The sequence below is a fragment of the Macrococcus epidermidis genome, assembly GCF_003259695.1.
GTDB classification, from domain to species: Bacteria; Bacillota; Bacilli; order Staphylococcales; family Staphylococcaceae; genus Macrococcoides; species Macrococcoides epidermidis.
Genome location: NZ_PZJH01000001.1, coordinates 807401 through 1038086, shown reverse-complemented (window position 1 = coordinate 1038086; position 230686 = coordinate 807401). Strand labels below are relative to the sequence as shown.

Annotated in this window: 261 protein-coding genes, 1 other RNA gene and 3 riboswitches (1 of these 265 only partly in view); of the genes, 185 read left to right on the top strand and 77 right to left on the bottom strand. The window is 32.8% G+C overall.

The window, feature by feature from the left end; translation table 11 throughout:
• The 7 genes from BHU61_RS05475 to recO all read left to right on the top strand — a co-directional run.
• Nucleotides 1-8, top strand: partial view of a hypothetical protein gene (locus BHU61_RS05475; protein WP_111715220.1) — the 3' end only. The gene continues 421 nt to the left of window position 1, outside the view; the window shows 8 of its 429 coding nt (coding positions 422-429); its start codon lies beyond the left edge, outside the window; it ends in the stop codon at nt 6-8.
• 66 nt (nt 9-74) lie between these two features.
• Entirely contained in the window at nt 75-1019 is a 945-nt protein-coding gene (locus BHU61_RS05470; protein WP_111715218.1) for a PhoH family protein, read from the top strand.
• A complete protein-coding gene (gene ybeY / locus BHU61_RS05465) occupies nt 1019-1483 on the top strand; it encodes an rRNA maturation RNase YbeY (protein WP_111715217.1) in 465 nt (154 codons plus the stop codon). Before BHU61_RS05470 ends, ybeY begins: the two co-directional genes overlap by 1 nt.
• Before the next feature lie 2 nt (nt 1484-1485).
• The gene (locus BHU61_RS05460; protein ID WP_111715215.1) at nt 1486-1830 is read left to right on the top strand and encodes a diacylglycerol kinase family protein; all 345 of its coding nucleotides are present in this window, start codon (nt 1486-1488) and stop codon (nt 1828-1830) included.
• 10 nt (nt 1831-1840) lie between these two features.
• A complete protein-coding gene (gene cdd, locus BHU61_RS05455) occupies nt 1841-2254 on the top strand; it encodes a cytidine deaminase (protein ID WP_111715214.1) in 414 nt (137 codons plus the stop codon).
• Nucleotides 2244-3146: a GTPase Era gene (gene era, locus BHU61_RS05450; protein ID WP_111715212.1), complete on the top strand. Its 903-nt coding sequence runs from the start codon at nt 2244-2246 to the stop codon at nt 3144-3146. The genes cdd and era overlap by 11 nt, the downstream gene beginning before the upstream one ends.
• On the top strand, nt 3146-3895 hold the full coding sequence (recO, locus tag BHU61_RS05445; RefSeq protein WP_111715211.1) for a DNA repair protein RecO: 750 nt from the start codon (nt 3146-3148) through the stop codon (nt 3893-3895). Before era ends, recO begins: the two co-directional genes overlap by 1 nt.
• Nucleotides 3896-3943: 48 nt before the next feature.
• Here the strand turns inward: recO and BHU61_RS05440 are convergent, their stop codons facing one another.
• Complete coding sequence (locus BHU61_RS05440; RefSeq protein WP_111715209.1) at nt 3944-5332, bottom strand: glycine--tRNA ligase; 1389 nt, start codon at nt 5330-5332, stop codon at nt 3944-3946.
• 285 nt (nt 5333-5617) lie between these two features.
• Here BHU61_RS05440 and ccpN point away from each other — a divergent pair, with 285 nt between their 5' ends.
• From ccpN to BHU61_RS05405, 7 genes are all read left to right on the top strand, one after another.
• Complete coding sequence (ccpN, locus tag BHU61_RS05435) at nt 5618-6250, top strand: transcriptional regulator CcpN (protein WP_111715539.1); 633 nt, start codon at nt 5618-5620, stop codon at nt 6248-6250.
• A gap of 14 nt (nt 6251-6264) precedes the next feature.
• On the top strand, nt 6265-7074 hold the full coding sequence (locus tag BHU61_RS05430) for a pyruvate, water dikinase regulatory protein (protein WP_111715208.1): 810 nt from the start codon (nt 6265-6267) through the stop codon (nt 7072-7074).
• 23 nt (nt 7075-7097) lie between these two features.
• Nucleotides 7098-8858: a DNA primase gene (dnaG, locus tag BHU61_RS05425; RefSeq protein WP_111715206.1), complete on the top strand. Its 1761-nt coding sequence runs from the start codon at nt 7098-7100 to the stop codon at nt 8856-8858.
• 20 nt (nt 8859-8878) lie between these two features.
• Nucleotides 8879-9982, top strand: coding sequence for an RNA polymerase sigma factor RpoD (gene rpoD, locus BHU61_RS05420; RefSeq protein ID WP_111715204.1), 1104 nt, complete (start codon nt 8879-8881; stop codon nt 9980-9982).
• A 93-nt stretch (nt 9983-10075) separates the two neighbouring features.
• Nucleotides 10076-10426, top strand: a complete 351-nt coding sequence (locus BHU61_RS05415; RefSeq protein ID WP_111715203.1) for a c-type cytochrome — start codon at nt 10076-10078, stop codon at nt 10424-10426.
• Nucleotides 10427-10481: 55 nt separating this feature from the next.
• Entirely contained in the window at nt 10482-11171 is a 690-nt protein-coding gene (locus BHU61_RS05410; protein ID WP_111715201.1) for a tRNA (adenine(22)-N(1))-methyltransferase, read from the top strand.
• The gene (locus tag BHU61_RS05405) at nt 11161-12246 is read left to right on the top strand and encodes a Nif3-like dinuclear metal center hexameric protein (RefSeq protein WP_111715200.1); all 1086 of its coding nucleotides are present in this window, start codon (nt 11161-11163) and stop codon (nt 12244-12246) included. Before BHU61_RS05410 ends, BHU61_RS05405 begins: the two co-directional genes overlap by 11 nt.
• A 41-nt stretch (nt 12247-12287) precedes the next feature.
• On the opposite strand, the gene BHU61_RS05400 is transcribed toward BHU61_RS05405, so the two are convergent.
• Nucleotides 12288-13256, bottom strand: coding sequence for a 4-hydroxy-3-methylbut-2-enyl diphosphate reductase (locus tag BHU61_RS05400; RefSeq protein WP_111715198.1), 969 nt, complete (start codon nt 13254-13256; stop codon nt 12288-12290).
• A 146-nt stretch (nt 13257-13402) separates the two neighbouring features.
• Here BHU61_RS05400 and BHU61_RS05395 point away from each other — a divergent pair, with 146 nt between their 5' ends.
• The 5 genes from BHU61_RS05395 (at nt 13403) to BHU61_RS05375 (ending at nt 17714) form a co-directional block, all read left to right on the top strand.
• On the top strand, nt 13403-14731 hold the full coding sequence (locus BHU61_RS05395; protein WP_111715197.1) for a DEAD/DEAH box helicase: 1329 nt from the start codon (nt 13403-13405) through the stop codon (nt 14729-14731).
• A gap of 9 nt (nt 14732-14740) precedes the next feature.
• Nucleotides 14741-15637 carry a deoxyribonuclease IV gene (locus tag BHU61_RS05390; protein WP_111715195.1) on the top strand — a complete coding sequence of 299 codons (897 nt, stop codon included), beginning with the start codon at nt 14741-14743 and terminating at the stop codon, nt 15635-15637.
• Nucleotides 15638-15701: 64 nt separating this feature from the next.
• Nucleotides 15702-16469: a metal ABC transporter ATP-binding protein gene (locus BHU61_RS05385; RefSeq protein ID WP_111715193.1), complete on the top strand. Its 768-nt coding sequence runs from the start codon at nt 15702-15704 to the stop codon at nt 16467-16469.
• Nucleotides 16466-17317: a metal ABC transporter permease gene (locus BHU61_RS05380; protein WP_111715192.1), complete on the top strand. Its 852-nt coding sequence runs from the start codon at nt 16466-16468 to the stop codon at nt 17315-17317. Before BHU61_RS05385 ends, BHU61_RS05380 begins: the two co-directional genes overlap by 4 nt.
• Nucleotides 17307-17714, top strand: coding sequence for a Fur family transcriptional regulator (locus BHU61_RS05375; RefSeq protein ID WP_096076344.1), 408 nt, complete (start codon nt 17307-17309; stop codon nt 17712-17714). Before BHU61_RS05380 ends, BHU61_RS05375 begins: the two co-directional genes overlap by 11 nt.
• A 16-nt stretch (nt 17715-17730) precedes the next feature.
• On the opposite strand, the gene BHU61_RS05370 is transcribed toward BHU61_RS05375, so the two are convergent.
• From BHU61_RS05370 to BHU61_RS05360, 3 genes are all read right to left on the bottom strand, one after another.
• Nucleotides 17731-18321 carry an LNS2 domain-containing protein gene (locus tag BHU61_RS05370; RefSeq protein ID WP_111715190.1) on the bottom strand — a complete coding sequence of 197 codons (591 nt, stop codon included), beginning with the start codon at nt 18319-18321 and terminating at the stop codon, nt 17731-17733.
• The gene (gene ispG, locus BHU61_RS05365) at nt 18314-19429 is read right to left on the bottom strand and encodes a flavodoxin-dependent (E)-4-hydroxy-3-methylbut-2-enyl-diphosphate synthase (RefSeq protein WP_199798213.1); all 1116 of its coding nucleotides are present in this window, start codon (nt 19427-19429) and stop codon (nt 18314-18316) included. Before ispG ends, BHU61_RS05370 begins: the two co-directional genes overlap by 8 nt.
• A 96-nt stretch (nt 19430-19525) precedes the next feature.
• Complete coding sequence (locus BHU61_RS05360) at nt 19526-20260, bottom strand: DUF1189 family protein (protein ID WP_111715188.1); 735 nt, start codon at nt 20258-20260, stop codon at nt 19526-19528.
• 157 nt (nt 20261-20417) lie between these two features.
• On the opposite strand from BHU61_RS05360, the gene BHU61_RS05355 reads away from it, so the two are divergent.
• The 13 genes from BHU61_RS05355 (at nt 20418) to BHU61_RS05295 (ending at nt 31706) form a co-directional block, all read left to right on the top strand.
• Nucleotides 20418-21017 (top strand): superoxide dismutase, encoded by a 600-nt coding sequence (locus tag BHU61_RS05355; RefSeq protein ID WP_111715187.1) that lies wholly within the window; start codon nt 20418-20420, stop codon nt 21015-21017.
• A gap of 189 nt (nt 21018-21206) precedes the next feature.
• Nucleotides 21207-23285: a peptidoglycan D,D-transpeptidase FtsI family protein gene (locus BHU61_RS05350; protein WP_242444227.1), complete on the top strand. Its 2079-nt coding sequence runs from the start codon at nt 21207-21209 to the stop codon at nt 23283-23285.
• A 191-nt stretch (nt 23286-23476) separates the two neighbouring features.
• The gene (locus BHU61_RS05345) at nt 23477-24448 is read left to right on the top strand and encodes a PstS family phosphate ABC transporter substrate-binding protein (RefSeq protein ID WP_111715183.1); all 972 of its coding nucleotides are present in this window, start codon (nt 23477-23479) and stop codon (nt 24446-24448) included.
• Nucleotides 24449-24532: 84 nt separating this feature from the next.
• A complete protein-coding gene (gene pstC / locus BHU61_RS05340; RefSeq protein ID WP_111715182.1) occupies nt 24533-25465 on the top strand; it encodes a phosphate ABC transporter permease subunit PstC in 933 nt (310 codons plus the stop codon).
• A 1-nt stretch (nt 25466) separates the two neighbouring features.
• Nucleotides 25467-26360 (top strand): phosphate ABC transporter permease PstA, encoded by an 894-nt coding sequence (pstA, locus tag BHU61_RS05335; protein ID WP_111715180.1) that lies wholly within the window; start codon nt 25467-25469, stop codon nt 26358-26360.
• Nucleotides 26361-26385: 25 nt separating this feature from the next.
• The gene (gene pstB / locus BHU61_RS05330) at nt 26386-27285 is read left to right on the top strand and encodes a phosphate ABC transporter ATP-binding protein PstB (RefSeq protein ID WP_239242764.1); all 900 of its coding nucleotides are present in this window, start codon (nt 26386-26388) and stop codon (nt 27283-27285) included.
• A complete protein-coding gene (phoU, locus tag BHU61_RS05325) occupies nt 27278-27916 on the top strand; it encodes a phosphate signaling complex protein PhoU (protein ID WP_111715179.1) in 639 nt (212 codons plus the stop codon). The genes pstB and phoU overlap by 8 nt, the downstream gene beginning before the upstream one ends.
• Nucleotides 27917-28004: 88 nt before the next feature.
• Complete coding sequence (gene rpmG, locus BHU61_RS05320) at nt 28005-28154, top strand: 50S ribosomal protein L33 (protein ID WP_096076353.1); 150 nt, start codon at nt 28005-28007, stop codon at nt 28152-28154.
• A gap of 89 nt (nt 28155-28243) precedes the next feature.
• Nucleotides 28244-28810, top strand: a complete 567-nt coding sequence (locus tag BHU61_RS05315; protein WP_111715177.1) for a 5-formyltetrahydrofolate cyclo-ligase — start codon at nt 28244-28246, stop codon at nt 28808-28810.
• Nucleotides 28807-30231 carry a rhomboid family protein gene (locus BHU61_RS05310; protein ID WP_111715175.1) on the top strand — a complete coding sequence of 475 codons (1425 nt, stop codon included), beginning with the start codon at nt 28807-28809 and terminating at the stop codon, nt 30229-30231. Before BHU61_RS05315 ends, BHU61_RS05310 begins: the two co-directional genes overlap by 4 nt.
• Before the next feature lie 4 nt (nt 30232-30235).
• The gene (locus BHU61_RS05305) at nt 30236-30427 is read left to right on the top strand and encodes a YqgQ family protein (RefSeq protein ID WP_111715173.1); all 192 of its coding nucleotides are present in this window, start codon (nt 30236-30238) and stop codon (nt 30425-30427) included.
• Nucleotides 30424-31395, top strand: a complete 972-nt coding sequence (locus BHU61_RS05300) for an ROK family glucokinase (RefSeq protein ID WP_111715172.1) — start codon at nt 30424-30426, stop codon at nt 31393-31395. The genes BHU61_RS05305 and BHU61_RS05300 overlap by 4 nt, the downstream gene beginning before the upstream one ends.
• Nucleotides 31395-31706 (top strand): MTH1187 family thiamine-binding protein, encoded by a 312-nt coding sequence (locus tag BHU61_RS05295; RefSeq protein WP_111715170.1) that lies wholly within the window; start codon nt 31395-31397, stop codon nt 31704-31706. The genes BHU61_RS05300 and BHU61_RS05295 overlap by 1 nt, the downstream gene beginning before the upstream one ends.
• Before the next feature lie 36 nt (nt 31707-31742).
• On the opposite strand, the gene BHU61_RS05290 is transcribed toward BHU61_RS05295, so the two are convergent.
• Nucleotides 31743-31982 (bottom strand): DUF2759 family protein, encoded by a 240-nt coding sequence (locus BHU61_RS05290; protein ID WP_111715169.1) that lies wholly within the window; start codon nt 31980-31982, stop codon nt 31743-31745.
• 92 nt (nt 31983-32074) lie between these two features.
• Here BHU61_RS05290 and BHU61_RS05285 point away from each other — a divergent pair, with 92 nt between their 5' ends.
• A complete protein-coding gene (locus BHU61_RS05285; RefSeq protein WP_111715167.1) occupies nt 32075-32704 on the top strand; it encodes an MBL fold metallo-hydrolase in 630 nt (209 codons plus the stop codon).
• Nucleotides 32705-32731: 27 nt separating this feature from the next.
• Here BHU61_RS05285 and BHU61_RS05280 read toward each other — a convergent pair whose 3' ends face one another.
• A complete protein-coding gene (locus tag BHU61_RS05280; RefSeq protein WP_099578437.1) occupies nt 32732-32980 on the bottom strand; it encodes a DUF2626 domain-containing protein in 249 nt (82 codons plus the stop codon).
• 209 nt (nt 32981-33189) lie between these two features.
• On the opposite strand from BHU61_RS05280, the gene comGA reads away from it, so the two are divergent.
• From comGA to gcvPB, 9 genes are all read left to right on the top strand, one after another.
• The gene (comGA, locus tag BHU61_RS05275; RefSeq protein ID WP_111715166.1) at nt 33190-34158 is read left to right on the top strand and encodes a competence type IV pilus ATPase ComGA; all 969 of its coding nucleotides are present in this window, start codon (nt 33190-33192) and stop codon (nt 34156-34158) included.
• The gene (gene comGB / locus BHU61_RS05270; RefSeq protein WP_170122461.1) at nt 34145-35182 is read left to right on the top strand and encodes a competence type IV pilus assembly protein ComGB; all 1038 of its coding nucleotides are present in this window, start codon (nt 34145-34147) and stop codon (nt 35180-35182) included. Before comGA ends, comGB begins: the two co-directional genes overlap by 14 nt.
• Before the next feature lie 11 nt (nt 35183-35193).
• The gene (comGC, locus tag BHU61_RS05265) at nt 35194-35553 is read left to right on the top strand and encodes a competence type IV pilus major pilin ComGC (RefSeq protein ID WP_111715163.1); all 360 of its coding nucleotides are present in this window, start codon (nt 35194-35196) and stop codon (nt 35551-35553) included.
• On the top strand, nt 35501-35971 hold the full coding sequence (locus BHU61_RS05260) for a hypothetical protein (protein ID WP_170122460.1): 471 nt from the start codon (nt 35501-35503) through the stop codon (nt 35969-35971). Before comGC ends, BHU61_RS05260 begins: the two co-directional genes overlap by 53 nt.
• Before the next feature lie 179 nt (nt 35972-36150).
• Nucleotides 36151-36597, top strand: coding sequence for a competence type IV pilus minor pilin ComGF (locus tag BHU61_RS05255; RefSeq protein ID WP_239242759.1), 447 nt, complete (start codon nt 36151-36153; stop codon nt 36595-36597).
• Nucleotides 36598-36779: 182 nt separating this feature from the next.
• Nucleotides 36780-37286: a shikimate kinase gene (locus BHU61_RS05250; RefSeq protein ID WP_111715158.1), complete on the top strand. Its 507-nt coding sequence runs from the start codon at nt 36780-36782 to the stop codon at nt 37284-37286.
• A riboswitch (glycine riboswitch) is annotated at nt 37273-37356 on the top strand. (Overlaps the previous gene by 14 nt.)
• A gap of 67 nt (nt 37357-37423) precedes the next feature.
• Nucleotides 37424-38509: a glycine cleavage system aminomethyltransferase GcvT gene (gene gcvT / locus BHU61_RS05245; RefSeq protein ID WP_111715536.1), complete on the top strand. Its 1086-nt coding sequence runs from the start codon at nt 37424-37426 to the stop codon at nt 38507-38509.
• Between the two features lie 12 nt (nt 38510-38521).
• Nucleotides 38522-39865: an aminomethyl-transferring glycine dehydrogenase subunit GcvPA gene (gcvPA, locus tag BHU61_RS05240; RefSeq protein ID WP_111715156.1), complete on the top strand. Its 1344-nt coding sequence runs from the start codon at nt 38522-38524 to the stop codon at nt 39863-39865.
• Entirely contained in the window at nt 39858-41327 is a 1470-nt protein-coding gene (gene gcvPB / locus BHU61_RS05235) for an aminomethyl-transferring glycine dehydrogenase subunit GcvPB (RefSeq protein WP_099578421.1), read from the top strand. Before gcvPA ends, gcvPB begins: the two co-directional genes overlap by 8 nt.
• 104 nt (nt 41328-41431) lie before the next feature.
• On the opposite strand, the gene BHU61_RS05230 is transcribed toward gcvPB, so the two are convergent.
• Nucleotides 41432-41815, bottom strand: coding sequence for a rhodanese-like domain-containing protein (locus BHU61_RS05230; RefSeq protein WP_096076370.1), 384 nt, complete (start codon nt 41813-41815; stop codon nt 41432-41434).
• 121 nt (nt 41816-41936) lie between these two features.
• On the opposite strand from BHU61_RS05230, the gene BHU61_RS05225 reads away from it, so the two are divergent.
• Nucleotides 41937-42779, top strand: a complete 843-nt coding sequence (locus tag BHU61_RS05225; RefSeq protein WP_111715155.1) for a lipoate--protein ligase family protein — start codon at nt 41937-41939, stop codon at nt 42777-42779.
• 69 nt (nt 42780-42848) lie between these two features.
• Here BHU61_RS05225 and BHU61_RS05220 read toward each other — a convergent pair whose 3' ends face one another.
• Nucleotides 42849-43439, bottom strand: a complete 591-nt coding sequence (locus BHU61_RS05220) for an LXG domain-containing protein (protein WP_111715153.1) — start codon at nt 43437-43439, stop codon at nt 42849-42851.
• 92 nt (nt 43440-43531) lie between these two features.
• Between BHU61_RS05220 and BHU61_RS05215 the strand changes: the two genes are divergently transcribed.
• From BHU61_RS05215 to BHU61_RS05145, 15 genes are all read left to right on the top strand, one after another.
• Nucleotides 43532-44587 (top strand): M24 family metallopeptidase, encoded by a 1056-nt coding sequence (locus BHU61_RS05215; protein ID WP_111715152.1) that lies wholly within the window; start codon nt 43532-43534, stop codon nt 44585-44587.
• A gap of 24 nt (nt 44588-44611) precedes the next feature.
• Nucleotides 44612-45169 carry an elongation factor P gene (gene efp, locus BHU61_RS05210; RefSeq protein WP_096076375.1) on the top strand — a complete coding sequence of 186 codons (558 nt, stop codon included), beginning with the start codon at nt 44612-44614 and terminating at the stop codon, nt 45167-45169.
• A gap of 128 nt (nt 45170-45297) precedes the next feature.
• On the top strand, nt 45298-45777 hold the full coding sequence (gene accB / locus BHU61_RS05205; protein WP_111715150.1) for an acetyl-CoA carboxylase biotin carboxyl carrier protein: 480 nt from the start codon (nt 45298-45300) through the stop codon (nt 45775-45777).
• Nucleotide 45778: 1 nt separating this feature from the next.
• Entirely contained in the window at nt 45779-47125 is a 1347-nt protein-coding gene (gene accC, locus BHU61_RS05200; protein ID WP_111715148.1) for an acetyl-CoA carboxylase biotin carboxylase subunit, read from the top strand.
• An 88-nt stretch (nt 47126-47213) separates the two neighbouring features.
• Entirely contained in the window at nt 47214-47561 is a 348-nt protein-coding gene (locus BHU61_RS05195; RefSeq protein ID WP_111715147.1) for an Asp23/Gls24 family envelope stress response protein, read from the top strand.
• A gap of 44 nt (nt 47562-47605) precedes the next feature.
• Complete coding sequence (nusB, locus tag BHU61_RS05190; protein ID WP_111715145.1) at nt 47606-47998, top strand: transcription antitermination factor NusB; 393 nt, start codon at nt 47606-47608, stop codon at nt 47996-47998.
• 7 nt (nt 47999-48005) lie between these two features.
• Nucleotides 48006-49331 (top strand): exodeoxyribonuclease VII large subunit, encoded by a 1326-nt coding sequence (gene xseA / locus BHU61_RS05185; protein ID WP_111715143.1) that lies wholly within the window; start codon nt 48006-48008, stop codon nt 49329-49331.
• A 15-nt stretch (nt 49332-49346) separates the two neighbouring features.
• On the top strand, nt 49347-49541 hold the full coding sequence (xseB, locus tag BHU61_RS05180) for an exodeoxyribonuclease VII small subunit (RefSeq protein WP_255724882.1): 195 nt from the start codon (nt 49347-49349) through the stop codon (nt 49539-49541).
• Nucleotides 49534-50394, top strand: a complete 861-nt coding sequence (locus BHU61_RS05175) for a polyprenyl synthetase family protein (protein WP_111715140.1) — start codon at nt 49534-49536, stop codon at nt 50392-50394. The genes xseB and BHU61_RS05175 overlap by 8 nt, the downstream gene beginning before the upstream one ends.
• 94 nt (nt 50395-50488) lie before the next feature.
• Nucleotides 50489-52375, top strand: a complete 1887-nt coding sequence (dxs, locus tag BHU61_RS05170; RefSeq protein ID WP_111715138.1) for a 1-deoxy-D-xylulose-5-phosphate synthase — start codon at nt 50489-50491, stop codon at nt 52373-52375.
• On the top strand, nt 52362-53195 hold the full coding sequence (locus BHU61_RS05165) for a TlyA family RNA methyltransferase (RefSeq protein WP_111715136.1): 834 nt from the start codon (nt 52362-52364) through the stop codon (nt 53193-53195). The genes dxs and BHU61_RS05165 overlap by 14 nt, the downstream gene beginning before the upstream one ends.
• Before the next feature lie 96 nt (nt 53196-53291).
• On the top strand, nt 53292-53744 hold the full coding sequence (gene ahrC, locus BHU61_RS05160) for a transcriptional regulator AhrC/ArgR (protein ID WP_099578398.1): 453 nt from the start codon (nt 53292-53294) through the stop codon (nt 53742-53744).
• Between the two features lie 14 nt (nt 53745-53758).
• Nucleotides 53759-55426 (top strand): DNA repair protein RecN, encoded by a 1668-nt coding sequence (gene recN / locus BHU61_RS05155; protein ID WP_111715135.1) that lies wholly within the window; start codon nt 53759-53761, stop codon nt 55424-55426.
• 16 nt (nt 55427-55442) lie between these two features.
• Nucleotides 55443-56135: a response regulator gene (locus BHU61_RS05150; protein ID WP_111715133.1), complete on the top strand. Its 693-nt coding sequence runs from the start codon at nt 55443-55445 to the stop codon at nt 56133-56135.
• Nucleotides 56128-56862, top strand: a complete 735-nt coding sequence (locus tag BHU61_RS05145; protein WP_111715132.1) for a glycerophosphodiester phosphodiesterase family protein — start codon at nt 56128-56130, stop codon at nt 56860-56862. Before BHU61_RS05150 ends, BHU61_RS05145 begins: the two co-directional genes overlap by 8 nt.
• Before the next feature lie 33 nt (nt 56863-56895).
• On the opposite strand, the gene BHU61_RS05140 is transcribed toward BHU61_RS05145, so the two are convergent.
• Nucleotides 56896-57147, bottom strand: coding sequence for a DUF2627 domain-containing protein (locus BHU61_RS05140; protein WP_111715130.1), 252 nt, complete (start codon nt 57145-57147; stop codon nt 56896-56898).
• A gap of 317 nt (nt 57148-57464) precedes the next feature.
• Between BHU61_RS05140 and BHU61_RS05135 the strand changes: the two genes are divergently transcribed.
• Complete coding sequence (locus tag BHU61_RS05135; protein WP_111715128.1) at nt 57465-58565, top strand: Glu/Leu/Phe/Val dehydrogenase dimerization domain-containing protein; 1101 nt, start codon at nt 57465-57467, stop codon at nt 58563-58565.
• A 59-nt stretch (nt 58566-58624) separates the two neighbouring features.
• Here the strand turns inward: BHU61_RS05135 and BHU61_RS05130 are convergent, their stop codons facing one another.
• Nucleotides 58625-59800 (bottom strand): DUF418 domain-containing protein, encoded by a 1176-nt coding sequence (locus BHU61_RS05130; protein WP_170122458.1) that lies wholly within the window; start codon nt 59798-59800, stop codon nt 58625-58627.
• A 66-nt stretch (nt 59801-59866) separates the two neighbouring features.
• A complete protein-coding gene (locus tag BHU61_RS05125; RefSeq protein ID WP_111715125.1) occupies nt 59867-60148 on the bottom strand; it encodes a hypothetical protein in 282 nt (93 codons plus the stop codon).
• 159 nt (nt 60149-60307) lie between these two features.
• Between BHU61_RS05125 and BHU61_RS05120 the strand changes: the two genes are divergently transcribed.
• From BHU61_RS05120 to BHU61_RS13660, 3 genes are all read left to right on the top strand, one after another.
• The gene (locus BHU61_RS05120; protein WP_111715123.1) at nt 60308-60604 is read left to right on the top strand and encodes a DUF2089 family protein; all 297 of its coding nucleotides are present in this window, start codon (nt 60308-60310) and stop codon (nt 60602-60604) included.
• A 1-nt stretch (nt 60605) separates the two neighbouring features.
• Complete coding sequence (locus BHU61_RS05115) at nt 60606-60890, top strand: hypothetical protein (protein WP_111715122.1); 285 nt, start codon at nt 60606-60608, stop codon at nt 60888-60890.
• Between the two features lie 295 nt (nt 60891-61185).
• The gene (locus BHU61_RS13660) at nt 61186-61320 is read left to right on the top strand and encodes a hypothetical protein (protein ID WP_275542449.1); all 135 of its coding nucleotides are present in this window, start codon (nt 61186-61188) and stop codon (nt 61318-61320) included.
• A 103-nt stretch (nt 61321-61423) separates the two neighbouring features.
• On the opposite strand, the gene BHU61_RS05105 is transcribed toward BHU61_RS13660, so the two are convergent.
• Nucleotides 61424-61858: a LytTR family DNA-binding domain-containing protein gene (locus BHU61_RS05105; RefSeq protein ID WP_111715119.1), complete on the bottom strand. Its 435-nt coding sequence runs from the start codon at nt 61856-61858 to the stop codon at nt 61424-61426.
• Between the two features lie 320 nt (nt 61859-62178).
• Between BHU61_RS05105 and BHU61_RS05100 the strand changes: the two genes are divergently transcribed.
• From BHU61_RS05100 to BHU61_RS05075, 6 genes are all read left to right on the top strand, one after another.
• Nucleotides 62179-62928 carry a nucleoside phosphorylase gene (locus BHU61_RS05100; protein WP_111715117.1) on the top strand — a complete coding sequence of 250 codons (750 nt, stop codon included), beginning with the start codon at nt 62179-62181 and terminating at the stop codon, nt 62926-62928.
• 253 nt (nt 62929-63181) lie between these two features.
• A complete protein-coding gene (locus tag BHU61_RS05095) occupies nt 63182-63607 on the top strand; it encodes a hypothetical protein (protein ID WP_111715116.1) in 426 nt (141 codons plus the stop codon).
• A gap of 352 nt (nt 63608-63959) precedes the next feature.
• A complete protein-coding gene (locus tag BHU61_RS05090) occupies nt 63960-64427 on the top strand; it encodes a DUF7878 domain-containing protein (RefSeq protein ID WP_111715114.1) in 468 nt (155 codons plus the stop codon).
• The gene (locus BHU61_RS05085) at nt 64427-64825 is read left to right on the top strand and encodes a GNAT family N-acetyltransferase (RefSeq protein ID WP_111715112.1); all 399 of its coding nucleotides are present in this window, start codon (nt 64427-64429) and stop codon (nt 64823-64825) included. Before BHU61_RS05090 ends, BHU61_RS05085 begins: the two co-directional genes overlap by 1 nt.
• 79 nt (nt 64826-64904) lie before the next feature.
• Nucleotides 64905-65147, top strand: a complete 243-nt coding sequence (locus BHU61_RS05080) for an AbrB/MazE/SpoVT family DNA-binding domain-containing protein (protein WP_111715111.1) — start codon at nt 64905-64907, stop codon at nt 65145-65147.
• A complete protein-coding gene (locus BHU61_RS05075; protein WP_111715109.1) occupies nt 65141-65476 on the top strand; it encodes a type II toxin-antitoxin system PemK/MazF family toxin in 336 nt (111 codons plus the stop codon). The genes BHU61_RS05080 and BHU61_RS05075 overlap by 7 nt, the downstream gene beginning before the upstream one ends.
• 122 nt (nt 65477-65598) lie before the next feature.
• Here BHU61_RS05075 and metG read toward each other — a convergent pair whose 3' ends face one another.
• A complete protein-coding gene (gene metG, locus BHU61_RS05070) occupies nt 65599-67236 on the bottom strand; it encodes a methionine--tRNA ligase (RefSeq protein WP_111715107.1) in 1638 nt (545 codons plus the stop codon).
• 387 nt (nt 67237-67623) lie between these two features.
• Here metG and BHU61_RS05065 point away from each other — a divergent pair, with 387 nt between their 5' ends.
• The 3 genes from BHU61_RS05065 (at nt 67624) to BHU61_RS05055 (ending at nt 69229) form a co-directional block, all read left to right on the top strand.
• Nucleotides 67624-67998 (top strand): MerR family transcriptional regulator, encoded by a 375-nt coding sequence (locus tag BHU61_RS05065; RefSeq protein ID WP_111715106.1) that lies wholly within the window; start codon nt 67624-67626, stop codon nt 67996-67998.
• The gene (locus tag BHU61_RS05060; protein WP_111715104.1) at nt 67998-68297 is read left to right on the top strand and encodes a hypothetical protein; all 300 of its coding nucleotides are present in this window, start codon (nt 67998-68000) and stop codon (nt 68295-68297) included. Before BHU61_RS05065 ends, BHU61_RS05060 begins: the two co-directional genes overlap by 1 nt.
• A 302-nt stretch (nt 68298-68599) precedes the next feature.
• Nucleotides 68600-69229, top strand: coding sequence for a FusB/FusC family EF-G-binding protein (locus BHU61_RS05055; protein WP_111715103.1), 630 nt, complete (start codon nt 68600-68602; stop codon nt 69227-69229).
• 286 nt (nt 69230-69515) lie between these two features.
• On the opposite strand, the gene BHU61_RS05045 is transcribed toward BHU61_RS05055, so the two are convergent.
• On the bottom strand, nt 69516-70802 hold the full coding sequence (locus tag BHU61_RS05045) for an RtcB family protein (RefSeq protein ID WP_170122457.1): 1287 nt from the start codon (nt 70800-70802) through the stop codon (nt 69516-69518).
• A 457-nt stretch (nt 70803-71259) separates the two neighbouring features.
• Between BHU61_RS05045 and BHU61_RS05035 the strand changes: the two genes are divergently transcribed.
• The 4 genes from BHU61_RS05035 to BHU61_RS05020 all read left to right on the top strand — a co-directional run bounded on the left by BHU61_RS05035 (nt 71260) and on the right by BHU61_RS05020 (nt 74118).
• Complete coding sequence (locus BHU61_RS05035) at nt 71260-71931, top strand: type 1 glutamine amidotransferase domain-containing protein (RefSeq protein ID WP_111715096.1); 672 nt, start codon at nt 71260-71262, stop codon at nt 71929-71931.
• Between the two features lie 145 nt (nt 71932-72076).
• Nucleotides 72077-72631 carry a GNAT family N-acetyltransferase gene (locus BHU61_RS05030; protein WP_111715094.1) on the top strand — a complete coding sequence of 185 codons (555 nt, stop codon included), beginning with the start codon at nt 72077-72079 and terminating at the stop codon, nt 72629-72631.
• Between the two features lie 343 nt (nt 72632-72974).
• Nucleotides 72975-73889, top strand: coding sequence for a hypothetical protein (locus tag BHU61_RS05025; protein WP_111715093.1), 915 nt, complete (start codon nt 72975-72977; stop codon nt 73887-73889).
• A 13-nt stretch (nt 73890-73902) separates the two neighbouring features.
• A complete protein-coding gene (locus BHU61_RS05020) occupies nt 73903-74118 on the top strand; it encodes a hypothetical protein (protein ID WP_111715091.1) in 216 nt (71 codons plus the stop codon).
• Between the two features lie 69 nt (nt 74119-74187).
• On the opposite strand, the gene BHU61_RS05015 is transcribed toward BHU61_RS05020, so the two are convergent.
• Both BHU61_RS05015 and BHU61_RS05010 read right to left on the bottom strand, forming a co-directional pair.
• Entirely contained in the window at nt 74188-74670 is a 483-nt protein-coding gene (locus BHU61_RS05015) for a CHAP domain-containing protein (protein ID WP_111715090.1), read from the bottom strand.
• Nucleotides 74667-75152, bottom strand: coding sequence for a GNAT family N-acetyltransferase (locus BHU61_RS05010; RefSeq protein WP_379883762.1), 486 nt, complete (start codon nt 75150-75152; stop codon nt 74667-74669). Before BHU61_RS05010 ends, BHU61_RS05015 begins: the two co-directional genes overlap by 4 nt.
• Nucleotides 75153-75445: 293 nt before the next feature.
• Between BHU61_RS05010 and BHU61_RS05005 the strand changes: the two genes are divergently transcribed.
• Nucleotides 75446-75883: a BrxA/BrxB family bacilliredoxin gene (locus BHU61_RS05005; protein WP_111715088.1), complete on the top strand. Its 438-nt coding sequence runs from the start codon at nt 75446-75448 to the stop codon at nt 75881-75883.
• A gap of 7 nt (nt 75884-75890) precedes the next feature.
• The gene (locus tag BHU61_RS05000; RefSeq protein WP_111715087.1) at nt 75891-76859 is read left to right on the top strand and encodes an aromatic acid exporter family protein; all 969 of its coding nucleotides are present in this window, start codon (nt 75891-75893) and stop codon (nt 76857-76859) included.
• A 28-nt stretch (nt 76860-76887) separates the two neighbouring features.
• Here BHU61_RS05000 and prli42 read toward each other — a convergent pair whose 3' ends face one another.
• Nucleotides 76888-76989, bottom strand: coding sequence for a stressosome-associated protein Prli42 (prli42, locus tag BHU61_RS13360; protein ID WP_157742174.1), 102 nt, complete (start codon nt 76987-76989; stop codon nt 76888-76890).
• Nucleotides 76990-77115: 126 nt separating this feature from the next.
• Between prli42 and BHU61_RS04995 the strand changes: the two genes are divergently transcribed.
• Nucleotides 77116-78219: a M20/M25/M40 family metallo-hydrolase gene (locus tag BHU61_RS04995; RefSeq protein WP_111715085.1), complete on the top strand. Its 1104-nt coding sequence runs from the start codon at nt 77116-77118 to the stop codon at nt 78217-78219.
• Between the two features lie 60 nt (nt 78220-78279).
• Nucleotides 78280-79683 (top strand): NADP-dependent phosphogluconate dehydrogenase, encoded by a 1404-nt coding sequence (gndA, locus tag BHU61_RS04990; RefSeq protein ID WP_111715083.1) that lies wholly within the window; start codon nt 78280-78282, stop codon nt 79681-79683.
• 47 nt (nt 79684-79730) lie between these two features.
• Here the strand turns inward: gndA and BHU61_RS04985 are convergent, their stop codons facing one another.
• The 3 genes from BHU61_RS04985 to zwf form a co-directional block, all read right to left on the bottom strand.
• Nucleotides 79731-80567: an effector binding domain-containing protein gene (locus BHU61_RS04985; RefSeq protein WP_111715082.1), complete on the bottom strand. Its 837-nt coding sequence runs from the start codon at nt 80565-80567 to the stop codon at nt 79731-79733.
• 26 nt (nt 80568-80593) lie between these two features.
• The gene (locus BHU61_RS04980) at nt 80594-81229 is read right to left on the bottom strand and encodes a hypothetical protein (protein WP_111715080.1); all 636 of its coding nucleotides are present in this window, start codon (nt 81227-81229) and stop codon (nt 80594-80596) included.
• Between the two features lie 79 nt (nt 81230-81308).
• Complete coding sequence (gene zwf, locus BHU61_RS04975; protein WP_111715078.1) at nt 81309-82787, bottom strand: glucose-6-phosphate dehydrogenase; 1479 nt, start codon at nt 82785-82787, stop codon at nt 81309-81311.
• A gap of 108 nt (nt 82788-82895) precedes the next feature.
• On the opposite strand from zwf, the gene rnz reads away from it, so the two are divergent.
• A complete protein-coding gene (gene rnz, locus BHU61_RS04970; protein ID WP_111715077.1) occupies nt 82896-83816 on the top strand; it encodes a ribonuclease Z in 921 nt (306 codons plus the stop codon).
• A gap of 52 nt (nt 83817-83868) precedes the next feature.
• Here the strand turns inward: rnz and proC are convergent, their stop codons facing one another.
• Nucleotides 83869-84672, bottom strand: coding sequence for a pyrroline-5-carboxylate reductase (gene proC, locus BHU61_RS04965; protein ID WP_111715075.1), 804 nt, complete (start codon nt 84670-84672; stop codon nt 83869-83871).
• Nucleotides 84673-84778: 106 nt separating this feature from the next.
• Between proC and BHU61_RS04960 the strand changes: the two genes are divergently transcribed.
• The gene (locus BHU61_RS04960) at nt 84779-85534 is read left to right on the top strand and encodes an SDR family NAD(P)-dependent oxidoreductase (RefSeq protein ID WP_170122456.1); all 756 of its coding nucleotides are present in this window, start codon (nt 84779-84781) and stop codon (nt 85532-85534) included.
• A gap of 52 nt (nt 85535-85586) precedes the next feature.
• Here BHU61_RS04960 and BHU61_RS04955 read toward each other — a convergent pair whose 3' ends face one another.
• Nucleotides 85587-86576 carry an alpha/beta hydrolase gene (locus BHU61_RS04955; RefSeq protein ID WP_111715072.1) on the bottom strand — a complete coding sequence of 330 codons (990 nt, stop codon included), beginning with the start codon at nt 86574-86576 and terminating at the stop codon, nt 85587-85589.
• Complete coding sequence (locus BHU61_RS04950; RefSeq protein WP_111715071.1) at nt 86573-87490, bottom strand: aldo/keto reductase; 918 nt, start codon at nt 87488-87490, stop codon at nt 86573-86575. The genes BHU61_RS04955 and BHU61_RS04950 overlap by 4 nt, the downstream gene beginning before the upstream one ends.
• Nucleotides 87491-87554: 64 nt before the next feature.
• On the opposite strand from BHU61_RS04950, the gene BHU61_RS04945 reads away from it, so the two are divergent.
• From BHU61_RS04945 to BHU61_RS04930, 4 genes are all read left to right on the top strand, one after another.
• Nucleotides 87555-88088, top strand: a complete 534-nt coding sequence (locus tag BHU61_RS04945; protein WP_111715069.1) for an NUDIX hydrolase — start codon at nt 87555-87557, stop codon at nt 88086-88088.
• A 103-nt stretch (nt 88089-88191) separates the two neighbouring features.
• Nucleotides 88192-88671 (top strand): ferric iron uptake transcriptional regulator, encoded by a 480-nt coding sequence (gene fur / locus BHU61_RS04940; protein WP_111715067.1) that lies wholly within the window; start codon nt 88192-88194, stop codon nt 88669-88671.
• 92 nt (nt 88672-88763) lie between these two features.
• A complete protein-coding gene (gene xerD / locus BHU61_RS04935) occupies nt 88764-89651 on the top strand; it encodes a site-specific tyrosine recombinase XerD (RefSeq protein WP_111715066.1) in 888 nt (295 codons plus the stop codon).
• A 9-nt stretch (nt 89652-89660) separates the two neighbouring features.
• Nucleotides 89661-89879, top strand: a complete 219-nt coding sequence (locus BHU61_RS04930) for a hypothetical protein (RefSeq protein WP_111715064.1) — start codon at nt 89661-89663, stop codon at nt 89877-89879.
• Here BHU61_RS04930 and BHU61_RS04925 read toward each other — a convergent pair.
• Entirely contained in the window at nt 89814-90323 is a 510-nt protein-coding gene (locus BHU61_RS04925) for a DUF309 domain-containing protein (protein WP_170122455.1), read from the bottom strand. The genes BHU61_RS04930 and BHU61_RS04925 overlap by 66 nt on opposite strands.
• A 29-nt stretch (nt 90324-90352) precedes the next feature.
• On the opposite strand from BHU61_RS04925, the gene BHU61_RS04920 reads away from it, so the two are divergent.
• From BHU61_RS04920 to BHU61_RS04880, 9 genes are all read left to right on the top strand, one after another.
• Entirely contained in the window at nt 90353-91078 is a 726-nt protein-coding gene (locus BHU61_RS04920; RefSeq protein ID WP_111715061.1) for a segregation and condensation protein A, read from the top strand.
• Nucleotides 91068-91613 carry an SMC-Scp complex subunit ScpB gene (scpB, locus tag BHU61_RS04915; RefSeq protein ID WP_111715059.1) on the top strand — a complete coding sequence of 182 codons (546 nt, stop codon included), beginning with the start codon at nt 91068-91070 and terminating at the stop codon, nt 91611-91613. Before BHU61_RS04920 ends, scpB begins: the two co-directional genes overlap by 11 nt.
• Before the next feature lies 1 nt (nt 91614).
• Nucleotides 91615-92352: a pseudouridine synthase gene (locus tag BHU61_RS04910; protein ID WP_111715058.1), complete on the top strand. Its 738-nt coding sequence runs from the start codon at nt 91615-91617 to the stop codon at nt 92350-92352.
• A gap of 80 nt (nt 92353-92432) precedes the next feature.
• Nucleotides 92433-92963, top strand: coding sequence for a thiol-disulfide oxidoreductase ResA (gene resA / locus BHU61_RS04905; protein WP_111715056.1), 531 nt, complete (start codon nt 92433-92435; stop codon nt 92961-92963).
• 13 nt (nt 92964-92976) lie between these two features.
• The gene (gene resB / locus BHU61_RS04900; protein ID WP_111715055.1) at nt 92977-94614 is read left to right on the top strand and encodes a cytochrome c biogenesis protein ResB; all 1638 of its coding nucleotides are present in this window, start codon (nt 92977-92979) and stop codon (nt 94612-94614) included.
• On the top strand, nt 94607-95815 hold the full coding sequence (gene ccsB, locus BHU61_RS04895) for a c-type cytochrome biogenesis protein CcsB (protein WP_111715053.1): 1209 nt from the start codon (nt 94607-94609) through the stop codon (nt 95813-95815). Before resB ends, ccsB begins: the two co-directional genes overlap by 8 nt.
• Nucleotides 95816-95833: 18 nt before the next feature.
• Nucleotides 95834-96541, top strand: a complete 708-nt coding sequence (locus BHU61_RS04890; protein WP_111715052.1) for a response regulator transcription factor — start codon at nt 95834-95836, stop codon at nt 96539-96541.
• Nucleotides 96541-98289, top strand: coding sequence for an ATP-binding protein (locus BHU61_RS04885; RefSeq protein ID WP_111715050.1), 1749 nt, complete (start codon nt 96541-96543; stop codon nt 98287-98289). The genes BHU61_RS04890 and BHU61_RS04885 overlap by 1 nt, the downstream gene beginning before the upstream one ends.
• 37 nt (nt 98290-98326) lie before the next feature.
• Nucleotides 98327-98445, top strand: a riboswitch (FMN riboswitch).
• Nucleotides 98446-98504: 59 nt separating this feature from the next.
• Nucleotides 98505-99068, top strand: coding sequence for an ECF transporter S component (locus BHU61_RS04880; protein WP_111715049.1), 564 nt, complete (start codon nt 98505-98507; stop codon nt 99066-99068).
• Between the two features lie 73 nt (nt 99069-99141).
• On the opposite strand, the gene BHU61_RS04875 is transcribed toward BHU61_RS04880, so the two are convergent.
• Nucleotides 99142-99393: a ferredoxin gene (locus BHU61_RS04875; protein WP_099578285.1), complete on the bottom strand. Its 252-nt coding sequence runs from the start codon at nt 99391-99393 to the stop codon at nt 99142-99144.
• 105 nt (nt 99394-99498) lie between these two features.
• On the opposite strand from BHU61_RS04875, the gene BHU61_RS04870 reads away from it, so the two are divergent.
• The 5 genes from BHU61_RS04870 to BHU61_RS04850 all read left to right on the top strand — a co-directional run bounded on the left by BHU61_RS04870 (nt 99499) and on the right by BHU61_RS04850 (nt 104804).
• Complete coding sequence (locus BHU61_RS04870; protein ID WP_111715047.1) at nt 99499-100452, top strand: helix-turn-helix domain-containing protein; 954 nt, start codon at nt 99499-99501, stop codon at nt 100450-100452.
• Nucleotides 100449-101876: a RecQ family ATP-dependent DNA helicase gene (locus tag BHU61_RS04865; protein WP_170122454.1), complete on the top strand. Its 1428-nt coding sequence runs from the start codon at nt 100449-100451 to the stop codon at nt 101874-101876. The genes BHU61_RS04870 and BHU61_RS04865 overlap by 4 nt, the downstream gene beginning before the upstream one ends.
• Nucleotides 101877-101938: 62 nt before the next feature.
• Nucleotides 101939-103114, top strand: a complete 1176-nt coding sequence (locus tag BHU61_RS04860) for a LysM peptidoglycan-binding domain-containing protein (RefSeq protein WP_111715044.1) — start codon at nt 101939-101941, stop codon at nt 103112-103114.
• A gap of 23 nt (nt 103115-103137) precedes the next feature.
• Complete coding sequence (locus tag BHU61_RS04855) at nt 103138-103779, top strand: CBS domain-containing protein (protein WP_111715043.1); 642 nt, start codon at nt 103138-103140, stop codon at nt 103777-103779.
• Between the two features lie 50 nt (nt 103780-103829).
• On the top strand, nt 103830-104804 hold the full coding sequence (locus BHU61_RS04850) for a YpdA family putative bacillithiol disulfide reductase (RefSeq protein ID WP_111715041.1): 975 nt from the start codon (nt 103830-103832) through the stop codon (nt 104802-104804).
• Between the two features lie 24 nt (nt 104805-104828).
• On the opposite strand, the gene BHU61_RS04845 is transcribed toward BHU61_RS04850, so the two are convergent.
• The gene (locus BHU61_RS04845) at nt 104829-105791 is read right to left on the bottom strand and encodes an asparaginase (RefSeq protein WP_111715039.1); all 963 of its coding nucleotides are present in this window, start codon (nt 105789-105791) and stop codon (nt 104829-104831) included.
• A gap of 75 nt (nt 105792-105866) precedes the next feature.
• Between BHU61_RS04845 and cmk the strand changes: the two genes are divergently transcribed.
• The 22 genes from cmk to BHU61_RS04735 all read left to right on the top strand — a co-directional run bounded on the left by cmk (nt 105867) and on the right by BHU61_RS04735 (nt 123705).
• Nucleotides 105867-106523, top strand: a complete 657-nt coding sequence (gene cmk, locus BHU61_RS04840; protein WP_111715038.1) for a (d)CMP kinase — start codon at nt 105867-105869, stop codon at nt 106521-106523.
• An 81-nt stretch (nt 106524-106604) separates the two neighbouring features.
• Nucleotides 106605-107765 (top strand): 30S ribosomal protein S1, encoded by a 1161-nt coding sequence (rpsA, locus tag BHU61_RS04835; protein ID WP_111715036.1) that lies wholly within the window; start codon nt 106605-106607, stop codon nt 107763-107765.
• A 127-nt stretch (nt 107766-107892) separates the two neighbouring features.
• Complete coding sequence (der, locus tag BHU61_RS04830; protein ID WP_096076440.1) at nt 107893-109203, top strand: ribosome biogenesis GTPase Der; 1311 nt, start codon at nt 107893-107895, stop codon at nt 109201-109203.
• A gap of 12 nt (nt 109204-109215) precedes the next feature.
• Nucleotides 109216-110214 carry an NAD(P)H-dependent glycerol-3-phosphate dehydrogenase gene (locus BHU61_RS04825; protein ID WP_111715034.1) on the top strand — a complete coding sequence of 333 codons (999 nt, stop codon included), beginning with the start codon at nt 109216-109218 and terminating at the stop codon, nt 110212-110214.
• 9 nt (nt 110215-110223) lie between these two features.
• Complete coding sequence (locus tag BHU61_RS04820) at nt 110224-110430, top strand: DUF2768 family protein (RefSeq protein WP_099578261.1); 207 nt, start codon at nt 110224-110226, stop codon at nt 110428-110430.
• Complete coding sequence (locus BHU61_RS04815; RefSeq protein ID WP_111715033.1) at nt 110423-111136, top strand: hypothetical protein; 714 nt, start codon at nt 110423-110425, stop codon at nt 111134-111136. The genes BHU61_RS04820 and BHU61_RS04815 overlap by 8 nt, the downstream gene beginning before the upstream one ends.
• 120 nt (nt 111137-111256) lie before the next feature.
• Complete coding sequence (locus tag BHU61_RS04810; RefSeq protein WP_096076444.1) at nt 111257-111529, top strand: HU family DNA-binding protein; 273 nt, start codon at nt 111257-111259, stop codon at nt 111527-111529.
• A gap of 118 nt (nt 111530-111647) precedes the next feature.
• Nucleotides 111648-112043 carry a hypothetical protein gene (locus tag BHU61_RS04805; RefSeq protein WP_111715031.1) on the top strand — a complete coding sequence of 132 codons (396 nt, stop codon included), beginning with the start codon at nt 111648-111650 and terminating at the stop codon, nt 112041-112043.
• A gap of 40 nt (nt 112044-112083) precedes the next feature.
• Nucleotides 112084-112791, top strand: coding sequence for a demethylmenaquinone methyltransferase (locus BHU61_RS04800; RefSeq protein ID WP_111715533.1), 708 nt, complete (start codon nt 112084-112086; stop codon nt 112789-112791).
• Between the two features lie 21 nt (nt 112792-112812).
• Nucleotides 112813-113784, top strand: coding sequence for a hexaprenyl-diphosphate synthase large subunit (gene hexs-b / locus BHU61_RS04795; protein WP_242444218.1), 972 nt, complete (start codon nt 112813-112815; stop codon nt 113782-113784).
• Nucleotides 113785-113856: 72 nt separating this feature from the next.
• Entirely contained in the window at nt 113857-114303 is a 447-nt protein-coding gene (ndk, locus tag BHU61_RS04790) for a nucleoside-diphosphate kinase (protein WP_111715028.1), read from the top strand.
• 127 nt (nt 114304-114430) lie between these two features.
• A complete protein-coding gene (aroC, locus tag BHU61_RS04785) occupies nt 114431-115588 on the top strand; it encodes a chorismate synthase (RefSeq protein WP_111715027.1) in 1158 nt (385 codons plus the stop codon).
• A complete protein-coding gene (locus tag BHU61_RS04780; RefSeq protein ID WP_111715025.1) occupies nt 115589-116713 on the top strand; it encodes a 3-dehydroquinate synthase in 1125 nt (374 codons plus the stop codon).
• Nucleotides 116700-118007, top strand: a complete 1308-nt coding sequence (aroA, locus tag BHU61_RS04775) for a 3-phosphoshikimate 1-carboxyvinyltransferase (protein WP_111715024.1) — start codon at nt 116700-116702, stop codon at nt 118005-118007. Before BHU61_RS04780 ends, aroA begins: the two co-directional genes overlap by 14 nt.
• Nucleotides 118007-119221, top strand: a complete 1215-nt coding sequence (locus tag BHU61_RS04770; RefSeq protein WP_111715022.1) for a tetratricopeptide repeat protein — start codon at nt 118007-118009, stop codon at nt 119219-119221. Before aroA ends, BHU61_RS04770 begins: the two co-directional genes overlap by 1 nt.
• Entirely contained in the window at nt 119221-119778 is a 558-nt protein-coding gene (locus BHU61_RS04765) for a YpiB family protein (protein ID WP_111715020.1), read from the top strand. Before BHU61_RS04770 ends, BHU61_RS04765 begins: the two co-directional genes overlap by 1 nt.
• The gene (locus BHU61_RS04760) at nt 119768-120193 is read left to right on the top strand and encodes a DUF2487 family protein (protein WP_111715018.1); all 426 of its coding nucleotides are present in this window, start codon (nt 119768-119770) and stop codon (nt 120191-120193) included. Before BHU61_RS04765 ends, BHU61_RS04760 begins: the two co-directional genes overlap by 11 nt.
• Nucleotides 120194-120311: 118 nt before the next feature.
• Nucleotides 120312-120815 (top strand): QcrA and Rieske domain-containing protein, encoded by a 504-nt coding sequence (locus BHU61_RS04755; RefSeq protein ID WP_096076454.1) that lies wholly within the window; start codon nt 120312-120314, stop codon nt 120813-120815.
• An 11-nt stretch (nt 120816-120826) separates the two neighbouring features.
• Nucleotides 120827-121501, top strand: a complete 675-nt coding sequence (qcrB, locus tag BHU61_RS04750) for a menaquinol-cytochrome c reductase cytochrome b subunit (RefSeq protein WP_086042577.1) — start codon at nt 120827-120829, stop codon at nt 121499-121501.
• 32 nt (nt 121502-121533) lie between these two features.
• Nucleotides 121534-122322 (top strand): menaquinol-cytochrome c reductase cytochrome b/c subunit, encoded by a 789-nt coding sequence (locus BHU61_RS04745; protein ID WP_096076455.1) that lies wholly within the window; start codon nt 121534-121536, stop codon nt 122320-122322.
• Nucleotides 122323-122370: 48 nt separating this feature from the next.
• Nucleotides 122371-122955 carry a DUF1405 domain-containing protein gene (locus tag BHU61_RS04740; protein WP_379883764.1) on the top strand — a complete coding sequence of 195 codons (585 nt, stop codon included), beginning with the start codon at nt 122371-122373 and terminating at the stop codon, nt 122953-122955.
• 54 nt (nt 122956-123009) lie between these two features.
• On the top strand, nt 123010-123705 hold the full coding sequence (locus BHU61_RS04735; RefSeq protein ID WP_111715015.1) for a zinc metallopeptidase: 696 nt from the start codon (nt 123010-123012) through the stop codon (nt 123703-123705).
• Between the two features lie 122 nt (nt 123706-123827).
• Here BHU61_RS04735 and BHU61_RS04730 read toward each other — a convergent pair whose 3' ends face one another.
• A complete protein-coding gene (locus BHU61_RS04730) occupies nt 123828-124706 on the bottom strand; it encodes a YitT family protein (protein ID WP_111715013.1) in 879 nt (292 codons plus the stop codon).
• Nucleotides 124707-124766: 60 nt separating this feature from the next.
• Between BHU61_RS04730 and BHU61_RS04725 the strand changes: the two genes are divergently transcribed.
• From BHU61_RS04725 to BHU61_RS04675, 11 genes are all read left to right on the top strand, one after another.
• Nucleotides 124767-125093, top strand: a complete 327-nt coding sequence (locus BHU61_RS04725) for a nucleotide pyrophosphohydrolase (RefSeq protein ID WP_111715011.1) — start codon at nt 124767-124769, stop codon at nt 125091-125093.
• Nucleotides 125090-125458: a methylglyoxal synthase gene (mgsA, locus tag BHU61_RS04720; RefSeq protein WP_111715010.1), complete on the top strand. Its 369-nt coding sequence runs from the start codon at nt 125090-125092 to the stop codon at nt 125456-125458. The genes BHU61_RS04725 and mgsA overlap by 4 nt, the downstream gene beginning before the upstream one ends.
• A 9-nt stretch (nt 125459-125467) precedes the next feature.
• Entirely contained in the window at nt 125468-126589 is a 1122-nt protein-coding gene (bshA, locus tag BHU61_RS04715) for an N-acetyl-alpha-D-glucosaminyl L-malate synthase BshA (protein WP_111715008.1), read from the top strand.
• Between the two features lie 19 nt (nt 126590-126608).
• On the top strand, nt 126609-127832 hold the full coding sequence (locus tag BHU61_RS04710) for a CCA tRNA nucleotidyltransferase (RefSeq protein ID WP_111715006.1): 1224 nt from the start codon (nt 126609-126611) through the stop codon (nt 127830-127832).
• On the top strand, nt 127825-128793 hold the full coding sequence (locus BHU61_RS04705; RefSeq protein WP_111715005.1) for a biotin--[acetyl-CoA-carboxylase] ligase: 969 nt from the start codon (nt 127825-127827) through the stop codon (nt 128791-128793). The genes BHU61_RS04710 and BHU61_RS04705 overlap by 8 nt, the downstream gene beginning before the upstream one ends.
• A gap of 9 nt (nt 128794-128802) precedes the next feature.
• Complete coding sequence (locus BHU61_RS04700) at nt 128803-131397, top strand: helicase C-terminal domain-containing protein (RefSeq protein ID WP_111715003.1); 2595 nt, start codon at nt 128803-128805, stop codon at nt 131395-131397.
• A 74-nt stretch (nt 131398-131471) separates the two neighbouring features.
• Nucleotides 131472-132656 carry a pyridoxal phosphate-dependent aminotransferase gene (locus BHU61_RS04695; protein WP_111715001.1) on the top strand — a complete coding sequence of 395 codons (1185 nt, stop codon included), beginning with the start codon at nt 131472-131474 and terminating at the stop codon, nt 132654-132656.
• A 2-nt stretch (nt 132657-132658) separates the two neighbouring features.
• Entirely contained in the window at nt 132659-133954 is a 1296-nt protein-coding gene (asnS, locus tag BHU61_RS04690; protein WP_111715000.1) for an asparagine--tRNA ligase, read from the top strand.
• 87 nt (nt 133955-134041) lie between these two features.
• On the top strand, nt 134042-134719 hold the full coding sequence (locus tag BHU61_RS04685) for a DnaD domain protein (protein WP_111714998.1): 678 nt from the start codon (nt 134042-134044) through the stop codon (nt 134717-134719).
• Entirely contained in the window at nt 134709-135362 is a 654-nt protein-coding gene (gene nth, locus BHU61_RS04680; protein WP_111714997.1) for an endonuclease III, read from the top strand. Before BHU61_RS04685 ends, nth begins: the two co-directional genes overlap by 11 nt.
• Nucleotides 135359-135676: a YpoC family protein gene (locus BHU61_RS04675; protein ID WP_111714995.1), complete on the top strand. Its 318-nt coding sequence runs from the start codon at nt 135359-135361 to the stop codon at nt 135674-135676. The genes nth and BHU61_RS04675 overlap by 4 nt, the downstream gene beginning before the upstream one ends.
• 21 nt (nt 135677-135697) lie before the next feature.
• Here BHU61_RS04675 and BHU61_RS04670 read toward each other — a convergent pair whose 3' ends face one another.
• Entirely contained in the window at nt 135698-138157 is a 2460-nt protein-coding gene (locus BHU61_RS04670) for a transglycosylase domain-containing protein (protein WP_111714993.1), read from the bottom strand.
• A gap of 25 nt (nt 138158-138182) precedes the next feature.
• Nucleotides 138183-138785, bottom strand: a complete 603-nt coding sequence (gene recU, locus BHU61_RS04665; RefSeq protein WP_099578167.1) for a Holliday junction resolvase RecU — start codon at nt 138783-138785, stop codon at nt 138183-138185.
• Nucleotides 138786-138861: 76 nt separating this feature from the next.
• On the opposite strand from recU, the gene BHU61_RS04660 reads away from it, so the two are divergent.
• The 6 genes from BHU61_RS04660 (at nt 138862) to BHU61_RS04635 (ending at nt 142877) form a co-directional block, all read left to right on the top strand.
• Nucleotides 138862-139200: a DUF1798 family protein gene (locus BHU61_RS04660; RefSeq protein WP_111714992.1), complete on the top strand. Its 339-nt coding sequence runs from the start codon at nt 138862-138864 to the stop codon at nt 139198-139200.
• Between the two features lie 10 nt (nt 139201-139210).
• On the top strand, nt 139211-139762 hold the full coding sequence (locus tag BHU61_RS04655) for an SLOG family protein (RefSeq protein WP_111714990.1): 552 nt from the start codon (nt 139211-139213) through the stop codon (nt 139760-139762).
• 10 nt (nt 139763-139772) lie between these two features.
• Nucleotides 139773-140087 carry a cell division regulator GpsB gene (gpsB, locus tag BHU61_RS04650; protein WP_099578161.1) on the top strand — a complete coding sequence of 105 codons (315 nt, stop codon included), beginning with the start codon at nt 139773-139775 and terminating at the stop codon, nt 140085-140087.
• Between the two features lie 52 nt (nt 140088-140139).
• Nucleotides 140140-140506: RNase P RNA component class B (rnpB, locus tag BHU61_RS04645), an RNA gene on the top strand.
• A 131-nt stretch (nt 140507-140637) separates the two neighbouring features.
• Nucleotides 140638-141756, top strand: coding sequence for a THUMP domain-containing class I SAM-dependent RNA methyltransferase (locus BHU61_RS04640; RefSeq protein WP_111714989.1), 1119 nt, complete (start codon nt 140638-140640; stop codon nt 141754-141756).
• 110 nt (nt 141757-141866) lie between these two features.
• Nucleotides 141867-142877 carry an MsnO8 family LLM class oxidoreductase gene (locus BHU61_RS04635; RefSeq protein ID WP_242444217.1) on the top strand — a complete coding sequence of 337 codons (1011 nt, stop codon included), beginning with the start codon at nt 141867-141869 and terminating at the stop codon, nt 142875-142877.
• 48 nt (nt 142878-142925) lie between these two features.
• On the opposite strand, the gene BHU61_RS04630 is transcribed toward BHU61_RS04635, so the two are convergent.
• The 3 genes from BHU61_RS04630 to BHU61_RS04620 form a co-directional block, all read right to left on the bottom strand.
• Nucleotides 142926-144581, bottom strand: a complete 1656-nt coding sequence (locus BHU61_RS04630; protein ID WP_111715531.1) for a b(o/a)3-type cytochrome-c oxidase subunit 1 — start codon at nt 144579-144581, stop codon at nt 142926-142928.
• A gap of 68 nt (nt 144582-144649) precedes the next feature.
• Nucleotides 144650-145129: a cupredoxin domain-containing protein gene (locus BHU61_RS04625; RefSeq protein WP_199798205.1), complete on the bottom strand. Its 480-nt coding sequence runs from the start codon at nt 145127-145129 to the stop codon at nt 144650-144652.
• A gap of 12 nt (nt 145130-145141) precedes the next feature.
• Nucleotides 145142-145309 (bottom strand): cytochrome c oxidase subunit 2A, encoded by a 168-nt coding sequence (locus tag BHU61_RS04620; RefSeq protein ID WP_242444216.1) that lies wholly within the window; start codon nt 145307-145309, stop codon nt 145142-145144.
• A gap of 134 nt (nt 145310-145443) precedes the next feature.
• Here BHU61_RS04620 and BHU61_RS04615 point away from each other — a divergent pair, with 134 nt between their 5' ends.
• The 4 genes from BHU61_RS04615 (at nt 145444) to BHU61_RS13355 (ending at nt 150886) form a co-directional block, all read left to right on the top strand.
• Nucleotides 145444-148839: a dynamin family protein gene (locus BHU61_RS04615; RefSeq protein WP_170122453.1), complete on the top strand. Its 3396-nt coding sequence runs from the start codon at nt 145444-145446 to the stop codon at nt 148837-148839.
• 2 nt (nt 148840-148841) lie between these two features.
• Nucleotides 148842-149738, top strand: a complete 897-nt coding sequence (locus BHU61_RS04610) for a sulfurtransferase (RefSeq protein WP_111714983.1) — start codon at nt 148842-148844, stop codon at nt 149736-149738.
• Complete coding sequence (locus tag BHU61_RS04605; protein WP_111714981.1) at nt 149735-150607, top strand: 5'-3' exonuclease; 873 nt, start codon at nt 149735-149737, stop codon at nt 150605-150607. The genes BHU61_RS04610 and BHU61_RS04605 overlap by 4 nt, the downstream gene beginning before the upstream one ends.
• 117 nt (nt 150608-150724) lie before the next feature.
• Nucleotides 150725-150886 (top strand): hypothetical protein, encoded by a 162-nt coding sequence (locus tag BHU61_RS13355; protein WP_170122452.1) that lies wholly within the window; start codon nt 150725-150727, stop codon nt 150884-150886.
• Between the two features lie 269 nt (nt 150887-151155).
• On the opposite strand, the gene BHU61_RS04600 is transcribed toward BHU61_RS13355, so the two are convergent.
• Nucleotides 151156-151680: a hypothetical protein gene (locus BHU61_RS04600; RefSeq protein WP_111714980.1), complete on the bottom strand. Its 525-nt coding sequence runs from the start codon at nt 151678-151680 to the stop codon at nt 151156-151158.
• Nucleotides 151681-151856: 176 nt separating this feature from the next.
• Between BHU61_RS04600 and BHU61_RS04595 the strand changes: the two genes are divergently transcribed.
• Both BHU61_RS04595 and BHU61_RS04590 read left to right on the top strand, forming a co-directional pair.
• Nucleotides 151857-152795: a Fic family protein gene (locus BHU61_RS04595; RefSeq protein ID WP_111714978.1), complete on the top strand. Its 939-nt coding sequence runs from the start codon at nt 151857-151859 to the stop codon at nt 152793-152795.
• Between the two features lie 30 nt (nt 152796-152825).
• Nucleotides 152826-153611, top strand: a complete 786-nt coding sequence (locus tag BHU61_RS04590; protein ID WP_111714977.1) for an HAD family hydrolase — start codon at nt 152826-152828, stop codon at nt 153609-153611.
• Nucleotides 153612-153617: 6 nt separating this feature from the next.
• Here BHU61_RS04590 and BHU61_RS04585 read toward each other — a convergent pair whose 3' ends face one another.
• Together BHU61_RS04585 and BHU61_RS04580 are read right to left on the bottom strand one after the other, a co-directional pair.
• Nucleotides 153618-154007: a ribonuclease HI family protein gene (locus BHU61_RS04585; RefSeq protein WP_111714975.1), complete on the bottom strand. Its 390-nt coding sequence runs from the start codon at nt 154005-154007 to the stop codon at nt 153618-153620.
• A 46-nt stretch (nt 154008-154053) separates the two neighbouring features.
• The gene (locus BHU61_RS04580; RefSeq protein ID WP_111714973.1) at nt 154054-154737 is read right to left on the bottom strand and encodes a queuosine precursor transporter; all 684 of its coding nucleotides are present in this window, start codon (nt 154735-154737) and stop codon (nt 154054-154056) included.
• A gap of 134 nt (nt 154738-154871) precedes the next feature.
• Here BHU61_RS04580 and BHU61_RS04575 point away from each other — a divergent pair, with 134 nt between their 5' ends.
• The 26 genes from BHU61_RS04575 (at nt 154872) to brnQ (ending at nt 178794) form a co-directional block, all read left to right on the top strand.
• On the top strand, nt 154872-155054 hold the full coding sequence (locus BHU61_RS04575) for a zinc-finger domain-containing protein (RefSeq protein WP_111714972.1): 183 nt from the start codon (nt 154872-154874) through the stop codon (nt 155052-155054).
• Nucleotides 155055-155063: 9 nt separating this feature from the next.
• Nucleotides 155064-156176, top strand: coding sequence for a conserved virulence factor C family protein (locus BHU61_RS04570; protein ID WP_111714970.1), 1113 nt, complete (start codon nt 155064-155066; stop codon nt 156174-156176).
• Between the two features lie 4 nt (nt 156177-156180).
• On the top strand, nt 156181-156615 hold the full coding sequence (locus tag BHU61_RS04565; protein WP_111714969.1) for a BrxA/BrxB family bacilliredoxin: 435 nt from the start codon (nt 156181-156183) through the stop codon (nt 156613-156615).
• Nucleotides 156602-157411 carry a class I SAM-dependent methyltransferase gene (locus BHU61_RS04560; protein ID WP_111714967.1) on the top strand — a complete coding sequence of 270 codons (810 nt, stop codon included), beginning with the start codon at nt 156602-156604 and terminating at the stop codon, nt 157409-157411. The genes BHU61_RS04565 and BHU61_RS04560 overlap by 14 nt, the downstream gene beginning before the upstream one ends.
• 234 nt (nt 157412-157645) lie before the next feature.
• On the top strand, nt 157646-158599 hold the full coding sequence (locus BHU61_RS04555) for a thymidylate synthase (RefSeq protein ID WP_111714965.1): 954 nt from the start codon (nt 157646-157648) through the stop codon (nt 158597-158599).
• 8 nt (nt 158600-158607) lie between these two features.
• Nucleotides 158608-159090 carry a dihydrofolate reductase gene (locus BHU61_RS04550; protein WP_111714964.1) on the top strand — a complete coding sequence of 161 codons (483 nt, stop codon included), beginning with the start codon at nt 158608-158610 and terminating at the stop codon, nt 159088-159090.
• Nucleotides 159087-159806 (top strand): lysophospholipid acyltransferase family protein, encoded by a 720-nt coding sequence (locus BHU61_RS04545; RefSeq protein WP_111714962.1) that lies wholly within the window; start codon nt 159087-159089, stop codon nt 159804-159806. Before BHU61_RS04550 ends, BHU61_RS04545 begins: the two co-directional genes overlap by 4 nt.
• 21 nt (nt 159807-159827) lie before the next feature.
• Nucleotides 159828-160673, top strand: coding sequence for a DegV family protein (locus BHU61_RS04540; RefSeq protein WP_111714960.1), 846 nt, complete (start codon nt 159828-159830; stop codon nt 160671-160673).
• Entirely contained in the window at nt 160666-161217 is a 552-nt protein-coding gene (locus BHU61_RS04535; protein ID WP_146608859.1) for a DUF2140 family protein, read from the top strand. Before BHU61_RS04540 ends, BHU61_RS04535 begins: the two co-directional genes overlap by 8 nt.
• Nucleotides 161218-161221: 4 nt before the next feature.
• Nucleotides 161222-161749 carry a peptide-methionine (S)-S-oxide reductase MsrA gene (gene msrA / locus BHU61_RS04530; protein ID WP_111714957.1) on the top strand — a complete coding sequence of 176 codons (528 nt, stop codon included), beginning with the start codon at nt 161222-161224 and terminating at the stop codon, nt 161747-161749.
• Nucleotides 161742-162167 carry a peptide-methionine (R)-S-oxide reductase MsrB gene (msrB, locus tag BHU61_RS04525; RefSeq protein ID WP_111714955.1) on the top strand — a complete coding sequence of 142 codons (426 nt, stop codon included), beginning with the start codon at nt 161742-161744 and terminating at the stop codon, nt 162165-162167. The genes msrA and msrB overlap by 8 nt, the downstream gene beginning before the upstream one ends.
• 58 nt (nt 162168-162225) lie before the next feature.
• Nucleotides 162226-162726: a PTS sugar transporter subunit IIA gene (locus BHU61_RS04520; protein WP_111714954.1), complete on the top strand. Its 501-nt coding sequence runs from the start codon at nt 162226-162228 to the stop codon at nt 162724-162726.
• On the top strand, nt 162726-162947 hold the full coding sequence (locus BHU61_RS04515) for a YozE family protein (RefSeq protein WP_111714952.1): 222 nt from the start codon (nt 162726-162728) through the stop codon (nt 162945-162947). The genes BHU61_RS04520 and BHU61_RS04515 overlap by 1 nt, the downstream gene beginning before the upstream one ends.
• An 80-nt stretch (nt 162948-163027) precedes the next feature.
• Nucleotides 163028-164509 carry a S41 family peptidase gene (locus BHU61_RS04510; protein ID WP_111714950.1) on the top strand — a complete coding sequence of 494 codons (1482 nt, stop codon included), beginning with the start codon at nt 163028-163030 and terminating at the stop codon, nt 164507-164509.
• A gap of 13 nt (nt 164510-164522) precedes the next feature.
• Nucleotides 164523-165587 (top strand): undecaprenyldiphospho-muramoylpentapeptide beta-N-acetylglucosaminyltransferase, encoded by a 1065-nt coding sequence (locus BHU61_RS04505; RefSeq protein ID WP_111714949.1) that lies wholly within the window; start codon nt 164523-164525, stop codon nt 165585-165587.
• Between the two features lie 10 nt (nt 165588-165597).
• Nucleotides 165598-166218, top strand: a complete 621-nt coding sequence (locus BHU61_RS04500; RefSeq protein WP_111714947.1) for a phosphatase PAP2 family protein — start codon at nt 165598-165600, stop codon at nt 166216-166218.
• 222 nt (nt 166219-166440) lie between these two features.
• A complete protein-coding gene (locus BHU61_RS04495) occupies nt 166441-167040 on the top strand; it encodes a GNAT family N-acetyltransferase (protein ID WP_096076500.1) in 600 nt (199 codons plus the stop codon).
• Nucleotides 167041-167059: 19 nt separating this feature from the next.
• A complete protein-coding gene (locus tag BHU61_RS04490) occupies nt 167060-167740 on the top strand; it encodes a response regulator transcription factor (RefSeq protein WP_111714945.1) in 681 nt (226 codons plus the stop codon).
• The gene (locus tag BHU61_RS04485; RefSeq protein ID WP_111714943.1) at nt 167737-169113 is read left to right on the top strand and encodes a HAMP domain-containing sensor histidine kinase; all 1377 of its coding nucleotides are present in this window, start codon (nt 167737-167739) and stop codon (nt 169111-169113) included. Before BHU61_RS04490 ends, BHU61_RS04485 begins: the two co-directional genes overlap by 4 nt.
• Nucleotides 169114-169207: 94 nt before the next feature.
• Nucleotides 169208-171994 (top strand): 2-oxoglutarate dehydrogenase E1 component, encoded by a 2787-nt coding sequence (locus BHU61_RS04480; RefSeq protein WP_111714942.1) that lies wholly within the window; start codon nt 169208-169210, stop codon nt 171992-171994.
• 14 nt (nt 171995-172008) lie between these two features.
• On the top strand, nt 172009-173286 hold the full coding sequence (gene odhB / locus BHU61_RS04475) for a 2-oxoglutarate dehydrogenase complex dihydrolipoyllysine-residue succinyltransferase (protein WP_111714940.1): 1278 nt from the start codon (nt 172009-172011) through the stop codon (nt 173284-173286).
• Between the two features lie 83 nt (nt 173287-173369).
• Nucleotides 173370-174329 carry a ring-cleaving dioxygenase gene (locus BHU61_RS04470; protein WP_111714939.1) on the top strand — a complete coding sequence of 320 codons (960 nt, stop codon included), beginning with the start codon at nt 173370-173372 and terminating at the stop codon, nt 174327-174329.
• Between the two features lie 18 nt (nt 174330-174347).
• Nucleotides 174348-174551, top strand: a complete 204-nt coding sequence (locus BHU61_RS04465) for a DUF6501 family protein (protein WP_111714937.1) — start codon at nt 174348-174350, stop codon at nt 174549-174551.
• A gap of 173 nt (nt 174552-174724) precedes the next feature.
• Nucleotides 174725-175507, top strand: a complete 783-nt coding sequence (locus BHU61_RS04460) for an ATP-binding protein (RefSeq protein WP_111714936.1) — start codon at nt 174725-174727, stop codon at nt 175505-175507.
• Complete coding sequence (locus BHU61_RS04455) at nt 175507-177348, top strand: vWA domain-containing protein (protein WP_111714934.1); 1842 nt, start codon at nt 175507-175509, stop codon at nt 177346-177348. The genes BHU61_RS04460 and BHU61_RS04455 overlap by 1 nt, the downstream gene beginning before the upstream one ends.
• Before the next feature lie 117 nt (nt 177349-177465).
• On the top strand, nt 177466-178794 hold the full coding sequence (gene brnQ / locus BHU61_RS04450) for a branched-chain amino acid transport system II carrier protein (protein WP_111714933.1): 1329 nt from the start codon (nt 177466-177468) through the stop codon (nt 178792-178794).
• A gap of 44 nt (nt 178795-178838) precedes the next feature.
• Here brnQ and BHU61_RS04445 read toward each other — a convergent pair whose 3' ends face one another.
• Genes BHU61_RS04445 through BHU61_RS04435 form a run of 3 tightly spaced genes read right to left on the bottom strand, consistent with a single transcriptional unit; the run spans nt 178839 to nt 181063 of the window.
• On the bottom strand, nt 178839-179999 hold the full coding sequence (locus tag BHU61_RS04445; protein WP_111714931.1) for a toxic anion resistance protein: 1161 nt from the start codon (nt 179997-179999) through the stop codon (nt 178839-178841).
• On the bottom strand, nt 179992-180774 hold the full coding sequence (locus BHU61_RS04440; RefSeq protein ID WP_170122451.1) for a 5-bromo-4-chloroindolyl phosphate hydrolysis family protein: 783 nt from the start codon (nt 180772-180774) through the stop codon (nt 179992-179994). Before BHU61_RS04440 ends, BHU61_RS04445 begins: the two co-directional genes overlap by 8 nt.
• Nucleotides 180775-180796: 22 nt before the next feature.
• Nucleotides 180797-181063 carry an acylphosphatase gene (locus BHU61_RS04435; RefSeq protein WP_111715526.1) on the bottom strand — a complete coding sequence of 89 codons (267 nt, stop codon included), beginning with the start codon at nt 181061-181063 and terminating at the stop codon, nt 180797-180799.
• Between the two features lie 127 nt (nt 181064-181190).
• On the opposite strand from BHU61_RS04435, the gene BHU61_RS04430 reads away from it, so the two are divergent.
• Both BHU61_RS04430 and cspA read left to right on the top strand, forming a co-directional pair.
• Complete coding sequence (locus tag BHU61_RS04430) at nt 181191-181487, top strand: DUF1033 family protein (RefSeq protein WP_099578084.1); 297 nt, start codon at nt 181191-181193, stop codon at nt 181485-181487.
• Between the two features lie 253 nt (nt 181488-181740).
• Complete coding sequence (gene cspA / locus BHU61_RS04425; protein ID WP_016912585.1) at nt 181741-181941, top strand: cold shock protein CspA; 201 nt, start codon at nt 181741-181743, stop codon at nt 181939-181941.
• Nucleotides 181942-182016: 75 nt separating this feature from the next.
• Here the strand turns inward: cspA and lysA are convergent, their stop codons facing one another.
• From lysA to BHU61_RS04380, 9 genes are all read right to left on the bottom strand, one after another.
• Nucleotides 182017-183288, bottom strand: a complete 1272-nt coding sequence (lysA, locus tag BHU61_RS04420; protein WP_111714927.1) for a diaminopimelate decarboxylase — start codon at nt 183286-183288, stop codon at nt 182017-182019.
• Entirely contained in the window at nt 183285-184349 is a 1065-nt protein-coding gene (locus BHU61_RS04415) for an alanine racemase (RefSeq protein WP_111714925.1), read from the bottom strand. The genes lysA and BHU61_RS04415 overlap by 4 nt, the downstream gene beginning before the upstream one ends.
• Nucleotides 184339-185490, bottom strand: coding sequence for a M20 metallopeptidase family protein (locus BHU61_RS04410; protein ID WP_111714924.1), 1152 nt, complete (start codon nt 185488-185490; stop codon nt 184339-184341). The genes BHU61_RS04415 and BHU61_RS04410 overlap by 11 nt, the downstream gene beginning before the upstream one ends.
• Before the next feature lie 54 nt (nt 185491-185544).
• A complete protein-coding gene (gene dapD / locus BHU61_RS04405) occupies nt 185545-186261 on the bottom strand; it encodes a 2,3,4,5-tetrahydropyridine-2,6-dicarboxylate N-acetyltransferase (RefSeq protein WP_379883768.1) in 717 nt (238 codons plus the stop codon).
• Nucleotides 186262-186318: 57 nt separating this feature from the next.
• The gene (gene dapB, locus BHU61_RS04400) at nt 186319-187044 is read right to left on the bottom strand and encodes a 4-hydroxy-tetrahydrodipicolinate reductase (protein ID WP_111714921.1); all 726 of its coding nucleotides are present in this window, start codon (nt 187042-187044) and stop codon (nt 186319-186321) included.
• Nucleotides 187045-187932 (bottom strand): 4-hydroxy-tetrahydrodipicolinate synthase, encoded by an 888-nt coding sequence (dapA, locus tag BHU61_RS04395; RefSeq protein WP_111714919.1) that lies wholly within the window; start codon nt 187930-187932, stop codon nt 187045-187047.
• A gap of 77 nt (nt 187933-188009) precedes the next feature.
• Nucleotides 188010-188996, bottom strand: coding sequence for an aspartate-semialdehyde dehydrogenase (locus BHU61_RS04390; protein WP_111714917.1), 987 nt, complete (start codon nt 188994-188996; stop codon nt 188010-188012).
• Between the two features lie 82 nt (nt 188997-189078).
• Nucleotides 189079-190317 (bottom strand): aspartate kinase, encoded by a 1239-nt coding sequence (locus tag BHU61_RS04385; RefSeq protein WP_239243061.1) that lies wholly within the window; start codon nt 190315-190317, stop codon nt 189079-189081.
• A 77-nt stretch (nt 190318-190394) separates the two neighbouring features.
• Nucleotides 190395-190568: riboswitch (Lysine riboswitch) on the bottom strand.
• A gap of 143 nt (nt 190569-190711) precedes the next feature.
• Nucleotides 190712-192307, bottom strand: a complete 1596-nt coding sequence (locus BHU61_RS04380) for an ABC-F family ATP-binding cassette domain-containing protein (protein WP_096076521.1) — start codon at nt 192305-192307, stop codon at nt 190712-190714.
• 176 nt (nt 192308-192483) lie between these two features.
• On the opposite strand from BHU61_RS04380, the gene BHU61_RS04375 reads away from it, so the two are divergent.
• The gene (locus BHU61_RS04375) at nt 192484-193350 is read left to right on the top strand and encodes a CvfB family protein (protein WP_096076522.1); all 867 of its coding nucleotides are present in this window, start codon (nt 192484-192486) and stop codon (nt 193348-193350) included.
• Nucleotides 193351-193409: 59 nt separating this feature from the next.
• On the opposite strand, the gene BHU61_RS04370 is transcribed toward BHU61_RS04375, so the two are convergent.
• Both BHU61_RS04370 and pepF read right to left on the bottom strand, forming a co-directional pair.
• On the bottom strand, nt 193410-194117 hold the full coding sequence (locus BHU61_RS04370) for an SDR family oxidoreductase (RefSeq protein ID WP_111714916.1): 708 nt from the start codon (nt 194115-194117) through the stop codon (nt 193410-193412).
• Between the two features lie 72 nt (nt 194118-194189).
• Nucleotides 194190-196004, bottom strand: coding sequence for an oligoendopeptidase F (gene pepF / locus BHU61_RS04365; RefSeq protein WP_170122450.1), 1815 nt, complete (start codon nt 196002-196004; stop codon nt 194190-194192).
• Nucleotides 196005-196249: 245 nt separating this feature from the next.
• On the opposite strand from pepF, the gene BHU61_RS04360 reads away from it, so the two are divergent.
• Nucleotides 196250-196639: a hypothetical protein gene (locus tag BHU61_RS04360; protein WP_239242974.1), complete on the top strand. Its 390-nt coding sequence runs from the start codon at nt 196250-196252 to the stop codon at nt 196637-196639.
• 166 nt (nt 196640-196805) lie between these two features.
• Entirely contained in the window at nt 196806-198410 is a 1605-nt protein-coding gene (locus BHU61_RS04355; protein ID WP_111714912.1) for a choice-of-anchor I family protein, read from the top strand.
• A gap of 229 nt (nt 198411-198639) precedes the next feature.
• On the opposite strand, the gene BHU61_RS04350 is transcribed toward BHU61_RS04355, so the two are convergent.
• Complete coding sequence (locus tag BHU61_RS04350) at nt 198640-200001, bottom strand: aminoacyltransferase (RefSeq protein WP_111714911.1); 1362 nt, start codon at nt 199999-200001, stop codon at nt 198640-198642.
• A 20-nt stretch (nt 200002-200021) separates the two neighbouring features.
• Nucleotides 200022-201275 (bottom strand): aminoacyltransferase, encoded by a 1254-nt coding sequence (locus BHU61_RS04345; protein ID WP_111714909.1) that lies wholly within the window; start codon nt 201273-201275, stop codon nt 200022-200024.
• Between the two features lie 291 nt (nt 201276-201566).
• Between BHU61_RS04345 and BHU61_RS04340 the strand changes: the two genes are divergently transcribed.
• Together BHU61_RS04340 and BHU61_RS04335 are read left to right on the top strand one after the other, a co-directional pair.
• Nucleotides 201567-202235 carry a sigma-70 RNA polymerase sigma factor region 4 domain-containing protein gene (locus BHU61_RS04340; RefSeq protein WP_111714907.1) on the top strand — a complete coding sequence of 223 codons (669 nt, stop codon included), beginning with the start codon at nt 201567-201569 and terminating at the stop codon, nt 202233-202235.
• Nucleotides 202229-202597 (top strand): hypothetical protein, encoded by a 369-nt coding sequence (locus tag BHU61_RS04335; RefSeq protein WP_242444215.1) that lies wholly within the window; start codon nt 202229-202231, stop codon nt 202595-202597. Before BHU61_RS04340 ends, BHU61_RS04335 begins: the two co-directional genes overlap by 7 nt.
• A gap of 34 nt (nt 202598-202631) precedes the next feature.
• Here BHU61_RS04335 and BHU61_RS04330 read toward each other — a convergent pair whose 3' ends face one another.
• The 3 genes from BHU61_RS04330 to BHU61_RS04320 form a co-directional block, all read right to left on the bottom strand.
• Nucleotides 202632-203288 carry a type 1 glutamine amidotransferase domain-containing protein gene (locus tag BHU61_RS04330; RefSeq protein ID WP_111714904.1) on the bottom strand — a complete coding sequence of 219 codons (657 nt, stop codon included), beginning with the start codon at nt 203286-203288 and terminating at the stop codon, nt 202632-202634.
• A 109-nt stretch (nt 203289-203397) separates the two neighbouring features.
• Nucleotides 203398-204438: a M42 family metallopeptidase gene (locus BHU61_RS04325; protein WP_111714903.1), complete on the bottom strand. Its 1041-nt coding sequence runs from the start codon at nt 204436-204438 to the stop codon at nt 203398-203400.
• Nucleotides 204439-204591: 153 nt separating this feature from the next.
• A complete protein-coding gene (locus tag BHU61_RS04320; protein WP_170122449.1) occupies nt 204592-205815 on the bottom strand; it encodes an MDR family MFS transporter in 1224 nt (407 codons plus the stop codon).
• Between the two features lie 93 nt (nt 205816-205908).
• On the opposite strand from BHU61_RS04320, the gene BHU61_RS04315 reads away from it, so the two are divergent.
• Complete coding sequence (locus BHU61_RS04315; RefSeq protein ID WP_111714899.1) at nt 205909-206664, top strand: SgrR family transcriptional regulator; 756 nt, start codon at nt 205909-205911, stop codon at nt 206662-206664.
• 42 nt (nt 206665-206706) lie between these two features.
• Nucleotides 206707-207513: a periplasmic substrate-binding domain-containing protein gene (locus tag BHU61_RS04310; RefSeq protein WP_111714897.1), complete on the top strand. Its 807-nt coding sequence runs from the start codon at nt 206707-206709 to the stop codon at nt 207511-207513.
• A 48-nt stretch (nt 207514-207561) separates the two neighbouring features.
• Here BHU61_RS04310 and abc-f (BHU61_RS04305) read toward each other — a convergent pair whose 3' ends face one another.
• From abc-f (BHU61_RS04305) to BHU61_RS04295, 3 genes are all read right to left on the bottom strand, one after another.
• Nucleotides 207562-209082, bottom strand: a complete 1521-nt coding sequence (gene abc-f, locus BHU61_RS04305; protein ID WP_111714896.1) for a ribosomal protection-like ABC-F family protein — start codon at nt 209080-209082, stop codon at nt 207562-207564.
• Between the two features lie 214 nt (nt 209083-209296).
• Entirely contained in the window at nt 209297-209596 is a 300-nt protein-coding gene (locus BHU61_RS04300) for a DUF4298 domain-containing protein (RefSeq protein ID WP_111714894.1), read from the bottom strand.
• A 286-nt stretch (nt 209597-209882) separates the two neighbouring features.
• A complete protein-coding gene (locus BHU61_RS04295; protein WP_111714892.1) occupies nt 209883-210839 on the bottom strand; it encodes a hypothetical protein in 957 nt (318 codons plus the stop codon).
• 217 nt (nt 210840-211056) lie between these two features.
• Between BHU61_RS04295 and BHU61_RS04290 the strand changes: the two genes are divergently transcribed.
• Nucleotides 211057-211335, top strand: a complete 279-nt coding sequence (locus BHU61_RS04290) for a tyrosine-type recombinase/integrase (RefSeq protein ID WP_111714891.1) — start codon at nt 211057-211059, stop codon at nt 211333-211335.
• A gap of 93 nt (nt 211336-211428) precedes the next feature.
• On the opposite strand, the gene BHU61_RS04285 is transcribed toward BHU61_RS04290, so the two are convergent.
• The 10 genes from BHU61_RS04285 to BHU61_RS04245 all read right to left on the bottom strand — a co-directional run bounded on the left by BHU61_RS04285 (nt 211429) and on the right by BHU61_RS04245 (nt 219852).
• Nucleotides 211429-212691: a Y-family DNA polymerase gene (locus BHU61_RS04285; RefSeq protein ID WP_111714889.1), complete on the bottom strand. Its 1263-nt coding sequence runs from the start codon at nt 212689-212691 to the stop codon at nt 211429-211431.
• Between the two features lie 135 nt (nt 212692-212826).
• Nucleotides 212827-214044, bottom strand: a complete 1218-nt coding sequence (locus BHU61_RS04280; RefSeq protein WP_099578034.1) for an ATP-binding protein — start codon at nt 214042-214044, stop codon at nt 212827-212829.
• Between the two features lie 119 nt (nt 214045-214163).
• Nucleotides 214164-214613: an aminoglycoside 6'-N-acetyltransferase gene (aac(6'), locus tag BHU61_RS04275; protein ID WP_111714887.1), complete on the bottom strand. Its 450-nt coding sequence runs from the start codon at nt 214611-214613 to the stop codon at nt 214164-214166.
• Nucleotides 214610-215140 (bottom strand): GNAT family N-acetyltransferase, encoded by a 531-nt coding sequence (locus BHU61_RS04270; protein WP_111714885.1) that lies wholly within the window; start codon nt 215138-215140, stop codon nt 214610-214612. Before BHU61_RS04270 ends, aac(6') begins: the two co-directional genes overlap by 4 nt.
• A gap of 126 nt (nt 215141-215266) precedes the next feature.
• Nucleotides 215267-216364, bottom strand: coding sequence for a DUF1648 domain-containing protein (locus BHU61_RS04265; protein WP_111714884.1), 1098 nt, complete (start codon nt 216362-216364; stop codon nt 215267-215269).
• Between the two features lie 2 nt (nt 216365-216366).
• A complete protein-coding gene (locus BHU61_RS04260; protein WP_111714882.1) occupies nt 216367-216735 on the bottom strand; it encodes a GntR family transcriptional regulator in 369 nt (122 codons plus the stop codon).
• Nucleotides 216736-216838: 103 nt separating this feature from the next.
• Nucleotides 216839-217300 (bottom strand): ParB N-terminal domain-containing protein, encoded by a 462-nt coding sequence (locus BHU61_RS04255; protein ID WP_111714881.1) that lies wholly within the window; start codon nt 217298-217300, stop codon nt 216839-216841.
• Nucleotides 217301-217422: 122 nt separating this feature from the next.
• Nucleotides 217423-219036, bottom strand: a complete 1614-nt coding sequence (gene abc-f / locus BHU61_RS04250; RefSeq protein WP_111714879.1) for a ribosomal protection-like ABC-F family protein — start codon at nt 219034-219036, stop codon at nt 217423-217425.
• Nucleotides 219037-219071: 35 nt separating this feature from the next.
• Entirely contained in the window at nt 219072-219197 is a 126-nt protein-coding gene (locus tag BHU61_RS13655; protein WP_262492331.1) for a hypothetical protein, read from the bottom strand.
• Nucleotides 219198-219357: 160 nt separating this feature from the next.
• The gene (locus BHU61_RS04245; RefSeq protein WP_170122448.1) at nt 219358-219852 is read right to left on the bottom strand and encodes a cysteine hydrolase family protein; all 495 of its coding nucleotides are present in this window, start codon (nt 219850-219852) and stop codon (nt 219358-219360) included.
• 154 nt (nt 219853-220006) lie between these two features.
• Here BHU61_RS04245 and BHU61_RS04240 point away from each other — a divergent pair, with 154 nt between their 5' ends.
• The 4 genes from BHU61_RS04240 (at nt 220007) to BHU61_RS04225 (ending at nt 222381) form a co-directional block, all read left to right on the top strand.
• Entirely contained in the window at nt 220007-220363 is a 357-nt protein-coding gene (locus BHU61_RS04240) for a cupin (RefSeq protein ID WP_111714876.1), read from the top strand.
• A gap of 192 nt (nt 220364-220555) precedes the next feature.
• Nucleotides 220556-221728, top strand: a complete 1173-nt coding sequence (locus BHU61_RS04235; protein ID WP_111714874.1) for an MFS transporter — start codon at nt 220556-220558, stop codon at nt 221726-221728.
• A gap of 130 nt (nt 221729-221858) precedes the next feature.
• Complete coding sequence (locus BHU61_RS04230; protein WP_111714873.1) at nt 221859-222116, top strand: type II toxin-antitoxin system Phd/YefM family antitoxin; 258 nt, start codon at nt 221859-221861, stop codon at nt 222114-222116.
• Nucleotides 222109-222381 (top strand): Txe/YoeB family addiction module toxin, encoded by a 273-nt coding sequence (locus tag BHU61_RS04225; RefSeq protein WP_111714871.1) that lies wholly within the window; start codon nt 222109-222111, stop codon nt 222379-222381. The genes BHU61_RS04230 and BHU61_RS04225 overlap by 8 nt, the downstream gene beginning before the upstream one ends.
• 27 nt (nt 222382-222408) lie before the next feature.
• Here the strand turns inward: BHU61_RS04225 and BHU61_RS04220 are convergent, their stop codons facing one another.
• From BHU61_RS04220 to BHU61_RS04205, 4 genes are all read right to left on the bottom strand, one after another.
• A complete protein-coding gene (locus tag BHU61_RS04220; protein ID WP_111714869.1) occupies nt 222409-223167 on the bottom strand; it encodes a hypothetical protein in 759 nt (252 codons plus the stop codon).
• Between the two features lie 5 nt (nt 223168-223172).
• Nucleotides 223173-223658 (bottom strand): NUDIX hydrolase, encoded by a 486-nt coding sequence (locus BHU61_RS04215; protein ID WP_111714867.1) that lies wholly within the window; start codon nt 223656-223658, stop codon nt 223173-223175.
• 185 nt (nt 223659-223843) lie between these two features.
• Nucleotides 223844-224734 carry a phosphotransferase family protein gene (locus BHU61_RS04210; RefSeq protein ID WP_111714866.1) on the bottom strand — a complete coding sequence of 297 codons (891 nt, stop codon included), beginning with the start codon at nt 224732-224734 and terminating at the stop codon, nt 223844-223846.
• Between the two features lie 9 nt (nt 224735-224743).
• Complete coding sequence (locus BHU61_RS04205) at nt 224744-225484, bottom strand: hypothetical protein (protein WP_111714864.1); 741 nt, start codon at nt 225482-225484, stop codon at nt 224744-224746.
• Nucleotides 225485-225566: 82 nt separating this feature from the next.
• On the opposite strand from BHU61_RS04205, the gene BHU61_RS04200 reads away from it, so the two are divergent.
• Nucleotides 225567-226013: a GNAT family N-acetyltransferase gene (locus tag BHU61_RS04200; protein ID WP_111714863.1), complete on the top strand. Its 447-nt coding sequence runs from the start codon at nt 225567-225569 to the stop codon at nt 226011-226013.
• Nucleotides 226014-226057: 44 nt separating this feature from the next.
• Here BHU61_RS04200 and BHU61_RS04195 read toward each other — a convergent pair whose 3' ends face one another.
• The 5 genes from BHU61_RS04195 to BHU61_RS04175 all read right to left on the bottom strand — a co-directional run bounded on the left by BHU61_RS04195 (nt 226058) and on the right by BHU61_RS04175 (nt 230631).
• A complete protein-coding gene (locus BHU61_RS04195) occupies nt 226058-227305 on the bottom strand; it encodes an ATP-binding protein (RefSeq protein ID WP_111714861.1) in 1248 nt (415 codons plus the stop codon).
• Nucleotides 227306-227403: 98 nt separating this feature from the next.
• Nucleotides 227404-228210, bottom strand: coding sequence for a DUF4240 domain-containing protein (locus BHU61_RS04190; protein ID WP_111714859.1), 807 nt, complete (start codon nt 228208-228210; stop codon nt 227404-227406).
• A gap of 44 nt (nt 228211-228254) precedes the next feature.
• Nucleotides 228255-229448, bottom strand: coding sequence for a S41 family peptidase (locus BHU61_RS04185; protein WP_111714858.1), 1194 nt, complete (start codon nt 229446-229448; stop codon nt 228255-228257).
• A gap of 204 nt (nt 229449-229652) precedes the next feature.
• On the bottom strand, nt 229653-230135 hold the full coding sequence (locus BHU61_RS04180) for an HXXEE domain-containing protein (protein WP_111714856.1): 483 nt from the start codon (nt 230133-230135) through the stop codon (nt 229653-229655).
• Nucleotides 230125-230631 (bottom strand): carboxymuconolactone decarboxylase family protein, encoded by a 507-nt coding sequence (locus BHU61_RS04175; protein ID WP_170122447.1) that lies wholly within the window; start codon nt 230629-230631, stop codon nt 230125-230127. Before BHU61_RS04175 ends, BHU61_RS04180 begins: the two co-directional genes overlap by 11 nt.
• Nucleotides 230632-230686 lie beyond the last annotated feature (55 nt).

Here is a 230686-nt window from a genome sequence, read left to right as displayed (position 1 = left end):
TCCAGTAATAATTAATTGTTTGTTATTCATGAGTTTGATAAAGTTAAATTAACATTAATTAAAGGAGTTTTTGAATGTCTCAAATTATCCGCTTCGATAATATCAATGAAGCTCAAGCGTTGCTTGGTAACCAAGATGAACACCTGAAGTTTTTAGAAGAATCATTTGATGTTGAGATTCATACAAGAGGTCAGGAATTAACAATATATGGTGAAGATGAGAAAGTAGTCGTTGCTGAAAGCGTAGTGAAAAGTCTGTTATCTGTTATCCGTAAAGGTAGTTCCATTTCTTTACGTGACGTTCAGTCAGCTGTACAGATGGCAACGAATGGTACCTTGCAGTATTTAAGTGACCTATACGATGAAGAAATCACGAAAGATGCTTTCGGTAAACCGATTCGTTCTAAGACGATGGGACAACGTCTGTATATACGCCATATCAAACATAACGATCTCGTCTTTGGCATCGGTCCGGCAGGTACAGGTAAGACATTTTTAGCTGTTGTTATGGCTGCACAAGCGTTAAGAAATGGCAAAGTGAAGCGCATCGTTCTTACGCGTCCTGCAGTAGAAGCAGGAGAATCATTAGGATTTCTGCCTGGAGATTTAAAAGAGAAAGTTGATCCATATTTAAGACCGTTGTATGATGGATTACACTTTGTATTAGGTGCTGAACATACGGCGCGTTTAATGGAACGTGGTGTGATTGAAATTGCACCACTTGCATATATGCGTGGTAGAACTTTAGAAGATGCTTTTGTTATCTTAGATGAAGCACAGAATACAACGCATGCTCAGATGAAGATGTTTTTAACACGTCTAGGTTTTGGTTCAAAGATGGTTATAACAGGCGATGAAACGCAGATTGACTTACCAAAAGGTGTTAAGAGTGGGTTAATCGAAGCTGTACAGAGACTTGGCAAAGTAAATGGTATAGAAGTGCATCATTTTGATGCTGCCGATGTTGTGAGACATCCATTAGTTGGTAAAATTATTAATGCATATGAAGGTGATGAATAATGTTAACAGTTGATTTTATAGATGATGACGAAATGATTGCTTCAGATCACTTATCAGAAATTGAAAAGCTATTGCAATTTGCTGCACAACAAGAAGGCATTGACGAAGAAGCTGAAGTCGCAGTATCTTTTGTTGATGAAGATGAAATTCAAAGTATCAATAAAGCATATCGTGATAAAGATAGTGTTACAGATGTCATAAGCTTTGCTTTAGAAGAGGGTGAAGATGAAGATTTTGAAATGCCGGATGCGCCACGTGTATTAGGTGACATTATTATTTGTGTTAAACGTGCCGAAGAGCAGGCAGAAGAATATGGTCACTCTTTTGAACGTGAATTAGGATTTCTATCAGTTCATGGACTATTGCATCTTTTAGGCTATGATCATATGAATGAAGCAGATGAGAAAAAAATGTTTGGACGCCAGGATGAAATATTAAATGCTTACGGCTTAACGAGAGAATGAGGATGAAACGCTTTTTATATCCGATACAAGGTTTCATAACACTCTTAAAAAAAGATGTAAATTTTGTGATTCATTTAATTGCCGCGATATTAGTAGTTATGTTTTCATTTTATTTTCAAATTACAAAGATTGAATGGTTATTTGTGATTATTGCAATTTTTTCTGTATTGTTTATGGAAGTCATAAATACTTCAGTAGAATATGTCGTTGACCTTGTTACTGAAGATTATCATGAACTCGCCAAGCATGCTAAAGATACAGCCGCGTTTGCAGTTTTATTATCATCAATCATGAGTGCGATTATTGGAATAATCATTTTCATGCCTTATATAATCGAATTATTTTAGGAGGAATATTATGGATTTTAAAAATGAATGGCAGGATGGTGTTAAGGCAGCGCGAGAAAAAGCATATACACCGTATTCAAATTTTAAAGTGGGTGCATTTTTAATCGCTAAAGATGGTACGACATTTGATGGATGTAATGTTGAGAATGCAGCATATGGTGATTGTATTTGTGCAGAACGTACTGCACTTGTCTCAGCAATTGCACAAGGATATAAACCAGGAGATTTTGAAGCGTTGGTTGTTACAACTGACACACCAACACCTTCATCTCCATGTGGCTCATGCAGACAAGTCATTAAAGAGCTATGCGATGATGAAATGCCAGTATACTTAACAAATATTAAAGGTAATGTAATCAAACTTACTGTAGATGATTTATTACCGTTAGGGTTTTCAGGAAGGGACTTAGAAGATGTCAAATAATTTTAAATCAGGATTTGTAGCGATAATTGGTAGACCCAATGTCGGAAAGTCAACTTTTATGAATAAAGTGCTTGGACAAAAAGTTGCGATTATGTCAGATAAAGCACAGACTACAAGAAACAAAGTGCAAGGCGTACTAACAACAGAACAATCTCAAATCATATTCATCGATACGCCAGGTATTCATAAACCGAAACATGTATTAGGTGATTATATGATGAAAATCGCTAAAAATACATTACGAGAAGTTGATGCAATATTATTTATGGTAAATGTAGAAGAAAGTTTAGGACGTGGTGATGAATTTATCATTGAGCTTTTAAAATCAAACAAGACACCGATTTTCTTAGTCTTAAATAAGATTGACAAGATTCATCCGGATCAACTGATTAAAGAAATTGAAAAATATAAGGACTTGTTACCGTTCGCTGAAGTAGTGCCAATTTCAGCTCTACAAGGAAATAATGTTGATCGATTAGTGGAAGTGATTGAAGGTTATATGCCGGAAGGCCCGATGTATTATCCGAAAGATACAATTTCAGATCATCCGGAAGAATTTATCGTAGCAGAATTAATTCGTGAGAAGGCCCTGCATTTAACAAGCCAGGAAATCCCGCATGCGATTGGAGTTCAGGTTGAAAAGATGACACGTGTTTCAGAAGATCAGGTAGATATTGAGGCGACTATATATATAGAACGTGATTCTCAAAAAGGGATTATTATCGGTAAGAAGGGGTCGATGTTAAAACAAATCGGTCAAAATGCACGAAAAGATATCGAAATGTTACTAGGTTCTAAAGTTTATTTAGAACTTTGGGTGAAGGTACAAAAAGATTGGCGTAATAAACCGAACTTTATTCGTCAAATCGGTTACAGAGAAGATGAATATTAATGCTTAAAAAGTCTGTTGGTATTGTTATCAAGAGAGTTGAATATGGTGATAATCATTTGATTATCACTTTTTTAAATGAAGCTGGTATAAAAGTAGCAGTGATGGCTAGAAATGCGCGTAAATCTACAAAGTTTGGTGCAGGTTTAGATTTGTTCTATGAAAATCTATTTATATTTTCACAATTTAAAGGAATGGGAACACTAAGTTCTGTAGATACATTAGAAAGTCATTATCCGATTCGTAGTGACATAATGAAATTAACATATGCGCAATATATTGTTGAATTGATTGATAGAGGTCTCGATGATGATACGTCAAATAAACTGGTTTTTCAGTTATTGAAATTTGGCCTGGATAGGATTTCACAGGGTGATAATGAAGCATTAATTGCATTATTTGTTTCACTCAAGATGATGGCGCTTTATGGGTATGAACCCAACTTTAAATATAGTGTCCATGACGGTGCGATGGACCATAAAGATTTTGTCGCATATTCTTTTAAATATAACAGTGTCGTGACAAAGTTTGGAGAAATAGATGACCCTCATGCTATCCGTATCTCAAATAAAGCATTGTACATGCTCTATTTACTCGATGAAGTACCTCTGGATAAAGTAAGTGGAATGAAGATTAGTGACGAAGTTGTTCGAGAGATGGAATCACTTGTGTTTAAAATGTATGATGAATTTGTAGGCGTCTATTTGAAATCTCGCAAAATTATTGAACAGTTAAATCAGATGAATCAATAATAAAAAGCACTCATGAATGGTATATCATGAGTGCTTTTAAAATTTATTTTAGAATTTAATTTTTTCTTCTAAGAATGATTTTACTTCACTGATTGGCATACGTACTTGTTCCATTGTGTCGCGGTCACGTATTGTTACTTGATTATCCTCTAATGAATCAAAGTCAAATGTAATACAGAATGGTGTACCGATTTCATCTTGACGTCTATAACGTTTACCGATTGATTGACTTTCATCAAAGTCAATCGCAAAGTATGCGCTTAATTCTTCGTATACTTTCATAGCATCAGCAGACAATTTCTTACTTAATGGAAGGATTGCTGCCTTATAAGGCGCTAATGCAGGGTGGAAACGTAATACTGTACGTTTGTCATCACCTTCTAAAACTTCTTCATCATATGCATCACATAAGAATGCTAATGTTACACGGTCAGCACCTAATGATGGTTCAATAACATAAGGTACGTATTTTTCACCTGTTTCCTGATCGTGATATTTGAAGTCATCATTTGATGCATTCATATGAGCTGTTAAGTCAAAGTCAGTACGGCTTGCGATTCCCCATAATTCTCCCCAACCAAATGGGAATTTATATTCGATATCTGTTGTTGCATTTGAGTAGTGAGATAACTCATCTTCGTCATGGTCGCGTAATTTTGTATTTTCTTCTTTGATGCCCAGATCTTTTAACCATTTAGCAGAAAATTCTTTCCAGTAGGTCTGCCATTCCATTTCAGTTCCAGGCTTACAGAAGAATTCTAATTCCATTTGTTCAAATTCACGTGTTCGGAAAATAAAGTTTCCTGGAGTAATCTCATTACGGAATGATTTACCGATTTGAGCGATACCGAACGGTAATTTCTTACGCATAGAACGCTGTACGTTCTTATAGTTCACGAATATACCTTGTGCTGTTTCAGGACGTAAGAAGATTTCATTAGTAGAAGATTCAGTAACCCCCTGGAATGTTTTGAACATTAAGTTAAACTGACGAATTTCCGTCCAGTTTGCTGTGCCTGATTCTGGACATACAATACCTTTTTCGTCAATAAACTGCTTCATTTCGTCAAAACTCATACCATCAGCAATAAAGTGCTCATCACCTTGAGCATGCATGTAGTCTTCAATTAATTTATCCGCACGATAACGAATTTTTGAGTCCTTATTATCGATCATAGGATCATTGAAGTTTGATAGGTGTCCACTTGCTTCCCATGTTTTTGGATTCATTAAGATTGCTGCATCTAATCCAACATTATAAGGTGATTGCTGAACAAATTTTTGCCACCATGCGCGTTTCACATTATTTTTTAGTTCTACACCAAGAGGACCGTAATCCCATGTGTTTGCTAACCCTCCGTAAATTTCACTGCCAGGAAATACAAATCCACGATGCTTTGCAAGATTAACGATTGTTTCCATTTTGTTTTCCGTCATGTTGATATCCTCCATTTATTTTTGAGTAAACAAAAAGTCCCAAGGCAAATTGATTGCCTTGGGACGAGTATATATACCCGCGGTTCCACCCAAATTAGTGTTTACTCGCTTTTAATTATTAACAATGTAAATGTACGCCAATTTATTGTTAAGCTTTCACCATCCTTAACTCGCTTATTTAAAATATAACATGAAAATTGAATGAGCTCAATTGTTAAGCGATACATTTGTAAATTTATTTATGAGTAGGTATAATATAATAAATAAACTATGTCTACTATTGGGGTGATTGTCATAGAATTAAATAAAAGACAAGAAAAGATTTTACAAATTGTAAAAAATAATGGCCCCATCACCGGTGAGAAGATTGCTGAAAAATTGAATCTAACGCGTGCTACTTTACGTCCTGATCTTGCAATCTTAACGATGGCAGGATATTTAGATGCACGTCCTCGTGTTGGTTACTTTTATACAGGGAAATCCAGTACTCAGTTACTTTCAGAATCGATTAAGAAGTTTCGGGTGAAAGATTTTCAGTCGGTACCAATCGTTATTCATGAAGATTCAAGTACATATGAAGCAATCTGTGCGATGTTCCTGGATGATGTAGGAACTTTGTTTGTAACAAATAAAGACAATCATCTTGTTGGTGTATGTTCCAGAAAGGATTTACTCCGTGCATCGATGGGGGGACAAGAAATTCATACGACACCGATTCATGTTTATATGACACGTGTCCCAAATGTCTCTGTTTGTTATAAAGACGACTTATTATTTTATGCTGCAAAGCAAATTATTGATAAACAAATTGATTCAATTCCAGTTGTTGTTGAAAAAGACGGACATTACGAAGTTACCGGTCGAATTAGCAAAACTACTATAACGAGAGCATTTGTTTCTCTAATCGAAGATGAATAAGGAGAATTTATTTTATGAATGAAATGAGATTAATTATTGCATCAGATTCAGTTGGTGAAACAGCAGAACTCGTTACAAAAGCATGTATTTCTCAGTTTAATATGTTAAATAACGTTGTAGATACAATTCGTCTGCCATATATTGAAACTCATGAAAATATAAATGAAGTTATCAGCCTGGCTAAAGAACAGAAATCTATCGTTGTATACACTTTAGTTAAACCGAATGTCAGAGCTTATATGCAGTCTGAATTAGCAAAACATAATATCAAAAGCGTAGATTTAATGGGGCCGTTAATGGGGCTTTTAGAAGAAACGCTTGAAGAAAAACCGTTAAATGAGCCTGGTATGGTACATAAACTCGATGAAGATTACTTTAAGAAGATAGAAGCAATTGAATTTGCTGTAAAATATGATGACGGTCGAGATCCGCGCGGACTTTCAAAAGCTGATATTGTCTTGATCGGTGTTTCACGTACGTCAAAGACACCTTTAAGTCAGTATTTGGCTCATAAAAGATTTAAAGTCATGAATGTTCCATTAGTACCGGAAGTTGATCCGCCTGATCAGTTGTTTGAAATTGACCCTAAAAAATGTATCGCTTTAAAAATTGATCCTGAAAAATTGAATAAAATCCGAATCGAACGCTTGGCTCAACTTGGATTAAAAAATGATGCCAACTATGCAAAAGATCAACGTATTTTAGAAGAATTAAAATATTTTGAAGAGATTGTTTCAAGAATTAATTGTGAAGTTATTGATGTTTCGAATAAAGCAATTGAAGAAACAGCGAATGAAATCATTAAAATAATTACTAGAAATTAATATGGGTATGATGAGGTGGAAGTTTGCAAATCGATCCAAAAATAATTAATGAAATACGGGAAAAGAATGATATTTTAGATGTTGTAAGTCAATATGTGAAATTAGAAAAAAGGGGACGTAACTATATCGGTTTATGTCCCTTTCATGATGAAAAAACACCATCATTTTCAGTATCTGTTGAAAAACAGATTTGTCATTGTTTCGGATGTAAAAAGGGTGGAAATGTTTTTCAGTTTATCGAACAAATAGAAAATGTCTCATTTATTGAAGCAGTTAAAATATTAGGTGAAAATGTTGATATCAAGATAGATGTCCAAAGTGATAACCCAACAGTTGAAAATGACCATACGAAAATGGTTGAAATGCATAACTTATTAAATGATTATTATCACTATGTATTAAAAGCAATTGAAGAGGCTGAACCAGCTTTAGAATATCTTTATAAACGTGGTATAGATGACGATTTGATTGCCAAAGAAAAAATTGGTTTCAGTCCGAATGTAAGTCATTTTGCGTTAGATTTTTTAAAAAAACAAGGATATGATGAATCACTTGCATATGAAGCTGGTCTTTTAAGCAGAAATGAGGAAAATTTCAGTTATTTTGACCGTTTTCGTAATCGTATTATGTTTCCTATCCGAAATGCACGTGGAGATACAGTTGGCTTCTCTGCGCGAAGTTTTGATGGTAGTGAACCCAAATATTTAAATAGTCCTGAGACACCGATATTTCAAAAAAGAAATATCCTTTATCATATTGATGTTGCACGTAAACCAATTCGAGAAACAGATGAAGTAATTTTACTTGAAGGTTTTATGGATGTATTAAAGCTTGGTGAAGTAGGTATTCATAATGCGGTAGCAACAATGGGTACAGCATTAAGTAGAGAGCATGTAATATCACTGAAAAAACTCGCACAAAATATTACGTTAATGTTTGATGGAGATAGAGCTGGTATTGAAGCGACACTAAAATCTGGAAAGACATTACTTTCAGAAGGATTAAATGTGTTTGTAGTACCGATTCACAAAGGAAAAGATCCGGATGAGATGATTAGAGATTTAGGGGAAAATCAGTTCTTAGAATATTTTCAAACGCATAAGATTAATTATTTAAGCTTTTATATGCAATATTATCAGAATGAAATAAAGAATAATGATTTAGCATATGAAAAACATTTGAATAATATTATTCAAGATGCTAAACTTATGAATTCTGAAGTTTTACAGAAAAAAGTATTGCATGAAGCAAGTGATTTGTTTAAAGTAGATTTTGACAGTCTAAAATATCAAGTACAAAAAAATCAGAAAAAGCGTCCATTTAATCATATTAATGTTGGTATCAAACAAGAATCATTAAACAAGATTGAGACTGCTGAACGCGTGGTACTAAAACATTTTATGACAGATAAATATTTATTCACACAATATAAAGATTCTCTGTCTGCACATAATTTCTCAAATGCATACCATAGATTGATTTATGAGGCTTTAATAGGGTATTACAATAATGAAGACCAATTTAATCTCAGTCAATTCATCACACATATTCCTCAGGATATTCATGAGGTATGTTTATCAATTGACAGTATGTTGGTTAATTCCGAACCTACTACAGAGGAAATAAATGATTATGTATATGTCTTTAATGAAGAGCAGCATAAATTAACACATGTGAGTCAGCTGAAACAAGCTTTAAAAGATGCAATTGCTACCGGTGACATGGAGACACGCGATAATATTGTGAGAGAAATCATTCAATATCAAAGATCAAAAAAGCACTAGACATACTGGGAGGTTTTAAAATGGCTGCAAAGAAATCCGATACGACAACGAAAATCGCAGAATTATTGACATTAGAACAAGTAAAAGCACAATTACTTGAGACAGGTAAGAAGAATGGACATTTAAGTCACGAAGAAATCGCTGATAAATTACAAAATTTTGAGATGGATTCTGATCAGATGGATGAATTTTTTGAAGCGATTGCCGAAAATGACATCACTTTAATCAATGAAAAAGATGCAAATGATACAGATGATAAGATCAATCTTAATGATTTATCTGCACCTCCAGGTGTTAAAATTAACGATCCTGTTCGTATGTATTTAAAAGAAATTGGACGCGTTAATTTATTAAGTGCTGAAGAAGAAATTGAACTTGCTAAACGTATTGAGCAGGGGGATGATGAAGCGAAAGCACGACTTGCAGAAGCAAACTTACGTCTTGTTGTGAGTATTGCAAAACGTTATGTAGGACGTGGTATGTTATTCCTTGATTTAATACAGGAAGGTAACATGGGTCTAATTAAAGCTGTAGAAAAGTTTGATTTTACGAAAGGATTTAAATTCTCAACTTACGCTACATGGTGGATTCGTCAGGCAATCACGCGTGCGATTGCTGACCAGGCAAGAACAATTCGTATACCAGTGCATATGGTAGAAACGATAAACAAGTTAATACGTGTACAACGTCAATTACTTCAGGACTTAGGACGTGATCCTTCCCCGGAAGAAATTGGAGAAGAAATGGATTTACCACCTGAAAAAGTTCGTGAAATCTTAAAGATAGCACAAGAGCCAGTTTCACTTGAAACACCGATCGGTGAAGAAGATGATAGTCACTTAGGTGATTTTATTGAAGATCAGGACGCACAAAGTCCAGCTGATCATGCTGCATATGAGTTATTAAAAGAACAATTAGAAGATGTATTAGATACATTAACAGATCGTGAAGAAAATGTTTTAAGATTACGATTTGGTTTAGATGATGGACGTACCCGTACGCTTGAAGAAGTAGGAAAAGTGTTCGGTGTAACGAGAGAACGTATACGCCAAATCGAAGCAAAAGCTTTACGTAAATTACGTCATCCATCTAGAAGTAAACGTCTTAAAGATTTTATGGATTAAAATTTCAATTTTAATTGTGAAAAGTCTTTGACAATCATTGTTTTTAATATAAAATAGATATGTATATGGTGAAATTAAAGGGAGGTAAATTGAATGAATCGTAATCCAGTAATTCCGTTTTTACTTATTATGCTTATGGGCGTAGGCTTAATCTTCTTTATGTCAGCACATGGTGCTAACAAAGCTGAAGAAGAGGGTGAAGGCGGAGCTAAAACTGAGCAAAAGTTTGATGCTAAAACTTTTGCAAAAGATAACTGTACGTCATGTCACGGTCAAAACTTAGAAGGTGGAATGGGTCCTAAATTAGCTGGTCTTTCTATGAAACCAGATGATGCTAAGAAGATTATCCGTGAAGGTAAAGGTGCGATGCCAGCACACGACGCTTCAAAAATTTCTGATAAAGATTTAGATACTTTAGTGAAGTATTTAAAAGAAGCAAAATAATAAACAATTAAAATCTTTTGCCAAGTGCAAAAGATTTTTTTTGAAAGGATATAAAATGATACCATTAAATAATAGATTAAAGACAGTTGCAAGGTATATACAGCATGAACGTTTAGCTGATATAGGGTCCGATCATGCTTATTTACCTCTATATGCATTAGAAAATAATCTGATTAGATATGCGATAGCTGGTGAAGTGGTTACTGGACCGTTTGAAGCTGCAGTTCAGAATGTTAGAAAGTATAATGCTTCCACTTCTATAGACGTACGTCTTGGTAATGGATTAGAAGTCATTAAACCGGGTGAAGTTGATGTAATTACTATTTGTGGTATGGGTGGACCACTTATCGCAGACATTATTACTACTGGTAAAGATAAATTAAGTAATCATCCACGTCTAATTCTGCAAAGTAATATTCATACAGAAGCAGTTCGTCGTGCACTTGTTTCACTTGGCTATGAAATTATGGCTGAAGAGATAATGAAAGAAAAAAAGCATACCTACGAAATTATCGTTGCTGAATATGCCACTGAAAAAGTGGCATATACACAAAAAGCACTGAAGTTCGGCCCAATTCTTTTACAAAATAAAAATGAAGTGTTTATCGAAAAATGGAATAGAGAATATCAGCATTTAATAAAAGTATTATCAGCGATAGAACACGATCCTGTTCATGCACAAAAACATGAACAGCTAAAAGAAGAAATCTCATTATTAAAAGAGGTGTTATGTTATGTTGATTAAAGAGTTGTTAAAGCAAATCAATCAGGAGATACCACTGCAAACTGCAGAAGAGTGGGATAATGTAGGTCTTCTAATTGGAGATGAAGAAGCTGTAATTACAGGTATTTTAACAGCGCTTGATTGTACGTTAGACGTTGTAGAGGAAGCTAAAGAAAAAAATATAAATACTATAATTTGCCATCATCCACTGATTTTTAGTGGTATAAAATCAATTCTTCATTCAGGTTATGGAGAAGTAATCAGAAGCTTAATAAAGAACGACATACAGTTGATTGCATTACACACAAATTTGGATGCCCATCCTAAAGGTGTTAGTGCAATGATTGCTGAGCGTCTTGAATTAAAGGATATAGAAATATTATTACCTGAACAAAAATCGATACTAAAGTTACAGATTTTTGTTCCGTTAGCATATGCTGAACAATTTAAATCAGCGTTGGCAAAGGTAGGTGCTGGACAAATTGGTGATTATGATCACTGTTTCTTTTCAATAAAAGGAACTGGCGAATTTCGTGCATTAGAAAATGCTAACCCATTTGTCGGTAGTAAAGGTGAAATACATCAGGAAGAAGAAATGAAGATTGAATGTGTCTTTGAATCATCTTTGAAATCTGATGTATTAGAAGTGATAAAAACACATCATCCTTATGAAACACCTGCTTTTGATATTTGGTCAATTGACGTCCAGGCTGAATATGGTACTGGTGTAAAGGCAGCCTTGATGGAACCTATTTCATTATCTGATTTTGCTAAAATTGCCAAAGAGAAATTAAATCTGGATGTTATTAAGATGATAGGTGAAGATAAAGTTATTAACACAGTTGGGATAATTGGCGGGGCAGGTATGGATTACATGAAAGATGTTAAGCGAACAGGTGTTGATGTGTTTATTACAGGTGATATTAAGTATCATGAAGCACATGATTTAATAATGGCAGAACTTGCTGCGCTTGATATCACACATTATGCTGAATATGTTATGAAAGATGGCCTCAAAGCACTTTTATCCACTTTTATCAAAGATATAAATATCGTTGTTTCACAAATAGATACAAATCCATTTAAAGTAATATAAAAAAAGAGCGATGCTTAAACTAAGGTTTAAGCATCGTTTTATTAATCTAAAATTTTTACAGGTGTTGCATTTTTAATTTTAGGTAAGATTTTTTCTGTTGGTACACCTGACTTTTCTGGTATCGGCTGAATATTTAATGGATCGTAAGATTTAATATAATCGATGACCTCTTTTACGATTGGTGTTGGTGTTGAAGCCCCTGCAGTTACAGCGATCGTTGACTTACCCTGAAGCCATTCAAGTTTTAGTTCGCTAATGTCAGAAATTCGGTAAGCTTCTGTATGAGCGATTTCTTTAGATACTTGTGCTAAACGGTTAGAGTTGTTGCTTTTTGGGTCACCAACCACGATTAATACGTCTGCTTGTCCTGCTTGATTTGCAACTGCTTCCTGGCGTACTTGTGTCGCTAAACAGATTTCTTTATGCACTTCGATATGTGGATATTTTTTTTGTAGTTCGTCCATAAGATGTTTTACATCCCATTGACTCATTGTTGTTTGATTTGTAACGATAAGTTTATTGTTTTTTAAATCTTCATCAAGGTTGTCGATATCGTTGATATTTTCCACAAGATGTACGATTTCCGGAGCGACACCAACAGCGCCTTCAGGTTCCGGATGTCCTTTTTTACCGATATAGATGACATGATAACCTTCTGCTTTTTTCTTACGAATCAATGTATGTGTGTTTTCTACATCCGGACAAGTTGCATCAATACAAACAAGTCCCTTTTCTTTAGCACGGCGTTTTACTTCAGGACTTACACCATGTGCGGTAAATATAACTGTACCTTCACTGATTTTCTCTAATATTTCTAATCGGTTTGGTCCATCGAGTGTAATGATACCATCGCTTTCGAAAGCATCAGTTACATGTTTATTATGCACGATCATACCTAAAATATATATTGGACGTGGCAATGATTTATCAAGTGAAGCATTGCGTGCAATCACCATGGCATCAACGACACCGTAACAATATCCACGAGGTGTTATTTTAATAATTTCCATCGCATTTTCCTCCTATTAATCTGCTTAATAAATAGTATAACAAACTTTTAAAGATGATTAGAATATTTTAATTTTAACAATGATTGCTTTCTTTTTCGTATTCTTTCCTATATAATACATGAGATGAACATAAAAGGAGGATTATGATGGACAAACACCCATTTGAGTTATTTGAACTTGCACCATATTTAGTAGAAGCGGTGGAAGATTTAAATTTCAACCAGCCAACAGAAATCCAGAGAAGAGTTATTCCTAAATTAAAAAAAGAAACACACTTAATTGGACAATCACAAACTGGTACAGGAAAATCGCATGCATTTTTACTACCGTTAATTAATAAAATTGATAAAGAGGTACAGCATCCTCAAATTATTATTCTTGCACCTACAAGAGAGCTTGCAAAGCAGTTATATGATGCAGCAGAGCATTTAATTTCATTTACAGATGGTATAAAAGCAGGGCTTTATATTGGAGGTACTGATAAGAATAAAGATATTCAAAAATCAAAAGTACAGCCACAAATTGTTATCGGGACACCAAATCGAATAAAAGATTTAGCAGAAGAAAATGTGTTACATATTCATTTAGCGAGAGCTGTCGTTATTGATGAAGCCGACTTAATGATTGACTTAGGATTCTTGCCGACAGTTGATAAGATTGCTGCAAATGTATCGCGTGAAGCACAAATTGCTGTATTTTCTGCTACGATACCTAAAGCTTTACATCCATTTTTAAATAAATACTTATCTAAGCCGGAATTTATTGAGATTGAACCTGACGCAAAGACAAATAAAAATATTACTTTTTATCTTGTACCTACGAAAAGTAACGATCGTAAAGAACAGTTAACTAAAATAATGTCTACGATTAATCCTTATCTCGCAATTATTTTTGCGAATAGTCGTGAACGTGCGGATGAAGTAGCTGAATATTTACAAGATCAGGGGTTAAAAGTAGGTGTGATTCATGGCGGTCTTGCACCACGTGAACGTACACAGCAAATGAAACGTGTGAAAAATCTTGAATATCAATATGTCGTTGCGAGTGATCTTGCAAGTCGTGGTATTGATATTGATGGTGTTAGTCATGTTATCAATTATGATATTCCACGTGATATTGCTTTCTTTACGCACCGTGTAGGGCGAACAGGTCGAGGAAACTATACTGGTGTAGCAATAACGATTTATACACCAGATGAAGAAGATTTAATCAATCAGATTGAGAAACGTGGTTTCTCATTCATTCATAGCGATGTTAAAAATGGTGAATTAGTCGAAATTAAAGATAGAACTGAGCGCCAATCACGTAAGAAAAAAGAAGATAATATCGAACAGAACTTAAAACATAAACTAAAAGGTAAGAAAAAAGTGAAACCGGGGTATAAGAAGAAATTCCGTTTTGAATTAGATAAGTTAAAACGTAATGAGAAAAAAGCCCATTCTAAACGTACGAATAGAGAGAATAAAAAAAGGTAGGGATTTAACATGCTAATTGGATCTCATGTATCAATGAGCGGTAAAAAAATGTTGCTTGCTGCAGCAGAAGAAGCAGCGAGCTACAATGCTTCCACATTTATGATATATACAGGAGCACCTCAAAACACACGTCGTAAACTGATAGAAGATTTGAACATAGATGCAGGTCTTGCATTTATGAAAGAAAATAATTTATCGAATATTGTTGTGCATGCACCTTATATCATCAATATCGCTAACACAGTAAAACCTGAAGTGTTTGAACTGGGTGTTGAGTTTCTTCAAAAAGAGATTGAACGTACAGAAGCAATTGGCGCAAAAGATATTGTGCTTCATCCTGGCGCTCATGTTGGTGCTGGTGAAGATGCGGGTATCAAGAAAATTATTGAAGGGTTAAATGAAGTTTTATCTAACAATAATGATGTTCGTATTGCATTAGAAACGATGGCAGGTAAAGGTTCTGAATGTGGCAAATCATTTGAAGAACTTGCTGAAATTATTTCAGGTGTAAAGAATAATGCCCGACTATCAGTTTGTTTTGATACATGTCACACACATGATGCGGGTTATGATATTGTCAATGATTTTGATGGTGTGCTGGAAGAATTTGATAAAATTATCGGTATTGATAGAATTAAAGTTGTACATGTAAATGACTCAAAAAATGTACAGGGTGCGCGAAAAGATCGTCATGAAAATTTTGGATTTGGCAACATCGGTTTTGATGCATTATCAAAAATTGTTTATCATGAAGTCTTTAAAGATGTACCTAAGATTTTAGAAACACCATACGTTCAAGTTGGCGATGATAAAAAAAATAAAAAGCCACCGTATAAATTTGAAATTGAAATGATTAAAAATAATCAGTTTGATTCTGATTTACTAGAAAAAATTATGCATCAATAAAATTTAAAACAGGGATTAATCTTTGATTAATGCTTGTTTTTTATCTCAAAAAGGACTGAAGCGATTGGAGCCAATATTTGAAATTCGAAATGTATCGTATCGATATCCAGATAAAGTAGCATTATCAGATATTAACATCAGTATCTATCCGGGAGATTTTCTGGCGATTGTAGGACCGAATGGTTCAGGTAAGTCAACATTGTTAAAATTAATCCTGGGTATATTAAGGGTACAATCAGGCAGCATTTATATGAACGGAAAGAATATGAAATCACAAAAAAAACTTACGGGTATCGGTTATGTTTCTCAGAAAGCAAACGCGAGCAGTGGTGGTTTCCCGGCTACGGTATTTGAAGTTGTAAGAAGTGGTTTAATTCAGATTAAACCGTTATTTAAAAAATTTAATAAACTGGATGAACAAAAAGTTGAAGCGATGCTGGAACGATTAAATATCACGCATTTAAAAGATAAAAATATATCTCAGCTTTCTGGTGGTCAACAGCAACGTGTATTTATCGCACGTGCACTCATATCAAATCCTTCTGTATTAGTACTCGATGAACCGACTGTTGGTATTGATGCAAAACATGTAGCACAGTTCTATGAATTACTTGCGCAACTTAAAGCTGAAGGTATCACAATTCTACTAGTAACGCATGATATTGGCGTAGTCGTTGATACAGCCACACAAGTTGCCTGTCTCAACCAGCATCTGCATTTCCACGGGACAACACATCAATTTAAGTCATTAGATGAAGTTGAAATCTCTAAAATTTATGGTCATCCTGTACAGTTTGTTGACCATAATCATAGTAGGGAGTGTTGTCAATGAGCTTAATAGAAGCGTTGTGGGAATTTGATTTTATTCGCTATTCATTTCTAAGTGGGATGCTAATAGGTATTCTTGCCCCATTAATCGGTACATTTATTGTAGTACGTCGTCTTTCATTAATTGCAGATGCATTAAGTCACGTTACACTCGGTGGTATTGCATTTGGCATGCTTTTATCAAAATTGATTGCCGTTACTATTAATCCGGTTTGGACCGGGATATTATTCTCAATCACAGGCTCTCTTTTAATTGAGAAACTTCGTTCTTTATATAAACATTACCAGGAGTTAGCAATACCGATAATCATGAGTTTTGGAATTGGATTGAGTGTTATCTTCATTTCATTTGCGGATGGATTTAATCAGGACCTATTTGGTTATTTATTCGGAAGTATCAGTGCAGTAACTTTAAATGATGTATTTATTATTTTAGCAATTTTTGTTTTAGTGCTTGTATTTATCTTTGTATTATATAAAGAGTTGTTTATTCTATCTTTTGATGAGGAATATGCTGCAATAATCGGTGTACCGAAGCACGTACATATTTTATTTATGCTAATGGTGGCGCTTGTAATTTCTGCATCGATGCGTGTCGTTGGAATTCTATTAGTGAGTAGTTTAATCACCCTGCCTGTAGCAAGTGCCATGCGTTTTGCAAAAGGCTATAAGCAACTGATGCTGTGGAGTGTTGTGATAGGTGAATGTTCAGTCTTAATCGGACTAATTATTGCGTTTTATCTAGATATATCTCCAGGTGGAGTAATTGTAATGCTGCTTGTATTAGTGTTGCTTTTTGCCCTTTCTATCAGTAATATGAAAGAAAAAGGAGGTATTTCAAATGAATACTGATGATGCGATTAAAGTTTTAAAAGACAATGGACATAAATATACGGACAAACGTCGTGATATGATAAGTATGTTACATGATACAAGTAAATACCTTAATGCAAAACAAATGCAGGAAGAACTAAATGAGAAATATCCGGGCATTTCATTTGATACAATATATAGAAATTTAAATTTATTTGATGAATTAAATATTATCGAAGTGACAGAACTTGATGGTGAAAAGAAATTTAGACTATCATGTACGACACATCATCATCACCATTTTATATGTGAAAAATGTGGTGAAACACGTGTCGTTGAATTTTGTCCAATTGCAACATTTGAAGCGGAACTTGATAATGTTGAAATCCATAGTCATAAAATTGAACTATATGGATTATGTGAACGTTGTAAATAAGAAAAGGAGAAAACAGTTAACTGTCTTCTCCTTTTCTTATTGGAAATTGTTTTTTTATTAATGTATCTAATTCCAGCCAGGATTTTACCCGTGTAACGCCAGCTGGTAATTCACTTTGATTATAAGGTGTATCAAATAAATACACTGGAATGTTTAATGCGTTGTGAATTTCAATCGCATTATCAAGTTTATCCTCAAAAAATGCATCAACATTAAGACGTCTTGCTGTTTCTATCTTTTCATGTGAACCTGTAAGTTCAATGTGATGATAGGGCACATTGTGTGTTTTAAACCAGTCAATTGTTAATTCTTGTAAGTAAGAATGTCTTGCACTGATAAAGATCAGTTGATAATAATTGGCCCAATTCGATAAAACCTGGTCTGCATCATTATGAACTGGAGAATATTTATATATTTCATGTTCATTATCTTTAAACCATTGATAAATTTCTGATTCAGGAATATTTAGTACATTAGATAAGTCATATTCAGTAATATCTTCATATTTAAAATCTTTATTAAAAGATCTTTGAAGATAAGGTACTAAAGCAGTAGGGCATGTTACAGTACCATCAATATCTATACCCATACGAAACTTTTTATTCATTTACTGCCTGCTCTTGATTTAATTTTTCTTCAGCTTGCTTTTTAAAGTATTCCTCAGCTAATTTATCAATTTCAATCTTCAATTCTTCTACCATCGTTTCCTCTGGAACTTTTCTGACTGTTTTACCTTTCATAAATAACAAGCCTTCACCACGTGCACCGGCAATACCGATATCTGCTTCACGTGCTTCACCGGGACCATTAACCGCACAACCCAATACAGCAACTTTTAACGGTGCTTTAATCGTTGAGATGTATTCTTCTACTTCATTTGCAATAGAAATGAGATCTATTTCAATACGTCCACAAGTAGGACAAGATATTAATGTAGCTGCATTGCTTGCTAATCCAAATGATTTTAATAATTCTCTAGCTACTTTAACTTCTTCGACAGGATCCGCTGATAAAGAGATACGAAGTGTATTTCCGATACCTAAACTCATGATTGCACCAAGTCCTGCTGCAGATTTAACTGTTCCTGCAAATAATGTACCACTTTCAGTAATACCTAAATGTAGTGGATAATCAAAAGCTTGCGCAGCTTTTGTGTAAGCCTCTATTGCTAAGTTAACGTCACTTGCTTTCATCGATACGATGATATCATGGAAATCCAGGTCTTCTAAAATTTTGATATGATGTAATGCACTTTCAACCATACCATCTGCAGTTGGATAACCGTATTTTTTTATGATATGTTTTTCAAGCGATCCAGCATTAACACCAATACGGATGGGTATACCTTTTGCTTTACATGCTTTTACTACTTCCTCTACCTTTTCACGACGCCCGATATTACCTGGATTGATACGAATTTTATCAGCGCCACCTTCGATAGCAAGTAATGCTAATTTATAATCAAAATGAATATCCACAACAAGTGGGATATTAATTTGTTTTTTAATTTCTGCAATTGCCAGTGCATCTTCTTCTTTTGGGCAAGCTACACGTACAATTTGGCAACCTGCTTCTTCAAGACGCTTAATTTCTGCAACTGTCGCTTCAACGTCATGTGTTTTCGTTGTCGTCATACTTTGTATGATAAGCTCATCACTTCCACCGATTGTAAGATCTCCAACCTTCACTGGACGTGTATTTCTTCTATGTGTGATTTCAGGCATTTATAAAACTCCTTTAATTTTAAGTATGAATAATGTCATAACATATTTATTATATAGAATAATAACATTAAATTGTATTGTTTTGTTTTAAGATTCAAACTTTACTTTTTTACGAGGTAAATTATGAACAGTTACTAATATGAGGACTGCGAGCACTGTCCATGAGCACATGATGAAAAACATATTGTATTTTATATTCAATAACCCTAAAAATAAAATAATTGAAGGTAGTGTTAATAAAAATGTTGTTATTTTAAGCCAGTTCATAAATCGGGACTTTCTTTTAAATAGTACTGAGACAACGTGTGCAACTGTACTGATAAATATAATTTTTATGACAGTAGTGATAAATTGAATGAAAATCAGAAAACCGATAATAATCGACAGATAAAAGTAACTAGAAGTAGTATACGTTTTTAAAAAAGTAATAAAACTCGTTTTATCATTAAACATCGGCAAATTTAAATACGACAAGAAGGTAGATTCATCTACTTGTATACCGTATTTCTGAAACGACATGACATGATTTTCCGGTGATTGTTTTTTATTTGAAAATAAAATTTTATAAGGTGGAACATCGATTGTTTTTTCTTCTTTCAAGACAAGTATGTTATCTTTAATTTTAAAGTCAGGTATTTCATGCTGTTTATTTTCCACCATCTGATTTGCAACATTAATAGCATTGTAATAATGAATACTATTAGGAATTGAGAAAAGAAATGCAATGATAAATATATGTAAAAAAATATATCTGAGCTTTACCGTTCTGAACAAAGGATATTGTTTAGGCTTCATTAACCTTTTCAAGTGCTTAATATACAAATTACTTCCTCCTAGAATGCATTAAATGTTTGGAGATGAGACAACACTATTATTCTATCAAAAATAATCATTTTGATATATAAGCAAAGTAGTTGAGAACGCTATCTTAAGTTGATATGATGAATATGTACTTAAAACTTAAGGAGGATGATTAATTATGGCTTTTGAATTACCACAATTACCATATGCATATGATGCATTAGAACCACACATCGATAAAGAAACTATGGAGATTCACCATACGAAACACCATAATACTTACGTTACTAACTTAAACGCTGCAGTAGAAGGAACAGAATTTGCGGATCTTTCTATCGAAGATTTAATGAAAAGAATTAACGAAGTACCTGCTGATAAGAAAACAGCTGTTGTAAATAATGGTGGTGGACACTATAATCACTCTTTATTCTGGACTTTACTTGCACCAGGTAAAGAAGCTACTGGTGAAGTAGTTGATGCAATCAACGCTAAATTCGGTTCTTTAGACGCTTTTAAAGAAGAATTCGCTAAAGCTGCAACTACACGTTTTGGTTCTGGTTGGGCTTGGTTAGTAGTAAACAATGGAGAATTAGAAGTAGTTTCTACACCAAACCAAGAGAATCCATTAATGGAAGGTAAAACACCGATCTTAGGTTTAGATGTATGGGAACATGCTTATTACCTAAACTATCAAAATAAACGTCCTGACTATATTGCAGCATTCTGGAATGTAGTAAACTGGGAAAAAGTAAACGAATTATATTTAGCTGCTAAATAGTTGTTAATCGTAATTCGTAAAAATAAAGAGACATTTCATCTGAAATGTCTCTTTATTTGTGTTTTTATATCAAAAATATAGAAAATATGTGTTAATTCATATATTATTAAAAGATAAATGGTTAGTGATGGGGGATTTCCTTTGAAACGTGTTAAACAAGAATCAAATGAACTTAAACAAAAGCGACTGATGAACCGTAGAATCAGCGTTATCTTTATGGCAATTGTTTCATTATTAATCATCCTTGTTCTTAGATTAGGATACCTTCAGATTGTTAAAGGTGAAACGTATAAAAAAGCAGTGGATAATAATGAAAATATAGAAGTAAATGAATCAGTTCCAAGAGGCAGAATTTATGATCGCAACGGTAAATTGTTGGTTGATAATACTTCAAAGAAAGCTATTACATACACACGTGACCGTATGACAAGTCGCAGTGAAATGCTTGATACTGCAAAGAAATTACATAAATTGATGTCTATGCCTACAGATGCATTGACTTTAAGGGATAAGCAGGATTTCTTTATATTGACGCATAAAGATGAAGTGGATCAGTTGATGAAGAAAGAATTACAATTATTTGATACCGGTGAAATTTCTCAGGATGAATATAATGAAGCGGTATATAAAAAGTTAACAGAAGATAAATTGAAATCAATGTCACAAGATGAATTAGAAATAGCAGCTATTTTTCGCGAAATGAGCAGTGGTAGTCAGTTAAGTCCTCAAATTATTAGAAACGAAAACGTGTCAGAAAAAGAATATGCACTAGTTTCTCAGAATTTAAGTGAATTACCTGGTGTGAATACAACAATGGATTGGGATAGAAAATATCTTTATGGTAAGACATTACGTACAATGTTTGGAAATGTTTCATCAAAAGAAGAAGGATTACCTAAAGAATTAGTAGACTATTATTTATCTAAAGGATATTCGCGTAATGATAGAGTAGGACAAAGTTATCTCGAATTTCAATATGAAAATGTGTTACGAGGTAAAAAGAAGAAGATGCGTTATTTAACAGATAAATCAGGGAAAATCATCAATTCAGAAGTGATTTCTGAAGGATCTAGAGGAAATGATCTGGTTTTATCTATTGATATAGATCTACAACTTCAAGTTGAAAAATTAGTAGATAAGCATATTCAAATTTTACGCTCTATGAATGCCAAATCGATGGATAAAGTTTTAGTAGTCGTACAAGATCCTAACAATGGTGATATTCTTGCATTAGCTGGAAGACAAATTGATAAGAATGGTAAGATATCAGACTATCATTATGGGACATTTACATCTCAATATGCAGTTGGGTCTACGGTAAAAGGCGCAACATTACTTACTGGATATAGTAATAATGCGATAAATGTTGGAGAGGATATGATTGACCAACCTTTAGTATTTAAAGGTGGCGTAGAAAAACGTTCATATTTTAATCCAGCAGGCAAAATAGAAATCAATGATAAAGAAGCATTAATGCACTCGTCAAACGTATATATGTTTAAGACTGCTTTAAAGATGGCAGGTTTAAATTATTCTAACAATATGTCATTACCTGCGGATATAACAGAAGTAGGATTAAAACTAAGAAAAGGCTTAAATCAGTTTGGATTAGGCGTTAAAACAGGTATTGATTTACCAAATGAAGTAACAGGTCAAACAGGTACACTGAAGAATAATCCTGGTAATTATCTGGATTTAGCGATCGGACAATATGATACATATACGCCTTTACAACTTTCTCAGTATGTTTCAACGATTGCTAATGATGGTTATCGTATACAGCCACACTTAGTTAAAGAAGTTCGTGGAGCTTCAAAGACAGATAAAATAGGACCAATTAAAGAAAGTATTAAAGGAAAAGTATTGAATCGAATAAATAATTCACAAGAAGAAATTGATCAAGTGAAAGATGGGTTCGATATGGCCTTTAATAACGAACTTGGTACAGGCTATAAAAGTTTTGCTAATACGGTAGTAAAAAGTGCTGGGAAAACCGGAACAGCTGAAGTTTTCCAGGATGGTAAATCACGTGTAAATTCTACGTATATCGGCTATGCTCCTATGGACAAACCAAGTATGAGTTTCGCTATTATCTATACAAACCAACCTGTCCCACCACCATGGTTACCTGGCGGAGATTTAGGAAGAGATATTATAAATGAATATTTTAAAGACAAAGCGGGTAAGAAAACTAAAGTGATAGAAACAGGTTCTTCGGGTGTACAAAGTGCGATATCAAATGGTGCTGAGCAGAATAATACACAATAATGTATTCAACGATTATAAATCCTAAAAAAATAAGATTTCTTGAGTAAAAGGCAATGCGACTATGCATTGTCTTTTTTTCTTTACATAAAATTTACATTACATTCATCTTGAATTAACAATCTTACACTATAGTAAGTAGTGTAATAAACAAATACAAATTATTCGTCTATTCAATTAGGAGGACTTTCAAAATGAAAAAATGGCAATTAGTAGGTTCAACAACTGTTTTAGGTACTGCATTATTATTAGGTGCTTGTGGTGGAGCAGCTGACAAGAAAGAAGATAATGCTTCTGAAGATAAAGGTGCTAGTACTGATACAGCAGCTAAAGATATTAAAGGTGAAGTTAAAGGTGACGGTTCTACAACAGTAGCTCCAATCATAGAAAAAATCAATGAAGAATTCAATGCTGAATATCCAGATGTAACTGTATCTGTTGGTACTTCAGGTACTGGTGGTGGTTTTGAGAAATTCATCGCTGGTGAAACTGACTTCTCAAATGCTTCACGTGACATTAAAGACGAAGAGAAAAAAGCTTTAGAAGATAAAAAAATAGAATATACTGAATTCAAAATTGCTACTGACGGTTTAACTGTTGCTGTAAATAAAGATAATGATTTTGTAGATTACTTAACATTTGAAGAATTAGCTAAGATTTACTCTGGAAAAGCTAAAACTTGGAAAGATGTTCGTGCTGACTTCCCAGCTGAAGAAATTAAAGCATTTTCTCCTGACCAATCACATGGTACTTATGACTTCTTTAGTGAAGAAGTATTAGATAAAGGTGAAATCAAAGCAGAGAAAAACGCTGATACTAACGTAATCGTTAAATCAGTACAAGATAATAAAACTGGTATCGGTTTCTTCGGATATAATTTCTTCCAGGAAAACAAAGATAACTTAAAAGCTGTTAAGATTCAAAAAGAAGGTAAAGGCGAAGGTGTTGAAGCGACTGAAGAAACAGTTAAAGATGGTTCTTACCCATTAAGCCGTCCATTATACATCTATGCTAAAAACGATTCAATTAAAGAAAACGCTGCATTCAAAGAATTCTTAAAGTTCACTTTAGAAAAAGCTAAAGATGCTGCTACTGAATCTGGTTATGTTGCTTTAGAAGATAAATTATATGAAGAAGATTTAAAAAAATTAGAAGAAGTTAAATAATTATTAACTTAATAATTATTCAAATATGAAATTTTTCTAAGGGACGAAATTTTTCGTCCCTTTTAAAATGAAGGAGTCTAAACTATGGAAAATAAAATTTCTGTACAAGATTTGATTGCTCAAAACAAGAGTAAAGGATCTTCGAAAAACATCATTGAAAAGATGATTCCAACAATTTTAGCTGTCATTGCTTCAATTTCAATTTTAACGACAATTGGAATCCTGATTACATTATTAACTGAAACAATTACGTTCTTTACCCGTGTTTCATTTGCAGACTTTTTCCTTGAAAAAGAATGGAATGCGTTTGGCCAAGATCCGAAATTTGGTATTATCTCTTTAATTTTAGGAACATTAAAAGTAACATTTATCGCTACAATATTTGCAGTACCTGTTGGTTTAGGTGCAGCATTATATTTAAGTGAATATGCAAGTGACCGTGCGCGAAGAATCATTAAACCTATTTTAGAAATCTTAGCGGGGATTCCAACAATCGTTTATGGATTCTTTGCATTAACATTTGTAACGCCGTTATTACGCGCTGTATGGCCAGACTTAGGAAGTTTTAATGCAATCAGTCCTGGTTTAGTAATTGGTATTATGATTGTACCGATGATTGCTTCATTATCTGAAGATGCGATGAGTGCAGTACCTCAAGCAATTCGTGAAGGAGCTTTAGGTTTAGGATCGACGAAATTAGAAACTGCTATCAAAGTAGTTTTCCCTGCAGCATTATCTGGGATTTTAGCTTCTATCGTATTAGCAGTATCACGTGCTATCGGTGAAACAATGATCGTATCACTTGCTGCTGGTAGTTCACCAGAATTCTCTTTAGATTTCACGAACTCATTACAAACGATGACAGCATTTATCGTTCAGGTTGCGACTGGTGATGCTACTTACGGATCTGATATCTACTACAGTATCTATGCAGTAGGATTTACATTATTCGTATTTACATTAATTATGAACTTCATTTCACAATGGGTTACTAAACGATTCAGAGAGGAGTATTAATATGGAATTAATTAATCATGAAACAGTTGAAAAGAAACTCTCTGGCAGACTGTCAAAAAATAAAATTGTTAAATTTCTTTTCTTCTTATGTACAATGATCGGTTTGGTTGTACTGGCAATTTTATTATTTGATATTATTCGTAAAGGGGCAGGATATTTAACGCCTCAGTTTTTTACAAACTTCTCATCTACAACACCAGAAAAAGCAGGTATTAAAGGTGCTTTGATCGGAACATTATGGTTAATGATGACAATTGCGCCTATCGCAGTAACTTTAGGTGTGGCAACTGCTATTTACATGGAAGAGTATGCAAAAGATAATGCATTTACTAGATTTATTAAAGTTAATATCGCTAACTTAGCATCTGTACCATCGGTTGTATTTGGATTGTTAGGATTAACATTATTTGTACGTGGTGCCGGTATTGAATCACTTTCTCTTGGAAAGTCGGTTTTAGCTGCAGCACTTACAATGTCATTAATGATTTTACCGGTTATAATCGTTTCTAGTCAGGAAGCGATCAGAGCAGTACCTAATGCGATTCGTGAAGCTTCATTAGGATTAGGTGGAACGAAATGGCAGACGATTACAAATGTTGTATTACCAGCTTCAATTCCTGGTATTTTAACGGGTACAATTTTAGCTTTATCTCGTGCCATTGGTGAGACTGCACCATTAGTAGTTATCGGTATTCCAACTATCTTCATGAAAACTCCTGATAGTATTATGGACAGATTCCAGGCTTTACCAATGCAAATCTTTACATGGGCTAAATTACCGAAAGCTGAATTCCAGTTTGTATCTTCAGCTGCGATTATCGTGCTATTAATTATGTTAATTGCTATGAACTCAATTGCTATTTTTATCCGTAATAAATATCAGAAAAAATTCTAGTTTTTAATTTGAGAGGGGTCTTATAATGAATAACAACGTAAAAGTTTCAAATGATGTAAAGAATAATGAAAAAGTTATCGTTACAACTGAAACAGTAAACAATACAGGCAGTGAAAATATAAAAAAAGAACGTAATATCGTAACAGGTCAAACACCAAATCCAACAAATCGTAATATAGTTTATCAAACAAAAAATTTAGATTTATGGTATGGTGATCATCATGCTTTACAAAATATCAATTTAGATATTTTAGAAAATGAAGTAACAGCAATTATCGGACCATCAGGTTGTGGTAAGTCAACTTATATCAAAACTTTAAATCGTATGATTGAATTAATCCCAAGCGTAAGAACTTCTGGAGAAATTCTATACCGTGGAGATAATATTTTTGATAAAAGTTATAAAGTTGAACACTTAAGAACTCGTGTAGGGATGGTTTTCCAAAAGCCTAACCCATTCCCAAAATCTATCTATGATAACATTACTTATGGGCCAAGAATCCATGGGATAACTGATAAAAAAATCTTAGATGAAATCGTTGAAAAATCTCTTCGCGGTGCTGCAATTTGGGATGAAACAAAAGACAGATTAGATAAAAATGCTTATGGTTTATCTGGTGGACAACAACAACGTATTTGTATCGCACGTTGTTTAGCAATTGAGCCAGATGTTATATTAATGGATGAGCCTACATCTGCATTAGATCCAATTTCAACTTTAAAAGTAGAAGAGTTAGTTCAGGAAATTAAAAATCAATATTCAATCATTATCGTTACGCATAACATGCAACAAGCTGCTCGTATTTCAGACAAAACAGCATTCTTCTTAAATGGTTACGTCAACGAGTATGATACAACGGATAAGATCTTCTCTAACCCAGCTGACGAACAAACAGAACGTTATATTTCAGGAAGGTTTGGTTGATATGAGAGAAATATACGAAGAAAGTTTACAACATTTAGAAGAAAGTGTTTTAAAACTTGCCGATGAAGTTTATAGAACTATCGAAAAAAGTATTAATGTATTAAGTGATGATGAAAAATCTGTTGCTAGAGAAATTATTGAACATGATCAGGTTATTAATGCTATGGAAAGTAATATAGACGATCAGATTATCAGTTTAATTACTAAACAACAACCTATTGCTACAGACTTAAGAATGATTTTATCTTCAAGCAAAATATCTTCAGAACTTGAAAGAATGGGAGATAATGCAGCAAATATAGCTAAGATTCGTAAAAGAGTAAAATTTGAAGATGAATATATTTTGATGCGTCTTAAAACAATGGGAAAACTTAGTATGTTAATGCTAGCTGATCTTAAAGAAGCACACAAAAATAATGATGTGAATTTAGTTAAAGAAATTATTGAGCGAGATAATGATATTGATGATTTATATAAAGAAATTATTAATAGTGCATATTTAATCGACAATGATCCATATATTTCTGGACAAGCACATTTAGCTGGTCGTTACCTTGAAAGAATTGGTGATCACATTACTAATATCGCTGAAAGTGTTTATTTCACGATTACTGGTGAAAGATTTAACTAATTCATAAATTAGTACTAGATAATTCATGCGACACATGTTATTATAGAAAAGTCGTATGGATATTTAGAAACGTGAGGAGGGAACAACTATGCGCGTTAATGTTACTTTAGCTTGTACTGAATGTGGTGAAAGAAACTACATCACTAAAAAAAATAAACGTAATAACCCAGAACGTATTGAAATGTCAAAATACTGTGCAAGAGATAATAAAAAAACTTTACACAGAGAAACTAAATAATTTTTGAGCAGACATGAATTTTCATGTCTGTTTTTTTATGTGCGTTCCATTCTTTATGCTATATTGTATAATATAAGTGAGGTGAGAAAATGACAATTAAATCAGATAAAAAAGATTTACGATTAGCGATGCTTGCGCAGTTAAAGCATAACCAAAATAAAACTGAAAAAGAAGATTCGATAATACATACTTTTATTAATGAAGATGTATTTAGAAATGCGAATTCAATTGGTATCACGATGAGTATGAATCATGAATTAGATACGAGATGGTTAATAGAATATGCAGCGGGTCTTGGAAAAAAAGTATATGTTCCATATTGTGACTATAAAACGAAACAGATGCACTTTGTAAGATATACTTCAGAAGAGGACATTGTAAAAGATTCATATGGTATAGATATCATGAACCATCAGCAGGAAGTTGGTACGCAGCCAGAATTACTTGTTGTTCCTGGTGTCATTTTTAATGAAGATGGTTATCGTATTGGATACGGTGGCGGTTATTTTGATAAATTTTTAAGTCATTATACAGGACAAACAGTAAGTTTAATCTTTGAAGTTCAACTTGGTGAAGTGTTAATTGAACCACATGATATTCCTGTTTCAATGCTTATTACTGAGAAAAGAATAATAATTAATGAGGACAATCAATGATAACAGAGAAGTTTATATGGAAAAACATCTATGAATATATAAAATATACTGATTATGATTTTATAACAACTTCAGAGGCATTGGATGATGTATGGCTGTATAGTCGTAGTAAAAAAACATTAAAACGTATCATACTCAGTAAACAGACAGCACAATCAACGATGTTTATGGTTCAGAAAATAATGGATCATCATGAAGAAATTGAGCGTTTAGTAAGTCAATCGGTTGAACATTATGAAATATTGCTTATCGACCAGGAAATCCAAATCAATGAGATGCCTCTAAATATTAAAGTGATATCATGTCCGAATTCTCAGTCAGTAAAACAAACACTAAACACACCTTTTAAAGCGATATCGAATAAAACAAAGCCACAATCTGTATCGTGGTATCAAAATAGAGTAATTAAAAAAAATCCGATAGATACTGCTATGATTAAGTTTACACCGCTTACGTATTTATTGATTTTGATAAATATCATTTGTTTCATTGCAATGAATATTTGGCATATGACGCATAAAGTCGATACGCTCGTTGAAAAAGGTGGATTAACGCATTTTAATTTTGTTCATGGTGATTATTACAGAGTGATATCTTCAATGTTTCTCCATTTTGATTTTCAGCATTTATTGTTTAATATGATGTCACTATTTATTCTCGGCAAAATTATAGAATATTTATATCTAAAAAGACAGTATCTTCTGATATATATTTGTGGTGGTATTATAGGTAATTTAGTTTCTCTGGCATTTGATACGACTTCTATATCTGTTGGAGCAAGTGGAGCTATTTGTGCATTGATGGGTGCAGCAATAGCGTATATCATCTTTAGTGGGAAATTTGATAAAAAATTTATTATGCAAATACTAATAGGTAGTATTATCTATCTCGCAGCAAGTTCTTTATTTGCCAATGTTAATAACTATGCTCATTTTGGTGGTTTATTTGGCGGTTTGTTCATTGCAATGCTAATACATTTATATAATATGAAAAGTCAGTATTTTAAATGGATGAGTGCTGGTTTAGGTATTATAGTAATTTTGTTACTCTTTAATATTTTTTCTGAAAAAGAACACCATATTTATAATGAATTTGCTGCACAGGCCATAGCTGCAGGAAATGATCAGGATGCGAAGGAAATTCTAACTACTACTATTCAAAAAGGTTATGATAATGACGAAACATATGTTTATTTTGGTTTGCTGAAGACAAAACAGGAAAGTTTATCAAACGGTATTGCTGAATGGAAAAAAGGATTGAACAAGTTTCCTGATAGCGATAAATTAAACTATCAGATGGCTTTGGCTATGCGTGCAATGGATGATTATGATAGCGCTAATAAATATTTGAACAAGGCAATTCAACGCAATAGAATATCTTCTTATATAAAACTTCAAAAAGAATTTAAAGAATTCAGGTGAAACAATGCAGTCATTTTACGATGTGCAACAGTTACTTAAACAATTTGGTATTATTATATATTTTAAAGATGAAAAAGATACGATTGAAATGATGAATCAGGAGATAAAATCATTACATGATGCCGGTATTATTACGAATGAACAGTTTGTGCAGGCACGTTTAATATTAAATCAGAGAAAGATGGGAAAAATATGATTATTTTAGCTGCGGATATTGGGGGCACTACTTGTAAGTTAGGTGTTCTTGATGAAACCTTAGAAATACTACATAAATGGGAGATTCCAACCAAAACTGAAAATAATGGCGAAAGTATATTGAAGAACGTATATGACTCTTTTGTAGTTAACGCGAAACATAAAAATTATGATATGAATGATGTTCTTGGTATAGGATTAGGTGTTCCCGGTCCAATTGATTTTAAAACGGGTGTTGTTAATGGTGCGATAAATTTAAACTGGCATGGAAAGATCAATATTAAAGAACAATTTGAAAAGTTAAGTGGATTACCGGTCTATGTTGACAACGACGCTAATGTGGCAACTTTAGGAGAAAAATTTAAAGGTGCTGGACAGAATGAACCTGATGTGATTTGTGTGACACTTGGTACTGGTGTCGGTGGCGGTATAATAAGCAATAATGAACTTGTCCATGGTCACAATGGTTCTGGTGGAGAACTTGGGCATTTTAAAGTTGATTTTAAAGAACGATTCCAATGCAACTGTGGAAAGAAAGGTTGCTTAGAAACAGTTGCGAGTGCGACAGGCGTTGTTAACCTATCTTATCATTACTATGCTGAACTACAATTCCAGACGGTAATTGAAGATGCGATAAAAAATAGAACACTACAGGCTAAAATGGTTTTTGATGCTGCAAAAGCTGGAGATGAATTTGCGACATACGTTATAAAGAAAGTTGCGAGAAATTTAGCATATGCATTGAGTGTATTTAGTGTTGTAACGAATCCTAAATATATCATCATTGGTGGTGGTGTATCTAAAGCTGGTGATTTCTTAATTCAGCATATTGAAGATGTCTATCGTGAAATAACTTTTACGCCTGCAACGCAAGGTACTAAAGTTGTAACAGCGACTTTAGGCAATGATGCTGGAATTATTGGTGCTGCAGGTTTGATCAAACAATATGTGAAAAAGGAGCAAGTATAATGGCAATTATTGATGTTGTAGTAATTCCTTTAGACGGTAAGTCGATCAGTGTGAGTAAGTATATCGCGGAAATTCAAGTAATATTAGAAGATTTAAAGCAGCAGGGTAAAATCGATTATATGTTAACACCAATGAGTACTTTAATAGAAGGAGAATTACACGAATGTCTCATGGCTTTAGAAGCTATACATGAGTCACCTTTTAAGCAGGGATTAGATCGTGTATGTACAAATATTAGAATTGATGACAGAAGAGATAAAAAACGAAAGATGATTGACAAGATAGATGCAGTAAATAAACATCTGAAATAAAAAATAAAACCAGGACAAAATGTCCTGGTCTTATTTTTAGTGATGTAAAATTGGATATCCGTATGTGAAGATTGTTGCTAGTGAAAAGAATCCAAATGATAAAGTAGCTAATAAGCCAAAGATAATGCCTAATACATTTTTAGATTTAACAGCATTAAATAAAGCTTTGATTGATAAGAAAAATACTGCTAACATTAAAAGTGAAAAGATATTTACACCAATATGAATTTTTGTACCAAAGATTTCAAATAATTCGCCTGTGTTAATAAACGGCATAACATAACCCCCATGAAATTACTTTTATTATCATTAATATTGTATAATTAATAAATAACTTTGTCGAGTACATTTTTTAGGAGGAGTAATTTATGGATAAAATAAAATTATCTTTAGGGCAAATACAAACAAACTGCTATATCATACATAATGATTCTGAAATATTGATTTTTGATCCTGGAGATGAACCAGAAAAGATTATCGATGCTGTATTACCACTAAATAAGAAAGTGATCGCTGTTATTCTAACACATACACATTTTGATCATATCGGAGCAGTAGATGCGATTTGTGAGCGATTTAATGTACCGGTCTATGTATCACAAGAAGAGCAATACTGGTTAACGGATACGATTAAAAATGGTTCAGAAAAATTTAAACAGTATGGTCTAGAACCAGTGATTGCAAAGACAAAGCCTTTAATAATGAAACTTGGGAAGCAGACGATTGGTTCGTTTACGTTTGATGTGCGTCATACACCCGGACATTCGCCAGGTAGTCAATCTTTTATTTTTAATAACTTTGCAATAGTTGGCGATACATTATTCAAAGAAAGTATCGGTCGTACTGACTTATACGAGGGTAACACACAACAATTATTAAATAGTATTGATCAGCAGCTCATGACAATTGATGAGCAATTTATTATTTGTCCGGGACATGGTGCATATACCACAGTTCAACATGAGATGGATCGTAATCCGTTTTTAAATGGCTATTAAAAAAAACCTTCCGTAAAGGAAGGTTTTTTATTCGTGATGGCCAAAACTTGGCTCTAATAAGAAAGTTGAATAGTATGTGAAACCTACGAAACATACAACTAAGTATGCTGCAAAAATATACATATACATTCTTTCAGTTAATTTTAAGTAACCTAATAATACAAAAAATCCAGTTTGAGCAACGAAAATGAATGACATCATTGACATACCGCCAACGTAGAACATTACTGCAAATATCGCTGTCCAGAATCCTAAAGTTTTAAAAACTTTATCCATATGGTTATTCCCCCTATATTCAAACTCTTCATATCACTTATTATTATAAAGATAAGCATTTAATAAGTAAACCTCTAATTTTGTAAAAATGATGGAAATAAATGGATTTATTCAACCGTTTCATAAGAAAATAAATTAATGAAATAAAAATTCTGATGAAAAAAAATAAAATAGAAGAAGTTCCCGATATTAATGTAGAGGAGGGATTTATGGAAAAACTATTACATACAATATTGAATGATGCAATCACTAAAAAAACTTCAGACGTACACTTTATACCCGAAGCTGATAATGTCATGATGAAATTCAGAATTGGAGGTAATATGTATGCTTATAATCAGTTAAATACTGAACAATTCGAAAAATTATTATCATATGTAAAATTTATAACACATCTTGATGTTTCTGAAAAAAATAAAGCACAGAGCGGTATATTGACCTATGAGAAGGATGAAATACTTTACAATATTAGGGCATCGACATTACCACATACGATTGGACATGAAGCTTGTGTGATGCGAATAATTCCAGCATTATTTAGTCAAAATATTTCAATCGAACAGGAATTATTATCTTTAATGCATAAAGGAAGCGGATTAATTTTGATTAGTGGTCCTACGGGATGCGGAAAAAGTACATTGATGTACCAAATGTTAAATTATGCAGCGAAAAATTTAAATAAACAGATTATTTCGATTGAAGATCCCGTTGAACAGAGAATTCAAGGTATGATTCAAATCAATGTAAATAAAAAAGCTAGTATAACATATCAGAATGCAATAAAGGCCATTCTTCGCTGTGATCCGGATATTATTATGATAGGAGAAATTCGTGATGCTGAAACTGCAAAACAAGTCATCAATGCAAGTTTAAGTGGTCATCTTGTGCTGTCGACACTCCATGCAAATACATGTTTTGGTGCTATTCATCGGTTGATGGAAATGGGGGTAACCAAAGTTGAACTTGAGCAGTGTCTGGAAATAATCATTAATCAGCGATTAGTAAATACTACTACAAATCGAACACGTATTTTTGAGCAGTTGATAAAAGGCGATGTACGTAATTATTTAAATGATAGAAAAGTTCAGCATTATCATCCTTTATCAGAACAATTGCAAGTTATGCACGACGAAGAAAAGATTACGCAGCTGGAGTATGAACGTTATGCTTTGGAATAGAAACAAATTAAAATTATATGAAGATGATTTTTTAATCCGCTTAAGTGAGATGACGCAAAACGGCTTTACACAATATGAAGCAATTAAGTTTTTATTTTCTCAATATGATGAAGTAAAATCTTCAGATAAGAAATTGGTATTATCTGCACTTGAACAAGGCAAAACTTTATCGGATTGTCTGAAGTTATTAAACTATAGTAATCATATTGTAATGCAGGTTCATTTCAGTGAGTCATTTGGAAATGTTAACGAAACGTTAAAACATTGCTATGCTTATAATCTTTCAAAACGGAAACTGAAACAGCAGTTTATAAAGACGATTCAATATCCGTTAGTACTTATCATTATATTTATCGCATTAATCATTACTGTTAATCATACTGTACTCCCACAATTTAAAAATATGTATAGTTCAATGGGTGTGACCTTAAGCAAAGAACTCATAATCCTTACAAATATACTATATACACTTCCACAAATAATTATATATACAATATTACTTCTCATTTCTCTAATACTTTATTATTTTCTTATTTTTAAAAAATCCAATATTAAAAATCAACTTTATACCATTAAAAAAATTCCGGTTATTAATCAACTGTTTCGTTTATTTATAACTTATCGTGTAAGTGCTGAACTTTCATTCTTTTTAAGTAATGGTGTCATGATGAAAAACGTCATCTCAATTTTAGAAGGTCAAAATAATGATCAAACGTTAAGTTATATTGCAGCTTGCATTAACCAGGAATTGATCAAAGGTGAAGCACTTCCTGATGCAGTTTCTAAATTGCAGTTATTTGAAAAGTCTATGATTCAATTTATGCAGCATGGAGAGAAGAATTCGAAGTTAGATAGAGAACTCGAATATTATAGTCAGTACGTCTTTAAAAAATTTGAACTGAGGATTTTCAAATTGATTAAAAGTATCCAGCCAATCATCTTTATTGTTTTAGGATTATTAATTGTCGCAATGTATTTAGTCATTATATTACCGATGCTCCAGATGATGGAGGGCATTCAATAGGAGGAATAACAATGTATAAATTTATTAAAACACAAAGTAATCATTTTGTTCGATCTTTTAAAAATCAATTCAGTAAAAATGATGGATTTACTTTAATAGAAATGCTGCTTGTTTTGCTTGTTATTTCGGTATTAATCATTGTGATTATTCCAAATATCGCAAAACAATCTGATAATGTTCAGAATACAGGTTGTACAGCACAGGTGAAGATGGTACAAGGACAAATAGAAGCATATAAACTTCAGAATGGAAAGACGCCAACGTCGATTAATGAACTTGTACCGGAATTTTTAAAGGAAAATCAGGTGAAATGTAAAAATGGTGATCCAATCAATATTGAAAATGGAGAAGCGGTGGCACAAAAACAATAATGGATTTAGTTATATTGAATCATTACTTGTATTGTTAATCATCGTTATCATCATTATCATCGTTCCAGTCACAAAAATTGATGAAAATGAAGTGCTAGATGAAGAAATTAACGATGAAATTATTTCTTTACTAAATTATTATCAAACGAAATCTTATGAAACAGGTGAAGTTATAGTTGTATCGTTCCCACCAAGGAACGATACAATCTATATTCAATCAAAAGTTTTAGGGATTAATAGTAAATATATAATTAATCAAGGTGAAATATATGAAGGAAATAGTTTAGCAAATAGTGAAATCATTTTTAAGAATAATGGAGTTAGAACAGGTGGAACGATTAAATATTATATTGGTGATACACTTTATCAAATCGTTGTACAGATACACAGAGGAAGAATACGAATTGAAAAAGTATGATGGATTTATGCTGATTGATAGCTTGCTTTCTTTTTCAGTAGTCGCTTTAATTACTTTATCTTTGTTGCCAATGTATTTCACATTATCTCATACATATGAGCAAAAGAAAAAATCGTTGGAAATGTATCGAATAGCATATGTAGAAATAGTCATCAATGAAAGAGGTGGTTTCATTGAAGGTGACCAGATCTGTTATAAGAAAGATAAAGTATACTGCATTAAGAAAAAGTAATGGTTTTACGATGATCGAAATGATGATAAATTTATCAATTATAATAATGATTATGAGTTTGTTACCGCTTATTTATATGAACATTTATCAATTAAGTGGAAAAAGCACAGATCATTTTGATGTTAATAATGCTATGTTCCAAAGAGATCTCTATGACGAATTAAATAATGCTGACTATGTTGAAATCGTAAATAATCAGCTTTGGATATATACCGGAGATGATATTATACAATATCTATATCATAAACATCGCATTATCAGAAAGCTTAATCAAGAGGGATATATTATTATGTTGGAAGGAGTCAAAAATGCATATTTTGAAATACATGATAATGCAGTATACCTATCTATTGAACGTTTCAACAAGCATACAGTTACGTATCAAATCATCTGAAGGCTTTATCTTTCCATCTATGCTGATATTGTTAATGCTTACAATATTATTTTTGAGTTACTTCAGCACAAGATACATGTTAAAATTTAATACATTAGATAATCTTGAGCATTATTATTTTAATGAAATTATTGAAGCTATTTCACAAAAGAAATAGCTTTTTTTAAATAGGGGGATAAATGATGGCAATAGTATTAATTGGTTTTATGGGTGCAGGAAAGACAACTGTTGGAGAATTACTTTCTCGTAAAATGAATATACCCTTTATAGATTTAGATAAAGCCATAGTAGAATTAGAGCATTTATCGATTCCTGCAATATTTGAAAAATTTGGAGAAGCCTATTTTCGTAAATTGGAACACGATGTATTAAAAACATATATAAACAAGAATATTATCATAGCAACTGGAGGAGGTATAATTGAAAATCCGAACAATATAGAAATATTAAAGCAAAACAATTTAAATATTTGGGTAGATGCGAACATTGATACTGTGTATAATAGAATTGTTGGTGATAATAACCGTCCCAATGCTCAGAATAAATCGTTTGAAGAAATTAAAAAGTTGTACAACAGTAGAATTTCACGTTATAATGAAATCGCATACATCAAGGTCTATAATGAACATGATGTAACTTTAAGTGTGCAGGAAATTCACAATCAAATAATGACGGATGATGAAAATTAGAGAGAATGAGTGATCATCGCCGAAGGGGCAAGCTATATAAACTCTCAGGCAAAAGGATAATTTTCGGACGTAACCTGAAGAAATCAACAGGATAGCATTTGCTATGCTGTTTTTTTAATTATATTTTTAGGAGGATAATCATGACTGAATTAAAGAAAACACCATTGTATGACAAATACATTGAAGACGGTGCAAAAGTAATTGACTTTTCTGGATGGGGTTTACCTGTTCAATTCTCTAGCATCAAAGAAGAGCACATTGCTGTTCGTGAAAATGTTGGAATGTTCGATGTAAGTCATATGGGCGAGATCATTGTTGAAGGTGAAAATGCTGTAGAATATCTTCAAAATGTTTTAACGAACGATATTTCAAAGGCAACTGACAGAAAAGCACAATATACAATGATCTGTAACGAAAATGGTGGCGTAATCGACGATTTAGTTGCTTACAAACTTGATGAAAACAAATATTTATTAGTAGTAAATGCAGGTAATACAGACATCGATTTTGAATGGTTACAACAACATACAATTGATGGTGTAACTGTAACGAACGTATCGAAAGAATACGGACAAATTGCGGTTCAAGGTCCTAAAGCATTAGAAATATTAAAGTCACAAGTTAAAGAAGATATTGCATCATTAAAAATGTTTGAATTTATTCAAGATGTTGAAATCTTCGGTAAGAACGTTATCTTTAGTCAATCTGGTTATACTGGTGAACACGGCTTTGAAATTTACTGTGCTGCAGAAGACACAGTTGCAATTTGGGAAGGTTTATTAGATTTAGGTGTTGTACCTTGTGGTTTAGGTGCGCGTGACACATTACGTTTAGAAGCAGCGTTACCATTACATGGACAAGATTTATCTACTGACATTACTCCTTACGAAGCTAAAATGGGCTTCAGCGTAAAATTAGATAAAGGCGATTTTATTGGTCGTGAAGTTCTTGCAAAACAAAAAGAAGAAGGTTTGGCTCGTAAATCAGCTGGATTAGAAATGTTAGAACGTGGCATCGCACGTACAGATTATGAAGTTCAAGATAAAGATGGCAATAAAATTGGTTATGTTACAAGTGGTACCCAATCACCATCTACTGGTCGTTCAATTGCGTTAGCATTGATTAATATCGATCAGACAGAAATTGGTAATGAAGTATTTGTTCAAGTCCGTAAGAAATTAGTGCCAGCAAAAATTGTGAAAACACCATTCCATAAAAATTAAGGGGTTGAAAAAATGAGTCATCGTTATATACCATTAACAGAAACTGATAAAAAAGAAATGATGGATACAATCGGTATCAAGTCTATCGACGAATTATTCCAGGACATTCCTGAACGCGTACGTTTTCAAGGGGATTTAAATATTAAACCTCGTAAAGCAGAAACACCTTTATTAAAAGAATTATCTGCGCTTGCAAATAAAAACATTACGAGTGACACACACGCATCATTTTTAGGTGCTGGTGTTTATGATCATTATATACCTACAGTAGTTGATCATGTTATTTCTCGTAGTGAATTCTATACAGCGTATACACCATATCAACCAGAAATCTCTCAAGGGGAATTACAGGCTATCTTTGAATTCCAGACGATGATTGCTGAACTTACAGGTATGGATTGTGCTAACTCATCTATGTATGATGGTGGAACATCTTTTGCTGAAGCGGCGATGTTAGCATGTGGACACACTAAAAAGAAAAAAATTATTGTATCTAAAGCAGTTAACGACCAATCACGTGCTGTTTTACAAACTTATGCGACGGGTCAACATTTAGAAGTTGTTGAAATTGATGTTAAAGATACTGTGACAGATTTAGATGCTTTAAAAGCAGCAATCGATGAAGATACTGCTTGTGTTATGGTTCAATACCCAAACTTCTTTGGTAGTATTGAAGATTTAGAAACGATTAAATCATACACAGAAGGTACAAAAGCATTATTCGTAGTATCAAGTAACCCTATGAGCTTAGGATTGTTAACACCACCTGGTGAATTTGGTGCTGACATTGTAGTTGGGGATGCACAAGTATTTGGTATCCCAGCTCAACTTGGTGGACCACACTGTGGATATTTCGCAGCAACAAACAAATTAATGCGAAAAATGCCTGGACGTCTTGTTGGTCAAACTCAGGACGACGAAGGTAACCGTGGTTTCGTACTAACTTTACAGGCACGTGAACAACATATTCGTCGTGATAAAGCGACTTCAAATATTTGTTCGAACCAAGCTTTAAATGCATTGGCTGCATCTGTTGCAATGAGCGCATTAGGTAAGAATGGTGTTTATGAAATGGCAAACCAGAACTTACAAAAAGCTAATTATATGAAAGAAAAAATGATTGAAGAAGGTTTCACAGTATTAGCTGGTACAACTTTCAATGAATTCGTAGTTAAATTTAACGCACCAATTTCTGAAATCAATGAAAAATTATTAGAAGATGGATTTATTGGTGGTTATGATCTTGGTCAAGTGGATAGCAAGTATGAAAATCATATGTTAATCGCTGTTACCGAGTTACGAACGAAAGAAGAGATCGATACATTTATCGCGAAAGTAGGTGTGTTCAATGCTTAAAGGAAGCTCTCCATTAATTTTTGAACGTTCAAAAGAAAATCGTTTCAGTTATTCATTACCTGAATTAGAAGTTGAAAATAAAAAAGTTGAAGATATTTTAGATAGCAAGTTCATTCGTAAAGAACGTGCGATGTTACCAGAAATCGCTGAATTAGATTTAATGCGTCATTACACTGAATTATCTAATAAAAACCACGGTGTTGACTCTGGATTCTATCCACTTGGTTCTTGTACGATGAAATACAATCCAAAAATCAACGAAAAAGTTGCTCGTATGGCTGGATTTGCAGCAGCGCATCCATTACAAGATGAAAAAACGATTCAAGGTTCGTTAGAAGTGATTTATGATTTACAAGAACACTTAAAAGAAATTACTGGTATGGATGAAGTTACACTTCAACCTGCAGCAGGTGCACATGGTGAGTGGACTGCATTAATGATGATTCGTGCGTTCCACGAAGCGAATGGAGACCACAACCGTACAAAAGTAATCGTACCAGACTCAGCACATGGTACTAACCCGGCATCAGCAACAGTTGCTGGTTTTGAAACAGTTACAGTAAAATCAAACGAATTTGGATTAGTTGATATTGAAGATTTAAAACGTGTAGTTGGACCAGATACAGCTGCGATCATGTTAACAAACCCAAATACATTAGGTTTATTTGAAGAAGATATTTTAGAAATTCGTGAAATCGTTCATGCTGCCGGTGGTAAATTATACTATGATGGTGCAAACTTAAATGCAATCATGAGTAAAGTACGTCCTGGAGATATGGGATTTGACGCAGTTCACTTAAACTTACACAAAACATTCACTGGACCACACGGTGGTGGTGGACCAGGATCTGGACCAGTTGGTGTGAAAGCTGATTTAGTACCATTCTTACCAAAACCACATATTATTAAGACTGAAGATGGATTTAAATTTGATTATGATCGTGAACAATCTATCGGACGTGTTAAGCCATTCTACGGTAACTTTGGTATTTACTTACGTGCATACACGTATATCCGTACAATGGGACCAGATGGCTTAAAAGAAGCATCTGAAGTGGCTGTATTAAATGCGAACTACATGATGAGAAGATTACAAGACTATTTCGTATTACCATACGATCGTCATTGTAAGCATGAATTTGTAATCAGTGGTTCTAAACAGAAGAAACTTGGTGTGAGAACGTTAGATATGGCAAAACGTCTGTTAGACTTTAACTTCCATCCGCCAACAATCTATTTCCCATTAAACGTTGAGGAATGTATGATGATTGAACCTACTGAAACTGAATCTAAAGAAACATTGGATTCATTCTGTGATACGATGATTCAAATCGCTAAAGAAGCAGAAGAAAATCCAGATATCGTATTAGAAGCACCACATGATACTGTTATCGGCCGTCTTGATGAAACAATGGCAGCACGTAAACCAGTATTAAAATATTCAGGAACGATTGAAAAGTAATATAGAGTTTTAAGTTTAAGCAAAGCATGAATTCTTTCGTGCTTTGCTTATTTATATTAAAAATAAAAAAACGAGACAAATTTGTCTCGTCAAGAATTATAAAATTATTTTTTCACTTTTAAATCATATTTCCAGTCTTTATAGCCATTTTTCAGCATATAAAGATTATTGTAGCCGTGTTTTTTCAGCATGCGCGCTGCACGATAACTTGAGATACCATTTGCATCTACGAAGTAGATTGGTTGATCTTTACGTAACCCAAGCATTCTCGTTCTGAATATTGTCATAGGAATGTTTCTTGCACCGTTAATATGTCCGTAATCATAATCTGCTTTTTCACGTAAATCGATGACCTGCGCTTTTCTTAAACCGCTTTTAAAGTCATCTTGACTTAATTCAGTAACAGCTTTACGATTGATAGAGTAATTAATTAGAATGTAAACTAACAAAGCAAGAAGTACGATTCCTAAAATATACCACATCGTCATTTTAGTAGTCCTCCTTTTATAATCATAGATTTATTATAGTAATAAAATCATATGATTTCAAAGTTATTTTACTTTTATTTTATTTTTATTTTGTGTGATTACGTTGGGGAGTTTGATTGAGATGGAAAATAGTAAAAAAGAAGAATGGTTATTTTTAAATACGAAGCAAAATGATCCTTATTTTAATATGGCGTTGGATGAAGCATTGCTTAATTTTGTTTCAGAAGGTAAGCTGCCTCCTGTTATTCGATTTTATGGATGGAATCCTGCGACACTTTCAATCGGTTATTTTCAAAAAATAGAAAAAGAAATTGATTTAGAAAAGGTAAAATCAAAAGGATATGGTTTAGTACGACGTGCTACAGGCGGTCGTGGTGTACTACATGATAAAGAACTTACATATAGCGTTATTGTACCTGAAGCGCATCCTGAAATGCCGAAGACTGTTACTGAAGCTTATCGTGTTATTTCTCAAGGTCTACTCGAAGGTTTTATTGATTTAGGCTTTGATGCTTATTTCGCTGTTCCCAGAACAGAAGAACAACGCGCTAAACTGAAAGATCCTAGAAGTTCAGTCTGCTTTGATGCACCTAGCTGGTACGAACTGGTTGTAGAGGGGCGTAAAATTGCTGGCAGTGCACAAACCCGTCAAAAAGGTGTGATACTTCAACATGGTTCTATTTTGCAGTCCATTGACGTTGACGAGCTTTTTGACTTATTTACATATCAAAATCCGAGACTTAAAGATAAGATGAAAAAAGCCTTTTATTCTAAGGCGGTCAGTATACAGGATCTAACAGATAAAGAAATAACGATAGAAATGATGGAAGAAGCATTCTTTAAAGGTTTTGAAAAAGGTTTAAATAAAAAATTAGTTCCTTTTGAAATGAACGATGCATTAAGAGATGAGACGAATCGTTTAATGGAAAAATATAAAAGCAATGCGTGGACATATCGAAAATGATTACTTAAAGTCATGCATTTATAAATAAGAAAACTGGTATGATTCATTTAAGGAATCATACCAGTTTTCTTATTGGAACTGTATTTCATTGAATTGATCGATTACTTTCTGTAAGGTAGCTTTTCCTTCTGAAACAAGTGCCTTATCCTTTTTATCATATCCTTTTTCAATCTTAGAAATCGCTATTTTCATATGCTTGTTAGCATCCTGAATCTGGTCATGGATATCTTCAAACGTTTTAGGTGGATTCGCTTTTTTAAATGGTGCTTCATATGTTTGAACCGCATCATCGATCGTTTGTTTTACTTCAGATAAACGATCTGACACCATCGCATCTCCTTTCAGTTGATCAATCTTACCTTCAATGTCAGAGTATGTTTTAAATGCAGTAGCTAATTGAGTAGTGTATGCTTTAAAGTTTTGAGTGTACAAGTCATTTGTTATTGTATTGCCACTTTTAGCTTGTTTGAGTTCATTTTCTATATTATTCAATGTGTTATTTTTAGAAATATGTTTCGTTTTTTCGTTTTCAACTTTTTCTTTTAAATGCTCAACTTCTTTAGATAAAGTGTTCTTTTCTTTCGTAAGTTGTTCTGCTTCTGAAGGTCCGCAAGCAGTTAGTAATAGACTCGTCGATAATAGTAAAAATATTTTTTTCATTTTGTTACGCCTCAATTCAAATAGTGTCTTTATATATGTTAACATATATATAATGTTATAAAAAAGCTTATATATAGAGAGGAAGTAAAAATATGAAATTTGAAAAAGTAAATCAATTGTTAGATGATAAATCATTAGATGCTGTTATTGTACTATCACAGTATAACAGAAGATATTTATCTGGATTTACAGGTTCAAGCGGTGCTTTAATCATTTCTAGAGATAAGAAAATTTTAGTAACAGATTTTAGATATATTGAACAGGCTACTGATCAAGCATCTGCATTTGAAATTGTTAAACATAGTCAACCGATACTTGATGAGATTCGCACGTTGATAGAAACATATGGCTATAAATCTATTGGATTTGAGGGAGATCTTATTACATATCAGCAACATCAAAACTTATTAAGCAATCATTATGAACTTGTTAATGTTGCTGGAGAAGTAGAACGTATTCGAATGATAAAGGAGCCGCACGAAATTGAAATCATCCAGAAAGCGGCCGATATCGCTGATGCAACTTTTGAGTATATCTTACAAGTAACGAAGCCTGGTATGACTGAAATGCAGGTTAATAACTTAATGGAGATGAAAATGCGTGAACTAGGGGCAACGGGTTCTTCTTTCGATACAATTGTTGCAAGTGGTCTGCGTGGTGCATTACCGCATGGTGTTGCGAGTGATAAAGTGATTCAGTCTGGTGAGATGATTACATTTGATTACGGTGCGATATATAATGGTTACATATCAGACATAACACGTACGATTGCTGTTGGTGATCCTAGTGAAGAAATGGTAAAGATTTATAACATCGTATTAGAATCACAGATGAAAGCATTAAATGAGATTAAGATGGGTATGTCAGGGATAGAAGCTGATAAAATTGCGAGAGATGTGATTGAATCTTACGGTTACGGAGAAAAATTTGGACATTCATTAGGGCATGGCATAGGGCTAGAAGTTCACGAGGGACCAATGTTATCTTCGAAATCACCTCATATTCTGGAAGAAAACATGTGTGTAACATTAGAACCAGGTATATATGTCGATGGTTTAGGTGGCGTACGTATTGAAGATGATGTTTTAGTTACAAAAAATGGACTAAAGCGCTTTACACATTCAACAAAAGACCTTATTATTTTATAAGAAAGATAATTAGGAGGAAATTTAATGATTTCAGTAAACGATTTTAAGACAGGTTTAACAATTGAAGTAGATAACGGGATTTGGAGAGTTATTGAATTCCAACACGTAAAACCAGGTAAGGGTGCTGCATTCGTACGTTCGAAATTACGTAACTTACGTACTGGTGCTATTCAGGAAAAAACATTCCGTGCTGGTGAAAAAGTTGGTAAAGCACAAATCGATAATAAACGTATGCAATATTTATACGCTTCAGGTGATCAACATGTATTTATGGATAATGAATCTTATGAGCAATTAGAATTGCCAGAAAGCACGATTGAATACGAATTAAAATTCTTAAAAGAAAATATGGAAGTTCATATCCAAATGTATGAAGGAGAAACGTTAGGTGTTGAATTACCTAACACTGTAACATTAGAAGTAACAGAAACAGAACCTGGTATTAAAGGTGATACAGCTCAAGGGGCAACAAAACAAGCAACTGTTGAAACGGGTTATACTTTAAACGTACCTTTATTCGTTAACCAAGGTGATAAATTAATTATCAATACTACTGACGGTTCATATGTATCACGTGGATAAGCAATAAATTTTAATAAAGACATGCACATATTGCATGTCTTTTATTTTTTTCTTGTATTGGTCTGACCACTAGGATAAAATAAATTAGTAACTAGTCATAAAATCTTGTATAAAAAAAGGGGTACATCATGAAATTTGAAGATATTAAAAAACTTGTAGATTTAATAGACGCATCAAAAACATTAACTGAATTAAATTTAGAGCAGGATGAATATAAAATTGTTATCAAAAAAGAAAAAGAAATAGTACAGACACCAATTACTACAACATATGAAGTACCATCAGCACCAGTTATGCCTACACAGCAAATACAGTCACAAACACAATCTCAACCTCAAACAAACGCTATAACACAGGCAGAACATATAGATACTAGCAAGACGATTAACGCACCAATGGTCGGAACATTCTATAAATCACCTTCACCTGAAAGTGCACCATACGTGAGTGTCGGTGATAAAGTCAATGCTGACAGTACAGTATGTATTCTGGAGGCAATGAAATTATTTAATGAAATTCAGGCTGAAATCTCAGGAGAGATTGTAGAAATTCTTGTTGAAGATGGACAAATGGTTGAGTACGGACAACCGTTATTTAAGGTGAAATAATATGAAGAAAGTATTAGTCGCAAATCGTGGCGAGATAGCAGTAAGAATCATTCGTGCGTTAAAAGAGTTAAATATACAGTCAGTAGCTGTCTATTCAGAGGCAGACCGTGATGCCTTACATACTCAAATTGCTGATGAAGCTTATTGTATCGGACCGAAACAATCGAAAGATTCGTATTTAAATATTCCGAATATTTTAATGATCGCAAGCTCTACAGGTTGCGATGGTATTCATCCTGGATATGGTTTTTTAGCTGAGAACGCAAATTTTGCAGAAATGTGCGAAGCATGTCAAATTAAATTTATTGGACCGAGCCACTATTCTATTTCTAAAATGGGTATCAAAGACGTAGCCAAGAAAGAAATGATAAAAGCTGATGTTCCGGTTGTTCCTGGCAGTGACGGATTATTAGAAAGTGTTGAAGATGCATTGACACTTGCGAATCATATGGGTTATCCGGTTATCTTAAAAGCGACTGCTGGTGGCGGTGGAAAAGGGATTCGTGTAGCAAGAAATGATGAAGAACTCCGCAATGGTTATATGATGACTGAACAAGAAGCTGCTACAGCTTTCGGTAATCCAGGGTTATATTTAGAGAAATTTATTGAAGAATTTCGTCATGTTGAAATCCAAATATTAGCCGATCAATACGGTAATGTAATACATCTCGGAGAGCGAGATTGTACCATTCAGCGTCGTATGCAAAAACTTGTAGAAGAATCACCTTCACCGATTCTAGATGACACGACAAGAACGGCAATGGGTCAGGCAGCAGTGCGTGCAGCTGAAGCTGTAAACTATGAAGGTGCTGGTACGGTTGAATTTATCTATGATCTAGCAACGAAAGCATTTTACTTTATGGAAATGAATACACGTATTCAGGTTGAACATCCAGTTACTGAAATGGTGACAGGCATTGATCTGGTGAAATGGCAGATAAAAATTGCCGCAGGGGAAAGACTCACAATACAACAGGATGATGTTAAGATGTCAGGACATGCCATTGAACTTAGAATTAATGCAGAAAATCCTTATAAGAATTTTATGCCATCTCCAGGTCAAATTACACAATATGTTGTGCCAGGTGGGTACGGTGTAAGAATAGATTCAGCGTGTTATACGAACTATAAAATCCCACCTTTTTATGATTCGATGGTGGCCAAATTAATCGTACATCAACCAACACGCGCTGAAGCGATTGAGTGCGCGAAACGTGCACTAGATGAATTTGTTGTAACCGGTGTGGATACGACGATACCTTTCCATCTTGCATTAATGGAAAATGATATTTTTAAATCTAATAAATATAGTACGAAGTTTTTAGAACAAAATGAAATACTTTCATAAAAAAGCGCTTATGCGTTTTTTTATTTTGCATTTAATATTATACTTAAAACATGTTATAGTATTAATATGAGATGGGAGGCATATATCAATGATTGAAACAAATAAAAAAGGCAATTTAGGTACAGTTGAAATTGCACCGAGTGTAATTGAAGTCATCGCATCAATCGCCGTATCTGAAGTCAAAGGTGTATCACTTGTTCAAAAGAACAAATCTCTCGATAAATTAGGCGTTAAAAATCAAAAAGGTGTTAACGTGGAAGTTAAGGGTGAAGATATCATTATCGATGCATACTGTGCTTTCGACTATGGTACAAAAATTTCTAAGACGGCAACACAAGTACAGCAATCTATAAAAAATGCATTAGGTAATATGACTGCGATTAGTCCGAAACAAATCAATGTGCATATCATTAATGTAAAATTTAAAGAAAATTAATTTAGAGGATGCTTGCATCCTCTAAATTTTTGAAGGAGAAACATATGTCAAGAACAGAATCAAGACAACATGCAGTACAAATATTATTTCAATTAGAAACAAAAGAACATGATATTACAATTGAAGAAGCAACAGCATTTATTATTGAACCGCCTCTAAAGGATGAATTTTGTGAATCAATCGTTCGTGGTGTGAAAGCTCAGGAAACAGAAATCGATGGTAATATATCACCGCATCTTAAACAATGGACGCTTGACCGTATCAATAAGATAGATCGTATCATATTAAGAATGAGTACTTATGAATTGCTATACACTGATGCACCTGAAAAAGTAGTTGTCAATGAAGCGGTAAATTTAGCGAAAACTTATAGTGATGATGACAGCTATAAATTTATCAACGGTATTTTAAGTGAAATAATAAAAAATAAAGCGTAGTGATGATATGGAAAAGTATTTAACGGTAAGTGCGTTAAGTAAATATATAAAAGTAAAGTTTGATAGAGACCCTTATTTACAGGAGGTCTATATTAAAGGTGAACTTTCAAATTATAAGCGTCATTCCAGTGGACATCATTATTTTGCATTAAAAGATAATGGTGCCATTATTCAATGTATGATGTTTAGTCGTGATGCCAGTAAATTATCTTTTACTCCTAAAGAGGGAGATAGTGTACTTATTACCGGTCGCGTTTCATCCTATGAAGCACGAGGCAACTATCAATTGTATGTTAATACGATGACGCTTGATGGTATTGGGTTATTATATGAGAAATTTGAACAACTTAAAAAAGAGTTTCAGGAAAAAGGATATTTTAATAGAGAACATAAACAGGCTTTACCAAAATATCCGAAACATATTGCAGTTCTTACAGCAAGTACAGGAGCGGCTGTACAGGATATACGTACTACTTTAAATAATCGATATCCTCTAGCAGAAGTAACGTATATATCAACACTTGTACAAGGTGCAGGTGCTAAAGAAGATATCGTAAAAAATATTGAACAGGCAGATGCTATCGATGCTGATGTAATTATTCTTGGACGTGGTGGAGGATCAATCGAAGATTTATGGGCTTTTAACGAATCCATTGTTGTTGAAGCCATCTATAATGCACGCACACCAATCATCTCAGCAGTAGGACATGAAACGGATACAACATTATCAGATTTTGTAGCAGATTTACGTGCACCAACGCCTACTGGAGCGGCCGTTCTTGCAACGCCAGACGTCCGTGAATTAGATGCGCAGATTAATAAAGCACGTGAATTCATGAATCATAAAATGAACAATATATTACGACATCAAATGCAGCACTTAAATCAGCTTGAGAATTATTATATTTTTAAGAATCCATATATGCTTGTTGAACAAAAGGTTCAGCGAATCGATGAAATTCAGAATAATATGAAGTACCTGGTGAATACGATGCTGCAACAACAAAAGCATCGTACATCAACATTGACACAATTTATTACGCCTAAAACTTTACAGGATAAAGTCAGTCAACTTCAAAAAGATATTGAGAATAAACATCTTCAAATGAATAGAACAATTCAATATATGATGTCAATGAAACAAACAGCATTTCAATCTCGATTGGCACTGCTCAGCAGCTTAAGTCCAACAGAAACATTATTACGAGGATATAGTATTACACGTCATAATGATTTGATTGTGCGTTCTGTAGATGATGTTAACATTGGTGATATGTTAGAAGTTGAAATCAAGGATGGTAAGCTAATCAGTGAAATAATTGAAAAGAAATAACTAGGGGTGTCTTTCATGGCTAAAGATTTTGAAACGATGATGAATGAATTAGAAACGATAGTTAAACAACTTGATAATGAAAATGTGTCTCTTGAAAAATCGATAGAACTTTATGAAGCAGGTGTGAAATTATCTAAAGCATGTCAGGATAAACTGAAAGAAGCAGAGGAGAAAATTGCAAAGCTTCAAGAGGCAGATACTAATGAATAAGGCATATATTGATACGATTAATGATGCAATCGATAAACTCTATCAAGAAAAAGCTGTGTCTTCACAATTAAATGATTCGATAGTCTATTCGCTTAAAGCGGGTGGTAAACGTGTACGTCCGTTACTGTTAATGACTACGCTTGAGAGTCTAGGTGGTAATCCTAATGATGGATTAGCATTTGGCTTGGCGGTTGAAATGATACATACTTATTCATTGATTCATGATGATCTTCCAGCAATGGATGATGATGATTATCGTAGAGGTAAGCTCACAAATCATAAAGTGTACGGTGAGGCGACTGCGATATTAGCAGGAGATGCATTATTAACTGATAGTTTCCATCAAATAATATCAAGCAATTATTCAGACGTAACTAAAATAAAACTGCTAACGTTATTATCAGATGCTGCCGGGTCAAAAGGTATGGTCGCAGGACAGATGCTTGATATGGAGAGCGAAAATAAATCAATTGATATGATGACTTTAGAGACCATTCACCATCATAAAACAGGAGATTTAATTCACGCATCTATCTATGCTGCTGGTATTATTCTGGAACAGAAAGATGATCTTCTGTCGTCACTAGATAAAGTAGGAAGAAATATTGGATTAATGTTTCAGATAAAAGATGATATTTTAGATGTAGAAGGTGATTTCGAGTCAATCGGAAAAGCTGTTGGAAGTGATGTAGAAAATGCAAAAAGCACATACGTCTCTCTAATTGGTCTAGAAGTATCTAAACAAAGACTAAATGAAATCTATAATGAGACGGTAGAAATTGTTGGCAATATTACTTTAAACAAAGCGCCGCTTATAGAATTAATTGATTTTATTGTCAATAGAAACAAATAAAAGCCTTTGCAGGGCTTTTTTTATTTTTCATGCATTCGTAAACAATGATATAATAGGAAACATATTAAAGTAAGAGAGATGTAGGTGGGAATTCATGGATGTATCGAAAATAAAAGATCCATCGTTTATTAAAAATTTAACAGATGATGAGTTAGTTGAATTAAGTAGCGATATTCGTCAGTTTCTTATAGAGAAATGTGCAATTACCGGGGGACATATCGGGGCAAATTTAGGTGTTGTAGAATTAACAATCTCTATGCATAGAAGTTTTAACAGTCCACAGGATAAACTTATCTTTGATGTAGGGCATCAGGCATATATTCATAAAATTTTAACTGGCCGTGGAGAGAAATTTGATACTTTACGCCAATACAAAGGTTTAAGTGGATTTCCAAAACTAAATGAAAGTCCACATGATGTATGGGAAGCAGGTCATTCTTCAACGTCATTATCAGCAGCAATTGGAATGGCGAAAGCGCGTGATATTCTAGGTGAAGATTATGATGTCGTGCCGATTATCGGTGACGGAGCTTTAACGGGTGGTATGGCACTAGAAGCATTAAATCATATCGGCCATGATAAAACAGATATGACGATTGTCTTAAACGACAACGAGATGAGTATAGCACCAAATGTTGGTGCAATGCACAATATGTTCGGTCGATTACGTACAAATCAAAATTATAATCGAGCAAAAGTTGATATTGATGGTTTCTTGAGTAAATTACCGGGTGGTCATAAGTTAAGAGATTCAGCTGATCGCATTAAAGATAGTCTGAAATATCTTGTTGTTACAGGTGTATTCTTTGAAGAACTTGGCATTAAATATGTCGGGCCGGTAGACGGGCATAATTTTAATGATCTTAAAGAAGCTTTTGAGACATCTAAACGTATTAATGGTCCGGTTATCGTTCATGTTATTACTAAAAAAGGTAAAGGTTATCGACCTGCTGAGAACGATAAAATAGGGACTTGGCATGGATTAGGACCATATAAACTAGAAACTGGTGAACAGGTAAAAGGTAGCTCAAAAGCACCCGCATGGAGTCAAATCTTCAGTGACACGGTACAAAGTTTTGCAGAAAATGATAAACATATTGTTGCAATTACGCCAGCGATGCCTGTAGGAAGTAAGTTGACGAGGTTTCAGGCAGAATTACCGGATCAATTCTTTGACGTTGGTATTGCAGAACAGCATGCAGTGACGATGGCGGCTGGACTAGCTGCGAATGGCATGAAACCTTATGTTGCAATTTATTCAACATTTTTACAACGTGCTTATGATCAAATGTTACATGACGTTGATCGTCAAAACTTACATGTTGTATTTGGTATTGACCGTTCAGGTCTTGTTGGTGCAGATGGTGAAACACATCAAGGTGTCTTTGATATACCATTCTTAAGTCATATGCCAAATATTACAATTATGATGCCAAAAGATGAGAATGAAGCACGTCATATGCTGCATAGTGCATTTTATGAATACTCAGGACCTATTGCGATACGTTATCCAAGAGGTAATGGTATTGGTGTAGAGGTTGATGATAATTTGCAACCCATACCCTATGGTAAATGGGAAACACTTCATGATGGTGAGGATGTCGCAGTACTAGGTTTCGGACCGACATTACAACTTATTGAAGAAGTGCGTGATGAACTATTAAAAGAAGGTATCACTATTGAGGTGGTTAATGCTCGATTTATTAAACCACTGGATACAGACTATCTGGATAAGATTGCACAGGAAGATAAAGCGATAATTACAGTTGAAGAGTCAATGTTGAGTGGTGGTTTTGGATCATTAATCGTCAATTACTTCAATGATAAACATCAGTATATAGATATTAAACGAATCGGTATTGACGATGAATATATTGAACATGGTGATGTAGAATTATTGCTGAATGATATCGGAATTTCAAAGGCGAATATTATCAATGAAATAAAACAATCACTGAAGCGTAAATATGAAAAAAATTAGAATTGATGATTGGCTCGTTGAACATGACTATTATGAAACAAAAGATGCCGCTATGCGTGCTGTCATGGCAGGGCTCATTTTTAATGATAATATCCGCATTGACACTGCAGGTGAGAAAATTAATCCTATAACTGCAAAAATCCGCGTGAAAGATAACCGAAAAAAATATGTAAGTCGTGGTGGATATAAGCTTGAAAAAGCAATTGACTATTTTGATTTAAATTTAATTGATGTCATTCATCTTGATATCGGATCTTCAACTGGTGGATTTACAGACTGTGCATTACAAAATGGCGCTCGTCATTCATATGCTTTGGATGTCGGTACGAATCAATTAGACTATCGTTTACGCATTCATGATAAAGTTACAGTGATGGAACAGACAAATTTTAGATATGTGACGAAAGTACAGTTTGATCCTTTACCGAATTTTATTACGATAGACGTAAGTTTTATTTCTTTATCGATGATTCTCAATAAACTTGTTGAAATAGTAGAACCCGGAGCTACAATTATTGCACTCATTAAGCCTCAATTTGAAGCAAGATATGAATTTGTTGATAAAGGAATTGTTCACGATAAAGATGAACATATCCGAGTATTAGATGAAATGATTCAGCTATGTAAGAAACTGAATATTCAAGTCAATGGTATTACCTTTTCACCAATTACAGGTCAAAAAGGAAATATTGAATATTTATTACATGGTCAAGTTATTACTGATAATGATAAAATTATTAACGATGTTACCTTTGATAAAAATCAGTCACAATCAACAGCAATGATTGTAGAACAAGCATTTAACATATTAAATGATTAAACCACCGGGGGAAATTCGGTGGTTTTTTCGTATACAATAAATTGTATGTATGCTAAAATAATTTGTATAATTATACAGGAACAAGGGGGCGTAGGTATGGCGAATAAAACCATCCGACAAATTAAAATCAGAGAGATCATCTCCAATCAACAAATAGAAACACAGGAAGATCTTGTTGAGAAATTAAATGAATATAATTTAAATGTAACACAAGCAACTATTTCTAGAGATATAAAAGAATTACAATTAATTAAAGTACCCACACCTAGTGGCCAATATATCTACTCATTACCTCGAGATAGAAAATACCATCCACTTGATAAATTAGGACGCTATTTAATGGATTCATTTGTTAAATTGGATAGTGCTGACAATTTACTTATCTTAAAAACTTTACCTGGAAATGCACAGTCAATCGGTGCTATTTTAGATCAGTTAGAATGGGAAGAAGTCATCGGTACGATTTGTGGGGATGATACTTGTCTATTAATCTGTAAAGATAAAAAAGCAGGAGAAGTGATTACTGAACGTATTTTTAACATGCTTTAATTGGGGGATTTTATATGCTTTTGTCGTTATCTATTAAACAGTTTGCAATAATCGAAGCATTAGAAATTGAATTAAAAGATGGTTTAACAGTACTTAGTGGAGAAACTGGTGCAGGTAAATCAATCATTATCGATGCAATCGGACAACTTATCGGAATGCGTGCAAGTCAGAATTTAGTGCGTCATGGTGAGAATAAGGCGATTGTTGAAGGTATATTTGATATAGACCATAATCCTCGTGTAAAGGATATGCTCATTGAAAAAGATATTCCATTAGATGATTTTATGTTGGTTAAACGTGAAATTTTAAAGACGGGTAAAAGCATATGTAAGATCAATAATCAGACCGTAACATTAACAGAATTAAAAAGTATCATGCAAGAGCTTTTGGATATTCATGGCCAACACGAAACACAGACACTATTAAAACCAAAATATCATCTGACATTATTAGATGATTATGCAAAAGGTAATTATGATACATTACTATCGGAGTACAAGACAACATTTAAACAATATGTTGAGAAAACGAATGAACTGAAAAACTTACAGCAAAAAGATGAAGAATTGTTACAACGGTTAGATTTAATAAAATATCAGCATAAAGAATTAAGTGAGAAGAAATTAATCGCCTCAGAAAAAGAAACGTTAACAGAAGAAATTAATCGACTGCAGAATTATGAGAAACTTAATGATGCTTTAACGAAATCAGTCAATCTATTAAGCGAAGAGAATCAAATATTAGATTTACTATTTGAATTTAATGCATCACTTAAAGAAGTGGATGAAATTATTCCGAACAAGTTTAGTAAGACATTAGAAGACTCTGAAGGACTATATTATATATTAGATGATGCGAAACATGCATTACATGATGCAATGACTCAAAATGAATATGATGAGAATGAACTTAATCAGTTAGAGACGCGTATGAATGAAATACAATTTCTGGAACGTAAGTATGGAAAACCTCTTAATGAACTGATACCTTTTATTGATGAGTTAGAAAAAGAAATTAATACGATTGAAAATATTGAAGAATCCACTACTCAATTGATGAACGAAATACAACAGACAAAGTCAAAACTTTTATCACTAGGTAATGATTTAAGCAAAGCAAGACGTAGAGTAGCTCAAACACTGCGCAATGAAATTTTGGATGAAATTCATAATTTAGAGATGAAAAGTGCAAACTTTGAAATGGCATTTACAAAGACAGAACCAACTGCAACTGGTATTGAATCTTTAGAATTTATGATTAGTCCAAATAAAGGTGAACCATTGAAACCACTTGAGAAAATAGCATCCGGTGGAGAACTAAGTCGTATGATGCTTGCGTTAAAAAGTATATTTGCAGAATCTAAAGGCAAGACAGCAATTTTATTCGACGAAGTAGATACAGGTGTTTCTGGGAAAGTCGCTCAAAAAATGGCTGAGAAAATGTATGATATTTCACAACATATACAGGTTATCTGTATCTCACATTTGCCACAAGTTGCTGCAATTAGTGATCATCATCTTTATATCGAGAAAAAAGAACAAGATGACAGGACGACTACAAGAGTAACTGAACTCGATGGAGAATCACGCATAAAAGAAGTTGCAAGAATGATCTCAGGTGTTGAAGTGACACCACTCACATTAGAACATGCAGCTGAATTAATCAATCAAAATAAGAAGTAAAAAAGGATGAAGAAGTATGGTACTTAAAGTTGCGATTATTGAAGATTCACGAGAACTCGCAGTAACAATAAAAACACATCTGGAAAAACATAATTTGCAGGTCGTCGGAATGTGTCATAACGGTAAGGATGCCCTTAATATGATCAATGATATTGAATTTGATTTACTGTTACTTGACCTGATATTGCCTCATATCGATGGAATTACGCTGTTAAAAGAGCATATTCCAACGAATCATCCTTTTAAAATTATTTGTTTAAGTGCGTTTGGAAAAGATTCTGTGCTGTCAGAAGCAATGGATTCCGGAGCTGATTATTTCATTTTAAAGCCGATTAATTTTGATAATTTTGTCAATCGTATTTGTCAGATCTGTAATATTGATGAATCTGTCCTCAGACAAAATAAATTAGAACAGTTAGGATTTAAAGAAAAACATAAAGGTACGCGATATATACAGGATGCCATTGAAATATTATCTGCCAGAAGCGAGCAGGAACGAGCAAAGAAAGTACATTTAACAATTGATTTATATCCAAAGATTGCAGAGAGAAACAATGTAAAGAACGCGAATGTAGAACGTTCTATTCGACATGCAATTGAAAGAGCATGGGATAACGGTTTACAGGAAGTCTTTAACAAACGTGGCAAATTAAATCGACCGACGAGTGGCGAACTGATTGATTACCTTATGGAGGATTATCATGACTAAAATAATTGGACATAGAGGGTATGCAGCACTTTATCCAGAAAATACGATGCTAAGCTTTAAAAAAGCCTATGAACATGGTGCAGATGGTATAGAGCTTGATATTCATATGACTGTCGATAATGAAATTATTGTCATCCATGATCCAACCTTAAATCGTACTACCAATCAAAAAGGTCATGTCAATCAATTAACATTAGATGAAATCAAAATTGCACGTAATAAGAATGGTTTATTTAAAGTAACTGATGAACAAGTACCGACGTTAAAAGAAGTGATGGACTGGATCATTACAACCGATATGACGTTAAATATTGAAATAAAATGTGTTACGGAAGGTGTCCTTGAAGAAACACTCATTAAACTATTAAGTCAATATGACATGAAAGAGCGTATTATTATATCAAGCTTTAATCTTGAAAGTTTATTGTACATAGAAAAGATTGATTCGAGCTATGACACAGCATTACTTACGAATAAAGAATTAGGAGAGCCGTGGATATATATGGAGTCACATGGTATTAAATCAGTGCATCCTTACGGAAAAAGTTATATGAACGACGCGAAAAGACAAGAAGTAGTACGATATAATTTACCAGCCCGTGTTTATACCGTTAATCGCGCAAAAGAAATACAGTATTGGCTGGAAGAAGAAATCGATGCCATTATAACAGATGAAGTAGAAGTAGCGGTTAAACTAAAAAATGATTATTTGTTAAAACAACATTGATTAAAATATAAAAAACAAGAGAATCATCCATTATTAGGATTGATTCTCTTGTTTTTTATAAAATTTTTCTTGTGCACGTTTACTTTTCTTTTCGATATGCAGAATATAGCCTCCTACAAAACTAACACCAAGTACCATTAAGATAAATCCAATTAAAAATTGCAGCCAAATAAAATGGAGTTCTGGGACAAGAATACCAAAAACAGCATCTCTCATCCATTTGATACCTAAACCTGCAAAGTAAATTGGAATAACTAATACAAGAAGTGCAATCATCTTTTTCATAAATTCACCTACCAATAGCATTATAACAAAAAAACATCATAATATTAATAATAAATAAATTATTATATAAATATAATAACAGATAAAAATGATGAATAAATAAAGAATCTAAAATACGTCTAAATAGCATGTTGTAAGCGCTTTAGTTTGTTGAAGTACATAAATATTCAATAGAATATAATAATAATATATCGGAAATCGAACTAAAATATACAGAAATAAATTTAAAAATGAATATTTTTGTTTTATAAACATAATATTTAATGTAAAATAGGAAGTGTTAATCTAATAATTATTTTATGAAAAGGGGAAATAAAATGATTTTTAAGACTTTAGAACAATATGACTATGAGCAAGTTGTATTCTGCCAGGATAATGCAAGTGGATTAAAAGCGATTATCGCGATTCATGATTCAACACTTGGCCCTGCATTAGGTGGATGCAGAATGTGGCCATATGAAACAGAAGAAGAAGCAATTGAAGATGCATTACGTTTAGCACGTGGAATGACATATAAAAATGCAGCAGCAGGACTTAATTTAGGTGGCGCGAAAACAGTTGTTATCGGGGACCCAAAAAAAGATAAATCAGAAGCTTTATTTAGAGCATTAGGCCGTTATATTCAAAGTTTAAACGGACGTTATATTACAGCTGAAGACGTAGGTACAACAGTTACTGATATGGATATTATGCATGAAGAAACTGACTTTGTCGTAGGATTATCAGAAAGCTACGGATCTAGTGGAAATCCTAGTCCAATGACAGCATTAGGGGTATATCGTGCGATGAAACGTACGGCGAAAGAAGCATTCGGTGATGATAGTTTAGCAGGTAAGACAATTTCTGTACAAGGGGTAGGAAATGTATCTTATACTTTATGTAAATATTTACATGAAGAAGGTGCGAAATTAATCGTTACGGATATCTTCCAGGAATCAATTGATAGAGCAGTAAATGACTTTGGTGCAACAGCAGTGAAGCCTGATGAAATTTACGGTGTAGAAGCGGATATCTTTGCACCATGTGCATTAGGTGCGATTCTTAATGATGACACAATTCCACAATTGAAAGTTAAAGCAGTATGTGGATCATCTAATAACCAGTTGAAAGACATGGAAAAACATGCAGCGATGTTGCAGGAACGTGGCATCATCTATGCACCTGACTTTGTCGTGAATTCTGGTGGGGTAATTAATGTAGCTGATGAATTAAATGGCTATAACGAAGATCGTGCAACAAAGAAAGTTAATGAAATATACGATCAAATGGATAAAGTATTTGAAATCGCGAAACGTGATAACATTTCTACAGCATTAGCAGCTGAACGTTTAGCAGAAGAGCGTATTGATCAAATGATGCGTGTACGTAGTACATTTAGTTTAAATGAACATTCTTTGATCTCTAGACGTAGAGTATAAAAAATAGGCATGCTCGATAATGAGCATGCCTATTTCTATAATAAAAACAAACATGAATATTAATTTTGTAATTTTTTCTTAGGATTAAAGGACCAGTAAGTAATGACACGAATGATATATTCAAGTGGACCATATTTAAAGTATCTTAAATAGATACTGCTTGCGACTATTTGAAATGTAAAGAACAGTAAAGCAATAATAATAGACAAGACAAAGTTGCTGTCACCAAATCTAGCGAAACCATGACTATAATAAATAAAACCATGGAAAATAGATTGACCAATATAATTTGTAAGAGAAAGTTTACCGACAGCTTCAAATCCTTTAAACAATCTGGCTGCTGGATAACGATGATATAAATGATAAAACAACGCAATATAACTGAAACTTAAACCATAGACTGCCGGTAAAAATAATAAACTGATTGTTTCATTATTAGGATATATTACAAATAAAGCTTTAACTATTAAAAATATAGGTATTAAATAAATTAATATCTTCTTTGCTTTCGTTTTAGTTGTTTCAAAGAAATGATTACGCGCAAAAATCATACCAATAATGAAAAATGGAATATAAAATAAAATCATGATTGTTATTAATGAAAATATTTGATCATCCATATTTAAAAATGGATCTTCATAATAAGTAAAGAAATCATTTCTATCACTAATTGAGCCTGTAGAATTGACAATTTTTTCTTGAGTTAAATAATCTTTTTGAGCATCAGTCAATGTATTTGAGATGGGCATATCTGATAAATATGCAACGGTTTCCTGGTTAATAAATAAAATGCTCAAACATAAAATAATACTTATAAAAATAGAAACAATCATCGTACGAACTGAACGTCTCGTTAACCAGAATAAAACTAACGTGATTGTACCGTAAAGATATAAAATATCACCGGAAAACAAATATGTGGCATGTAAAATACCAAAAATAAATAACATAATACCACGTCTAATAAGTGCACGTTTAACTGGGAGTGCACGTTTTACCAGACTATCACTCATCTTGACTAAACCAAATCCAAATAATAAAGCAAAGATTGGCATAAAACTTCCGTGGATAAATACATTATCAATAAACAATAAAATTTTGCTGAAGCTATCAAGATGATAAAAATCAGGATAACTTGCTCCATAATTCCCAAACTGGAAAATTAATAAATTAGCAAGAAGAATTCCGATTAAGCTAAACCCTCGCAAACTATCCACTACTGTAATACGTTTCATTTTATTTCCTCCTACAGACATTGATATAGAAACATTAAAATTTTCAATTTAATGTACAATAAAAATTTATAAATCTCTTGTTTTCATTTTTTCAAGTTCTCTTTTATGACGCTCCTTTTTCTTTTCTTGGCCCAAATAGTAATTAGATATTAATATAAAATTACCAATTAATAATTTAAACCAAAAATATTCAACATATTGATTAAAATAAAAATATTTAATAAACATATAAAGGATGAAAATCATTGGTGTAATTAAACCTAGCCATCCAGATTCTAATGATGATAAATATTTTTGTGCACCAAATAATATAGCAATCAGAATTAATAATTCTACTGTATCTACCATAAAATTACTCCTTTAAAATAGTATTGTATTGTTCTTCATAATTTATAATACATCATTTTTTAATAAAGTTAAAGTTATTATTAATAATATTAAAAATAAAGTGACTTTATTATTGAATAATAGTGAATAAAATATTAAAATAAATATAGGAGGTAGCTTATGGATAGAAATGAGATTCCAGAATGGTTATTAAAATTAGATAAAGAAGACATTGAATTTATGAAGAATTTTGTTCTTGAATCAGGATCATTAAAAAGTATTGCAAAGATGTATGATGTATCTTATCCAACAGTAAGAATTAGGTTGAATAGTTTAATACAGAAAATAGAAATAGCATCTAAAGAAGACAATTCTGGACTTGTGAGTTACATTAAATCGCTAGCAATCGACGAAAAGATTAGTTTGGAAGAAGCTAAGAAATTGATAAGTCTTTATAATAGTGAAAAGGAGAATTAGTATGGTAGATTATATAATACGAATTTTAATATTTGCTTCAATTTGTGGTGCTCAATATATATTATCTTCAACAAAATTTAAATGGTTAGGACTAGTTGTTCCGCTTATTTGTACAGTATATGCAATATCCTTTTATATGAATGACAATCAATGGCCTTTATGGGTGGTTTTAGTATTGTATGTAATTGGTATGGTTGTTCTAGCAGGTCAATATAATTCTGCAAGAAAGGAATATCATAGAAAAAAAGTTTTAGAATTGGATAAAATGAAAAGTAAAGATTTATAGTTTCACAAATTTTTAATTCGTAATTTATTTTTAAAATAATTAAAATTATTAGTAGCAAAGGAGTATCTATTATTACTCCTTTGCTTATTTTATTTATCACATTCAAAGTAAATAATTCAATAATTATAACCTTTTTCTATTTTGAATTTCCATAATATATTTTTGATTTAAATAATCTGAATATAACTTGAAGATTACATAATGTAAAATCAAATTTATTACTACAATTGCATATATAAATGGATAAACTTGAGTAAACAAACGACTAGAATACAGATAAATAGAACATAAAATAATGAATGTATTATCAGTTGAACAAACAAAAACATTAAAATTAGATTTAGTAGTTGAATACTTCCATAAATATGGATATAGAACACCAAAAGTAAGTCCAAATAATATAGAAATTAAAATCAGTCTCCAGAAGTAATTATAATGAACTGTGATATCTGTATTGAACAAAGATGTAATAGTCATTAACCAAATCAAGCTAAGAAATGAAGTTTGAAAGAAGTTTTGTATTAATTCTTTAATCATAATAACATCTCCTTAATTTCTCGTGAATAGTATCTGCTGACAATATATTTCTTATTAGAATTACTTATTATTAACAATCGTGATGCCTTATCTGAAGAGATTTGGTTGATATGACTTAAATTAAACAACTGACTATTATTAATTTTAACTATTTTATATTGGGTAAAATAACTAAATTCTTTAATCCTACCTTTGATATAAAATAGTGAATTATCAACTAAATTTACTTTGGACAAATGAGAAAAAGATTCAATAGATTCGATTTGATTTACTGATACTTTTATAGATTTATTAGATTTAATATCAATCAATGTAATTTTAGTCTCAAAAATATTAATCAAATCATTTACAAATTTTTTGTTAATTTCGTGACTTTCTAAATGGATAACATCCTTATTAAGATGATTATTAAAGTTTACATTAAATTTCATATCAGGTTCCTCCTTATAGTTAATTTATCATTAAAAAGATAATCAGTAGACAATGTTTTAATTAGTTGCAAAAATTTCTATTTTGTTACCTCTGTCAATATCGGTTATAAAATGTAAAAAAATGTAGATTTGAAAATGTCATTTTTTAGCGGTTTAATGTAAGTCTCTCGTGTATCTAGGGATTTTTCATTTTTTATGATCTTTTAATCGATATGATTCTCTAGTAATTTTAAATACAATAGGTGGACAAAATCATAAATTTGTCTATTTTTCTTATCAGGAATTATTGATATACTTTTGAAAAAATATGAGGTGATTTTATGATAATAGATGCTTTCGATAATAATTCGGAACCGATTGTTAATTTGAAAAGTTTTTATGGGGATCAGAAAAAGATTATAGATGTATGTATGATTATTCTATCGAAAAATATTTATAACAATATTTTTGATATATATAAATGTGAAAAAATTGCTGAGATCCATGCTTGTAACGGTAGTTATCCAATATATAAATTTACTCATGAAGGCAAAGATATTGGGTTTTATTTAAGTGGTATTGGATCAACATTAGCGGCTCAATTTTGTATAGAAGCTAACTGGTTAACAGGTGCTACTCAGTTTATAATGTCAGGTTCTGCAGGTAGTTTAGATAAAGAAAAGACTAATAATAAATTTGTGATTCCAACGGAAAGTTATCGAGATGAAGGTATGTCTTATCATTATGCAAAAGCAAATGATTATATTGAAATTAATAATAGTAACAAAGTAGCTGAAATATTTGATTTATTAGAATTACCCTATGTGCAAGGTAAGGTATGGACAACTGATGCTATGTTGAGAGAAACTAAAAATAATGTTGAAGTGCGCAAAAACGATGGATGTATTGCAGTCGAAATGGAACTTGCAGGTGTTCAAGCTGTTAGTGACTTCCATGGATTTGAACTCTATAACTTTTTGGTAACGGGTGATGTACTTGCAGAAAATGAATACAATGTTGACGGCTTAAATGACGCAAATCATAATATGGATAAATTCTTTATAGGTTTGGAGATAGCAAAAAGCATATAGATAGAATTAATTATAGTAGTGCTAACGTTTAGTTATAAAAAACAAAGTTGAATGCGATTTTGAATTGATAGATTATTAAGATGAAAGATCCAAAATATAAGTTTAATTTCGTAACTTATATTTTGGATGATATGCTTACAAAAAATAAATCCTATAGTTGTTCGATTAGGATAAATTAAGATGGATGGAAAATAAAAATTAAATAGGAAGGCTAAAGAAATGAATATTAATCAGATGAGGTTGGTAGAATATTATGACTCTTACAAGAAATTTAAGACTTGCTAATTTAGAACGATGGTATATGTATCCTGGTAATGTATTTGAAGGTACAGAATATATGAATACATTTTTAGAAGTTTTTATATTTGAAGAAAATGAAATTTATATTTTAACAATTACAGATATCCCAAAAGATAGTTTGTTCAGTAATGAAGAATTAATTTCTGATATTGAGGGGTTGGCACATCATTTGGCAGTTGAAAAAGGATCGACACAACTTTTTGAGTTTCTTGATATTGATATGTCTAATTTTAAATTTAATCCAGATTCAGATGGTAACATAGAATATCAGACAAATGAATATAAAGATAAATATATTGAAAAATATTATAAAGAAATACTATATCAAAAATACCCTCAAATTAATGTGATTCATGAAAACACTACATTTAGTTATTGATAGAATTTCCTTTTACATGTCAACAGGATTTAAATCTTTTGATTTATCATTTAGTTCATATTAATATGTAAATGAAAAGAGGAGTGTAGCAACACTCCCCTTGTAGATTCGTTCAGACGGTGACTAGCCTTTATAGTAGTTCAAAAACCACTACCACTCAGTTCGATCAAAGCTTATGAGTGGTTATTTTTTATCGTTTTTACTGACTTCTATGACACGCAGCATGATATCTGCAAAAAGTAGTGCAAATATCAATGCTTCATAACATACGTTCTGATTAAAAAAGTTATTGAACTAAATAGGCAAGGTATTTTTAGAAATAATCTCTTTAACAAGAAACGAGGGTACAATAATGTTAAACTTTGATTTTCATTTAGTAGAAAGTCCTATGGACCAACTTTCAGTTGAAGAACGTGCGAAACCTGGAAACTTTATGGCATTGGATGCAAATTTGAAAATCAAATACAATAATACTATTTATTTTGATGAAGATATTGCCATTATAGAATTCTGGTTACAATTGAATGATTGGTTGAATGGAAGAAGTAATGATGAATTTCAATATCATACTATGGAAGTTGAAGATGAGTTCAATCCATTAATTTCAATTTCTCCAATAGGTGAATGCTATAAAATAACTTCTCCTGGGATTGAATCAGAAATCGCATTGATTGATAATAAAACTGAAATGGTTAAAAAGTTGATAAAACTTAGAGATGATATGAAACAAGTAATTGAGCTATATATTCAAAAAGACATTTCAATATATGAATTAAAGTCGATAGAAAAAATAATCAAAAAAATAATTGAGGTAGATTAATGTTTGAAATAAATGAAAGTTCACAAGCTACAAATGAATATATTCATCAGAAGATAAAAGAATATAATGAACCCAATTGGGGAGATAGAAAGCCATTTAATTTTAATATCGAAGATAACGGTAAAGTTATTGCTGGTATTGTGGGGGAATCAACTTTTTCTACAATTGAGATTGAATTTTTATTTGTTGATGAATCATATAGAAAACATGGATTAGGCACAAAATTATTAACCTATGTAGAGGAAAAAGGTAGAAGTGAAGGATTAAAGCATGTGTATCTTAATACTTTTTCATTTCAAGCACCAATATTTTATGAAAAACATGGCTATAAATTATTGTTTAACATAGATAATTGTTACGGAGATATTGGACAATACTTTTATTGGAAAGATTTATAGAATTATTTCGTAGTGTAATAAGTGACAAAAAATATCTTTCAGTATATACTATGTATATACTTTATAAGAGGTGAATAAAATGCAGGTATCTCTACAACGATGGGGTAACAGTCAAGGCATAAGAATACCAAAATCAATAGTAAATGAAATGAATCTTGATAAAAATCAAAAATTTGATTTAACAATGCAAGATGAAAAAATTATTTTAACAAAGCAGCAGCAAAATGTCTCATTAATAAGAGAATTATTTGAAAGCTATGAAACAGAAAATAAGCCAAGCGAATTTGATTGGGGTAAACCTAGAGGTAATGAAGTATGGTAGAGCAGGGTAATATCATCAAGCTAGATCTTAATCCTACAAAAGGTAAGGAACAAGCTGGATACCGTCCTGCATTAGTAATAAGTAATAAAGATTTTAATGAATTCACAAATTTAGTAATTTTATGTCCTATTTCTTCAACGTCAAATTCTTTTCCTTTGCATATTAATCTAGAAGACAACTTAGTAACTAAAGGTAAAATATTATGTCAACATCCAAAGACAATTGATTTAAATGCTAGAGAATATAAAACAATTGAGAAGGTAAGCGATGAATTCTTGAACAAAATTTGTACGATTGTTTCAGCTTGTATATTACCGACAAATCAATAAAAAAGTGGGGTGCTGAGAACACTCCACTTGAGATTCATTTATACGGTGACTATTCTTAAAAATTAGTATCATAATTACCACTATACTCTGTCAAATTATAGTTTTGGTAATTTTCGCAAACATTAGTTCATATTTTTGTTATTTAATCTTTCTATTTCTTCATCGATTTGCTTAACATCTATTCGTTCATATAATGGTGAAACAGATGCAAGTCTTTTTGGTAAATCCTCGATTACATACCATTCTAATGTTTCTATTCCCAGCATATCTTTTAGTTTTTCTGCACTAAATGGGAGGAAGGGATTCAATAATTGACTTAAATTTTGAATAATAAATACACATGTAGCTAAAGTTTCATCACATTTTTCTTTTACTTTTTTAAATGTAATCCATGGCTGTTGTTCGTCAAAGTATTTATTACATGTTCTTATAAATTCAAATATTAATTCTAACGCTTCTTTAATTTTAGTTGCTTCTATTAAATGCCCAACTTTTTGATAAAGTGAATGTGATTCATTTTTAATACCTTTATCAATTTCAGTTTGAGGGACTTCTAAATCATATGATTTTTCAATGAATTTAAATGTTCTATTAACGAGATTACCAAATGCACCAAGAAGTTCACTGTTATGACTATATATAAATTCTCTAAAAGAAAAATCTGCATCTCGAGATTCTGGTGCATTGATTGTAAAGAAATAGCGAATCGTATCAGGGTGATATCGTTCTATTAAATCCGGTATCCAGACTGCCCAATTTTGGCTGGTTGATATTTTTCGTTTTTCCAAAGTCATATATTCACTTGATACGATTGATTGTGGTAATCCATCAATATTTGCGCCCATTAGAATTGATGGCCAAATTACAGTGTGAAACGGAATATTGTCTTTCCCATGAATATAATAAGATTTTGTTCCTTTCATCCAAAATTGTTGGTAATCCTGATTATTTATTTTTCCCCATGCTTCTGATGCCGTTAAATATCCAGCTACTGCTTCAATCCAGACATATATCTTTTTATCTTCAAATCCTTTGATTGGCACATCCACACCATTAGGTAAATCACGTGTCACAGAACGATCAGGAATACCTTCTTTTAAATATCTTTCAGTTAGTGCCAATGCATTTTGACGCCAGTGATATTTCGTGCTCGTTTCTTTAAAATACTTTTCAAGTTGTTCCTGAAGACTACTAAATTTGTAATATAAATGATTTGTTTCTCTTATTACCGGTTCGTTACCACACAATTTACAACGCTTATTGATTAAATCTAGTGGATCGAGTATTGCTGAACATTGATCACATTGATCACCACGTGCTTTTGCGCCACAATTAGGACATTCACCTTCAACCAATCGATCAGGTAAAAACTGCTTATCATGTTCACAATACGCTTGCTCTATCGTTTTTTGATAAAGCATATCATTACCATATAATTTTAAGAATAATGACTTTACACCTTCATGATGTTCGTTTGAGTCTGTTCTAGTATATAAATCATAAGTAAACCCTAATCGTGTAAAGCAATGTTGAAATTCCTGATGATAAGTATCAGCAATATCTCGAGTGGTCTTTCCTTCTTGTTTGGCACGTAGTGCAATAGGTGTTCCGTTACAATCACTTCCAGACACATATAATACTTCTTCACCAGTCTGTCTGTAATATCTTGCAATAATGTCTCCAGGTAATAGTGCTGCGATATGACCAATGTGCAAAGAACCATTTGCATACGGCCATGCTCCTCCAATAAATACTGTCATTCTAAATCTCCCCCTTAAATTCCATAAAAAAAGTCCCAATCGCAAAAATGCGATTAGGACGATATATAATATTCGTGGTACCACCTAAGTTCGTATATTACTCACATAATATACCTCATAAAGTTAATAACTTTAATCCATTAACGCTGGGCACGTCGCAATCTACTCATACAAACTTTCTTTGCGAAGCTTAGAGTCATCCTTTAATTCGTTACTTCTTTTCAGCTACCGAAGCTCTCTATTTTATGAATTAAATCTTCTCATCAATGCTATTTTTTATTATTAGATATAATATATAAGATAATTGTGAAAATTACAATATATTTTTAAAGTTGATTGACATGGAGTTAACTCCATCAATTATTGTTTAGAAAAGGAGGCGAATATATGAAGATAGGAGAATTAAGTAAAACCGTAGACTTAAGCAAAGATACAATTCGTTATTATGAAAAGATGGGATTAATATCTCCAGCAATAATTAATAAAGTTAGAATTTATTCAGAAAAAGATATATTACGTTTAAAAAGTATTCAAATTTTAAAAACAGCAAGATTTAGCCTTATGGAGATTAAAATTTTTATTGAATATGATAATAAATTTAATTCGATGGATGAGATTTACAATATGCCACAAGATGATTTATCTTTGTTAAAAGATCTCATTAATAGAAAAATTGAAGAGATAGACCGAATTAAAAATGAATTAGAAATTGCTGCAAAGCTATTAAACAATATGAATAATAAATTGAAGGAGATTAAATGATGATAATGTTAATCATTTTAGTACTGATATATGCATTACTGACAATTATTGCTTCGGTAGGAGCTCTGTTAAATAGTGGATTTAGTTTCATGTATCTTTTGTTCGCGTTAAATTCAATTTTAATGATATTTTCAGTTTATCCGACTTTAAATCTTATTCTATTAGCGACATCATTGGTATTATTTTGCGGTTTAGCGATAATACATGGCTTAATGATAAAAGATTTTCATTTATCTCATATTATAGTTAGAATTATTATTTCGATTATTATTTTCGGAATTGCTTTTTATGTGAAGTAGGAGATTGAAATTGGTAGAACCCCCAATTTCGACAGACAAATTTAATTTGAAATTGGTGAAACCCCAATTTCGGCAGGAAAATCCAATCTGAAATTGGTAAAATCCCAAATTCGTCTCACAATTTCGTTATTAAATTGGTAGAATCCCAAATTCGGCAGACAGATTCAATCTGAAATTGGTGAAACCCCAATTTCGAACTAACATTTCTTATCGAAATTGGAGATGCTCACATCAACTTTAATTTTTACTATCATTTTTATATTTATGCTATACTCAAATCATTAAAGTGAGGTATAGATATAATGATAAAAGCATATGAATTTGCGCAAGTTATGAATAATGTGAATCAGTTACTTAAGATTTATAAAACAAATGATCCAACGACGAATAAAGCACAAAAAAATATTATATTAGACGAAATTAGAGCGATTTACATTGTGAATGGTATAGATGCAAGTGAGTATATTACTCAACTTGATGATATTCGGCTTTCCAAGACGAAAGCTACTATGATTCTTTCAGAAATGAAACAGTTTGTTGAACCTTTTGAAATGCCTTCCGCTAAACAAGTAGAGAAGTTATTCAAAAAGGTAAAGAAATTAAAGACACCACCAAATGATCAATATGATCTTCAGATGATGAGCTATCTCGGATGGAATGACCATTCTGCAAATCGAAAGTATATTGTCTATAAAGATAGTAAAGGTGCTTTTCAAAGTATATACGGGGAATTAGCTCCAACTAAAGTGAAGGGATTTTGTTCGATTTGTCACCATGAATCTGATGTTTCATTATTCTTAAATAAGACAAAAGCGAATAGTGACGGAACATATACTAAAAAGGGTGACTATATTTGTCATGATAGCAATGTGTGTAATCAACATTTAGATGACATCGAAAAATTATATCATTTCATACAAAAAATAAAGTAAGTGTCGATTGATTGACACTTACTTTATTTTTTATTAATACTTTTTCTTTTAATAATGAGATAGATCGTTATTATATTGACAATTGTAAAAGCTACAAAGATTATTAGCGAAATAGTAACTACAATTTTGACCCATAATTCATCGCGTATGCTTAGTGTACGAATATTAACTAAGACGAATGCAAGTGAGATAATGAGTGAAAGAACAGGGGATACTAAATTCATTTTATCTAAATTTGGATTGTTATAGCTTAAATATTTGATAATAACATCTCCTAAATAAGTATTTACTTCTTCTTCTGCCACCATTTAGGTGTTTCAATACCTTTATGATTATATACTGGTTTAATGATGTCAATAATTTCAACTGAGTCATGAATATGTTTAATTATCTCATTAATCGGTTTATATGCATCAGGTGCTTCATCTAAAGTATCCTCCACAACCGTACTGCTATATATCCCTTCCATTTGCTTTTCAAATGTTTCTAAGTTGAGCGTCTGTTTAGCTTTTGAACGAGATAATACGCGTCCTGCACCGTGTGGCGCAGAATAATTCCATTCTGGATTGCCTTTACCTTTTCCGATGATGATGCCATCACGCATATTGATTGGAATAACAACATCTCTATCAAGACTCGCATCACATGCACCTTTACGAATTAAATAGTCTTTATCTTTTACCTCTATAAAATTATGAGGTGAATTTATGATTTTTGCATTGTCCATCTGTATTCCAAAGTAATTGAGGATAACGGCTGTCATCATTAAACGACTCGTTTCTGCGAAGCGGCAAGCAGCTGTCATATCATTAATGTAATGCAATAAACTTTCACCTTTAAGATAGCTAACTTCTTCATCATAATGATTTTCCTGATTCAGTTGTTTTACAAATTTTATCATCGATTGAATAGCATGATGTTTATCTTGTTCCTTTAGAACATTGATAATAGGAGTAACATCAATATTTTTATGACTCTCTCTAGCTAAATCCTGATAGTGTTTTTCTATTTTAGCCCCTAAGAAGCGGCTACCAGAATGAATCGTAAGGTAATATTCATCAGATTTGTTCTTTCCAATCTCAACAAAATGATTACCGCCGCCTAAAGTTCCGACTGAATTGATTAATTGAATCATATTTACATTTTGAAATAGTAAAGATGTTTGAATTTCTTTTAAATTATCTAAAATAATATCTGTAATTTCTTGAGGTATATTATTAAATACAGGATGCTTAAGTTCATCGGTTCTTGGATATGTTGAAATATTATCAGTTATATACAGATCAAGTTCAGGAAAGTTAATATTATCAAGTTTACCTAATGGATAACTCATCATCCCACAACCAATATCCACACCGATAAATGCAGGTGGAATCTTGGCATTAGATTTGTTCATTAGAATAGATGTACCAATCGCACAACCTTTTCCCTCATGTACATCAGGCATCATCACAATATTAGTACCAGATAGAAAATCAAGGTTCGTCATATTCTGAACTCTATTCCTGGCAGCATCTTCAATGTTATCTGTCATGATAACCGCATGTGTATATTTTCCGGTGATGTTTATCATTTTTATAACTCCGATCTTAAAAGTTCTTGTAACCATTTAATCATAAATGTAAAATATAGTCAAAACATGATATGTAGTGTAAATATTTGATAGATTAAATTAACATGGTAACTTATAATGGTATTAAATTACTTATTATCCATTTTAAAATAGGGGTGTATATTATGTATTCAATTTTTGAAAAATATCTCTTAAAGCATTTTTTATATGGCATTCTAATTGGATTTCTCTACGCGCTTTTGTTAAGTGATCATTTACCATTTTTTTATGGTGGAATTGAATATTTATCAGAAGCACCTTTAATCAATTTTTTAATAAATATACTACAAATGATTTTTACAATTGCTATTCTCTATACTTTATTTGCTGTTTTGTATTATATGTATAAACCAAAAAAGTATTAATTACATATGAATATGGGTATATATATGTATATATTTTTTAGGAGTGAATTTAAATGAAAAAAATTATGATTATAAATACAAATACAGATCATTATAAAGGTTTAGAGGAAAAAACAGGTTTATGGTTAGGTGAGCTTGTTCATTTTTATGATTATTTTAAAGACAAAGACGTTGAGATAGATTTATACAGTGTTAATGGTGGTAAAGTACCGATTGATCCATTTAGCGTGAGTACTTTGATGTTAGATTATAAGACTAAGAATTACATGGAAGATCCTGAGTTTATGAAATTATTAGATAATACAAAGTCTATACATGAAGAGGATGTAAGTGATTACGACGCAGTTTACTTTACTGGTGGACATGGTACTGTGTTTGATTTCGTTGATAACGAAGATATTTCTCGAATTCTTAAAGAAATAGATAAAGAAAAGAAAGTGATATCATCTGTATGTCATGGTGCAGCAGCTTTACTGAACTTTGAGGACAATCGTTTGAAAGATACAGAGTTAACCGGATTCTCTAATCTAGAAGAACAGATAGTAAGAAAGACTAATAAAGTACCATTTCTATTAGAAGATGAGCTTAAGAAGAAGGGTGCGAATTATAAAAAAGCGGTATTACCGATGGCTTCGAAAGTCGTTCAGGATGGTAATATCATTACTGGACAAAATCCACAATCACCTAAAATTGTTGCGAAGAAAGTTTGGAGTGCAATTAAGTAAATTCTAATATAACAATATTATGTAAACAGACTGTCTATATTTGGATGGTTTGTTTTTTATGGAGTTTAACTTTTTTATAATTTTTTTTTAGAATATTATTAATTTAAAGTGATATAATTATAAAAAAATTTAGAGAGGTGAGATTATGATAATACGATCGGTTGAAGTAAAAGATGCAGAGAAGATTCTAGAATATACAAAAATGGAAAAAGATGTACCTGAAGTTTGGATACGATCTTTAGATAAAAAAGAATATTCCATTATAAAAGAATTTTTGTACCATGCAATTTATGTACCTGAAGGGAGTAAAAAACCTAATAAATCAATCGTAGATAAAAAAGAATTATTAAAGTATTATGAAGATTTTGGAAGAAAAGATGATTATACTATGGCAGCAGTAATAAATAATAGAGTAATAGGATTAGCATGGTGTAGACAATTTAATGAAACTGATAAAAGTTATGGGTTCTATAAGGATGATTTTGTTGAATTAAATATTTCGATATTACCAGATTTTCGAAAACAAGGTTTAGGAAAAGTTCTTATGGAACAATTAATTTATTTATTAAAAAATAATAATGTTAATGGAATTTCATTAAGTGTTACGAATGGAAATTATGCACAACAATTATATAAAAATATTGGATTTAAACCAATTGCTGTTAGAGATGAAGATACATTAATGATTAAAGAATTATAACAATCGTACTTTTTGGAAAGTATGTTCAAATTCGTAGTGTAATTAAAGTATGAATATCAAAGTAATAATATTTAATACTCTAATCATTTCAATTAAGGTGTTTTATGATAATAATATAAAAATAATAACCGGACAAAATCCACAATCGCCATAAGGCGTGGCTAAGAAAGTCTGGAATGCAATTCAGTAATTATTTTACGAAAGAATATATATATTACAATCTATCCATAGTTTTGGATAGATTTTTTTATATATTTACTGTCATATTAAGTTAATTATATAATATATGTAATTAAGTGTTAAACTATGGTAATATCAATTTAAAATACGAGGAGGGATGAAGATGACTTTCACAAAACGTGTAATAACTTCTGTTATAATCATTTTTCTAATCGCAGCAGGAATCTTGTATTCTGAGTCTACAAAAAAAGAAGTTAAATCTAAACCGATAAAAGAGAGCTTACTGATTAAACAATTGGAAAGTAACGCGTATGCAAATGGTGAAGCTGCGATGAAAGATTTTAAAGAAAAGCTTTTTCCTCATTCAAAGAGTGAAGGTATGATTGTAAATCCAGATAAGCAATCAAATCCTAAATTTTACTCTATATTTGTTAGTGAGAAAGATAAAAATGACAAAAACAAAAATTACGCTTTTGGATATGCCATTTATAATTCGCAATCAAAAACATATCATCTAGATATTGTGGATACAGGCATCCAATTAGAAGAAGGTATGACAGGTATAACAAAGAAAACTGTCATTGGCAATACTGTTTCGACATTCTATGCTGGGCATAACGAAGATGATAAACTTGAAAAATATGAATCTGGCGTGATTGATGAAGCAACAAATCTTACGGTTAAATTTACAGACCAGATTATACATAATACACAAAGATTAGATGATATTATTTCAAATGAATATATTGAAAGTCTGAATGCATTAGAAATGGCTGTAGTAACTCTAACGCCCCCATATAATCCTAAAAATCTTAAAGTTATGATTGCTGATTATGAGATGGATGGTAATCAATATGGTGCGGTAGCTGTTATTCACAATAGTGGTGGAGGGCGTATGGTAACACGTGTTGTTGATGATTTATTAATATCAAAGCGTATGCAAACCTTTAATAAATCACTTAAAATTGATGGTCAGCAATTAGATATTACGATAGGGAATGAAATTGTAGCATCATCAAAGAACAGTATTAGACATGAAGTAGGTAATGTGGGTTCAATAACAGTCAATATTAAATAAAGAGGTGGATAATATGAATTTTGGAGACAAACTATTTATTTTATTTTTAAATGCATGCTGGATGTTTTTCATTTATTATTTGGTAAGAATTCACGACAATGAGTTTTTAAATTATTTACCGTTTATCATACCAGCAAGCTTAATTGTTATCTGTTTTATCATGTTATTTCAATTAAGAGATGAAACGACAAAAGATGTAAAAGTAAGAGAGTTTGATGAAGAAAAGTAGATTATCTTATTATTATTATAGAATGGTAATAATTTATTGTATTAATAAGATCAAAAAAGTACCAGCTGTTTATATATCAGTTAGTACTTTTTTTGGATTTATCTTTGGATGGATAATTTTATATCTCGATAGATCTTTCTTATATATAATACGCTCTGTTATTTCATATGGCTGTGTATAATTCATCTCTGAAACTTTTACATTACCGTTTTGATATACATGTTCAATGTATGCTACATGACCTTGCGTGCCTCTTGGTGATTGAAGTAACGCACCTTTTCGTGGCGAATGGTTTACAGTATATCCATCTTGTTTAGCAAGTTTCGCCCAGTGCTTGGCATCACGCCAGGATCGTTCTATCATGTTGCCGTCTTTCTTTACTTTATCAAATACATAATAAGTACATTGTCCTTTATCATAAGTATTTATAGCCATCGGATCTGGCATAAGTTCAATGCGTAATGTGTTGTAGTTATCGATTATCCTATCTTGATTTATAAAAAGCAGAAATAATGATAATAATATAATGAAGAATGAGATTATTCTTTTCATAGTGATTTTATATACCAGCGATCCATTGCTGAATGGTCACTGCCTTCGATTGGTTGTTCTAATAATTTGAATCCATACTTTTCATAGAGTATACATGCAACTTCTAGCTTACTCATTGTTTCTAAATAACATGACTTATAATAGTGTGAAGCAAATGCTAATGCCTGGTCCATTAATAGTTTAGAGATACCTTTACCTTGTGAAGATTCTGAAAGATAGAGTTTTTGAAGTTCACATATCGTCCCATCTTCACTAAATGGAGCAATGCCAACACCACCTAAAACTTCTCCATTTTGCTCTGCTATCCAGTATTGGGCATATTTACGTTCACCATAATATGATGATAGTTGTGCTAGTTCTGGGTCAAAGTATGCTGATCCAGGGATATCTAAGTTGAACGATTCAAGAGACGTTTGAATGATTTTATGGATGATGGGATTATCTTTTTGTTGGATTGATCTGATTTGAATTGTATTAGGCATAAGGATACCTCCTTTAAGATTACTGTAAATAGTAATGAAGCGCGGTGTGTATGTCAATAAAATAGGGATGCTTATTAATTAATCATAGATTATTTCAATTATACAACTGTTATATATCATTGAGTAAGTTAGCAAACGAACAACCGCGAATATGAAATATTATGTTATACGCTTCTAGCAATCAATAAGCTATATATTATCTACACCTTTTAATATTTCACGAATTAATCACTAGATTTAACGGTCTTTATTCGTTATGATAGTTGTATCAATTTAGAAGAGGTGTTTTATCAATGGATATGAATTTTAATATGTTTATGGAAGATTTCGTAAACAATGCACGTCAAGAAATCGAAACTGCGGGTTACAAACAGTTAACAACGCCTGAAGCGGTTAAAGAAACGTTTGATAAACCTGGTACAACATTTGTTATGATCAACTCTGTATGTGGTTGTGCTGGCGGTATCGCTCGTCCTGCTGCTGCGCATGCATTACATTATGATAAATTACCTGATCAATTAGTAACTGTATTTGCTGGTCAGGATAAAGAAGCGACTGAAACAGCTCGTGATTACTTTGAAGGTTATCCACCAAGCAGTCCATCATTTGCTTTACTTAAAGATGGTAAGATTGTAAAAATGATCGAAAGACATGAAATAGAAGGTCACGATCCAATGAGTGTTATTACAAACATTCAAGCTTTATTTGAAGAGCATTGTGAGGAACGTTAATTCATTCATGAAGATTAAGCCTTATAAGATTGGTTCGCGTACGATTAAGACTGCTTTCGGTATGTCTCTCGGCGTAATCATCTGTAAGATGATGGGTCTCGAGAATTTCTCATCTGCTGCTATTTTAGTCGTTCTTTGTGTGAAGAATACAAAAGTTAAATCTTTAGAAGCTGCAAGTGCGAGATTTTTCTCGTGCTTGCTTGGTATTTTGTTTTCATATATTTTCTTTATGAATTTAGGCTTTAATCCGGTTGTCCTCGGTATTCTCGTCTTACTGTTTATTCCTGTTACAGTAATGTTCGGTATACAAGAAGGTGTTGTCACAAGTATCGTTATCATTCTACATTGCTTTAATTCAGGTCATATCGACTGGGCATTAGCTGTTAATGAATTTCTATTACTTTGTGTAGGTATGGGCATCGCTTTAATTTTAAATCTTTATATGCCGAATCACAACAATGCATTAAATGGTTATAAACGTGCGATAGAGATGGAATTTCAGGTTATTGTCAGCCGATTGAGCGATGCGTTAAAGCATCCTGAAATTGTATTGAACACAAATGATATTGATAAGCTGCATGAAACGATTGAACGTGCAAAGTCACTTGCCTATATGGAAGTCGAGAATCATTTTTCACGTAATGATAATTCGTATTATCATTATTTTGATATGCGTGAATCTCAACTTGAACTTTTGGCACGCATGACACATCTGATCAATGATATAAGCTGTAAAGATAAGCTACATATGCAGTGTAGCGGATTATTAGAGGATCTATCAAATAATATTACAAGTAATAATTTTACTGCAATAAGATTACATGATTTATATGAGATAATGCTGGATCTTGATAATTATCCATTACCGGATTCACATGAGCGATTAAAATCTCGTTCAGCTGCAATCCAGCTGCTAAAAGAGATTGAAAGTTATTTAATGATTAAATCTAAATTTGGTTCTTTAAAGATGTACTAAAAAACGTTGAGAAATTATTCTCAGTTTTTTACATATTAAGATATGGTAATACAGCGCTAAGTACTAAAGCTGCAACAATTAATACAAGTAAGACGATGATAAAGACTTTGCGTGCTGTTTTGTTATTCATTCTGTACTTCCTTTCATAAGTGCGTTTTATTTATTATATCAAATAATTGATTTTACGTCTTATCCTTTATTGATGAACAGTTGTTTGGTACGATAAATATAAATAATATTTTGAGGAGTGTTGTCAATGAACCAGCAAAGATTAGTGGATACTTTTATTGAACTTGTAAAGATTGATAGCGAGAGTGGTAATGAACGTGAGATTGCAAATCATTTAAAAACTTTATATGAAGAGCTTGGCTTTGAAGTCACTGAAGATGATACACAAAGCAAAACAGGTTTTGGTGCGGGCAATCTGATTATGAAATTAAAAGGGACAACAGATCAGGAGACAATCTTGCTATCTTGTCATATGGATACTGTTACACCTGGTAATGGCATAAACCCGATTATTACAGATAATGTCATTCATACAGATGGTTCTACGATTCTTGGTGCAGATGATAAAGCGGGGATTGCTGCAATGATTGAAGCAATTCGAACGATTAATGAAGAACAAATCCCACATGGTGATATTGAAGTTGTTATTTCTGTTGGAGAAGAATCTCATTTAATAGGTGCTAGTGTATTAGATGGTTCTAAATTTGATGCGAAACTTGGCTATGCATTGGATGCTGGTGGTAAAGTTGGTACAATTGTAAACCAGGCGCCAACAAACGCAACGCTTAACATTGAAATTACAGGTGTTACGGCACATGCAGGTGTGGCCCCAGAAAACGGCGTGAGTGCGATAAACATTGCTTCACGTGCAATCAGTAATATGAAACTAGGTAGAATAGATGCAGAAACGACTGCTAATATAGGTACGATTGAAGGTGGTTCAAGAACAAATATCGTCGCTGAAAAATGTTATATTGTTGCTGAAGCGCGTAGTTTAGTTGATAGTAAAATGGAAGCACAAGTTGCACACATGAAAGAAGCGATCCTAACTGCTGCAGCAGAACTTGGTGGTAAAGCTGATGTTGAGGTTAAAGTTAATTATCCTTCATTCAATGTTGAAAAAACAAGCAAGGTTATCGAGATTGCAAGTCAAGCAGCTGAACGTGTTGGTAGAACACCAGAAGTTGTATCTAACGGTGGGGGTAGTGATGCTAACTTTATTAACAAGTTTGTTCCAACTGTTGTATTAGCTGTCGGCTATCAGGATATTCATACGGTAAATGAAAAGATGCCGATTGATGAATTAAATAAATTAACAGAACAAGTAATTGAAATCATTAAGCTTGTTTAGTTAAAACAATATAGACATGTGCTATAATAATCATGAAAATTCATTTGAAAGAGGTATATTATGAGTAAACAACAAATAGGTGTAATCGGTTTAGCCGTAATGGGTAAAAATTTAGCGTGGAATATAGAATCACGCGGAAATACTGTTTCAGTATTTAACCGTTCAAAGGAAAAAACTGAAGAGATGATGAAAGAATCAGTTGGTAAAAATATTTTCCCAACATACTCTCTCGAAGAATTCGTAAATAGCCTTGAAAAGCCACGTAAAATCATGATGATGGTTAAAGCTGGGGAAGCAACAGATGCAACAATCGAAAGCTTGATTCCATTATTAGATCAAGGTGATATTTTAATCGATGGTGGTAACACTAACTACAACGATACGATTCGTCGTAATGCATATCTTTCAGAAAAAGGATTCAATTTCATCGGTACTGGTGTTTCAGGTGGTGAAGAAGGCGCATTACATGGCCCTTCAATTATGCCAGGTGGTCAAAAAGAGGCATATGAACTTGTTAGACCTATTCTAGAATCTATTGCTGCTAAAGCTGAAGACGGCAAACCATGTGTTGCTTATATTGGTCCAGATGGTGCCGGTCATTACGTTAAAATGGTACACAACGGTATTGAATATGCAGATATGCAGTTAATCGCTGAGAGTTATGATTTAATGAAAAATGTATTAGCTATGTCAAATGAAGAAATCGCTGATACATTTAAATCATGGAATGAAGGCGAATTAGATAGCTACTTAATCGAAATCACAGCTGATATCTTCAAGAAATTAGATGAAGATGGTACGCCACTCGTTGAAAAAGTAATGGATAAAGCTGGTCAAAAAGGAACAGGTAAATGGACATCAATTAACGCATTAGACTTAGGTCAGCCATTAACAATAATCACAGAAAGTGTATTTGCACGTTTCACCTCTAGTCAAAAAGACGAAAGAATTGTTGCGAGTCAAAATATCAACTCAAATAAAACAAACTTCGAAGGGGATAAAGCTGAATTTTTAGAAGCAATTCGTGAAGCATTATATATGAGTAAAATTTGTTGCTATGCACAAGGTTTTGCACAGATGAGAGCTGCAAGTGAAGCTTATAACTGGAACTTACAGTTAGGTGATTTAGCAATGATCTGGCGTGAAGGTTGTATCATTCGTGCACAATTCTTACAAAAGATTAAAGAAGCATATGATAATAACGCAGATTTACAAAACTTATTATTAGACCCATATTTCAAAGAAGTTGTAGAAAAGTATCAAACGAGTTTACGTAAGGTGGCAGCTACTGCAATCACTACAGGTACACCAGCACCAAGTTTTGCAGCAGCAATTAATTATTTTGATTCTTATACATCAAAAGATTTACCTGCAAACTTAATTCAGGCACAACGTGATTATTTCGGTGCGCACACTTATGAACGTAAAGATAAGGAAGGCGTATTCCATACAGACTGGAAATAATTTTGTTTATATCAAAAAGCGCGTAAGACAAACGTCTTGCGCGCTTTTTATAATGTTGGTATCCAAAGTTCAACTTTATTGAAACTATTATCAAAATCCATATCATCAGGAAAAATATAAATATACTGACTATTACGTTCGTAGTGTATATTAAAGTCTACTTGTTTTTCGACAGATTGCCAAATTTCATTAAATACATAATCAAGCTTTCCACGAGCTTCAAATTTAGCGTAATCACCGTTATAGATTTGTTTACTTTCATAATCAAAAGTACGTTCTGACTTTACACCTACAAATATTTCTATATCATTTGGATTAGGCTGAACAACTACATAAATATTTTTGTCTGAGCTAAATGATAATAATGATTTAATTTCTTCCTTTTCTTTTAACTCATAGACAATATCCGGCACTAGAAAATGATTACCTAATTCATTAAATGAAACGATTTCTTGTATGCCTACAATTCTGAAACTATCCATCGTCTGTATTTTATAAGGCATCGGAGGCTTCGTCGTTACAGAAAGCTGAATGTAGAGTCGTTCTACCATTCTTAATTGTTCAGGGTTAGTTCTAACCTGAATCGGTGAAATTTGATGGTGATTGCTAAATGCAGTACTAAATTCGTGTGCAGTTGAAAAACCAAACTGATTGGCGATATCCACAAGACGGTAATTACCATTTAACAACTTTTTAGCGGCCTCGGTCATTTTACGATGATATATATATTCTTCTAAATTCATGCCGGTAATCATAGTAAATGTTTGATTTATATGCATTGGATTTTCATTTAAATATGTTCCGATTGTTTCATATTTAAATGGTTCGAATAAATGATCTTCAATATATACGATTGTTTTCTGCATTAAGTCAATATTATTCATAATTCACATCTTCCTTAAAGTATGTTTTAAATAGATTTCGTGTATTCATAAATATTTATTTTTTCTGATGGATCATTATTTATTTGTTGCAAAGGTATATGATATTTTAGATTGAAATGAATGATATCCTGTAAATATACTTCATATTCTGGTTTTGCATAATAAAGAATGATATCACATTTTTCTATAGATGATGTCATTAAGTTTTCCATCACTTTTTGAAATACGAACACTGAAAATGGGTTAAAGAAAAATAAATGTGTCTCTTCACCACTAAATTGATACTGTAATGCATTAATATTTTGAGCATGAACATCATTTTCTTGATGATGCAATAAGTTATAATTTTTAATGTTTTCAAGGCTTTTTAAGTATAGCTGCTTATTCAATTCAATGCCTATCGTTTTTATTTTGAATACATAGTTAGTGAAGATTGGAACGCGCATTAATCCAGAGCCAAAATCTACTAACAATGCATCTTCAGTTAAGTCTTCTTTAATCATGTTAAATAATGATAATAAATCACGATAAATCGTTGGTTCATAACGATTAGAATGATGATTTGTAAAAGTTTCAAGATAAGGTTTAGTCTTTATATTGAGCAATGTATCAAAATCCTGCTCTGAGTAAAGTTCAAATGATGATTGTATAAATTTATTCATAATTCAAATATTAACACAATTATGGCACAATAAAAACCTTTGAATCATTATGATTCAAAGGTTTTTATTGATTTAAATATTAAACGTCCCACCAGTGGAAATTATCTCGACTTAATAACAAATCGCTTTTTACAGGGCCGTTAGATCCAGCCTGATAATTTGGGAATGGAGCAGGATGTGCATCCCAGTAATCAGCAACAGTATCCACATAACTCCATGTTGCCTTTAATTCTTCCCAGTGTGTAAAGTTAGTGGCATCGCCTTTTAGACAGTCATAAATTAATCCTTCATATGCGTCGACTGTATTCATCTTATCTTGTGTCGTCATCGCATATGATAATTTAACTGGTTCAGTATCGATACCTTCGATATATTTACGTGCATTTAAATGTAGTTCAATACCTTCATTTGGTTGAATATTAATAACAAGTAAATTGGAATCTAGCTGATTATCCTTTTGATAATAAAGATTCATCGGCATCTCTTTAAATTCAACAACCACACGTATTTCTTTTTCCTTCATACGTTTACCTGTACGAATGTAGAAGGGCACACCTGCCCATCTAAAGTTATCGAGCATAACTTTAGCAGCAACAAATGTAGGTGTATTACTTTCTGGATTTACATTTTCTTCATCACGATATCGTTTTACTTTTTCGCCGTTTATTTCACCGACATCATATTGTCCTCGAACGAAATAGCTTCTTACGTGTTCAGGCTGAATTTTACGGATAGAACGAAGTGCCTTTACTTTTTCATTCCGAATATCTTCAGATGATAATGAAATAGGAGGCTCCATTGCAAGAAGTGAAACAATTTGTAACATGTGATTTTGTACCATATCTTTTAAAGCGCCACTATTATCGTAATAGCCACCACGGTCTTCAACACCTAAAATTTCTGAAGAAGTGACTTGAATATTTGAGATATATTTATTATTCCATAACGGTTCAAACATTGCATTGCTAAATCGAATTACTTCGATGTTTTGCACCATATCTTTACCAAGATAATGGTCAATTCGATAAATTTCCTCTTCTTTAAATGATTTTCTTAGCTGATTATTTAGTTTTTCAGCAGAAGCAAGATCTTTACCGAAAGGTTTTTCAATAATTAAGCGTTTAAATCCTTTTGTTTTTGTCAGTCCGCTAGATTTTAAGAAATCTGATACAGTACCAAAAAATTCTGGTGCCATTGCTAAATAGAATAGACGGTTACCATTTAAGTTATATTGTGCATCTAAAGATTCAGAGAGTGTCAGCAGCGCGTCATAACTTTCTTTATTATTAACGTCATGAGACTGGTAATAAACATGTTCCATAAATTCATCGATTTTATGTGTATCTTTAACAAATTTTTCGATAGATGATTTAATTTCAGCTCTGAATTTTTCATTCGTCCAGTCACGTCGTCCAATACCAATGATTGCAACATGCTCATTCAAGTTATCTTGCTGATAAAGGTGGAATAACGATGGGAATAACTTGCGGTGACTTAAATCACCTGTTGCACCGAAAATTGTTATTAAACAGGGAATATTTTGCTTTTCAATATCCAAAATAAATACCTCGATTCTATTAAAGTCTATTTTATTTTTTCATACAATGCCTAAAAAAACAATTAAAACATGCTATAATGACGTGATGAAATAAAAGGTGGTAGAAAAATGAAAATAACTTTTTTAGGGACAAGTGCAGGTTTACCAACTAAAGAAAGAAATACACAAACGATCATACTTTCTCTTGCACCGTTAAATAATACGTTCTGGTTATTTGATGCGGGTGAAGCTTGTCAACATCAGATATTACATACAAATATTAAACTTGGAAAATTGGATCATATCTTTATTACACATCTGCATGGCGATCATATTTTTGGATTACCGGGTCTTCTGACGTCAAGAAGCTTTCAAGGTGGAGAAAATAAACCTTTAAAAGTATTTGGTCCAAAAGGAATTAAAGCATACATCGAAACGACACTGTTAATTTCAGGTTCTCACTTGAATTATCCGCTTGAAATCATCGAAATTGCTGATGGAGACGTCTTATATATCAATCAGATAAAGGTGAATGTAGGAATGTTAAAACATGGTATAGATTCATTTGGATATCGTATCCAGTTTCCGGACACAGAGGGTAATTTAATCTCGGATAAGTTGATTGAAGCAGGCATTCAGCCGGGTCCAATTTATCAACAGTTTAAAATGCAGGAATTCGTTGAGGTAGATGGTATCATTTATGAAACGAAAAACTACCGAAATCCAAATAAACCTGGTAAGATTATTACGATATTTGGTGACACAATGCCATGTGAAGCAGAAATAGCTCTGGCAAAAAATGCAGATGTTATCGTACATGAAAGTACATATTTAGAGGGTGACCTGGATTTGAGTCATAAATATTACCATAGTCATATTGATGACATAGCAAAACTTGTTGCACAATCGCATGCAAAAAAAGTATTGATCAATCATGTGAGTAATCGTTATGATTTACAGGATATTGCATTATTGAAAGATGTAATACAGCATAAATATCCGGATATGGTATTTGAAATTGTGAAGGACTTTGATAGTTTTGAAATATAAATAATGCGCACTCAATTATCTGAGCGCGCATTATTTATATGTATCCCTATATTTATTTTCCTAATTCTTTACTGCGATTTAAAGCTTCGTTCAAGCAATCTACAAAAATTGCTTCGATAGGATGTTTCGCTAAGGCATCCAGTCCTGCCTTCGTTGTACCACCCTTTGAAGTGATATTTTCACGTAACTGATCAAGAGACAGTTCACTATTTTCAAGCATTCTTGCTGTACCGATAATCAATTTACGTACCGCAATATCAGTGTCTTCATGTGATAAGCCAAGTTGATTAGCTGCATTGATATACTGTTCATACATATAGTATAAAAATGCAGGGCCACTACCTGTAATTGCAGTAACATCATGTAATGAATCTTCTTCAACTTCAATTGAAGTACCAAAAGCATCAAGTAAATCAAATAAAAGCTGTTTATCACTTTCTTCAAAATTATCAGAGAAAGATATACCAGTCACTGACTGCTGTACATGCGCATTTGTATTCGGCATGATACGTGCAACTGGATTTGATGTCTGAAGCTTTGTCTTGATTTGATTTATTGGTACACCAGCCATCATAGAAACAAATTTATTGTGTGCATTATGATGAGGTTGAATACGCTCAACAAGCGAATCAAAGTCATGAGGCTTAACAGCTAAAAATACAAAATCAGCATTTGATAATAATTCAACATCGTCATAGCTATATTGTGTATTTAATGTACTGTTTAATCTTTTTAATTCTTCAATGTCACTTCTATTTGTTAAGTATATATCTTCACCTTTTACTGTATTACTTTCTATCAAGCCTGTAAAAATTGCGCTCGCCATATTACCTGAGCCGTAAAATACGATTTTCATGTCACATGCCTCCTGGAATCTTTGTTAGTATTATTATAAGATTGTAGTGGATAAAACACAATTTTGACACAAAATAAATTGTTAAAATAAAAGGGTGGTATACATATTGATTGGAAAAAATGCATTGATTACAGGTGCTACAAGTGGTGTAGGTTTGAAGTTAACAGAGATTTTATTATCGCGTGGCGTCCATGTAACTGCTGTTGGAAGACGTATAGAACAACTAGATGTTCTAAAAAATAAGTATGATAATCTGGTGGTGCACAGAGTAGATTTGGTTAACGATGATGAGTACGAACAATTTTTAAAATGGATTGATGGGCAAGGATCATTTGATTATCTAATCAATTGCGCTGGATTTGCAGAATACGGATCATTAATTGATCAAAGTGACGAAGTTATTGCAGATATGATACATGTCAATTTAACGCAGACCGTTATTCTTACGAAACATGTTCTACATAAAATGAATCCAGGAGGCATGGTTGTTACGATTGGTAGTCTTTCTGGCAAAGTAACGACGCCATTTGGTGCTATATACGCCGCTTCAAAATCAGGAATAAATCAGGTAATGAACGCATTACGACTGGAACAAAGTCATATTCATTTTTTAACTGTTAATACGGGACCAGTAAATACACAATTTATTCAGAAGGCAAATAAGGGTAAACCAATGAATCAGTTAGCAGAGCAGGTACAACTAGATGTCGATCAGTTAAGTAAGCAAATAGTAAATGCAATGATTGATAAAAAAGCAGAACTTAATCTACCAGTTTGGATGGATTCTGGTCTAAAGGCTTACGCACTTGCGCCAAGAAGATTTGAAAAAATATTTAAAAGATATTTTATGACAAAAAAATAACAGGTGTAAGCTACACTTGTTATTTTATCTTTATTTTTTTGTTATGTCATTATTATTTCTTCTTTTTTATTTTATGTTTTTCATTCGCTTTAATGTGCGTATTGTCATTTTTCGGTGGCAATAAGTCAAATGTTGTTAAGAAATGTTCCACTTTGTTCTTATATGAAATTGGATTAACGTTATAACTTGCAGCGTGTCCGCCATGTTCTGGGTACCAGCGCATCTTAGGGCCACGTTTCTTATTATAAAGATCGACAGAGTGCGTATAAGGAATAAATACATCTGGTTTAGAATGGATAAACAAGATAGGCTGCTCAACATTTTGGATGACATCTATCGGTGATACTTGTTTCAGTGAAAAATGTGTTCTCATTTTCAGTACCTGATTTAAGGCTGATAATACAAAGCCACTTCCAAATGATGATTTCTGTTCTATGATTTGTGTCAATAATCGAGCAAAATTAGAAAATGCACAATCTGAAACATAGAATGCTGCTTCATTCGCTAATTCTCCAGCATAAAGTAATGTTGTAACTGCACCCATTGATTCACCATGGACACCGAAAGTAATATCATAACCATATTGTTCTTTTAAAAATGCAATAACAGATTCTAAATCTGTCTTTTCGTAATAGCCATATGTGCTGTGATTACCACCACTTTCCCCATGTCTGCGATGATCAAAGATAATACCATTAAATCCTAGCTCATTAAACATATTTAGATATTTTATGCTCGTAATTTTATTTTCAGTTACACCATGACAGAATACCATCCAGTGCTTATGTTCATATGGCTTTACAACAGTAGCACTTAAGTTGTAGCCATTGCGTGAAGGGATAGTAACGTTAAGCGGTTGCTTTGCGTTAAATGCTTCAACATCTAATCGTTTCGCTTTAATTTCACGTCGACGTATGACTTCAACGTCACGCAATTTAAAATTTAAGACATAGTTTGAAGCGACCAATCCAACGATGCTAGAAGTAATACCTGATGCGAGTGATACACCGAGTAACGTTCTTGTTAGTAGTTTATTGTTCATAATAAATGATCCTCGTAGTGTAAGTTTTTGAATGCCTCAACTATTTTGTTAAGCTTTTGTTTGTCAATGGGATGTTTAATTGAAGTATCATATGCTTTAACATTTGCCTGCAACTGATCAACACTCGATGCGCCATTTACAATTGAAGCAACAGGGTATGAAGTTAAATATTGATATACAGCCTGTTGTAACGGCGCAATTGTAGTAGCTGCATCAAGACTTTGTCTTAATTCTTCCTGAGTTAATCCTAAAATACCTGATTCAAATTTTTTCTCTAATATTTCATCATATTTTTCAGTTAATAAACCTTTCATCAATGGTCCACGAGTCAAAACTTGCACGTCTATTGATTGTATAGATTCAATTAAATCAGTAGGACGATTGTCAATTAGGTTAAACTGCATCATGATCGTATCAATATTACTATGCTTTAAATAATAATCGATGACATTTGGTCGAATAGAACTAATGCCGTATGCACGAATAAGACCATCTTTTTTTAGTTGTTCAAATGTTTCGATGGTTTCATCCTTATTATCTTCAATCATACCGCCATGCAGCATATATAAATCTAAATAATCCGTTTCAAGACGTTTCAGACTTTCATGAATGCTTTGTGTAATATGAACTTTAGAAGGATCCCACACAACTTCATCATTTAACATATTAAATCGATTACCCACTTTTGACGCTAAAGTGATCTGATCACGCTTTTTAGAATGTTTAATGAAATGGCCGATATTTTTTTCGTTCTGTCCTTTTTGATACAGGTCAGCAGTGTCAATGTACGTAACACCTAAATCCACTGCCTGATCAAGAATATATTGACTGTCAAGTGCATCCTGAGGGAGATTCATCGCACCGAGTCCCAGTTCAGAAAACTTTATGCCACTTTTTGTAGTATTAAATTTCATGTCTTTCCCTCCATTCGTTATAATAAATATAGTTTAACATGTACAAAAAGGAGAGTGTATTAATATGGATCTAACAGAACGCACACGATCAAAAGAAACGATACTAGACGGTAAGGTGTTGACTGTCGAGAGACACCAGGTTGAATTACCCAATGGTAAGGAAAGTACAAGGGAAGTTGTACTGCACCCAGGCGCAGTTGCAGTGATTGCGATGAAACAAAATAAATTACTACTTGTAGAGCAATTCAGAAAAGCACCTGAAGAAAATTTAATCGAGATCCCTGCTGGTAAAGTTGACCCAGGTGAAGCAAGACGTGATACTGCACTGCGTGAACTAGAAGAGGAAACTGGTTATACTTCAAAGACGATGGAACTGGTTAATGAGTTTTATGTTTCACCCGGATTTTGTAATGAGTTCATTTCACTATTTGAAGCTGGTGAACTTATAGAATCTCATAACCTTGAAGCGGATGAAGATGAATTTGTATTGAAACACTGGTTAACAATAGAAGAGGCTAATAACTGGATAAAATCAGGTAAGATTAAAGATGCGAAGACGATAATAGCAATTCAATATTTGCTATTATCAATGAAATAATATTAGATTATAATAATTCTAAAAAAGGCATTATTTTTCTTGCTTTAATTCTCAATTACTGATATTTTATATATATCAATCGTAACCTTTAGGAGTGTTAGTAATGCAGGAGAGAATCAATAGAATAAAGGAGCAATTACATGATGCTTCTTATAAATTAACCCCTCAAAGGGAAGCGACAGTGACCGTATTATTAGAAAATGAAGCTGATCATTTGAGTGCAGAAGATGTTTTCCTAAAAGTAAAGGAACGTGCACCTGAAATTGGTCTCGCAACTGTATATCGTACTTTAGAATTATTAGCTGAATTGAAGATTGTTGATAAGATTAATTTTGGAGATGGCGTTGCACGTTTTGATTTAAGAAAAGAAGGTGCAAAACACTTTCACCATCATCTTGTATGTATGAGTTGTGGAGACGTGGATGAAATAGAAGAAGATTTACTGGATGAAGTTGAAAAGAAAGTAGAATCGGATTATCATTTCTTAATAATGGATCATCGTTTAACTTTCCATGGTATTTGTAAAAAATGTACTGAAAAAGGCGTTCAACCTGAAGACCTTGATAAAAAAATAACAGAATAAATTGAAATGCAGATGATAATTTCATCTGTATTTTTTTATATTTTTAGTTGATTATATAATTATTATGGTAAACTAGGAGTTGAGGTGTTGATATGCAAACAATAATAGACGAATTTCTACATTTTATAATGATCGAAAAGGGATTGAGTAAGAATACGATAGCAGCCTATCGTAGAGATTTAAATCATTATCAGGCTTTTTTAGAAGAAGAGAAAATCGGTAATATTGATAACATCGATCGATATACGATCACATTATTTTTAGGTTATTTAAAAGATCAGGGCAAATCTGCAAAAACGTTAGCTCGCGTTTCAGCGACTATTAGAGGATTTCATCAGTTTGCTTTGAGAGAAAAATATGCGGTTAAAGATCCTACTGTTATTCTTGAAGCACCAAAATATGAACGTAATCTACCTGATATTCTTTCTATAGAAGAGGTTGATAAATTTTTATCGACACCAGATACATCAAAGCTTACCGGAAAGCGTGACCAGGCAATGCTTGAACTGTTATATGCTACTGGTATGCGTGTATCAGAGCTAATAAATTTAAACGTAGATGATGTGAATACAATCATGGGATTTGTTCGTGTGTTCGGTAAAGGTAATAAAGAACGTATTATTCCTATTGGAGATAACATGATTAAATTGTTGGAGACGTATATCCAGTCTACGCGCTATAAGATGCTCAAAAAAGAAATGACAGACAGTCTATTTCTAAATTTTCATGGAAAACGACTTACACGACAAGGTTTCTGGAAGATAATGCGCCAAATTAAAGTTGAAGCAGGTATTGACAAAAAATTAACGCCACATACATTACGCCATTCTTTTGCAACACATCTTTTAGAAAATGGTGCAGATTTACGTGCTGTTCAGGAAATGTTAGGTCATGCAGATATTTCAACAACACAACTATATACCCATATCAGTAAGAAACAAATAAGGGAAGTGTATAAAAATACACATCCTAGAGCATAAGGAGAAAATATGAGTAAACAAAGACAAATTCAAAGAAATCAAGAGAAACATAAATCAGAAAATGATAGAAAAAAACAAGTTTTTGCGCCAAAAGACACGCATGAAATTAATACTCAGATTAATCAGGAAAATGATCCAAAGCAAAATAAAAATAACTGGATATTATTTGGTTTTATCGCTTTGATGTGTATCATTTGGGGTATCCTGTACTGGATATTTATCGTTTAAAGCAAGTTGTCTCGCATGAATGACTTCAGATCTATCACGCAGTTTATGCTTATGAATGATTGCTTGTGTAGGTTCGCAGTAATAATTTGTATCTATTGCATCAATAACAGGCAGTGTGATAGGTTGATAAGTTAAATTCTGTTGAATAGCAGATAATTGCTCTATTAAAACAGAAATATTGAGATATTCAGATAAGAAGTTTGAATTCATTTCAAGTAACAGTATCGTTTTTTTGATTAATGTAGTGGCACCACGTTTATTTTGACGTCTTAAATGATACATGGCAGTTGCGAGCATTATAAGTGCCACTTCAGGATCCTGTTTAGTGAAAGGTGATTTTTGTTTCCAGGCATCCTCCATAATTTCATGACATTCAAAATAATCCCGATGCACATGAAATTGAATAATATAATCAGAAAATGCTTGTTTGAATAATGCATGCATAAGAAATCCTCCAGAAGTAAGGTGAATATATGTACGAAGTAAAATTAGCTTCATTTGAAGGTCCGTTAGACTTACTCCTTCATCTCATTCAGAAATATGAAATAGATATTTATGATATATCGATGAAAGTTTTAACTGAACAATATATTAATTATATCAAAAATGTTGACGATCTAGATATTAATCAACATGGTGATTATTTAGTAATGGCAAGTGAGTTATTAAGAATCAAGAGTAAAACATTATTACCCGATACAAATGTAGATGAAAGTGAAATCATCGAAGATCCACGTGAAGATTTGATGCGACAATTATTAGAATATCAAAATTACCGTTTATATGCTGATATTTTAAAAACGAAAAAAGAGTCACATGAAAAATATTTTGTCAAACGTAGCAATGATTTGTCCCATTTCGAGAATGCAAAACAAACACCGATACACATTGAACTTACCGATTTAATCACTGCATATCAGAAAGCAAAGCAACGTCGTAAAAAGATTGCCAGTGAATCTGTTAGTGTAGCCCGAGATACTTACTCCATGGAAGAAGCGATTGAGACAGTGACACATGCATTATCTCAAAAAAAGAAAATTACTTTTGATGATTTTGTTTCATTTTCTGAAACAAAAACACAGGTTGTAACTTTGTTTCTGGCCATTCTGGAACTTATAAAAAATAATAAGATCAATGTTTATCAATCTAATGATTTTGGTGAAATTGAGATTGAAAGAGGAAAAAACTATGTCGAATGAAAAAATTAATGTCATACTAGGACTATTATATGCAGTAGGTGATGAAGGTGTTGAAATTGAACAACTTGCAGAGATTATGGAACTTACACCAATACAATTATCTGATATTGTAAGTGCGTATAATCATGAAATTTTTGAAATACAAAAGTTAGGATCAAAATACTTTCTGATGACCAATGAGACTTTAAATCCTTACCTGGAAGATCTGGTTACTGCTACAAATGAAAAGAAATTAACGCAGGCTTCACTCGAAACTTTAGCAATAATTGCATATAATCAACCTGTAACGCGTCATGATATTGAAATGATGCGTGGTGTGAATAGTGATGGACCTGTAAAAACATTGATTGAGAGAGGTCTGGTAAAAAGTACAGAAGTACATGGTGAGCGTGCAAGACAATTAGCAACGACTGAATTCTTCCTGATGACATTTGGTCTTACATCTTTAGATGATTTACCGAGAGATGAGATGATGACAAGTGATGCAAGTGAAATGGAATTATTCTTTAAAAATTTAAATGAAGAGGATGAATAATATGGGAGAACAATTAGAAAGATTACAAAAAGTCATCGCTAAAAGTGGTGTGACTTCACGTCGTAAAGCAGAAATTTTGATTACAGAAGGTAAAGTTACCGTTAATGGCGAGACTGTAACTGAACTTGGTACAAAGGTAAGTTCAAAAGACCGTGTAGAAGTAGAAGGCATTCCTTTAGAAAATCCAGAAAAGATATATTTATTGTTCCACAAACCAACAGGTGTGATTACGAGTGTCTCTGATGATAAAGGTCGAACAGTTGTAACTGACTATTTTCCGCAGCTGGACTTAAGAATATTTCCTGTTGGTCGTCTTGATTATGAGACAAGTGGTTTATTATTACTGACAAACGATGGTGATTTTGCCAATCAGATGACCCATCCGAAATACAAGATGAAGAAAAAATATGTTGCTAAATTAAAAGGATTTCTGTTAAGAGAACAAGTTAAAGAATTAGAACGTGGTATTATGCTTGAAGACGGAAAGACGGCTCCAGCAATTGTGAAAGTGAAGTCCCAGGACAAATTAAAGGATACTACTTTAGTAGAAATAACAATTCATGAAGGACGTAATCGCCAAGTGCGACGTATGTTTGCTCATTTCGGTCATGAGGTTGTGAAATTATCTCGTATTGAATACGGACCGTTAACACTTAAAGGATTAAATGCAGGAGATGCTAGAGAACTTACACCTCATGAAGTCAAAACATTACGTAATATGAGTTTGAATAAATCATAAAATTCACATAGTTGCCACAGATAATCATTGCGTAAATGATATAATGTAATGTGACATTTTGAATAGAGAAGGGGTTAAGCATGGCGAAACAGCAAAAAAAATGGATTCAATATATAGTGACTTTCTTTATTTTACTCGCAATAATTTTTATCATCTATGTTTCTGTAACGAAAGATGGCGAAAAAGTTGTGAAAATAGGTGATGATGCGCCAGTATTTGAATTGAAAACATTAGATGGCGATAAAGTAAATTTAAAAGATTATCGTGGTAAAGGACTAGTACTTAATTTCTGGGGGACTTGGTGTGAACCTTGTTTAGAAGAAATGCCGGATTTAAACCGTGCACATAATGTGTACAAAAATCAAGATGTTGAAGTATTAACGATTCACGTTAAGAACAGTCCACAACAAATTAAACAGTTCTTCAGTGCTTTAGACGAAGAAGTAACTTTACCAGTTGGTTTAGATAATGGTGATGTTATGGAAGCATATAATGCGAATGATTTACCGAATACGTATATCATTGATAAAGATGGGAAGATCGTTGCACACCATAAAGGTCAAATGTCAAAACAAGATATTCAGAAATATATGGAAATGGTAAAACCATAAAAGGAGGATGACGATGCAGGAACAATCGATTAAATGTGTTTGTGGTCATGTTAACCCTCCTGGTACTCAGTTATGTCAAAACTGCGGCCGATTGATCAATGACAGCTATGATAAAAAGAAAACAACAGATGTCATGCGTTATGACGGTCAGGCAGTGAGAAGTAAGACAAAGAATAAAACATTGTTAGATAAAGTATGGATTTTTTTCAGCTCGGTTAAAGTTGGTGTGATATTACTTGTATTAACAGTTTTAGCATCAGCACTAGGGACAATGTTTCCTCAGGAATATTTTATTCCGGTAGGTGAAGATCCATCAACTTTTTATAAAGATAAATACGGTACTTTAGGATATATCTATTATAAACTTGGATTAGATAACCTATATACATCTTGGTGGTATTTAATACTACTTGCGCTTGTAGCATTTTCAATTATTGCTGCAAGTATAGACCGAGGCATTCCATTACATAAATCGCTTACGCGTCAGACGGTGAAGAAACATCCAACGTACTTTAATCGTCAGAGGTTGACACTAGATGTACCGACGACAGTTGATCAGGCGGCTCTTGTAAATGCTTTAGCGCAGAGAAAATACAAAGTTAGAACAGATGGCACAGCAATATTAGCTGAAAAAGGCCGTTTAAGCCGTTATGGTCCTTATATTAATCATACTGGGCTAATCATTTTGTTAGCCGGTGCTATGCTTCGTTTTATTCCAGCATTTTACGTGGATGAATTTGTTGGTGTTGCAGAAGGTGAAACGAAGAGTATACCTGGAACTGAAAATACGTATTATATAAAAAACAATAAATTTATTTTTGAACAATACGATGCAGAATCTATTTCAAATATTAATGGTAAAGCTGCGGATTCCAGAATGAACAAAATTGCTAAAAATTACGAATCTCAAGTTACCATCTATGAGAATAAAGCTGATAAATCAGTTGTCGGTGCTGAACCAAAATTAGCACAAATTAAAGATGATAGTGTCAAAGTGAACCATCCGGTTAAATTTGCAAATTTTGCGTTATATCAAAATAGTTTCGATCAGTCTCAACTTAAAACAATGACGTTTAAAGTTGAAGACATCAAGACAGGCAAACCTATCGGTAAAACATTTGAAGTTGCACTTGATAATCCGGACAAACAATACAAAGTAAGTAAAGATTTAACAGTGAGTCTGAAAAACTATGCTCCAGATTTCAACGGTATTGCGGATAACGGAACTTTATTAACAAGTTCGCCAATACCGAACAATCCAGCTTTTGTCTTTGGTGTAGAAGATAAAAATAAGAAACCTGAATATAGTTTACTTAAAATTCGTTCTTCACAAGACATTACTAAAAATAATCAATATGCAGTTAAATTTGTGAGTGCGACGAATAAAACGATTACTTATTTAACAGTAAAGAAAGATTTAACGTTACCTATTCTATTTATTGGTTTTTCAATATTTTTAATAGGTCTTGCCATTGGATCTTATATTCACCACCGTCGTATCTGGATTGAAACGAAAGATGGATTTAAATTAGCAGCACATACAAATAGAAATTATTATGGGTATTCTAAAGACATTAACAGTATGTTAGAACCTTTCAATTTACCGAAAGTTAACGATAAATATGCGGATACGGAGGAAGAAAATGAATAGTGAAGCTTTATTAAATATCAGTAGTACTTCATTGTATGCTGCATTTATTTTATATTTAATCGCGATATTACCATTCTCAGCAAGTATTAAAGCGAAATCGAAGAAAAGTGAAAAAATTGCAGTAACCTTAACGATTATAGGATTTATTATGCAACTCGTCTATTTTGTTACACGATGGATTGCTGCAGGTCATGCCCCGGTAAGTAATATGTACGAATTCCTGACGATGTTCGGTATCATGATGGTCGGTGGATTTTTAGTACTATATTTCTTATATCATACACCTATACTAGCGTTATTCTCATTACCGATTGCAATGCTTGTCATTGTCTATGCCAGTATGTTCTCGCGTGATGTATCACCACTTATTCCGGCATTACAAAGTAACTGGCTGGCAATTCATGTAATTACAGTGACAATCAGTTATGGTATTTTATCTGTAAGCTCAGTAGCAGGTTTAATATACTTATTACGTTATGTTGATGCGAATGAAAAATCAAAAGATGCTTTCTGGTTAGAGGTTGTAATGTATTTCATTACACTTGTGATAGCTTTCATTTTAACGACAATCGTAATGAAAGGTATCGTTCATTATCAGGAAGATTATTATTATTATGATAAAAATGATAATAAGACAATCGCTGAATATCATTTGCCAGGATTAGTAACATTTAAAGATAGTATTCCTGTTGAAAAAATTAAAGGGACAAAACAAGATTACAAAGAAGTTAAAAGATTCAATACGGGTATTGAATTACCGCCAGTAATAAATGCACAAAAGTTAAATACAGTAGTTTGGTCTGTTATCATTGGTACAATATTATATGGACTGTTAAGATTAGTGTTAAGAAAAACATTATTTGCTGTAGTTAAACCATTAACGAATAAAGTATCACTCCAGTTGATGGATGAAATTTGTTATAGATCAGTAATTATTGGATTCCCATTATTTGCATTAGGTGGTTTATTATTTGCAAGTATTTGGGCACAAATTGCCTGGAGTAGATTCTGGGGTTGGGACCCTAAAGAGGTTTGGGCTTTAATTACATTCTTATTCTATGCTATCTTCCTGCATCTGCGTTTAGGAAGAGGTTGGGAAGGTAAGAAAAGTGCCTGGCTTGCTGTGGTAGGTATGGCAATCATTTTATTCAATGTCATTGCAGTCAATCTTATTATTGCAGGTCTACACTCATACGCTTAAATTAAAGGAGTAATCGATATGAAACAAACGATATTGATCGTTGATGATGAAGACAGAATCAGAAAACTAGCTAAAATGTATCTCGAGCGTGAAGGTTTTGAGACAGTTGAAGCAAGTGATGGCGAAGCAGCATTAGAACTTGCTTTGAATCAGAATTTCCATTGTATATTACTTGATATTATGCTGCCAGGAATAGATGGTATTGAAGTGTGCAGGAGAATACGAGAAGAAAAAACGACACCGATTATTATGCTCACGGCAAAAGGTGAAGAGCATAATCGCGTTGAAGGTTTTGAAATTGGCGCCGATGATTATATCGTTAAACCTTTCTCACCACGTGAAGTAGTATTACGTGTAAAAGCAATTTTACGTCGTGCTCAACCGACAATGTATTTAAAGCAGGATTCACATGCGAAAGACTTAATTGTATTTGATTCTTTAGTGATTGATAATGATGCACATCGTGTTATGGCTGAAAATCAGGAAGTTAATTTGACACCAAAAGAATATGAATTACTATTATTTTTAGCTAAAAGTCCAGATAAAGTTTTCGACCGTGAACAATTACTGAAAGATGTTTGGCATTATGAGTTTTATGGAGATTTACGTACAGTAGATACACATGTAAAACGTCTTCGTGAAAAATTAAATAAAGTTTCACCAAAAGCTGCTGATATGATCCACACGGTATGGGGTGTTGGCTATAAGTTTGAGGTGAAAGAATAATGCGCTATTTTAATAGCGTAGTAATTAAACTGTGGTTAACTATTTTGTTTATAGTGACTGCAGTTTTAATTATATTATCTGTCTCTTTAATGGGTTTCTTTAATTCTTATTTGAAGAGCGAGTCAGGACATACGCTAAAGCAGCAAGCTGAGAAAGCCGAACTCGTATTAACGAGTCATCACGATCAAAGTGATGCATTAACTTATGTGAAAGAATTAATAGAAAATCCTGCCGGCATTATTATTGTTCAGAATAAATCTGATTTAGATGTTACATATGAAGATCCGTTAAAACAATTAATGGTCGATGAAATCAAGGAAAATGATGCATTCGATAAAGTTTTTGTTAAAGATGAATATGTCGTCAAGGATATTAAAGTAAATTATCAGGATAATAGACATGAGTTTATTCTGATTGGCTATCCTTCTCAAGCTTTTAATCATGAAGATAGCGGTATATTTATTTATCAAGATGCTAATTCTATGGATGATGCACAAAATTATATTACTTTCATTATTTTTATCGTGGCTATGTTATTACTGATACTCACTACAATCTTTGCATTTTTCTTATCCAATAAGATTACAAAACCATTGTTACAATTAAAGTCAGCTGCTTTTAATCTCGCAAGAGGTGAGCGTAATAATAAAATAGCTGTATATTCCAGAGATGAGATTGGTGAATTAGCACTTGCGTTTAATAAGATGGAACAGGAGATTACATTAAATATCAGTAAAATTTCACAGGAACGTAATTTAAGAGATCGCTTAATCAATGCAATGGAAGACGGCGTTTTAAGCTTTAATATGGATCTTGAAAAACAGCTGGAAAATCCGATGGCAGAGAAATTTTTAGATGATATTTCACAAGAAGACACAGATGTATTAAGTAAACTCGTGAATCAGGTAATGCAATCTGATGAAACAATATATCATGAAATTTCTACGTTTAATAAGCATTATGTACTCATCATCTCACCCGTCAAAAATACGACACAGGGACAAAATAATGGTGCTGTCGTAATTATTCGTGATATGAGTGAAGAGAAAAAGATAGATATGATGAAACAGCAGTTTATCGCAAATGTTTCTCATGAATTACGTACACCAATTCAAATGTTACAAGGGTATACTGAGGCAATATTAGATGGTATTGTGGTCGAAAAAGATGATGTTGATGAATTTTTAAATATTATTCTCGATGAATCTAAACGATTAAACAGATTGGTTAATGAATTAATAAATGTTGCGCGTATTGATGCCGGAGAAACAACGTTAAATAAAGAAATGATGGATATTTCGCCTTTACTTGAAAAAAATATTCAGAACTTTAAGCAGAGTGCTATTGAACATAAAACAACATTACAATTAGATTTACAGCATACAAAAGAGGTAGCAATTGATTATGATAAGATATTCCAGGTTATTACAAACCTTCTGGATAATGCAATGCGTTATACAAAGAGTGGAGACACTATAAAAATTTCAACATATAATGATTCTAGCAACCTGTATATCCAAATATCTGATACGGGTGTCGGTATCGCTAAAGAACATATCAATCATATATTTGAAAGATTTTATAAAGTAGATCAGGCAAGAACACGCGGTAAGCACGGTACTGGTTTAGGTTTATTTATCGTAAAAGCTATCATTGAAAAACATCATGGCGAAATTAATGTTGAAAGTGAGCAGGGTATTGGCACAACATTCACGATTTCAATTCCGTTAGTTGACACGGAGCAGTAGTTTGGTACAATGATTTATGGCAATAGCCAAAATACACATTCATCTTCGGGGTCGGTGAAATTCCGAGCCGGCGGTAAAAGCCCGCGACCTGCATTATGCAGCTGATTTGGTGTAATTCCAAAGCCGACAGTACAGTCTGGATGGGAGAAGATGGAGGTCAGAGTTTCGTCAAGTTAATTTGTCCTCCTGATTCAAAGATGAAGTAAGGAGAATTTATGACAAAATTGAATAGAACTAGAAGTCTGATACTGATCAGTTTATTAAGTGCAATTGCATTCATACTGATGTTTTTAAAAGTACCAGTACCTTTCTTACCACCGTATTTAACGATTGACATCAGTGATTTACCGGCAATTATTGCACTTTTTACTGTTGGACCTGTTGGTGCAGTACTAATTGAGTTCATTAAGAACATACTTAACTTCGTAATGAATATGACTGATCCTGTTGGTCCTGTTGCTAACTTTTTAGCAGGGACGTCGTTTATCATAATACTGTATGTTATTACAAAAGGAAGATTTAATAAGATAATACCAGCATTTATCAGTGCTACAATCGTAATGACGATTGTGATGAGTATTCTGAACTATTTCGTGTTATTACCAATGTATGGCATGATTATGAATTTGAATGATGTTGTCAAGAACATTCAGGTTATCGTAACAGCTGGTATTATTCCTTTTAATATTATTAAAGGATTATTACTGACAATTCTATTCTATATTATTGTTAGACCTTTAGTACCGTTACTTAAAAAACAGATGAAAATTAATGAGTAATCATTAATCGCATAAAACATAACTTGACAAAAAAGCTTGAAGTTCGATTTGAACTTCAAGCTTTTTAATATTATTATTCAAATTTAAGCGCGTCGCCATCGAATGATTCATCTGCAACTTTAATTGAATCAGTGGGACATCCTTCAAATGCATCGATCATATCTTCTTCTAATTCTTCCGGTATTTCCTGAGTTCCTTGGTTATCATCTAAAATAACATAGGCAATACCTTCATCATCATAATCATATATATCAGGTGCTGCTGCACCACAAGCACCGCAAGCGATACATGTATCCATATCAACGATCGTATATTTACCTGCCATATTTTTTCGCCTCCTCACACTTTCATGCTACACTAGTTATAACATACATAACTATTTTAGTGATAGTTAAGCACATTTTCAACAAAAATATTTCAGGGTGACAAAATGAAATCGATTAATCGTTATATAAAGTCGCATTACTTACCAGACAAATCAGTTAAAAGTTTATGGAAATTATTAATTGGTGCAAGAACTCAGCAAACTTATTTCGACGCAGTGATGCAGGATTTATTACCAGTTTATGAATTGTATCCAAATGTTTCATTTGAGGCTGTCACTCGACTCGTTCGTAATGATAGTGAGGAAAATATCAGTCTTAATAATAATCTCAAACTATATCCATATTTTTACTATGCAAGTGAGCTATCTTTTTCTTCATTTGTATTATTGCTTCAAACAGTTTCAGAATATCTCTATCATTCTTCAGACTATTTACCAAGTTCAAATCGTTTATTTATACAACAACATGTTAAGCAACTATTTACGAAAATTAAAAAAGAAGATCAATTTATTCAGTTAGCCCAGGAAGTTGATGATTTATCGCAGTATATCTTTAAATCAACTGGTAGCTGTTATTTTATACATTTTCTGCATGGTCATCAAATAAGACCTGATAGTTATGAACAATTATCTAAACAATTTAACTTAAGTATTGATGAGATAAAATCTCAAATGATCACCGAAAAGAATTTGATGCTTCATGCATTTAAGACGCGTGAATATAAGTTATTAAGTTATTTATATGTCAGAACGCCACTGCATATCAATACGAGTGATACGTATCAGCGATTAATTAATGGCGACTCAATAGATATGATTCAGCGAAATAAATCAGTAAGAATACATACGATACAGGATCATATTATTGAAATATTGATTAAAGACTATCCTCTGGATATTTCAAATCATCTATCAGAACAAGAATATATAACCATCAAAGAAATTATCGAAAACAATCGATACGGGAAACTAAAGACATTGTATGAAATTTCGCCGATAAAGGATTATTTCAAACTAAAAATCGCAATCGTAAAATATAAAATGGAGCAATGCAAATGAATGCAATCAATAAAATTTTACAAGAAACTTTTGGTATAGAAAGCTTACGAGAAAATCAAATTGAAATTGTTCAAAAGATTCTTGAGGGACATGATGTATTAGCGCTTCTTCCGACAGGTTCTGGGAAATCTCTAACTTTCCAATTGCCGATGCTGGTAAATAATAAAAAGACCATAGTCATATCGCCATTAATTGCATTAATGGAAGATCAGGTTATGCAGCTTAAACAAAAAAAGATCAAAGCATGCTGTATACATAGTCAGTTAGATGATATGGACAAACAATTATTACTATCTCGTATTGAGACATATGATTTTATATATTGTTCACCTGAATGGCTGGTTACAAATGGTCTGAATTATTTAAAGCACTATCGTTGCGAAGCAATTGTAATAGATGAGGCACATTGTATCTCTGAATGGGGGTATGAATTCCGCCCCCATTATTTGATGATTGATGAAATTGTGTCTTATTATGATGCACAGGTTATTGCATTAACCGCCACTGCAAATGATCAAGTGATATATGATATTCAGCACGTTATTAAAAGAGAATTAACAGTAATGGATTATTTAACGGAAAGAGAGAATATCTTTTTATCCGTAGTAAATACAAATGATGATGCAGACAAACTGTCCCTTATTTTAGAAACTTTAAAAGCATCTGCTGCAACTGTTATTTATTTTTCTTCAAAGAAACAAGTTGAATACGTGTATAGATATCTTTTAGAACAAGGTATAATGGTAGAACGCTATCATGCAGATATGCAATATGAAGAAAGAATGTCAGTACAACAACGCTTTATGAATGATGAAATACAGGTGATTTGTGCGACGAATGCATTTGGTATGGGTGTTAACAAATCAAATATTAGAACAGTAATACATTATCATATGCCTAAATCTATTTTTCAGTTTATTCAGGAGATAGGTAGAGGAGGGAGAGATGGTGAATTATCACAATCTATATTATTATATAGTCCAAATGATGAGATCCTTCCATACCGTCTTAATGAATTAAATGAATTGACGCATACTGAGATAGATTTATATTTTCAAGGTGCAGCACTAACTGAGGAAAAGCAGGAATTAATGAATATACTTTCAGCAAAGTATAACAGAGAAGAAATAATACGAAAAATTAGGCAACACCAGTATATGAAGCGAACAGCATTGACACAAATGATTGAATACATTAATGAAAAAAACTGTTTCACACAAAAATTAAATCAATCCAGTTTAAACAAACAAAATGTAAGAGATTTAAAAAGTATGGAGCATGATAATATATTAAAGTGTAAAAGTTGTGCGCAATGCAATGAACAAGTTAAAATCTCCTTTGAACAGCAAAGTTATCATGTTCAAAAAAAGTTCGGAAAAACGCTTCTAAATCAACTGTTTAATGATTTATATGTCTTTACTTAAGCAACATATTTTGTCTATAATAAATATGTATTATTAAAATATTAATTAAGTGGGTGGATATTGTGTCAAGAGATAATTTCAAAGATGAATTTGAAAAAAGTAAACAGAAAATTGAACGAGAAAGACAAGAATTGTCAGACCAAGATCAAGCTGTTGAAAATGAAGCAGTTAATGAAGATAAAGTGGATAGTGAACAAGTCAAAAAAACTGAATCAAATGAAATATTTCCACCACGCGGGGCTTCAAGAAGAAATCGTTCGCAGGAACGAAAAAATCGTGAAAAATCAATTCAACCCGATGAAAAAGTAACTTACGATGCGCAGACAGATAGAGATGCTGTTGAAACTAATGGAGAAGCGGTTAAAGAAAATAAAAAAAGAGACCGCTCAATTATCGCATCAGCTACAGGTGTTGGCGGAAGCGTAGTTGGAAATGTTGCTTCAAATAAAAGTGGAATTCATGGCAATAAAAATACAGCTCAGCAACAGACAGAAAAGGAAGTATCACAAAAAGAATCTAATAATAAGAAGAAAAAAGCTGCTGCAGGTGCAGCGGTAGTTGGTGCGGGTGCAACAGGTACTGTCGCAGCTGCAACATCAGCTAATAAAAAGCAGCATGACCATAAAGAGATTGAAGACAAAAAAGAAGATGATGGTAATGGAATGAAGAAGTATCTACCGTTTCTTGCAGCGATATTATTATTGATACCGATTATTTTCTTATTAAGTAACTTTATTAATAATCAGGATGAAGGTAAACCTAAAACAGAAGAAGTTGTTGTTAACAAAGGTAAAGAAAATAAAGATAAAACTGCAGCAACTAAATCAACAGAAGAAAAAGCATCAGAAGAAAAAGTGGCAGAAGAAAATAATAAAACGACGGAAGATGCTACGACAGAAAGTGCAGTCGCAGAGAATGAAAGTACTGAAGATACTGCTGCAAATTCAAATGATAGCAATACATCAACTAATAATAATGCAGCAACAACAAACAATAACGATGCATCAACAAACAATAGTAATTCAACTACAAATAACAATGCTGATAATACTTCTTCAAATAATACGGGAACAAATGGCGGTGCATCACATGTTGTTGGTGCAAAAGAAAATTTATATCGTATAGCAATTAAATATTATGGAAGTGGATCTCCGGAAAACGTTGAGAAAATCAGAAGAGCAAACGGCATTTCTGGTAACAATCTTTCTGCAGGTCAAACTTTAGTAATACCAGAATAACTATATACAAAGGGGATGGATTTATGTATTTAAAAACGATTATGATTCCGAAAGAAAAATGTTACGTAGCAAATCCAAATGATACGATTAAAAGTGTTTTGGATAAATTAGAACATCATGGAATTGATGGAATGCCTGTAGTAGAAGAAGGGAAATATATGGGTACAGCAACGCGATATGATATATTTAGACATTTCTTCTTTATGAAAACACCAAAATTACGTGATGAATTTATGGAACAAACTAAAATAGGAGAAATTCTTACTTTAGATGAATATAGTGTGAATGACACAACTTTCTTTGAAGAATCATTCTTAACATTACAGGATTTTCCGATTTTGAGTATTATTAATGACCGCAAAGAATTTTTAGGTGTTGTAACACGTTTTGATGTTATGGAACAATTTAAATCTGCATTTGGTATGAGTAAACCTGGTGTTCGTATCGCGATTACTTCTATTGATGCAGAAGGACGTATTAAACGTCTTGCTTCAGCTTTATCTAAATTTAAATTAAATGCCATTTCGTTTGTAACATTTGATGAAACAGACAAAATGCATCGCAGAATGATCGTTAAAGTTGAAGATCATAAAAATATCAAGAAGTTCACTAAATATTTAAAACAAAATGGATTTAAAGTATTAGATATTCAGGAAGATAATTAATAAAAGGGGACTCTTTAGCCGGAGTCTCTTTTTTTCGGAAGGTGAAACGAGTGATTAAGATTGAAAGTATTATTATTGGCGCAGGTCCATGTGGGTTATCTGCAAGTATCGAACAGAAAAAAGCAGGCATTGAAAATATCGTCATTGAAAAAGGAAATGTGGTTGAAGCAATCTATAATTATCCAACACATCAAACTTTCTTCTCAACAAGTGAAAAGTTAGGCATCGGTGATGTACCCTTTATTGTAGAAGAGCATAAACCGAAAAGAAACCAAGCGTTAGTATATTATCGCGAAGTGGTGAAGCATCATGATTTAACAATACATGCGAATGAAGAGGTAATCAAAGTTGAAAAGCTTCATGATCGTTTTATCGTAAGTACGAGTAGAGCAACGTATGAATGTTCATATCTTACAGTTGCGACTGGTTATTATGGACAGCATAATACACTTGATGTTCCAGGGAGTGATCTGCCAAAAGTGCACCATTATTTTAAGGAGGCACATCCATATTTTGATCAGGATGTATTGATCATTGGTGGAAAGAATTCAGCGATAGATGCTGCACTAGAACTTGAGAAAGCGGGTGCTCGCGTTACTGCAGTGTATAGAGGAAGAACGTATTCTAAAAGTGTAAAACCATGGATATTACCGCTCTATGAATCTCTTGTTAATCATGAGAAAATCAAATTATATTTTGAAAGTCATGTAACAAACATCGATGAATCAACAGTTTCAATTAGTACGCCGGACGGTGAAATCAATATAAAAAACGATACAGTGTTTGCGATGATTGGTTATCATCCGGATTATGAATTCTTAGCATCTATGGGTATTGAGCTTGTGACAAATGAATATGGCACTGCGCCATTTTACGATCGTGCAACAATGGAAACAAATGTCGAAAATCTGTATATAGCGGGTGTTATTGCAGCAGGTAATGATGCCAATACAATATTTATCGAGAATGGAAAATTTCATGGTGGCATGATTGTTGATAGCATTTTAACTAAAAAGTCAAAATAAAAATAGGACAGTGATGTCCTATTTTTATTTGCTGAAATAAGAATTTAATGCTTCCTGGTCTAAATTATTGCTTAAAGCTATCAAAAGTTTAAGTCTTGCTTTCTGGCCGTTTAATCCATTCGAAAAAATAAGTCCTTTTTCTTTTAATTCATAACCGCCACCCTCATAGTGGTATGTATTACTTGCTATGCCGTTAAAACAGCGAGATACGAGTACTACTGGAATTTCTGCATCAATCAGTTTATTGATGCCGGCTAAACTAGAAGGCGGTAAATTTCCCTGTCCGAGTGCTTCGATTACTAAACCATCGTAGTTTTGCTCTACAAAGAATGAAAGTAATGCTTCATCAAGATCACTATGTGCTTTGATTAATCCAACTTTTTTTGTTTCATCTACTTTTACGAGTGGATGATTCAATATTGGTAAGTGATGGAAATAAACATTATTTTTAGTGACGATACCGAGCGGTCCGTAATTTGGACTCTGGAAGGTACTCGTATTAGATGTGTGTGTTTTAGTGACGTTAGTGGCACTATGAATTTCATCGTTAAATACAACTAATACGCCTTTATTTTGACTTGCTTCATGACAAGCGACTTTTATTGCAGAAATATAATTATATAATCCATCTGATCCAATTTCATTTGAAGAGCGCATTGCACCAGTTAATATGACCGGAATACTTACATTCAGTGTTAAGTCCAGGAAATATGCAGTTTCTTCTAAAGTATCTGTTCCATGCGTGATCACGATACCATCATAATTCTCATTATAGATTTCCTGAATAATTTTCTTTCTAAGTTCATTCATATGTTGAATGGTGATATGTGGTGAGGGCACTTGGAAAGGGTGGATTTCAGTAATATTGGCATAAGCGTCTAACTGGATATTCGACATCGGATTGACTTCGTTTGTTGTAACGTATCCTTCCGCATTTTCTGACATACTGATTGTACCACCAGTATGCATCACAAGAATATTTTTCATATTTATCCTCCAAATATACAACGTATAACTACTATGATAAAATAATTAAGATTAAACGACAAGGTAGGTAATAAGATGAAAAAGATAAATATTGCAGTGGATGGTCCTGCTGCAGCTGGTAAAAGTACCATTGCAAAACTTGTCGCATCTGAACTTGGCATGGTTTATGTCGATACAGGTGCGATGTATCGTGCTATAACACTTGCACATTTAGCACAACCTGAAGTAGATTTTGAAACACTTGTCCAAAATATAAATTTAAAAATTGTCAATGATAATGGTCAAAAAATTTATTTAAATGGAGAAGATGTTTCAGAACGCATTCGAGAAAATGATGTAACTTTAAATGTAAGTCATGTTGCAAGTCAAAAAGCTGTAAGAGAGAAACTTGTGGGTATACAGCAGGAGATGACAGCCGCAAAGGGTGTTGTGATGGATGGTCGTGATATCGGTACGCATGTTATCCCAGATGCGGAACTTAAGGTATATATGATAGCGTCTGTAACTGAACGTGCTGAAAGAAGACTAATAGACAATCAGCAACGAGGCATTGAAGCAAATTTCGAAGATCTCGTTAAAGATATAGAACGACGTGATCATCTCGACATGACACGCGAAATTTCACCTCTAGTGAAGGCAAATGATGCGATCGAGATTGATACAACTGGCATGACGATTGAAACGGTGAAAGATAACATCATTACATTAGCACGTGAAATTATTGAGAATTAAAGCGAATTTCTTGACTTTATCGTCAATTTATAAGAAGTTTATTATAAGCTATAAGCTGTAAACTTTGAGGAGGCGTCCCTAATGACAGAAGAATTTAACGAAAACATGATTTTAGAAATTAATGAAGGTGACAAAGTAAAAGGCACTGTTCAATCAATTGAAGAGAAACATGTTGTATTACAATTAGATGGTGCTAAATATGATGGAATCATTCCAATCAGTCAATTATCAAGCTTACGCGTTGAGAATGCGGAAGATGTTGTAAAAGTTGGCGATGAAATTGAAGCATATGTGACTAAGATTGAAGACAAAGAAGAAGATGGTCACTACATTTTATCTAAACGTAAATTAGATGAATCTGAATCGTTTGAAACCTTACAACAAAAGTTTGAGAATGGAGAAACTTTAGAAGCTGAAGTTAAAGAAGCTGTTAAAGGTGGATTAGTTGTAGATGTTGGTTTACGTGGATTCATCCCGGCATCATTAATTTCTACAAGCTATATTGAAGATTTCTCTGATTATGTTGGAAAAGTATTAACATTAAAAATTGAAGAATTAGATCAAGAAAAAAATAGAGTAATCTTAAATCATAAAGTGATTGAAGCTGAACAAAACAAAGCTTTAAAATCAGAACGTCTACAAAATCTAGAAGAAGGTGCAGTGGTTGAAGGTGAAGTGCTTCGCATGACAAATTTCGGTGCTTTCGTTGATATTGGCGATGTAGATGGTTTAGTTCATATTTCTCAAATTACACATGACCATATTGATAAAGTAGAAGATGCATTATCAGTAGGTGATAAAGTAAAAGTTAAAATTTTAAGTGTTGATCCAGAAAATGAACGTGTGTCATTATCAATTAAAGCTGCTTTACCTGGGCCATTTGAAACAATTGATGAAAAATTCAAAGTTGGAGATGTGGTTGAAGGTGAAGTAATGCGTTTAGCGAACTTCGGTGCATTTGTTGAGATTGACAAAGGTTTACAAGGTCTTGTTCATATTTCACAAATTAGCCATGAACATATCGGAAATCCAAATGAAGTATTAGAAGCTGGTCAAAAAGTTAAAGTTAAAATCTTAGATATTAATAAAGATGAAAAACGTATTGGATTATCAATTAAAGCAACTGAAGAACAAACTGAAGACTTTGATACTTCTTATTTAAATAATCAAACTACAACGGATGAAGACGCACCAACTTTAGGTGATGTTTTCGGAGATAAATTTAAAGGTTTAAATTTATAATTTAGTTTTTACATGTCGATATGTATACAGATAATACTGTATGCATATCGGCATTTTTTATATCGATTTGATAAACACACTTTCTGTGTTAAAATAGAACAGATATTATTTGAGAGGAAGAACAAAATTGACAAAACCAACAATAGCGATTGTAGGCCGAGCGAATGTCGGCAAATCTACAATCTTCAATAGGATTATAGGAGAGCGTGTCTCAATCGTAGAAGATACGCCGGGGATTACGAGAGATAGAATATATTCAAGTGGTGAATGGTTAACACATGAATTCAATATCATTGATACTGGTGGTATAGAACTTGGCGATGAACCTTTTCAGGAACAAATTCGTGCGCAGGCAGAGATTGCCATTGATGAAGCAGATGTCATTATTTTTATGGTTAATGGTCGTGACGGCATTACGATTGAAGATGAATTTGTAGCGAAATTATTATTCAAATCAAGTAAACCAGTCGTACTTGCAGTGAATAAAATTGATAATCCAGAAATGCGTACTGATATTTATGAGTTTTATTCTTTAGGATTTGGAGAACCTTTCCCGATTTCTGGTTCACACGGATTAGGAATTGGTGATTTACTGGATGAAGCTAGTAAACATTTCCCTGAACAACCTGAAGAGGAATATGATGATAATGTCATTAAATTCTCTTTAATTGGTCGTCCAAATGTAGGTAAATCTAGTTTAATAAATGCAATATTAGGTGAAGAACGTGTAATCGTGTCACCTATTGCAGGAACAACAAGGGATGCAATTGACACGGTTTATACATTTGAAGATCAGGAATACGTTATGATTGACACTGCTGGTATGCGTAAAAAAGGTAAAGTATATGAAACGACTGAACGTTATTCTGTATTACGTGCATTAAAGGCAATCGAAAGATCAAATGTTGTATTAGTAGTGCTTGATGCTGATACTGGAATTATCGAACAGGATAAGAAAATTGCAGGTTATGCACATGAAGCGGGGAAAGCAGTAGTCATTGTTGTAAATAAATGGGATACAGTTGAAAAAGATTCTAAAACGATGAAGAAATTTGAAGATAAAGTGAGAGAGAACTTCCAATTTTTAGATTATGCGCGTATTGCGTTCGTTTCTGCACTTGAAGGTAAACGATTAAAAACATTATTCCCATTCATCAATGAAGCAGGTGAAAATCACCGTAAACGTGTTCAAAGTAGTACTTTAAATGAAGTTATAACAGATGCTGTTGCGATGAATCCAACGCCAACACATAATGGCAGTCGATTAAATATATTCTATTCAACACAAGTTGCTATCGAACCACCGACATTTGTTGTTTTTGTAAATGATGTAGAAATGATGCATTTCTCATATAAACGATTCCTTGAAAATAGAATAAGAGCAGCATTTGGATTTGAGGGCACACCAGTTCATATTATTGCCCGCAAACGAAACTAAGGGGTGTAATTAATGACAAACGTTTCTGTAATTGGTACCGGAAGCTGGGGTACTGCACTAGCAAATGTCCTCGCTGATAACGGTCATAATTGTCTGATGTGGGGTAAAACTGAAGCGACAATTAATGAATTAAATGAACAACATACGAATCATAAATATTTACCTGCGGCACAATTGAATAAATCTTTAAAAGCAACAACTAATTTGAAACAAGCAGTGCGACATGCTGAAATATTAATTTTGGCTGTTCCGACAAAAGCGATACGTTCTGTAACGATTCAAATCAATGATGTAAGTGAAGCGCCAAAAATAATCATACATGTTTCCAAGGGAATCGAACCTTTAACTTTTAAACGTATCTCTGAAATGATTGAAGAGGAAATGGATACTGCGCTATTAAAAGGTGTAGGTGTATTAAGTGGGCCTAGTCATGCGGAGGAAGTAGCTATAAAACAACCAACAACGGTAGCAGTTGCATCAAAAGATATATCTGTTGCTCGAATCGCACAGGATTTATTTATGAATGAATATTTCAGAGTCTACACTAATGATGATTTGATCGGTGTAGAAATCGGCGGTGCCTTAAAAAATATTATTGCATTAGCAGCAGGTATTACAGATGGTTTAGGTTATGGTGATAATGCTAAAGCTGCACTTATGACACGTGGTTTAGCTGAAATTACGAGACTTGGTACTAAGATGGGTGCAGATCCAATGACATTTTTAGGTTTAGCCGGAATTGGAGATTTAATTGTAACGTGTACATCAGTACATTCACGTAACTGGAAGTGTGGGAACATGCTTGGTAAAGGAGCAACGTTAGATGAGGCATTAGCTCAGATGGGGATGGTTGTTGAAGGTGTTAGAACTACGGATGCAGCTTACGAAATGTCTAAAGCCTTTAATGTTGAAATGCCGATAACTTCTGCGCTCTATAAATTATTATTTGAAGGATTAGATGTTAATACTGGTGTCATGGAACTCATGAGCCGAGAAAAAAAGAATGAATAGAGGGAAATTATGTTCAATATATCTAAAATGGACCTAATGTGGGTTTCTTTTTATTCATTAGGCCTTATGTTACTTGCTATGATGTTAATTTACGTAGCGCGTTTTAAAGTAAAAAATAAAATTTTAAATGTAATTGTTACCGGCTTAGCTTATATTGCGCTCATTATAAGTGCATTACTCATGTTTGTTGTGTTAGGTGGGTCGAGCCATGGGTAAAAGAATTATTGGATTATTGCTTGTAGTATCATTTATCTTATCAGGTTGTATGTATCCGAAAGAAGAACTTGCTCAAAATCAAGTAGCGCCTGAAGATCAGTTAAAAATGGTACAAAGTGCTGTCGATAGCTATCAAAAAGATAGTGGAGGTTTATTACCAATTAAAGAACGAGATATGTCCTACGAAATTTACTTAAAACATCCTGTAGACTTTGAAAAATTAAAACCAAAATATTTATCTCAGTTACCAGGAAGTTCTTTTGAAATGGGAGGCTACTATCAATACGTTTTAATGGATGTAGAAAAAAATCCTACTGTTAAATTAATCGACTTAAGAACTTCTGAAGCTTTGAAAAATTTAAGGATACGACTTGAGACAAAATCAGATATGCTCGCTTTAGGCAAAAAAATTGGACCAAACCTTTATAAGATAGACTATAAAAAATATGGACTAAAAAAGTATCCGACAGTAAAAAGTCCATATAGTGATGAAAGTCTACCGATATATATTAATGGTGGTAATGAATTTAAAATCGATTATACGATTGATCTTGGTAAAAAGATTAATGAAAATCATCTTAAGTTAAAGAAAGGTACAGATATCAGATACATTCTTTACAAAGATTCTCCAGTATTACCAGCATATTCTGTTCCATATACAATAAATGAGAAAAATGAACCAATTTTCAGAACAGTACAGCATTAAAATGAAAAATTTATTCATTTTTTTGTATTAATCGTTGCAGTGACAACGTTTATTATGTTAAAGTCATTACAGAATGATACTTTCGTATCATTTACATAACCTTTGGGGAGGTGAATTGACGTGAATAAAACAGACTTAATCAATGCGGTTTCAGAAAGTGCTAACTTAACTAAAAAAGAAGCAGGTTTAGCTGTTGATGCTGTTTTTGAATCAATTCAAAAATCATTATCAAATGGTGAGAAAGTACAATTAATCGGTTTTGGTAACTTTGAAGTTCGTGAACGTGCTGCTCGTAAGGGTCGTAACCCACAAACAGGTAAAGAAATCGATATTCCAGCTAGTAAAGTCCCAGCATTTAAAGCTGGTAAAGCATTAAAAGACGCAGTTAAATAATTGTGTTATAAAAAGCCCGAATAGGGCTTTTTATTTTTTTCCTAATCGGTTTAATCTTGTTTAAATTTTCTAATATTAAGTTATAATAGAAAAAGAATAAACGATAGAGGTAAAGACGATGAGCTTTTATGAAAGATTCCTAAACGATATTGACCAATTAAAGAAGCGATATCCCTTTTTCGAAATGATACAAGTCAACCAGGATATATTAGCACAAACGAAATTGTTAGATCTTGATGATCAGACGAAATGTGCGATACTTGCGATTGACACAAGTATGCGCATGCAGGATATGGTGGATGATAGCAATAAAGATCGATATGTGCTCTCAACCGATTTATTAAGTGCATTATTCTATCGTTATTTAGCATCACCTTTCCAACAAACGCAATATCAGGTACTTACTGAATGTGTTGCAAGACAAAATGAACTTAAGCAACAATATTCGCAGTCAAATGATCCTACAGTGAAAGAAAAAATCGATAATATTTTTGTAATGCCTTTTATGGCTTAACTATACATAGATGAAAGTGGTGGCTTAAATGTCAAAACCAATGACAAGCGAAGAAAAAACTGAAATGGTACATAACGTCTTTCAAAACGTTTCAACAAAATATGATAAATTAAATGACATTATTAGTTTCAATCAACATAAAGCTTGGCGTAAATATACGATGAAGCAAATGAAAGTAAAAAAAGGGTCGAAAGCTTTAGATGTTTGTTGCGGTACAGGTGACTGGACGATACAGATGGCTAATGCGGTTGGACCAGACGGTCACGTAACCGGGCTTGATTTTAGTGAGAATATGCTGGAAGTAGCGAAGAAGAAAGTAAAGGGCTATGACAATATAGAACTAATTCATGGTAATGCGATGGATATGCCTTTTGAAGATAATCAATTTGATTATGTAACCATTGGATTTGGTTTAAGAAACTTACCGGACTTTGAAAAAGGATTGGCAGAAATTTATCGTGTCTTAAAACCAGGTGGCATGATTGTGATTTTAGAAACAAGTCATCCAACCATGCCTGTTTTTAAAGAAGGATATACATTGTATTTCAAATACGTTATGCCATTGTTCGGAAAAGTATTTGCAAAATCAATGAAAGAATATAGCTGGTTACAACAATCAGCTTTTGATTTCCCAGATAAATATACATTAGCAAAATTAATGGCAGGTGTGGGTTTTACCCATATTAAATTTAAAGGATTTACTGGTGGCGTAAGTGCGATGCATAAAGCTTACAAACCTAAGAAATAATAAAAGAAATGGATGGTTGCAATGAGTTATAAGTCATATTTAAAACCACATATCACAAGAGTTGAAGCACATTTAAATCGAGTTATCCATAGCAACTCAAATGTGATACAACAGGCAAGTATGCATACATTGCAATCAGGTGGCAAACGCGTCAGACCGATGTTTGTCTTACTAACGGGTCTGATGGGTGATGATAAATATTATGAAAATCTATTAAATACTGCTGTAAGCTTAGAATTAATTCATATGGCAAGTTTAGTTCATGATGACTATATTGACAATAGTGATAAACGTCGCGGCGTAATGAGTGTGCATACTGCATTTGATAAAGATATTGCACTTCGAACAGGTCACTTTTTACTGGCAAAAGCATTAACAAATATTAGTGATATTAATCAAACAGATTTTCATAAAGTATTTAGTCAGACCATTCTGGAAGTATGTTTCGGAGAGTTTGATCAGATGGCAGATCGATTCCAATATCCAATATCATTTACACAATATTTACGTCGTATTAATCGTAAAACTGCGATATTAATTGAAGCCAGTTGTGTACTTGGTGCGATAAGTACTTATGTTGAACGATCATCATTATTTCATATTCGCAAATTTGGGCATTATATCGGCATGAGCTATCAGATTATAGATGATATGTTGGATTATACAAGTGATGAAATAACATTAGGTAAGCCAGTTGCTAGCGATATTCGTAACGGACATATCACATATCCATTAATGGCAGCTATAAATAATAAAGATAATCCTGAAAGATTAAAGTTAGAACAAATTATCATCAATCTGGAAAATAAACAAAACGAAGCGATATTTGAATTCATTATCATCAATGTTAGAACTTATGGCATTGAAGCTACGAAACGCTTAAGTAAACAGTATGCGGAGAAAGCAAAATATCATTTAAATCAATTACCAGATAGCGAAGAAAAAAAGCATCTTCTGGAAATACATGAAAAAATGCTTTACCGTGTATATTAGGAATTGAAAGAAATCGCTTACAATGATAAAATATTCTAGGCTACACAAAAAACAATGAGGTAGGGATAAATAATGGAAAAAACTTTCTTAATGATTAAACCTGATGGCGTAGGACGAGGACTTGTTGGAGAAATCGTAAAACGCATCGAAAACAAAGGGATTAAAATTGTAGGTGCTAAATTAATGACAGTGTCTGAAGATTTAGCAAAGACACATTATGGTGAACATAGTGAAAAACCTTTCTTCGGAGAATTAGTTGATTTCATTACTTCTGGACCAGTTTTTGCAATGGTTTTAGAAGGGGAGAATGTAGTGGAAATTGGACGTACATTAGTTGGTAAAACTAATCCTGCTGAAAGTGCACCAGGAACAATTCGTGGTGACTATGGTATGACAGTTGGTAAAAATATTATCCACGGTTCTGATTCAGTAGCATCAGCGGAAAAAGAAATCGCATTATGGTTCAAACAAGAAGAAATTATAGATTACAACTTAGTTACATCTGCTTGGGTGTACTAATTCATAAGATAGACAGTTATCATTTTGATGACTGTCTTTTTTTATTTGGATTTAAATATAATACATTGGAGAAACAAGCATATATTTGATAAGATTTAGTAATGATAAATATTAAGGAGCGATTATTTTGAGATTTTTAACAGCGGGAGAATCACATGGTCCTAAACTCACAGTCATTATAGAAGGTATGCCTTCTAACATGCAGCTTACAAGCGATAAGATCAATCAGGAATTATTTAAACGTCAAGGTGGTTATGGCCGAGGTAGACGTATGCAGATTGAAAAAGATACTGTAGAGATAACTTCTGGTGTGAGGCACGGTGTTACACTTGGCTCACCGATTACTTTAGAGATTACAAATGATGATCATAAACATTGGTTGAAAGTGATGGGTGTAGATCCAAAAGATGATACAGAACCTGTAAAACGTGTTATAACCAAACCACGTCCAGGACATGCTGATTTAGTAGGCGGCATGAAATATCGCCATCGTGATCTCCGTAATGTGTTAGAACGTTCTAGTGCACGTGAAACGGCTGCGCGTGTTGCAGTAGGTGCTGTCTGCAAAGTGTTATTGAGTCAGCTGGGTATTGATATATTTTCACGTGTCGTTGAAATTGGTGGTGCTAGAGATAATAACGATTATCCAATTCATACGATTAAAGAAAATAATGATAATAATGATGTGCGTTGTATAGATGACAATGTTGCACAACAGATGCGAGATACAATCGATCAGGCAAAATCAAATGGGGATTCTATCGGCGGTGAAGTACAGGTTATTGTAGAGAACGTTCCAGCTGGTTTAGGAAGCTATGTGCATTATGACCGTAAATTAGATGGTAAAGTGGCACAATCTGTTATTAGCATTAATGCATTTAAAGCAGTGTCATTTGGTGCAGGCTATGATATGAAGCATTTACCCGGTAGTCAAGTGCAGGATCCCATTGGTTATAATAAGTCAGGATATTATCGCTTATCTAATCAGCTTGGAGGATTTGAAGGCGGGATGACCAATGGCATGCCAATTATCGTTAATGCTGTAATGAAGCCTATTCCAACACTATACAAACCGCTTGATTCAGTCGATATTAATACAAAGGAAGTATATAAAGCTTCTATAGAACGCAGTGATAGCTGTGCTGTGCCGGCAGCATCAATTGTTTGTGAACATGCTGTTGCTTTTGAGATTGCGAAAGAAATACTAGATGAGTTTCAATCCAATGATTTAGCTCAATTACAGGATAATATTGAACGTCACAAAACTTATATTAAGGAGTTCTAGATGAAACTCATAACAAATTATCAGGTGGACCAAAAGGCGAAAAATTATGAGATTATTGTTTCAGAAAATGCATTGGAACTGGAATATGATCTAAATCATTATCACAAATGTTATGCATTAATTGATACTTATGTGTATCGTCTTCACAAAGCAAAGATAGATGCATTCATGAAAAGATATGATATTGATAAAATGTTGATTCCTTCAGGTGAAGCTGTAAAGACGATGTATCATTTTAATACAATGATAGAACTATTACTTGAAAAAAATATTAAACGTAATGATTGCTTGATTGCTATCGGTGGAGGGGCTACTGGAGATTTTACAGGCTATGTTGCTGCAAGTTTATTACGTGGTATCTCGTTCATTCAGGTACCTACTACGATCTTAGCTCATGATGCTGCAATTGGAGGAAAGACAGGAATAAATTCTAAACATGGCAAGAATTTAATCGGTGCATTTAAACGACCTGATGGAGTGATATATGATATTTCTTTTTTGAATACTTTAAATGATGCTGAGCTTTTAAGTGGGTTTGCTGAAATCTTGAAGCACGTATTATTGAATGGCAATTACAAAGTAAATCAGATAAGTGATATCGTAAATGATGATTTATCAAGATTAATGCAGGTATTTAATAAACCGGACGACTTAAAAGATATGCTTAAAATACAAACATGGCTTACTTATGGCATTCAAACAAAACTGAATATCGTAGAGCGTGATGAGTTAGAAAGTGGCGTACGTAAATATTTAAACTTTGGACATACGTTAGGACATGCTTTAGAATTTTCGCACAAATTGCCACATGGTATTGCTGTTATACATGGGATGATGTATGCACTTATTTTAAGTGGATATGAAGAAAATGTAATCGAAAAGTTTTATCATTGGCTGATTCAGCTAGGGTTTCCAGAAGTAGAAGTGAAATCATTTGAACATTATTACGCACTGCTCAGTAAAGATAAGAAAAATGAAACTGAAAGTATTAGTTTTGTTGTCATGAAACAACGACAAGGTCATTTAGAAGATGTGTTTTATTTGAAATCATTTGAATACGGCACATTGAAAAAGTCTTTTGAGCGCTGGGTTACTGTATTAAGGAGTTGTTATGGTGAAAAGTAAAGGATTAACAGGCGAGATAAAAGTACCTGGCGATAAGTCAATCACACATCGCGCAATTATCTTAGGTAGTTTATCGGAAGGAAAAATGAAAATCATAGACCCTTTATTAGGTGAAGATTGTTTGAGTACGATTAATATTTTCCGAAAGTTAGGCGTGGATATTCGGGTTAATGAAGTAAATAAAGAAATAATAATTAACGCGCAAGGTTATCGTAATTTTGTTGAGCCTACACAAGTGCTGGACACTGGTAATTCAGGCACAACGACACGGTTATTGTCTGGTGTACTTGCGGGGCTGCCATTTATGTCTGTGATGAGTGGTGATGATTCAATAGCGAAAAGACCGATGGATCGTGTCATTGAACCGTTGCGTTTAATGGGTGTGGATATTACTGGTAGTCAAAATAATAGTCGTACACCACTTGTTATCAATAGCATGAATAATATTGCTAATATTAATGGGATAACATATGATATGCAGGTTAAAAGTGCTCAAGTAAAGTCAGCGATATTATTTGCAGGTTTGTATGCAAAAAGCGATGTTATGTTAAAAGAACAGGTGACTTCACGTAACCACACAGAACTCATGTTTCAACAGTTTGGCATTGAGGTTGAGAAGCAAGATGATTATATCCACTTACCAGCGCATTCCATAGATAATTTAGTAACTACTGATGTACAAGTACCTGGTGATATTTCTTCTGCTGCATTCTTTATCGTAGCCGGTTTAATCATTCCCGGAAGTCATATTGTCATCAGAAATGTCGGAACAAATATGACACGTTCTGGTATTATTGAAGTTGTACAGGCAATGGGTGGACAAATTTCTTTAAAATCTGTTTCTGACGGCGCGGAACCGATATGCGATATAGAGGTGAAATATACAGCCCAGTTAAATGCAACAGATGTTTATGGGGATATGATCCCAACATTAATTGATGAGATACCGATTATTGCATTATTGATGACACAGGCGCGTGGTAGAAGTATGATACGTGATGCAGAAGAATTGAAGGTAAAGGAAACGAACAGAATAGACAAGGTAGTTGAAAGTTTGAATCAGCTCGGTTATCATTTAGAAGCTACTGATGATGGTATGATAATTTATGGGCATGAAAAAGAATCGATGCTAAACACGCGATTTTCATCTTTTAATGATCATCGTATTGGTATGCTGCTTGCAATTGCGAATTTATTAGAAAATGAAGATATTGAAATTGATCATTTTGAAGCAGTTAATATATCGTATCCATCATTTATGGATGATTTAAGAACACTACAAGGAGGAAAATAATGGATATTTATCAGATCATTGACCAGATTCATCTGCAAAATTTGGACAATCTGTACGAATCAATTGACGGAGCACTATTTACTGATGATCATGACGCTTTATTTCAACTCGGGGATACATTATTGCAATATGGCCTTAATCCACAAGGATTGAAGGTGTTCGCAAGATTATTTGAGCTGTATCCTGATGAACCAGATGTTATGGCTTATTATATTGAATGTTTAATTGATGATAATCAACATGATAAGGCGATAGAGGTACTACATAATACACCACTAACTGTAGAACGTTTAATGTTAGAAGCTGATATCTATCAACAGCAGGATATGCTTGAAGTAGCGATTGAAAAAGTGAAACAGGCATATACGATGTCCAGTGAGGATCCAATTATAAGTTTTGCACTTGCTGAACTCTATTATTTTGACGGTCAATATTTACCGGCAGCACGAAGTTATGAATATTTGTTAAATAATGGAATTGACCGTGTCAATAATGTTAATATTCAATCTCGCTTAGCTGATTGTGTCTTACAATCAGGTGACTATGAAGAAGCGGTAGAACATTATGAAAAAATAGATGACAAGGATATGCTAAGTGATGATTATTTCAAGATGGCGATCAGTTATCAGAAAGCAGATCGTATAGAACGCAGTATTCAAACATTGCAAACCTTATTAGATAAAGATCCGGATTATATGCAGGCTTATTTATTACTCGTAAACTTGTTAGAAAGCGAACGTAAATACAATGATGCAATCATTGTAGGACAAAAAGGTTTAAGTTTAAATGAGTTTTATAAAGAGTTGCTTGTTGATACAGGACGCATCATGATTAAGATGCATAATGAAAAGGGGGTTGAATATTTAATTCAGGCGTTAACAATAGATCCATCATATGTTGAAGCATCATTATTACTTGCTGATTACTATAGAGAAGAAGAAGCATATGAAGATCTTGTGAAATTATTTGCATATATAGACGAAGAAGATTTAGATCCAACAGTGATGTGGCATCTGGCTTTTAGTTATCAGCAATTAGAAAAAGATACAGAAGCGAAACATTTTTATGCCGAAAGCTATAATGTGCTAAAAGATAATACACAATTCTTAACGGATTATTATAACTATGCACGTGAGATTGCAGATGTAAAACTTGCCGAACAATTGTATGCGTTAATACTTCAAATCGACCCGAATGCGGATATTGATGCTTAATGAATTACAATATCATTGATGAACGTAGTGGATTCATAAAGTATTTACTCAATCAATATGAAATTCATGATAAAAATACGGTGTGGTTACTTAATTTAATTAAAGATAAACCAAATATTTTAGAACATATACAATTTAAAAAAACGACCCAACTAAAAGATCAGTTAATCATTTTTAATCATTTTAAAGTACATTTGATATTAAGTCATGGTATTTATACTGATAGTGATGTTATTTTCCATTATCTACTAAATAACAAAAAACAGTTATACGTTAATATATTATTTAGTGATTTGAAATACGATATTATATGTCAGCAGGAGTTAATGTATCAAATTGATTTCCTGGTGATGGATGAAAACGATTTAAACATTGATTATATTGAAATGAAAATAGATTTGTATGAAATATTCACAAATCCTAAGTTATTTAGTTATTTGATTGAACAGATTAACTACGCAATAGAAGACACTTTACTTACAAAAAATCAGATCCGTTTTGCAATGCTTACGCAATTAAAAATTGATTTAGAGGGGAAAAGAAAACATGTTATTTAATCATCAGGATCTAAAAACTTTGCAGGATCAACTTGAATATATCGACACTGCAATTATTCCGGTTGTACCGGTGGATTACTCAAAACATTTGATGGACATCGCTGATCATTATGAAATGATTCAATATGTAACGATGGGAGTAGAACAACAATTTAAAGGTCGTCTGTTAGTAGTACCACCTATTCAGCTCATAGATGATATTAAAATCCTTGATACTATCGAATCACAATTACAAACATTCGGATTTAAAAACCTGGTATTTGTGATACCACAAAAATTTAATCTTGAAAAAGAAAATGTACATAAAATAAATATTTTACCATTAGAAACATTAGATCATGAAATGAAACAGGAGTTCGTACAAGAGAACATCAAATCATTGATGAAATCAATTATTATTTTATGGAATAAATAATGACAATTTTATTACATAATTTGTGACATCTTATTGACCAAGCCACCTTAATAAGCTAAAATTGATATGTCCTAGTATATTTTATATAAAAGAATCGCGTTAGAGGGGGGAAAATTAAATGAGCCAACGTGTCACAAGACGCCAATTTTTAAACTATTCCTTAATGGGAGTTGGATCATTTATGGCTGCTGGTATGGTTATGCCTTTAGGGCGCTTTGCGTTAGATCCTGTGTTTAAATCTGGAGCAGCAGGAGATATGATAACAACAAGCGTTAAAGTTTCGGAAATTACTGAAGAACCAACGAAAGTTGACTTCAAATTCGAACAAAAAGATGCATGGTATACGAGCGAAGTAACAGAATTTGCATGGGTTTATAAAGATGGGGAAAACATTATTGCAATGTCTCCAGTTTGTAAGCACTTAGGTTGTACTGTTGCCTGGAATGGTGATAAATCAAATCCAAACCAATTCTTCTGTCCATGTCATAATGGTCGTTACGAGAAGAATGGTAAAAATGTTCCTGGTACACCACCACTTGGACCTTTAGATCAGTATGAAACTGGTGATAAAGGCGGAATGCTTACAATCGGTAAAAAACATCCAAATGAATTAGTGAAATAGGAGGGTAAAAAATGATCGATAAAATCTATGATTGGGTCGATGACAGACTTGATATTACACCAATCTGGCGCGATATCGCAGATCATGAGGTGCCTGAGCATGTTAACCCTGCTTATCACTTTTCTGCATTCGTTTATTGTTTTGGTGGTTTAACGTTTTTCATCACAGTAATTCAAGTATTATCAGGTATGTTCTTAACAATGTACTACGTACCAGATATCGTAAATGCATGGAAATCAGTTTATTATTTACAGCATGATGTTGCAGCAGGTGTTATTGTACGTGGTATGCATCACTGGGGTGCAAGTTTAGTTGTAGTCATGATGTTCTTACATACGCTTCGTGTATTCTTTACAGGTAGTTATAAACAACCTCGTGAATTAAACTGGTTAGTCGGCGTATTAATTTTCTTCGTAATGTTAGGATTATCGTTTACAGGTTATCTATTACCATGGGATATGAAAGCTTTATTTGCAACAAAAGTAGGTTTACAAATTGCAGAATCTGTACCGTTTATCGGTCCATGGGTTAAAACGTTATTAGCTGGAGACCCACAAATTGTCGGTGCACAAACATTAACGCGATTCTTCGCTATTCATGTATTCTTCTTGCCTGCATGTTTATTCGCGTTGTTAGCAGCTCACTTTATCATGATCAGAAAACAAGGTATTTCGGGGCCACTATAAACACGAATACACTATAAAAGGAGGTAATATAGATGCATCGCGGAAAAGGTATGAAATTTGTTGGAGATTCTCGTATTAAATCATATGAGAAACCAAAATTAAATCGAGATTATTCAGAATTTCCAGGTAAAACAGAAAGTTTCTGGCCTGATTTCTTATTAAAAGAATGGATGACTGGAGCAGTATTCTTAGTTGCATATTTATGTTTAACAGTTGCGCATCCATCTCCATTAGAGCGTATCGCAGATCCATCAGACACTGGTTATACACCATTACCTGACTGGTATTTCTTATTCTTATATCAAATCTTAAAATATACTTACGCATCAGGTCCATTTAATACATTTGGTGCAATTGTAATGCCAGGTATTGCTTTCGGTGCATTAATGTTAGCACCATGGTTAGACAGAGGCCCTGAGCGTAAATGGACAAAACGTCCTTTAGCTTCTGGATTTATGTTACTTGCAGTTGCTATAATCTTCTACACTACGTGGGAATCTTCTCATTATCATGATTGGAAGAAACAAGCTGCTCAAGGTAAGATTGTATTCACTAACTTAGACAAGAAAGATCCAACGTACGAAAAGATTATTAAATCTAACTGTACAAGTTGTCACGGTGGAGAATTAACTGGTGGGGCTGGTCCTAACTTAGTTAAATCTCAATTACCTGCAGCTGCTGTTGAAGGTTTTGTTGAAAAAGGTAGTGGTGCAATGCCATCATTTAAAGATACTTTAACAAAAGAACAAATTAAAGAAGTTGGTAAATTTATCGAAGGTTTAGAAGAAACTGACGAAAATGGTAAACCACTTAAGAAATAATAACTAAAGAATCATCCATGTGATGATTCTTTTTTTATGAGGTGCATGATGATAGATCAAATTTATTACTGGATTCAGAATAAAGTATTTCTTATTTTCATAATTCTGTGTAATCTTTTAGGTACGCTTTATGGCTATTATTGGTATATGGGACAACTTACTGAAACGAAATGGTATTTTATTCCGTTTGTACCAGACAGTCCGACAGCCACTTTATTTTTAATTATTGCGCTTACAACTATTTTATTTAAAAAACATTTACCGTTGTTTGAATGCCTTGCATTTATCACGCTTATTAAATATGGCATATGGGCAGTAATGATGAATATATTTACCTTTATTGAATTAGGTCAGGTGACAGCTATCGGTTTAATGCTCTGTATATCACATGCCATCATGGCGGTGCAGGCACTTCTTTTCTTTCCATTATTCAAAATAAGCTTAAAACACGTTTTATTTACTGCAATGTGGGTATTTCATAATGATGTCATAGATTATGTCTATATGCAGTATCCTGTATATAGTATGTTGAATGAATACATACAACATATTGGATATTTTTCATACTGGTTATCGATATTATGTTTTGTGCTACTACTTTACATCATGGATAAGGACATAACATTTGATTAATTTTGACCATTTTAATAAAATAAAACTAATCTAATATAAGGAGGCAATACATTAATGAGTTATATCCTGTATTTTATTATCATTATGTTAGTACCGATGTATTTCCAATATAAAGTAAAGTCTACTTATAATAAATATAGTCGCGTACGTTCTACAAGTGGAAAATCTGGACAACAAGTAGCTGAAGAAATTTTAGCAGCAAACGGTATTACAGATGTTCGAGTTATTGAAGGTGAAGGGTTCTTATCAGATCATTATGACCCTAATAAAAAGGTTGTAGTACTTAGTCCATCTAATTTCAGACAACCAAGTGTTGCTGGAACTGCAATTGCTGCACACGAAGTTGGTCATGCAATTCAGCATGCTACAGGTTACGGAATGCTTAAAGTACGAAGTGCTTTAGTACCATTAGCAAATTTAGGGACAACATTTAGCTACATACTTATCATGATTGGTGCAGTATTAACTGGAATGAGCCAACAAGGTGGTGGCATTGGAACAATGGCTATATGGGCTGGTGTTGTGTTAATGTCATTTGCAGTATTATTCTCAATCGTTACATTACCGGTTGAGTTTGATGCAAGTAAGCGTGCGATGAATCAGATTGAAGCATTGCATATTGTTAATGAAGAAGAATACCGTCATGCTAAAACTGTTTTATCTGCAGCAGCAATGACATATGTTGCAGCGACTGCAGTAGCTGTTGCAGAGTTCTTAAGATTTTTTATGATGGCAAGAAATTCAGATTAATCATGCTGAATCATTAAGCAACTTATAATTAATATAACTAATTTATAAAACCGACCATATCTATAAATCATTCGTTGATTTAAAGATATGGTGTTTTAATTATGTATTTTATTATTTTTATACTATCTTTCTATCGGCTTTTTAAATTCATCTAAAGTAAATCCTTCGCCTAACACGTCGTGTACATCTAGCAATGATACAAAGGCATGTGGATCTATACTGTTAATGACCTGTTTTAGACGTGTGATTTCATTTCTTGGCACGACACAGTATACTATTGGACGGTCAGTTTTAGAATAATGTCCATGTGCTGAGATTAATGTAACACCACGTTCTAATACGTTACTGATTTCATCAGAAATTGCCTGATGTTGCTCAGAAATAATCATTGCACCTCGTGCAGAGTAACCTGAGTCCTGGATTGTATCGATGACGCGCGCTCCAACAAATACACAGACGAGTGTATACATTGTAATGCGATAATCACCTAATGTTAAATATGTTGCAAGAATAACGAGACAATCGAATGCGAACATCGTTCTTCCCATCGGTACTTCGAAATATTTTTTCATAAGTCGGGCAAGGATATCAACACCACCGGTTGTTCCTCCGAATCGAAAGATAATGCCGAGACCTGCACCAATAAATACACCGCCAAATAAACTAGCGAGAAGTAAATCATCTTTTAAATTAATATGTAATGGATATTTTTCGCAAATACCAAGAAATAACGATACACTTAAAGTACCGATTAAGGTATAGATAAATGAAAGTTTCCCTAATAGTTTATATCCTACAAAGAAAAGTGGAATGTTAAAGATTAAATTCAATATAGCAGGGCTGAAATGAAATAAATGATATAATATTAGAGCAATACCGGTAAAACCACCTTCTGTCAGCGCATTAGCCATATTAAAATTTACGATACCAAAACTAAAAATAAATGCACCGATAAGAATCATGATAATATTAATTAATTTTACTTGAATCGTTTTTTGCATTTATTAACCCCCTTTATAAAATTAATTATACATAATAATGTTAATATTTTGGAGGTAATTATGAAATCATTATTAGAAATGCAACAAGAAGTCGATGCATATATAAATCAATTTAAACTTGGTTATTTTTCACCAATGGAAAATATGGTGAGATTAACAGAAGAAGTCGGGGAATTGGCACGAGAAATTATTCATGTGTATGGTCCAAAACAAAAGAAACTTAGTGAAAAAGAAAAAGAGATTGGATTAGAACTTGCTGATAATCTTTTTGTGTTAATCTGTCTTGCTAACTCAATGAATATTGATTTGACAGAAAGTTTTAATCAGACGATGGATAAATTTAATAATAGGGATAAAAATCGCTTTGAAAGGGTGGATAAGGAGTGAAGTTTGCTATTATCGCACATGATCAGAAAAAAGATGCGCTAGTTAAGTTTATTGAAGATCACATAGATGAATTTACTAAACATCAGTTGTTTGCAACAGGCACAACTGGTCTACGTGTAATTGAAAGAACGGGTTTGAATGTAACAAGGTTTAAATCAGGACCACTCGGTGGTGACCAGGAGATTGGTGCATTAGTCGCTAATAAAGCAATTGATGCCATCTTTTTCTTCCGTGATCCTTTGACTGCGCAACCTCATGAACCAGATGTCAGTGCATTGTTACGGTTGTCTGATGTTTATGATGTACCACTTGCTACAAACGAAGGTAGCGCTCTAGCAATTATTACGTATTTTGAGTCATTATAGGAGGTCATTATGAAGATAGGTATAACATGTTACCCTACAATGGGTGGTTCAGGAATTATTGCAACTGAACTCGGAATAAAGATGGCAGAGAGAGGCCATGACGTCCATTTTATTACTTCTAACACCCCATTTAGAATACAGTTCCAAATGCCAAATATTACGATCCATCAAGTTGATGTTAATCAATATTCAGTTTTTCAGTATCCACCTTATGATATTACGTTGGCAACTAAAATTGCGGAAGTTATCAATGTGTATGACCTTGATGTATTACATATGCATTATGCTGTACCACATGCAATTTGTGGTATCCTTGCACGTCAAATTGCCAGAAAAGATGTAGGTATTGTAACAACTTTACATGGTACTGATATTACGGTTCTTGGGTACGATTCAACATTAAAGGGTGCCATAAAATTTGGTATCGAAGAGAGCGATATAGTCACAAGTGTGAGTAATGCATTAACACAGGAAACATATGATATTATTGCACCTGATAAGGAAATCAATACAGTATACAACTTTATTAATGAAAAAGATTTTGAACCAATTGATAATAAAGCATTAAGAGCGTGTTATGGTATACCTGATAATTATAAAGTGTTGATTCATGTATCAAATTTTAGGAAAGTAAAACGCATTCAGGATGTAATTAAAACGTTTAGTTTAGTAAGAGCAAAGTTAAAGTCTAAGCTCATTTTATTAGGTGATGGTCCAGAACTATCGAAAATGAGAAGCTATGCAAAAAAACTAGGTGTTCTTGAAGATGTCATGTTTTTAGGTAAACAGGATAAGGTAGCGAGCTATTATCAAATGGCTGATTTATTCTTATTGATGAGTGAAAAAGAAAGTTTTGGACTTGTATTGCTTGAAGCGATGCATACCGGTGTCGTGTGTATCGGAACAACAGCTGGCGGTATTCAGGAAGTCATTAAACATAATGAAACAGGATATATTGTAGATGTAGGGGATACAGTTCAAGCAAGTGAATACGCCATTGAATTACTTATGAATGATAATTTATATTCAAAATTTCAGAAAGCGATGAAAGTTGATATTAATGAAAGATTCCATTCTACAATTATTACAGATCAATACGAGGCAATCTACCAATCTTTAGTTAAAAATTAATATCAAAAATGGAGTAGTTATGAAATTAGAACTAACATATTTAAATCATACAACACAAACGTTGATTATAGCTGCGAATGAAGTTATCGAAGAATTAAAGCTGCATGGATATGAAGCTTACATTGTAGGCGGTGCTGTACGCAATCTATTGCTTAAAAAAGAGGTAAATGATATCGATATAACTACAAATTGTTTACCGGAGAATATTATCAAGATTTTTAGTAAGACTGTGCCTATTGGTATTGAACATGGTACAGTCATCGTATTGTGGCAGGATTTTCAGTTTGAAGTAACAACATTTCGAGTAGATGGTGAATATATTGATCATCGACGTCCTGAACAAGTACAATTCGTTACCGATTTGAAATCTGATTTAGAACGTCGAGATTTTACCATCAATGCGCTGGCATTAAGTGAAACACACGAAATTATCGATTATTTTGATGGTCAAAAAGATTTGAAAAATAAAGAAATACGTGCAGTTGGTCATGCAGCACATCGATTTGAAGAGGATGCATTACGCATGATGCGTGCTATCCGATTTCAAAGTGTCCTAAATTTCAATATTGAAGAGAATACGCTGCTGGCTATTGATGAACTTGCTGCAACAATTGCTTTAGTTTCTATCGAACGTATCGTTGTTGAATTGAAGAAACTATTGATGGGTAAAGGCGTACATCAAGCATTACAAATTTTTTATAAGACAATGCATAGATATCTACCTTTTTTTAGAGATATAAGGGGGAATACTACTACGTATCAGCTGCAATCACCTGCTGAATTTACAGTTTACATCGCATATATTATATATTGTGAATTAAAAATAGATCAGGATTTAACATCTAAAATTTCTGATTTTAAACTATCCAATCAAGAGAAGAAAAAAATAAAAGATTGCGTCTTAATTTTTGATTATTTTAATCACCCTGAGATGAGTTTAAAAGCGTTTGTATATCGATTTGATATAGATTTAATTCAAAATGTGTATCATTTTATATTAAATGAAAAAGTTGTAATAGATAATTTAGTAGATATAACATCAATTCAAAAAGCTAAACAGCAATTAACAATTCAGACACGAGATGAATTGCAAATTGATGGGAATGTGTTAATGACATATTTAAATAAAAAACCTGGTCCATGGCTAAAAAGTATGCTAAACAACATTGAATTAGCAGTTATTGAAGGACGACTGAGCAATCGACAAGAAAAAATATTGGAGTGGGCAAAGAATCATGTCTAAATATAAACAGGATATACTTGAATATTTAATGATGCATAAAGGCAATTATGTTTCTGGACAAAAACTCGCTGAACAATTCAACGTATCACGCACTGCGATATGGAAAGCAATTGAAGTTTTGAAGACACAAGGCTATTCAGTTGAGTCAATAAAGAATAAAGGATATCGCATTACGTCAGTTCCAGATCATTGGGACAGTGATTTATTATCATATGTTTTAGGGGATTCAATATTTCAAAAACAATTTGTTTATGAAGAAGTAACTTCAACTCAGACTATTGCACACGAATTATTAATGGAATTTGATGAACCGTTACTTGTATTAAGCGAAATTCAGACAGTTGGTAGAGGTCGCTTTAAACGTCCATGGGCTTCTAAACGTGATACTGGTTTGTGGATGAGCCTTGTGCTGCATCCTAATATTAGCTATCAGCAAATTGCAACGTTTAATTTGTTTATTTCTATTGCGATCGCTGAGGCGATAAAAAATGTAACACAGCTTGAACCAAAAATTAAATGGCCGAATGATGTATATATCAATGATAAGAAGGTATGTGGTTTCTTAACAGAAATCAATGGAGATTCTGATGGTGTTCATACGATCATTTGCGGCATCGGTATAAATATTAACCATAAACTCGAAGATTTTGATGAAACTATAAGAGATACTGCTACAAGTTTTAAACTTGAGTCTAAAACAGATACTGATCGTTATATTTTTATCAAAGCATTAATAGATTCAATTGAACACTATTATGAAGCTTTTTTAACGCAACCATTTAAAGAGATAAAAGAAATTTATAAAGGCTATTCTATGATTTGGGATAGAACGTTAAGGTATACTGAAGGCAATAAACAAATTTATGGCAAAGCTATCGATTTAAAAGACGATGGTGTACTCGTTGTATTAGATGATACAGGTGAACGCCATCAATTCATAAGTGCAGATATAGAAGTGTAGGTGTAAAATATGGCATTAAAATATGCTATTGTAGATTTAGAAACAACAGGGAATAATCTGGAAGTGGATGAAATGATTCAGATTGGTGTTTGTATTATGCAAAACAATCAGATTATCGACACATTTGAATCATTTGTGCATACTACGCAACCGATTCCGCCGTTTATTCAGTCATTAACAAAAATAAATAATGAAATGGTCGAACATGCACCGACATTTCAAAAGATCGCTCTTCAACTATATGAATTATTAGAAGGGTGTGTGTTTGTAGCACATAATGTTGATTTCGATTTAAATTTTTTAAGAAAATATTTTAATGAAAGTAATATATTCTATAAACCAAAGTATATTATTGATACTGTAGATGTATTTAAGATAGTATTTCCTCAAATGTCGAGGTATCAATTGTCTTATTTATCTGAGCAGCTAAATATAAAGTTAACAAATGCACATCGAGCAATTGACGATGCGAAAGCAACTTGTGAAATCTTAATGATTGCATTAGATCAATTACGCAATTTACCTAGTACTACTTTGAAATCATTATATAGCCATGCCAAACAAATGCGCTATCATTTTGATGAAGTATTATTTGATCTGATACGAGATTATGAACATAGTTCTATTGATTATCATACAGTGAACGGCATTAATTTTATCAAAAAAAATAGACAAGTGAATCCACTTAATATCGATGTATCTTTTGAAACATTTTTTGAACAGACGATACATTCACTCGATTTTATTTATAGAGAAGAACAATATCAATTATCTTATGAAATTTATTTAAGTTTAAAACAACAAACTGAAATCACGATAGAAGCAGAACTTGGCAGCGGAAAAACATTAAGTTATTTAATTGCTGCCGCATATTTTATTGCGAAGACTAATCAATCTGTACTCGTGTCTACTTCTACGATAGCGCTACAAAATCAAATGATTGATTATGATATCACACTTTTAAAGCGTCAAGGTTTAAATATACCGTATCAAATTATTAAAAGTAAAAATCATTATTTAACCATTGAATTTGTAGATTATATTTTAAAGGATACAAAAATTAATCATGATATTTCCATATTAAAAATGCAGTTGATCATCTTTTTAATGAGTGGTAACGATGGTGATATCGAACAGCTGAACTTAAATGGAGGACGTAAAATATACTTTGAATTGATGCGTAGCCTCTATATACCTCAACAAAATGAAACTTATTTGTTTGATGCTTATCCAGATACGGCGCATATTGGAATCACGAATCATGCACATCTTTTATCAAATCGAAAATTTAATGTATTTGAAAATTATCGTCATATTATTATTGATGAAGCACATCAAATACTTAATTACGCATTAAAATACACGACATTTGAAATGAAATATCAGAATTTAAAATATTTAATATCTCAGACATTGCAGGAATTTGATACAAGTGCTATTAGTCACAAGCAAAAACTAAATGATTTGACATTTTTCCAATACGGGAGTATTAATAATGAATTACAGCAATTAAATGAAAAGTATGAACAGTTATTTGATTACCTGCTTACACATTATTATTCAGATCGTATTATACAAGCTGAAATCAATAAAGCAGATGAACCAGCTATTTTAATGCTTGAATTAATGCATACGCTGTCAACGATTGCTTCTGCACCTAACATTACAAAAATCCAACGCAAAATGATTATTAACTTAAAAGAAAACTTTGAACGATGTTATAACAATATATTGTTACATGGTGAGCTATATATCATGTTTAATAATCACAATAAATCAGGCATTCATATTATTTTAAAAGAGCATAATGTAAAAGAAGTGATTGAAAACTATATTTTAGATGCTTTTGATTCGAAAATATTTATCTCCGGAACGATAAACTCAATTAATGAACATAACGTTTTATCAGACTTATTTATGGAGAGCAAAAAATATATAAAATTTGATGCGTCATTCGAAAAATATAAAGCACCTTTATATATACCTACAGATATACCAGCATTCAATTATCAGCAACAAGAAGCATATATAGAAAAATGTCTGGAATATATATTGATGTATTTAAACAATTATGATGGTAAAGCATTAATCTTACTAAATAGCTATCAACAAGTTGAAATTTTGAGAGACTACTTATATGAAACAGCACTTGATCAAGTTATATTGACGCAAAATAGTGATGTTAATACTACGAAACTGAATCAGCAATTTAATCAATTAGAAAAAGGTGTATTGCTCGCTACGCAAACATTTTATGAAGGTATAGATTTTAAGTATGACGGTGTAAAATGCGTAATGATTGTTTCTTTACCTTTTATGCATCCGAAAGATTTAAATATTGCTTTAATGAAAGAAGAAGTTGAAGATGTGTTTTTAGATTACCAGGTTCCTATCGCTGTCAATAAACTACACCAGGCTACTGGGCGTTTAATTCGGAACGAAAAAGATCGTGGTTGGATGATTTGTTTTGATAGAAGAATAGTAGATAGTCGCTATGCAACTAAATTCAGTCATATACTTTCAAACTTTAATAAGCAAGAGGGGAATATTGAGGATTTTGAGAAATTTATGTATACACTCTACAAAAGTTTTTCGGAATTCTAGCTTAAACTACTTAATAAATGACTTAATTATTGGTAAACTGTTCTTATAATGAATCCTGGGAGGAATGAGGAATCGTGGAATTATCACAACGTGTTCAAAAGTTAACACCATCAACGACTTTAGCAATAACAGCTAAAGCAAATGAATTAAAAGCAAGTGGAAAACCTGTTATTGGTTTAGCAGCAGGGGAACCAGATTTTAATACACCTCAAAATATTATTGATAAAGCATTCGAAGCCGTTCAAAATGGTGCAACGAAATACACGCCATCTGGTGGAATGAAACAACTTAAAGAAGCTATTCAAAAGAAATTAAAAGATGATAATAATTTAGATTATGGATTAAATGAAATTATGGTAGCAAGTGGTGCCAAACATGCACTTTACAATTTATTTCAGGCATTACTTGATGAGGGAGATGAAGTAATTGTCCCAATTCCTTATTGGGTAAGCTATCCTGAACAAGTAATATTAGCTGGCGGTAAAGTTATCTATGCTGATAGTGACGAAACAACTGAATATAAAGTTACTATCGATGCGCTAAATAAAGTGAAAACAGACAAAACAAAAGCACTTGTCTTAACATCACCTAGTAATCCAAGTGGAATGGTTTACACGAAAGAAGAATTACAACAAATTGCAGACTGGGCAGTAGAAAATAATATTGTCGTAGTATCAGATGAAATTTATGAAACACTTGTGTACGATGGTGAACATGTGAGTATCGCTAGCTTTAATGATGACATCAAAGCATTAACAGTTGTAATCAATGGTGTTTCAAAGAGTCATTCAATGACAGGCTGGCGTATCGGTTATGCTTGTGGAGATGCGAAATTAATTAAAGCGATGACGGATTTATCAAGTCACTCTACAAGTAACCCGACAACACCTTCTCAATGGGCAGCAGTTGAAGCATACAATGGAGATAAAACTTTCTTAAACGAAATGAATGGTATATTCAAAAGTCGTCTAGATGAGATTTATCCTAAACTGATGGAGGTACCAGGCATTCAATGTATTAAACCAAAGGGTGCATTCTACTTATATCCTAATGTAAGTGAAACAGTGAAACTTTGTGGATATGAAAATACAGAGGCATTTGTGACTGCATTATTAGAAGAAAAATTAGTTGCAGTGGTTCCAGGATCAGGTTTTGGTTCACCAAATAATATTCGTTTAAGCTATGCGACGGATTTAGATTCAATGCATGAAGCGATTAAACGCATTAAAGAATTCGTAGAAGAGAAAATGGAGAAATAAACATGACAAAAATAACGATTAATCAAGCGAGTAAATATGTAGGTAAAGAAGTAACAATCGGTTCATGGATTTTAAATAAACGATCAAGCGGTAAAATTGCATTCCTTCAGTTACGTGATGGAACTGGTTTTATGCAAGCAGTAGTCGTAAAAGAATCAGTTGGTGAAGAATTATTTAAAGTTGCAAAAGGTATTACGCAGGAGACATCTTTATATATCACAGGTGTAATTAAAGAAGATGAACGTTCAGATTTCGGTTATGAAATGGAAGTGACAGGCATAGAAGTGATTCATGAATCAGTGGACTATCCTATTACACCGAAAGCACATGGTACAGATTTCTTAATGGATCATCGTCATCTATGGTTACGTTCTAAACGTCAGCATGCGGTAATGAAAATTCGAAATGAAATTATACGTGCGACATATGAGTTCTTTAACGACAATGGATTTACAAAGATTGATCCACCGATCTTAACAGGATCTGCACCAGAAGGCACAAGCGAATTATTTGCAACGAAATATTTTGAAGAAGATGCGTTCTTAAGCCAATCAGGACAACTTTATATGGAAGCGGCAGCGATGGCACACGGTAAAGTATTTTCATTCGGTCCTACATTCCGTGCAGAAAAATCTAAAACACGTCGACACTTAATCGAGTTCTGGATGATTGAACCGGAAATGGCATTTTACGAACATGAAGATAGTTTAGAAGTTCAGGAACAGTATGTTTCATATATTGTTCAGTCAGTCCTTAAGAACTGTCAATTAGACTTAAAATTATTAGGTCGTGACACTGAGAAATTAGAAAAAGTAAAAGCACCGTTTCCACGTATAACATATACTGATGCGATTCAATTCTTAAAAGAACAAGGATTTGATGATATTGAGTGGGGCGATGATTTCGGTGCACCGCATGAAACAGCAATTGCTAATCACTACGATTTACCTGTATTTATTTTAAACTATCCGACAGGAATTAAACCATTCTATATGCAGCCTAATCCTGATGAAGAAGGAACAGTTAAATGTGCAGACTTAATTGCACCAGAAGGGTACGGTGAAATTATTGGAGGTTCAGAACGTATTTGGGATCTTGAATTAATTCAATCACGTATTAAAGAACATGGTTTAGATCCGGCTGCGTATAGTTATTATACTGATTTACGTAAATACGGCAGTGTACCACACTCTGGTTTCGGATTAGGATTAGAACGAACAGTAGCATGGCTTTCAGGTGTAGAACACGTTCGTGAAACGAGTCCTTTCCCACGTTTACTGAATCGTTTATATCCATAAAATTTAAGTTAATATAGATTAATAATATTAAATCGTATAGATATAATTTTATATCTGTACGATTTTTCTATCACCAAGGGGGAAACAATGAGTATATTTAAACAAGATGTCATCATTCCTCGTATTCTTTTTGAACAATATCATCAACTTGGGATGAGTGAAACAGAACTCATCATGATCATGAAAATAATAGAATTATCAAATGAAAGTAGTTTACCTTCATTTGAGACAATTAGCAATGCGATGAGTGTTGACAAGTCGCAAGTGATGTTGATATTACAAAACTTAATCAGTAAAGATTTTATAAAAATTGATGTAAAAAAATATAATGATGTGTCATTTGAAGAACGTTACGATTTAACACCATTAGAATCGCAATTATTAAGATTACAAGAAGAACAAGAAAAAATTAACGATGTCAATGTACGACAAACGAGTTTTAAAGAAATATTTGAACGTTTTGAAGCAACATTTGCACGACCTTTAACACCTATTGAAATCGAAACGATTTCTCATTGGATAGATACAGATCAGCATTCTGCGCCACTAATTATTACAGCTTTAAACGAAGCAAGCAGTCATAATAAACTGAGTATTAAATATATCGATCGAATATTACTGAACTGGAAAAAACGTAATGTTAAGACGATTGATGAATCAAAAATAGTAAGTAATGAATATAAGCCGTCAAAAACGCTATCTAAAACAGTACCTGATATTCCTGTTTTTGATTGGGTGAACGGAGAGAATCCATATGATAAGTAAGAAGAAAACTTTAGAAATGTTAGATGTTATTGATGAAATGTTTCCTGATGCTGAATGTGAACTTGTTCATGACAATCCATTTGAATTAACAATTGCTGTATTATTATCGGCACAATGTACAGATGTTCTCGTCAATAAAGTAACTCGAACGTTATTTCAAAAATACAAAATACCAGAAGATTATATAAATGTTCCGATTGAGGAGCTAATGGATGATATTCGCTCAATCGGTTTATATAAGAATAAAGCAAAAAATATTCAGGCATTATGTCGTATTTTAATAGATAAATATGATGGAAAAGTTCCGCAGACACATGCTGAACTTGTTGCATTACCAGGTGTTGGTCAAAAGACTGCCAATGTAGTAGTATCAGTAGCGTTTGGAATTCCTGCACTTGCTGTTGATACGCATGTAGAACGTGTATCTAAGAGACTTGGTATATGTAAATGGAAAGATAATGTAAAGCAGGTTGAAGCAACATTATGTAATAAGATTCCGAGAGAACGATGGAACAAAACGCATCATCAATTAATTTTCTTTGGCCGATATCATTGTACAGCTCGCAATCCGAAATGTCTTGAATGTCCATTGTTAAAGGATTGCAGAGAAGGTAAGAAACGTCATAAGGTGGTTGTATCATGAAAGCGAGAATGAGTGAGCTGGAAGAACAAATTGATCAGCACAGTAAAAATAGAACATTGAATAGTATTGATGCAATAAAATTACTTGATGAATATTATGAAGGATTACTGTATTTAATGAGAACATTAAATGATTTAGAACCCAATGTTGAACTTAAAGCTGATAATATTCAAATAGGACCTTTAAATTTTATTGAACGTATAAAGTATATTGAACAGCGTAAACATCATTTTATGGGTTATCAGCAAATGAAGACAATGCTTGTTGAAATCAATAAGTTAATTGCGATAAAAAGCATAAAAAAGAAGCGATAACATCATTGTTTCGCTTCTTTTTTATTGACCTAAATTTTGTGCTGCCCGTTCATTTGCGGCTTTTAAATCAGCAGCAGCTTTATCACTTGCAGCTTTTAAGTCTGCAGCAGCTTTATCACTCGCTGCTTTCAAGTCAGCGGCAGCTTTTTGATCTGCAGATTGGCTAGATGGAACAGTTTCAGCTGTTCTTCTTTCCATTGTAGTAGGTATATTTTCTGTTACAACCTCAGTGGTGTTGTTTTTATTCTTGTCTTTTGAATTAGAAGTTTTTTTTTCAGAGTTGCTAGATGACTGGTTATTGATTTGATTCTTCGCATCCTGTTCTGCCTGTTTTGCTTCTTCTAAGGCTCTCTTAGCAGCTTCAGCAGCACGTTCATTGTTATTACGCGCTGCCTCAGTTTGCTCATCTAAAGAACCTGTAGGAAAAGTTGTCGTTGAGTCTGACTCTGTAGTAGATGAATTATCATTTTTTCCTGTTAAAACATCATTATTATCTTGTTGACCTTTTACTTTAACATCTGTACCGATTTTTTCAACTGAATCAGGCATTGCAAAATCCTGACCATCTATTGGACTGATTTCACTCATTACTTGTTTAAATAAAGATTTTGGTAATGCTTGCTCTTCAGGACCAACGAATGAATTAGCACCGCCTTCAGCAAGTTTAGTGAACCCCATCCAAACAGACATAGTATATCGTGGTGAATACCCTACAATCCAGACATCTTTTGCAGCATTGTCAGGTAAATTGTATTTTTCATACGTTTCATTGCCATACGTACCTGTACCTGTTTTAGCTGCAAGTGTAAGACCTGGAATACTACTACCATAAGCTGTACCTAAAGGTTCAAATGATCCTTTTAACATATCCGTTACGATATATGCCGTATAGTCTTCCATCGCTTTTTCAGAAACTGTATCAAACTTAATCGTTTCATCATCTTGTGTCACAACTTTTCGAATAGCATGCGCTTTGTTGTATGTACCACCATTACCAAAAGTAGAGAATGCACTTGCCATTTGAGTAGGAGAGAACTCAGAAGATGATCCACCTAAAGCTTCAGCAGGACCTAAGTCTTTTGATTGATATTCTAATCCAACATTTTTGGCAAATTCATAAGATGCATCATTACCAGCTTCTTTTTTTACTTCCTGGAAGATTTTTAATGCCGGTATATTTAAACTACGACGGATAGCATCACGCATTGTTACAACGCCGTGGTTTTGCGTATCATAGTTTTTAAATTTGATACCATTTATATCGTATTCTGATTCATCCTGTATTTTATGATTTGTTGCCCATTGTTCATTTTCGACAATTGGACCGTAACTTAAGAATGGTTTGATTGTTGAACCAACAGGATGTACGTCTGTTGCAAGGTTTCTATCAACGACGTCTGTAAAATTACGCCCACCACTTATAGCAACAAGTGCACCAGTTTGAGTATCAACAATCGTTGATGCTGCTTGTTGATATTTGTTTTTATAGATATTCATGTTATCAACATTGTTTTGCAGTGAAATCTGTGCATTATTGTCCATGTTCGTATAAATTTTTAATCCGCTAGTTAACACATCACTTAATGATTTGCCTTGAAATTCTTTATTATTTTTTAATTCTTGCTTTATTACATTGACGTATGATGCATATTTCGGATCATTTTCTTCTATATTTTGACGTTGCGCAGCTGTTCTAGGTACTAAATTTTTTGATAAGTCTTCAGCTTGCGCCTGTTCCATTTCAGCTTTAGAGATACGTTTATGACGATTCATTAAATATAAAACAGTATCTTTACGTTTTTCTGCAGCTTCTGGATGGTCATATAAATTATACGTGTTAGGAACTTGTGGAAGTCCAGCTAAATATGCTGATTCAGCAAGTGATAGTTGATCTAAATCTTTATTAAAATAATATCTAGCTGCTGTTTTAACACCATATATACCATCAGAATAATAAATTTTATTCATATACATCTCAAAAATTTGATTTTTATCATACTCTTGTTCTAATCGATAAGATAGGTAAGCTTCCTGTGCTTTACGTTCAATAGATTTTTGATCTGTTAGGAAAGAACGTTTAACTACTTGTTGTGTTAATGTTGAAGCACCTTGCGAACCAAATCCACCAGTAAAATTCTTAAATACTGCGCCGGTTAATCGTTTAAAGTCTAATGCACCATGTTCATAGAAACGATTGTCTTCAGTAGCAAGTACAGCATCGCGCATCGTATCTGGAATATCTGCAAACTTAACTTTCTCACGTTTTTGTCCCATATATAATATGGTTACTAGATTATTATCTTTATCATAAATTTTAGTCGGTAATTGATCACGTAATGCTGACTCATTAAATTTCGGAGCATTGTATGCATAATATAGAAACAGTAGCATACCAGCAACGACCATCGTTGTAAATAATGCGACAAGCACGCCTACAACTTGTAAGATCGTTTTCTTTAAACTTTTTTTCTTTTTCGCCATTCTTAAATCCTCTCTCTCATTAAACTTAAATAGAATATAGTGATTGTATTGCTTTTAAATAATCAATTCTAGGACGATATGTATATGGTATCAATATACCATCTTTTTTAATTTCCTTTAACTGAATAGATTTCTTTTCATCGTCTTTGTATCTTTGCCAATAATGATAAAAATTTTCGAACGGTAATAAATATACTTCTTCAAGACTGGAAAAGCAAATTAAAATAAAGACGATACCGCCATGACGATAAACTTGATGCATATGTGAAACTTGATGCTGGTGTATATTGATCAGTGGAAAACTCGTTTTATTTTGGGTAACTTTAGCTTCAAAATCAATATACTTACCATTATATATGCCATTATAGTCAGTTGTTGATGCACGTCTGAAATAAGCCTCTTTGATTACTGCTTTCGAACGTTTCGGATAATCTACTTTTACGATTTGAATCGGTGTCGGTTTTTTATGTATAATTGCCAGATCGTTTTGGAGATAATATCTATTGCTGTTGTCGATTTCATCTTCAAATTTCATACCACGTTTTCCATATTCAATTTTACTATTATTTATAGTATTTGTAACTAAGTCTAAAGACTTAGAAGGCTTACCATTTGGATAATTGACCATTTTATTCATCCTAATTGTGATGTCTTATTTTTTCATATACAATGAGTTTAACACAACTTGTGAAAGGAGTAGTTAAATGTTACAAAATTGTATTAAAAGTTTAATTGAAAATATGCAACAGATTGATCAGTACTTTCATAGCGCAAAAAATGGTGAACTATTTAACTTTGTTATTGATGTACAACCATTTACTGAACAAGTAGATGTAAATTTAAATCAATTAAATAATTATAAAGAAGAGATATTATCTTTACCTTTAATGAATGAAAAGAAATTATCATTGCTGATGCTATATATTCGAGAGTTATCTGTCGATTGTTTTTTTGATAAGACGAGTAAAAAAATATTTATCGACAAATTCAAAGCAGTCAATCATGATCTTCAATATATCAACAGAGTAATAGAAAAAGTTTAAGGATATAGTAATGAAGACTTTATATATAACTGGATATAAACCGTATGAGATTGGTATTTTTAAAAATAATCAGCCTGAAGTACGATATATAAAACTCTTCCTTCAGGATAAAATTAAATCATATATTGAAGAAGGTCTTGAATGGGTCATTATCCAGGGGAATTTAGGTACTGAATTATGGGCAGCTGAAGTAACGATTCGATTAAAAAAACAATATGATATTAAATTGGGCATTATCACGCCATTTTTAAGTCACACAGAAAAATGGAATGAAGAAAATCAACAATACTATCAACAGATTATCAGTAAAGCAGATTATATAAATAGTGTGTTTCAGGATACTTATAAAGGTGGATATATGTTTAGTCAGGCGAATCAGTTCATTTTGGATAATACTGAAGGTACTTTATTATTTTATGACGAAGAGCATGAAGCAAGTCCTAAATTCTTCAAAAGAACGCTCATTGATTTTATGACAGAAAATCAATATACTATGGATAGTATCAGTTTTTTCGACTTATCAGATTTTATAGATGAATATACGAGAGAACAAGAAAATTAGAGGTGTTATTATGTCAGAAATGAATTTAAAATTATCTGCAAAAGATATTTATGAAAAAGAATTTGAAAGAACGATGGTACGCGGTTTTAAACCGGAAGATGTAGATAGTTTTCTAGATGAAGTGATAGAAGACTATCAAAAGATGGCAGACATGAACAATCAATTATTAAAGCTTTCTGATGAAAATTCAAAATTGAAACGTGAAATTGAAAACCTTCGTATGCGTGTTGCAACAGGTAGAAGTGATCATCAGCAACAAACACCGAATAACTACGATTTATTAAAACGTATTTCTAATCTTGAAAAAGCAGTGTTCGGTAAATAATAGTCATCGCAATTCAATGCATTTGATGCTATAATTTAATAATGTTAAAAGATATCTCGGATAATCGCTATACTTTGTATAGAGGAAAGTCCATGCTCACACATGCCTGAGATGGCTGTAGTGATCGTGCCTGGTGAAACAATAAGCCAGGGCATTAATTTGACGGCAGTGAATAGACCTAAGTCTTTGATATGGTCTGAGTAACTTGAAAGTGCCACAGTGACGTAGCTTTTCTAGAAATAGAAAAGGTGGAACGCGGTAAACCCCTCGAGTGAGCAATCCAAATTTGGTAGGAGCACTTTTCTAGCGGAAATGAACGTATAGAAGAGGTATGAAAATACAGACAGATGATTATCACCGGCGTACGAGAGTATCTAGGCTCATTTGCAGTACTAAGGAACAGAACATGGCTTATAGAGATATCTTTCTAGATGTCCTCCATTTATAATGGGGGACTTTTTTTATTTATTGAACGTATTTATCGTGTTACAATGGAATTAATAAACATTACATTCTACTATAAAAGTATTATGTAAACTTGGAGGGAATTATGTATCAATTACTAGCTACTACACCTATGGGGATGGAAGCTGTTGCAGCAAAAGAAGTTCAGGCCCTTGGATATGAAACAACAACAGAGAATGGACGTGTATTATATCAGGGTGATGCACGGGCAATCGTGAAATCAAATCTTTGGTTACGCAGCGCAGATCGCGTTAAACTTGTTGTTGGACGTTTCTATGCTACTACTTTTGAACAGTTGTTTGATCAGACAAAAAATATACCGTGGGAAAACTATATTAGTGAAAATGGAAGTTTTCCAGTTCAAGGTAGAAGTTTAAAATCAAAGTTATTCAGTGTACCTGACTGCCAGGCAATTGTCAAGAAAGCAATAGTTGAACGTCTAAAAAAAGCTCACAACCAGCAAGGATGGTTACGTGAAGATGGCGCATTATATAAAGTTGAAGTTGCGATTCTTAAAGATGAAGTATTACTTACAATTGATACTTCAGGAGCCGGATTACATAAACGTGGATACCGTCTCGCACAAGGTGAAGCACCGATGAAAGAAACGTTAGCAGCTGCACTTGTATTGTTATCTAACTGGAAAGGAGAAACACCATTTATTGATCCTTTCTGTGGTTCAGGAACCATTGCAATTGAAGCAGCAATGATCGCTCAAAATATTGCACCAGGATTTAACAGAGATTTTGTGAGTGAAAACTGGGATATCATTCCTGAAGGTATGTACGATGAAGAACGTGTTAAGGCAGAAGAAGTTGCTGAATATGATAAAGAAATATCGATTACAGCAAGTGATATTGATCCGAACATGGTTGAAATTGCGCGTAATAATGCGATTGAAGTAGGCTTTGGAGATATCATTGAATTTAAGCAAATGAATGTTCATGATCTTACGTTAAACAGTGAAAAGGGTGCAATTGTTGGTAATCCGCCGTATGGCGAACGTATAGGTGAGAGAGCAGAAGTGGAAGCAATGTACACGTATTTAGGAGAACTAATTGAAAAAAATCCTAAATGGTCACTATATATTTTGACAAGTTTGAAGACATTTGAAATATTAGTAGGCAAAAAAGCAACTAAACGCCGAAAATTATTTAATGGATACATTGAATGTACGTACTATCAATACTGGGGCGAGAGATAGAAGAGGATGTCGACAAACCTTTAAATAAATGTAACCACACAAAGCATAACTATATGTTTTGTGTGGTTTTTTGTTTATGATATATGTATCAAGAAGAAGGTGAAAATACATTGAAATTAAGTATATTAGATCAAGTACCCATGTCACGTGGAGAAACGCCAGGGGATGCATTGGCGCATACGATAGAACTCGTTCAATTTGCAGAAAAATTAAATTATGATCGTTATTTTGTTGCTGAACATCATAATACGACAGGATTAATTAGTCATTCACCAGAAATTGTTATGACAAGATTATTATCAGTAACGTCATCCATTAATATTGGTTCTGCGGGTATTCTTTTACCTCAATATAGCCCCTATAAGGTTGCGGAAAATGCAAACTTATTAGAAGCGTTGTTTCCTGGTCGTGTGACGATTGGCTTAGGAAATTCTCCAGGTGGAAGTGAAATGACCAGAAAAGCATTAACAGATGGTGGCGCAAGTAAGGTGAGAGATTATGATAGAATGCTAGAAGAGTTTTTAGGTTTCATGCGTAACACTTTGCCTTTAGAGCATCAATATAGAGGTGTTAAAGCTGGACCTAGGATTGAAAATCATCCAGAAATTTTTACGTTAGGGTTGACTGATAATGGTGCTAAAAGGGCTGCAAAATTAGGGATAGGTTTTGTATTCGGTAATTTTATCAGTGATAAGTTTCGAGACAGTGCTATAAAAATTTATCAACAGGGGTTTATTCCTAATGCATTTATGAAACACGCATATACGATATTTTGTTCATTTATCATTGTTGTGAAAGATGATGCAGAAAAAGAGATGCAAAGACGTATATTAGATCATTGGTTATTAAATGTTACTAAAGGAAGGGATACTGTTATTCCTTCAATTGAACAGGTTAATAAAAATAAATATAGTGAAGAGGATTTACGTATCATTGAGAAGAACAGAGGACGTTATTTTATTGGAATAAAAGAAGATGTTAAATATGAAATTAAAAAATTATATGAAACGTATCGATTTGATGAACTGATGGTAATCAACAATACGTTTGACTTTACATTAAAAATAGAAAGTTTTAAAGTGATTAAAGAAATAATAGATGAAATTAATAGTGAGAAATAATGAATATAAAAATAAAAAAACATCAAGCTTTCGCTTGATGTTTTGATTTTACCAAAGTTTTCCTTCGCCCATACCTTTAGCACCAGGAGGTGGATCCATAAACATTTGTCCGATAGGTACTGTATACGCTACTAAAATTAATGCAATCGTAACGATAATTAAGAATTTCCAGTTTTCAACGAATTTATAAGCAGGTGCTGCTTCATCCATTGCTTCAGAAACTGGGAATGCTTCATATCCTTTAGGAGCAAAGAATGCTAACTGAATGAACACGATAACTACTAAGATGATAGAGATAAATAAAATTGTACCTCCAACTGCTTGCATTACCTGGTAAGGAATCCACTCAGCTGCAATTTTTGAACCACCATATTCAGAATAAGTAGAACGACGTGGCGCCCCAAATAATCCGATGTAGTGCATTGCGCCAGACATGATTGACATACCAATTGCCCACATAACACCTTGAATAATTGCTAATCTATTGATTGCTTTTGTCATTACACGCCCAGTAGCATGTGGAATTAACCAGTACATTGTACCAAAGAACGTTAAGATAACTGCTGTTGCTACTGTTAAATGGAAGTGACCTGTAATCCAGATAGTATTATGTACGACTTGGTCCATTTGAGCTGAAGCGTTAACTAAACCACCAGCTCCACCAGGAATAAATGCTGCCATTCCGATGAATGGTAATACGAAACGTGCATCATTCCAAGGTAATGTTTTAATCCATCCAAATAATCCTTTAGCACCAACTTTTCTTCCATACGCTTCAAATGTTGCAAATAAACTAAATGCAGTCATTAATGAAGGAATAACGACCATGAATGTTAATACAACTTGTACATATTTCCATGTTACATCAATACCAGGCTCAGTTAACTGATGGTGAATACCAACTGGAATTGAGAAGAATAAGAATAACATAAAACTCATACGTGCTAAGTTATCACTAAATGCTTTAGCACCGATAATTTTTGGAACGACTGCATACCAAGACATATATGCTGGTAATAACCAGAAATAAACTAAAGCATGTCCAAAGTACCAGAATAGCGTACGGCTAAGTGAAACATCGATACGTTCAACTATACCTAATGACCAAGGAATCATTTGTAATAAAACTGTTGCTGCAACACCGATAGAACATACGATCCACATTACATTATTGATTGTTGCCATATAAGCTAATAAAGGAGATTTTAATCCTTTATGTTCTTTTCTCCATTGTGCATAGCGCATGATTTGTCCAGCTGCAGAAATCCAAGAACCAACAACGACTAATGCCATACCAACATAGAAGATTACATGTGCTTTCAGAGGAGCATAGAATGTATATAAGACTGTAGCTTTATTAAGTAATACCATCGTTGCTGCCATTGCAGTACCGATTAACATTACCCAGAATCCTAACCAAACTAATTTTCTTTGTAATGGTGAAAGTTTACCGCAAGTACGGATTACTGCAGCTGTCTGGAATCCCATAATAAAGAATGTTGTTAATACTAAAGCTAAAATAATACCATGAACAGTTAAGATTTGATAATAACCGATTCCTGCAGGTAATTTTAATTGACCAGAACGCACTAATGTTTGTAGTAGACCTGCTAATCCACCGATGATTAAACACACAATTGCTACATACATATGCGCCATAATTAATTTACCATCTTTACGGTCCATTTCTACACGTTCTGCCATTTCTTCGGCATGATGGTTTCTATAAGTAGAGCGATCGTCAAATACGCCGCTATCTAATTTGAATGCGTTCATTTCTTATCTACCACCTTAATGTTTGACTTCATGTCTGCATGACCAGTACCACAGTATTCGTTACACAATAATAGGTATTCACCTTTTTTATCAAATGTTTTTACGAATGTTGAGATGTGTCCTGGCTCTATCATCATGTTAACGTTTGTTTGAGCAATTTCGAAGCCGTGAACAACATCGCGACTTGTTGCGATAATTTTTACTTTCGCACCTTTTGGAATTTCAACTTCACCTGGATTGTAGTTAAATGCAGAAACTACAAATACTAATTCGTAATCCCAATCTTTACCTTCAACTTTATGTAATCCTGGTTTGCTGAATACTTCATGTTTATCAATTAATTCTGGATCGACAAATTCTCGTCCACTGGCGATTGGCTCATGACCGCTATGTATTGCAGAAACAAAAATAATACCTAAGAATAAAACAAGTGATCCCATACCTAATCCCAGCCAAATTTTCTCTAACTTATGCAAAATATTCCCCTCCTATACGCGTTCTAAAAATAATATAAAAATTGCAAACCATGTTACGATAAACACTGCGCCTAAAAATAATACTGACGCCATTGTGCCTCTTAAATCTAAATCGTGATGAACTTCTTCATTAACCTGAATCGGATCATGTGATTGATTTAAATTTTTATCCTCTGCCATAATGAACACCCTTTCTTAATAGCTTTTCTTTCTTTATAATAATAGAGTACAAAGTTTATTAATGTGATAAATATCACACTTTTTTTATTTTCGTTAAAAATTTCACAAATAAATATATATAAATGAGGTATGTTATGAAACATCATGAACAAATCAAGCAATTATATCAATTAAAAAAAGAAGTAGAGAAGTCAAACAATGTGATTTTGGTGGAACAAATCAATGAAATTATTAAAAAAGTGCATCAGGATCAAGTTGTTATCAGCTTTATTGGTCACTTTTCTTCAGGGAAATCATCTTTAATAAATCATATATTCAATGAGAATATTTTACCGAGTTCACCAGTTCCTACTACAAGTAATACGGCTCAAATTATTATCAGTGACACTGAAAATGTACGCATCAATCTTGATAATCATACATATAGTGATTTAAATCAATATGAAGATATAAAAAGAGTAAATACACTTAACCATAAAATAGAATCAGTTGAAATCAAAAAATCGTCTCATCTATTTGATAATGGTACCGTCATTCAGGATACTCCAGGCATTGATGCAACATTTAAAAATCATGAAGCAAGTACAATGAAATTTTTACTTATTAGTGACGTGGTTTTTTATACGGTTGAGTATAATCATGTAAATTCAGAAAAAAACTTTGATCAAATTAGAGCATTAAATCAATTAAACGTCCCAGTCGTGTTGATAATCAATCAGATTGATAAACATCATGAAGAAGAAATATCATTTGAGGATTTTAAAACTGCTATAAATGATAATATTGAACGTTGGCATCTTAAGATTGAGCATATTTTATATACATCAATTTATGACAGTGTTAATAATGAAATTGATAATGTGATTCCATTAATGGAGCACTTTGCGCACAATGCAGAAACAAACAAAGCGTATTATTTTGAACGCATGATAGCTTATATTGAATCGACACAAATACATTATCTGAATAAAATTAAAACAAATTTACTGGCTACAATAAACGTTGAAGAAGACGAAGTAGATATGGCATATCAAAAAGCAAGTGCAAATGTAGCGATGAACGCTGAACAAGCTATATTAGCAGATGCAAATAACGCACAGTTATTGTTAAATGGTGTGAAAGATATTATAAAAAATGCTTATTTAATGCCTTATGAAATGCGCGAGAAAAATCGTGAGATGCTCGAAACATTTGCAGATAACTATAAAGTACCAGGACTTTTTGGTAAAAAAGCAAAAGTACTAGCGATTCAGGATGAAAAAGTGGCAACAGTTGTTACATCACTGAATGCGTTAATTGAGAAACAAATTACATTTCAGCTTAAAGAATATTATGGTCAATTCTCAAAATACTTAAGTAATCCAAATATAATTAATGAACTTGTTTTTAATATTTCACAAGATGATGTTAAGCAGTTAATTAAGCAACAAACATCTATCACAAATGATTATGTTTTAATTTATTCAGATGAATTAAAATTATTCATTGAACGTATGATCGTTAATCAGCAAAAGAATTGGCATGAGCTGTTCATAAAAAATATAAATATGTCTATTTTAAATACAAATGATGAAAATAGTAAGGAAACTGTGAAGTTTGATGAATATTTTGAGAATGAATCATTAATAAAGTCAATCACTACTAAAAACTATCTACACTACTATATTCATGTTGATGAATCGGTGGATAAATTAATTGATAGAAATTATGTAACATTTGAAATGCTTGAAGAAAAACCTACAGAAATTTCAAAAATTATTAAAGAAACAACTTTTGCAAATGAGAATCTGAATCTAAGTAAATCAATTCTGCAACATTTGTCTGATGTTATGTACTTCAAGACTGATATAGAGAAAGTAAATGCTCAAATTGAACGATTGAATAAGAATATAACTAAAATTGTTGTATTTGGTGCTTTTAGTGCAGGTAAAAGTGCGATGATTAATGCACTTTTAAAAGAAGAAATATTGATTTCTTCACCGAATCCAACGACAGCTTCAATAACTGAGATTCAATATGGTGATAAGAATTATGTCACATTTAAGTTGGAAAAAGACATATTGAAATCATTAAATGACATGATGTTAACTTCAACAATTGAAATACCTACAATTAGTCAATGGATTAAACGATTTAAAGGAAAACTTAATCAGTTAAATGCACAGAACAGAAATTTTGCAGAAGCGATTATTCAAAATTATGATCTATATGCACAGTATTTAGAGAATCATGCAACAATTGAAGTGAATGATGACGAAATAACACAGTATACTGCTGTTGATGCACATGCAGCTTTTGTACAGAAGATTACTCTCGGCATCCAAAATGATTTTCTAAAAGATAAGATTATTATTGATTCACCAGGCACAGGTAGTACGAACAGCCGACATACAAAAGAAACAACTGAAATAATTACTGATAGCGATTTATTAATCTATGTGTCATATTACAATCATGTTTATACTGAAAAAGACAAAGCATTCCTTTCTTATTTAAATGAAGTAGAAATTATAAACGAAGATAGTCAGAATTTCTTTGTTATTAATGCAGTAGATTTAGCAAAAGATGAACAGGAGTTAAATTCTGTGATAGATTATTTAGCAGGAGAACTACAAACTTTAAACATTGATGATCCTATTTATCCGGTTTCAAGTCGAAATGCATTAAAAAGTTACGATGATAATTTTACTGAATTTAAAACAGCAATTGAAAGCTTTGTGACAACAACAAGTAAACAACAGAAAATTAAACAAATTAATCACCAGACATCTGTTTTATACGAAAAAGCAAAAGCACTTGTAAGTAATTTTGATCAGTACGAAAATCAAATACAAATTAGAAATCAGTATTACACAGAGTGGTTAGCCAATGGTCCAATCGATTTAAATGTAAAAGATAATGTAATACGATCGGTAAAAGATATATTGACTGAACAAACAACATATCTTAAAGACAAGATGAAAATACAGCTGTATGACGTCTTAAAAGAACAAATCAATACTTCTTCGGATTTGTCTAAAGTACAACAGAGCTATTTACATGCTGTTCAGCAAAAGTTAAATGAAGACTTATATTTGATTATGCCAAGATTAAATAAAAGTGCGCAGTCGTTCTTTAGTCAAGGTATTCAAGTGCTTACTAATCAATTAGAACAACAAGAGATTTATGAAGATTTACAATATAAAGAACAATTACTAAATCCTAATGACGTAAGTATTAGTAAGCTCACTGATGAAATTCATACAATAAATTTAGGTAATATTAAGCAGAAGCAGTTGATGAATCAGACACTGAAAACTGAACTGTACGATGAAATACACCAAAAAACGATACAAATGCTAATTAAATTAATTGATATGTATGAAAATGAAATCTTGAAGCTTATTGACGACAATGCAATAAAATTGTCTAATTATATTGAAGAAAAAAATAAAATGATGCATCAAACAATGCGCGAAAAAATGCAACAAAAAATTGACCATACTTTAAAAGAAGAAGTTTCAAAAGCAATTCAAAAAATAGAGGTGTAGTCATGAGAATATGGATAACAGAACAACAAGCTTATAAACTGGTACAAAATAATGATGCAATACTTTTTGATTGTCGAGGTATAATGGACAATTTAGAACAAAGTATTCAAAACTATCACGAAGAAAGAATTGAAGGAGCAGCGTATATTCATTCATTCTTAATGGGTAACAATCCAATATCAGGTGGACGACATCCATTACCTGATTTAAATGATTTCATTGATATTGTGGAAGCATTTGCTCAAGGAAAGACGATAATAGGCTATGATAATCGTAATAGTTTTTATGGCACTCGCTTTGTATTTCTGTGTCATCTTGTAGGTATTGAATGTCTTCTTATTCAGGAAGGTTATGAAGATTTGAAACTGTTTAAGAAATCGACAAAAGATCCAATAGAAGGAAAACAGCATGCTTTATTAAAATTATATAAATGCACCGACAAAGAGTATGAAATGGCGGTGGAAAAATATAAAGAATTAGTAAATAGAGATTTAAACAAAAATTTTAATAAAGATATCATCACTTTCTGTAACAATATCCAAAGCTTAATTAAGGCTCCTCAACATGATGTCGTACTTATTGATGCACGTGCTCATGAACGCTATGTTGGCGAAGTTGAACCGATGGATAAAATTGCGGGCCATATTCCGACAGCAATCAATATTCCTTTTAGTGAAGTGTATGCAAATGGAGTCCCGAAAAATAGTGAGGCACTACGAAATGTATTTAGAAATGTTTTAGAGAAAGAAAGCATTATTTATTGTGGTTCAGGTTTAAGCGCTACACCTTTATATGTCGCTCTCAAGACATTAGACCAAAATGTAAAAGTATATGTAGGTAGTTATTCCGAGTGGGTGTCAAAATATCCAAATCAAATAGAAACTGGAGAACAAAAATGAACAATTTATTAATTGTTGATGGAATGGCATTGCTCTTTCGTCACTTCTTTGCTACAAGTCTACACAAAAACTATATGAAAAATTCAGAAGGTGTTCCTACAAATGGTGTTCAAGGATTTGTAAGACATGTTGTAAGTGCGATTCATGACACCGATGCCCATCATGTAATAGTCTGTTGGGATATGGGGGCTAAAACATTTAGAAACGAAATCGACCCTAACTACAAAGCTCATCGTCCAGCACCACAAGACGAGTTGATTCCTCAATTTGATATGGTGCAGGAAATCTCAAGACAACTTGGATTTCATAATATTGGCATACAAAATTTCGAGGCTGACGATGTTATCGGGACGTTAGCACATACGTTAGATGGCACATATGATATAAAAGTAATTAGTGGCGATCGTGATTTGCTGCAAATACTGGATGAGCATATTGAAGTATGGTTAATAAAAAAAGGCTTCAATATTTACAATAAATATGATAAGACTCGATTTATCGAAGAATATCAAATTCAGCCAAAGCAATTAATTGATGTAAAAGCATTTATGGGTGATACTGCTGATGGATATCCTGGTGTAAAGGGTATTGGTGAAAAAACAGCATTTAAATTAATTCAGACATATGGAAGTGTTGAATGTGTACTTGAACATATTGAAGAACTTCCGAAAGGACAGCAAAATAAAATCAATGGAGCAGCAGATGCTTTAAAGCTTTCTCATCAACTTGCAGCAATCCATACAGAAGTACCACTAAAGTTAGATGAAATTATCAGTGAAATGCCATATTCAGTTGATTTGCAATCAATGATCGATATATGTAATCAATACGAACTAAAGGTTGCCAAAAATTTTATAGCGAAATTGTAATGACAAGCCCTTTATGCAAAAATGTAATGCATAGAGGGTTTTGTTATTTGTGACAATTGAAGACATATTACAAATTTACCATCTGCATTAGCTCCAGGAGGTTCAGTAGTATTTGATGTGCAGAATTCTTTTAAAGTACCATCTGATAAAGGTCAAAATATCAAATTCGTTGAAGTCGAAAATACTGTAACTACACCAACAACTGAACAACCAACTACTGAAAGACCAACGACAAAACCTTGTCCAAATGGTCGAATCTGGTGTCCAGGTAATTATTAATCAATGAAATTTTATGAAGAAAGAGGATTAGACAGTGTCTAATCCTCTTTTGAATAGTTGAAAGGCAAAACGAGCTATTCTGCGTTTTTGGTTTACACCCATCGAAAGTTAAATGATCACAAATTGAGTTCCGTAATCTTCGTATACGTAAGACGTAAATGTTAAGTAAAACGAAAAGCGGCTCCATTCGATGACTAAATAGTACTTTCTACCAGAAATAGATTAATTGAATATGATTAAACTTATTATATGATATCAAAATTAGATAATTATATTTGATTATTCAACGCAACTTCTATTGTATACTCATTATTAAAACGATCGATTAACATTGATTTATTGTTAGCAGAGGATTCTAATTGCTCTATGTAGCTACGAACGTAGAGCTCATCGACAATACCTTCTTCAACGATTCCAACACCAGCGACTGCTTTAATTCGCTCCTGTCCATATCCAAATGAAATGTTATCTTCAAGCATGTTGACGATGTTTCTTTCGATTTTAAGAGACTCCAGGAGTTCTGATGGCGTGTATAATTTATCTTCAAATTCAATCTGAGCATTACAGTTCGCTCTATGTACGGCTGTTTTTAAATTGGAGATATCAGACTTTAAACTCTCAATTAAGCCTATTGTTTCATGGACCGACGCATTCTTTTCTTCTGTAACAATACTTTTATTATTTAATGCGATCGGAACGCGAAACTCTGTTCTGAATTTTTCTGTTGCATTATCAAGTTGAGCACGTAATTTACTTGAGATGAATATTGCTTGCTGGATAGTTAAAGCAGTCATAAGAAAAGCCTCCATTTTTTAGTAGTGGAAATATTATATAATATCCATTTGGAATAATAAAGCAATATCCTTATAAATGTTATTGATTTAAAAGTTTTTGAAATAACTTAAATTTATTTAATATTCTTTATTTTATCAGTCAAATGATATAAAATGACTGATAAAGAGGTGTATATATGGTTGGATATAACTCGAATATTGTGAATTTAATGACTAAAATTCATGAGTTCAAAGGTAAACAAATTATTTATTTACAATATAATACTGCCACATTGGAGAAACTTAAATTTTCAGGCATATATCACAATGTGAAATATGGTTGTGCTTTATCAGGATATTCTGTATCTGATACAAAGTTATTACAGATACTACAGTTTAAAAAATCATTTAATAATGAAATAGAAGCGCAGATATGTGGATTTAGAGATGCATTGTTATATATTGTAGAGGATTATGAATTTATTGACATCAATTATGAATCAATTTGTGCGATGTATTTAGAGATGTCAATGGGAGATGAAGAATCGATATCAAAATCTTCTGAAACACAAAGAGAGACTATCGAGCAATTATGTTTACATTATAATAATGTAATAGATCTGCCACATACAAATATACTAATCGAGATATTTCAATTTGTGTTTGAATTTATTCAGTCTAATCTGTTTGCTAATAAAACGCTTTTATTTTCCCGATTATTATTGAATTTGTTATTATATAAATCAAATATTTTAGTTACTCAGTATCAAAGTATCGATAAACTGATTTATGAAGATATCGTAGGTAATAATAAAAAATTAAAGAAAAAGAATGTTGATTATTTTCCTTTTGAAGATATACAGGATTTTATGAATTATTATTTTTATAAAATACTGGCGTCCTATGAATCATTGGACTTTAATTTCCAGTTAATGTTAGATGAGAAAATAACGCCGCAGTATAGAGTACTTAATGTTTTAAATAGATCCTTTGAACCGATTGCGCGTAAAGATCTAGAGATTATGCTCGCAGATATTAGTCGTAAAACAATTGAACGGGCATTAGTACAACTTCAAAAAGAAGACTTTATTGTTAAAGTTGGACAAGGAAAATCTACACAATATAAATTGAAATAATGATTGTTTCACGTGAATAAGGATGAGTTTATGAAAGTATTTGCAGTGGATATGGATGGCACGTTTCTAGATAGTGATAATAATTATGATAAGAAATTTTTCGAAAGATTAAATACAGAATATAAAGATGAATTTAAGTTGTTAGTAGCAAGTAGCAATACTATTTCTCATCTCAAAACATTCTTTAGACAAAAAGATATATACTATATTGGCTCTAATGGTGCAGTCATTGCGTTTGATGATAAAATTATAGATACGCAATTTCTCGATAACACTGATATTTATCGGATTTTAAAGTATTTAAATTATAATAATATTTATTCTTATGTAACAAGTACGTTAGAAAAATCTTATGTAAACAAATTAGCTGGCGAACAATTTATCAGTCGAATGCAGAATTATTATAACGATTTAATTATAAATAATTTGAATGAAATGAATGAAATGAATGATATTACTAAAATCACAATTGAAATAAAAGGTGATATGAAAGAGTTGATTGCTCAGTTAAATGCTTTATGCCAGTCAAGCATTGCAGTCTATAGTGGTTTTAATTGTATCGACATCATTCATAAAGGTACAAATAAAGCTGTCGCAATTAAAAAGGTGTTGAATATATTGGTTGCAAATATGCAAGATTTATATGTCTTTGGTGATAGTGATAATGATATTGAAATGCTAAAACTTACAAAAAATTCTTTTGCAATGGCAAACGGAAATGACAAAGTTAAATCAATCGCAAAGTATGAAATACCGAGTAATGACGAAAATGGTGTGTTAATTACAATGGAGAAAATATTAAAAGAAGAACTTTGAGCAAAATTATAAATATTGCTGCAAAGTTCTTCTTGCTATAGCATCTGCATGTTTATTCTGATGTCTAGGTATCCAGTTAATAATTATTAAATCAAAGTTTGGTTGCAACTGAAGATACTCCTGTAAATAAGGTTTAAACAGAGGTTGCTTCACGTAATTTTTATCAATAGAATCTACAACAATTTTGGCGTCACTTTTTATCAGTAAAGTTTTACAATCATTGGTTAAAGCAAGCTTCATGCCGATAATTAGACTTTGCCATTCGGCTATATGATTATCTACATCACCTAAATATTCTCCATATTCAATCGTCTTATCATCAAGTTTGAGAACAATACCACATGCGCTATGAAGTGGATTCTGCTTTGTTGATGCATCAATAAATATTTGAGCCATATTTATACCTCATGTTCCTATTTTTTTATTAAATCTCGCAAAACGATTATAAGTTATCTGTTTTATGATAACTTTTTGCCCAGTAACCGAAAGGAATGTTTAAAATTGTTGAAGCTAATTTAAATAAATAAGTCGTTATAAAGATTTCAATAACAATATTATTAGGCATTAAACCGGTAAATGCAATTAAAGAAAATAATGCAGTATCTACAATTGAACTGAATATTGTACTTCCATATGCACGTACAATAAATGTTTTCTCTGATGAAAAATATTTTTTGATTAAATTAAATAAGTAAACATCTACATATTGTCCGATAATATATGCAATGATTGATCCTAATACGATTCTAGGTACGACACCAAATAACGTCTGCATGCTTTTTTGTGCGATATCTGTCTCTGTAGGTGTAAATTGTAAGGATATCGTCATTAATATCGTCAAGATAATAGCTGATGCAAATCCTAACCATACCGCTTTTTTTGCTACTTTACGGCCATATCTGTCATTTAAAATATCTGTTGCTAAATAGATTGACGCAAATAGGACATTCCCTAAAGTTGCAGTAATACCAAATAACTCAACAGACTTTGTTACTTGAATATTTGCAATCACTGTACCGATTGCTACCCATACAAATAACCCTTCCTTTCCAAAAAAACGGTACATGAGTACCATACATAAAAACGTTAACAAAAAGGCAGCTGCTGCCCATAACTCATTACTCATAGCAAACCTCTTTCTATAAAAATTCAACTTATGTATTATAGAGTGTATCTGTGGAATTTGCAAGTTATCAATTAGGAAACAAATGAGCATCAATTTTTTTGCAGTTTTGATATACTATTTTTTGAGGTGAGATAATGAACCTGCAACAAAAAGTGACTTTAAAACAAATCGATACTTTAACGGATCATTATTGTGAAGGATGTAAGCTTAAATCATACCACCGCAAAGCGTATGGCAAAACTTACGCACATCACTATTGTATAAAGAAATGTTCTGTAGGTATTGAAATAAAACAACTCGGCAATATATTGCAGTAAGGAGCTATTATGAGAATCATAAAAATCGAACCAACACCAAGTCCTAACACATTAAAGATAACACTTGATTATAAAAAAGAAGATATGAAAAGCAATACATATTCAACAATACATGAAACTAATCCCGCATTTATCAATGCATTACTTCAAATAGAAGATGTAAAATCAGTTTTTCATGTTATGGATTTTATTTCTGTTGATAAAACGCCGAAGTCGGATTGGGAAGTGGTACTACCACAAATTAAATCTGTTTTTGAAGAAGAGATTGATGTTCAGCAAGAAATAACAGTGGATAATGGTGAAAAGAAAGTTGAAGTACTAGAATTTAAAAGCATTCCTTATCAAATAAAAGTTACAGATAAAGATGGAGAATCACGTAAACAACTGGATGTAAGATTTATCGATGCGATGCTAGCTGCACAAAATGATGATGATAATGTTATTTTACTCCGTAAATGGATTGATTACGGTGTAAGATATGGTGAGAAAGATGAAATCATCCAATCTATTAAAGAAGAAATTGATGCTAAATTTCCTAATGATGTTCTGACAGAATATATTGCAAAAGGTAAAGCAAATCAGTATATAGATACATCCAAGAAATTAGAAAAAATTACTTTGGATGAATATAATACGATTGAAGATTGGCAGGAGCGTTATCGAAAGATAGATCATTATCCGAATCCAGACTTATCTGATCTGCCATTTTTTGAAGCTGTGCTACTAGATGACAAGCCTCAGATTAGGCGTCTTGCTGTCGTATTTTTAGGTATGATAGAAGATAGAAAAGTATTACCTGCTTTGCATAAAGCAATGAATGATAATAATTTAACTGTGCGTCGTACAGCTGGAGATACACTTAGTGATCTTGGGTTTAAAGAAAGTTTACCAATAATGCATGCAGCATTAAATGATAAACATCCAATTGTCAGATGGCGTGCAGCGATGTTTATCTTTGACGAAGGTGATGAAAGTAGTTTAACTTATTTAGAGCAACATTTAGAAGATTCTGCATTTGATGTCAAACTTCAAGTACAGATGGCTTACGAACGAATTAAAAATGGTGAAGCAGCTGTTGGTTCCGTTTGGAAACAAATTGCTAACCGTAACAAAGGAGAATAATGAAATGAATGCTTATGAAGATTATATGAAATCACTTGCGAATGGAATGAGAAGTGAATTAACGAATCATGGTTTTGAATCTTTAGAAACAAGTGAAGCGGTTGAAGGTTATTTTAATCAAGTGAAAGAAGATGAAACAACTTTTGTTGTTATTAATTCGGTATGTGGATGTGCAGCAGGATTAGCACGCCCGGCAGCTGTTACAGTAGCTACACAAAATGACAAGAAACCTGATCACTTAGTTACAGTATTTGCAGGTCAGGACCGTGAAGCGACAGATAAAATGCGTGAATACGTAGCACAAGCACCGTCAAGTCCTTCTATGGCATTATTTAAAGGACAATCATTAGTTGGTTTTATTCCCAGAGAACATATCGAAGGACGACCGGTAGAAGAAATTTGTATGGATATTAAAGAATATTTTGATGACCACTGCTAAAATTAAACTGCGTATTACAACATGCGTTAAACCGAATCGTTTAATATTGAATTATTTGAAATGTATTGTAACTGATGTTAAGACATATTCAGATGTAAACTATGAAGTTATTGAAAGAAAGAAGCTAACCATTAAAAATTTATTTGAAGAAGATACAACACCTGTAATGGTAATTCAACAAACAGGCGTTGTATTATATACTTCTGATGAAAATAAGATTTTTTATCATGAAAATACCACACGCGTTAAGTATAAAGCTTATGTTACCGGCAATCATGTACCTCCTCTTATTGAACTTATTCAGGATGATTCTATCAATACTGACATCATCATCGATGCCACAACTGGAATGGCAAATGATTTAATCTTAATGGCTCTAACGATGGAAAACAGCATATTTTATGCATTTGAAGACAATTTCTATATTCATTTTGCAATAAAATGGGGCGTGCATTTCTATTTCAATGTTTTAGAGAAAAACAAACTAGATATATCGCGCATACATTTTATTTATGGCAGTGTTGTAAATCATATCGGTATACTGAATCAGGCACATGTTATCTATTTAGATCCAATGTATGAAGAAACTGTTGTGACGTCTAACATTGCTTCTTTAGTTAAAGTCGTGACCTATGATATTGAAAGTGATCGTAAGCTATTAAATACGATATTTGAGCATTTCAGAGGGAAAGTTATACTGCGCGCGCATTTTAAATCCAGTTTAATTCGTGATTATCAGTTTACTATGAATGTTAGAAAACAAACGAAGACACATTATGGTTATCGATATATATAAATCATTGCACAATAAAAAGGCTTCGTAAATTCGAAGCCTTTTTATGATGTATCAATTATTCAGTTATACACATGCTGATCATATAGCATAATAATAAAAATAAACCTGAAACGACCATCATATCTGCGCCCATATATTTCACCCCTAGAATTTAAATCTCTAATATCTAATTCTTTAATTAATTGGTATATAAATGTATTATAAAGTATATAAGAAAAAATAGAAAGAGGTGACTTGATGAATTCATTCGATCAAGCTTATCACGATTTGTGTAGAAGAGTTTTAGAGACTGGTAAAAATAAAGATGATCGTACAAACACGGGAACGCTTTCTGTCTTCGGTCATCAGATGCGCTTTGATTTATCAAAAGGATTTCCTTTGTTAACAACAAAAAAAGTTTCTTTTAAGCTTATCGCAACGGAGCTTATATGGTTTATGAGAGGTGATACAAATATCAAGTATCTACTGGAATATAACAATAACATATGGAATGAATGGGCATTCTTAAAATGGATTGAAAGCGACGATTATAATGGTCCGGACATGACGAACTTCGGACATCGTGCACTTGTTGATGAAAATTTTAATGAAGCATATAAAAAACAACTTAAAATTTTTAAAGATAAAATTTTAAATGATAATGCTTTTAGTAAAAAATATGGAGATTTAGGCAATGTTTACGGTAAGCAGTGGCGTAATTTCGAAACGAAGAATGGTTCGACTGACCAGCTTATGGAAGTAATTGAAGGAATAAAAAATAATCCAACGAGTAGACGCCATATTATCTCTGCCTGGAATCCAGGAGAGATAGACACGATGGCGTTACCCCCATGTCATACGATGTTTCAGTTCTATGTTCAAGATAATAAATTATCATGTCAGTTATATCAACGAAGTGCAGACATATTCTTAGGTGTGCCTTTCAATATCGCTAGTTATAGTTTATTAACACACCTAATCGCTAAAGAATGCAATCTTGAAGTTGGTGAGTTTGTGCACACATTTGGTGATGCCCATATCTACTCAAATCATATCGATGCTGTAAATGAACAGCTATCAAGAGAGTCTTTTGAACCACCTACATTAAATATTAATACCGATAAGTCAATCTTCGACATTGAATATGAAGATTTAGAAGTAATCAATTATCAAGCACATCCAGCGATAAAAGCACCTATTGCAGTATAAGGAGAATTATTATGTTATCAATTATTGTTTGTCACGATCAAAATAGAGTTATTGGCTTTGAAAATAAAATGCCATGGCATTTGCCGAATGATTTAAAACGCGTAAAAACATTAACAACTGGGAACACGATTGTTATGGGTAGAAAGACTTATGAATCATTAGGTAAAGCTTTACCAAATCGACGCAATGTAGTCATTACGCGTGATGAATCATTTAAACCTAATGATGCAGATGTTATTCATTCACTAGAAGAAATCAAAGCATTAGAAGGTCATGTATATATATTTGGCGGACAAAATTTATATGAACAAACAATCGATATGGTTGAAGATATGTACATTACTGTAATCGAGAATAAACATCCAGGTGATGCTTTTTTTCCGGAATATACTTTCGAGGATTTCACAGTAGAATCGATTGAAGAAGGTATACTCGATGAAAAGAATCTTGTACCGCATCATTTTATGCATTTAGTGAGGAAAGAAAAATGATTAGATTAATAAGAACGATAGGGACAATCATTGGGTATGCAGCTTTAGTCACGCCAAAATTAAACGGTGTAAAAAATTCATTAACCCAATATGATACTGTTGCTGAACAAGATTTAGTAACAAATCAATATCCGAAAAGATGGGCCAGTAAAATATTAAGAACAGCCGGCGTAAAAGTAAATATTCACGGCAATCAAAATTATCCAGAAAATGGTGTGTTATTTATTTCAAACCATGAAGGTAATTTTGATATTCCTGTGCTAATTTATGCCATCAATAAACCATTTGGGTTCGTCTCAAAAGTGGAAGTGAAGAAAATTCCATTTTTACATAAGTGGATGGATTTATTAAATTGTATCTATCTCGATAGGACGGATCGTCGTTCATCAATTCAAATGATTCGAGATGGGGTCGCATCATTAAAAGCAGGACATAGTATTATGATTTTCCCTGAAGGTACGCGTAGTAAGGGGAATGGTATGGCAGAGTTTAAAGCGGGATCATTCAAACTTGCAAAAAGTGCTGGAGTAGCAATCGTTCCTATAGCTATTAAAGGTACTTCTGAACTGATGGAAAAATATAATAGTAAAAGAATTGTACCTGGTCAGGTTGATGTCACGATATTAGATGCAATTGAACCAGAAATATTCGATCGTTATTCTTTACAGGAAGTTGCTAATCTTGTACATGAGCGTATAGAATCAGTAATAAAATAACAACAGATATCGAGGGATAAAATGAGTAAAATAAAATTGATAGTAGATTCAACACATGATTTACCTCAGCAATATTTAGATGACCATGGCATTGTACAGGTGCCTTTAAATATTGTGATGGATGGCAAGACATATTTAGATCAGGAAGAAATTACATCTGAGGAATATTTGAAACAACTCGTTACTTTAAAGGATATTCCTAAAACAAGTCAGCCGCCTACAGGAAAGTTTGCTGAAATTTATGAAAAATATATAGAGGAAGGTTATGAAATATTAAGCCTACATATGACGCATCGATTAAGTGGTACTGTAGGAAGTGCACAAACAGCTGCAGGTATGGTGAATGGTAAAGTGACTGTTGTTGATAGTGGGTTTATTGCGCAATCATATGGATTTATCATTCAAAATGTGGCCGAACTTATCATCAAACATAAATCAATGGATGAAATCGTAGCTGCTATTGATACGATGAAGCATCAATCTCGCTTATTTTTGGTAATTAGTCAACTTGATTACTTAAGAAAAGGCGGACGTATCTCTCGTGGTAAGGGATTTATAGGTGGATTGATGAATTTAAAACCGGTAGCAGAAGTAATTGATGGAGAGATACAAGTGATACAAAATGCCCGCACACAAAATGCAGTCGTAAAATTATTGACGAAAGAAGTTGCAAAAATGGCTGATGACTATAAATATTTACGTATTGGTATTTCACAAGCGGATGCAATGGAACTATTAGAGAAAATTAAAGCTTCTATTGAACAATACACAGACGAGAAAATTTCTGTTAATACTACAACGCCAATTGTATCAACGCATACTGGGCCGGGTGCAATAGGATTGTCGGTATTTGGATATAATGACTAAAGCGATAAAACATCCTGTTTGGTTTATTTTGTTTATTTTATTATTGTGCATAAATATTTATTCAATATTTTGGGCAAGACAAATATTTTCTGAACCTTTTCAAATTAAAGCTATACCTTCATTTGAGATGGGTTCAAAGGATCAGATGATTTTATCGGAAAAAACCATCAAGCATTTTATTACAATGGATGATAAAAATACAAAGATTAAATTAAAAGATCACTTCATTTGGATTGATGCTAAATCAAAATTTATGACTTTAGATGTACAAACTAAAATAAAAACAACGCCAAAAGTTATTGCACCTGGGGTTCTTGCTTTAAATATAGAGCGTATAGACATCGGACGTCTACCTTTATCAAAACAAAAAGCTTTGCGTATTGTTGATAAATATGGTGATTTGCCTAAAGAAGTCACATTGGATGAAGAAAATAAGCGTTTCATCTATACTCTAGGTATACAAGAAGTTGGCGATACAAAAATTTTACTGAAAAAAATTGATAATGAGAAAGCGTGGCACTTCGATTTAAAAATAAAGGAGTGATTGGATGGCATTAGCAACTTTAGCAGGTGGATGCTTTTGGTGTATGGTTAAACCATTTCACCAGTTTAATGGTATCATGTCTGTAGTGAGTGGGTATAGTGGTGGACACGTAGAAAATCCTACTTACGAAGCGGTTTGTACAAATACTACTGGTCACCGTGAAGCAGTTCAAATCTCTTATGATGAAAATATTATAAGTTACCAGGAAATTCTGGATATATACTTTAAAACTTTTGATCCTACTGATAACGAAGGACAATTCTTTGATAGAGGCGAAAGTTATACACCAGCAATTTTTATTCATAACGATGAACAAAAACAAATCGCAGAAACAGTGATTCAAAAGTTAAATGAAGCTAAAATATTTAAAAAACCGGTATCTACACCAATAATACCGTATAAAAATTTTTATCCTGCAGAAGCATATCATCAGGATTATTATAAAAAAGCACCTTCACATTATGCTGCGTACAGTGAGGGTTCTGGACGAAAAGGATTTATTAAATCACACTGGGGTGAACAGGATGCTTAAAAAAGATATCAATGAACTAAATGAAATGGAATATTACGTTACGAAGCAAAATGGTACTGAGCCACCATTTGAAAATGAATACTGGAATCATTTTGAAAAAGGGATATATGTGGATAAAGTGAGCGGAAAACCGCTATTTACTTCAAATGATAAATTTGATTCTTCTTGTGGATGGCCATCTTTTTCAAAAGCAATAAGTGATGAAGAGATTATTGAATTAGTCGATAAGTCTTTCGGAATGACACGAACAGAGGTCAGAACTGAACTTAGTGATATTCATCTTGGTCATGTATTTAACGATGGTCCAAAAGATAAAGGTGGATTAAGATACTGTATTAATTCAGCAAGTATTCAATTTATACCATACGAGAAATTAGAAGCATTAGGTTATTCTGAGTATATAAAAGTATTAGATTAATATTTATTGGGTATGATAAACATAATTAACAAAATAAATTTGTATTGGAGGAATTATTATGTTCAAAAAAATGTTTGGTAAAGGTGAAGAAGCTTCAAAAAAAATTGAAATTAAGGCGCCGATTACAGGTAAGTATGTAGCGATTGAAAATATACCTGATCCTGTGTTTGCACAAAAGATGATGGGTGAAGGTTTTGGTATTGAACCTTCGGAAGGCAAAGTTGTATCCCCAATAGATGGGGAAATCGTCAATGTATTCCCAACAAAACATGCTATTGGTATTAAAGCAAATAATGGTCTGGAAGTACTTATCCATGTTGGTTTAGAAACTGTTGCAATGAACGGAGAAGGATTTGACGCTTTAGTAAGTGCTGGCGATAAAGTAAAAGTTGGTGATGCGTTATTAGATTTTGATATTAATTTAATTCAAGAAAAAGCTTCATCTATTATTTCACCAGTTATCATTACAAATTCTGATGTGATTAATCAATTGGATACATTAAATAGTGATTTATTAGCTCGTGGTGAAACAACTGTTTTATCAGTTGAAGTAAAATAATGAAGCAAAGTTCTTTTTATCATTACGCATTAACTGAACGCGGTGCAAAAAATGAATTTGGTATTTTTGCTGAAGCTGTATTCAATGATTTAATGTTTCCTAAAGAAAATCTTGATTTTGAAAAATTGTCAACATATATAGAAGAATATGGTTCTTCTGATATGTCACTTTCTACATTTGATAAAATGTACGAAGCATATCAGGAATGGTTAAATTTTTAGCATGTATCATTTGATACGTGCTTTATTTTTTGTTTTTTTATATACTATTGAAATAAACTTAAATTAATTGGATGTGAAATATGTTGAACCATGACAAAAATGATTTTGATCAATCAAATGAAGAAAATGACAAAAAGATAAAAAGAAATTACGTGATTTCCCCTTTTAAATTTATAATGATGATTGTGTCGACAATCATCATTACTGCTGCGATTACTGCATTCTCAATCTTAAGTGGCAATGAAAAAATCATTACAGATGATTCTCCGAAACGTAGTGAATTTGTAAAACTTTATCATGTTTATGATACTTTAAACCAGGATTACTATAAAGATGTAAAAAAAGAAGACCTCGTCGATGCAGCTATTAAAGGGATGGTTAGTGGATTAAAAGATCCTTATAGTGAATATATGACAGAAAAAGAACAAAGTGAATTTTCTGAATCGATGCAAGGTGATTTTCAAGGTATTGGAGCAGAAGTTGAACAAAAGGATGGAAAAATCTTAATCTCAAGTCCGATTAAGGGTGCACCAGCATATAAGGCAGGTATTAAACCAAATGATATCATCTTAGCAATTAATGGTAAGACCATTGAAGGATGGAATACACAGCAAGTTGTCAATAAAATACGTGGTAAAAAGGGAACAGATGTCGTTTTAACCATTAAACGTGGGTCACAGGATCCATTTAAAGTAACGATAACACGTGATAAAATCCATATGAACAGTGTTACTTCAAAAATTACAAAAGATAAAACTGCTATTATTACAGTGACAAAATTCCAGGAAAAAACTTCAACAGAATTTCATGATGCGCTGAAAAACATGCATGAAAAAGGTATGAAACGTTTAGTCATTGATTTACGCAATAATCCTGGTGGTTATCTGGATGAAGCTACTAAGATGGCGAATGAGTTTCTTGATAAAGGTGATACCATTTTATATACAGAAAATAAACAAGGTGATAAAAAGAATCTGACAGCGAAAAATCCTGCCAATCCAATCACAAAGGATTTGAAAACAGTGATCCTGCTTAATGAAGGTTCGGCGAGTGCTTCAGAAGTATTTGCTGAAGCAATGCGTGAAAATGATAAATCAGAAATTGTTGGAACGAAATCATTTGGTAAAGGTATCGTTCAGACTGCAACGCCTTATAAAGATAAATCGAGGTTGAAATATACACAAATGAAATGGTTAACGCCTAAAGAGAACTGGATTCATAAAAAAGGAATTGTACCAGATGTTGAAGCAAAATTACCTGCATATACGAATGCGCAAATATTAGATCCAGATACAGTGCTGAGTCTTGGTGAAAAAGGTAATAATATTAAATCTTTAGAGTTAGGACTAAAAGCTCTAGGGTATAATCCTGGTAAAATAGACACTGTATTTGATAGCAAGACTGAACAAGCAATTATTGATTTCCAGACAGACAAAGATTTAACGATCAATGGTCAATTCAGTGGCAAAACAACTGAAAAGTTTACTGAATTATTAATGAAAAAAGTTCAGACTGATGATACACAATTAAAAACAGCAATAAAAGAAGCAAAATCAAAATAATGGAGTGAAAAGAATGAAAATTGCATTTACGGGTGGGGGAACGATTGGTCATGTCGCTGTTAACATGGCTTTAATTCCTAAAGCAGAAGCGCAGAGGATTGAATGTATATATATCGGTTCTAAAAATGGGATAGAAAAAGATGAAATTACAAAACGATTTCCAAACGTTAAATATTATGGCATCTCGAGTGGAAAATTACGCAGATATATCTCTGCTGAAAATCTTAAGGATATCTTTAAAGTTCAAAAAGGCGTATTAGATGCATTGCGTGTTTTAAAAAGAGAAAAACCGGATATAGTATTTTCAAAAGGTGGATTTGTTGCTGTTCCTGTTACAATTGCTGCAAAAATGCTTAATATTAAAACTATTATCCATGAATCTGATGTAACACCAGGACTCGCTAATAAATTAGCATTAAAGTTCGCGAATAGATTCTATACGACATTTGAAGAAACTTTAAAATATGTTCCTAGAGAAAAATCTGATTATGTTGGCGGTATTATTCGCGATGATTTATTTTCTGGAGACGCTTTAAAAGCTTATCAAATCACACAATTTAATCGTGATAAGAAAGTACTTATGATTATGGGTGGTTCACTTGGTTCTAAGATTATTAATCAAGTTGTACGAGATAATTTAGATATTTTATTAAAAAAATATCAAATTATACATCTTGTGGGTCGTGGTAATCTAGATATTTCAATTCAAAAAAATGGTTATTATCAGAGAGAATTTGTCTCTGAAGAGTTAATGCATCTTTACAAAATTACAGATATTATGATTTCACGTGCTGGTTCAAACGCACTTTATGAATTTTTAGCATTAAAGAAACCGATGATATTAATTCCACTCGGTTTAGATCAAAGCCGAGGCGATCAAATTGAAAATGCCAAGATTTTTAAATCTAAAGGTTTTGCAGAAGTTTTACATGAATCTGAATTAAATAGTCAGAATATAATCAATACGATTGAAAAAGTAGAAAAAAATTATTCTGAAATAAAAAATAAAATGCATGCTGAACAGGTTACATATACAGCAGAAACCCTTTTAGAAAAAATTATATTTGATGCCAAGTAGGAGAGATAATATGTCGAGAGCGAGAAGAATTACCTTAATTTTAATATTTAGTTTTATTTTTGGCGTAATAGCTTTTTTCCATGAATCAAGACTAGGTAAATGGATTGATAATGAAGTATATGAATTTATATATTCTTCTGAAAGTTTTATTACAACGTCTATCATGCTCGGATTTACTAAAGTGGGTGAAGTCTGGGCAATGATAGCATTAAGTTTACTAGTAGTTGCATATCTTATGCTGAAAAAATTAAAGATAGAAGCGTTATTTTTTGCACTATCTATGATTCTATCAGGTACATTAAATCCTTTATTAAAGAATATTTTCGATAGAGAACGTCCAACTTTACTTCGTCTAATCGATATTACTGGATTTAGCTTCCCGAGTGGTCATGCAATGGGGTCAACCGCATTTTTTGGAAGCCTCGCATATCTTTTTAGTAAAAGTGATCGTAAGTTAAAACCATATTTGATTGGATTATGTGTGTTTACAATTATCATGATTTCTTCAAGTAGAGTCTATCTAGGTGTTCATTATCCGACAGATATCATTGCCGGAATTGTAGGTGGTATTGTTTGTATTCTTTTATCTCAAACAATTTTGCATAAAGTAATTGACAATCGTTCTCAATAAGGTATAATAGTTATTGAAAATGGTTCTCAATTGAAGAGTTCCCCCTCTAGTAGAACATTTTCAATTAACCCCCCAATATTTTGCCCATACACTCCTGACTTTGCCCAGTCAGGAGTTTTTTGTGTTGATTTTTATTTCTTTGTAAATTTTAATCATAAACATATGAATTTTCTTAATTTCTTGATATGATTTTGCTATATCACAGAAAAAGAAGGTGCCACAGTGACAATTAACGTATTTGAATCTGTCGTGTTAGAGAATGAAAGAATTAAATTAATACCGATGCAAATTGAACATGCGAAAGATCTTCATGAAATCAACCATGAATCAATTTGGAGTTATATGTTATTTAAAGCGACAGATATGGATTTAATGGAACAATGGGTCATTGACGCGGTGCATTTAAGAGAAAAGATGAAATCTATTCCTTTTATCGTCGTAATGAAAGAAACAAATGAAGTAGTTGGTTCTACGCGAATAAAAGAGATAGATTATGATAATGATAGTTGTGAAATTGGAACGACCTGGTTTGGTGTGAAAGCACAAAAAACTTATGTTAATACAGATAGTAAGTTTTTACTATTGGAATTCTGTTTTGAAACATTAAATATGGTACGTGTTCAAATTAGAGCAGATGAGCGCAATGAACGTTCTAATAGAGCGATAGAACGATTAGGTTTTCAAAAAGAAGGTGTTATTCGTAAAGAACGTAATCTAGATGGTGTGAGAAGAAATTTAATTATTTATTCAATCATTGATGATGAATGGCCAGATGTGAAAGAAAATATTAAACAAATTCAGGAGAAATACAACAAGAAATAGCTTTTTAGGAGTTGGTGATTTGCATAGTATTTTAATTATAGAAGATGAAGAAAATTTAGCCCGTTTTATTCAGTTAGAATTGATGCATGAAAGTTATGATGTCGGTGTCGTTTATGATGGTGAAGCTGGACTTGAAGAAGCAATAAGAAATGACTATGACTGTATACTTTTGGATTTAATGCTACCTAAAATTAATGGCTTAGAAGTATGTAGGAAACTTAGAAAAGTGAAAGATACTCCAGTAATTATAATTACAGCGAAAGGTGATACTTACGATAAAGTCATTGGTTTGGATTATGGTGCAGATGATTATATCGTAAAACCTTTTGATATAGAAGAGTTACTTGCGAGAATAAGGGTGATTTTACGTCGTCAACAGCAACCGAAGAATGATATTGTTGAAGAAAATATCTTACAAATTGATCAAATGAAGATCAATCTTGATGCATTCTCAGTTTCGATTGACGAAAAAGTACTTGAATTAACAAAGACTGAATTTGAACTGCTTAAGCTACTTGTAGAGAATAAAAAACATGTATTGACTAGAGAACAGATTCTGACAAGTGTCTGGGGTTATGAAAGTGAAGTTGAGACAAATGTAGTTGATGTGTACATAAGATATTTAAGAAATAAACTTAAACCATTTCAATATCATAAGCTGATAGAAACCGTCCGCGGCGTAGGTTATGTCATACGATGAATACGAAATCACAATCATTACGCTCTAAATGGACTGTCTTAACAACGACACTGACATTTATCATTTTTATGATTTTTAGCCTATTCATAATATTTTTAATCAGTACATACCAAAAAGAGCAGGAAGTAGAAGATCTAAGGAAAAGTGTCACGGATATTTCTAATCTATTTGAAGAAAAAACGACTGGCGAAGTGACACAGTCAGATATTTACCGTGCAATCAATAAAAATGAAAAAGTATTTTTGTATAATCTTGATGGAAATAGTATTTATGATGTCAGTACGAATTCTAGTTACGACTTTAATCTACCAGTTATAAAGACAAATGAACGCAGTCTTGTTCAGAAAAAAATTGGAGAAAGACAATTCTTATTAATGTCAACGCCATTTCACAACGAACATTATAACGGCTATATTACCGTTGCACGTTCTCTGGATGATTACTTTAATGTGATGCAATTTCTTATATTGCTGTGTAGTTTTTTTGGGCTTACAGCTTTATTTATGACGGCTTTAATCAGTTTTTTATTTTCTAATCAGATTACAAAGCCTATTCGAAGACTTTCGAGTAAGATGAATCAAATTAAAAGAGATGGTTTTCAAAATAAACTGCAAGTCTCTACGAGTTACTATGAAACGGATGATATGATTGACACATTTAATGAGATGATGAGTCAGCTGGAATCAAGCTTTGAACAGCAGAAACAATTTGTAGAAGATGCAAGTCATGAGCTTCGTACACCACTACAGATTGTTAATGGTCATTTAAATCTCATACAAAGATGGGGGAAAAATAATCCCGAAATATTAGAAGAATCTCTCTCTATCTCATTGGAGGAGATGAATCGTATTAATAAACTTGTAGAAGAATTGTTATTATTATCGAAAGACTCAAATTTATTAGAAACAAAGCAGATTGAAAATATTGATATCAATGCAGAAATTCAAGGTAGAATTCATTCCATACAACAGTTAAAAGACGATTATATGTTTGAATATCATTCAACTCATGAACAGATTAAGCTGAATATCAATCGTTTTCATTTTGAACAAATTTTACTGATTTTTCTGGATAATGCGATGAAATATGATCAGATTAATAAACATATTGTACTTCGTACCTCTTTGAAGAATAAATTAGTTCAGATTGAAATTATCGATAATGGAGAAGGTATTCCAAAAGAAGATATTCCGAATATATTTGATCGTTTTTATCGTGTTGATAAATCAAGAGCAAGAAGTAAAGGTGGAAATGGTTTGGGTTTATCGATCGCTAAAAAGTTAATCGAAACATATAAAGGACAAGTGAAGATAGAAAGTGAAGTCAATCAATTTACAAAAGTTATTATACAATTCCCGATACGTACAATATAATTCACAAAGATATGTTTTTCCCCTTTAATTTCGTGCTTTGCTTTGTTAAAATAGCTATGTAAACGTTTTATTTAATTAAATGGAGGGTGGAACCATGACAAAAGGTAAAAACCTAGATGAAGCACCACCTAGATTTGGAACGAACTTAGGTATTCTTTTAGACATGTTCGATCAATATCTAGTGGATCCATCGTCGGTATCTGATGAGTTACAAGTTTTATTTTCAAGTATTCAGGGGGGGCAATCAGCACAATCAGGCAATGCAACTAGTGCAGGTAATGCCGATACTGAAAAAGTTAAGCGTGTGTTAAAGTTAATCGATAATATTAGATTGTATGGGCATCTTACAGCTGATATATATCCATTATACCGTCCACAGAGAGAAAATTTGCCAGCATTATCGCTTGAGGATTTTAATCTGTCAGAAGAAGATTTGAAATCTTTGCCAGCTGGTCTTATTTCTGATCAATATGCTCAAAAATTTGCCAATGCATTAGAAGCAATCATTCATCTACAAGCGGCTTATCAAAGTACAATTGGTTTTGAAATTTCACATATAAATGATGCTTATGAACGTGAATGGTTAATTGAACAAATCGAATCACGTGAGCATCATCAATTAAGTAAAGATGAAAAGATTAATCTATTAAAGAGTCTTGCACACGTTGAAGGCTTTGAAAAATATATCCATAAAAATTTTGTAGGAGCAAAACGTTTCTCTATTGAAGGTGTAGATGCTTTAGTACCAATGTTAGAGCAAGTATTGCGTATTGGAAACAAAGAAAACATCAAAAATATTGAAATAGGTATGGCACACCGAGGTCGTTTAAATGTATTAACACACATTTTAGAAAAGCCGTACGAAATGATGTTATCTGAGTTTATGCATACCGACCCTATGAAATTTTTGCCGGAAGATGGTTCGTTAGTGGTCACTAAAGGTTGGACAAGTGATGTTAAATATCACTTAGGTGGTAAAAAGACAACGACAAAATATGGTAACGAACAAATCGTGTCACTTGCAAATAATCCATCTCACTTAGAAATTGTGGCACCTGTCGTTTTAGGTAAGACACGTGCAGTTCAGGAAATAACTACTGATGTGAATAAACCTGAACAGGATTTCAATAAAGCATTAGCAGTTTTAATTCATGGAGACGCAGCATTTCCTGGTCAAGGTATTAACTTTGAGAGTATGAATTTAAGCAATTTAGATGGATACTCTGTTGGTGGTTCGCTGCATATTATTACAAATAACCGTGTAGGGTTTACAACTGAGCCATATGATTCAAGATCCACTACGTATGCAACTGACGTTGCGAAAGGTTATGACTTACCGATTATTCACGTTAATGCTGATGATGTCGAAGCTTGTATGGAAGCGATTGAACTTGCAATGGCATTCCGTCAAAAATTCAACAAGGATTTCGTAATTGATTTAGTAGGTTATCGTCGTTACGGTCATAATGAAATGGATGAACCAACAATTACGAACCCAATGTTATATAAAGAAGTAAAAGGTCATCCAAGTATTGAAATCAAATACGGTAAAGAACTTGTAGCAGAAGGTGTTATTACCGAAGATGAAATGAATGCAATTTTTGAAAGTGTTACTGCTGAAATGCGTGCTGCACATGATAAAATAGATAAGAGTACTAAAAATAATGACAGTGAAATGCTAGCACCTGTTGAAGTGACAGAAGGTTATGAAAGTGTGGAAACTGGCGTTTCATTTGATCGATTGAAGAAACTAAATGAAGAAATGTTAAATACTCCAGAGACATTTACAGTATTTAATAAACTTCAAAAAATTCTTGAACGTCGAAATGATCCATTTACTAAAGATGGATTAATTGACTGGGGACATGCTGAACTTTTAGCATATGGAACAATCATTCAAGACGGAAAACCTGTAAGACATACAGGTCAGGATGCGGAGCGAGGAACATTTGCACATCGTCATGCGGTATTAAATGACGAGAACAATGGAGATAAATATGTACCTTTACAACACATTTCTGACGCAAAAGCATCTTTTGATATTCATAATTCTCCGTTATCAGAAGCAGCTGTTGTAGGTTTTGAGTATGGCTATAATCTTGAAAATAATGATGCATTAGCTGTATGGGAAGCTCAGTATGGAGATTTTGCTAATATGGCACAAATGATTTTTGATAATTTTGTATCAAGTGCAAATGCTAAATGGGGAGAACGTAGTGGATTAACGTTGCTTTTACCTCACGCATATGAAGGACAAGGTCCGGAACACTCTTCTGCACGTTTAGAGCGTTTCTTACAGCTTGCCGGTGAAAATAACTGGACGGTTGCGAATGTAACTTCGACAGCAAACTATTTCCACTTATTACGTCGTCAGGCACATTATTTAAATACGTTACAGATGCGACCACTAGTATTAATGAGTCCAAAGAGTTTATTACGTAATAACTTCGTAGCAGATACGGTGGATAAGTTTACTGAGGGTAGCTTTAAACCTATTATTTCTGAAAGTTATAAAAAGACGAAAGTTAAGAAGTTGTTAATTGCAAGTGGGAAAGTAGCTATTGACTTATACACTGAATTGCAAAAAAATCCAAATGATACAATTCACTTAATTCGATTAGAACAATTGTATCCATTACCAAAGGAAGAAATTCAAGCAATTATTAACGATTTACGTGGATTAACTGAAATCGGATTTGTTCAGGAGGAACCTGAAAATCAAGGTGCGTGGCAATATATTTATCCAGAATTACTGGATATGGCACAAGGAATTAACGTTAAATACTATGGTCGTGTTCGACGTGCTGCACCATCTGAAGGTGATAATGAGATTCATAAACTTGTTCAAACAAAAATCATCAATGAAGCTTTAAACTTATAAGGGGGAAAATAAAAGTGGCAGAAATCAGAGTTCCAGAATTAGCAGAATCTATTACAGAAGGTACAATATCAACCTGGTTTAAACAAGTTGGAGATGCAGTTGAAAAAGGCGAAAATATCGTTGAGCTTGAAACAGATAAAGTTAACGTAGAAGTTATTTCTGAAGAAGCAGGTGTTATTACAGAAATAAAAGCACAAGAAGGAGATACAGTTGAAGTTGGATCAGTCATCGCAATCGTTGGTGAAGGTGGGGCAACATCGGCACCAGCAGAAAATAAATCACCTGATGCTGCTCCAGCAACTTCTGAAAAAACAGAAGAAACAGTACAATCAGCTGAAACTTCTAAAAATGCTCCGGAATCATCTGAGCCTATGACACCTAACGAAAAAAGCGGACGTATTGTAGCAACACCATCTGCTAGAAAGTATGCACGTGAGCATGGCATTGATTTAGCTTCTATTAATCCTCGCGATCCTAAAGGATTAATCAGAAGTCATGATGTACAAAATGCAGTTAATGCACCTGTTCAAGCTGAAAAACCAGCAGCTCCAGCACAGGAAAAACCTGCAAAACCTGAAAATCCTGCGAAACCTGTAATTCGTGAAAAAATGAGTCGCAGAAGAAAAACGATTGCTAATAAATTATTAGAAGTTTCTCAGAATACTGCAATGCTTACTACGTTTAACGAAATCGATATGACAAATGTTATGGATTTACGTAAACGTAAAAAAGATGCATTCCAGGAAAATCATGACGGTACACGTTTAGGTTTCATGTCATTCTTTACAAAAGCAGTGGTAGCAGCACTTAAAAAATATCCTGCTGTTAATGCTGAAATTGATGGAGACGATTTAATCTTAAAACAATTCTATGATATCGGTGTTGCTGTATCTACTGACGAAGGTTTAGTAGTACCTGTTGTACGTGATTGTGATAAGAAGAACTTTGCTGAAATCGAAGGTTCTATCTATGATTTAGCAATTAAAGCACGTGATAAAAAATTAGGATTAGATGATATGATGGGTGGATCATTTACAATCACTAACGGTGGTGTATTCGGTTCATTAATGTCTACGCCTATTATCAATGGTACGCAAGCTGCTATTTTAGGTATGCACTCTATCGTGACACGTCCAATTGCAATTGATAAAGAACGCATGGAAAATCGTCCGATGATGTATGTCGCATTAAGTTATGATCACAGAATTATCGATGGTAAGGAAGCTGTAGGTTTCTTGAAAACTGTTAAAGAATTAATCGAAAATCCTGAAGATTTATTATTAGAAAGCTAATTTGTTATAAATAATTTACCCAGTAACTTATACACGTTATAATAAGTATAAGTTACTGTTTTTTTATATTTGGAGGAGAAATCATGGATTTATTAGGATTACATCACGTCACTGCCATTACGAGTGATGCACAAAAGTGTTATGACTTTTATCATAAAGTTTTAGGATTAAAGCTTGTTAAAAAGACAGTTAATCAAGATGCAGTCGATACATATCATCTGTTTTTTGCTGATAATGAAGGTAGTCCAGGTACAGATGTGACTTTCTTTGATTTTAAAGATGCACCAAAACATTTACGTGGTACAAATGATATTTATGCCTTTTCATTGCGTGTACCAACAGATTATAGCCTTTATTATTTTAAACAGCGTTTTGATGAAATGCAGATTAAATATGATGCGGTTATTAAAATAAACGGCAAACATGCACTACCTTTCTATGATTTCGATGATCGCTTAATTTATTTGATTTCTGATGAATTGAATACTGGTATTCCGATGGGGAAACCTAATCCACATAGTCCTGTAGAAAGTGTTCATCAGGTTTTAGGATTAGGACCCGTTTTACTTGCTGTAGAACATACGCTTGTTACAGCATCCGTTTTGACACAAATATTAGGTATGGAACGTACCGGAGAATACGAACATAGTGACTCTTTAGATACAGTACATGTATTTTCAATGGGTGACGGTGGTAACGGCGGTGAAGTACATCTTTTAAAACGTACTGGTCAGACAGAGCAAGGATATGGTGGTGTTCATCATGTCGCTTTTAGAGTGAGTGATGCGTTAAAATTACAAGCTGCCTTAAATAAATTAAATACTGGTAATATTCCAAACTCAGGGGTAGTTGATCGATATTATTTTAAATCTTTATATTTCAGAGATATTTCTGGTATATTATTTGAACTTGCAACAGATGGTCCTGGATTTGCATCTGATGAACCAGTTGATGCTTTAGGTGAACGTTTGAGTTTACCACCATTTTTAGAAGCACGTAGAAATGAAATTGAAAGCGCATTAAAACCAATTCAAACAAAATAAAGATATGGGGTTGTTAATATGTTACATGAAGAATGGCAAGATAAAGCTGCAATCAAACAAGTTAAAGTTGTTAATGTTGATGCTAAAAAATATAAAGTAAACGATATGCTTACTGTCGGTCAAGTTTATGATGTGGTCAATGAAACAGAAGAATATTATCATATACGAGACAATAGTGGTAAAGTTGGCGGATATTATAAAGAATATTTTGAAGAAATTTAAGAATTTTATTAATACAGAAAGTAAATACTGATAAAGTATTATATTTATAATACTTTTTGTGATAATTTCGTAAAAACAGTTTATAACAAAATATTAGTACAATCATGTATAATAAGGTTAAACAATAAAGGGGCAAAATATTGCCTCTTTTTATTTTGAAAAGGAGTAAGATCATGCAAAAATATCAAAATAGCGATGTAACGATATACGAGGACGCTCTGGCAATGCTAAATTTAAGTAAAAATGTATTATTAAAGGGGCCAACTGGTTCTGGTAAAACGAAATTAGCAGAAACTTTGAGTGTTGATATGGATCAGAAGATGAATAGTATTAACTGTTCGGTAGACTTAGATGCAGAGAGTTTATTAGGTTATAAAACAATCGAAAATAGCAATGGTGAATCTCGAATCGTATTCGTGGATGGACCAGTTATTGAAGCAATGCGTGAAGGTAACATATTATACATTGATGAAATTAATATGGCTAAACCTGAAACGTTACCTATTTTAAACGGTGTGCTTGATTTTCGTAGAACAATAACGAATCCGTTTACTGGAGAAGTGATTAAAGCACATGATAATTTTAAAGTTATTGCAGCGATAAATGTTGGTTATGTAGGTACATTACCAATGAACGAAGCATTAAAAAATAGATTTGTCGTTTTAGATCTTCACTATATAAGTGGTGATGTCTTAAAACAAGTTATAGTAGAACAGACGACATTACAAGATACCAAGATAATTGATCAGATTATAAAGTTTAATCAGGATTTAGTAACGATGGCGAGTCAAGGTCAAATTAGTGAAGAAGCAAGTTCAGTCCGTGCTTTGCTTGATTTCTGTGATTTAATACAAGTAATGCCGATTGAACGTGCAGCGAAACGTGCAATCATTGATAAGTTGGATGATGAGCGAGAACAAAATGCGATTATCAATGCAATGGAACTGAATTTTTAATGAGTGAAAAATTTATATTATTTAATGATGAGCGCGTCGATCCATCATTAATAATGACTTTGACTGACTTAGCCCAATTATTACGTGAAGATGAGACGGTGAAAGTAAACTTTCAGAAGTTTGCTTATTTTGACCTTGCAGAAAATACGATTAATGTAGCATTCAAATGGAAACATAGAGAACGTGAAGAAGAAATGAAATTATTAAAGAGTGACACAATATTACATGCTATTGGGTTTGAGTACACGGATTTAGACGTTGTAGAAGATGTACTTGAAGAGTCATTTCGAGTTAAAAGCTTCTTTCAGCAGCTCTTTATGATGATTGATGAATTTAGATTAATGCATTTAATCAGTGAAGAAAGACCTTTCACAAAGAAATTCTTTGATATACGCATTCGAGCAAAGTTAAAAGAGAATGAAAGCCAGATTAAATTTTATCAGACAAAGGCGATGCCCACTGATGAATTATTTTTACAAATTGAACATGCATTACTGACAGATAATATCCTTTCTTTTCAGACAATGTTTTTTACGGAACTTGAATATAGCATTCAGCTTGCCTTACAATCATTTTATGACTTAAAAAATACTGAAGATAGTGCAAATCTTGCAATAAGACTTATGCTATTAATTGAACCAAATTTAACGAAAGATATGTTAAACGCCTATTACCATATCCCGAAATTAGCATATATGAATGCTAAAGCTATTAAAAAAGCAAATTTAGATAAAGCGAAACAAGACGTAGCAGAAATGGATGAATCAGAGTCAGTACAGACAAAACAACGTGATACAGAAACAAAGAGTGGTGCTTATCTTGAGACTGAAGTAACAGAAGGTTCGAACAGTAATAATATAAAAGAAAATGAGCGTGAAGGTGACGCAAGTGATGACATTACTGAGATGATGATGGGGAAAGGTAAGACAAAACCGCCTCAGACAGACGCAGAAGGTAATGATATTAGTGACATCGTCGGGGAAGAGAACATCAATACAAAGATAATTTGGAAAGAAACTGTGCAAGATGATAAAAGTCTGACAATATATAATACATATAAAGAGGATGTATTAAAAGAGATAAAAACATTGGTCAACGTGATTAACAAAAGCGTCGATCATGAGGTCAGCGCAAAGCGTCAAGGATTGAGTAAAGGAAAATTAAGTCGTAACCTTACACAATGGTTTTTAGATGATCGCAAACGCGTATTTTATAAAGAAGATCAGAAATCCTATAAATTAGATGCAACGTTTATGTTATTAATTGATGCTTCTTATAGCATGGAAGATAAACTGGAAGAAACAAAAAAGGGTATCGTGTTGTTTCATGAGACATTACAACAATTATCGATAAGACATGAAATTATGGCTTTCTCTGAAGATGGGTTTGAAGCGGATAAAAATATTCAGCCAAACATTTTAGAACAAATCATTACTTACCAAAATTCCTTACAAAATCAATATTCTCCAAATGTAGTGAGTTATAAGACAGGTGAGGATAATCGGGATGGTTTAGCGATTCGAATAGCTGGCAATATGTTAAAAGCACGTCAGGAAAAACAAAAATTTTTAATCGTATTCTCAGATGGTGAGCCATCAGCATTTGATTATGAATCGAATGGTATTATAGATACCCATGATGCAGTAGTTGCGCTGCGAAAAGAAAATATATATGTCATCAATATTTTCTTAAGCCAGACAAAAATCGACGAAAATACGATGGCAACAATAAAAAATATTTATAATGATTACTGCATCTTTGTGGAAGGTGTAGAAAAGTTACCAAGTGTGATACAGCCGCTTCTTAAAACTTTATTACTTCAAAGTATGAAACAATTTTAGGATAATTATACACACATATTAACGGTGTGTGTATTTTTTTTAAATTTTCTGAAAAGTTATAGACTTTATGCGTTTAAAGTGATAGTATAATTAACATTAAAGTAAGGAGGTCATCCCATGAATAAGAATACTTGGGTCGTAGGTTTTATGTTATTTGCAATATTTTTTGGAGCGGGTAATTTAATTTTTCCGCCAAATTTAGGTTTTGCTAGTGGTCAATTTTTCTGGCCGGCAATTGTTGGTTTTATTTTAACAGGGGTAGGCTTACCTTTACTTGGTATTATCGTCGGATCTTTAGATGAATCAGGTTATAAAGGTGTACTTCATAGAATTAATCCGGTATTTGGAATCTTATTTCTGTCAGCAGTATATTTAACGATTGGACCATTATTTGCTATTCCGAGAACAGGTGCAACATCTTACGAAATGGCTGTGTTACCATTTTTAAAAGCACCATCTGCAATGTCTTTATTGATTTTTACTATTATATTCTTTGGAATTACATTATGGTTAGCGATTAATCCATCTAAAATGGTAGATAGAGTAGGAGCAATCTTAACACCACTATTACTGATTTCTATTATTGCTTTAGTTGTGGTAAGTATCTTCTCATTATTTGATACTTCACCAGTGAAGGCGCAAGCTGATGTTTATACGAATTTAAATACAAGTTTCTTTAGCGGGTTTACTAGTGGATATCAAACAATGGATGCAATTGCAGCGATTGCATTCTCAGTAATTGTTATTAATGCGATTAAAGATAAAGGTATTACAAAAGAAACTGGTTTATTTAAACAAACGGTATTAGCAGGCATCATTGCTGCGATTGCATTAGGTTTCATTTACTTAACTTTAGGATGGATTGGTAGTCACTATCATTTATCAGCTGCACAACTTTCAGAAATTAAGAAAAATGAATTAGATTTAGGTACATATATTTTAACGCACGTTGCACATGATACATTCGGCACTTTCGGTAAGCTGTTAATTGGAATCATAGTAAGCTTAGCTTGTTTAACAACTTCAACAGGTTTAGTTGTTGCTGTAAGTGAATATTTCAATGAAATATTCCCGAAAATATCTTATAAAACATATGCAATTACTTTTACATTATTTAGTTTTATATTAGCGAACCAAGGATTAAAAGCAGTAATTGAAAAATCAATTCCTGTATTATTAATCTTGTATCCTATAGCGATGACCTTAGTATTAATTATGTTAGTCGCAAAATTTGTACCAACACCATTACTAGCATTTCAAATTCCGATTATATTAGTAACGATTGTTTCTGTTTTATCTGTACTGAGTGCAGAATTTAATATTTTTCCTTTTATGAATGCATTACCTTTAAAAGCACAATCAATGGAATGGCTAATATTTGCTGTAGTTGGATATATCATCGGTTATGTATTAGGATTAAGACAAACTAAAATTGCATATAAATAAATGAAGACCTAAGACGTTTGAATTAACGTCTTAGGTCTCTTTATTTAATAATTACGATTTTGTTGATCCTGTTGTAATTGGAGTAATTGTTGTTTTAAATCCTGTTCCATTTTGCCAAGTTCTATTTCAGCTGCACGTCGTTTTTCACTACCTTGTTGTTGAATAGTTAAGGTTTCACGTATCGTATCAACGATGTTTTGTTGTGTGGTTTTTAAAGTATCTAATTCTACAATGCCACGTTCGTTTTCTTCTGCTGTTCTTATTGTATTCATCTTAAGCATTTCTGAATTTTTAAGCAGTAGTTCGTTCGTTGTATTCGTAACCTGTTGTTGTGCTTTAGACGCTTTCTGCTGATGTAATAAACTCATGGCGATTGCCATCTGATTTTTCCATAATGGAATACTTGTTAGAATTGAACTTTGAATTTTCTCGGCTAGTGTTTGATTGACATCCTGAATCATTCTAATTTGTGGGGCAGATTGTAAAGTGATTTGACGTGATAATTTCAAATCATAGATACGTTTGTCTAAACGATTAAGGTAATGTCTAAGATCATTAACATCTTGTACAATCATCTGATCATTTGATGCTAATGCACGTTGCTCTAACTCAGGAAGCATTACGGTCTGAATTTCTTCACGTTTTTCTTCAGCAGCGATGATAAACATATCTAAAGCTTCAAAATATGCTTTGTTTTCTTCATATAAGCGGTCTAACATATGTACATCTCTTAATAATACATCTTTAGAATTTTGAAGCTGTACTGATATACGATCGATTTGTCCTGAAACCGACTGATATCTAGAAATTAACTCATTGACTGATTTAGAAACGCGTTTAAATAATTTTTTAAACTTACTTTTTTCGACTTGTGAAATTTCATCTGGATCAACTTCTTTTAATTTTTTCATTAATTGATCAAGGCTGTCACCAATTGAACCTACATCTTTTTTTTGTACTTCATCTAATATTTGATGAGAAAATGTAGAAAGTTTTTGTTGTGCACTTGCGCCATATAATAATAAATTTTCATTATCGAGAGGTTTAATCTGATTTTTAATCTGGTTGATTTTTTCGCGTTTTTCAGGAGAAAGGGTTTCAGTTTGATATGTAGTTAAATTATTTTTCTTTTGTTCCGGTTGTAACACTGCATTGCTTTCAAATGGATTTGCCGTTAAATCATTAAGTAACTCGTTTTCATTCATTTATATCTTTCCTTTCGTTTACATGTGCATATTGTTTAGAACGTTTAAAATTAACAGGCACACGTTCCTCATAATCTAAAGCCTGCTGTTTGTTTGTACTATGTTTATAACTATGATTGACATTTTCGTGGTTCGCATTGTCACTTTGAATCGGTATTTGATGGCCGGACTTCTGAATAGAAGCGAGATCGATTTCGACTTTCATCTGTTCATAGTCACTTGAATTTAATGCTTTTAAGTCTGCCTGCAAAGTTCTTTTTAATTCTTCAAGTGTTAAACGCGCATTATAAAGCAACTGCTTATCTTCAGCTGTCTTATGCGGCATTCTTGATAAATATAAAAACTGATCTAATAAATTTACTGTATTATCTAAATGAGAAAAAAAGAAGCTATCAACTTTAAAAAACTTCTTAGGATCTTTTTGCACTGATTTATAAATTGTGCGTGCGAGTTTATTAATTTCATTTACATTGCGAAAATCAGTTACAGAACGTACTTTTTTATATTGAACTAATAATTGTTTGATCTTTGGTTCAGCAATCTTCATCTGCTGTCTGATATATTTATAGTCTTGTTTTGTAACACCCATCTCTTTTAAATATTTATTACCAGTCGTCATCTGGATAGGTAAGAATGCACCTAGATAACCACCCGCCATAACAAGTGAATCAAGCCACATATCAAACTGAAAAAAATTCATGCTGATAAACCCTGTCAATAGTGCGATTGGTACTGCAAATATCGCACCAAAAATATACGATGCATTGTATTTCATCTCATCATTTCCTTTAAATATATTATATCGTTTTAAACTGTTTAAATTGTTGCTCTGGTATATCATTAATCTCATAAGATTGTACGCGAGACATTGGAGAAGCACCACGAATAACTTTGTCTGTAAAAGTATCTAAGTCTGAATTTTCTCCGGTTGCATAAATCTCAACATAATCATCTACATTCTGAACCGTGCCAGTGATATTATTATCTTTCGCATGTTGCGCTGTGAAGTAACGAAATCCCACACCTTGTACACGTCCAAAAACTTTAATTTGTATTGTTTTCATCATACTTCACCTCTTATCACTATTATATGTAAAAAGACTCAAAACACCTAATAAATCGCATTTGTAAGGTGATTTACTTGAAAATATGAAATAAACAGAAGATAATCTTTTTAATGGGGTGAAAAAGATGTATGAAATCATAACAATAAGAGCAGATTATGAAGGATGGTGGCTGTTTGAAGATTATCGAGAGAAAGCTACCGAAATAAAAAGTTTTTCACAATTATCTGAAGCAAAAAGCTATTATAATGAGCAATTAGTAATGTTAAGACAGCATTTTTGCAATGAATTAGTTGGAAAGTATGATATACATGCTTTTTATAACAATTGTGAAATCGAATTCTGTGAAGATTGCGATGATGATGTTCAAATTTTTCATAGTGTTTTATTTCTTGATAATGGGGAAATATATCAATATCGTTGAAATAATAATAAATACTATATAAATGATAAAAAAGATAATTAAAATTTTTTTATTATTACAGTAAAGTAAAATTTGTAAAGTGTTTAAATTTACAGAATATTGTATTGATTTATGATTATCGGTATTTTATAATTATTTATAGCAATATGATTATTCCATATTACAAAGTAAATATATTTATTCACTTTTTTATTTATTTTGTAATATGTGAATAATCACATATTGAATTAATATAGTGTGGAGGTTTCTAATTATGAAACAAGGTACAGTTAAATGGTTTAACGCAGAAAAAGGATTTGGATTCATCGAAATCGAAGGAGAAAACGACGTATTCGTTCACTTCTCAGCGATTAATCAAGAAGGATACAAATCATTAGAAGAAGGACAAGCAGTAGAATTCGAAGTGGTTGAGGGCGATCGTGGACCACAAGCTGCAAACGTTGTAAAATTATAATTTTAATGCAATAAATTATATATGAACGTTAGAAAGACACCCTGGTTTTTCCAGGGTGTCTTTCTTTTACTTATTTTATTGTACTTCGTTAGCAATTAAATGTTTAAGAGACTGTCTTTTAATGACTTCACGTACCCCTTGTTCTGAAACAAAGACAACAGCAGGCTTAAGCATCTGATTATAATTAGATGACATTGAATAATGATAAGCGCCTGTTGATTTCACACATAATGTATCACCACGCTTCGTTGAAACGGGTAGGGCGGTATTACGTGCGATAATATCACTAGATTCGCATAACTTTCCTGCTACAGTTACATTTTCAGTTTGATTTTCTTCACGATCTACTAATTCGAGTTCATATTGTGCATCATAAAGTGCAGTCCTGATATGATCGCTCATACCACCATCGATAGATATATATTTATTTGTTTCAGGTATTGACTTTACAGTTCCAACCTCATAAAGTGTTATCCCAGCTTCACCGACGATTGAGCGTCCTGGTTCTAAAGAGATTTCTGGTATTTTATAATCAATTTTGTTACATGTATCAATTAACGTCTCAGTTATGGCTTTAATACCATCTTCAATAGGATAACTGATATCTTCAGATATATATTTTATACTGAAGCCACCCCCGATATTTAAAACTTTAATTTCAATATTATTTTCTTTTAACCAATGAATAACGATTTGTATTGTTTCTATCGTTCCAGTTGATTCGAATATTTGAGAGCCAATATGAAAATGTATACCATAAAAGTCAATATGGCTTGCTTCCTGAATGTGCTTTATGCCCTGTAATGCAAGTCCGTGTTTAATACTTAAACCAAATTTACTATCTTCTTGTCCAGTCTGGATAAATTCATGTGTATGTGCTTCTACACCTGGATTTACGCGTAATACAGCTTTAACAGTACTATTCTTACGTTTAGCGATATTATTGATGCGTTCAATTTCATCAATTGCATCAATCACAAAGTATTCAACACCCGCTTCAATCGCATATACAATTTCATGATCTGTCTTATTGTTACCGTGGAAATGGATTTTTTGCGGATCAAATTGAGCTGTAAGGGCAGAATAAAGTTCTCCTTCTGATACGACATCTAATCCCATATGTTCTTCCTGCATCAGTTTAAATAATTGAATAGATGTAAATGCTTTTGATGCATATGAAATCGTATAAGTTAATCCTGAAGCTTGTAATGCTTCATGGAAACGTCTGCATTGATTACGGATTAATGATTCGTCATATACGAATAAAGGTGTACCATATTGTTCTTTTATATCTAGTAATGAATGGCCGTGTATTGTTAGTACGCCTTGTTCTCTTGTTAAATTCACTGTGTAACCTCCAGTAATAGTGTATTGTGATTGAGTGCAGAAAGCTGTTCAGAATTAGCACCCACACCTAAAAATGTATATTCATCGATACGCATCTGTTCATGATATAAATAAACGATATCATTCGGTTTTACGTGTTCATCGACTTCAACAAACATATGACTCATCATCAGCGCTTTAATAGGATAACGTCTGTTATTAATCAGGCAGTCATGCTTTGCGCGTGTTCTTAAAATACCGTCACCGTATCCAATAGCCACGACTGCTAATCGCGTATCTTTTTGAGCAGTAAATGCGAAACTGTAGCCAGCGGACTGCCCGGATTTTATTTCACGAATCTGTATAACATGACTTGATATACGTAATGATTGTCTGGTTATCGTTTCCGGTAAACTCGAATAGGGACGAGAGCCATAAAGAATGATGCCAAGTCGTAAATGTGTATGTTGTGATAATAGACCATCTTCACGAACGTAGCTTGCACTGTTTTGTGCATGTATGACTTCAAATGAATGGAGCGGAGCCAGAGTGTTTACTACGTCTAACCAGTCCTTCTTTTCAGTTTCATAATCTGTAACTTCGAATTCATCGGCATATCCAAAATGTGTCCACAATCCTTTAATATCAATATCAGGATATTGTGCTTTAATGATTACTAGTGTTTCCTGCATTTCAGCAATTGATTTAAAACCTGAACGATGTAACAAATTCTCAAATTCCATATGAAGTGGGATGCCATAAAGTTCATCGCTGTATTGCTCAAAAAATTGTGTTGATGGCAGTGTCATTTCTATGTTATATCGTCTTAAACTTTCGAAATCCGTGACTGGATTCATTAGGAAGATACTACATGTATTATTATAGTTACGAATAGCAATTGCTTCTTCTAAGCTTGTCGTACTGAAATATTTAATACCACAAGCTGTCATGCAATCTAACGTAAATTCAAGGCCATAATTATAAGCATTATTTTTAACGACAGCAATTACTGGATTATCTTTAATGACCTGTTTGATGTTTTCCGTAAACTGTGTTTGATTAATTTCCCATTTAGCACTCATCTTCGTAACCTCTAATTAATGATAAGTAATAGTTAATGCCGTTCAGTAATACTTTTTCATCAAAGTTAAATTGATTATGATGTAAACCATGTACATAGCCTTTTTGTTCATTTCTGCAACCGAGAAATACAAAGTAAGTTGGAGCTAGGCTGCTATAGAAAGAAAAATCTTCTCCGAATAAATAGGGTACATCTTTTTTTACAGCGACAAGATTAGATTGTGCAATACTTTGTACAACTTTGTCTTCAAGAGATGAATCGTTGATTGTTGGAGGATATCCTTCAGAAAATTCGACATTGACCTCACAATGTGTTGTTAATGATACGGCTTGTGCAATGTGTTCCATTTGCTGCTGGATAATATTTAAATCAGCTGAACGATATGTTCTGATTGTACCTTCTAAATATCCATTGGAAGGTACAGTATTTATCGCTTCACCAGCATTAAACTTTCCGATGTGAATAATATTACGTTCTAGTCCTGGTAAATAGAACTGCTGGAGTGTACTAACTTGATTTAAGACTTGAATTAAAGCGTTGCTTGCAGCATGGCCTTGCTCTTTATTTGCAACATGTGCACTTTTACCATTAATAAAGAATCGATATTCAGTTGCACTGGCTGTAATTTCATGACTTCTGTAAATCATTTCTCTTTCGGGATGATCAGGCATCATATGGATACCGTATATCGCTTTTATATTATATGCTTCAAAATTAAAGTTTTGTATCAGTAAATTAGCACCAGCATTTGCTTCTTCCGACGGTTGAAATATGAACATAATATTATGTTTTAATGGTGTTTTCTGACGCATTGCGTATACTTCTTCCATTAATGATAGTAACATCGTCGTATGACCATCATGGCCACATGCGTGCATAACATTCGGCACAGTAGATTTGTATTCAATATCGTTTTGTTCTTCAATCGGCAGTGCGTCAATATCAGCACGAAACGCGATTGTTTCGTTTGAAGATCCCCAGATGATTGCAATAACTCCTGTATCAAGAGGGGTAAAGAATTCAATGCCAAGCGATTGTATTCTTTTAATAATATATGTTGTTGTATGATGTTCTTTCAGGCCTAGTTCAGGATACTGATGTAATGTACGTCGCGTAGTAATAATGTTATCTAGATTTATCATTGTGTCACCTTTCTATAGTAGAATGAAAGGCTGATACATGTATCAGCCTATGTATTATTGATTTAATTGTCTTAAAGCACTTACGATTTCAATTTTAGAACCTTCAACTTCAGAAGCCTTCTTAATTACACGTGCAGGTGTTCCAGCAACAACGCTACCTGCAGGAACATCTTCAGTAACGATAGCGCCCGCTGCAACGACAGCACCACGACCAACACGTACACCTTCTAAAATTACGGCATTTGCACCGATCAATACATCATCTTCAATGATTACTGGTTGTGCACTAGGAGGCTCGATCACGCCTGCCAGAACAGCGCCTGCACCTACATGAACATTTTTACCAGTCGTAGCACGACCTCCTAGCACAGCATTCATATCAATCATCGTACCTTCCCCGACAACTGCGCCAATATTAATTGTAGCACCCATCATAATAACAGCGTTATCGTCGATGACAGCATGTTCACGGATAAAAGCACCTGGTTCAATACGTGCATTAATATTTCGTTGATCAATTAATGGAATTGCTGAGTTACGGCGGTCATATTCAACTTCGATTTCACTGAATATTGATTGATTCTCATTATAAAAAGCTTCAAAATCAGCTAGATCTCCGAATATTGTTTTTGACTGTGCACATCCAAATACTTTTAACGTTTTAGGGAATGCAACATCTTCAAAATTTCCGTTTGCGTATACTTTTACCGGTGTTTGCTTTTTTGAATCACTAATGTATTGAATAATTTCTTGTGCTGATAAGTCTCTCATAATAATCTCCTTTAAGATAATTTATTGATATGTTTTTAACTTTTTTATAAATATTCTTTATGATAAATTTTCAAATGTATAATATCCATTTTGCTTATTGATGAGTTGCTCAGCGACTTCGATGGCACCATTTGCAAAGATATCTTTACTTTGTGCACGGTGAATAATCTGTATTGTTTCATCAATGCCTGCAAAAAGCACTTCATGTTCACCAGTAATCGTACCACCACGTACTACGCTGATACCAACGTCATCATGCGCTCTTACTTTATCTTCTAATGTACGGTCTGTGACAGGATTTAAAGATCTTTTCTCCTGAATTGCATCGAGTAGTTTAACGAGTGTACCGCTCGGACCATCAACTTTTTTGTTATGATGGCGCTCAATCAGTTCAATATCATATTCTTTTAATAATGGGACTGCGTATTGGATGAGTTCAGTTAAGATATGCACGCCATAACTCATATTTGCACTAAAGAAAGTAGGCGTATATTGTGCTTTAATTTTCAATGCATCGATTATTGCTTCTTTTTCTCCGGTTGTGGCAATGACTAAAGGTATATTATGTTTGCTCTGAATGAGTGGCAGTGTAATTTCCGGATTGGAGAAATCAATAATCACATCCGCTTCAGGGAATTTATCATCCACATAATAGATTGGGTAGGGAAGCTGTCGCTCTGTCGTTCGTGACAAAATGATTCCCGTAATTTCATGTCCTTTATCTAATGCTAATTTAGCAACACGTTCGTTCATTGCTCCAAAACCTGCTAGTAAAATTTTCAATTAGATCACCTTACTTCTAAAGTTGTCATAAACATCACTAATGTGCTGCTGTTCTTCAACTAATAAAGGTACGAGCGGTAAACGTACTTCACCATTTGCGTATCCGATATGCGTAACGAGTGCTTTAATCGGCATTGGGTTGATGTCAACTTCTAGTGCATTAAGTAAAGGTGCAATTGTATTGAACTTTTCTGTAGCCAGGGCAGGGTCATTATTAAATGTCGTATAAACTTCCTGAAATTCTTTTGGTATTGCATTTGCGATTACTGAAATAACGCCATCTCCACCGGCTTTATAGAATGGTACGACAATATCGTCATTACCACTATAAAGCATAAAATCATCAGGGATAATTGATTTAATATTTGCAGTATAGTCAAGATCGTGTGTTGCATCTTTTAAAGCATAGATATATGGATTTTGTGCTAATACTTCAACCGTTTCTGGTTCAATCGTCATATTCGTTCTTGCTGGTACATTATATAGTACAACAGGTAATTCAACAGCGTTAGCAATAGTAGTAAAGTGTTCAATTAAACCTCTTTGGTTTGTTTTATTATAGTATGGTGTAATGAGCATAATACCATCTGCTCCAAGTGATTTTACTTTTAAAGAATGATCAATGCTTGCCTGCGTATTATTTGTTCCAGTACCTACGATAATCGGAACACGTTGATTTGAAATACGTACAGCGATTTCAACGAGTTTTAATTTTTCTTCTTCTGCTAATGTTGAACCTTCTCCTGTCGTACCATTAACAAATATCGCCTGAATATCATTATCGATAAGAAAATTAACATGACGTTCGAAAGTCTCATAATCTACTTGTGAATTGGTAAAAGGGGTTGTAATTGCTACTGCAGTACCTTTAAATTGAACTTGTGTCATATGAACACTCCTTGATAATTTATGATGATTATTGTGCATTTTTTCGATAGCTATTTATTATTTACTATTCCTATTTACTATTTATGATTGTTCAAATGAATCTGTTCTAAAATTTGAACAGCATTAAGTGCTGCGCCTTTTAGTAAGTTATCTGCTGTACACCAAATATGGAATGAATTATCTAGCGTGTCATCTTCTCTAATTCTTCCTACAAATACTTCATCTTTACCCGTTGTATTAATGGCTAAAGGGTATTCATTATTCGCAACGTCATCGATAAGGATAACACCTTCAGTTTGTTCAAATAGATGACGTAAATCCTGTACTGTTGCTGGTTGCTCTAAAGTTACATTGATAGCAACAGAATGCGAATCCTGCACAGGAACACGTACACATGTTGCTGTTACTTTTAGGTCAGGTAAATTTAATATTTTCTTTGTTTCATCAATCATCTTCTGTTCTTCTTTTGTATAGCCACTTTCTAAAAATACATCGATATGTGGTAATACATTATTGTAAATAGGGTGAGGGTAGTTCTTTGGTGCTTCACCTTTAGCGCCATTGATTAAATCGTTTCTTCCGGCAACACCGCTACCAGACACCGCCTGATAAGTTGTATATGCCACACGCTTTAAACCATATTTATCTTGAAGCGGTTTTAAAGGGACGACTGACTGAATCGTTGAACAGTTTGGATTTGCGATAATTTTTCTGTTTAATTGTGGGCTATTCACTTCCGGTACGATTAAATCAATACCTTCTTCCATTCTATATGCACTTGAATTATCTATAACAATGCTTCCTGCTTGTTCAAACAGAGGAGAGAACTTTAAGCTCGTGCTACCTCCTGCACTCATTAATACAAAATCATACTTTTCATTCGCTTTTTCTTCTGTTAATTCTTCTGTAATATACGTTTTACCTTGATAAACAACTTCTTTATTTGCAGATCTTGCTGAAGTAAATAATGTAAGTTCATTAAATGGGATTGATTTTCTTTCGAGTACTTCTAACATTTTTTGACCGACTAAACCAGTTGCACCTACGACTGCGATTTTATACATTTCATACACTCCTTATAATTAATCAATTATTTACTTATATGTTACGCATTTTCTTTAATGAGTTAAAGTGTTTTAATAAAAATTAAACATTAAATTTTTCACATAATATTTGTACTGCTTGCTTTGCATTTCCAGCATCTACTACTAATGAAATACTGATTTCACTTGTCGATACCTGATAGTATGCAATCTGCTCCTCGATTAAAGACATAAATACTTTTGACGCGACACCAGACATATCACGCATACCTGAACCGATGATCGATACTTTCGCATAGTTATCTTTAATTTCATGGAGTAGGGCAGGGTATGATGCAGTTAACTGATCAATAATTGCTTTAATCTGATATTGTTCTGTATTTTTCATCGTAAATGATAACTGCATACCATCGATATTTACTGTCTGAGAAATCATATCGATATTGATCTGATTTTGTTCTAATAATTCGTAAAGAGAGGTTAATACTTTTGTATCGTGCATTGGATAAGATAAAGTTACGTAATTCATATCTTCATCTAATGCAATTCCTGTTACTGCTTTTCTTTCAATGATTTGTTCATTTGGCACAATCCATGTTCCTTTCTCTTCGGATAAAGTTTTTCCGGTATATATTTTAGTATTGTTATTATAAGCGATTTCAATACATCGTGTTTCAAGTACGCCAGCTCCGAGTGATGACAGTTCCATCATTTCTTCAAAACTTACATAGTCCATCTTCATTGTTTCTGGATATACTCTCGGGTCGGTACCAAATATTCCTATTACGTCAGAATATATTTCACATGATGATTGAAGTGATGCTGCAAGTGCTACTGCTGTTGTATCACTTCCACCACGACCAAGTGTCGTTAACTCATCTTCATGATTGATACCTTGAAAGCCAGCTACAATAATAATATCTTTTGTCTTAAATAGTTCCTGTAATTTAGTCGTGTTAATAGACTGAATCTTACTTTTTAGATGATGACCTTCAGTGCGTATTCCAGCCTGCGCTCCCGTTAAAGCAACGGATTCTACTGATAAATCATTTAATATGATTGAAAGATAAGCGATGGTTTGCTGCTCACCTGTGGTTAATAACATAGCTAGTGCACTTTCTTTTGGACGTTCTGTAAGTGACGCTACATTTTTGAGTAGTGCATCCGTTGTCTTTCCCATCGCTGAAACAACGACGACGAGTTTTTCCTTTTGTTCAACACGCTTTTTAAGATAATCAGCAATGTGCCTAATCTTATTAAAATCAGCAACAGAACTTCCGCCAAATTTTAATACTTTGATATTACTTGCTTTTTCTTCTGTCTGAATACTGTTTTCTGTTATCAATTTTTTGCCTCCTGCAAGGGGTCATCACCAACAAAAAAACAAGCCCAGAGACATCTGGACTTGTTGAATTTATATACAAGCGATGCACTCCATTATTTTTCAATAATGACAAATCCATAGCTCTTAACCTGTGGATCCAACATAGTATTCACTGCAATCAATACTATATTTCGGCATCTCACCCTTTCAGTAATTCATTTGCAGAATTACCATTACTTACTCATGATCGATGCGCCTCATCTGTTACATTTATTTAATTGATATTTAATATACTACAGAAAGATTTTAAAATTGTAAAGTGTTTTGAGAAAATTTAAAAATAATAGTTTATTTAACAATACTTAAAATCAAAAAACGTGTATTCATAAAATGAATACACGCAAGAAAATATTTATTTAAGTACACCTTGTTCTTTTAAGTATTCTTCATAAGTAATTTCTTTAGAAAGGTTTGCATTTAAGTCAATAACACGATTGGCAATTGTGTTAATGAACTCAAAGTCATGAGAAGTAAAGATCAGTGAACCTTTAAATGCCTTTAAACCATCATTGACAGAAGTGATACTTTCTAAGTCTAAATGGTTTGTTGGCTCATCAAGTAATAATACGTTCGCTGATGATAACATCATCTTACTTAACATACATCTTACTTTTTCTCCTCCTGATAATACAGTTGCTTTTTTACGTACTTCTTCACCAGAGAATAACATGCGACCTAAGAATCCGCGTAAGAAAGTTTCCGTTTGTTCCTCAGGCGGTGCATATTGACGTAACCATTCTACTAAGTCGATATTTTTACCTTCAAAGAATTCTGAGTTATCTTTCGGTAAATAACTTTGTGACGTTGTCACACCCCATTTGTAAGAACCCTCATCCGGTTCCATTTCACCAGCTAAAATACGAAGTAGGGTAGTCTTAGCAATTTCAGAATCACCGACTAGTACTGCTTTATCGTTTGGATTCATCGTAAATGATAAGTTATCAATAACTTTTACGCCATCGATAGTTTTAGTTAAACCTTGAACTTGTAGTAACTCATTACCAATTTCACGTTCTGGTTTAAAGTTAACGAAAGGATATTTACGGCTAGAAGGCTGGATATCATCTAATTCAATCTTTTCTAACATTTTCTTACGGCTTGTTGCTTGTTTAGATTTAGAAGCATTTGCTGAGAATCGTGCAACGAAGTCCTGTAATTCTTTAATCTTTTCTTCTTTTTTCTTATTAGAGTCTTGTAGCATTTGTTGTGCTAACTGACTTGATTGATACCAGAAGTCATAGTTCCCAACATAAATTTTAATTTTACCGTAGTCTAAATCAGCAATATGCGTACATACGTTATTTAAGAAATGACGGTCATGTGATACAACGATTACTGTGTTTTCAAAGTTAATCAAGAATTCCTCTAACCAGCTGATTGCAGGAATATCTAAACCGTTGGTAGGCTCATCGAGTAATAATACATCTGGCTCACCAAATAATGCTTGTGCTAAAAGAATCTTAACTTTCTGGTTATTTTCAAGTTCAGACATTTTCTTTTCGTGTAGATCATCTTTGATGCCAAGACCAGACAATAATACTTGTGCATCACTTTCAGCAGTCCAGCCGCCCATTTCACCAAACTCACCTTCAAGTTCAGCTGCACGCATACCATCTTCATCACTGAAGTCTGGTTTCATATAGATTTCATTCTTTTCTTTCATGACATTCCAAAGCTTTTCATTACCACGAAGTACAACATCAAGTACACGTTCATCTTCATAAGCGAAGTGGTCCTGTTTTAATATTGATAATCGTTCGTCTTTTCCTAATGAAACATGACCTGATTGAGAGTCAAGCTCACCTGAAAGAATTTTTAGGAAAGTAGATTTTCCTGCACCGTTTGCTCCGATTAAACCGTAGCAGTTTCCGGGTGTGAATTTTATGTTCACATCTTCAAATAATTTTCTATCACCGAATCGTAAACTAACATTAGATACTTGTAACATTGAGTGGTCTCCTTTAATTTATAATCAGTAAGATTATATCATAGTTTGATAAGAAATAGATATTACTGATTTCTTACTTACACAGATAGTTCTATTATACTGTTAATTCTGACGAATGGGTGAAAATGTGCTATAATGATTTATTGAAATAGGTATTTAACCTAAAGGAGAGACATATGGAGAACAAACAATTATCAGGTAGTATCGACTTTTTACGCGTCGATCGATTAGAAGGGTCTACGTATTACTTACTTGGACCGAATAGTGAAGTCGTAAAGTTAAATCAATCAGAAGTATTAGAAGATGATGAATTAGAAATTGGTGAGGATTATTCTTTCTTTGTATATCCAGGTCGTACTGGAGATTTATTTGCAACCCAAAATATTCCCGATATTTCAACTGACCGCTATGACTGGGTAAAAGTGATTAAGAAAGATAGAGACGGGGTTACGGTAGATATCGGTATCCCACGTGAAATCGTTATTCCGTGGGAAGATCTACCGAAAGTAAAAGAAGTTTGGCCGGAAGCAGGAGATGAAGTATTTGCTTGTCTTCGTGTAGACAGAAATGATCAGTTATATGGACGTTTAGCAAGTGAAACGATGGTCGATGCCATGTTTACACCAGCACCAGAAGAGCTGTTACACAAGACGATCACAGCACATCCATACCGTTTATTACGTATCGGAACGTTTCTTTTATCTAAAGAGGGTTACAAAATATTCGTTCACGAATCAGAACGTAGAAGTGAACCTAGACTTGGTGAAGCAGTAGAAGTACGAATTATCGGACATAAAGAAGATGGAACTTTAAATGGTTCATTTTTACCACTTGCACATGAGCGCTTAGATGATGATTCAGAGCAAATCTTAAAGTTATTAGAAGAATACGGTGGTGAACTGCCATTCTCTGATAAGTCAGATCCTGAAGCGATAAAAGAAGTCTTTAACATGAGTAAAGGTAGTTTTAAACGTGCGATTGGCCGCTTATATAAAAACAAACGCATCGTGATTGAAGCGGATAAAATTAAAGCGGTTGAATAATAAGTTCATATAATCAAAACCAACATTGCCGATACTTCAAGTATCCGGCAATGTTGGTTTTATTTATCATAATACCATCCTTGGTCATTATGATAAATCATTTGTTTAGTCATACCACCATTAACGACAAATTCCTGTCCTGTAATAAATGTTGCATTATCACTACATAAATAAAGTGCCATTTGTGTAACATCATTCGGTACTCCGACGCGACCGGCAGGATGTTGTAAGTTATTGCTGCCAGAAAATTCACTATTTGTCGTGTCGATCCATCCAGGTAATATCGCATTGACGCGTGCTTGTTCTCTTAAACTTACAGCTAAGGCATGTGTTAATGCACTGATGCCACCTTTGGCAGCGGAATAGCTTTCTGTTTGTGGTTGACTCATCAGTGCTCTTGATGATGAGATATTTACAATAGCAGCATTATCATTTAGATAGGGTAGGGATTGCTGTACAATATAAAATGGTGCAGAGACACCAACTTGTAACGCGTGGTTAAATTCTTCTATCGTACAATCATTGATGCCTTTCATAATAGGAAGTGCATTATTGATAATATAGTCAATTTTCTTATGCTCACTGATAACCTGCTGAATGAATGCATCAATTACATTTGTATCTGATATATCGCCCTGAAAATAACATCCTGGCTGGATATTAATATCGCAGACAATGGCCTTATTGTGTCTAAATGTATCTGCGATATGTTTACCGATACCATTTGCAGCACCAGTTATAATGACAACTTTACCATTAATATTCATATAAACACCTCATTATTTAATATTTAATCAAATAAACGCATAATACAGCCATTGTATTATGCGTTTGTTGTTTTATTTGTGCTGTTCAATTTCTTCAGTTAACTTTTCCAGTTCATCAATTAATGAACCGATATAAGCAATCGTTTCTTTAAGCGGAGCATCAGTAGTAAGGTCGATACCAACCATCTTTGCAAGTTCAACTGGTGGTAATGAACCACCTCTCTTAAGTACTTCTGTCCATTCCTGTACAGCCGGTTCACCTTCATTAAGAATACGTTGAGACATAATCGTAGAGATAGTCAGTCCAGCTGAATACGTATAAGGATATAAGCCCATATAATAATGGGGTTGTCGCATCCAAGTCAGTTCAGCACCTTCAGTGATTTCTACTGCTTCTCCCCAGAAATCTTCGATCACTTTACGTTTAATACCATTTAATATATCAGCAGTCATAGATTCACCTTTATCTACTAATAGATAAACTTCACGCTGATAAGCTGCTTCTAATAAATGCGTTACAAAATTATGATAATAAGTACGTGATATAATCGAAGCGATTACCCAACGTTTAAATTTTGGATCATCGGATTCGGCCAATAAATAATTTGCCATCAGCATCTCGTTCATTGTGCTTGGTGCCTCAACAAAATATAAAGAGCAGCTTTCATCAAATATATTTGTATTTTGGTGAGCAAGATGGAAGTGACCGGCATGACCTAATTCATGTGCCAGCACAAATACTTCTGTCATCTTTGAAGTCCATGAGATTAAGATAAACGGATTCACCTGATACGGGCTTGCGCAGAATGCACCAGTTGACTTCCCTTTATTCTGTACGAAGTCAATCTGGCGTTTGTCATATGCATCATTTACCATCTGCATATAATCTTCACCCATAATCGAAAGCGCTTTTTTAATATAATCACGAGATTCTTCTACAGTAATTTCTGGTTCAAAGGTATCATCTAAAGAAACCTTTAAATCTTCAAATTTCATTTGTTCTAAACCATTAACTTTTTGCAGTAACTTTGCATATCGGCGCATATGTGGCGCTAGTTCAGTTGTGATTAAATCGATTTGACGATTATATAGTTCACGAGTAACCTCTTGTGGTTGTAATAAATAATCAATCACTGAATCATATCCACGTAGTTCAGATTCGATTTTTTCCTGTTGAACGACCATATCGTAAGTTTTTGCTGTTGTATTTTCATATTTTTTTAACGTATCAGAGAATTTTCTGAATGCATTTCTTCGAATTTCTGTATCTGCATCAACTTCCAGTTCTCCTTCAAATGAAACGTAGCTCATCGGAATCTCTTTACCATGCGCAGAAAACGTTCCGAAATCAATATCCAGCATCTTAGTCGTGTCATAAAGGTTATAAGGGGCGCTAAATACTGGTGAGAAAGATGCAAGTGTCTTTTCAACTTCTGGATGTAATTGATGCGGTTTACGCGCGATTAGCTTTTCCAGATAACGTTGATACGCTGGAGTTTCATCTTTTAATTTGTTTAAAATTTCTGTATCAAGAGCAAGAATCTCTGACTCTACGAAAGTCAGTAAGCTTGCAATCGTACCATAACTATTCACATATTTACTGTATAATTTGCCTGAAGTATCATCTGTCTGGTCAACACTAAACAATAAGGAAGCATAACTGCCTAAGTGATCCAGTTCTTTTTTAATTGCAGCATATTCATCTAAAGCAGATTCAATCTTACTAGTATCAGAAAGTGTCCCTGCGTATTCTTGATTGAATTGCTTCGTTCTTGCGATTGTTTTCTCAAGTTGCGCATAAAATGCATCATTTGAGTCAAATAATGTAGATAAATCCCAAGTTTGTTCAACTGGAACTTCATTTCTTTTCGGTAAACTCATATACATTCTCCTTTTGTCATTAAAGATTCATCCATTATAGATGTTAATATTTTTATTATACGCTTTATTATGAATTTTTAGAAATTTTTTTAACAAAAGTGTTTTTCGTAAAATATTAAGTTTTTTTCTAAAGTTCTAAAGATTTCTTTAAATGATAAGAAATTTACCGAATATTGATTTTATATTTATAATTATAGGGTATAATAAGTTTTGTATTTTCTAAAATTGATAAAGGATAAGAGAGTGATAAAATGATGACATTAAATACAATCAACTTCTATGAAATTCCGAACTTCCTATTAATCACTATTGTAGGGATGCTTGTTATCTCGTTAATCTTTGGATTAGCATTAGGTAGATTTCTTTTTGCACCGATCATTACGTTTTTATTATTAGCAATTGTGGCGTTTATACTACCTAACTTTTACGATATTACTTACCAACCTTTACTTGGATATGCAGGCTTTTTAGCGGTTATTTCATTATTGCTAAGCATTTTATTCTGGTATATGACGAAAGATTATCGCAAGAACAGAAAGTTAAAACAAAAAGCAAAATTAGAACAACGTAAATATGATGAAAATCAAAACCGTGCTGAGATGGAATCGGTAAAGCATCATGAAAACAAATTAAATCGTTAAAAGCTTAAAGAAGCGGTCAGGAAATCTCCTGACCGCTTTATTTTATATTGTAATCAAATATTTACATTTTATTAATAAATTTTATTCGTAGTTTACATCATTACATTAAAATTTAATTTGTACATATTAAATATCCTAAAGAATAAATTTTGAGGAGAATGTCATTATGAAAAGTGTAGGCAAAGTTATTAGTACTTTAGCGTTAACATCATTACTAGCAACACCTATTGCTGATGCACAATCAGTAAACAATTATGGACCAAATAGCAAGATTAAAGTTTCTCAATTAGCTCGCTATGATTCAAAGACTGAATTCGGTGAAAGCGGTACTGAAATTGTAAGTTATGATCCACAATACAAACAAGCATACTCAATTAACGGTGCATTAAATGCAGTTGATATTATAGATATGTCTAAATTATCAAAAGGGAAATTCACATTAAAGAAACGTATCTTATTAAAAGACCTTGGTATTGAAGGTAGTGATATTACAAGTGTCGCAGTGAATAAGAAATATCACTATATCGCTATCAGTATTCCTGCAAAAGAAAAAACAGACAATGGACGCGTTGCATTTTTAGATAAAGACGGTAAATTAATCAGTAAGGTTACTGTTGGGGCATTGCCAGATATGTTAACCTTCACGCACGATAGCAAGAAATTAATCGTTGCTAACGAAGGTGAACCGAATGATGCTTATACTGTTAATCCGGAAGGTTCTGTATCTTCAATTAAAGTCAATGCACTAGGTAAAGTAAAACAATCAGCAGTTAAGACAGTTAAATTCTCTAAAAAGATGATTCCAAGTAACTTACGTCATCTTGGCCGTACTGCTGAAGAAAGCTTCTTAAATCTTGAACCAGAATATGTAACGATAGATGATAAAAATGAATTTGCATATATTACGATTCAGGAGCGTAATGCGATCGCAAAGTTTGATCTTAAAAAAGATAAATTCGTAAAAGTAAGAGGACTAGGCTATAAGTCATATTTAAAGCATACAATTGATGTTTCTGATAAAGATAAAAAGATTAATATGAAAAATTATCCGTTACTTGGTATGTATCAACCTGACGGTATTGCTCAAATGACGATAAAAGGTAAAACTTACTTATTAACAGCAAATGAAGGGGATTCACAGGATTACGAAGGATATAGTGAAGAAACTAGAATTGCAGATATCGCTGATCAATATGATTTAAATAGTAAATATTTAAAAGGTACAGATATTAAAGATTTAGAAGATGACAAGCATCTTGGACGTCTTAAAACAACAACTGCTCAAAGTTTTGTTAATAAAGAAGGTAAATTCATTTTTCCTGTAACATTTGGTGGACGTTCATTCTCAATTCGCAATGCGGGTAATTTAGGATTAGTGTACGATTCAGGATCAGATTTTGAATCAATTACTGCAAAAGCAAATAAAGATACATTCAATTCACATCATGAAGAACTTGGTAAAATTGAATTTGACTCAAGAAGTGACGATAAAGGTCCAGAGCCAGAATCAGTTATAACTGGCGTTATCAATGGTAAAACGTATGCATTTATTGGTTTAGAAAGAACTGGTGGAATTATGGTTTATAACGTTTCAAATCCGAAGAAACCTGTATTTGAAACATATTTCAAAGCAAATGATAATGGCGATATTTCACCGGAAGGTTTAACATTTATCGATGCGAAACATTCTCCGACAAAACAACCGGTATTACTTGCAAGTCATGAAATGAGCGGAACAATTGCTGCTTATGAATTAACGGCTTTAAAGTAAATGTAATTAATTATTTATAATTGAAACATGTATACATTAATAATGGAAAGAATAGAAGATACTACGAAATAGGTAGTATCTTTTTCTTCTCCATACAACTTCCGATAATATATATTATGTAAACTAAAATATTGAATAAAGACATCATATAATACTATATATACATTTATATTATATGATGCCTTATTTTGTACTTAAGATTAATTATTCAATTTTTATATCTTAATGATTAATTCGGATCACTAATTTTATCCGGTCCTTTTTGTAATACAATATTTTCTGTCGTTTCTAATTCATCTTCTGACTGATTATTTTTATTTCGTTTACGTTGTTTTAATTCACTTAATTTTAATCTCGTTTTTAATGCGGCTTGATATACAGCATATTTAGGTTTATTGATTGGCTTAATAAAGTCTCCAACAAGTTCTTCAATTTGAGCGTTAAATCCACGTTTAAATCGATATACGCCGTAATCTTCACCAGATTCACTGAAATCACCAGATACACCATAGAAGTTATAGCGATCAAATCCATGTTCAAAACAATAATTGATCATATACCAGTGCATTGCATATGGTCCCATGAATTTATTATATTTCTCACTAGAACCGCCAGAGAAATAGTTCACTTCGAAATGGTTTAAGAAAAACATACCAGCTGCTAAATTAAGAATATTACCATCAGTTTTACGCAATGTACTCATCTCTAATAATTCGTCTTGCATGTGATTGATTTCACGATCTAACTGTTCAATCTTCTTCATCTGCTTATCTGATTTATTTTCATTTGCCATCATCTGATCACGTTTTGATTCAGATGATGTAATATCATTCGATAATTTCTCAATATATTCATTAAGATCAATATATGCTAACGGTAATAGTACTTTATCTTCATAATATTGATGGAATCCTTCAAAATAACGATCTGGACGAGCAATAAAACCAGCGCGTTGTTCCGTTTCACGATATAGATCTAAAAATACATCTAATTCATCTTTACCAAGCAGTCGGATTTTCACGCCGTATTTTTGCGCTTTTTTCACATTACGTTTACGTTGTGAATCAAATTGTTTCATTATAGAAGCTGGTGTTTCACCTTGAAGGTATAACACACTCATCCATCTGACCTGTGTGTCCATTGTATACCCTACTGAGAAACCGGTATGTTTATAGCCAAGCGATTTTAACTGTTTAATAATCGCATCGTTTGTGCCATGTTCTTCTTTATAATTCACATCTTTATCGTACATTTTATATATCCAGTATGGATCTAGTTTCACATATAAAGCCTGATGTGTTTTTAAATATGTATCCAGCGATTTGAAGTAAAAATCAACAAGCTCTGAATTCTTATAGTTCATGACTGGACCACGGTTTGAATAATAGAAATAACTTCCGAATGTCGGTATTTTAGAAAATAGACTGGCAGCAATGACTTCGCCTTCTGCTTTAATACCTAGTAATACGACTGGATAACCGTCAGCTTCTCTATTCTTTATGTTTTCCTGCAGTTGAAAATAGTGACTCATTTCAGTTGTATTCCAAATAAAATCAGTATATTCTGCAACCGTCAACTCAGTGAATTCCATGAAAATCTTCCCTTCAAATCTTATTTACGTATTTTCTTCATCGTTTCGTATACTTTGTAAACCGGTTTATTGATCGGCAACACAAAATCTCCGATATATTCAATAACGTCGGCATTAAATCCTTTTTTAAATTTGATTACTCCAGCGTCTTCTGCATCTTCCGTGAAATCACCACTGATACCATAGAAGTTATAACGATTAATGCCCGTTTCCATGGCATACTTTATCATATCCCATTGAATCGCATAACTACCTGCAAAATGCCTGAATTCATTTGATGTACCACCTGCAAGATAAACGACCTCAAATGGATTGATTAAATAGAATGCAGCAGCAATCGGTAAAGTATCACCATGTTTTTGCTGTAAAGCTTTTGCTTCAGCGAGTTTTTCTTTAATTGCTGTTAATTGATTTTCGCTTGTTGTCAGTACATTTTTCCATTTCTTCGCATCAGGCTTTTTCTGAAGTTCTGTTTTAGCTTTTTCGATTTGAGATTGTACATCAACTTCTTCAGCAATGAGCTCAGGTATATATGTAGAAAAATCAATATATGCGAGCGGCATTCTCACACGATCTCCGAAATATTGTAATCGATTTTTATAGAATGCATCATCTCTATCAACAAACTCTTTTTTTCCACTCGTATCATTCATAAACTGTCTGAAGATATGCAGTTCATCTATTGAGAGATCACGTACCTTTATACCGTTTTTAATCACTTTTTTGATATTACGTTTACGTAGGCTATCCATATTGTTCATTACTTCTTTTTCCGACAAACCTGCAGTATTTAGCACCGAATGCCAGCGAATTTGATGAATTGGATCGAAACCAGTCGTAAATCCTTGGTGTTTAAAGCCTAATGTTTTTAAATTTTCAAAAATATCTTGTGTATCATAGCTTTCTATCACTTTGCCATCATGATCTCTCAATTGATATGGCACATATGGATCGATTCTAAGATGAAGTGCTTTATGACGCTTTAAATAACGTTCTAATTCCTTGAAAAAGAATGTCACAAGCGCTTTATTGTGAAAGTCCATGACCGGACCTCGATTTGAATAGAAGTATTTGAACGCTTTCATCACAGGTACAGCGGTGAAAAGACCTGCTGCAATGATATTTTCATTATCATCTGTAACGCCTACAAGATGTACTTCAGCACCTTCTGCGATTTTCAAATCATAGTTAACTGCCATCTGCGTAAAATGACTATATGTCTGTTTATCTGTAAATTCTCCGAAAGCTTCTCTTGATAAGTTTATAAATTTCATGATGATTCTCCTTATTCGAATGAACACTATTGTTCATTAATCTCATGCACCATAATAACATAAAAGCGTCTATTTAATCACTTCATAGCATTAATGTTTCAACTTTAATGAAGATTTAAATGAAATTTACACTAAATTTGACTAACATAAATTTATATTAAATATATGTACATTACTTATTTTCTACCATTAACTTTATATTGTTACTTTAATTATTTCATGTATGATATAATTCGGTTATATAAACGAAATTATGATAATTCGTCTAAATAAACGAACTGGAGGTATGAAATGTTATCTTTATTCGTAATGGATGTTTCAGGAAGTACAAAATACGATAATTCTGAAGCGATTAGTAATGCATTAGTAAATTTAACCGATGAAATTGAACAGTGGACTAAGGACGTATCATTTAAGTATATTAATTTTCGTATGGGTGATGAATTGTTTTTTGTAAGCGATAGTCTGTCAGCAACCCTTTTAACAAGTTACTATATAAAGTTATTATGGCCATATAAATCACAACCGATTAAATTCGGAATTGCTGCGAGTAATGAAGAAATACCTACCGGAAACCTTGAACATTGGAATGCACCGATCATTAAACAGGCACGTCGTAATTTAACTCAAATTAAACAGTCAGATATTACAGATTTTCATTTAACGATTGAAGAACAGGATGTTACGGTTATCAACAACGTATTATATCCATATTTAACTGAAATCGTTCATAATCATTCTGAAATGCAGCAACAAGTGCTGCTGCTCTCCTATGTGTATGATCAGCAAAAAGAAATTGCGCAAATCCTTGGTAAAGGTCTATCTACCATTTCAGAACATTTAAAAAAAAGCCATAAAAAACAGTTAATGCTTATAGAAGCGGCATTAAAAAAACTCGACAACGATAATCATATTTCTTTACACGTCACGAATACTTTTAAGGAGTATGCATTATGCTGAAAATTATTTTAATTGCTATATTTATACTGTTATTTATTATGTCAGGTCCTATCATTAAATGGATTTTAACGGCGATGAGTGAAACAAAGACGAAGCAGTCAGATAACGTAGGATTAATGATTGGTTATATTGAAAGGCTACTGATCCTGATGTTTATCGCTTTTGGTGAATATACAGCGATTGGACTTGCGATCGCCAGTAAATCGATACTTCGGTTTAATGACCTTAAAGATGATAAACCAAATAACAATTTAGAGAAGATTGATAAGACAAGTGAATATATATTACTTGGGACGATGCTAAGTTTACTTATTGGTGTTGTACTCGGATTAATTTTAAGAAATCTCTTACTTTTGAAATAAACCACATGAGGCATTACCCCATGTGGTTTATTTTTTATAATACTTTTACAAATGCTTCTGCGACTTCTACACTTGATTGAGGATTTTGGCCGGTCACGAACTTCTTATCTGTTACAACGTGTGATGTGAAATTCTCACCTACGACAAAGCGTCCACCTTGTTTTTCTAACTCTGATTGTAATGCAAATGGAACAACTTCATCTAGTTTCATCGCACTTTCCTCGTTATTCGTAAATCCAGTAAGTTTAACACCGTCTATTAAGTAGCTGCCATCTTTAAGTTTAGCACCGACAAAAGCACTTGGACCATGACAAACAGCTCCAATTGCACGACCATCTTCTTTGTAGAATGCAAGGATGTTCTGTAAATCCGGATCATTAGGTAGATCATACATCGTACCATGTCCACCCGGAATAAATACACCATCATAATTTTCAAATACAACGTCTCTCAATTTTAGAGAGTCTCCTAATTTCTTAACGACATCTGCATATGTCTTCGTCTCATCATTGGCTACAGAGTTTGGATCCAGTGGAATTGCGCCACCTTTTATAGAAGCAAAATCTACTGCGATATTATTTTTCTCAAAAATTTTATATGGTGCTGCAGCTTCTTCTAACCATAGTCCTGTTGGTGTGCCATCACTAAACTTCTCTTGATTTGTCAGTACCATTAATACTTTTTTTGTCATAAATAAAACACGCCCTTTCTCATGTAGTAACCACATTATAACGAAAAAGGACGTGTGTCTCAAAATATTCAACTTATATTTATCAGAAAATTCTAAATTTAAATTTATACTAAATTACATCACTCAATACATATTGATAAATTAACTTTTCGGTATTTTCAAGTGAAGTTTTATGTGTACGTTCCATCGCATGGCTGGATTCAATACCAGCACCGAATAGACCATGTTTAACATCATAACCAGCGCTCATTGCAGCACTCGCATCACTACCGTAATACGGATAAATATCAACTTTATAATCAATTTCGTTGTCTTTACATAGCTGAACGAGATGTTGTTTCAATTGATAATGGTAAGGACCTGAACTATCCTTTGCACATATCGATACCGTATATTCGTCAGAGGCTTGTCCATCACCTAATGCACCCATATCAACAGCAATATATTCTACAACTTGTTCCGGAACATTAGAGTTACCACCATAACCGATTTCTTCATTATTTGAAAAATAGAAATGTGTTGTATGTGGTAATTCAATATTTTCAGCTTTTAAATGACGTAACAGCTGGATAAGCATCGCCGCACTTGCTTTATCATCTAAATGACGCGATTTAATAAATCCGGATTCTGTAATTTCACACCTTGGATTGAACGTGATAAAATCTCCGACACTGATACCTAATTTTTCAGTATCTTCCTGAGACTTTACGATTTCATCTATACGAACTTCCATATGATCCTCATCACGTTTAATATCACCAGCGTTACGATAAACATGGACGCTGGTCTCATGCAGACAGATTGTTCCCGTATACACTTTATCATTTGTATGAATTTCACAGTATTCACCTTCAACAGCATTCCATCTGAAACCACCAACCATTGATAAACGTAAACGTCCACTCGGTAGAATCTCTTTAACCATTGCACCTAAAGTATCAACATGTGCCGTTAAGTATTTATGACGTGTATCATCTTTACCGGGCACAGTAATCAATACCCCACCCTTATTCGTTTGTTGTACTTCGTAACCTACTGAAGATAACGTTTCTGTCACATATTCAATCGCTTTAAATGCAAAACCTGAAGGACCTGGAATATTTACTAAAAGCTCAATCTCTTGCATCGTGCTATTTACATCTGGATACATTTTCATTCTCCTTTTCAAATTTACTGATAATTTAATCTTATCTGATAATGAAGGGGAGTACAATGGTTGATAAGAAAAATACAAAAACTTTCAGTTAACTGAAAGTTTATTAAATTTTTTAAGGAATTATCAGTCTACTGAAAGTTTTTATATCTATGTATTATTAATTTTTTTCATTTTAAACAAGCTGTTCATCATAAGTACTGATCCAATAATTACGATCACATACACAACTACACTCATTGCATATGGGTTTAAATATGTACCAAGGATCAAAGATCCATTTGATAATAGTTGTGCACCACTGAATGTGAATGAACTGAATGTATTATAGGTACCTCGTTTTTCTTTTGGTATTAGTGTCAGCATTTCAGCACTTTTAATCGGTGCAAATATCATTTCACCAAATGTAGCAATAAGCACAGCTATGATAATCAGCCACCACATATTTGCAGAAGTAAGTACTGCATATCCTATTGCATACATCAATAGTCCAAATCCTAGAATTCTACTTACTTTAAACTTCTCTAACCACTTACCAACTAATAAAGAAAATGTAATAACGGTAATTGTATTAACGAGGTTAATGATTGTAAACATTCTAACACCGGTAATTTCAAAGCCGGACAAGTAAATTGTGTCAAAGTTTTTATGTAATCTTACAGCAACGTAAGTACTTGTCATGAGCTCCACAGTTGCAATAAACATCGTACCGATTACCATTAATACGAATCGTTTATCTTTAACGACAGTCTGATATGCAATGAACAAATCTACAAATACATTTTTATGTTCTTTTTTACGGATAAAGCTGTTTGTTTCTTCAATATATTTCATATATAAGAAACTTAATAACAGTGCCACCATCGCTGAAGCAAAGAATAACCAGCTTTTATGTTCGTTATAGAATAGCCCACCGAGAAGTGCGCCTATTGCCAGTGATAAATTAATCAGCCAGTAATCCATCCGATATAATAATTTCTTATTTTCATCTGTTGCTGAATCCTGTACTAGTGCACTCATAGAAGGTCTGCGAAATGCACTGAATATCGTAAAGAGTATAAATGTCATCATAAATAGATAAATCCATGAGTTGACAACGGTGAGCCACATAAATATTAGCGATAATGCTTCAGTAAATGAACCAAATATCAGCATCTTTTTCCTCGGGAATTGGTCGACTAAGTAACCTCCCCAAATATTACTGATAAACTGGACAAAGACGATTGATGCTAAAAACAATCCAGCGATTCTTGCATTCAGCTGATCAGTTAAATATAGTGCAATAAATGGTAGTGTCGCACTATAAGTACAGCGATTGACAAATGAACCCCACAATCTGAGTTGTATATTGATTGGTAAGTCACGAACTTTCATTTTCATTCCCCCTAACTTTCTACATATGTTAAAGTAGACTAAACGATTTAAAAATGGACAATATCTTATTTGAGTCCACTTTTAGGAGGAGCTATGGAGCAATTATTACTGTCATTCTATAATTTGAAGATTACAGCATTTCATCAATCATCTGTCAGTGAACAGTTAAAGGTGAGCCAGAAGCATTTATCCAGAAGTTTAAAAAGGTGGCAGGATAGTGGTTATATCACTTTTAAGAGTGCGCGTGGTCGTGGGAATCAATCAACGGTTCAATGGTTCGTGGATATCGATACATTATATTTCAATAAGGTGAATGCAATGCTAACACCATATCAATTGTCAGACGCTATTCAATATTTAACATGGGACTGGTCTGTTCATCATAAACAGATGCTGATTACGAAAGCGAATCAATTACTCGGGGTATCTACAGTTGATATCGACAAATTAGTTGTTAAGAAGCGCTACGCCCCACTCTATTCTCATCCTTTAGAAGTGGTCGATATCAATAGCGCCAATATATTGAGTAATGTTTACGACACGTTAGTCGCTTATGATAAACATTCGGATCAGTATCATTTTAAGATAGCACAGCATATCGATTTTTATGATGATTATGCAGTGATATATTTACGGAAGAATATTTACTTTCATGATGGTACTCAAGTGACTGCTGAAGATATTAAACGATGTCTGAGTCATGCGATAGCGTATCAGGAGACGAAAGTGTTATTAAGTCCAATTGTTTCAATTGAAGTGCTTAATAAACTTACAGTTAAAGTATATTATCACGATTTTCCATATTTCAAAGATGTATTATGTAAGGTAAATCTTGCAATCTATAAGTAGGATAAGCAGCAAATTATTGGTACAGGACCATTTTATATCGCAATGAATAATGAATTTCAAACGACTTTAAAATCTTTTAATCAGTATTATGGCTATCAATCATATCTTGATGAAGTTGAATTAATTTATATACCGAAGCTTAAAGAAACTAACTTTACATTAAGTGATAGTGATACGTTCCAGCATATCGAAGTAACAGATGGTTTTTATTATGTGCTGTCACTCGCTCAAAATAAGTTATCTGATCTTCAGAAAGCAACTGTGCATTACTTATTTCAGCAGTCCGTTCATCATGTTAAAGATATACACACAAGTAAAGAAACCTCTTATATTCTGAAAGATCAGCCACTTTCACTTAAATCATTAAATAAATTAGAAGATCATTTCTCTATTACAATTGTCTATCCGAGCTATATCGAAAAAAAGATGCTCCAGTATAAAAGATATTTAAAGCGATACAATATAGAAGCGGTATTAAAACCTATCGATATTATGACTTCTTTTAAAAGTGAAATAACAATTGAGGGGGATATCTATATCCATGGTATGTTCTTTAGTGAAGCGGAAACCTTTGAATATTTTACACTGCTCTATCAAAATAAAACGATGCATCGCCATTTATCACAACAATTTCCTTTGTTGAGCGATTATTATGCTACATATATCACAACAGATACTCGTGAGTGGAATGAACTGAATCATGCGATTAATCAGTCGTTATTTGAATCACATACACTCTACCCTATCTTCAACATTACTCAGGAAGTTAAAGTACCAAATAGCATACATAATGCAAAAGTGACTACTGCTGGATTCTATAACTTTTCAGAGCTTGTGATTAAACGATAAAAAAAACTTTCAGGTCTCCTGAAAAGTTTTTGGTTTTATGAATTTTGATTACTTTTTAAGATTTTCTATTTTCTTTTTAAGTTTGATAACATCCTGTATATTTACGTCAGGATTAATTATCATTTGTTCTAATTTATATTCTAATAGTTGTAAATTACTATTGTCAGGGATTTGATAGTTTTTCTGTTTTGTGTCATCTAATAATTGTTGTTGTTTTATGACAAATTTATTCTTTGTCGTATTATTTATGAATTGCTCATCGTGAGATACAATCAGAAAACTACCAGGATAATCTTTTAAGAAATGCTCTAATGCTTGCAATGTAGAAACATCCAGAAAATTTGTCGGTTCATCCAAGATTAACAGATCATAATCACCGAGTATTAACTTTATGATTTGTAGTCTGACACGTTCTCCGCCAGATAAAGAATTAACAATTTGATTCAATCTCGAATAATCAAATCCTAATGCAGCAAGTACATTTCTAATAAGCATATCGTCCTGTACTGATGTATTTCGTACATTCTCAAATATACTTTTCTGTTCATCTAACGTCGTTAAATTTTGCGCAAAATAGCCTATTTTTAAATTGGGTTTATAGTAGCCATTTAATTGCTTTTCAATTAACCGTCTAATAAAAGTTGTCTTACCACTCCCATTAGGTCCTGTTATTGCAATTTTATCCCCTTGAACTAGCTTGAAGATGCCCGATTGAAATAATAGATGATTTTCAATGCTAACGGTAAAAGTATCTAAATGAATTAACGTAGCACCTGTATGTTTTAATTTACCTATTGCTTTAATTTTAAATTGTTTGTCACTCAGAGGCTTTTCTACTTTTTCTATTTGTTCCATTCGTTTTTGCAGCACTTTACTTGATTTAGCGATTGCTTTTTCCTGACTGTCATAAGCACCCATTCTTGAGTTGACTTTATAGTCGGAAATACTAATATTCTTCTTTCTTTTTTTAAAGTTTGAGGCATGTTTATTTCTTTCAATTGATTCTTGCTGGAGTTGATTAATTTTCTTTTGATACTGTTCATATTCTTTTACTTGTTGTTCATATTGTTTCTTTTTTTGTTCATCGTAATCATCATAGTTACCGGTATATATATTAAGTCTTTTCTCTTCTATTTCTAATATTTTTTGTACTGTTTGATTGAGTAATGATCTATCATGACTCACGATAATCATTGTTCCTTGAAATTGATTGATTTGATTGATGAGCCACTTGATATTGTTCATATCTAAATTAGTGGATGGCTCATCAAGTAACAATAAAGCATTATTGCTGTTAAAAGCATCAAGTAAGTAACTTTTCGTCTGTTCTCCGCCTGACTGGCTCGTTATTTCTTTTAATTGCGGTACATATTTTGTTTGAAACGGATTAGTTATTACACCTGAATATGAAGTATCTATTTGGGCAATCATTTTAAGTAAAGTTGATTTTCCACAACCATTTTTACCGATTAAGCCAATCTTATCTCCTTGGTTAATCTTTAATTGGTCTATTTTGAATAAAGTAGTATCTTTAACTTGTTTATTAATATTATGAAATTGTAGCATCATGTCATTCTTCCTTTCATCTTTTATTATATGAAAGTCCAAATGATGATATTAAAAAAGGACATAGTAATCCTGTCATCACAAATTATCATATTGTATTCAATATCATCATTTGGATTTATAGAATTACCATGACCTTTTACCTCGTCCTCTTAGATTGATGTAATTATACCATATTTGTATTTGGTTGCTACAAAACAAATAAAATAGATTTATATTAATGCGTCTTCAATTGCTGTGTCGCAATTTCCAGCATTCTTATATTTAAAGCATATTGTTCAGCAATTAAGTTATATACGCCGTCTTCTGATAATACACCAGTTGGGATATCCTGAAACGTATTAGATTCATTTGATAGATCTACATCACGCATATACTCTTCACTACCATAATAGTCTTTTAAGGCATTATAATCTGTGCTATTTGCTTCCAATTGATTTAATAACGCATTCATCTTTTCTACAATTTCACTTGTTTCATTTAAGACTTTCTCATAACGGATTACATCTTCTTTCATTGTATTCACCTCATATTGATTTATTAACAGTTTATGTCTATTATACGTTTGATAGATGAATAATTCTAGAAATACAGGTTGGTTTTACGATTGATTATATCTTTTGTTTATATTTATGATATCTGACTATGCCTTATGACCAGCTTTCAGACTGTCTATTTTCGATAATTTTCTCGAAGTGTCAAACTCAATAATATCAAGGCTTTCAGCGTTCACATGTGAAAAATCATTTTCGACGAGTTGCCGAAAGTTGCAACTGTTTGCCGAATTTTTGCCGAATATTACATCATTGTTCTTTTTCTTTTAGTTGTACATCGTTAAAGTAATATTCAATATAAAGAGACAGGAAACCTCCTATTATTAAATTGCAATTTTTTAAATCTTTATATGTTGTCTCATTGTTGACAATTAATTTTACTTCTTCCTCATTTACTGCTTTTTTATCTATTGTTTCTGTTACAATGATTGTATCTAGGAGATTGATAATATTACCATACGGTTCTTCAATTTGTATTTCTTCTTCACTAAACGCAACTTTAACTAATATATTCAATCTATTATACGAAAAACTCATTCTATTTCTCTCTGAAATACATCTATTTTTATATTCTTTGAGTTGATTAATATTTATATTGTATTTTTGTGTATCGTATTGAGAAAGGTAATCTAGTATATCACTACACATATTAGAATAATTATTGTATATATTTCCATATTCATTTATTAAGTCTGATAATGATTGATAAGTATCAAATTTAAACTTTGTTAGTTCTACTTTCTTTGTATCAAATTTAAGAGCTATCTGTGTGTCTAATGATTTTTGATTTAATTTTCTTTGTTCTTCTTGCTGTTCTTTATTTAACTTTCTTTGTTCTTCTTGCTGTTCTTTATTTAACTTTCTTTGTTCTTCTTGTTGTTCTTCATTTAATTTTCTCTGTTCTTCAAAAGTTTCTCTCATAATTTGTTCCTGCTTAGTATTTTGTAAATGTGCTACATAAATAACAGCTATAGTACCTATAAAGCCTCCAAGCATACTACCCCAAAACTGAAGCCAGCTATTAGCGTCAGCTGAAGTATGACCGAATAACTCCTTCGGCCAGGTTATACCTAAAGCTACTGCCAAAGGGGATAAAGCTATGAAAAATATAACCCACCCTAAATGCTTTTTATTAAACGTGACTGTAATTTCATTTTTATTTATTGTTTTATTTCCTTCTTGGTTTTGGCCATTTTCACTACTCACCGTACTCGCCTACTCTCCTATTAGTTAAATAAATTATACATTTTTAGACAACAAAAAAACACCCACACTATTAAATGTGAGTGTAATGAGATAAAATACGGCAATTACCTTAAGGACGATAGAACAGAAAACAATACCAAGTATTATTTTAATAAATTTTTATTTTGATTTCTAACTATATTATAATAAAAATGTCTTACATACACAATTCTAATCTTTGGCTTTTAGCCTTTTCAGCTCTATTTTTTCTATCTTCATAAAGCTTCATAACGCTCAGCCTGAACTGCCTGAAGCGGATAAGATAACTAAGAAGATAACCTCACACGCTTTGAGACACACTCACATATCACTATTAGCTCAAGAGAATGTACCTCTTAAAGCAATTATGGAGCGTGTAGGTCACCATGACCCAGCAACAACCACAGTAATTTATACTCACATTACTCAAAATATGCAGGATAAAACGAGAGATTTATTAGAGAACATTTTAGCTTAATTTTTCAGTTTTTAGCACAGTTTGCCGAATTTTTTAAGATTTCAACACAAGTAACCCCCTAAAGCCTTGTAGCTCTAGGGGTTATTATTGTACTTATGCCTTATGACCAGCGATAAGACCATTGCGCTTCATCGCCGTGCCTTGCTCTGTATACGAAACTGCACGCAAGACGCTATTCTTCCCAAAACGTATCTTTAGCTGATCTACAGTCTTTTCCAGTCTCTCTTGTTTCTCACGTTCAAACTCATCGACAAAGAGCGATAACTGACGATCTTCCTCACGAATAAAGTTCGTAAGTGAAATATTTACTGTACGATACATACGCTTCTTATCACATAACTGCATCATAAATCCCCATACAACCTGAAAGATATCAGTGGTTAAATTCGTACCTTCAGATAATGTATAACTTTTATTCACTTTCCCTTCATCACTATAACCAATAGTAAAAGAAATCGTACGTGCAATCATATTGTCGGCACGTAGTCTGAATGTTACTTCTTCAACATGTTCTAACACGACAGCACGTAGTTCATCGAAACGGTAATCACGCATTAAAATCTGACTTTTATTAATAGAGGGTTTATAAATATGATGTTTCTCTCGAATTAAACTTGAATCGATTCCATTCGCATGTAAATGCAGATCCACTCCGATAATACCGAAATCGCGCTTTAAATAATGATGCGGATAATTAGCAAGCTGCCCAATCGTAAATATTCCCTTTTGATTGAGTTTCTTCTCGGTACGACGATTAATTCCCCAGAACTTACTTAACGGCTCAATCGACCACATCTTTGCCGGTACATCTTCGTAATGCCACTCAGCAATACCATCCGGTTGTTTCTTTGCCTCCATATCCAGTGCAATCTTGCTGAGTAAGACATTATCCCCTATTCCCACGGCACATTGAATTTGCGTCTTATCATAAATCTCCTGTTTAATCTTTAAGGCAAGCGCATACGGACTTTCTGCGTATAGTTTATAACTCTTTGTAACATCCATAAAAAATTCATCGATACTATATTGATGGTAATCCTCCGGTGCAACATACTGCAGTGAAATCTCAGCAATTTGACTGGCAACTTTCAGGTAAGTGTTCATCGATGGATTGATAATATAGATATCAGAACGATGAGGTATTTCAAATAAACGTGAACCGGTCTTTATCCCCATTGCTTTTAGAGGTGGTGTAGCAGCAAGCACAACAGACCCCTGTCGTTTCGTATCAGCGACAACAGCGAGCTTTGTTGTCATAGGATCAAGTCCTTTCATGATGCAAGAAACACTCGCAAAGAAACTCTTCTGGTCAATACAGAGTACATTCCTTTTCTCGCACAGACTGTAATCATACATATTAAGCACCCTCTTATAATCTTTGATGATATATTTATCATACCAGAACATACGTTCTATTTCAATAAAAATAGAACGTATGTTCTTGTTTTGTATAAATAAAAAAGTAGCCTTTATAGACTACTTTGGACAGGGTTAAATGGCGCAAATAGGATAAGTAATCGTATCATAAGCTAAATAACTTTTTTGTTGAACAAAGCTTAAAATCATTTGATTACCAATTGAAAAGCCTTCAGCTTTCTCTAAAACAGCCATATTTTTGGCCATTTTTAATGTTGGCATCGATGTTTTTTTTATTTCAACTGGATACAAAACACCATCTTCTTCAATAATGACATCAATCTCTTTCATATCTCTATCACGATAGAACATTATAGGTACATTAGTTATACCTGCATTATTAAAAGACTTAATGATCTCAGAAATCACGAATGTCTCAAGAATTTCTCCACTCATTGCACCATTCATTAGTGTTTCTGGTGTTTTCCATTTCAGTAGATAACAAACAAGCCCTGTATCTTTAAAATATAACATCGGTGTTTTAATAACACGGGTCAATCTATTATTAGAAAAAGGTTGTAAAAGATATATAATACCTGATGTTTCAAGTACACTAATCCAACTTTTGATTGTCTTAATATCAACACCAATTTCATTTGCAATCGTGTTGTAATTCAACATTTGAGCAGTACGTGCAGCTAATGCCGTTAAAAATTGAGAAAATAGATTTAAATCTTTAACATTAAGCAAATCACGGACATCTCGTTCAATATATGTTTTTACATAAGAAGCATAATACATGTCCCAATCGAGATTTTCGTTCTTATACAGTTCAGGTAAACTTCCCCGCTGAATGATACGCCACATCTCACTTAATTCAACATATTTTCTTTTTGCAGCAATAAAATCTTTATTTGGAATAAATGGTGATAACATATCATCACCAACAATTTCACGTGTAGACAGACCATTCATTTCAATAATACCAACGCGACCTGCTAAGGACTCAGAAATATTACGCATTAAACTAAATCCTTGAGAACCTGTTAAAATATATTGTCCATAATCATCGTTTTGATCAACGAGTCTTTTAATTTCTATAAATAATTCAGGTGCATATTGCACTTCATCAATGATTAATTTCCCAGGATGATTCATAAAAAAAAGCTTTGGATCTTCTTTCGCAAGATTCAATTCGAATAAATCATCTAAAGTGACATATTCGTAATCATCACCAAATAAATGCTTCAATACAGTAGATTTACCGACCTGTCGTGGTCCAGTAATTAAAGCAACTTTAAAATTTTGTTGAACTTTTAGCAATGTATCTTCAATTGTTCTATGGATATACATTAAGCCACCTCCGGCAAATATGGAATACAAATCCATATTAGCCGAAAAAAACATAAAAATCAATCAAAAAAGTTCGGCAAATATGGAATACAACTCTATATTTGCCGGAATAAATGTGATTAACATTTAAATCTTTCTATTTTCTTTTTAAAACACACGATTCTATTAGTTTCTTCAAACCCTAATTTTTCGTGCATTAAAATACTATCTATATTTGTTAACTCACAATCGCTCGCAAATTCAGTACAGCCCTTATCTTTGGCAAAATGCTCACATGCTTCAATAAGTTCTCTTGCGATACCTTGATTTCTATAATCAGGAGAGACATAAATACCTTCAAGAAAACCTACCGGACTTGAATCTGTCCCTTCAACATAATCAACACGCAAACTGACATGCGCAAAACCTACATCCAGATGATTGTCATGATACAGAAATACACGTTGATTATCATGATGGATTAAAGACTTAAATTCATCTATTAAATCTTCATATATATTGTCCGGCCATAGTCTTAAAGCAAGGTTGGTGACGGTATCTAACTTTTCTAACGTCAAAGGTTGAATCATACAGACGCCTCCTTGATATCCACAATCCAAACAGCATAATGATCTCCTACATCCCAGTAATCTTTAAAGAAATACGTAGGTTGACCAAATTTACGCGTCCATGTGGCCATTGATTTCTTATAACCACAGTCAAAACAGTACGAATCGACACCCTGCTCTTTAATAAACTGTGTTAAAAGCGTGATAAGCTGACTACCTATTCCTCTACTCTGATAATCAGGGTGTATGTATAATGTCCCCATCTCTTTTAATCCATCAACTTTATCTCCGACAAGCTCCGTGATCATTTGATTAGGTGTATAGAACCCAATGATTCCAACAACAACATCGCCATCCTTAGCGACGATAAACATATCATCTGAACCATTAAAATAACGATTGATATAGGTCATCTTTTTATTAATTTCGTTAATAAGGTCTTCATCATCATCAACGCCATTGTTTAAAAATGTATGTGAAATAACATGTTTAAAGTAGTCTTTTAATTGATTAACGTCTTTGTATTGTAATTGTTCATATGAAATCATAAGCCTCTCTCCTAATGATTTGATTGTTATCTTTATAATAATAGAAAACAGAATAAATAAAAAATGAAGTTAGCTTCAAATCTACTAAAATATCCGTAAAAATGAAGTTAACTTCATATTAAAACATTATGAGAAAATTGTAATTACAATTAGTATAGCAATCGGTAATCCAAGTAAAATAAACGCTATAAACCAAGACATCGGTCTTGCCATATTTAATGTCATCCCCATTTCTGAAAGCTTAGGTACCCAGACATTCAGATCATTAGGATTATAGTAGAATAGTCCGAAAATATAATGATTCTCATTGTAATATGGCGCTTTATCTGAAGTGGCTATGGCTTGACGATACTTCTTGCTTTCCGAAATTTGTAAATAGATACACGCCACTGTAATTAAAAGCAGCATTCCAATCAGCATCATCATGATACCATTCGGCAAATAATTATCATTATACACTGCAGGTCGAATAAAGATTAATATAAATAATAAGGTCATCGTAAATGAAATAAGGTGAATCATCATACTGTTAATCAGCTTAGAATTTTTTATAAAATTGATAGAAGCATCTTTTACAGCAGGATTTACAGTTGTATTGAAAAAGCTTGTCCCCTTTGAACTTGCCCAAAGTGATAATAATATGGCTAATCCAAGTAATCCTGGTGAAAACACGCTAAAGAAATTCTTTTGACTGAAATCATCAGCTACACCCTTAAAATTCCAATGTGTAGCGATCGTTTCAGGTATCTTATCATAATTTAATGCAACAAATATAAATGCAACAATAAATGCGATTAACTGCATTATAAATAGAACATTCGGAAGTGATGTACTTTCTGTCATTAAACGTGTGTCTGTCGCTTTCACTACTTTAATATCTTTCATCCACTCTTCGTTTAACTTTACGGCTTTCAAATGATCATGAGCACTTTTATAGATAATAATTGCACCGATAATAAGAACGTGAAGCAATACAACAAAGCTTAATAAAGCTGCAGAATGACTGGCAAATAAATAAATTACTATAAATAATAGTGCTACAGCAATGGCTAACATTAAAATTTGCTTTCTGTATTGTGCCTTTACCGTCTCAATTGCACCATTATCTGTTTCACTCTCAGGCACAAAGACACTAAATATTATATTACGACGAACGAAACGACCATTCAATAAGAACAATAAGCCGGTTAAAAATAATATGCCACTAAGTAATAAACCTTCCATGATTAACCCTCTCCCTCTTTAATTAATCTCAGTAAATCAGCTACATCCAGTTGTTTGCACTTTGCTTCATCAATAATCGGTTTCAAACGACTTATTAAATCTTCCCGTTCAACTTTTGTCGCAGCCTTTAAAGCATCAGGATGAATTATCGCTCCGGACTTCGGCTGCACAAGAATCAACTGTTTCTCCTCCAGATAATGATAGGCTTTGTTCACCGTATGCATATTAATCTGAAGACTCTTCGCAAATGCACGACCAGAAGGTAATGGATCATAAGGTACGACATTCCCTTCTGCAATATGATGAATCATTTGATTGGCAAGCTGTAAATAAACCGGTACACTACTCGTTTCATCAATCTCTATATACATTAAACCACCTCTCTGTTATACAAAGTATAGAACAGATTTAAAGGCAAAAATAAAAACCAATCTGTTATACATTTATTATAACAGATTGGTGTAGGATTACAAGTTAGAAGTGTTTCATGACTTCTTCGTGAGTATAGGTTACTTTATGGTTCAAATGCTCACGATAAGCAATATCAGCATCACGAGCATCCTGAATATCTTCCATATGATTTTGACATCTCTCAATCCACAGTTTTTCAAACGCTACTTCTCCTAGAATGCGATCGGATAAGTCATTAATATGATCAATATTTTCTTGTTCACACCACTTAATACAATCCAGATATAATTGCATCTCTACTGATGTATTATCAATATCATAAATTTCAACAGGGATATCAATAATCCCTTTTTGAAAAGCAATGAAACAACGTGTATGACCATCAACGATGTAAAATTGATTGTCATACTGAATTACTGAAATTATTGTATTTTTGACAGAAACATCATCCAGCCATTCACTTACCTCATTCACTTTACGTTGATTCAAATAAAGTTGAGTAAGCTTTATATCATTAATATTCATGAAATAATCACATCCTATTAAGAGTGTAGTTCACTAATATAGTATCATGAATCGATTGAAATATTACTCATTTAATATGAAAATTAGAAACATCCAACCTAAATAAACATAAATATTTACGTTTATTCAGCTTTTTTCTGCTTCGCATAACTATAATTTCCTAAATACATGTTTACATTTTTATCTTCAATCCAATAAGTAACATCAAAAAACTTATCAAGAAAATATCTATCGTGCGAAACAGCGATAATCGTTCCTTCGAATTTATCTAAAGCATCTTCTAATATTTCTTTAGATTCAATGTCTAAGTGGTTCGTAGGTTCATCGAGAATGAGTACATTAAAATCATTCGACATAATTTGTGCCCATCGTAAACGCATCTTCTCACCACCACTTAAATCTTTCACTTTTTTAAATACGTCATAACCATAGAATAAATAGCCAGCGAGATGATTACGAGCCTCACCTTCTGTGACTGATGCGTATGCACGATACGCGTCTAAAACAGTATCATTGTCTTCAGTAAAATGATGTTGTGATAGATAACCAATCTTAATATTAGGTGCAATAATGATTTCGCCTTCATCAGGAAAAACATCCTCTAACATCATTTTTATTAACGTACTTTTTCCTGTACCATTGGCTCCAACAATAGAAATCCTATCATTTTTTCTGATTTTCATATTTACATCTTCAAACAATATATCATCATACATTTTGGCAACATCAATTAAAGTGAACACATCTTTAGAAGATTTGTCTGCACTTTGAATATCAAGCTGCATTGTTTTAGCATCAATAATCGGTTTCTTTTTTATTTCTATTCTAGCCAAAGCTTTTTCCATACTTTTTGCGCGACGATGCATTGCGGCATTTGGTGGTACAGCTTGATTCGCCCATATTTTTAATTGTTTGATCTGTGCTTTCATCTTTTGAATTTTCTTCTGTTGATTTTTGTATTCTTCATACTCCCTTAAGATTCTATCTTCTTTTTCTTTTATGAAGTAAGAATAATTTCCGTGATAAATATGCAGCGCTTGTTGATCTATCTCTAATATTTTACTCACCGTCTCATCAAGAAAATAACGGTCATGAGAAATAATAATAACAGCACCTGTATAATTTTTAATAAATTGCGTTAACCATTCAATACTATCGATATCCAGATGATTTGTCGGTTCATCCAGTAGTAATAATTCCGGTGATTGAAGTAATAACATGGCTAAACCAACTTTAGTACGTTCTCCACCTGAAAGCTGTGACCAAAGTCTATCGGCCAATGGATTAATTTTAAGACCGTGCATTACAAAGTTGATTTTACTATCCTTTTCATACCCACCTAGTACTTCAAACTGCTCTTGTATATTGGCATATTGAACTAAAATCTTTTCAAGATTATCAGGGTTACTTGCCATTTTTAATTCTAATGCTTTCATTTTCTTCTCTATTACATCAAGATCAATAAAAGTTTGTGCAAAACATGAATAAACATCCATATCATCCGGGAATTTTGGGATTTGGCTCAAAATACCAACTCGTATATCTTTTGATAAACTAATAAAACCACTATCAGGACGCTCTTCTCCTGAAATGAGTTTGAATAAGGTTGTTTTACCTTCACCATTTCTGCCGATAAGACCAATACGATCATTATCGTTTACCTCAAATTTAATATCCTCAAAAATCACATCACCTGTAAAAGATTTTGATACTTGGGCTACGTTTAAAATATTCATTTTTTCTCTCCTCTAGTTTGCTAGAGGAACCGTGTTTAGTATTCCTCTAGAAGTTGTACTTGCTTAAAAAAGGGCAGACTCCACCAATTTTTAATTTCAAACGCAAATTTCCCACGTACCGTTAAAACAAAACGCATACGCTTCGCAACTTCTAAAAACAATACCAACACCTCCGTTCGTAAAAATTAATTATATTATATAATAATTTTTAGAATATTTAAATATTTATGATGAATAGTACCTGCAAAAACTTCAGAATAACCCTCACGATATTATTTACAGCTAAAAATGAGATTATATCAAAATTATAAATAACCCAAATCACACATACTCTTCTATCATCAGAACTTCTACTTCATCTGACCAATGCAAAACTGTAGATACGAAATCATTAATATCTAACCCAGGCATTTCATATGTTTCACAATTATTAACTGTTGCACAAGCATCTTCGATTACTGTAACTTTAAAGCCAAGTTCATTAGCAATAATCGCATTAAATAAAATACAATATTCCATATTAAAACCGATAATGATCAGTTCAGTAACACCAAGTGAAATTAAATATTGTTGCAAATCCGTATCTTTAAAAGCACTCGGTTTATTTTTAGAATAAATCTTATCGGCATTTTTATGAATAAATGGGTCTAAAGGAAATGGCTTATTTGTTTTGTCATCAATATGTTCCACTGCAATCACAGGTAATTTGTTTGCTTTAAATACTTCTACTAGATGAATAGCATTCTTCTTAACTACTGAAAAATCACCTTTTTCTAAAAAATGTGTATGAAAATCAATAACTAATAAAGCTTCCAAAATATCACCTCAAAATAAAAAATCATTTGTTCGTGCGAATAAAATAATATGATTACATAATATATTATAGATTACGTAACTCTCTAAAATTAATGTATTATATTTATTATATAGAATTTTCAAAAAATTAAAATGAATTAAAAAGGAGAAAAATATGAAAATATATCCTTTGGAGAAATCGAAGGCAACTAAAATTGATAATCACAACTCGAGTGGATTTTATATCAATAGATTAACTACTATGAATTCAAAAATCTCTATTAACTTCATCCACTTAGAAGCGAATGGCATTATAGGTAATCATAAAGCACCAGTTAATCAAATATTATTAATCGTCGACGGTGAAGCAATTGTTTCATCAAACAATCATACACCTATTTCAATCAGTAAGAATACCGCGGTATTCTTTGAAGCTGGAGAAATGCATGAAACAAGAACGAATAATGGTTTAAATGCAGTTATTATTGAAAGCCCAGATTTAAAAGATGATTTATTTCAATATAATCAATAAATTCTCCCACTTTAATATTGTACAAATTTTCTGATAATGATAAGATGAATGCATTAAAAAATTATAAAAGGTGATTTCATATGTAATGATTTCTTTCTAATTCATCAATTAGACGTAGACTTACAAGTCAATAAAAACAATTAAATAAGTTGTATTTGTAAGTCTATGATCTTCTTAAATTAGGAGGAAATCATGAAAGGATTTACAAATAACTTTAAATACTTATACTTTAGTCAGTTATTCGCCAATACGAGCGATAATATTTATATTATTGCACTGATTGCTTATCTATATGAATTAACGCACTCTATTCAATTAAGTGCATTAGTTCCGATATTCATCACATCTGCTTATTTTATAAGTGGGTTTATCGCACCAATTGTATATTCAAGATTTCAGAAGCAATATATTTTAGTGTTTAATCAAACGATGAAATGTGCCTTGCTGATCTTATTGATCGGTACAATGTATGTTGAATTGCACTATATTTATATATTAGGATTAGCATTTATGATTGCGTTCTTAGATGGATTTACAAATCCATTAAGCAACACATTAATCCCCTACTTTGAGTTAAAGGATAATATACTTAGAGCAAACGGAAAAATTAGCAGTATGAATAATATGATACAAATTTCAGCCTGGGCATTAGGCAGTTTATTGTTAGCAGTCCTACATAGTGATGGATTGATTATGTTTTGTGTCATCTTGTCTATCATATCTGTGATATTTATGATGAAGATAAATTTTAATATTAATACTGTAGAGAGTGAGCATATAGGTTCCAAAAGTTTCAAAGCGGTTATTAAAAGCAATCGTACCAGTTACAGTCAATATTTAAATTGGAATACTTTCATCGCGTCATTTGGCCATGCTGTCTGGATTGCTGCAATAATGATTGCCTTTGTAAAAGAATATTTAAATGCCCCATCATACTGGTTTGGTATTATTAACGCGGCATTTTTCGTAGGTTTACTTGTCGGATCAAAGATGATTCATTTGATTGAAAGATTTAAAATGGTGCACTTCTATTATAGTGGATATATGCTGCTTTCACTCATTACGTTTGTCTTCGGGATTAACAGGTGGTTAATATTAGCAGTTCTGCTATCATGGCTTTATGGCATTATAGAGCAATTATTATCTATTTCACTACACACAGAAATACAAAAGCATTTAAATCATGAAACACTGCTTGATACTTATACACTGAATCAGAGTATATATAGTTTAGGATTTTGTTTATCAACATTTGTGATGTCGTTACTAGCAGAACACGCTACCTTAACATTCGCATTTGTTGTAGCATCGCTTGCTTACATATTGATATGTTTACTCACATATCGATATAAAAATATATTTTAAAGCATAAACCCATCGCTCAAATGTTTGAGTGATGGGTTTTTAAAATCAGTATATCCAGGAGTAAAATGTAATAATTATATACATAATAACTCGTGAGTGGTACAATAATATTGTACAAGGAGGCGATAAAATGAAAGTCACAACGTATTCTAATGCAAGATCAAATTTTAGAAAAATAATAGATATTGTTAATGAAGACTGTGAACCTTACACAATCACAACAAATACGCATAATGCCGTGATATTATCTGAACAAGATTATAATAGTATGATTGAAACACTTTATTTACAGAGTACACCAGCGAATGCCGAAAGATTACAAAAAGCGATTGATAAATCAATTGATAAAAATAACTTACTTCAAGTTGAGATTGATTTAGATGCTTAAGAAAAAGATACTATTTTATTCAAGTGGTTTTGAAGATTATACGTACTGGCAAACTAACGATAAAACTGTATTAAAGAAAATAAATAAACTAATAAAGAGTATTATGATTGATGGTGCAAATGAAGGTATAGGTAAGCCAGAAAAATTATTAGGAAACTATACAGGTTGCTATAGCAGAAGGATCACTCATGAACATAGGCTCGTATATAAGATAGAAGATGATTCCATTTGTATTTTACAATGTCGTTTTCATTACAAAAGGTAGAATAGCCATTCATTAGACTATCCTACCTTAATTTTTTTTATAAATTTTATAATTAACTTCATCTCTGTTACTTTGAATCGTCTCAAATCGTTCTATCGTCCACGGTTCCCAGAATGTCTGTCCTTGCTTGTTAAAGACATATGCGTCATCAATCGCATAACATGCATATGTTAGTATATTATCATGATAGAAACAGATAATATCTCCTCTATTAAATGAAGTTTCCACTTCTTTGTATCCAAGACGATTAAGGAAGAGCATAAAGGTTTCCTGATGCACCCACAGTTCTAATATAAATGGATTTTTAGTTAATGCATACAGTGTTGCCGACAAATAATTTGCGCCATGGTTTTCCGGGAATTTATTATGCAATGCATTAAGATGAGCTATTGTACTGAACTGCGTTATATCTGTTTTGCTAGGTTCATCATCGAACTGTTGGATAAAGCTTATTTGTTCTTTTTGAGAGAGCGTATCCCAATATGCTGAAGTGATTAATCTATCAACATGGATCAGCTGAGTGCCATTATCGATCATTTCTTGTTTCAATGCATTTTTAAATGTATTTTCTATGCTTTCATACCATCCTGGTTCGGCTACAATAACAAATTCATATGTCAGATGCCATGTTTGATACGTTGAATGATAAACAACATTTGATAAGCTACTGTTTTTCTTAAACTCATCTTTCGGTACAACTAAAGTGTTTATTAAATTATGCTGATGTTCATTTAAGAAAACTTCTGATATAAAGAAAAGATCAAACTCGAACTTCAAATTACGCATATTCACTACCCCACTTTAATATATTTACAATATCTATCCCATAAATCTGGTATTAATTCATCTAAATTTTGTTCAATTTCATTCGGTGCTACCCACTTAGCATCAACAACTTCTTCAGCCTGAAGATTAAAAGTAATGTCATTCGTTGGTGCTTCGTAAAGATAAGTTTCAGTAATATAATGTGAATGCATGGTGTAGCCTTTAAATTGAATGTCTTCTAAAGATGCATAAATACCAGTCTCTTCAAGTAACTCACGATGTGCAGCAAGGACACCATCTTCTCCTGCAACAGCAGATCCTCTACTACATTCCCATTTCAAACCAAGTGGTTTATCAGGATGACGTTGTGTAAGTAGCAAATCACCATTTGGTTTCTGTACCCAAATTTCTACTACTAAATGGTACAATCCATCAGGTACTGTAACGCCTCTTTCATGGAGGATACCAGTTTTTTGTCTATTCATATCTAGAAGTTCCCATATTTCACTCAAGTGTATCCCTCCAATGTTGTAATTTGCAATATTATTATATTTATTATTGTAAATAGAGAAATGAGTGGTCGAAATAATCTACAATTTGCCCACTCGACATTAATAATATAGAAAAATTAATGCCCAGTGGGCGAAATCTGACGTAATTCGCCCACTCAAAACGATAATAATCAAAATAAGAAATATTATTTATACCATTTAGGAATTACAATATTAAAATCTTCATAATACTTACGTTGTACTTCAAACTCTTCTTTCATGACTTGTATTTCTTTGTCACCAAATGGGACTGCCCATGGTAATGAGGATAAGATATTCGTAGCGATATAAACAGATAATACTTCCCAAAAATCAATCGGTACTTTACCATCAAAATATCCATCAACGCGCCCTCTACTAAATGCCTCACTCGTATTTACACACCAGCTGATACGATTGAATTCTTCAAATGGTGCACCGATACTACATCTGTCAAAATCAATAATCCACAGTTTACCTTTTTCATCAATGACCATATTCCCAACATGATAATCGCCGTGGTGGTAGACAACAGATTTATCGATAATACGATTTTCATAATTATCTATTACATTAAATAAACACTGATCATTATCGTATTTATATTCACAGTTTAGATACATCGATTGCTTACGTTCGATTTTCTTTAGGAAAAAGTCACGCCATCCAAACTGATTTGCTCCAGGTATAGCATGAATGGCTTTCAATATTCTCCCAGATTCATGACCAAGTTCATATTGCTCTTCTAAAGTTAATGTCGGTAATATCTCTTTAGCTTCATGACCTTCAATCCATTGGTATAATAAATAGTATTGATCTTTAAACTCGCCGTGTGATACTAATTGTTGCACAGGAAGCCCAAGGTCCATACACTGTTCAACTAAATAAATTTGCAATTTAATATCCTCTATTTCTTCAATAGAAGAAAGACGTAATAGATACTTTTCATCCCGAGTCGTAACAATATATTTTTGGTCATCCGACCATCCTTTGTTGAAGCTTTCTAACTTCACAAAATGAAAGCCAGGCAAGCGTTCATTTAAATCATCAATATGCATGGCACCCTCCTATATATGTGTTTCAAAATAATGCGATAAAGATATCTTTCTGCCTTCCATATCCCAATCATGATAAAGTTTAAATAAACGTGATACATCTCCATCTACAAGATTTACAAACTGAGTAACTTTAACATAACTCATCCAGTAATGAAACATAATATATTCCTTCGAATACGAGTAAATATCATATGTAAAGTGTTCTAAAGGTAAGTCACCGAATTCATCTAAATAATATTCGTAAAGTGACTTTTCAAGATGATAGATATCATCAAATAACTGTTCATCAAAAAAGAACTTTCTTGGGAGGTAAGTCGCCATTCCTTCTTCAAACCACATATCTTCACACGTTGGATGCTCTTCATCGAACTCAGCAAGAAATAGATCACTATGATGCGCGAGTTCATGTCCTAATATTGCAAGCATCTCATCTTTAGTGTGTTCGACATAAAATGACGTGTATTTATCTTTTGAAGATTCTGGAAGCAACTCTGTTAAATATTGTGTCCAGTAATCTTGATCAGCACACATATAGATCGCTTCATCTCTCGTAAAAGCAGGTACGGGTTTTTCAAGTACCTCCTCCATCACAAAACGTGATGTCCAGAATACTCCATTTGGTATATCCTTTAACTGAAAATTATCTTCAAGATATTGTTGGAAATCATTTATTTTTGTATGGAAAAATGTAATATCAGCATGATACTTATTAAGATCAGCTGCTTGTTCAAAAGTATAGATTGGTTTCATTAATATGCACCTTTCTGTGTTTATCATAAGAAAAAAATATATAATGACATTATACAGAAAATTCTCACAAAAAGGTGATTCGATGTTAAAACAAGCTAAAGAAATCAACGATGAAATAAAAGAATTGCTATTATTAGCAGACCCTTCGATAGTTATGATTAATCAATATATTAGTGAAAGTTCAATCTATATATTAGAAGAAAATGATCTCATTGGTGTTATTGTCCTTAAAGAAGTAAGTGAATCAACGATGGAAATAATGAATATTGCAGTTAGTGAAGCTTATCAAGGAAAAGGATATGGAAAGTTGATGCTAAAAGAAGCAGAAAAAATAGCGAAGCATTCAGGATATAACAATTTAATCATTGCAACAGCCAACTCAAGTCTGAACCAACTCGCATTATATCAAAAGTGTGGATTTAGACTTCATGAAATAGAAAAAGACTTCTTTATCAATGCATATAAAGAAGTCATAATTGAAAATGGTATAAAAGCGATGGATAAGATAATACTTAGTAAAAATATATAACATTTAAATTATTAAATTTCAATTTTGCTTTAATCACTCAAGAATTATATTCTATACTTTGTACCACGACCTGTGCCGACTTTATAAACATAGCCATTTTCACAAAGATGGTTAACTAAGCGGATCACCTTTGATTTATTGAAAGGCGTGCGTTCTACTATTTCGCTGCTTGAAAGCACATATCCAGAACTCAGTGTCTCCATAATGATACTTTCATCTTTTGTTACTTTTGGTAAAACATTTGTTACAGGAAGGATAATCTTAATACTTGTTTCTGAAACAAAGAATTGTGGCTTCACTTTATATTGGCTATAAGCAGATTTAATACGTTTAATACCTGTACCAAACATCTCAATATATCCTAATCTGAAAAATATATTAGCAAAAATAGGATTTCTTAAGATTGAAACATTGTTTTCAAGATAATCGAACTCGCTAATCCCACTAGGCAATCCCCCTGGAGATGTAATTTCAATTTTATCTGGAAACATAGCAATATTAATATGGCTGTTAATGTCCCAATGACGGTGAATAATTGCATTGGCTAAAGCTTCTCTAAATGCATCTTTCGGGATAATCTCGATTGAATTTCTATGCAACCCTTCTATCTTCTCGTATTCATAATAACGTTCAAATGAGTCAATAGCAGTTTGATATGCTGAAAGGATTGAAATATCGTATAGACGGTTTCTATCAAGTATTTCATTTATAGAATGACCAAAACGCGCAATATCAATGCAGTAAAACTTATTACGGTCAGCTACAATGGACGCTACATTATTATATTTACCATTCATATCAATAATTCCTAAAGTTTTAAATAAATCATCGGATACTACATTAACATGAATTTTTTCCATCAATAATTTTGAAAGTGTATTGAAAGTAAGATCAGTTGATTTAACTTCAAGTGCTTCGAAAGATAAATTTGAACCTTCCAATACTAAACGCTTTAATTCTAGCTGGTCAACTTCAATTGTAGCAGTATCATTTCTTCGATATGCCTTACCTTTATATAAATATGGTTTATGAACGCCCTCTGTAACTTCTAAACAAATCGTATTGTTTCTGTTAATTGAAAAAGTAAAGTCAGGACTAGGATTTATACTATCGTTAATTTTGTTTTCGATATCTAATATTGTTTTCTGAATGTTTTCAAACCCAATATATTCACCATTATCTGATACACCAAATATTATTTGTCCATTTCCATAATTCGTATAGGCACTCACGGTCTTTAAGAACTGATTTGATACTTTTTCTTTAAATGCAGTTGTTTTATTTTCAATCAACTAGACCACCTCTATTTATAAACCAACAAAAATGCAACGCAAAATTTTGCCTTTGCATTTTTGTTGGTTTGTAAATAATAATGAATCAATTTAATTGCTTATTTCAATTCCAATAATTCTTGATAATCATAAGAATAATTAGCACGTTCAAGCGCTTCTTCTGTAATTTCTAGTAACTCTTCAAAACTATCTTCGACAAGATCTTCTTCAATAAATCCATCTTCTAATGTTTCATTATAATATTCCAGACCTTGAGCAACAATAAAACATCTCGTATATAGAAAAGCATCATCTGAATTATATTTATTATCCTTTAAAGGTAGTTTTTCCAGTACTTCAAGATGCTTTGCTAAAGTATTATGGAAAGAAATTATTTCTTCTCTAGGATATTTAGTTAACTTTTTGATTGCATATTGTTCATCAAGCTCGTCAGGGAAAAGATGGTCAATCACTTTCCAAAATTTTGTATCATCCATTTGCATTTTATTGTTCATTACGATTTCATCTTCTATTCCATAAAACTTATCTTTTTCTTCTTCAATTTTTTCTGGCCTATTTTCCTCCATCCAATCCCAAAATGGATCTCTAGCATTCATTAGGAAATGTTCGTTATTTTTAGGGATATGAAAATCTATTTCTATATTTCCTATATATTCAAAATCGATACTTGAATCATGATATTCCTCTGCCCAACTTATTGCGAATTCTGAAAATGGATTTTTAGTAGGATAAATTTGTTTTAATCTAGTATCAGTTAGTTTCGGTAAGGTAATGTCAATATAGTCAGCAACATAATATTGCTTTGATTTTTCAACTGTTTTAATAATAACTAAACATGTATATAACCCGTACGGTAGTTTTTCTACTAGAACATCACCGGTTTTAAGTTTATCAAAATCATACATATTTAAATCTCCTTGTAAAAACGTTTTATTTTAATTACATTTTATCATTCTTTTAACATCTTAATCGCCTTTTCAAGTAAAACATCGCGTGATAATTCTTCAGTCGTCCATGGAATTTCGATATCTGGTGAAATTCCTTTTAAAGCCATAGAGACACCATGGTCTAAACCGTTATATCTTGAATAAGGACAAAGTAAGTCAAATTGATCGTTTAAATAGAGATAACTACAATTTGAATAATCATTCATGCCTTTAGTAGCTCTTCCTATAACCGTCACAAATTCGCTATGTTTAACGGTCTCAACAAAATTGTCACCTGAACTCCCACATCTTTCGTTAGCGATTACAATAACTTTGATATCTTGAGCAATTCCGTCCAGTACAATCGGTTCAATATCATCGCTGAATTTGATCATACCTTTACCATAGTTATCAGACATTCTTTTGCGATATTCCTTAAACGCTTCCTTCGTCTCTCCCTCATCCATCTTCATCAAATCTTTATCCACTTTACTAATCATATAATCACAATATTTTTTTGTATAATTAAACGTTAATCCGTAGTCGATATTTAATATATATCCAGGTGGAAAGATGTATTCTAACAATGGATAATATGCAAAGTCACTGCCACCTCTATTATCACGCACATCGATAATAAATTTTTTACTCCGTTTAAGTAAATTACGATTTTGTTTAATAAGTTCATGTAGTGCATTAACATTTTTAAAATCAGGTAATCTGATAAATATGTAATCATCATGATTTTCTATTCTATATTCTTCATCATATAATTCATCATTAGACGCGATAAAGATATTTTTAACTTCTCCATTTTTTATAGTTACAGTTTTATACTTACGAAGAACATTATGCCATTCGTATCTTTCAGGATTTGGATCAAATAATAAATCTGCTTCATTCTCAATTATATCTTGAATTGAGTGCTCACCTATTTTTATTATTTCACTACCAATCGATATGTCTGGGTCGATAGATTTTACAACAAACAGCCGATTATTATGGTTCTTACATAAGATTGATATTTTTTTTGTATTCAGTTTATCAATAATACGTAAATGAGGATCATGCAGTTTATTGAGCTGTTCAGTTACATCGGGAAAGAAATCATGAATATTTGAAAAATTCATCGATGTAATAATATCCTTTTTATCATCAAATCCGACATATTCCTCAATTAAATATTTACTTAATAACTCTAGTTCACTTTTAAACATTATATCCCTCCACCCTGTTAAATATACAGAATATTCAAATATAATTATATAATAATCATGATTAGATGACACTAAACAAATTAAACGATTGTCCCTTTTCTAATAAAGAGTTATATAGTAAGCAAAAAAGCACTTCTCGATTATCATCGAAAAGCACTTAAATTTTATGAAATTATTTATCTATAAAATTATACTGGACACGAGTTAATATTTAAATTTATTAGAAATAATTTTATACATAATTAATAGATTGAAGATTGCTATAAGTAAAATTATAAGTATATAACCTACTAATTCTTTTATATCTACCTCAATCGTTATTAATAAATACGCTAATACAATCGAACTTAATGTCCCCATATAAAATCCTGGTATAATCTTCTTGATTACAATGGCCTGTATATAATGAATCAAAATATGAACTATATAAACTATGATTAATGCAATGTATAATGAGATATTATTATTCATATAACAATAAAATGATAAGAGTATAATGAGGATCAATTGTTCGATAACGATAATAGTAAACTGAAAACTACTAATTGATGGTATCTTTTCAATTACTTTATTACTATTAATCCATTTTAACCGTTCCACGAATCTAGGTAAAAATATAATCTCTTCTATTTCATGTGTCATGAATAGAATCGGAAACAACCAATACAGACTTGATTCATCTATCATCTATTTCGTTTCCAATATTACCTGAACCTATCGAAATTCGGTTCCATGTATTGACTTGATTAATTAGTAATATAAAATCAATATACTCTTTTTCTGATAAGTATTTTCTCATATTCAAATAATCTTCATCTGAAATAGAATGTTCCGTGATTAGAGTTAGTTTTTTGGAGAATAAGAGTATTGTTTTCTCTTTATTATTAAAAATCTCATTTTCAATATCTAAGTTAATTATGTTTTCTATATACTTTTTCTCAACTTTCTTTTTTACTGCTTCTTTATAGTGCAACTCAATACAATAAGAACAACCATTTAATACTGAAATATATAGCTTTACTAATGGTATTAGTTTTCTGTCCATCGTTATTTTATTTACATACTTTTCTTGTAACATAACATTTTCCATACCAACTGGAGATACTTTAAAATAGTTGACTCTATTATTCATATTCATAAAACTACCTGCCTTAACGATACCTTTTAATACTAAATTTTTCATTAAAACTCCTCCTATTTGCAACATTTGTAGAACTTTTGTATATATAGTAAATTTA

Excerpts from the sequence above, each read along its gene's own strand:
- BHU61_RS05030 (WP_111715094.1), top strand. The coding sequence starts at position 72,077 with ATGATAATACGATCGGTTGAAGTAAAAGATGCAGAGAAGATTCTAGAA.
- BHU61_RS04225 (WP_111714871.1), top strand. The coding sequence starts at position 222,109 with ATGCTTAAGAAAAAGATACTATTTTATTCAAGTGGTTTTGAAGATTAT.
- dapD (WP_379883768.1), bottom strand. The coding sequence starts at position 186,261 with ATGAGAGACTTATCAGCACAAGAAATTATTCAATACATTAGTGATTCA.
- BHU61_RS05060 (WP_111715104.1), top strand. The coding sequence starts at position 67,998 with ATGATAATGTTAATCATTTTAGTACTGATATATGCATTACTGACAATT.
- BHU61_RS04410 (WP_111714924.1), bottom strand. The coding sequence starts at position 185,490 with ATGATAAATCTAGATAACATTATTACTACGCGACGTACATTACATCAG.
- BHU61_RS05375 (WP_096076344.1), top strand. The coding sequence starts at position 17,307 with ATGAATACTGATGATGCGATTAAAGTTTTAAAAGACAATGGACATAAA.
- BHU61_RS04945 (WP_111715069.1), top strand. The coding sequence starts at position 87,555 with ATGGATCTAACAGAACGCACACGATCAAAAGAAACGATACTAGACGGT.
- BHU61_RS04480 (WP_111714942.1), top strand. The coding sequence starts at position 169,208 with ATGACAAAAGGTAAAAACCTAGATGAAGCACCACCTAGATTTGGAACG.
- BHU61_RS04615 (WP_170122453.1), top strand. The coding sequence starts at position 145,444 with ATGAAACATCATGAACAAATCAAGCAATTATATCAATTAAAAAAAGAA.
- cspA (WP_016912585.1), top strand. The coding sequence starts at position 181,741 with ATGAAACAAGGTACAGTTAAATGGTTTAACGCAGAAAAAGGATTTGGA.
- cdd (WP_111715214.1), top strand. The coding sequence starts at position 1,841 with ATGGATTTTAAAAATGAATGGCAGGATGGTGTTAAGGCAGCGCGAGAA.
- BHU61_RS05250 (WP_111715158.1), top strand. The coding sequence starts at position 36,780 with ATGGCAATAGTATTAATTGGTTTTATGGGTGCAGGAAAGACAACTGTT.
- BHU61_RS05345 (WP_111715183.1), top strand. The coding sequence starts at position 23,477 with ATGAAAAAATGGCAATTAGTAGGTTCAACAACTGTTTTAGGTACTGCA.
- xerD (WP_111715066.1), top strand. The coding sequence starts at position 88,764 with ATGCAAACAATAATAGACGAATTTCTACATTTTATAATGATCGAAAAG.
- BHU61_RS05300 (WP_111715172.1), top strand. The coding sequence starts at position 30,424 with ATGATTATTTTAGCTGCGGATATTGGGGGCACTACTTGTAAGTTAGGT.
- BHU61_RS04685 (WP_111714998.1), top strand. The coding sequence starts at position 134,042 with ATGAGTATATTTAAACAAGATGTCATCATTCCTCGTATTCTTTTTGAA.
- asnS (WP_111715000.1), top strand. The coding sequence starts at position 132,659 with ATGACAAAAATAACGATTAATCAAGCGAGTAAATATGTAGGTAAAGAA.
- BHU61_RS05295 (WP_111715170.1), top strand. The coding sequence starts at position 31,395 with ATGGCAATTATTGATGTTGTAGTAATTCCTTTAGACGGTAAGTCGATC.
- BHU61_RS04315 (WP_111714899.1), top strand. The coding sequence starts at position 205,909 with ATGGAGCAATTATTACTGTCATTCTATAATTTGAAGATTACAGCATTT.
- BHU61_RS05400 (WP_111715198.1), bottom strand. The coding sequence starts at position 13,256 with ATGGAAATTATTAAAATAACACCTCGTGGATATTGTTACGGTGTCGTT.
- cmk (WP_111715038.1), top strand. The coding sequence starts at position 105,867 with ATGAAAAAGATAAATATTGCAGTGGATGGTCCTGCTGCAGCTGGTAAA.
- BHU61_RS05280 (WP_099578437.1), bottom strand. The coding sequence starts at position 32,980 with ATGGATAAAGTTTTTAAAACTTTAGGATTCTGGACAGCGATATTTGCA.
- BHU61_RS04995 (WP_111715085.1), top strand. The coding sequence starts at position 77,116 with ATGAACCAGCAAAGATTAGTGGATACTTTTATTGAACTTGTAAAGATT.
- BHU61_RS05405 (WP_111715200.1), top strand. The coding sequence starts at position 11,161 with ATGTTGATTAAAGAGTTGTTAAAGCAAATCAATCAGGAGATACCACTG.
- BHU61_RS05395 (WP_111715197.1), top strand. The coding sequence starts at position 13,403 with ATGGACAAACACCCATTTGAGTTATTTGAACTTGCACCATATTTAGTA.
- BHU61_RS05145 (WP_111715132.1), top strand. The coding sequence starts at position 56,128 with ATGACTAAAATAATTGGACATAGAGGGTATGCAGCACTTTATCCAGAA.
- BHU61_RS04240 (WP_111714876.1), top strand. The coding sequence starts at position 220,007 with ATGAAAATATATCCTTTGGAGAAATCGAAGGCAACTAAAATTGATAAT.
- BHU61_RS04585 (WP_111714975.1), bottom strand. The coding sequence starts at position 154,007 with ATGGCTCAAATATTTATTGATGCATCAACAAAGCAGAATCCACTTCAT.
- BHU61_RS05220 (WP_111715153.1), bottom strand. The coding sequence starts at position 43,439 with ATGAAAAAAATATTTTTACTATTATCGACGAGTCTATTACTAACTGCT.
- resA (WP_111715056.1), top strand. The coding sequence starts at position 92,433 with ATGGCGAAACAGCAAAAAAAATGGATTCAATATATAGTGACTTTCTTT.
- BHU61_RS04955 (WP_111715072.1), bottom strand. The coding sequence starts at position 86,576 with ATGAACAATAAACTACTAACAAGAACGTTACTCGGTGTATCACTCGCA.
- BHU61_RS04815 (WP_111715033.1), top strand. The coding sequence starts at position 110,423 with ATGGGTAAAAGAATTATTGGATTATTGCTTGTAGTATCATTTATCTTA.
- BHU61_RS04770 (WP_111715022.1), top strand. The coding sequence starts at position 118,007 with ATGGATATTTATCAGATCATTGACCAGATTCATCTGCAAAATTTGGAC.
- pstA (WP_111715180.1), top strand. The coding sequence starts at position 25,467 with ATGGAATTAATTAATCATGAAACAGTTGAAAAGAAACTCTCTGGCAGA.
- comGA (WP_111715166.1), top strand. The coding sequence starts at position 33,190 with ATGGAAAAACTATTACATACAATATTGAATGATGCAATCACTAAAAAA.
- resB (WP_111715055.1), top strand. The coding sequence starts at position 92,977 with ATGCAGGAACAATCGATTAAATGTGTTTGTGGTCATGTTAACCCTCCT.
- recN (WP_111715135.1), top strand. The coding sequence starts at position 53,759 with ATGCTTTTGTCGTTATCTATTAAACAGTTTGCAATAATCGAAGCATTA.
- BHU61_RS05090 (WP_111715114.1), top strand. The coding sequence starts at position 63,960 with ATGTTAAACTTTGATTTTCATTTAGTAGAAAGTCCTATGGACCAACTT.
- abc-f (WP_111714896.1), bottom strand. The coding sequence starts at position 209,082 with ATGATGCTACAATTTCATAATATTAATAAACAAGTTAAAGATACTACT.
- BHU61_RS04580 (WP_111714973.1), bottom strand. The coding sequence starts at position 154,737 with ATGAGTAATGAGTTATGGGCAGCAGCTGCCTTTTTGTTAACGTTTTTA.
- rpoD (WP_111715204.1), top strand. The coding sequence starts at position 8,879 with ATGGCTGCAAAGAAATCCGATACGACAACGAAAATCGCAGAATTATTG.
- dapA (WP_111714919.1), bottom strand. The coding sequence starts at position 187,932 with ATGACACAAGTTCAATTTAAAGGTACTGCAGTAGCAATTACAACCCCT.
- BHU61_RS05215 (WP_111715152.1), top strand. The coding sequence starts at position 43,532 with ATGAAATTTGAAAAAGTAAATCAATTGTTAGATGATAAATCATTAGAT.
- BHU61_RS05065 (WP_111715106.1), top strand. The coding sequence starts at position 67,624 with ATGAAGATAGGAGAATTAAGTAAAACCGTAGACTTAAGCAAAGATACA.
- BHU61_RS04430 (WP_099578084.1), top strand. The coding sequence starts at position 181,191 with ATGTATGAAATCATAACAATAAGAGCAGATTATGAAGGATGGTGGCTG.
- BHU61_RS04285 (WP_111714889.1), bottom strand. The coding sequence starts at position 212,691 with ATGTATGATTACAGTCTGTGCGAGAAAAGGAATGTACTCTGTATTGAC.
- BHU61_RS04910 (WP_111715058.1), top strand. The coding sequence starts at position 91,615 with ATGGGAGAACAATTAGAAAGATTACAAAAAGTCATCGCTAAAAGTGGT.
- BHU61_RS05175 (WP_111715140.1), top strand. The coding sequence starts at position 49,534 with ATGAATAAGGCATATATTGATACGATTAATGATGCAATCGATAAACTC.
- BHU61_RS05010 (WP_379883762.1), bottom strand. The coding sequence starts at position 75,152 with ATGCCTAATACAATTCAAATCAGATCAATCCAACAAAAAGATAATCCC.
- BHU61_RS05195 (WP_111715147.1), top strand. The coding sequence starts at position 47,214 with ATGATTGAAACAAATAAAAAAGGCAATTTAGGTACAGTTGAAATTGCA.
- gcvPA (WP_111715156.1), top strand. The coding sequence starts at position 38,522 with ATGAGTCATCGTTATATACCATTAACAGAAACTGATAAAAAAGAAATG.
- BHU61_RS04235 (WP_111714874.1), top strand. The coding sequence starts at position 220,556 with ATGAAAGGATTTACAAATAACTTTAAATACTTATACTTTAGTCAGTTA.
- BHU61_RS04330 (WP_111714904.1), bottom strand. The coding sequence starts at position 203,288 with ATGACAAAAAAAGTATTAATGGTACTGACAAATCAAGAGAAGTTTAGT.
- BHU61_RS05470 (WP_111715218.1), top strand. The coding sequence starts at position 75 with ATGTCTCAAATTATCCGCTTCGATAATATCAATGAAGCTCAAGCGTTG.
- BHU61_RS05390 (WP_111715195.1), top strand. The coding sequence starts at position 14,741 with ATGCTAATTGGATCTCATGTATCAATGAGCGGTAAAAAAATGTTGCTT.
- recO (WP_111715211.1), top strand. The coding sequence starts at position 3,146 with ATGCTTAAAAAGTCTGTTGGTATTGTTATCAAGAGAGTTGAATATGGT.
- BHU61_RS04455 (WP_111714934.1), top strand. The coding sequence starts at position 175,507 with ATGAGTGAAAAATTTATATTATTTAATGATGAGCGCGTCGATCCATCA.
- BHU61_RS04605 (WP_111714981.1), top strand. The coding sequence starts at position 149,735 with ATGAACAATTTATTAATTGTTGATGGAATGGCATTGCTCTTTCGTCAC.
- BHU61_RS04320 (WP_170122449.1), bottom strand. The coding sequence starts at position 205,815 with ATGAAAGTTCGTGACTTACCAATCAATATACAACTCAGATTGTGGGGT.
- BHU61_RS05120 (WP_111715123.1), top strand. The coding sequence starts at position 60,308 with ATGGATAGAAATGAGATTCCAGAATGGTTATTAAAATTAGATAAAGAA.
- BHU61_RS04415 (WP_111714925.1), bottom strand. The coding sequence starts at position 184,349 with ATGAGTGCTAAATGGGAAATTAATCAAACACAGTTTACGGAAAACATC.
- BHU61_RS04630 (WP_111715531.1), bottom strand. The coding sequence starts at position 144,581 with ATGGCAGAACGTGTAGAAATGGACCGTAAAGATGGTAAATTAATTATG.
- BHU61_RS05415 (WP_111715203.1), top strand. The coding sequence starts at position 10,076 with ATGAATCGTAATCCAGTAATTCCGTTTTTACTTATTATGCTTATGGGC.
- accC (WP_111715148.1), top strand. The coding sequence starts at position 45,779 with ATGAAGAAAGTATTAGTCGCAAATCGTGGCGAGATAGCAGTAAGAATC.
- fur (WP_111715067.1), top strand. The coding sequence starts at position 88,192 with ATGCAGGAGAGAATCAATAGAATAAAGGAGCAATTACATGATGCTTCT.
- BHU61_RS05080 (WP_111715111.1), top strand. The coding sequence starts at position 64,905 with ATGCAGGTATCTCTACAACGATGGGGTAACAGTCAAGGCATAAGAATA.
- nth (WP_111714997.1), top strand. The coding sequence starts at position 134,709 with ATGATAAGTAAGAAGAAAACTTTAGAAATGTTAGATGTTATTGATGAA.
- BHU61_RS04260 (WP_111714882.1), bottom strand. The coding sequence starts at position 216,735 with ATGTATATAGAGATTGATGAAACGAGTAGTGTACCGGTTTATTTACAG.
- BHU61_RS04780 (WP_111715025.1), top strand. The coding sequence starts at position 115,589 with ATGAAACTCATAACAAATTATCAGGTGGACCAAAAGGCGAAAAATTAT.
- BHU61_RS13660 (WP_275542449.1), top strand. The coding sequence starts at position 61,186 with ATGAATGTATTATCAGTTGAACAAACAAAAACATTAAAATTAGATTTA.
- BHU61_RS05430 (WP_111715208.1), top strand. The coding sequence starts at position 6,265 with ATGAATGAAATGAGATTAATTATTGCATCAGATTCAGTTGGTGAAACA.
- BHU61_RS04460 (WP_111714936.1), top strand. The coding sequence starts at position 174,725 with ATGCAAAAATATCAAAATAGCGATGTAACGATATACGAGGACGCTCTG.
- BHU61_RS04590 (WP_111714977.1), top strand. The coding sequence starts at position 152,826 with ATGAAAGTATTTGCAGTGGATATGGATGGCACGTTTCTAGATAGTGAT.
- BHU61_RS05045 (WP_170122457.1), bottom strand. The coding sequence starts at position 70,802 with ATGATAAACATCACCGGAAAATATACACATGCGGTTATCATGACAGAT.
- BHU61_RS04435 (WP_111715526.1), bottom strand. The coding sequence starts at position 181,063 with ATGAAAACAATACAAATTAAAGTTTTTGGACGTGTACAAGGTGTGGGA.
- recU (WP_099578167.1), bottom strand. The coding sequence starts at position 138,785 with ATGGTCAATTATCCAAATGGTAAGCCTTCTAAGTCTTTAGACTTAGTT.
- ybeY (WP_111715217.1), top strand. The coding sequence starts at position 1,019 with ATGTTAACAGTTGATTTTATAGATGATGACGAAATGATTGCTTCAGAT.
- BHU61_RS04360 (WP_239242974.1), top strand. The coding sequence starts at position 196,250 with ATGATGACATTAAATACAATCAACTTCTATGAAATTCCGAACTTCCTA.
- BHU61_RS04190 (WP_111714859.1), bottom strand. The coding sequence starts at position 228,210 with ATGTATGATTTTGATAAACTTAAAACCGGTGATGTTCTAGTAGAAAAA.
- scpB (WP_111715059.1), top strand. The coding sequence starts at position 91,068 with ATGTCGAATGAAAAAATTAATGTCATACTAGGACTATTATATGCAGTA.
- BHU61_RS04880 (WP_111715049.1), top strand. The coding sequence starts at position 98,505 with ATGACAAAATTGAATAGAACTAGAAGTCTGATACTGATCAGTTTATTA.
- BHU61_RS04485 (WP_111714943.1), top strand. The coding sequence starts at position 167,737 with ATGAATACGAAATCACAATCATTACGCTCTAAATGGACTGTCTTAACA.
- aroA (WP_111715024.1), top strand. The coding sequence starts at position 116,700 with ATGGTGAAAAGTAAAGGATTAACAGGCGAGATAAAAGTACCTGGCGAT.
- BHU61_RS04185 (WP_111714858.1), bottom strand. The coding sequence starts at position 229,448 with ATGTTTAAAAGTGAACTAGAGTTATTAAGTAAATATTTAATTGAGGAA.
- BHU61_RS04765 (WP_111715020.1), top strand. The coding sequence starts at position 119,221 with ATGAATTACAATATCATTGATGAACGTAGTGGATTCATAAAGTATTTA.
- pstC (WP_111715182.1), top strand. The coding sequence starts at position 24,533 with ATGGAAAATAAAATTTCTGTACAAGATTTGATTGCTCAAAACAAGAGT.
- BHU61_RS05000 (WP_111715087.1), top strand. The coding sequence starts at position 75,891 with ATGAAGATTAAGCCTTATAAGATTGGTTCGCGTACGATTAAGACTGCT.
- msrA (WP_111714957.1), top strand. The coding sequence starts at position 161,222 with ATGGCATTAGCAACTTTAGCAGGTGGATGCTTTTGGTGTATGGTTAAA.
- BHU61_RS04500 (WP_111714947.1), top strand. The coding sequence starts at position 165,598 with ATGTCGAGAGCGAGAAGAATTACCTTAATTTTAATATTTAGTTTTATT.
- BHU61_RS04280 (WP_099578034.1), bottom strand. The coding sequence starts at position 214,044 with ATGTATATCCATAGAACAATTGAAGATACATTGCTAAAAGTTCAACAA.
- BHU61_RS04925 (WP_170122455.1), bottom strand. The coding sequence starts at position 90,323 with ATGCATGCATTATTCAAACAAGCATTTTCTGATTATATTATTCAATTT.
- BHU61_RS04595 (WP_111714978.1), top strand. The coding sequence starts at position 151,857 with ATGGTTGGATATAACTCGAATATTGTGAATTTAATGACTAAAATTCAT.
- BHU61_RS04380 (WP_096076521.1), bottom strand. The coding sequence starts at position 192,307 with ATGTTACAAGTATCTAATGTTAGTTTACGATTCGGTGATAGAAAATTA.
- BHU61_RS04565 (WP_111714969.1), top strand. The coding sequence starts at position 156,181 with ATGAATGCTTATGAAGATTATATGAAATCACTTGCGAATGGAATGAGA.
- msrB (WP_111714955.1), top strand. The coding sequence starts at position 161,742 with ATGCTTAAAAAAGATATCAATGAACTAAATGAAATGGAATATTACGTT.
- BHU61_RS04870 (WP_111715047.1), top strand. The coding sequence starts at position 99,499 with ATGAAATCGATTAATCGTTATATAAAGTCGCATTACTTACCAGACAAA.
- BHU61_RS05165 (WP_111715136.1), top strand. The coding sequence starts at position 52,362 with ATGAAAAAAATTAGAATTGATGATTGGCTCGTTGAACATGACTATTAT.
- rpsA (WP_111715036.1), top strand. The coding sequence starts at position 106,605 with ATGACAGAAGAATTTAACGAAAACATGATTTTAGAAATTAATGAAGGT.
- nusB (WP_111715145.1), top strand. The coding sequence starts at position 47,606 with ATGTCAAGAACAGAATCAAGACAACATGCAGTACAAATATTATTTCAA.
- BHU61_RS04270 (WP_111714885.1), bottom strand. The coding sequence starts at position 215,140 with ATGATTTCATATGAACAATTACAATACAAAGACGTTAATCAATTAAAA.
- BHU61_RS04535 (WP_146608859.1), top strand. The coding sequence starts at position 160,666 with ATGACTAAAGCGATAAAACATCCTGTTTGGTTTATTTTGTTTATTTTA.
- BHU61_RS05370 (WP_111715190.1), bottom strand. The coding sequence starts at position 18,321 with ATGAATAAAAAGTTTCGTATGGGTATAGATATTGATGGTACTGTAACA.
- BHU61_RS04640 (WP_111714989.1), top strand. The coding sequence starts at position 140,638 with ATGTATCAATTACTAGCTACTACACCTATGGGGATGGAAGCTGTTGCA.
- BHU61_RS04180 (WP_111714856.1), bottom strand. The coding sequence starts at position 230,135 with ATGATAGATGAATCAAGTCTGTATTGGTTGTTTCCGATTCTATTCATG.
- BHU61_RS04175 (WP_170122447.1), bottom strand. The coding sequence starts at position 230,631 with ATGAAAAATTTAGTATTAAAAGGTATCGTTAAGGCAGGTAGTTTTATG.
- BHU61_RS05230 (WP_096076370.1), bottom strand. The coding sequence starts at position 41,815 with ATGACGATGTGGTATATTTTAGGAATCGTACTTCTTGCTTTGTTAGTT.
- pepF (WP_170122450.1), bottom strand. The coding sequence starts at position 196,004 with ATGTATATGAGTTTACCGAAAAGAAATGAAGTTCCAGTTGAACAAACT.
- BHU61_RS05285 (WP_111715167.1), top strand. The coding sequence starts at position 32,075 with ATGGATAAAATAAAATTATCTTTAGGGCAAATACAAACAAACTGCTAT.
- BHU61_RS04950 (WP_111715071.1), bottom strand. The coding sequence starts at position 87,490 with ATGAAATTTAATACTACAAAAAGTGGCATAAAGTTTTCTGAACTGGGA.
- pstB (WP_239242764.1), top strand. The coding sequence starts at position 26,386 with ATGAATAACAACGTAAAAGTTTCAAATGATGTAAAGAATAATGAAAAA.
- BHU61_RS04200 (WP_111714863.1), top strand. The coding sequence starts at position 225,567 with ATGTTAAAACAAGCTAAAGAAATCAACGATGAAATAAAAGAATTGCTA.
- BHU61_RS04610 (WP_111714983.1), top strand. The coding sequence starts at position 148,842 with ATGAGAATATGGATAACAGAACAACAAGCTTATAAACTGGTACAAAAT.
- rnz (WP_111715077.1), top strand. The coding sequence starts at position 82,896 with ATGAAAATAACTTTTTTAGGGACAAGTGCAGGTTTACCAACTAAAGAA.
- BHU61_RS04355 (WP_111714912.1), top strand. The coding sequence starts at position 196,806 with ATGAAAAGTGTAGGCAAAGTTATTAGTACTTTAGCGTTAACATCATTA.
- BHU61_RS04865 (WP_170122454.1), top strand. The coding sequence starts at position 100,449 with ATGAATGCAATCAATAAAATTTTACAAGAAACTTTTGGTATAGAAAGC.
- BHU61_RS04340 (WP_111714907.1), top strand. The coding sequence starts at position 201,567 with ATGTTATCTTTATTCGTAATGGATGTTTCAGGAAGTACAAAATACGAT.
- BHU61_RS05115 (WP_111715122.1), top strand. The coding sequence starts at position 60,606 with ATGGTAGATTATATAATACGAATTTTAATATTTGCTTCAATTTGTGGT.
- proC (WP_111715075.1), bottom strand. The coding sequence starts at position 84,672 with ATGAAAATCGTATTTTACGGCTCAGGTAATATGGCGAGCGCAATTTTT.
- BHU61_RS04985 (WP_111715082.1), bottom strand. The coding sequence starts at position 80,567 with ATGAATAATATTGACTTAATGCAGAAAACAATCGTATATATTGAAGAT.
- BHU61_RS05350 (WP_242444227.1), top strand. The coding sequence starts at position 21,207 with ATGAACCGTAGAATCAGCGTTATCTTTATGGCAATTGTTTCATTATTA.
- BHU61_RS04575 (WP_111714972.1), top strand. The coding sequence starts at position 154,872 with ATGAACCTGCAACAAAAAGTGACTTTAAAACAAATCGATACTTTAACG.
- BHU61_RS04445 (WP_111714931.1), bottom strand. The coding sequence starts at position 179,999 with ATGAATGAAAACGAGTTACTTAATGATTTAACGGCAAATCCATTTGAA.
- BHU61_RS04310 (WP_111714897.1), top strand. The coding sequence starts at position 206,707 with ATGAATAATGAATTTCAAACGACTTTAAAATCTTTTAATCAGTATTAT.
- BHU61_RS04740 (WP_379883764.1), top strand. The coding sequence starts at position 122,371 with ATGATAGATCAAATTTATTACTGGATTCAGAATAAAGTATTTCTTATT.
- BHU61_RS05105 (WP_111715119.1), bottom strand. The coding sequence starts at position 61,858 with ATGAAATTTAATGTAAACTTTAATAATCATCTTAATAAGGATGTTATC.
- BHU61_RS04620 (WP_242444216.1), bottom strand. The coding sequence starts at position 145,309 with ATGGCAGAGGATAAAAATTTAAATCAATCACATGATCCGATTCAGGTT.
- BHU61_RS05290 (WP_111715169.1), bottom strand. The coding sequence starts at position 31,982 with ATGCCGTTTATTAACACAGGCGAATTATTTGAAATCTTTGGTACAAAA.
- BHU61_RS04350 (WP_111714911.1), bottom strand. The coding sequence starts at position 200,001 with ATGGAATTCACTGAGTTGACGGTTGCAGAATATACTGATTTTATTTGG.
- BHU61_RS04755 (WP_096076454.1), top strand. The coding sequence starts at position 120,312 with ATGAGCCAACGTGTCACAAGACGCCAATTTTTAAACTATTCCTTAATG.
- BHU61_RS05085 (WP_111715112.1), top strand. The coding sequence starts at position 64,427 with ATGTTTGAAATAAATGAAAGTTCACAAGCTACAAATGAATATATTCAT.
- BHU61_RS04675 (WP_111714995.1), top strand. The coding sequence starts at position 135,359 with ATGAAAGCGAGAATGAGTGAGCTGGAAGAACAAATTGATCAGCACAGT.
- qcrB (WP_086042577.1), top strand. The coding sequence starts at position 120,827 with ATGATCGATAAAATCTATGATTGGGTCGATGACAGACTTGATATTACA.
- BHU61_RS04300 (WP_111714894.1), bottom strand. The coding sequence starts at position 209,596 with ATGAAAGAAGATGTAATCCGTTATGAGAAAGTCTTAAATGAAACAAGT.
- BHU61_RS04390 (WP_111714917.1), bottom strand. The coding sequence starts at position 188,996 with ATGTATAAAATCGCAGTCGTAGGTGCAACTGGTTTAGTCGGTCAAAAA.
- bshA (WP_111715008.1), top strand. The coding sequence starts at position 125,468 with ATGAAGATAGGTATAACATGTTACCCTACAATGGGTGGTTCAGGAATT.
- BHU61_RS04730 (WP_111715013.1), bottom strand. The coding sequence starts at position 124,706 with ATGCAAAAAACGATTCAAGTAAAATTAATTAATATTATCATGATTCTT.
- BHU61_RS04205 (WP_111714864.1), bottom strand. The coding sequence starts at position 225,484 with ATGAAACCAATCTATACTTTTGAACAAGCAGCTGATCTTAATAAGTAT.
- BHU61_RS05310 (WP_111715175.1), top strand. The coding sequence starts at position 28,807 with ATGATAACAGAGAAGTTTATATGGAAAAACATCTATGAATATATAAAA.
- BHU61_RS04920 (WP_111715061.1), top strand. The coding sequence starts at position 90,353 with ATGTACGAAGTAAAATTAGCTTCATTTGAAGGTCCGTTAGACTTACTC.
- BHU61_RS05020 (WP_111715091.1), top strand. The coding sequence starts at position 73,903 with ATGAATTTTGGAGACAAACTATTTATTTTATTTTTAAATGCATGCTGG.
- BHU61_RS04210 (WP_111714866.1), bottom strand. The coding sequence starts at position 224,734 with ATGCATATTGATGATTTAAATGAACGCTTGCCTGGCTTTCATTTTGTG.
- BHU61_RS05315 (WP_111715177.1), top strand. The coding sequence starts at position 28,244 with ATGACAATTAAATCAGATAAAAAAGATTTACGATTAGCGATGCTTGCG.
- BHU61_RS04805 (WP_111715031.1), top strand. The coding sequence starts at position 111,648 with ATGAGCTTTTATGAAAGATTCCTAAACGATATTGACCAATTAAAGAAG.
- BHU61_RS04825 (WP_111715034.1), top strand. The coding sequence starts at position 109,216 with ATGACAAACGTTTCTGTAATTGGTACCGGAAGCTGGGGTACTGCACTA.
- BHU61_RS04875 (WP_099578285.1), bottom strand. The coding sequence starts at position 99,393 with ATGGCAGGTAAATATACGATCGTTGATATGGATACATGTATCGCTTGC.
- BHU61_RS04980 (WP_111715080.1), bottom strand. The coding sequence starts at position 81,229 with ATGAATAAATTTATACAATCATCATTTGAACTTTACTCAGAGCAGGAT.
- BHU61_RS05380 (WP_111715192.1), top strand. The coding sequence starts at position 16,466 with ATGAGCTTAATAGAAGCGTTGTGGGAATTTGATTTTATTCGCTATTCA.
- rpmG (WP_096076353.1), top strand. The coding sequence starts at position 28,005 with ATGCGCGTTAATGTTACTTTAGCTTGTACTGAATGTGGTGAAAGAAAC.
- BHU61_RS04465 (WP_111714937.1), top strand. The coding sequence starts at position 174,348 with ATGTTACATGAAGAATGGCAAGATAAAGCTGCAATCAAACAAGTTAAA.
- hexs-b (WP_242444218.1), top strand. The coding sequence starts at position 112,813 with ATGAGTTATAAGTCATATTTAAAACCACATATCACAAGAGTTGAAGCA.
- BHU61_RS04670 (WP_111714993.1), bottom strand. The coding sequence starts at position 138,157 with ATGGCGAAAAAGAAAAAAAGTTTAAAGAAAACGATCTTACAAGTTGTA.
- era (WP_111715212.1), top strand. The coding sequence starts at position 2,244 with ATGTCAAATAATTTTAAATCAGGATTTGTAGCGATAATTGGTAGACCC.
- BHU61_RS04345 (WP_111714909.1), bottom strand. The coding sequence starts at position 201,275 with ATGAAATTTATAAACTTATCAAGAGAAGCTTTCGGAGAATTTACAGAT.
- brnQ (WP_111714933.1), top strand. The coding sequence starts at position 177,466 with ATGAATAAGAATACTTGGGTCGTAGGTTTTATGTTATTTGCAATATTT.
- ahrC (WP_099578398.1), top strand. The coding sequence starts at position 53,292 with ATGGCGAATAAAACCATCCGACAAATTAAAATCAGAGAGATCATCTCC.
- BHU61_RS05140 (WP_111715130.1), bottom strand. The coding sequence starts at position 57,147 with ATGAAAAAGATGATTGCACTTCTTGTATTAGTTATTCCAATTTACTTT.
- BHU61_RS05305 (WP_111715173.1), top strand. The coding sequence starts at position 30,236 with ATGCAGTCATTTTACGATGTGCAACAGTTACTTAAACAATTTGGTATT.
- BHU61_RS04255 (WP_111714881.1), bottom strand. The coding sequence starts at position 217,300 with ATGAATATTAATGATATAAAGCTTACTCAACTTTATTTGAATCAACGT.
- BHU61_RS04800 (WP_111715533.1), top strand. The coding sequence starts at position 112,084 with ATGACAAGCGAAGAAAAAACTGAAATGGTACATAACGTCTTTCAAAAC.
- BHU61_RS05355 (WP_111715187.1), top strand. The coding sequence starts at position 20,418 with ATGGCTTTTGAATTACCACAATTACCATATGCATATGATGCATTAGAA.
- BHU61_RS04820 (WP_099578261.1), top strand. The coding sequence starts at position 110,224 with ATGTTCAATATATCTAAAATGGACCTAATGTGGGTTTCTTTTTATTCA.
- comGC (WP_111715163.1), top strand. The coding sequence starts at position 35,194 with ATGTATAAATTTATTAAAACACAAAGTAATCATTTTGTTCGATCTTTT.
- BHU61_RS05260 (WP_170122460.1), top strand. The coding sequence starts at position 35,501 with ATGGTGATCCAATCAATATTGAAAATGGAGAAGCGGTGGCACAAAAAC.
- BHU61_RS05075 (WP_111715109.1), top strand. The coding sequence starts at position 65,141 with ATGGTAGAGCAGGGTAATATCATCAAGCTAGATCTTAATCCTACAAAA.
- BHU61_RS05135 (WP_111715128.1), top strand. The coding sequence starts at position 57,465 with ATGATTTTTAAGACTTTAGAACAATATGACTATGAGCAAGTTGTATTC.
- BHU61_RS04515 (WP_111714952.1), top strand. The coding sequence starts at position 162,726 with ATGAAGCAAAGTTCTTTTTATCATTACGCATTAACTGAACGCGGTGCA.
- BHU61_RS04600 (WP_111714980.1), bottom strand. The coding sequence starts at position 151,680 with ATGACTGCTTTAACTATCCAGCAAGCAATATTCATCTCAAGTAAATTA.
- BHU61_RS05130 (WP_170122458.1), bottom strand. The coding sequence starts at position 59,800 with ATGAAACGTATTACAGTAGTGGATAGTTTGCGAGGGTTTAGCTTAATC.
- BHU61_RS04505 (WP_111714949.1), top strand. The coding sequence starts at position 164,523 with ATGAAAATTGCATTTACGGGTGGGGGAACGATTGGTCATGTCGCTGTT.
- BHU61_RS04470 (WP_111714939.1), top strand. The coding sequence starts at position 173,370 with ATGGATTTATTAGGATTACATCACGTCACTGCCATTACGAGTGATGCA.
- BHU61_RS04265 (WP_111714884.1), bottom strand. The coding sequence starts at position 216,364 with ATGGAAGGTTTATTACTTAGTGGCATATTATTTTTAACCGGCTTATTG.
- BHU61_RS04735 (WP_111715015.1), top strand. The coding sequence starts at position 123,010 with ATGAGTTATATCCTGTATTTTATTATCATTATGTTAGTACCGATGTAT.
- gpsB (WP_099578161.1), top strand. The coding sequence starts at position 139,773 with ATGTCAGAAATGAATTTAAAATTATCTGCAAAAGATATTTATGAAAAA.
- BHU61_RS04855 (WP_111715043.1), top strand. The coding sequence starts at position 103,138 with ATGTATTTAAAAACGATTATGATTCCGAAAGAAAAATGTTACGTAGCA.
- BHU61_RS04845 (WP_111715039.1), bottom strand. The coding sequence starts at position 105,791 with ATGAAAAATATTCTTGTGATGCATACTGGTGGTACAATCAGTATGTCA.
- BHU61_RS04930 (WP_111715064.1), top strand. The coding sequence starts at position 89,661 with ATGAGTAAACAAAGACAAATTCAAAGAAATCAAGAGAAACATAAATCA.
- BHU61_RS04220 (WP_111714869.1), bottom strand. The coding sequence starts at position 223,167 with ATGCGTAATTTGAAGTTCGAGTTTGATCTTTTCTTTATATCAGAAGTT.
- BHU61_RS04370 (WP_111714916.1), bottom strand. The coding sequence starts at position 194,117 with ATGAATATTAATGGTAAAGTTGTCATTATAACTGGTGCTGCAAATGGT.
- BHU61_RS04520 (WP_111714954.1), top strand. The coding sequence starts at position 162,226 with ATGTTCAAAAAAATGTTTGGTAAAGGTGAAGAAGCTTCAAAAAAAATT.
- efp (WP_096076375.1), top strand. The coding sequence starts at position 44,612 with ATGATTTCAGTAAACGATTTTAAGACAGGTTTAACAATTGAAGTAGAT.
- BHU61_RS04745 (WP_096076455.1), top strand. The coding sequence starts at position 121,534 with ATGCATCGCGGAAAAGGTATGAAATTTGTTGGAGATTCTCGTATTAAA.
- BHU61_RS04230 (WP_111714873.1), top strand. The coding sequence starts at position 221,859 with ATGAAAGTCACAACGTATTCTAATGCAAGATCAAATTTTAGAAAAATA.
- BHU61_RS05095 (WP_111715116.1), top strand. The coding sequence starts at position 63,182 with ATGACTCTTACAAGAAATTTAAGACTTGCTAATTTAGAACGATGGTAT.
- BHU61_RS04660 (WP_111714992.1), top strand. The coding sequence starts at position 138,862 with ATGTTACAAAATTGTATTAAAAGTTTAATTGAAAATATGCAACAGATT.
- BHU61_RS05035 (WP_111715096.1), top strand. The coding sequence starts at position 71,260 with ATGAAAAAAATTATGATTATAAATACAAATACAGATCATTATAAAGGT.
- comGB (WP_170122461.1), top strand. The coding sequence starts at position 34,145 with ATGCTTTGGAATAGAAACAAATTAAAATTATATGAAGATGATTTTTTA.
- BHU61_RS05005 (WP_111715088.1), top strand. The coding sequence starts at position 75,446 with ATGGATATGAATTTTAATATGTTTATGGAAGATTTCGTAAACAATGCA.
- xseB (WP_255724882.1), top strand. The coding sequence starts at position 49,347 with ATGGCTAAAGATTTTGAAACGATGATGAATGAATTAGAAACGATAGTT.
- BHU61_RS05025 (WP_111715093.1), top strand. The coding sequence starts at position 72,975 with ATGACTTTCACAAAACGTGTAATAACTTCTGTTATAATCATTTTTCTA.
- BHU61_RS04560 (WP_111714967.1), top strand. The coding sequence starts at position 156,602 with ATGACCACTGCTAAAATTAAACTGCGTATTACAACATGCGTTAAACCG.
- BHU61_RS05055 (WP_111715103.1), top strand. The coding sequence starts at position 68,600 with ATGATAAAAGCATATGAATTTGCGCAAGTTATGAATAATGTGAATCAG.
- gndA (WP_111715083.1), top strand. The coding sequence starts at position 78,280 with ATGAGTAAACAACAAATAGGTGTAATCGGTTTAGCCGTAATGGGTAAA.
- accB (WP_111715150.1), top strand. The coding sequence starts at position 45,298 with ATGAAATTTGAAGATATTAAAAAACTTGTAGATTTAATAGACGCATCA.
- BHU61_RS04325 (WP_111714903.1), bottom strand. The coding sequence starts at position 204,438 with ATGTATCCAGATGTAAATAGCACGATGCAAGAGATTGAGCTTTTAGTA.
- BHU61_RS04700 (WP_111715003.1), top strand. The coding sequence starts at position 128,803 with ATGGCATTAAAATATGCTATTGTAGATTTAGAAACAACAGGGAATAAT.
- xseA (WP_111715143.1), top strand. The coding sequence starts at position 48,006 with ATGGAAAAGTATTTAACGGTAAGTGCGTTAAGTAAATATATAAAAGTA.
- BHU61_RS04725 (WP_111715011.1), top strand. The coding sequence starts at position 124,767 with ATGAAATCATTATTAGAAATGCAACAAGAAGTCGATGCATATATAAAT.
- BHU61_RS05150 (WP_111715133.1), top strand. The coding sequence starts at position 55,443 with ATGGTACTTAAAGTTGCGATTATTGAAGATTCACGAGAACTCGCAGTA.
- BHU61_RS05440 (WP_111715209.1), bottom strand. The coding sequence starts at position 5,332 with ATGACGGAAAACAAAATGGAAACAATCGTTAATCTTGCAAAGCATCGT.
- ccsB (WP_111715053.1), top strand. The coding sequence starts at position 94,607 with ATGAATAGTGAAGCTTTATTAAATATCAGTAGTACTTCATTGTATGCT.
- BHU61_RS05125 (WP_111715125.1), bottom strand. The coding sequence starts at position 60,148 with ATGGTAGATACAGTAGAATTATTAATTCTGATTGCTATATTATTTGGT.
- BHU61_RS04545 (WP_111714962.1), top strand. The coding sequence starts at position 159,087 with ATGATTAGATTAATAAGAACGATAGGGACAATCATTGGGTATGCAGCT.
- BHU61_RS04705 (WP_111715005.1), top strand. The coding sequence starts at position 127,825 with ATGTCTAAATATAAACAGGATATACTTGAATATTTAATGATGCATAAA.
- BHU61_RS04335 (WP_242444215.1), top strand. The coding sequence starts at position 202,229 with ATGCTGAAAATTATTTTAATTGCTATATTTATACTGTTATTTATTATG.
- BHU61_RS04710 (WP_111715006.1), top strand. The coding sequence starts at position 126,609 with ATGAAATTAGAACTAACATATTTAAATCATACAACACAAACGTTGATT.
- BHU61_RS04440 (WP_170122451.1), bottom strand. The coding sequence starts at position 180,774 with ATGAAATACAATGCATCGTATATTTTTGGTGCGATATTTGCAGTACCA.
- prli42 (WP_157742174.1), bottom strand. The coding sequence starts at position 76,989 with ATGAATAACAAAACAGCACGCAAAGTCTTTATCATCGTCTTACTTGTA.
- BHU61_RS04375 (WP_096076522.1), top strand. The coding sequence starts at position 192,484 with ATGGAGAACAAACAATTATCAGGTAGTATCGACTTTTTACGCGTCGAT.
- dxs (WP_111715138.1), top strand. The coding sequence starts at position 50,489 with ATGGATGTATCGAAAATAAAAGATCCATCGTTTATTAAAAATTTAACA.
- BHU61_RS05015 (WP_111715090.1), bottom strand. The coding sequence starts at position 74,670 with ATGAAAAGAATAATCTCATTCTTCATTATATTATTATCATTATTTCTG.
- ndk (WP_111715028.1), top strand. The coding sequence starts at position 113,857 with ATGGAAAAAACTTTCTTAATGATTAAACCTGATGGCGTAGGACGAGGA.
- BHU61_RS05100 (WP_111715117.1), top strand. The coding sequence starts at position 62,179 with ATGATAATAGATGCTTTCGATAATAATTCGGAACCGATTGTTAATTTG.
- BHU61_RS04570 (WP_111714970.1), top strand. The coding sequence starts at position 155,064 with ATGAGAATCATAAAAATCGAACCAACACCAAGTCCTAACACATTAAAG.
- BHU61_RS04540 (WP_111714960.1), top strand. The coding sequence starts at position 159,828 with ATGAGTAAAATAAAATTGATAGTAGATTCAACACATGATTTACCTCAG.
- abc-f (WP_111714879.1), bottom strand. The coding sequence starts at position 219,036 with ATGAATATTTTAAACGTAGCCCAAGTATCAAAATCTTTTACAGGTGAT.
- BHU61_RS04890 (WP_111715052.1), top strand. The coding sequence starts at position 95,834 with ATGAAACAAACGATATTGATCGTTGATGATGAAGACAGAATCAGAAAA.
- metG (WP_111715107.1), bottom strand. The coding sequence starts at position 67,236 with ATGACAGTATTTATTGGAGGAGCATGGCCGTATGCAAATGGTTCTTTG.
- BHU61_RS05460 (WP_111715215.1), top strand. The coding sequence starts at position 1,486 with ATGAAACGCTTTTTATATCCGATACAAGGTTTCATAACACTCTTAAAA.
- BHU61_RS04655 (WP_111714990.1), top strand. The coding sequence starts at position 139,211 with ATGAAGACTTTATATATAACTGGATATAAACCGTATGAGATTGGTATT.
- BHU61_RS05225 (WP_111715155.1), top strand. The coding sequence starts at position 41,937 with ATGGAAAATAGTAAAAAAGAAGAATGGTTATTTTTAAATACGAAGCAA.
- gcvPB (WP_099578421.1), top strand. The coding sequence starts at position 39,858 with ATGCTTAAAGGAAGCTCTCCATTAATTTTTGAACGTTCAAAAGAAAAT.
- BHU61_RS04510 (WP_111714950.1), top strand. The coding sequence starts at position 163,028 with ATGTTGAACCATGACAAAAATGATTTTGATCAATCAAATGAAGAAAAT.
- BHU61_RS04760 (WP_111715018.1), top strand. The coding sequence starts at position 119,768 with ATGTTATTTAATCATCAGGATCTAAAAACTTTGCAGGATCAACTTGAA.
- BHU61_RS05410 (WP_111715201.1), top strand. The coding sequence starts at position 10,482 with ATGATACCATTAAATAATAGATTAAAGACAGTTGCAAGGTATATACAG.
- BHU61_RS04885 (WP_111715050.1), top strand. The coding sequence starts at position 96,541 with ATGCGCTATTTTAATAGCGTAGTAATTAAACTGTGGTTAACTATTTTG.